Raw genomic sequence first — 206,797 nt, 5'->3', positions numbered from 1 at the left:
AGCGACTTGAAATATCCCCGGTATGCCGCTTCACGAAATACGACTGGGGTAGCGACACCAGGTGACGGAACAAGTTGCTGCTCCACCGCAAGCCGGTGGTGGAAGAGATCCACAGCAAGGTCCACTTCCTGGCAACGGTTAGGACGAGTTGGACCAAGAGCACGATCGAAAAGCCGATCGCCAATGTGGTGACCAGGCCATCGTCCTTGACGCTGAGCACCTGATCCATGGTCAGTCTCAAGTATTGCGGTGCAATCAGCGCGCAGCCTTCCAGGAACAGCGCCAAGATGCCCACGACCCAAAATGCGGGCACTAGGGACCGAAGCGAGCCTGCCAGATCACGAAGCGATACCGATGGCACGCTCTTGATCTTCTTGAAGGCCGGGCCTGGATGCGCTTCCAACGCAATGCCGCTAAAAACCTCATCGAACTCGTCGAGCTTGATCTTCTTGACGCCGGTCGCAGGATCGCTGATGTGCACGTGCCCGCCCCGCACCGCTGTGAGCACGACAAAGTGCCCGTGGTGCAGGTGGACCATGCAAGGCAAAGACAGCTTGGGCAGTTCGTAAAGCTCCAAGCGAAGCGGACGCGTTGTGAGCCCGTTGGCATCAGCGATTTCAATCAGCGAAGCGAGCGTTGCCCCACTGGTAGACACCGTAAAGCGGTTGCGAAGCTCACCGAGGCTCGTTTCATGGCCGTAGTAGGAGAGCAGCATCGCAATGCAGGCCAGGCCGCACTCGCTCGACTCAGTTTGGCGGATATGCGGAACACGGCGCTTCGAGGAGAACACCAGGCTTGGTTCGGCAGAGCGATCCGGCTCGGCATCGCCATTGGCGGATGGTGTCAAGACATCCTTCATCGCTTTTCACCCGTCAAGCGTGAGCCCATGGTTTGGAAGGGGTCAAACATCCACTCCCAAATCTTGCGCCCCTCCAAGATCAGTTCCGCGTCCACTTCCATCCCCGGAAGGAAGGACTTCGCTTCTTGGGCGACTCCGATGGTTTGCGAGGGCAATGCCACCTTGGCGGTATAGACCGGCTCAGTAGGCGACTGGCGACCATAGCGGCGCTCCAACTCGCCAAGGGGGCTGGTCTGGGTTGACAGCGATGCGATGCGTCCCTGGATGGCGCCATACTTTGCTTTCGGGAATGCGGCGATATTGAGCAGCACCTCGGTGCCGACCGTCACATGTCCGATGGCTCTTGAAGGAATGAGGATTTCAGCCTCGAACACCGACTCGCTTGGGGTGATGGATGCAATGATCGAGTCGGTGCCGATACGCTGACCTTGGGATGCATAGATCGCTGCGACCGTGCCGCTCAATGGTGAGGTGATGGTCTGCAGCCGGTCGGACTTGGCTCTGGCCACTTGATCTTCGATCGTGGATTTCTCGCGCTCGATTTCACTTGCTTGCCTGCTGGCCGTCGTCCTTATCTCGGTGATTTCACCTAGCAAAGCTGCACGTTGATTGCGAAGTGTGGACTGTTGCGCGCGGGCATCCTGGATCTGAGCCTCTGCATCCAAGAGAGCGTTTTCGTAGGTGAGGTAGGTGTATTTGGACACATACTTCTCAGCAAGCAGCGGCTCAATGGTCTTCAAAAGTTCTTGGTTCTTGGCATATTTCTTTTCCAAGATTGAAATCTTACGAGCGACTTCCTGCAGCGCACCGCTCGTTTCTTCGACTTGGCGCGTCAGTTCCCGTTCGCGCTGGCCAGAAAATTCATGCGTCTGCAATTGCTCCTTGGTCAGCTCTTCTGATCGGGTGAGCGCACGCTTGATCGTCTCATCGGATAGAGAGCGGCCCGCTTCGTCGGTGGTGTCGGCTGACAGCTCCGCGAGCACTTGGCCCTTTTTGACCAAGGCGTTGGGCTTTAACGTCGTTGACAGGATGAGGCCAGGCGTTCCACTTCGGATGTCCACTCGCCCATGCGTCGAGATGATCTGGCCTGATACATGCTCTCGCTTGGAGTAGGACGCGGTTAGAACAAATGTGGCCAGCAAGAGGAAAAGCACACAGCCACAGCCGATCCAGATCCGGATGGACGAGGGAAACGCATCTTTTAGGTCGCCGAGTGTGGAAGTTGTCTCCGGCCCCTTTCGCTTGCGAAAGAGCGGTTGTTCTGCGTCATCCGTCTGACCTGACTCGCTATCCATAGCACCTACACTTCGAGATCTACTGCACAACTTGCGTGAGTTGAGGCTACCCGCGCAGACATTAAAATTACATTTGCGTTTTGTTGATCTGGCGTTGGCATTGGCGCCAAACCTAAGGCTGCAAGCCCCACGCTATTGCTTTTTCAGCAACCAAGGTTTGCGTCAAGCGAAGGTGCGTTGCGCAAAGCGCAGCCGCACATTGCAGAGTCGGACCACGGCGGATAGCGCACAAAACGCGTCAACATCACTTAGCACGTGCTGCTCCCAATCGTTATCACGCCGATCCTAGGCTCCCACCACATCAGCCACCGCCCCCATCACCACTGGACGCGTCTGACATCATTTGCTGCTGAGAGTGGGCAGCGAGCGTCATTACGGGGCCCGTTGGGTTCTTGTCGATTTCTTCGCGCTCGCGCTGGAATTGCCCCATCTCCTGCGTCCGTTGTTGATCCAATGCCTCTGTCTTCTGCAAGGTTTCATTGATGCCAGGCGATGGCGTGTTGAGCGCGGTTTCCGAGTGAAAGCCGGGCGTTTTTCCAAAGACAAAGGCGACATCATCTTGGATGGTCACTTTGCGGAGTTCATCCGCGCGCTCGATCCCTGACTCTTTGACGGCATGGAGCACCTCGGCCGTCTTTTCATCAGATATGCCCTTCGGGAGCTGGGCCTGGATCGCGGAGAACAACGCGTAATCCCGATGATCAGAGGGAAACGCTGGCTGAGCGACATCTTGGGAGGGTCTCGCTTGCTCGACCCGATCCTCATCGTTCATACCTGGGTTTGAACGCCCGCCAGCCCCACCGAAGCTCGGCGATGACACATAGGAGGAGGTCATGCGCTCAGGCAAGATGATCTGTGCCGGCGCTTCGCTCTGTGTTGGGATTGCCGGCGACGGCGCTCGCACCGCCTCTTGCTGCGTTGCCTGCAATAGAACAGCCGATGGCGCGTCGTTCTGCGGCATTCCTACTCGGGCTTGCTGCTCGCTGCCCTGCTCCACTGCTGCATTTGCCGATGCAGGCTCCGTGGGTTTCAGAGCTTCTCGACGCGCGTGTTGTGCCTGGGACAATGCAGCATCCAAGTCTTGGCCGGCAACGCCCGTTGCAGGCAAACCCTGGTCTTGCTGGAACCGCCTTACCGCATGTTCGGTCTCTGGACCATAGTGCCCGTCTTGCGGCACGGCCTGACCGTTTGGCCCCCGGGCATCCACTTGCTGCAATCGATACTGCAAGAACTCGACCTCTTGTCCCCGGTCGCCGAGGCGCAGCCCTTCCACTTCCTGAAATGAAGGCGGCGTTGGAACAGTTGCCTGGGTTAGAGCTTCCTCACGAGACGTGAGAGCTGATGAGACCGATCCGACGCTCGGCGCAGATGCGCTTGCCGTGGGTGGGTCTACTGGTTCTGCCTTCGGCTGGACTGCGCCGGCTGCCGAGGGTGCGGCAACCTCAGGTGTTCGGGTTTCTTGGGATTCGCGCTGTGGGACAGGCTCGGGCTTTGGTTCGGCGGGCCTAGCGACCGGGCGCACGTCTTCTGGCAGCGGCGCGTTGACGGGTGAAGGGATCACGACCGGGGCAGGCGTTGCCATCTCCGCAGCAGCAGGCGCGTCGGGCGTGCGTGCAACTTCTCGGTCTCGCTGCACGTCAATGGCTGCCTGAGGCGCTTGGGTTTCATCCACATGCGGAGCGGTGACGGTCGTTGCGGCGAAGCTTGCGACCTGTTGCGCTTCTTGCGTCGAAACGCCTTGCCGATTGGCCTCCCGCATGGCCTGCTCGTAGGCGTCACGCTCTTGGGGCGATTGCGCGTCAATGCGCAGCTCGGGTGCACCCGTCGAAGGTGGTTGCTCCTGCCGAACTGATTGCAGCTGCCCAAGTGCCTGATGAATCTCATCAGTGCTGGTCGTTGCTGCAACACGCACTACACCATCGGCGTCACGGCTTAAATGCTGGATTGGGCTGTCCACCGAATATTGACCGGTCGCATCACGCTCCAATGCCAAAGAGCTGGTCGCGGCATCAATCCCGTTTGTCTCACGGGTTTTTTGCACCGCAAGCTGGATCGCGCCTGCAGTCTGGGCATTGGGCGCAACGCCATAGGCGGCATACGTCGCTTCAGTATTGGCCTGGTCTTGTTGCTGCGCCGTTGGCGTTTGCCGCGCGCGCATCTGTGCCATTGCCTGCGCATGCTGCTCCAAGGCCGGTTGCAAGCGCTCACGCGTTGCATTGAGTTCCAGCGAGACATTGCCTTCGGCAACAACGCCGTCATGGCGCCACTGACCTTGCGTATCGCGCTGATACTGCCTGCCGTCCGATGCTTGCAGTGAGTCGGGGTTTAAAGCGGCTTGCACGGCCGCTGGCACAGGGCCGAAGTCGTCCCAGCCATTGCGCTGATAAGCAGCTTGATAGGTCGCTGCAATCGCGGCCGGACCTCGGGCAATGTTGGCGTCCACCACCTGAGCTGCCTGCTGGTCCAGTGCAGCACTGCGCTCGGGGCTTGCCGGATCCACCGTCCAGACAGGTCGATCGTTCCGATCGACTTCGTCGGCGATCATCCGTGACCACTGGCCACTTGCCGGATCATGCCGCCAATCACGCGCATAGAGATGCGCCGCATCTGCCTCACTGGATGGCTGCACATAGGGATTACTGGGTTGCACCTTGCCCAGCGCCTGCTCGGTCGCTTCACCACTGGCGTGATAGTTCAGCTCGCGCGCTTTTTCAGGTAGCGCGAACATGCCCTGCTTCTGTGGGGTATCCGCGCCATCGTCTTGCAGGTCGGCTTTTTCTTGGCGAAGCCACTGGCTGCCGTTGAACTCCCAGCTCACGCCCTGCGTGTCGGTTTGCGTATAGATCTGGCGGTTATCCCAGAGCGTCACGGCCTTTTCGGCAGCGGCACTGAATAGATAACCATCAGCCACCACCAGGGCGACGGGTCCGGCACCACTTGTGCCAACCACAGCAGCGGCAGCGGCGCCCCCCGCCCAGCCGCCCGCACCTCGGGCAGCAAAGTGCAACGCTTCTGAGCGCGCTGCGGTGAGGTTGTCTTGTGCCAACAGCGTGCCAACACGCTCTCCGGTTTGCGACGCGTCGTAGGCGGTCGCAGCAACGCCCAAGCCCGCGAGCCCTGCCGTCATCCCGGCGCGACGCAAGCCCGGGATCTCCGGCTCGGGCACAGGCACGCGTGCAGGCGGAGCCCCCGGCCGCACGAGTTCATCAATGGTGGCGATGCCTTCCATGCGACTAGCAACTACATCGCTCACCCGGAGCTTGGCATGCTCCTCAAGCAGTTTTGCTTGGACAGCAGGATCAGATTTCGGGATCGCCTGCACGTGTTCCGGTAGATCACGGTGCCAATCGACTTGCTTTTGCCAGGCTTCCCGAAGATGCTCGGTGAAAGCGGGATCTTTAAGCCGCGCGTTGCGCGCTTCCTCCATCGCTTGACCAGGCATGCGTGCGTCGGTGCGACTATCGTAAAGCTCGATGCCCTCACGATTGAAGATGCGGATGGGCACGTTGCTGTTCGTATGGATGGTATCTAAACTGACAGGGAGCTTTCCGTAGATTGCATCACGCGCGCCCTCAGGCACATGGCGACCGTAGCCTTGCCTGTCGGTGTTGGCCGTAAAACGCTCATCGACACCATGCTCACTCTCCAACTTGGGAGAAGCAACAGCACGCACCTCGACCTCATAGCCCTGCTCTTGCAAGCCCTTGATTAGCGTCTCCGATGCCCACTTTCCATCGCTTAACGTGGTGTCGAAGATGAGGTTCTTTTTTTCGGCAGTCGCTGCCATGCGCAGCTCATCGGCCCAAGAGCTCGCGTCCTTGTGGGTTCGACCAGACCATTCATAAGGATTTTCGCGTCGAAAGTCAGCAACGCGCGGGTGGTAGCGGCGCAACTCATCGGGGTCGATTGTGACCGCATTTTGATCAAGCTCGGCCTTCGCCTGAGCGACAAGGCCGCCCTTACCCGCACCAGGCTGGCCGCCCAGAATGACTGCTTTCGGCTGCTGCTGGGCTGTTGAATTGATGAAATCTGGGGCGGTTAGTATTTGCTCGCGTAGGATCTGCTCGTGGATCCCTTTCGGCAGCACATCGCTTTCATCAGCCATGACGATGACTCGAACTTGGGAAACCAAAATAGTCCATTAAATTCTGCTCCTTCCATGTGCCCTTAGCGGCGCTATGAAGCATGAGTAGATGCGTTGCCTTCGCCAGTGCGATTGCTTCTTGGTCGCCCGTTTGTTCTGCAATCCTGAGCTTTTCACGTGATTCGTCGATAAAGGTATCAAGACAGCCCTCGATCGCCCAGATCGCAAACTCCAAGGGAGGGGTAATCGGCGATGGCTTATCGACCGACTCTTGGAGCGCACTTTCCAACCGCGCGATGTGATCGGGGTAATCCTTGAAGCTTTCGCGCAAGCCTTGTGGCACTGGCGGTCTTTTGCCGACCGAATCAGGGGAAGAATCGTTAGTCTGAGTCATAAAAGCATCCTGATTGAGGCGTTGCATTGGACGTGGAAGATTGGGCTTGCGCTTAGGCGTTGCTACGGACGCCCCCGGTTGCAATGGCCCTAACTGCTGCACAGTGCGCGCATTGATTAATGCCAGGTCACGCAGAAGCTGTTGACTGTGACTGCCATCAGCCTTCAATCGATTCTGAGGCACATTGGAAGGTGTGCTATCACTCATGCGGGGACCATCTGTAAGGCTTCAATCTTCACCCTTGGCAACAAGCGCTTGGTGAAGTAGGTGTCTTCGTAATACTTAATCTTCTCGCAGAGCACCGGGCTTGGGATGCCTTCATAGAGGAAGACCTCCTTGTCAAAGCCCATCGCCTTCAACTCCTGTGGCAGCATCAATGCGCGACGTTGCTCGGTCTCGGAGTAGGACACACTGCTTTTCTTGCCACTGGTGTGCGACTTGTTCTTCTTGCGCACCGTGGTGTAGCCAAGCATGTCCGAGTAGTCGTTGGCGTCTTGCTGCTCGCGCGGGGCGTAGACGATTTGCAAGGCATGGTTGGTGATGATGGTGCGCGAGACATCCTTGCCATAGGTCGCGTCCAGCTGCGCCATGCTCTGGATGATCGGCAGCAAGCGGATGTTGTAGCCGGCCATGTAGCTCACCGCGCTTGCAATGATGTCGACCCGGCCGATGGACGTGAACTCATCCATCAGCAGCAAACACTGGTGTTTGAGCGCCGGATTGTTCTGCGGCAGCTCTTTGGTGTTGAGGTTGATGAGCTGGCTGAAAAGCAGGTTGATCAACAAGCGGCTTTCGGCCAGCTTGTTCGGCTGGATGCCAATGTAGATGCTCATCTTCTTCTTGCGCACATCCGTCAACAAGAAGTCATTGCCGCTGGTGGCCGCATCCAGGATTGGGTTGATGAACTGGTTGAGCGGCTCCTTGAACGTGCCCATGATCGAGGCGAACGTCTCTTCGGCTTGCGAGAGCAAATTGTCGAACGCCATCTTGGCGTCGCGACCCAGGAAGTCGCGCTGCGAGAGCTTTTTGAGGTAGCCCTTCAAGTCGCTCCCATCCCCAGACGACACGCGATAGAGCAAGCCAAGGGTTGGGAACATCCAGGTGTCTTTCGGGTGCTTGCGCTTGATCTGATCGTCCAAGCTATCGAACAGATAGAGCGTAAACGCCATGAAGGCGTTGCGCGCTTGGCTCACCCAGAACTTCTGGGCGTCGGAGCCATCCGGGTAGAGCATCGCCGCCACACTCATCAGATCCGACACGCGAAAGGCCGGATCGGGCGAGATATAGCTCAGCGGATTCCAGCGGTGCGTGCGCCCGTCTTCGGCAAAGGGGTTGAACAAAAAGACCTCTTGCCCCTGGCTCTTGCGCCAGCCGGAGGTCAGATCGAAGTTTTCCTGCTTGATGTCCAGCACCACCACCGAGCCTTGGTAGTCGAGCAGATTGGGAATGACGATGCCCACCCCCTTGCCCGAACGCGTGGGCGCGGCCAGGATCACAAACTGCTGACCGGGCAAGCGCACCAGCTTGCCACCGTGCTTGCCAACCACAATGCCGGTTGGCGACGGTTTGAGCATGTCCTTCTTAGCCAGATCACTGCCAGAAGCAAAGCGCGCGTCGCCATGCAAAGCGGCGGCCTTTGGCTTGAACAGGGGGATCAGCAGTGCGATCCAGGCCACAAGCGGCACGCCGAAGCCGAGGCCGCCAGCCAGCTTGATCTTGGTGGCATAGGGAGCGAACTGCGGGAGGTCCAGCGCTTTGACGTAAGACCAGTAGGTGCCGACGGTGAGGGGACCGGCCACCTTCAACAGCATCAAGATCAACTGACCGGAGAGGTAGACCCCTGCAATGAAGGCAAGGATAAAAAGCGCGATGGCAACACTGAGCTGGGTCTTGCCGGTCATGACGCGCTGCCTTCCATCTGTGCTCCCTGGCTTATTTGAAAACGACCGTCCGCTCGCAAGATTACAGGATCACACCGCCTGTTCAGATCGGACGCGCATTGGCATCTGTGTAGGAATTGTCTGACGGGAAGCATGCCAAGACAGCAACGGGACTTTCGCACCATGGACGAGCCGGGCCGCTGTGCTGGGCTCAGCCGCAATTTTGCGACGTCCTTCGCTGCTCCCCAAGTGAGAGCTTGTCCGTCGAATAGGTTGTTCGGCCTACTCTTTTTCGGACTTCGAAGGAGACGATGCGGCGAGTGTCGACAAGTGTTTCGCCAGCTCTTCCTGCTGACCCTCTGGCAGTTGGCGCACCAGCTCGATGATCTGACCAAGTCGATCAGACTCGGCGACCAAGGAACTTAGGGACACACCAAGTGCATCAGCCAGATCCAGGGCAGTCTTGAGATCTGGGACATGCGTGCCCGTTTCGTAGCGGCTGATGCGAGCCTGAGCGATGCGACTCTCCAATCCAAGAGCGACACCCAAGTCCTGTTGCACAAGGCCAATTGCTAGGCGGCGCGCTTTAAGCCGCGCAGCGAACAACGACAGGATGTCAGGTTGGGGGGTGCTCATCCTTACAAGGATGAACGTGAGTTACGCGCCTTGCAAAAATTCGTTGAACGAATCATTCGTTGAACGCATACTGACGTTGCCGCGGCACGCTGTCAACTGCAATGGGCCGATGCCAGAGGCGGCCATGCGGCCTTACACGGCTATGCATCTGTGCCAATCCGTTTGCTCTCGCTTATCTAAGGATTCCTATGTCCAAAGCTCGCTTTGCCGTCATCGGCACGTTGATCGTCTCTCTGGCGGCTTGCTCGGGTGGTGGCCCATCTGAAAGCGAGCGCCATGACGCGTTCTTGCTCTACGTTAAAGACAACAGCAATGACAAGGCCAAGATCGAGGATTTCGAGAGCGGCAAGTGCGTCAAGGCTGAAGGCGCGCCGAGCTACACGTGCGATGTCAGCGCCAAGGTGGAAGCACTCGGGCAGGATTTCGGCAGTCAGATGGATGGCGTCTACACGTTCACTGAGATCGGCGGGAAATGGAAGATCACTGGCCGCGTCCAGTAAGCCTCCCCCACCTCTTCAAGGAGCCCCGCTATGACGGTTTGGACTTTTCTTCTGATCGTGCTTGTCGGTAGCGCAGCACTCATCGCCGCTGGTTCTGGCTACGCATTGAAGCTCCACAGCGCCAAAGCGGCGTTCAAGGCCAACTACCAACGCGCGCATTTTTCGCGGACGACTGCCGTGGCACTATCAACCGAGCGTTCTTCCATCCGACTCAAACAAGGCCGAGCGGTGAAGACCTATGGGTTCACCGACATCAGGGCCTGGGACAAGCACTGGCATCGCTCCAAGCGTGAGGGGACCCTGACCGTTAGCGTGCGTGATCTGGATCACCCGGTTTGGACGTTGAAGTTTGGTGACGAGACCGAGATGAATAAGTGGTTTGAGCTACTCAGCCAAGCGATCAATGATCGGCTAGTGTCGTAACGATCTCGGTGATGTGATCCTCAGCGCTCACACGTAACACGCGTCTCGGTGTCTAACGGCCAAATTGATGCTGCGCAGGTCTTTAGATTCACGAAAGCGCAACATCGATGCGCGTGAAGATGTCGCCCTGGGCGAGAGTGAAGTCGATGTCCACCAAGCTCAGTTGCCCCTTCGTGCGATCAACGACAAAAATTTGCCGTTTCCGACCTTGGGGAAAATTCCAGTAAGCGCCTGGCGATGGATTGGGCTCCAAAAAAAACGATAGTTCAGATGGCCTAAAACTCGTTGCCGGGAAACTATCCACGCAAGTAAGCAGCACTGAGGGAGCGTATTCTGGCGTCATCCCGACCAAGCCCATACCTGATGGGCCTTTGCAGCTTCACAGGCCGCCAACAGCTCTGTCCAAGTCAACCCCGGCGCAAGAGCCCTCATCCGGTAGTAGACGCCGTAGAGATTGTCTTTAACAAACTTCTTGGCAGCGCTTGCGGCGCCAGGACTCTTCGAGAGTGAACTCAAATATTTGTATGGTGCATGAGACCTTGTAATCGTCGGGCAATTCGAATTCGCGCCGTGAACAAAGTGGGCGGTCGTCTGAGCATGCACGCCTCGAAGCGCCATCTGCTGACCGCAAATCAGGCACATCAGAGTCGCACTCCTGTGCTTAACGAGCCACTGCTCCACGGTCACCGGCTGCTTCAAGGGATCGCCAAAACGATACGCGTGTCTCATTGCTGCTTTCCTGCCGTTTCAATCCTCGCCACACTAGCTCATCGCCCAACTCACCATCAACGGAAAGATGTTGGTGAATTCGACACACCAGCACGTCTATCGAAGATCCTGGCATGTAAATAAGGTGACCGGATCGCAGTCCGCCCGAAGCCAAGCGATGACGACGCCGACCAAATGCTGCCATGGAAGCTTCGACAGCACTTGGCATGCGCACTGAACGATTTGCATCATTGGCCCATGTCACTACATACTGAGCTTCACGGTGATTTTTTCTCGCTGCGTGTGTGCAAATGCGAGCAATTCTAATGAGCCACCGTTGCCAGGCAAGCGTGGCAAGCCACCAACGCCAGACTTGGCCTCTACTTTCAAACACCAGCTCGCTGCTGTCTTCGCCACTGCCGTCCAGACTTAGATGCCAAAACCGAAGTGATGTATTGTCATCTGGCGTGAGGTCCTTCCAAAGCACCATGCCAAGACTATTGAAGTAGTCTTGGATGAGCTGGTCTGCGTTGTCGGCAATGTCGCGCATCCATTCAAGCTAAGGCAAATAATCCTCACGTCAATCGGGAGGCTTATTGGGCTCGCCCATGCCCTCTTGCCTTCAAGGACGTGGCCAGCTTCTTGGAATCACCCATCTAGCGATGATTCCACTTAGAAGATGACGCGCCATTACCGGCATTGATTGCCTGGAAGAGCAGGCGCACTGTCAGTCTTTGATGAGTGCGGCCGTTCGCGGGCTCGCCAAACTCGCTCTTAGGCCTGCCCGTTCGCGCTGTCGCTGGCCTCACCGCTTGCTTTTCTGATTTGGCGCGTCGTCGCTTCTTTTGCCATCCCCTCTTCCATTGGCTCAATGCTCCCCATGCCTTGGGTCCTCGGTTGCATCAAGCGTTCTGCTTTGGGTCCGTTCGGCGCTGTGCGATGGGGAGAAGTGCCATCAAGCGGCTTTGTGCTCAATATCGCGTGAGCAAGTCTTCGAAGCTCGCCTCACCAGGCGTTGTGGGCAAAACATCACATCGCCTTGCCAAAAGCTTATCAGCTAGCCTTCGACGATGATCAACTCGCTCAGTGTGCCCTGCTTTTTCCAAGGCGCGATTGTGACCATGCGAGAGGCAATCTTGGCAGAGGTATTCGGCCCGCAGACTTCGATTTGGTGTAGCACGTTCCATCTAAACCGCCCGCCCCGCCGTCATCCATCCACCCTCACCGTCATTCGTCTGATTCCCCGAGACACCCGGTCTCCTTCGCGGTCATCTTCGGCGCACCTCATTTGAGCTTGATGCCATGACACTACCTGGATTGCTGGTCTTAACGTCGCGCCAAGTCAGGTCTCCGGACAACACTGAATTCGGTCAAAAGGCCCTAGGAATTGCTGCCATGGGCTGGGTAGTGAGCGCTGCACTGGGGCAGCTCATCTTTGCCACCTACATCGCAAGCTTCTACGGGCGAAGCACGCTTTCTGGACACCCTGAGCGCTGGAACGAAGTCATGAACCGGGGCTTCATTGCCGGTGACCATGTCTTCAACTGGGTTTTGGGGCTGCACCTTCTGATGGCGTTGACCATCATTCTTGGCGGGCTTTTTCAACTCGTGCCAGCCGTGCGACGACATGCGCCTGCCTTCCACCGCTGGAACGGGCGGGTCTACATGGTTTTGGCCACTGCCTTAGCCCTCGGCGGCCTGTCGCTCGTTTGGATCCGCAAAGGCGTCGCTGGCGATTTGCCGCAGCACCTCGGGACAAGTTTCAACGCAGTTCTGATCTTGTGGTTCGTGGCGATGGCTTGGCGCGCAGCTCGGAACCGCAATTTTGAGCACCACCGCCGCTGGGCACTACGGCTGTTTTTAGCCGTGAGTGGCGTCTGGTTTTTTCGAGTTGGCTTGATGCTTTGGCTTGTCATCAACCAAGCTACTATTGGGTTTGACCCAAAGAGCTTTACTGGGCCAACGCTCACTTCCCTCGCGTTCTTGCAAACCCTCTTGCCTCTGGCGCTCCTGCAAGGCTACTTTCTCGCCAAGAGAACCAAGCGTCTTGCGGTGCGCCTGGCGGTGGTGGTCATGCTCAGCCTATCGACGCTGGCAACGCTTGGTGGCGGTGCTGCTGCCACAATGATCATGTGGTGGCCAAACATGGGATTGAGTGCGTAACTGAGACTCACTACCGCTATGCTTGGCATCATGCCGCTTGAGACACCCCTGCCTACCCTGCGAACGGTGCCGCCGCTTCTAAACGGGCGGCGCGTAGCGACCGTTTCGGCGATTTGCATCCTGCTCTCCGGGGTGCTCGGGCTCGGTTGGGATCGCTGGACACCGCTCATTCTGCGTGTTTTTCTAATCGGCAGCGTCATGCTGTTGACCTTTGGGTTATTCGAGCGTTGGCCCAAGCGTCTCCCGTCCTGGTTGGCCCGTTGGGTGCTCCAAGTGGTTGGCGTCGGGGCATGTGTGTTGCCCTGCACCCTTTCGATTTATCTGTTCACCACCCTGGCTGGCTCGCCTCCATTCTGGGAAGATAACGAGCGTGTCAGTGGGTTTCTCATGCTCACCGTGACAGCAATGCTGGTCGGGCCTTGGGTGGCACTGGCCGCCTTGGTCCGCCAAAAGGATGCCTTAGCGCGCCATCAGGCACTGAGCTTTGAAATGCAGCGGGTGAGCCTAGAACGCCAAGCACTCGATGCACAACTGCAACTCCTGCAACGACAGGTTGCTCCGCACTTCTTGTTCAACACGCTTGCTAATGTCCAGTCACTGATTGAGATCCACTCTCCGCAAGCGCCAGTGCTCATGCGAAGCCTGATCGCTTACCTGAGAGCAGCCGTGCCGCGTTTGAACGATGCGTCCACGACGCTTGCCGAAGAGCTTGCACTCACCAACGCCTACCTTGAACTCATGCACATGCGCATGCCCGATCGTCTGAGCTATAGCGTTGACATGCAACTTGACCCCAAAGCAGTCCATTGCCCCAGCCTCATGCTGCTGACATTGGTCGAGAACGCCATTAAGCACGGCATTGATCCTTGCGAGGACGGTGGGCAGATCGAGATCAAGGCCTGGGCTACAGAGCGCCACTGGCGCTTAGTGGTTGAAGACACTGGCGCAGGGCTTGGCAAATCCAACCAGGGCCTTGGCACAGGGCTTACGACACTTCGGGATCGACTCACATTGAGCTTCGGTGATGAGGCAAGCCTTACCCTGGTCGGAAAGTTTCCTCGCGGCACGAAAGCCGAAGTCGTGCTTCCATTCGAACTGCCCCAATGATTACCCTGTCCCCCACTGCCCTCATTGCCGACGACGAGCCATTGCTTCGCGACGCGTTGGTTCGTCAACTATCTCAAGCGTGGCCTGCGCTTCAAGTGCTGGCTCAGGCGCGGAATGGCCGGCAAGCCTTAGAGATGTTTGAGCAACATCAGCCTGATGTGTGCTTTCTCGACATCCGCATGCCGACCCTGTCGGGTGTGGAGGTGGCCCAAGCGATCAATCGGCGCGCACATGTGGTCTTTGTCACTGCCCACGACGACTATGCTGTCCAGGCGTTTACCGAAGGCGCGCTCGATTATCTCGTCAAGCCTGTCGAGCCTGCACGTCTAGTAGACACGGTCACCAGGCTCCAAGCCCGCATGCATGAGTCCAAGCCGCCGCTGGCGGACCTTGCAGAGCAGCTCAAACGCCTGGAAGCGCAACTTACCCTTCCCCTAAGCCCGCCGAAGACCTATTTGCAGTGGATCCACGCGCAATGTGGAGCAACCGTCCGACTGATACCGGTCGACGCTGTCGACTACTTCCAGTCCGACACCAAATACACACGCGTGGCGTGGCGAGATGAATCAGATATTCTTTGCGAGGCAATCTTAAGCATGACGATCACGCAGCTTGCTGAGATATTGGATCCGCAGCGGTTTGCTCAAGTTCACCGATCAAGCTTAGTCAATCTACACGCTATTTTGCACTTGGTTCGGGGCGAGAACGAAACGGCCCGGATCTATCTAAGGCGACGCTCAGAGACGCTTCCTGTGAGCCGGCGCTATTTGCCGCAGTTTCGTGCGTTCTGACCTTCCCTTTCTCACCCTGCTCGCGTGGCCTATAGAACTAAAACCAGAACATTCCGTACGGTCTATTTATGCTCTTGGACAACTTGAGATTTATCGAAGCTGATCAATGGTTGTCTTTTAAGCGAAGAGATAATTTAAAAAGCGTACATCAAGGGTCACTGAGCGGCTTGATAACAATAAAAAGTTACGGGAATTTACTTTCTGTATCAGTCATTTCTTACAGCAATTTCCATGACGACATCCAGACTATTTACTATTTATATGTTATTGCAAAAAATCCGTAGCTGACCAATTGCCTTGAAGTGTACCGGCGCAGGCCTCTACTCAGTCAACACCTATATAGATTCATCCAAAGGAGGCCGACTCGCACGATTTGATCCGAGCCCATATTTTCAGGGTAGTGATAATTAAAATTCATCAGCGAAGAATCACCAGACTGAAAAATCCTATTGACACCTGTGCATCTTCTGCTACGAATCAAATTTATCAACACTTTGATTCCTAGCCATGCCTCCCTTCGCCAGTCAGCAAGCCCCACCTCTGACCCACCAAGAACATCAACTCCGCCAAGCTCATGTTGAAGGCTGGATCGCCCAACAAAACGCAGCTGGCTTTGGCGTTGACCAGCACATGGCAGACGCCCTCAATGCGTATCTTGATGGCCGCTTCGATCTGCTTGGATTGCTGACAGAGTTGCGTCGTCCCTACTTGAACTGACCCCGCCAGTGGGTGACAGCATGATGGGCATCTGCGCCACCGAAGCCTCATCAACAGAAGTATCCATGCCCGGCCCTTGACGCTCTCGCTTGGCCTGTTCCGCCGCGTGGCCATCCGGCACGCTCAACAGTCGCCCCTCTTGGCGGTAGCGGGACAGAAGCTGTTCGAAGCTTGCTTGTCCTTGGACAAAGACCCCGTTGCCTCGCATCGCCTTTAAGCGTTCCGTCAAGGGTCGATGCTCAACGGCTTTACCGATGCCGGCTTGGGCAAGGTGTGCATTGATCCGGTCAGCGATCATGGCGCGGATCCACTCGACTTCCTCCTTGCCATTCATGCGCCCGTCTAGCACACGCGTCTTTGTCGTCAGCCCCGAGGCTTCCATGCGCCTGGTTGTCGCAAGCAGATGGCAATAGAAGTAGCGAGGATCATCTTTGGTCGGACGATGGTGGCTGGCCTGCAACGCAAAGCCAAAGCGCTTGATCAGGCGATGTGCGATATCGAGCACCAACTCCCAGCGCTTGGGGTCATCGAGTTCGTGCGGCAGCGCGATGGCGAAGTCGCGGCAGACGGTGCTGTTGCAGCGTCGCTCTGCCGCTTCTGCAGCGGCCCAAAGTGCTTGCGCGTCATCGGCCCATGCCGGCGAACCAGGTGGTGCCAGGCAACGCGACTGGATGATGCCCGCCCTACCCCGGTAGTCGTGGCGCGCACCTGAGGTCGGATTGGTGAGCAGATAGCCGCCGCGATAGGCGGCAGCTGCAATTGCAGAGTGCCCCTTCGCTCGGCTGTAAGTTTTGATGCGGGTGTGATAAATGGCCATGTGTATTTCCTGAGTCAGAGTTCATCAGTTCTGACTCAAGATTTGCCAGGGCTCAAGAGCGTAAGACGGCTATTTTCGAGGGTTCTACTTTGCCTGTTATGGAATCAGGCCAGACTTCGATCGACCTCAAAAATCTGCCCCAGGCTCACGAAAGGCTGGGCAGGATGACAAAGCTCAACACTCCATTTAGCAAATCGCCTCACTGCTCCACGAGGTGCCTCGCTCAGGAATTGCGCCCTTATACCGAAGGCAAAGTTGCCGATATTGCCCATTGGCCTTGCATAACCTCAACTAGCGAAGTCTTACTCAGTCAGAACAAACCATGCGCGCCAGACGTCCAAATTTAAAATGCACAGTTGACAAGCCAAGAAATTACCCTATGAAATAAACAGTTAAAGGAGATGAAATGACCGAGAAACCACCAAAATCCGAAAGATATTCACTAGCCATTACAGCCATTTGCTTTTTCTTCTTTTTACTTGGCATCGCGTGGGGAATCGCCTGCTCACTACTGGTTCTTCTTTAATTACATCGGATCCTATGCCATTTGAAAAGTAATTCGTCATTGCATTAACGAAATAACCCACATAACAAAGCCGACGAGCGAACCAAAGAGCGACCAAAAACGCGCATTGGTTTTTGGAACGACTCCAACGGCAGCAAAAAAGAATATTACAGAAATAAAAACTAGATTCATTGGCGAAAAGGGACCAGTAACCGGCAAATTCTTAAATATAAACGCTATTACAGCGGCAAAAATAATTGTTCCAAATGCCGCTGTCGCTGACAACCAAGCAGGGATTCGGTCAAGAACACGATCAAGCCTTGCCTCTACTCGATTTATTACGGTGAGCATCCTGCCGATGACCGATCTCTCCTGAGTAGGCACCGCCGGAGTTGCTTCGGGCACTGGCTCTTTAACTGGCACCGAGATATTAGATCTCGTTGCACCCTGCGAATTTTTCTTCGATAGCAATGCGCGCGAAAGCAATACGATAGCAGCACCAGCAAGAAGAATTTCGGGCCAATTTTTTCTCAATTTAATTCAACTCCGCACTGGGGCGCTTGTGGCAGCTGGAAACACAACCAGATCATCATGCCTCATGGAGCTCCAAACGACCCAAGTCTATGATCGCCTACAATTGGTGGGATTAGCGAGGAATTCGATCGACTTCGAATAGACGTCCCAAGCTGACGAAGGGCCGAGATGGATGACAAAGCTCAACACTCCATTTAGCAAAGCGCTTGACCGCACCACGGGGATAGTCACTACGGAGTTGTCCATCCATGCCAAACGCGATCTTGTCACCCAATTGGTTGGGAATCTGACCCACTACCACCGCTCCATCTGCCGTGAGTGAGAGTGATGCAGTATCCACCACATCATGCGCCGGGAGCACCCCCTCTTTCACTGATGCGAACCATCCAAACGGTTCGGCCAGAGTCAGACATTGAGTCATGCCCTCTCCTACCTTGAAGAGCGAACCTGCGCGCTCTCCTTGGAGCATCAAGAAAGCGAGAACGGGCTCTGGTTCTTCCTGCTGGTTGTTGACCAACATTGCCCAACTCTCTCGGAAGAGAAAGATGCTGCCAGGCAAAAGATCATTGGGCAGCCGATCTGCAAAAGCTTGTGCGGGAACGCTCATTGATTTCTCCCGGTTGATGTCCTACTGGATCTCAGTTGATCCAACGACGGCGCAGCAGCACGACCAGATCTTCTCCGATTCGCTGAGCGTCCATGGATAGCGCTTGCCTGACTTGGTGAGCTGGCGTAAGAAGCACGGGCGCTTGGTGCTCACCTTGCCGGTAAGGCACCTGCATGCTGTTAGGACTGGCCTCGTGCTCTGCGCGGGTCCTCCAAGCACCAGCATGCTCTCCCAGTAATCGCACGGCAGGAACGACATGGCTAAGCCGTTCGGTGGGGTCAATCTGACCCAGAAGCCAAGCGGCATAGGCGATCGCCGCTTCGAGCTTCTCAGCGACGCTTTCTTCCAAGACGACCGGTAGCCCCATACCGCGTTCTGGCGGCGGAACAGGCAAGCTGATCAGGACATCTCCGTTGGGCCAAAGTCCGATCGACGCGCCGTCACTACGCTGCGCTTCCTGGACCAACACGAGCGCCTCACCGTTCAAGCCCGCCGTCATCCCCAGGCTCCGATCAAAAACGGCTGGGACTCCAAAGAGTGCATGCTGTTGCATGGCGTCCAGAAGGGGCTGAGCTTCCATCTCGGCGGGGCGAAGCACCGTTGTGTTCGGTCCAACTGCAACAGCAAGCTGCAAGACCGTGCCATTTTGCTGATAGCCGCGCTCGATCCGTGGGAAGAGCGCCAGTGCACGATCGCGCAATCCTGTTGGATCGAGGGGCGCCACGGCCTGCGTCAGCTGGAACTGATGAATGGCACGAGTTGCCTTTTGTCCCAGTTCATCCGCTGAGACAAAGCCGTCCCAGAGCTGACCACCTTGCCAATTGCCGATCTCTCTAATCAAATCGGCTTGATCCGGTTCCGCTTCCATGCCCGACTGCACGAACATCAGGAGTGGCTTGCGGTTCCGAGCCTCATTTACCTCCTCGTGGGTCGCCGAGACGCCTCCTGCCTGCTTGGCTCCGTAGCGAGGCCCAAGAACGAGGATGACGAGGTCCGCCTCGCGCACACCATTGAGGCATGCGACCTGAGGGGAGCTTGCCCGCGCTCCGAAGTCCTCCGCCATGATGGCTTGATGACCGAGAAGCTCGATGGCCTGCTTGACTGCTGCTCGCTCGGCTTCCATTCCGGTGATAAGCGAACTGATGAAGATTTTCATATCGAACCTCCTTAGTCAGCAGACGATATCCAGATCGCGGCATTCTCAAAATGAAGACTAGGCCTTTTGAGAAGTGAGGTCCAAGCGACGCTCTGTTCGGTCGATCAGCGCCTTCTGGCGTGTGATGTAACCCTCTCCCTTCCTCAGGCGCGCGATCATGCCAAGCGGATAAATCACACACCCGTAGATCGACAGGCCAAGCAACCCTAGCCCTGGCACGATCCACTTCGCTCCGTCGGTCATAAAGGCCACTGGGGCAAGCATGATCGCAATGCCCAAGATCCCAAAGCAGCAAAGCACTTGGATTAGCAGGAACTGCACAATATGGAACTTATCTTGGCCAAGGTGCTCAATCTTCCGCAGCTCAGCTCGATTGATGGCTAGGCTTATCCGATCGTTCCAGAAGATCGCTTTGCCGTAAGCCCAACGCGCTAAGTAGATGACCGTTGAAGCCACCACGCCACCGATCACCGCTTGTGCCAACCAGTTGTCCATGCGTTATCCCCGTCAGTGAGTTTACGGGCTCCTGAGGTCTGCGTGTCAGCCCCTGCCCCAGGGCCGATCTCAGCCGAGTTGTGTCTCAAATTCTGCGACGCCCCCAAAATCATCCCTGCCGACACTGGGGGACCGAATTCGGATTGCCTAACTGTCTTCTTAAGAATATTTAAATTAGGCAAATCCCTCGTAATTTATCTGGCGTTCATTTTATTTGCGTGAGATATCTCTCGCTTTTCGTCATTTTGTTACTTTTAAACACTACAAGCGCATTGATGGTTTCAAACCTATTTATACCACTACAATCATTGCCACATATAGCTTTTCGATAAAATCTTTTATGAAAGTCAAACTGAAAATGTAGCTGTCTGAATGGGAAATAGTGAGATCACCTTAGGCAATCATCGGCACGAAATTTCTGTCCTATTTTATCATTGACAGAAAATCCCCTCCCCTTATCAAACGTCTACCTCCTCAACATTGGATCGTAGATGCACTTTAAACACTCCCAACTTCATCAGTATTTGCAGCACCCCAAAGGTCAGTTATTCATCCGAAGCATTCGCATCGGCAAAGTCGAATTCACTGACATGGTCGTTCAAGACCGAGCCGGCGCGCTTCACCTTCAGGACCTGGTCCAAGCGACCTATGACCATCATGAAAAGCTGCGACGGCTTCGCCGATCCGGAACTCGCTATCCCGAGCCTTTGCCCTTGGCCACTCCGGCGCGGCTCCTTTCTGAAGAGGTCGACGACTTCCTCAAAGATAAAGAACGGCAGAACCTTCGCACCACCACGATCGATGCGTATCGCCGCACGCTTGCCATCTTGCACCGCGTGAGCGGCAACACGTCCGTTGCCCGGATCGACCACACGCATATCTACCAAATGTGGGATCTGCTGCGATGGGCGCCCGAAGACTTCATGACCAACCCCAAGCATCAGGGGTTGACCGTCGATGCCTTGATCGCCAAGGGTCAACGTCAAGGACGGCCACAGCCGGCCAACGCAACACTCGAACTGCATCGGCGCTTCCTCGCGTCCTTCTTCAACACCTTGGTCAAGGCTCGCGCCATCCCACACTCCCCCATGGATGCATTCAAGCCGGCCAGAGAAGAACTACTGGCTGATCATGACGAGCCCGAGCGGCTTCTCTCACCGGAGGAAATCCAGAAGATCTTCAACCCCGAGACCTTCCTGCCCTGGGCCAAGAAGTATCCGCACCGTTGGTGGTGCCCGCTCATTGCGCTTTACACAGGCGCCCGGATCAATGAGATCGCCCAACTCAAAGTGGCTGACATCATGCAAGACCAAGGCGTGTGGTGCTTCTCGATTCAGAAGACCGTGGACGAAGACCTGGCGCAAAGCGCTGGCAAGCGCAGCCGGCAAAGCCTCAAAGGCAAGAGCGCGATCCGCAAGGTGCCGATCCACCCAAGCCTCATCCAGGCGGGCTTTCTCGACTTCCTGGCAGACATCAAGGCATCTGGTCACCCGCGCCTCTTCCCCAACTTGTCGGCTGGCACCTGCCGCAAGACCGGTGAGCCGAATGGGCGCTACAGCCAGGGCTTCGTCAACCAGTTTGCGGCTTACTTGAAAGGCCTAGGCTTCGGCAAAGGGATCGGATCGCACGCCTTCCGCCATACCCTGGCAACAGAACTCGATGCCAAGGGCGTGCGGGTGGAGCACATTGCCTTGATCACAGGTCACGCGCTCGACAAGAAGGCGCCCGTGCTGCAGGACAACTATGTCCACAAATCGGCCGGGAACACTCGGAAGATCCAAGTGGAGGCGTTGAGCCACTATCAGCCGGCTGTGACACTGCCGAGCTATGTGCGTGGGCAGTTTAGAGAGAAGCTAAAGAGGGGAGCTAAGACCTATCCATGAATCTTGACGGCCGCCTTATACTGCAATAGCACATTGGTGTCATGGATGAGGCAGAGGATGCCGGACATCACAGATCATTGATCGAAAGGTGGCAATCAAGGATAGTGGGTAACGCCGCGCTCGTGGCCGCGTTATACTTCGCGGCCTTACTCAAAGGATGAGAGTCATGGCGTTTGTGGATGATGTAAGGAATATTCTGGGGCCGCTTGACGTTTACTGGGAAAACGTTGCGTTGCGACTTGAAATTTGGGGCTTTAAGCCATTTCAAGCAGCGGTGTTGATCGCTTGGATGGTTGCGCATCAACGCGGTGGAAAAACCAACCTTAGCGATAAGGATGCAGCGCTTCTTGGCCAACTGGAAAATCAGCTGATCGATGCTGACGCACCTGATGAGCCCTCCGCAAGCGCAGAGCGGTTGCGCGCATTGCTTCCGTCGAATCCTGCATCTCCAGATTGGCTAAGTCTTCGAGCACAAGCCGAGGGGATTGATCCGCGTGCCGGTGTGATGGCCTATCTCTTCGCCGCATTTTTGCGCGGCGAACTAACGATAAACAACCTGAGGCCAACCATCAAACGCGCTCAGTCGTCGCTGGGCTACCGCTGAGCCTGCCCTTAGAGTCGAGCCTGTCCAGCCCTTGCCCGGGCATGCGGGGTCGCCCAAAATAGCATCTCTCTGGCGCGCCTAGCGCATTCGCGCGCATAAAGCGTTGCCATATCCGCTTGCTCCTTCTTGGTCATGCAAAGCTTCGCCCAATCACAACAGCGCGGCCAAAGCAGACACATGCAAGCTTCATTTGAGGCGATCTGAGCATTGACGAAGGCGCCCAATAACCTATCGCCTGGCTCCACGAACGCCATCAAGTTCTCCAGGCACGATGCATCGCCGATAAAGGCTGCGCACTCTGCAAGCTTGACCAACTGAAAATCGCTCAGATTTTGACCCTTAGGATAACGCCTAATGACCAATCGGATCATGGCAGCGCGGAAAGACGGACGTGTATAAAGCAGCTTCAAAACCACGGTTAGCTGCTCATCCACTTTGACATTGGCTCGAAATCGCGCCATCACATGATCGTCCCGCTCGCGCGGCATCGAAAGAGCAAGCAACAGCATGTCCATCATATCGGGCTCATCAAACATCCATTCGAGATCTTCGGCATTAGCGGCCCCCAGCAGCTCATCCACCCAGGGTGTAGGCTGGTCGACGTACGTGGCGGTCCACCTCGATTGATGAACGCCGGCCTCGCTCCAAGCTTCTAGAATTTCAAATTTGTTCGGACAACGCCGCGTGTCTTGGCTCATGAACACCTCCAAGCACAAGATTAAGATCTCTATGCATCTTGTCAATTCGCATCATCGGCACGATTCGCCCGAATTTCTGCTTGCAGGATCAATTGGTTAGCCTCCCTCTGGTCACAAAGCCTTGCTAGCGCCGAAGCTTGTCCTACACTGCATGGGTAGCCCGCAGACCTGAGCCCACGGATGAGCCGCCCGCACCTATCTAAATCCATCGACCAGCTCGAAGAGCTTTACGCCGCATCCCTTTCCGACGAGGCCACGCTTGCAGAACTCGCGGAGGAACTTGGCTTTCGCCGAACTCCGCGTGCCAAGGAGCTTGCTACCGAGGTTGTCAATGCCTTGGATCGCTACCGGGCACAGGCCCGGGCTGACAGCGTGCACAACCAGGCCCCGCCTACACCGCGCTCCCCTGACGCCCCAAATGAGCCAACGCATCTTCGTCTTGAGCCGAGCGATAAGGCGGAGCAGCAGGCTGGACCCATCATCCCCCCGCCTGAACTCGATCCGGTGAATTACACCAATCGCGCCCCCGACATCCTGGACGCTTGGTCGGCTCTGGAAGTGCTGTCTCCTACCACCTTCAAGCGCCGCGCAGAGCTTGCGAGCAATATTGCGCAGAATATCGTTTCGATCGGACCAGGGCTGCCTTGGGATGGCGGCTCCGCCCGCTCCAAGCCCAACTTCAAGGTCTACTTTCATATCATCCTCGGAACACTCGCAGCCGAGCCCGCTTTCAGCAAGCTTCTCACGCGTTTTCAAGACGCACGCCCCAACCCGCCCAACATCAAGGGCGAGGTCGTCCTGGCGTCGATCTTGGTCGACAAAGATGGGCTTCTGGCCGGCGAAATGCCGGTGTCCCTCTCAGCGTTCGGCTGGGGACTGCCTGTGGCACTTGGCGGCTCATTGCAAAGCTTGGCCGCTTGGACACAGGAGGAAGGACGCCTGATTGAAGGTCTGACCAAGCAGCTCCGCCCCGACCCAAGTGGGACGGATACACCGATCACCTACGCCACAATCCAACAGGCGTTCTCTTGGCTGGTGCAAACCCTCGGACTCCCTGCCGAGCTGGTGCAGGGCCCGCAATTTGCCGTCGCTGCCTACACAGGCTTTCGTAGCAGCCTCGTCCCGGACCCACTCCTGCTCAACAGCTTCTTCTTGCGCGATCTGGCCCGAGCCAAGGATCGCGCAATGCGTCAGGCGCTTCCACCCGCGTTAGCGCGCTTCTTAGGCCAGACGAAGCCCTCAGAACGCCATGATCTTTTGCATGATCCCCAAGCGCTCGACCAAGCGTTGTCACCCGCTACTACGCCCTCGGGGCGCTGGATCACCCCACCCAACCAGCGTCCTGCGCTCTTGCAGCAAGCGGCGGTAAACCTCGCCTCGCAGTTGCCTAAAACGAGCCCCTTGCTGGGCGTCAATGGTCCTCCTGGCACGGGCAAGAGCACGCTACTGCGCGATGTTATGGCCGATCAGCTGACGCGTCGGGCTGAGGCCATGTGCGCCTTCGATGATCCCAAAAAAGCCTTCAAATCTGCATGGAGTAAACGCATCCGAGGTGAAAACCAGGAGCTATTTTCTCTCGATCGGTCGCTTCGTGGTTTCGAAATGGTCGTGGCAAGCTCAAACAACAAAGCAGTCGAGAACATCAGCGAAGAGATCCCGGCACTCGGCTCCATTGCCAAGGAAAGCACGCTTCGTTACTTCGAGCCTTTGGCAACCCAGCTGCTTGGCAAAGATGCCTGGGGTCTTTCGGCAGCTGTCCTGGGGAACGGCACCAATCGCTCCCGCTTTCGAAAGGCGTTTTGGACAGAATCGCATCTCTCGTTCAAGACCTACCTGGAACGCGTTAGTGGCATCACGCCGCGCCAAGAATCTGATCTTGAGGGCTTAGCTGAGCTTTGCCAAGCTCCGGCCAATCCAGCTGAGGCGATAGCTCGTTGGCAACAAACAAAACAAAACTTCCAAACCCGCTTAGCGCAAGTGCGCAAGCGCTTGGCGGAATTGGAGGCACTGCGACAGGCGCTGAGTGCACTGCCCTCTCTTCGGCAGCGCGAAGAACACGCCTCGCGGCAAAGAGCCGATGCTGAGCGAAGCGCTGCCACAACGATGGAGACTTGGCAGACAGCACAATCGATATCAACCAACGCCAGGAGCCAGCTTGAAAGCAGCCAGGAAGCGCTGAGCCAACACGAACGCAATCGTCCCAGTCTGTTCGCCCTGAAACGCCTGTTTGGTTTGAGCGGCGCCAAGCAGTGGGAAGCCACGCGCACACCTCTTGCTCGCGCTCATGATCAAGCACAAGGTGCCCATCGGAAAGCAAAATCAGAAGAAGATGCTGCGCTCGAAGCATCTGAGCAAGCGCAAAAGGTTATCCATAATGCCAGCGCATCTCACGCAACAACAAAGGCTGCACTGGACAAGGCCCTTGCTCAATGCGGAAGCATTCAAGTGGGCGACGGCGCTTGCGTGCTTGATGCGAGCTTCCATGATCTTGCACACGGCGCTAAGAATTTGGCGTTGCCTTGGCTAGATCGCGATCTTCAAACCCAGCGTTCTGAGCTATTTGAAGCGGCCATGGACGTCCACCGGGCGTTTATCGATGCGGCAGCCTTACCACTCCTTCGCAACTTGAATGGGCTTGTCGGCGGCAACTTCAAGCTAGGCGCTGATCGCAAGCACCTGGCGGAAGATCTCTGGGCAAGCCTATTTCTAGTGGTGCCGGTCATTTCTACTGCTTTTGCATCGGTCGAGCGCATGCTCAACCAACTCCCTGACGAGAGCCTAGGGTGGTTGCTGGTTGATGAAGCGGGCCAAGCAACGCCTCAGTCGGCTGTTGGTGCACTGCTTCGAACCAAGCATGCACTCATTGTGGGCGATCCATTGCAGGTAGAGCCCGTGGTCCCGCTGCCGCCCGTGCTCACGCAAGCGGTGATGCGCGAGTTTAAGGTTGATTCGGATCGCTTTGCTGCTCCTAACGCTTCTGCCCAAACGCTTGCTGACGACGGAAGTCTGCATTGCGCGCGCTTTGAAACCACATCAGGTTCTCGCGCGGTTGGCGCGCCGCTGTTGGTGCACAGGCGCTGCGCCTCGCCGATGTTTGAAATTTCCAATCGTGTGGCCTACAACAACCTCATGGTCCAAGCCAAAGTGCCTGGTGCTTCGATCATCCGGGATGTCTTGGGTCCTTCACGCTGGATCGATGTTCGCGGAAGTGGGCGCGATAAGTATTCGCCTGAGGAAGGCGAGCAAGTGGTAGCGCTCCTGCGAGCGCTGCACGCAGCTAGCATCAAGCCTGATCTCTATATTGTCACGCCATTCGTCGTGGTGCAGGACGAACTTCGAGACTTGGTCCGCCGCTCAGGCTTACTCAACAGCTGGGTGGATAGCCCTTATGAGTGGACCAAAGAGCGCATCGGGACCGTACACACTGTCCAAGGTCGCGAAGCCCAAGTTGTGATCTTCGTGCTGGGCGCTCCGCAAGCTGCCCAGCATGGTGCGCGCGGCTGGGCTGGATCGACGCCGAACCTCCTCAATGTTGCAGTCACGCGTGCCAAGGAGGCAGTGTATGTAGTTGGCAATCGATCGCTTTGGTCAGGAGCCGGGCACTTCGCGATGCTTGACCAGATGCTTTGATAAGAACGATCTGCCTAAGCGAAGTTTTGAACTGAGCCTTTTTTAAAAGAAACGCCACCTGCATTTCAAAGGAAAGCGGTTAGGCAAGCGAGCTATGCATTCCCAGTTTACACAACTGACTGAACTTGGATAGTCCGCACCAAGTGGCCTACACAGAAATGGAGGATTTGCAACATGGCAGTTCTCATCAAAGATCAGAAAGATCTGGTCGATTGGGTCAAAGGGCAGGATACTGACCTTGATCTTGCAGTAGCGTTCTGGGGAACTAACGCTTCAACGATTTTGCAACTAAGCAAGCCTAGTCGAAGCGTTCGTGTCATCTTGGAGCTAAGCCAGGGAGCAACGAACATCACAGAGGTCAGGACCCTGATGACGCTCAAAGGCGTCCAGGTCAAGACACTGGATCGCCTCCACGCCAAGGCTTACATCGCCGCAGATGAGATGGTGATCGGGAGTGCGAATGCATCATCTGGTGGACTTGGTGTCGCTGGATTTGAACACCTCCACTGGAAAGAGCTTGGCTTCCGCACCAGTGATCAAGTGTCATTGGCTGAGGCAAAGGCCTGGTTCGAAGTGTTATGGACCGAAGCCAGAATGATTGAACCGAGCGAACTTGATCGTCTAGAAAAGCTCCAAGAGATTAGAAAGACGCAAGCCGTTCCGATGGTCTCCAATGGGTCGACGTTCGATGCTTTGAAAAATCATCCTGAGTTGTTCGCTGACCAGGAAATCTGGATCACTGTTGTGACCAGCAAGCTTAGTGAGGCACAAGAGGCGAAGCGCAAGAAACAGCAGGATGAAAGTCCCGGCATTGAAATCTATGCCTACGCGCGATGGCCGAAGATGCCTCAAAACGCAACCATCATCAGTTTTACTTGGTATCGAGGACATAAATTCAAAGCCGATAAACCACTCATCTATCAAACTCCCGATGGGCGCCAGCCTGGTGAGATGCAATACATCCAGCCAGGAAATCTTCCTTGGTTCGAACTTGGCAACCTCAAAGAATGGGAAAACGCGGTGATCAATTTCCGTGATGGCAATTTGGCCAAGTGGCAGCGGGATCATGGCCTCTATATGCGGCTCCGTGATTTCAAAGAATATATTGATAATTAGATAAGGAAGATCATGGCACACCAACAGGATGCAACAGTCGCGGTTATGATCGACTGCGACAATGTAGCACCAGCGATCATCGATTTCGCGCTCCTTATGGCAGCGCAAGCAGGTCGTGTGATTCTTCGGCGGGGTTATGGAAACAAAGCAACACTCAGCAACTCTTGGGAACAAGCACTGGTCCGGCAGGCGTTCACCCCATGCCTCCAATACCAATACGCCTCTAAGAAGAATACTGCTGACATCGCTCTGGCTCTTGATGCTCAAGAAGCGCTGTTCGACAAGCGTGCAGAGGTCTTTTGCCTCGTCACCAGTGATTCGGATTTTGCATACCTTAGTCGCAGACTGAGAGAGCGAGGAGCAACGGTTTTCATAGTGGGCGAGGCAAAAACGCCTGATGCCCTGCGTAATGCTTGTGATCGATTCTTTGAATGGAGTCCGGAGCAGGCAGCTGCGGAAGCGCCTGATGCGGAGACACCAGAAGCAAAACCTGCAGCTCCTACTCAACTCAAGTCTGTCGCTGTGTCGACTCAATCGGCAAAGATCAAACGTCGGCCGCGATTTGTCGTGGAAGCTGTCTCTCTGCTTGCAGCGGGAACACCGGATGGCAGGGTCAGCGTGAGCGCGCTGAGTCAGTATTTGAAACGTGCAGACTCAGCCTTCTCTCCAAGTGCCTACGGGCACTCTGGACTCGTCGACATGTTAAAGACCTATGACCTACTCAAACCCCATCGAGAGGAAGGTGGCCATTGGACTGTGAGTCTGGCGACTGCGCCTGATGTCGAATAGATAGAGCAAAGCCGAGGGCCGGCTTTCAGCTCCAAGCCGCCTTTTTGAGCCAAATGTGGCAGCAATAGGTTGGGCTCACAGAAGCCTCAGTTGCGAGCGCCACATCCTTGCCACAGAGCTCGACGCCAAGAGCGTGCGGGTTGAGCACATTGCCTTGATCACGGGCCATGCCCTCAACAAGAAGGCGCCAGTGCTGCAGGACAACTATGTCCACAAGTCGGCCGGGAACAGCCGGAAGATCCAAGCCGAAGTGCTCGACCACTATCAGCCGGCTGTGACGCTGCCGAGCTATGTGCGTGGACAGTTCAGGGAGCGGCTGAGGAAAAGAGCGAAGATGTATCCGTGATCAGCTACACTGGCACCTCACAACCAAGGAGTGGGCCATGAACAGTTTTCAGCAAGATCAAGCCGCGCGTATTGCAGAAGCAATTTACGCTCAGATCGTAGGAACAGCCCTTTCTTCACCCGGATTGGTGGTTGACTTCCATGCCGCCGATCAGGCCGCACGAGCAGCAGGGAAAGCGTACGCTACGACTAGTAGCGGGAGCGCGAAATCTCCTGTCACAAAGCCACTCAATATCTAATTGCCCAAAAGGAGGGAGCAGGCTTTTGCCTCGCTCCTTCCCTTGCAAATTCTAAACTATTCAAAAGTCCGCTACTTGAGCGCGATCGCTATGCGTGGCTGATTCGTGGCTACGTGCTCAGCTAGGTCATACGTGGCTCTGTAAAAATCAATACCTATTGAGCTCATAAGTATTTCTCACGGGCGGAGAGAGCGATGCGAATCGCATGCCGCTTAGCATTTGTTCCCGCACTTGTCTGCTGGCAAGAAGAAGAAAAGCGGCGCGAGCAACTGCCGGTATAGCCAAGGGCTTTTGAACCAATTCAGCGACTACCTCAAAGATCTTGGCTTCGCCAAAGGCATCGGCTTCCATGGCTTCCGCCACACCCTGGCCACGGCGCTTCATGCGGCGGGCATCACGCCTCAGGACATTGCTTTACTCTCGGGACATTCGCTGGTTAAGAGCGTGCCAGTGCCGCAAGACCACTACATTCATAAATCCTCTGGCAATGTCATGCAAAGACAGCTCGCGGCACTCTCGCTCTACCGGCCCAGCGTCCAATTGCCCAGGTATCAACGAGGCCAGTTCAAAGAGACGCTTCGTAAGGGCGCGAAGATGTATCCCTAGTTCGGCGGATAATCCTGGTTGCTTTGGCATATAGCGCAGTATCTAGCGAAGCTGTGCAGCTGGAAGGCCGCAAATTAACCGACCAGGCGGCGGGCGCCAGGTCTATTAAAGCGTCGGCGATCGACGCTGATGGATCTTGCCGAGCAGCCACGTCGAGGTCAAAGGTAAGACCGGATCGCTGCGTGTCAGTTTCGAGCGTTACGTGTTCATGGAAGACTAGAACGTCGCTACCTGTGTTGCGAACAAAGCGGACCAAAGATCTTGTTACTCGCCTTCTGCGATGGGCGGCAACGCCCGCCTTCCAACTACACGCCATCGATCCCACAACGACGAGGATCGAGACCGCGACTTAGTATGACGAATACTCGCTTGCCTGCGCAAAGCAATCCTTGAGCATCAGATTGCCCAAGGATTGCGTGATGGAACATTCTTTCGCGTTGACCAATAAATACGATTCAGAGAGACCTAGCTGTTCGCCGTCTTGCCTGCAGCTGGCCAGATACGAAGCAACTGCGCAAAGAGGTGCTCAGTGCGAGTCCGGATTGCCGCCTCGTGCCAGTCGTCGGCTTCCTTCCCATGAAAGTAGCGGGTCAAATTCATCTTGGAATACTTCAAGAGCTCCGGGCGCTTGTTCGCCCAAGCAGCATTCTGCAAAGACGAATTGAATTTTCCGGTGATCAGGGTCAAGTTACCTAAGGTGTTGAGCATGACGCTTCTACGAACCATGGCCTTCTGCTTGGTCAGCTCATCCACCTGGTCTTGTTCCGGCAGTGGCCAGTGGGTAAGCCAGGCTTGCGGCATCACATGTTCGATGGTGAGCTTCGATGGCATCGCGATCGCTTCGCTCTTGCTAGACATGGAGAATGCATCCAAGGCTTCAAGCACGGCACGTACCTTCTTCTGTGCCAACCTGCCATAAAGCTCCTGCTCGAAGATCGCCACGAGTAATTCATCATCCGTTGGGAACTTGGTGCTCTCGCCAGTGCCCTTGCCCAGTTGCTCAGCGACGGTGGCTGCGGACACTCCGCCCGCCTTCTCAACGGCCTTGATCAAGTCCACAAACAGCCGGTTGTAGTTCTTCGTCGTGTAATTGGTGATCAGGCGGCGCATCAGGAAGCTTTCGAGCACGCCTAAGATCTTGTCGAACTCGTCCCTGTTGTCGGGCATCAAGCTCGCGTAGGCATACAGGAGAAACGGATAGACCGTAGCAGTGTCTACCGCTTCCAAACGGCGTAGGAACAGTGCCAAAGCGTCATGGTCTTTGGGCTCATAGAACGCCTGGAAGATATCCCCGAATTGAGCGAGTTGCTGGATATGGGCCGCAGGTGTCGTGGGAGCCGGAATGCTTGCTTCTGGATCCGCCTCTGCATGATCTACAAAGTTCTTGTATGCATTGAACAGATGAGTGGACTTCACCTCATCCCGAGTCATCATGGACAGGTAGTGGTTGATGAAAAGGTCAATGCGGGGGCGGTAGATGCGACCCTGCTGGACGGGCTCTCGCCAGAACTTGCTGTCAAAGCGCTCCCAATGCTTGGCGTAGAGCTTTTCTACATACTTCTCCGTCGCACCCTCCACCCTCGCAGCTTTGCGGAACAGATAGTTCTTGATCAGATCAGCAGGTAGGAGCTCGGTGCCGCGAGCATTGAGCGTTTCGAAGATGACTTGCGTTTCATCTCCCGCAGTCAAGTTGATCACCACCAGCTGTAAGCCATCCTGCACGGCCAACCAGATGCACTCCAGGCGGTCCCCAACCGTCTTGCCAGATAGCGCTTCGGCATCGGCCTCGTCATCAAGCTTGCCCGCAACCCAGTCGACCAGGTGCTTGCTGAAATAGCGATAGGCGCCAATAATCTGGCTACCATGAAGCTCTGGCTTCCCTTTGGCCCCCTGCTCTACCTCGGCGTCGGAAGTGGACTCACACACCAGCCGGAATGCAGGCCGGTCGGAGTTAGTGGGAAGAAGCTTGAACTTTTCCTCTTCGGTCTCTGCCCGGTTGGCTGCGTTCTCGATCAAGCCAGTGAAGCGACCAGCGAACTTCTCCGCCCCTTTGGCAGTACATAGGTTACGCGCTGCCATCAAGAAGACTTGCAAGGTTGTGAAGCGCTGCTGGCCGTCGATGACCAGGCGTGTCTCGATGGAACCTGCGGGGTTGGGCACCTGTTCGAGCACGATGGCGCCCATGAAGTGCGGGTGCGCTTTGCCTGTGCGAAGCCGCTTGTCCAACAGTGCTTGGATATCTTCCCAAAGCGGCTCCCAGTTCTCTTTCTCATCCCAGACATAGGGCCTTTGAAACAGCGGCACCTGGTAAAACTTGTTTCCGTCGAACAAAGCGTCGAGCTGATTGGTTTTTGCGTCCATCGATCCCCAAGATCCTTTGTTACTGCGCCTTTCAGCGGTTTAGAGAGTGCGCGGCCCTACCGACCTCCCCCGCCCTGAGTAGTGGTCGGGTTTGGAGTCCTGGGCTGATGATATCGGTGTTTGCCAGATGTTGGGCATAAGCAGCCGGGGTCATGCCGCCGATTGCTTTTTTGGGTCGATCCTCGCTGAAGCCATGCCGCCGGCATGGGTCCCTGATCGCCACGCCCGCGTCGGCTTCGCGCAGCAAGCCAATGATCTGTTCCTCGGTAAAGCGCTTCTTCACGTCCAATCTCCTCGGAGTAGGGAATTGGACTCTAAACTGAGGCGCTACTCAAATTTGGGGCATGTCGCTGGATCTCACGGCAGGACCGGCGGCCCAAGGCGACTTGTTCGCGGGTGTGGATCCTCGTTCCAAGGGCCTCATGGACATGTTGGACAAGGACACCAAGAAATTCGGCTGCGGAACGGCAGGGTTCGCCTCGTCAGTCTTGAAAACAAAGCCGGTGTGGGCAATGAACCAGAAAAGCCTGTCGCCAGCCTCTACATCAGGGTCGGATCAGCTACTTAGGGTGACTCAGTTAGAAAACCGCTCAGCGTGCTCCGGAAAAATATCGATCATGAAGAAGGTCTGCCGAAAACGCTCGAAGATGGCCGGATCACGGATCTTTGCTTCAACCTGCGCCTGAGACCAGATGGCTCCTTGCTGCGCAGCCATGGCGCGAAGACGAGCCGCCTGCTGTTGAACGGCGCCATCCGTTAGATGATTCTCTTCGTACTCCTTCACAATCATCTGGAAAATCGTGTGTGCGCTTATTTGCCAGAACTCCTTTCCCGCCTCAGTGGCGCGCAACGCAGCCATGGCCTGCTCGGAAGTTCTTGTCCTAAGCAGAGTTTGGTAGAACACGGATAAACCATCTTCGAGGATGCCAGCGCCGATCTCGCGTTTCGGGGCAAGAAATGCCCAGAATGGTGCTCGCTCCTCAACACGAGCGGAACCGCCTATTGATCCCCCAAAGCAAGCCGCGACAATAACAATCAGATTGAGCCTGGTTGCCGTGTTAAGCGCAACGAACGCAGGCTTCATGTCGGCCCACGTAAGTTGCGAACCATCGGCAAACGCCAAGCCCTCCTCCCTTCCGTGGCACTCAATGTGTAGAAGCGGAACATAGGGTTGTTGCGCTGCTAGCTCCGCACACTCGCGAAGAAGGTCAATGAACGCCTGGGCAGACGGCACACGTCTGAATACGATGGCTGGGGTTTGCTCCATCACATAAGCCCAGTCGGAGACGTCGGCGTAAAGACGGGCAGCGGTGTTCTCACCCTCTGGGAGCGAATCAAGGAACAGAATTTGATTGAATTTGGCGCTCATTGTCTGTTGTCAGGCCACGTTGACCAAAGCGGCTGCATTAAAGGCGGCGTCTTCCGGATGATCCGGCCTACCGCAGCTATCGCACACTCCGACTGGGCGTTCTGACTTCGACCCCCGAGATGGAAGTCGTCGCCTCAGCTTTCAACTGCCTCGATAAGCTTCTCATTAGTTCGCTCCTGTTGTGTTTTAGCCCTGGTGGCAAACTTCAAGCAGGCAAACGAATCCGATCATTGCAGGACCAACGCAGCCTGAGTCGGGTCATAGATGTAACCGGTAATCGATCCATCCTGGATGCGTCTCACCGCTTCATCGATCACATGGAGGGGAACAAGGAACCACTCTCGCGGGCGAACCGGATTACCAAATCGATCTTCCAATTTTAGATCCAACCTAGCTGACTGGAAGATGCGATGGAAGAGGTTTTCCAAGCGGACCCGGTTTAGGTTGGAGAGCTTGTAGGTCGCCACCACCTCTACCTTAGCCAGCATGTAGGTGGGATCCTTGTCAGCGTTGGCGATGCGCGCCTCGACGCTCCCGCCTGTGATCCCGATCTTGTGGATCAGCTCGCGATGCTCAACCACGAAGGAATTGTTGGACAGGCTACGCAGCACATAGATGGCGCCGTTGACGATATCGTTTGGCTCCAATGTGTCGCCAAAGAGAGGGCCAGCATCGTCATCGGTGATGCGCCTGCCGGTATCGTCCTTGTAAAGGGCTCGTTGCAATGAGCGTTGCAGCAGGTTGCTTTCGGTGCCGTTTGAGTAGATGACGCGCAGCCTGGCATCAGCTTCGCCATTGGGCGCGCGGATGGTCTCCCCTACCTCGGCGACATAGGCCATCTGGCCGCCAAGAATAAAGAAATTGCCCTCGGCTACACTCGCGTCCCGACCAAAGCGCAGGGTCTTGCGCAGGCCCGTCTTGATATCGCCTTCCACTCGCTCAAACAACGGCTCGAAGCGATCAAAATCGGTGCATGGCGTCCGGTTGGCTATGTCATCAGCCGATTTGCGCTCTTCGAAGGAGCGCACATGCCGCAATTGAGTGATGTCGTTTTCGTCCCCTCCAAGACCAAGTTCGGCCAAGAGTGCCGCATCATCCAAGTCATCGGCAGCATCAGGCGCGGCGAGGCTGGGTGGCGCCGATAGCAGGCCTTGGGAATCTAGTGGCATAAGCAACGCGTGGGCGCTGGTCAGAGCCCTCAATCGATCCAGACGAACGGCGTAAAGGCGTTCGAAAATGTCGCGGTCTTCACCGTGCTGGGGAGCTCGCCCATGTTCTTGGACGAACCGGAGAATGTCTTCAAACCCTGCCAGGAGGCGTTCCTCCTGTGGGGTGTGGCTACTAGCCTTGATCGGTGTCGCTTCAAGGCCCAGTTCTTCCAGCAGGTCCTCGCCTTCCCGGTCAGCCATTGCCGCCTCCCTGGGCTGCTGCTGCCTTTTGCTGGGCGATGTGGCGTTGCAACGAGGCCACGCCTTCGGCCATGCGACGCTCCCAAGGATCTGCCGAGCCGATCTCAGGCAAGCGCCCCCGCTCGTTCTTGAAGGCTACGGCGCGCTTGGCTAAGTCCTTAGCTTCTTCGTAGGAGATAGCCAGGCGCTTTGCTGCAATAGCGGATTGAACTTGACGAAGCACACGTTCGTCCATGGCCTTGGCCAAGACGGCGTAGGCGGCGTCGAACGGATTGATCCGATCAATCAGGTCGATATCAAGGTCTTTAACATTGACAAATTTACGGACACCCTCGATCAAGGACATGTTTGGCGACTCTCCCTTCGCGTCACCTTGGGCGATCACCTGCTTGGCTTGCTGGGTAATGTTCAGAACCGCAATGGCGTGCTGGCGCACAGCCTCATGATCGTCCTCACTCAAATCCGGGTAGCGATCTCGAACGATCTTCGCCATCTGGACTTGGGTGATTTCTTCAGGCAGCGTATTTTCCTTGTCGAACAGCCCTCGTTCCAAGGTTGGCTTGTCCTGGATGAAGCCAGTGATGACTTCGTTGATATCCTCTTTGCAGATACGCGCTGCCTCAGGAGACTTGGGTTGCGCGAGGCCGTTGATTTCAACATGAACTTCGCCAGTGGCGGCATTGACGCCTACATTGGCTTTGCCGTCCTGGTAGCCCTCATCACCGTAGTCAAAGCCCTCTTTCTCGCCTGCATTCTTGGGCGTGAACTCAAAGCGAGGCGCCAGCACTTGCTCCATCAGCAGACTAGCCGCTATGGCTTTGAGTGTGTCATTCACGGCATCGATCACGATTTCCGAGTCTGCGGCCGGCTCGGCAATGAGATTAGTGAAACGCGAGCGCGGCTTACCTGGTGCATCGCGAGTGGCTCGACCAATGATCTGGACGATCTCAGTCAGGCTGCTGCGGTAGCCAATGGTCAGAGCGTGCTCACACCAAATCCAATCGAACCCTTCCTTGGCCATTCCAAGGGCAATGATGATGTCGACGTTGTCGCGGTTGTCCTTCTGAGCCGGATCCTTCAAGGCCGTAAGGATCTTGGAGCGACGGGCCGCGTCGCTGTCGTCCACCAAGTCAGCCACCTTGATGATCCGCCCATCCTCAACTTCAATCAGGTGAAAGCCCGTTGCTTCATCGCGTCCCTTCCAATCGCCCAGGGAGGCGAGGATCTCATCAACCTCTTTGTGCTTGTCCTTCAAAGATTCGCGGGCATTGACATTGGGGATATGGATGATCGTCTTCAAAGACGGGTCCAGAACCTTCATGATCGCGTCCAGGTAGCGACCGGTATAGAAAAAATACCCGATGTCCAAGCTTTTGAGGTAGGTATAGCCGTTTAGCTGCTCGTAGTAAGTATAGGAGACCGACTCAAACTTGCCCTCATCTTCCGGCGAAAGAACCGCGACCGCATCCCCACGGAAATACGAACCCGTCATCGCAACCACATGGACCTGATCACGGCCAATGAGTTGCCCGAGCTGCGTGCCTAGCTTGTTGTCAGGGTTGCTGCTGACATGGTGGAATTCATCAATGGCGATAAGGCGTCCGTCAAAGGCTTCGATACCGAACTCATCCACGGCAAAACGGAAGGTGGCATGCGTGCACACCAGAACCGGATCTTCGCTGGCCAGGAAAGCACCTACGGCCTTCACTTTGGACGGGGCTACCTTTCCGTTGTCCTCACCTGGCGCATTGCAAAGGTTCCACTGAGGCCTAACGACCCAGTCAGCCCAAAAGCCCTGCTCGGATAATTTCTCATCGGCAAAACTGCCACCGATGGAACGTTCGGGCACTACAATGATGGCCTGTTTTAAGCCCTGGTTATTGATCTTGTCCAAGGCAATGAACATTAGAGCTCGGGACTTACCGGAGGCCGGGGGCGACTTGATAAGCAGGTGTTGCTCGCCTCGCTTGGCATAGGCCTTTTCCTGCATTGGACGCATGCCCAGAGCATTGATCTTGCTGGAAACACCCGTTTGTGCCGTCGCGATGGAGACGGAGGGAACGGTATATTTGTTGGTCGGATTGCCTTCCATGCTCATTTCTTAGCCTTCTTCTTTGGCTTGCCTTGGCCCGCCGTCATCTTGGTGTATAGGTCGAACAGCTTTTCCAAGCGTTCGGTGTCGTTGCGGAAGCGCCGACCGATGTAGATCCGTTCCAAGACTTCGTCATTGCGCTCGTGGGCACGGCGAAGGTCATCCGGCATCTTCTCGGGATCGTAAAGATCCGCAATCGTGGCCGGATAGTGTGACTCTCGTGCAAGCAGAATATCTTCCGCGCATCGAGTTAGATCCGTTTTGTTTTGTTCGGTGAGAGACGGCAGTGGAAAAGTGTTCCAACCCAAAGTATTTGAGTAGGAATAACGCATCTCTAAGCGCACACAGACAGCCGCGACCCAGACAAGATGCATCTTTGACGCAATCAGCGCAAAGTTCCAAAGAGGCGTATCATACAGCGCAAATGCCTTATTATGGACTACTGCCTCTTTCGACAGCAGAACAACTGGCAAATACGGCCGATTCTCGGAGCTCACAATAGGAACGACCAGCAGACTGCTTTCCGCTTCATATTGATCCCGGAAGCGCCACGGCGTCTCAACTAACTTTTTTGCCTGAACATCCTTTGTCTTGGTTTTACGATCCTTGCGGACTTTTTCAACACGAGCCCATAAAGCAGGGATTTCTTGCGCTAGCGCAAGGTTTTCGTCTGTAATCCACAAACACGCGCGAGGCGTGCCACTGATGCACTCACGTGAGCCATACAAGGGCCGTATAAATTCGGCCACGCGCGCATCTTCTCCTACCATCTCAGACGCTTCATCCTGCGAAAGCATTAGCTCATTCGCGTAGTAAGGATGATTGCCAAATTGCATAGGTGCACGCTCGTCTGGAACTTTGGATCTAGGTGAAACCAGTATATTGTCCCCCGGAACAAGATAAGGGCTAACATTAGATACCGTGCGAACGGTAACTGGCCCTTCCTCATTGGCGATAAAAATCTGCTTAGTGCCGCCACTCCTGCGTGTTAAACCAATAATGGCAACCGACACTCCTGCATTCTTTGCTGCAAGATTCGCCCACTTAAAGGATTGATAAGCAAATCTAATTTCCGCACCCTCACCAAACAACGTGGGCCAAAGAGCTGAGACTTGGATACCTTGGCAGATGGAATTTGTCGAGACAAAAGCAACGTCTGCTAGCGTTTCCGCCATGTAATCGGCGGCCTTCATGAACCAGCCAGACACATAGTCTAATGACAATGTATCGTTGGATCGACCACGAAAAACGGCTTTTAATTCCGCCTTTTGTGCATCTGTCTGATATTTGCGCCCTACATATGGTGGATTTCCACAAATATACGTTTCACCACCTTCGTTCTCAAAATCGATCTCTGCCTGGTCAATTGAAGTGTCAAAAAGATCGTCCCCGATCAGCTTTACCGTTGTGCCAGTGGGCGGACAGATCGCCAACCAATCCAGACGCAGCGCGTTGTCACATGTAATCCAGTTCTGGGAATCCAAAGGCAACACATCTGCCAACGCTTCCTTTTGGCCGCGATAGAGTTGATCGCACTGAAACTCAGCGATAATGAGAGCGAGACGGGCAATCTCAGCGGGAAATTCACGAAGCTCAATGCCACGAAAATTGGTCAGAGGAATCTCTGTGCGCAACTCGGCTTCGCCGCGCCGCCTGTTGATCTCAGCCTCAATCTCCCGCATCTGCTTGTAGGCGATAACCAGAAAGTTTCCTGAGCCGCAGGCTGGATCGAACACACGAATGCGCGCCATGCGCTTTCGTAGGTTCAGCAGCTTCACCTTGTTCTCGCCGGCAGCTTCCAACTGTGCGCGCAGGTCGTCCAGAAAAAGTGGGTTCAGCACTTTGAGGATGTTTGGCACACTGGTGTAGTGCATGCCCAGTGAGCCGCGCTCTTCCTCATCGGCCACTGCCTGGATCATCGACCCGAAGATGTCGGGATTAATTTCCTGCCATTTCAGCTCTCCAGTGCGGATCAAGTAGGAGCGCGCCGTGCGAGTGAACACCGGCACATCGGTGCTACCAGAGAACAGACCGCCGTTGACATAAGGAAAACGCTCAGCCCAACCCGGCAGCTTGGCCGTCGCTCGCTCTTCGGTAGCGAGATTCATGGCTCGGAAGATGGTTTCCAACACTTGGTGGGTGTTGGAGCCATCAGGCTCGCTCATCGTTTGCAGAGTATTGGTAAACAGACTTGTGCCGTGGAAGATGTCTGTGTCTTCCGCGAAGAAGCAGAACACCAAGCGCGCCATGAAGTGGTTCATGTCCGCTCGGCGCTCGTCCGACGCCCAGGTCTTGTTGTTCTGCAAAAGCTCGATGTAAAGTTTGGTCAGTCTTCCAGTCGCCCGAACATCGAACGGGTTCTCCTTGATCTCCTTGATTGTGGATATGCCTGCCAAGGGAAGGAAGAAGCCGAAGTGGTCAGCAAAGTTTGCGAATTCGCAAGCTAGCACTTCTCCACTGATTAGATCCTCGGCTTCCAGGGTTTGGCCATCGGTCGCCAGGATGAACTTGGCTTTGGCTGGCAGAGTTCGCGGACTGTCGCGCAACGCCTGCAAAGTCTCGTGGACCTTTCCCGGGGCACAGGTGGCCAGATGGATGTTGCTTCGTTGCAGGACGGCGCCCGGAACGTCGGACGCGTTGCTATCGCCCTTCCGCAGGCGCTTGATGGTGGTGTCTTTGTTCCCAAACGCTGTCAGGAACTGATACGGAAATTCTGCCGGCTCAAACGGGGCTTCAGCCAGAGCTGATAGTGCCTCTTCAATCTCAACTGCGTTCATGCGCTCGCTGTTCTCTTAGTCATATCAGCCCTTTACAAGGCGTAGGTCTGCCCGGCTGGCCTTTGGAACAGCATCAGCGCTGCGACCACCTTTAAGTGCATTGAGCATCAGCCCGAAGGTCAGTTCGTTGATTTCTTCTGGCGGGATGGCTAGCTGCCTTGCTACGTCTGCCTTCCCTAGACCTTCATCACGAAGTGCTGTAAACACCTTTTCCAGGACGAGGGACTTCTCATGATTAATGCTCTCAGGCTCCTTCCCTCGATAACCAGCTTGTGCGATCTGGATACAAAGCGTTCGATACGTCCAGTCGCTCGTAAGGTCTAGCGCATGCAACCGATAGTTCAATGCAGCGACCGACACCAGCCAGTGTTTTTTGTGCCGAATAAGATTTGGCACAGTGGCTGACCTTGGAGCAAGAGCCAGCACGCTCGCCTTGGGCATCAGGAACGCAGAGGCGAAAGCATTGGCCTCTCTTTCAAGATCAGGGCCTTGCGGCTGCGCATGCTGGTGCATCACCAGATGGCCCAATTCATGGGCCGCATCAAAGCGACAGTGTTCGGCGGATTTGAAGGTGTTCAGAAATACAAACGGACGACCACCCTTCCACATCGAAAAAGCGTCTACTTCCTTGGCGTCGATGGCCAGAGAGTAAACACGCACCCCCTTGGATTCAAGCAAGGCGATCATGTTCTTGACGGGCTGCTCACCCATGCCCCAGTGCGCACGCAGCATTGCGGCTGCGGCCTCAGGATCCTGAGCGGAAGCGCGCGTTGGATACGGTTCGGCTTCCTTCGACGAGTGATCACCCCGCGCACCACGGGAGGATCCCCCTTCCCTACCCAGATCTGGAACATCTGGATCAGGCAGCTGGAAGCGAGACTCGATCCAGTCGTTTAGCAGGAGGGCAACAGCGCCCGCCCCCAACGCGGAGTCACGCTGAGAAGCTGACATTTTTGAGAGGGAACGGAAGCTCGCGACGTCAGGAGTTGGAACTTCTGGGTCATCGCCAAAGAAGAACGCTTCGGGGAACCGAAGCGCTTCTGATAGCTTGCTCAGAGTCGTGCTCTCTGGTTCTTGGGATCCGGCTTCGTAATTTGAAACCGACTTCTCCGTTAAACCAATCTTTTCAGCTAGCTCACGTTTCTTCATTCCCCGGCGTTTTCTCGCAAGGGTCAATCGCAACGGGTTGAACATAACAACCCCGCTACGCTTTTCGCTGGATGTCGAAGTCGATGTCCGGTCCGCTAGGCGGATAGATTTCAACCAGCTGATCGTCAAACGGAATGCCAGCCAAAATGATGCGCTCGGCCCACTGGTTAATCTTGCCGTCGCTACCGATACTCAATGGACGGGACAACTCCACACGAATTTCGCCACGGGCAATGTCGGTGTGATGCATCAGCACCCATGTCTGCTTGCCCTCATCTTCATCAGTCCTCGCGGGCGGCATCTGTTCGAATAGTTCGAATTGACGATTAGCCTCGATCGCGTCCACGGTGTTGCGCCCCTTGCGGGAGCGATTAGTGGGATGTGCATCCGGATTGCCAGTGGCTTCATCACCTGATGCCACGGTGATCGCCAGTTTGAGGTCTTCATTGACGGTCAGAGCATAGCTGCCGATATCTTCACGAACCCAATCCAGCGGCCGGAGCTGATCGCGCAACGCCGCGACAATTTCGCCCCACATGTTCAAGCCGTGGTAGATGATGGGGTGGTTGGCGGTCAGGCGCGTCCGCTGCAAATGACCCTGATTGACGGCCTCACGGAGGGCAGCCTCATTCAGGCCCATCGCCTCCAAACGGTTGGCAACGTCGACGGGGTTGGGGGCAGGCATTGGAACTCCAAGGCAGGATCGGCTTCCGGTAATCCTCCCTCATCTGAGGACGGAAAACAAGAAGTCAGGGGGGGGGTGGGGCTGCGCTGCGGCTCCACCAAGGAACATAAGGCAGAACACCGATCTCAAAGACTTGAGAGACGCGGCCGCGCAATTCAGCTGACCAATCCTGCTGTGCCGAAGGCCAACGCCCCCCTACTCGTCCGTTGGAAACGATCCGGCTATCCCCTTGGCCTCAGTCAAAGAGCGCGTGGCCAAGGCGGGCAACCCAATGTCCATCTAACCAATCTCCTGATTAGCCCTATCGCTCAGCTGGTCTTTGCAGGCGTTGCGGCTATGTGATGCACCAACCTAAGTGTGCCCGACGCTACTTGGCTGACGCGGCCTATCGACTCGACGGCCGATCAAGCTTGGAACAGAGAAGGCAACGAGTGGCGACTAGCGCTGATGCGTAGTTAGCCTTGCCGAGAGCGAATTTTGCGCATGGCATGCAACTTTTATGGATGAGGGATGAGACTAATCAGAACCAATCTTGAGTGGCGCCAAAGTTGGAAGTCCAATCCCTACCAATCAGGAAAATGGCCATGAGGAAGCGCTTTGGCGAAGATAGACCATCGGCTTCCTGTGAGAAGTCGAGGCCGGCAGAGCGGTCGAACGAAAGTTCGTCGGCAGCGCCTGGACGGAATCTGCTACTTTCTAAGAGCGTGTGCAAAACCAGTCTAAGGACCAAGGCGCCAACAGGAGAAGGGCTATGGCAGATAAGAAGAAGGCAAGACTTTGGGAAGAATCGGTGGTGATTGGGCTTCGCGATATGCAGTGGCGCTTGCAGCTTCGAAACCTACTCTCCCGGGAAGATCTGCTCAAGTCAACTCGGGCTCGCTTCCAAAAGCAGGGCAACGTTACTGACGACGTAGCGCTTCGCGGAGTGATCCCACCAGGCTTCGTCACACTAGATGGCAACGCGGAGTCCTCGACTGCTGATGTAGCCCTCAGCTCAACGAAGGGCTTCTGTTTTTTAGTAGAGGTCAAACCCTCAAAAGAAAGAATTAGAGACGAGTGGAAATTGGGGGGGAAGAAAAAGCGCAAACGCAAAGCTAGTGTTCATTCGAAGGCAGCATTTCGCACTTTGAAAGGCCTGGTAGAGGCATTTGAGAGCGATCCGGCTGACAAAAAAAAATCCAGATTGCTGCGCCTTTCGCTACGAATTCACCAAGTTGCATATTGGGAGGGCCAACCCCGAGGTAAGCGACGCAAGGGAATGATCAAAGTCGAGCCCTATATCAACGCCTGCATCCGGATGCGCCGGATTGATGAGCTTACTAGCGATCGATGCATCCCAACGTTAGAACATCTCCACTATCAGTTCGTTGTTGATGACACACGGGATAACCAGCGTCTATCGGCCAGTGAAATGCTAGACACATCAAAAATCATTCAATTTGACATCACCCATGAAAAAACGATCAAATCATACGAATCTGCATATGGTGCAGAATACAAGGAATTCCAGGAATATGTGAATTGGCTTTGCGAAAGTTGCAGCGAAAATGGCGATATCGATCAACCGATTAACTGCATTGTGATGACCAGCGATGGATTTCTACAAGCCATATCAAGCCTGAGAGAGTTAGCTGATTTGCTAAAAATAGACTTTTCCCAAAAGCCAGAACTAAAAAATTCAGAACCAACTCATCGTTAATCCCACTCACCTGTCCCAACAGGACAATCACTGAGGTGCGTCCAGATCTGAACTTTTTTCGATATCCGCATCCATCTGATATTGCATGCCTCTAGAGCCCTATCCGCCTCGACCAAAGCCAATTCGTGATCTAGGCGGTGAAGCGCCGCGATGTAAGCTTGAAGCCAGAAATCTTTTTGACTCATCGGTTGGTTTTTTGTTTTACTTTGCATTGCCACTCTTGAAAATTGACTGGCATCGACAGTAAGGCCTTTCGGTCGTTCGTCAAGTTATCTTTTCCATTTTGCCCGGGACCACTGCATGATGAACCAGTCCGAAGCACGGGCGTCCAAGGAACCTTTGGGCGTATCATGCCTAGCAATTGATTGACCACGAGAACTATGCGCCATACCGAAATTTTCCGATCGAAGCGTTCCACCCCGTCACCAGAAGACGCGAACAGTGCATCTTCCAAGAGGTCGTGGTCCATCACCCGCTTCGTCGGTAGTCTGGCTGCCGTGACAACACTAGCTGGAATCGTTCTTCACGGCTGCGGGCATGTCGCCTACACAAGCTATCTCAAAGCCTGGGGCGTTCAAGCCGACCTATTTCCCCAATCGGCCGACTGGAAGGTTGTTCGCGGTTACTATGCCATCGTGCTGCAAGGGCTTGGAATGTTTCGCTCGTTCCCCTGGTTTTCCGTAGCAACAGCCTTTGTTTTTGTGTGGATCGCAGTTTTGATCTACCGGTTGCCCACTCGACCAGTTGGCGAAGGTCGAATTAAAGAGTTTTTCCTGCGACATCCATGGATCAAGCTTATTTCCTCGTCGGCCGGTATTGCTGCCTCGGGGGTTTATCTCGCACTGACACTATTTCTCGTCGGCCTGTTGGTGGCGACCCTGCCGGGTTTGCTTGGCGAGCATGCTGGTAAAGATGACGCAAACACAGAAAAGGGTCGCCTCCTTGGTCCGGTATCGCGAGGCGATTCAGAACTCTGGGAAAAGGGTGAGCGAAAGATCCGAGGCCACATCATTGCCAGCAGTTCTGACCTGATCGCCATCTACGACACCGACCTCCATCAAGTCCGAACACTCTCGCGTGGCGATTGGGAAATACGAAGAGTAAGTCCTTAGAAGCAAAGGTGTGAGGATGCTGGCGACATCTGGTCTTATTTCGGCAACATCTGCTTACAAGCGCACGCCACGAGATGAATTCATTGTTGCCGGCCCTGCCGTATCGCTCTGCGCCATCCTTTTGCGCTCGTTGGATTGAAGCTCTCTGCGCTGCTTGGCCGTATCAACTCTGGCAATCGCCTCATCAAGCTTCGCCTCAATCGCTTCGTCTGTGATCAGGTCCCGCACATCATCTAAGTTCGCTCGGCGAACCAGAATATCCACCACTTCATCATGGCCATTTCGAAGTGCCGTATGTAGGCCCAACTCGGGATAGGCGGTCTTGTGCGCGAACTCTAAGATGGACTTGACGATACCTACATGCCCGGTTCGTGCTGCAGATTGCAGCGCCTCTTCGCCAAAGTCACGAGGCGCACGATGGGTTGTCACGATCGCTCCGAGCAAGGTGCGCACCAGTTGTTCATGGCCTTTCGCAGCAGCGACGTTAAGCCCTAACGCGTAGGTATCTTCCGGATCTGGAAGACCGGCTTCGATCAAGAACTCAACGACCTCGACATGATTGTTCTCGGCTGCCGCTGCAAAGCCGTGCTGCGCACATTGGATCTTGGATGAATAAGGCAAAAGATGCTTGACCACCTCCACATGTCCTTCTTTGCAGGCGGCAATCAATGCTCGACTGTCCTGTGCCTTGGCATCTGAGAACAGGACCAATTGAAAGACGACATCTACATGACCACGGCGCGCGGCCTCATACAACGCAAGTGAGTCATGTTGCAGAGGGCTACACTCTTTGAGCAGGCGTTTGACGCACTCCGTGTGCCCGTGCCTGGCAGCAAGCACCAATGCCTCGTTATCCTCTGTGTCGCAAAATGCCATGAGCTGCTCGACTGTCCGCACAGAGCCCACCTTGGCAGCCACATCAAGCGGATAGACCTCAAATGACTCTGACAGCAGTGGCGCCAGTTGATCAACCAAGCTTTCTTTGCCGCTCGTGATTGCCACCTCAATGGCGTAGCGTGCTGCAGCATCGGGATCGCCCTGTTCCTGACAAAGCGACACCACATACGTCTCACTCCCCTGCTTCACTGCCTGTCGAATCTTTCTTTTAAGTGCCTGATCCATTTTCTCTCCTCCCCTTCAACTTAACGCCATCACGTCTTTCGTCAAGATCACAGCGTGATGGCGTCAGTCGATTGGACAGGCCAAAACGGGGCTTACAGATCATCGATGTCAGGAACATCGGTCTCGTAGTCGCACGCGATGAGCGTTCCGGCGTCGTCTTCAATGCGTTCGATCGTGAGTTCACTGACCCATTGTTCGAACTCGAAGTCACTCTCGGCCAGTGCATCGATATCGCACTTGGAAAGTGCTTCTGCCGGCGAGTTCGCCTCAATTGTCGCCCAGTGGACGACTTGGACGGTGCCGTTGATCTCAATGATGTATTTCATGCTGCTCTCCGTGCTTGGCGACTTGCCAAGCTTCGGAACGCAATCTATGCATCAGGCCCGGATAGCTAAAGGACGAGGTCGTCCCGGATCGCTGAACAACCGTTCATCCGTTGCCTACAATCCTGACGATTAGGTGCGCCAGGCAGCCATTACGTAGGGCGGGCGGCCGCGCTACACGGGCTTCGTGTCCTCTTCCAGCTCCTGGCGATCCAACAAGGCCATCTGGGCTGCATGAACCGCCATCAGGTGGGTTCTGTAAGCTTTCCGCCAAAGTTGCTTCTCGCCATTTGACTGCCAAGGTAGCGCTAAGGCTTGATCAATGGTCAGAGCCACCACCGTTGCCCCATCGCGGAAGGCTTCTTCAATCGCACTCATATCGAGCGCAGTGATCCCCGCGTGCGAGATCACGCTCTTGATCTTTTCTGAGGACTCGCGGATCACAATGAAGGGAATGCCCTTCCCTGTTCTGCCAAACTTGCCCGAGATAGGCTCTTGGATCTTTTCGCGCGCTTTGGTGACTTGGGCATACCACGTCAAAAGCTCCACTTTGGTGATGGATCTTGGCGAGCTTTTGCTCCCTGCAAAGGGATTGCCGTGCTCTCGTTTGAGCTTGTCGAAGTGTCGTCTCGGGATGCCGAGGTAGAACTCGGCCATCGGCTGCGTAAAGCGCGTCGTGCTTGGTGAGCGATCAAGTCGCTGCTTCAGGCCATCGAAGTCCTGGCTGTCGATTATGGCATCGCGCTCATCACGCTTCGCGATGACTTCAAGTGCTGCACGGAGAAATCCGTCGTAGAAGCTTTCCGCCTTCCCGATGTTCGTCATCCGACCCTCTCACTTGTTCAGGCCTTACTGCGAGAACCTTGCATCGCAAGCTTGCCACTCATCAGCCTTAAAGTCCGCGACCGATGCTATCGAGCATAGCCTAACGTGTTCGCAGAGGAAGCACATCAGAAAAACCATCCGCCGTTGTAGTGACCCAGCGCACCGCCTCCTGGCTACCGGTTGTGATCGCGAGTTGCATGTGAGCCATCACTACGAGCGCGTTACTTTGTTTGACGACCAGTTCCACGAGTTCAAGCGGGAAGCCCGTTCGCAACCGATGAAGTGCATGTGCGCCCGCGTGGACAAACGAGTTGAGTGCCGCCCAAGAGTATTTCTTGAACTCCAAAAACGCCCGCAATGGCTCAGCCGCCTGCGTCACCGCCTCAAGAGCGATCAGCATCTTGTGTAGCATGGGCAAGCGAGCAGCTAATGATTCACTCGTCGGCGTCAATTCGTCTTGCAAGCAGGCCACCTCATCATCGCTTGCACAGTAAAGGACCCAGACGGCTCTCACCAGCGCTTCGAACTGCGCACGGTGGATGATGACCGTCGATGGTTCCGCACCAACCGCAAGAAGACAGCGACTCGCAACGGCATGCTCAATCGAAAGCAGGCAAAGGGCGCGACAGACTTGCAGTCGATCACTTTGATCGAAGCTCGGAAGCTCGGTGATTGGTGTCAACGCCTGCAACAGTGCGTCAGACCCTTCAAAGATTTGCGCAACTCCGTCAGACATCGTGCTCCCCCCAGGCGTGTAGCACTCCCTACTTCTCTCCAACAGCATTCGAATTGTCACAGCATGGATCGGCGGAATCCGATCATCGCAACATCAAATCACGCAAAGCACATAACGTAAAATTGCTTGGGCGACCATTAAAAATCCTAAGACCCGTAGTGAATGGCGTCGAGCATTGCTGCCCTACCCATCCAGATCTCTCTCTCCAACTCGTCCTCAGGAATTTCGCTCTGCCACCAGGGCGAAAGCATTAAGGGCGCAATCACACGATCCCAATAATTGTCTAAATTAGTCGTCGTCGGCGCGCATCCAAAGTAGCCACATACACCTGCGCGGTTAGCACTATCGATGCATATGAACTGATCTGGACGCTTCATTGCAAGCAGTCGCGTCCCCATTCCAATCCAATTTTTCGATGCTTCTGGAATTCTGTAAAACGCTTGGCGATACGCGTCATAATGACGACGAAGGACTGGACCTTGAAGTGGAATTTGACCTAACGCCCTTGAGAAGAGCTTTACTCGTGCTCTTAGGATCGGAGAGAAGCGACCATACGCCGTCATGTTGCCGAAGAAACCCCAATCTGTATCACCCCAATCAGCCTTTGGAATTACACCAGCGACCCGCTTCCGATCATCCTCATCAAGATCGCTAAAATTTACCTCCTTCGCAAAAATCTGCCGTGCCTGGGATAGCACACGCAGACGGCCGACATAACCGTTTATTACATCTTCTTTCACCTTCGCAACGAACTCTGCCCACTCCATATGCTGAGGCGCGCTGGAGCCTACAGAACTGCCAGATGTTACGCTCACCTCAACAAATTCATACAAACCCCGCTTGGAATCCTCCACTTGGCGATAGTTAAGTCGGTATGCGCTCGCGAAATCCGAATCAAGAACTTCTGCACCTTCCCAAAGTTTAACGACATGATCTCTAAGCAATTTTAAGGAGGGCTCTTCAGCCGACCCCGTCAGAAAAACTCCACATTCGATATTTCCTTTTAGTCCACCCATCGTCAAGTTCGCGCTCCCAACAAAGACTTCTATTTGGCCAGAAATCTCGAATACATAAAGCTTGGGATGAAAGAGCGGACCTGTGGGACGCATCACGCGCACGGTTTTCATCCCCACACATGAATCCAATACCTGAGGCGAAGTGAAATAGTGATGCGTCCCGATGACAAAGAATGCCATCTTCTTGGAAGCTATCGCTAGATCTAGTAATTTTGATGGCGCCGCCCATGCGGTAGCCCAATAGAAGCGATCACACTTTTCAGCCAGGGTGGTAAGGCGCTGCTGAATGTCTTTGGCGCTGGTTACGGCTCTAACCTTCATGTTGGTGGTCCTTGCTTGTTGATTGCATCTTACGTAAATGAATTGAACAAGCCATAGGCAAAATCAGATCCAGCTTAGACATTGCCAAGTTACAGAATGTAAGGCTATACCCCCCCTCTTGCTGCAAGGCTGGTGTGCTGGCGCCCACCGATGACCAAATGGTCGAGGATCCGGATGTCGAGAAGGCCCAGAGCCTGCTGCAGGCGCTCGGTGACCTTGCGGTCAGCTTCGCTGGGCTCGGGGTTTCCGCTTGGGTGATTGTGGAAAAGGATGACGGCAGCAGCGTTCAAATCCAGGGCGCGCTTGGCGACCACCCGAGGGTGCACCTCGCAGCCGTCGATGGTGCCGAAGAAGAGATGTTCGGTTGCCAAGATCTGGTGCTTGATGTCCAGGAAGACGACCCCAAAGACTTCGTGCGGCAGGTGAGCACAGCGGGCAATCAGGTAATCGCCAGCTTGGTCGGGGCTGTGGATGCGGCCTTGGCGTTGAAGGCGTTGTTCCAGGATGGTGGCCGCTGCGAGCAAGATGCCCTCTTCGTCCATCTGGAGTTGGTATTGAGCCTTCAGGTCTTGGGTGCGCTTCATCGGTTCTTCTCCACCAGCGCGTTGTGCGCCTCGTGGGAGCCGACAGGCGAAGCGTCCGGCCCTACCGCACCCGAGAGTGAGCACCGTTAGGCGCGCAGCGAAGGGCCGCAACAGAGCGTCAGCGTCGAGAAGGAGGCCTGTCCTTGCGGTCGGGACAGCGAAGCTAAGGTCCCTTTCAGAGGCCCAGCGCTGGTGGACAGCACCATGCATGCCCAACAAGGCTTGCGGGTCAAAGGGATGGCAGATGGATGGGCAGCGATTGATGTCAGCAAGCGCTTTCGTCGCTGCTCTCGAGCCCGTGCCACGACAAGATTTCCTCGGCTCGACGGCCGACGAACTGCGCGTCCTCGCTCGTTAACGCCTTGCTCTCGATGGCAGAAGCCATGCTGGCAAAAGCTTGCCAAAAGTGGCGCCGGTCAGGACTGGAGGCCCGCAAAGCGGGCACGGCCTCATCTAGGCGTTCGAGGTGAAAGCGCAGCTCGGCTCTATCCATGGGCTTAAGTATCGGCAGCACTGTCGCACCCTCTGAGATCGCACCGCCTGTGCCACGCCATAGGTGCACTCCCTTGCCGGCTCGGGCGTTGGAGCGGGGTCACAACTTCAAGAATTAGGATTGACGCTAGAGCTCGTTTGTTAGATACAAGTGACGACCGCGTGCCACATCGTGGCAACAGGGGCGCGGCGCAACCCCGCGACTCGCCCAGTTGGGCTGCCTGCTTCAACTCCGTCAACTCATGCGTTCCTCAACTGGCAACGGCCTTGTTCCGTGCTTGCTGAGCTTGTGCGACCCCAGAAAACACAAGGAGATGTGCTGTTATGCGATTCCGAATCTTCCTCGCCGTGTCGTTGATCACCACGTTCAGTGCTGCGGCCCATGCCCAGGTGGTCACGCTCAACAAGGGTGGCTACACGTTGAGCTATGACTGCACCAACCGCACCGCGCTGCGCTACGAGTATGTCTTGCAAGCCGACACCGGCTCGGCAGCGCGCCCTTCAAGCTTCAACTTGGATACCGAATTACCCAGTGGCTGCGCAGGCCAAACGTCGAGTGCTTCCTATGCCAGTGTGCGTTCGGGCTATGACCGGGGGCACTTGGTGACCTCCAACCACATGGACTACAACACAACCTACATCCGCCGCGCGAACTTGATGTCTAACATCGTTCCGCAGGTGGCTAGCTTCAATCAAGACATCTGGGTCCGTGCCGAAGAAGTGGCTGAGTGTTATCGCGATATCGCAAGCGTCCAAGTCTATGGGGGCGTCATTTACAGCGACACGACCAACGATTACTTTCTCACCAGTCATGGCATCCGCACGCCGGATTTTTTCTGGAAGACCATCATCACGGCCAATCCAAGTTGCGGCTCGCGGGCCATCAGTTGGCTCATTCCGAACAGCGCAACGCTCGGCTCGCTGGACAGCTACATCGTCAGTATCAATGAGCTGGAAGACACCTTTGGCGCCAGCACGATTGGCATCACGGCGCCAGCCGATGTCAAAGCGATGCTGCCGGCAACCACCTGGCCGCAGCCGAGTGGTTGTGATCTGAGCTAATAGAAGGCAATCCGCAGACTTAAGAAATGAGTGCCCGAAGAGACTTCGGGCATTCATTGCCTCGCATTCGCAAGCCTCAGCCAGGGAAAGCCGGGAACTTCTCATCCGGGTGCTTGGCTTTCCACTCCTTGTAAGACGCACTGCCCTGCCAAATGGTGAAGGCCTTAGGCGGACGACCACGCCCTGACCATGTCTCCTGGTTGTGGGGCAACCAATACTTGGGCGCTACTTCCTTTCTCGTAGAAGCATCCTTCTTCGGCTTAGCCACACCAACACCGATCAGAGCCGCAATCTCCGACTTCTGCTTTGCACTGAAATGCCCGGTGTATTGGTCGAGCAACTTGACGATCTCCGAATAGGCTTCGGATGATTGCTGCTGGCGTAGCTGAGCTTCCTGCTCTTCCAACTTCCGAATTTCTTCTGCCAATTTTTCTTTAGCAGCGGCAAGGGCACTCAAAGACGCGGTTGTCATTCAGGACTGTTCCAATCAGTTGATTAGCAAATTATTCGTGAGAAATCTATTGCAGTAAAGCTGCACGGCGATTTATCGACAAGCTCTACTATTCTATCGTATTGCTCCGCAGCGACTTCTGTCTTTTTTGGATATCGGGAGGGCATGAGGCAAGTCGGGCCTCCTCAACTTGAACAGCTTGACTACTGCCACAACCCTTGAAAGCATGTGGGTCAAGACAGGGGGTGTCTATGGATAAAGCAAGGGATCGTCGAAGCGACCAGGACTATACGGCCCAACAGGTGGCAGATTTGGATCCGTCTGCTCGCCGAGCATTGAAGCCTCATCTGCGTTGCCCTTACTGCGAGGCAACCGCCCATTTCAGGTCAGCGTCTAGGCCCAGCCCAGGACGACGAAGCAAGGTCGCGCATTTCTACGCGCTACCCCACGGGGACGAGTGCGACATCACCCGAAGCTATGGTGATCCATGGGAAGACGATGATACCGATCGGACTGTGGCTCATTGGGAGCAACGAAACACCACGCTGATCGTTCGTATTCTGACCGATCAAGAAGAAGGCTTGGCCGATAACGGCTCAATCGGTGAACCCACGGAGAGCGAAAGCCGATCTCGTGGCGGCGGGGACCGGACACGATCAACGAACTCGGTGTCGCGCGGGCCCCAGAAGCTCCTTGAACAACTCGTGCATTGGCCGAGCTTCAAGACCAGCTCTCTAACGCTTCGAATGCCGGATCCCAACCGCACAGAAATGGCTGTCCATGACGCTTTCGTGCGCTTCGAGGATGCAAACGTGGAGCGCCATACACAGCGATGGCATGGGTTCTGGGGCATTGTGCGTCCTCTTCGCTTCTGGGCACGCGGCAGCTGCTATTACTCGAACTTTGGACCTGCTGATAGCGATTTCCGCATTTCTATTCATGAGAGCCACGTTCCAGATATTCTACGCCGCTATGGCCTTGCAACCATCGGAGAGATGGCTGGACACTACTTGCTCCTTTTTGATATCGCTCGACAATCGACCTCATTGCGATTTACAGCAGACATCATATCCCCGAAGCATATTGGTTTTATTTTTAATGATAGAGGCAACTAGCGTAGACCAATCGCCTTCGGCAACCGAGTCGCACAAACGAATTGCCTAAGTGTTTTATTTTCACCTCAAAATTCACTAAGCACCAATCGGTCTCATCAAAACGCTACCAGGTGCCAATAACGAAAGGAATATTCATATGGCCGATCTCTCAGAGATGTCTGTTGTGTTGGCACTACGCGACTGGCAATGGCGTCGTGCCAAGTTGGTTGGAGCCGAACCCAAACCAGCCGTCGGATTGTCCGGAAACGCTGAAAAAAAAGTCGGAGATAACTTAACTGACATCAATGATCGGCTTTTCATTTTTGAAGTAAAAGCGAAGCGTTCGAATATCAATGATGAATGGACTCGCCCCAAAGTAAAGCACGCCCTCTCACGACTGGAGACGCTCGGGACATCTTTCGTAGTCCGTAATCAAGAGCAGATGTCAGTTGATGATGCCCTGCGATTTCATCAGTCGCTACAGTGCCATCACTTTGCGTTTTGGGCTCCAGACTTCAAGCGCCGCCCTAAAAACTTTGAAACGGGGCGCCCGGTTCCTGGGGCACTTTATTTAACCCCGTATTTTCTAGGTGTAATGCATAGATTCAACTCTAACTGTTGGAAGCTTATTCGATCAGATTTTAAGCGGGCCTATGGCCTCGGCCATTCATTTCCGTCACTAACGACAGACCCGCCAGACTCAATCAGATATTTATACGATACAGAGTCTAAACTCGACGAAGTTGGAGACCAGAAGACGAAACTTATCAGTCGCTTTGAGACGCCGCACACGTGGAGTGAGCTCGGACTTCCTCTCAAAGAGTTTAGTGAATATATCAGCTATCTCTGCGGGGACGAAGAGCAACAAGAGACAATAAATGTAGTTATAATGGATCGCAACGGAAAATTCTTCGCCCACATTACTTCCACCAACGACCTACGTTCGATTTTCGAGCCCAAAGATCCTGATCCTGAATGGTCTAACTCACTAGAAGGCAAAGCGAGTATGGAGCAGTCTCAATTGGATCCAACAACACTCGAAACTGCTGAATCCAAAAAAAATGAGCTAAATCATAAGCATGTTCGCAAGGGTTTTACTCCAAACTAGCTTGACTCTATCGAAGCTCTGTTGCATCGATCTGCAGCAGCCATGCGAGCGCATAACTCTGCATAGCGCTCTTCTTGATTAATATCTCCATATAAGACTTTATTTCTCAGTCGAGTGACTGCTTCTTGTGCCATTTTTTCGGCCGCCTCAGGATGCACTTCTGATAGTGCTCTTAGGTAGGAAATAGTCCAAGCCTGCTCTGACAACTCATTTAGTCGCTGATGATTGACGTGCATACACCCCCCTTTTTACTAAAAATAAGCCAGGAGAAATTCTTGTCAAGCAGCACTCTACAATTGAAGACGGAAATTAAATTTTTCCAGTCCAGGACAGTGTTGACTCAATCCGACCAACTTCTCTCGCGTTGTGAAGACCCTACTGTAGGTTGAATGATGCTCATCATCCAATTCGTGCCCCACGATCTGCGCACGCAGCTCCGATGACACACCCAAGCCTTGCAGCTCTTGGATGAAGGTCTTCCGCAACGAGTGGAACCCACGCTTTGCCTTCGGCCAGTCTTTGCCGATCTCGCCCAGGTAATGGCTAAACGCCTTCGTGATCCAGTTCCCCTGCCCGTTCATGGCATCTGCTTTGGCGTGCGGGAACAAGCGCTTGTGACCAGCAGCCTTTCGGCTCTCAACCCAGTCCCAAAACCCCAGCGCCAGCAGCTCGGGATGGATGGGCACCGTGCGCAGGCTTACCTCGGTTTTGACCTTCTGGTGCTCTCCCTCATCTGAAATCCGGATGCAAGGGATGTTGTCCTCGTTGAACACATCCGCCACCAACAACTGTCCAACCTCAGAGGCTCTGGCTCCCGTGTAAAGGCCAATGAGCGCTGCCCAGCGGGCATTTGGAGAAAGCCTGGGGAAGTTGACCGGCGAGAAGATTGCCTGGATTTGCTCACGATCAAAAGCCTTAAACCCAAGCTTCCGTCGAGCCCGCCGTTCCCTTGCCGAATAGCTCACATGACCCTTCGCCGGATTATCGCCTTGGGGGTAGTGACCGGAGACCATAGCCCAATCGAAGAAGCCTCCTTTCCCGCCCATGTAGCTCTGCTTGTTCGTCAGCGTTGGCGTGGACGCACCCTCCTTCCGCATCTGCTGATACCAGCGAGCTAGGTCTGACCGCGTGATTGTATGGATCTTCGTCTTCTCACCCAGGTAGTCCACCAATGCTTGGATGGCCGACTTCTTGATGACATAGGTCTTGGGCAAGGTGCGTCCCTTCAAGGTCGCCAACCACGCATGTCGCGCCTTCCCAAGCGTCATTGGCTCAAGGGTCGAGCCGAGCTTGGTGGCATACGCTGTCACAGCCAGTGGCGACGCCGGCAGTGGGACCGGTCGTTCGCCTTCCGAGCCGAGGCCTTCGTGGAGTTCTCGAAACAATCTCACGCCTTTGGTGCTGTCGATTTGCCAACGCTCATGCACGGTCCCGTCTGGCGTCCTAGTTCGATGCAAGGTCAGGTTGCGGAAGGGGGTTGCGGCAGAGGCGGATGTCACCAATGCGGAAGCGTCTGCCTGACCGCGTCGATCTAACCCGTCGTCCCGCAACCGCGCGAACAGCCGCTCGTAGTGCGATGCCAAGGTGGCAGCGCGCAGTTGCGCCTCTTCCAAAACGGTCGTATGCAAGGTGCGCTTGATCGCCTGCAAGCCGAGCAGCGGTTGTAGATCAGTGGGAACCCGCTGCCGAAAGGACCATCGACCGGAGGGCAACGAACGCGACAAATAACGAGGGATACGCATCAACAACGAACCGGCTGCGCGCTGCTTTGCCTCTCTTGGAGCTTCGATTGAGCTCCGAAAACGACGACAGCGTGGACCGATCAACCTCTCAAACCGAGTGCGGGGGGCAGCACTATCGCCGGAGGCAACTGGTGGTCAAGGTTGCGGCTTCGCTTTGCGGGAGCAGCTGTCAGCAGCCGAGGACTTGGCCTATCGCCAAGCCCTGAGGCATCGGTCTTGGAGTGCGTCAAGCCAAGACGCAGAAGCAAGCTGGACTGCTGAGCAGGCATCTCAGAATGGGCTAGCGATCAAGCGGTGCAGCCGACCGCTCGCTGCACCTGATCAGCAGCACCCCCTACTCACTCAGCTCTGACTTTAGGTATCATTTGAGGTATCAAAGCAGGCTCAGCTGGAAGACCCAAAATGCTTTAGGGTCAATGGCTTGCGTAAGGGCGTCTTCAGGCTCCGCCCACCTCCACCAATGAGCGGACCGATGAGGTCCTGAGAAGGCCGGGAACCCCCGTAAAACAAGGGTTCTCGGCCTTTTTCATGTGCGACGCAGTGCGCAGGTGAACGTATCACGCCATGCGACGCTGGGGACATCTGGGGGCATGCAGCCAATGGCCAACGTCGATACCCCCACGATGCCCTCGCCCACCTTGCGATATGCCGCGCCAAAGCTGCGCTCGGATTCCGCCAGCACCGGCACGCGGTCCGGCATCCCGATATCGACTTCGATGAGCCGATGCCGGGGCGCCTTGTCGGCCACGATCTCCGCAGGGGCGCAGTCATTGGTTGCCGGCGACGTGGCGGGCGAGAGAGCGATCAGGCAAACGCCATCTGTCACCTGTTCGAGTCATCGCTGCGCCTGGTTGCACGCGGCCATCCACGCGCTCGACATGACGCAGCGCACCGGAGCGACATCGATGCAAAGCGCTCAAAAAACAGCGCCCTCTCAACCGTTCCTTGATCATTTCCAGGCGGAATCCCCATACGACCAGCCCACCATGCGCGCCGCACCGGATCGGGAACGACGTCGCCAGCAAGTCGCGTTGCCCGGCCCAGTGCACCTCTCTATATGGTCAAGGGCGGACGGGTCAGATGTCGGGTATCTGTGGATTGTGGTTGGAACCAAATTCTCACAAAGACAGCAGCACGCTAGGACGGCGTGGAAGTGCGATGGTTGCTGTGATGAAGCACCGTGGAGATAAAGCGTGTGTGGCAACCGTCGTTGACACGCCCCTGGTACTTGCTGCATGCGGGAGCTCTGGCACCCCGGGGACTCGCATGGGCTTTTCTGCCGATGGTCGTTATCTTGTCGCTCTGGCTGGACGCGCCAATGGCCTCTCGCCGCTTTACAGCACACCAGAGGCTTGTGAGAGCAACACCTCTGCCGCAAGGATCGCGCAAAGTATTCAGTCGTTGGGGCTGCAGCAAACCCTAGAGCTCATCGATGGCAGCTTCTGCCTGGCCATCCTTGATCGTCGATTACACACGCTGTCGCTAGTGCGCGACCGCATCGGTCAATGCAGCCTGTACTACGGCTGGACACATCAGGGTCTTGTGTTTGCTTCTGAACTCAAAGCGATCGCTTCCTCTCACGGCTTCAGTAACTTGCTCGATCGGAATGCGCTGACGCTCCTGCTGCGATACGGCTACATTCCATCGCCATATAGCATCCATCGAGGCATCTTCAAACTAGCGGCAGGAACCATTCAAGTTTTCAGCACGCTGGATGTGGAACGCGGTGCGCCCCATCACGACCCCAGCGAGGGGGCGCGCTACTGGCATCCGAAAAGAAATGTCAGCAACTTAATCCAAGCAAGCAAGCAAGCAAGAGAGCATGTGACCGAAGAGCGTGCGATCAGCCGCCTGCAGGATGCGCTCTCGATGGCGGTTGACCGCGTCAGCGATCGCAGGACTGGTTCATTCCTGTCGGGAGGAACCGATTCCAGCCTCATCACGTCCCTCCTGCAGTCGCAACGCTCAACACCTGTCGATACCGTCACCATCGGATTTGAGGATGCCGACCACGACGAAATGGATTGGGCACAAAAGGTTGCAAGCCATCTCGGTACGCGGCATTTCCAACAACGCATCAGCGATCAGCAGGCCGTGGCCATTCTGCCGGAGATATCGGAGGCGTTTTGCGAACCCTTTGCGGACTCGTCCCAGATTCCGACACTGCTTGCAGCAGGCTCCGCGCGCCGCCAAGTCAGTCACATGCTGACAGGCGATGGAGGCGACGAATTGTTCTTCGGCCATGCCGCGTATGCGCGTGCACTGCGCAATGCGCGCCTGAGCTCCATGATCCCGGACACGCTGCGCTGTTCGCTGCGTCGCCGGGGCGTCTACACGAAGGAGTCGGCCCGTTTGGGCGGATGGCGAGCGGCCCTGGGGGAGACGATCAGCCGCTCGGTGGAAGAGAGCTACCTGCTCAGGGTCTCGCGTTGGCGCAACCCCCATTGCGCCGTGCTTGGCTCCATGGAGTACCCCACGATCTATGACACCCCCATGGAGCAGCTGACCGTCGGATCCCCAGGCGAGCGCGTTCTCTTTATGGACATTGCCATGGAACTTGGGGAAGGACTCATGACCAAAGTCGACCGCGCGTGCATGCTGCATGGCCTGAACACGTCTTCCCCCTTCCTGGATCAGCAGGTATTTCAGCTGGCCTGGCAGATTCCGCTCAAGCTCAAAATGGTTCGTGGGGAGCAAAAATACATTTTGAAGCGCCTGCTCGAACTGTATCTGCCGCAGGAGCTTATCTACCGACCCAAGCGAGGCTTCGGTGCGCCTGTCGGCCGCTGGCTACGCGGCCCCTTACGCGAGTGGGCTGAAGACTTGTTGACACCTTCAAAACTTGAAGAGCAAGGCGTCTTCGACGTCGGGGTGGTGACGCATCTCTGGCAAGCGTTCATCGCAGGTCAACGAAAGTGGCACACGCATCTTTGGCCCATTCTCATGTTCCAGGCTTGGCAGCAACGCTGGCAGCAGCGGCCCTCCTTTTGTGTGGACGAGGCGTGCCATCGCGATCCAGAAGGTATAAGCCACCTCACCATTGAGGCGTTCGTTTGACAGCGAGGTCACCGAAAGCGCTTGCGCGTTGCGACATGCGTCAGTGCGTGCTGGGGCCCTGCCCACCCGCTTCAACCTCGCCCCAGAGATAAACGGACAAGGCCGGGATTTCCCGATGCAGAGGTCAGACGTTGGCCATTGCGAAGGACGAAGCAGACTGCGCGCGCTGCGTCAGTTAGTGACGCGCGCGGCATGGTCGGGCTCATCGCGACGAACGAGGGCCCCTGCCCGGTCGTCGGCAGCTGCACACCGCGGGGCGGCATCGCCGCGGAGTTGATCGAACAAGGCCAGCAACGCGCTGGCTTCGTGTTGCAGCAACGCCAGTGCGCTTTTATTGGGCTCTTCCATTGCACTTGCTCCAGAGACGCTCGACGGCGCCCTGATCAAACCCGAGCAAATCGCGTGCCAGCCGTCAGGGCTTCCCGCTCAGGCGTACTCGCGCTGCTCTTGCGCCTTGGCGTGCATGGCTTCCAGCGTGACCATGCCGGCAATCCGGGCGGCTGCCATGGCGCTGCGATGGTCGGGAAAGGTCGACGACAGCGCGGCGCCTGCCAGGTTCGCGCCGCGGCCGATGCCGATCTGCGCAATATCCCAGCCTGCCACCCAGCCATGGGCGGGGGTATCGCCTTTGACGGCATGACAGGTGAGTTGGTAATTGCCTAGAAAAATGACCAACGGGCGCCCTTTTCGGTGACTGCTTGCCAGCATACCGCCACGACGCTGCTTCCGGGGGCAATGTGCCGTCTGCCAGCTGACTCGGCAAGCGAAGTGGAGCGTAGGCACGCGGCTTGCATCGGCCTCGACCAGACAATCGTGCCGGGGGAACGCGGTGTTGACCAAAAGAACCAAACGTCGTGCTGCCGGGGCCTTGCTGGTGGGTGGGCTGATCTTTGTCCTGATCGGCGTGGGCGGGTACCTCACGATGCAGCGTTCGCTGTCGGACGCCGGCTGGGTAACGCACACCCAGGAAGTGATTGCCAGCATCGACGAAATCCAGGCGGGCATGCTGTCGGCGGAATCGTCGGCGCGCGGCTATGTCTTGACCGACAACGAGGCCTTTCTGGGCGTGTATGCCGATGCGATCGGCCGCCTGCCCGAGCGCATCGTGCGGCTGGACGCCCTGGTGCAGGACAACCCGACGCAGCGGCGCAATGTGGTCGTGCTGAGCCGTTTGGTGGACGCGCGCCTGGTGCAGATCGACGAGTTATTGCATAGCTATCGCAAGCAAGGCCTGGATGGCGCGCGTGCTGCCATCGCGCGCGGGGTGTTCCAGACCTCTTCATCGCTGCGCCGCCAGGTGCAGACCATGACGGAGCTGGAGCGGCAGCAACTGATCAGGCGCAATGCAGCCACCACCCGCAGCGCACAGTGGGTGCTGTGGGTGACCGTGATCGGCATTGCCAGTGGCTTGCTGGTGATGCTGTTGGCGTACCGCTTGTTGTCGCGCGAGCTGGAACGGCGTACGCGTGCCGAAAACGACGCCAGCCGGACCAGCGAGCGCCTGATCGAGTCGTTTGCCGCACTCGAACGCACCTCCGCTGGCCTGGAGGCGCTGGCACGCTACTCCGGGTTGCTGCAGAACTGCCGCGATGCCGAAGAAGCGCTGGAAATCACTGCACGCACGATTGCACCGCTGATTCCCGGTGCCGCCGGCGCGGTCTACTTGCTACGCGCCTCGCGCGATCGCGCCGAACAGGTGGTTGCCTGGGGCGAGATGGCAGACGACGCCAGTGCCAGCATCGCGCCGGACAACTGCTGGGCGCTGCGCCGCGACCGCACCCATGTGGTGATGGACGCCGGCCAGGGCATGCTGTGCCAGCATGCCGGCGTCAACCTCCCGGCGCATGCGGCCACCGCCTGTATTCCGCTATCGGCGCAGGGCACGCAGCTGGGGATGCTGGCATTGCGTAGCGAAGACCCTGACGATCTTGCCTCGCTGACCGTGGCCGAGGCGGCAGCAGAACAACTCTCCTTGGCGCTGCACAACCTGCGCCTGCGCGAAACGCTGCGCCAGCAATCGATCCGCGACCCGCTGACAGGCCTGTACAACCGCCGCTATCTGGAAGAAACCCTCAGTCACGAGTTGGCGCGCTGCACGCGCCGCGAGCTGCCCTTGTCGGTGCTGATGCTGGATGTGGATCACTTCAAGCGGTTCAACGACCTGCACGGGCACAGCGGCGGCGACCGCGTGCTGGCGGCCATTGGCGAATTGTTGCTGGCGCAGACGCGTGGCGAGGACATCTGCTGCCGGTACGGCGGCGAAGAATTGACGATCATCCTGCCCGAAGTCGATCTGCCAACCGCGTGCATGATGGCGGAGAAATTGCGCGCCGGCATCGAGGCCCTGCAGGTCATGGGCGATGGCGTCTGTCTGCCGAAGGTCACCGCCTCGTTCGGCGCGGCCAGCTTTCCCGCTCACGCCAGCACCGTGGCCTCGTTACTGCAACGGGCGGACGCGGCGCTGTATCGCGCAAAGCAGGGTGGCCGCAATCAGGTCGTGAGCGCGGATGTGCTTGCATTCGTGGCCTGAACGCAAGCAGCCGGGCGTGCTGCTGCGGTCTGTCGCAGAGGCCTGTGTCGCGCGGTCGACGCTCAGATCCACATCGCGCGCGCTTGGCGAACCCGGGTGCGAGCGCCTGAACGAAGATGCTCGGATCATTCGCTGGCGCGTGCATTGCAGCGACAAATGCACAGGCACATGGGCTCATGCCAAGACGAGGCCTCAGCCGCAGGACTGGCCCGCGTCGTCGGTGGGGATCAGGCCCGCACCGGCCAGCATGCCGTCGATACGCGTGCGCACATAGGCGGCATCGTCCTGCGCGGCGCTGCTCAGGATCGCTTCGGCACGCGCCTGAAAATCCAGGTAGTCGAAATCCGCATCTTCATCTGCCGACAACTTGGGCAACTCTTCCTGCAACGCGTCCAGGCGCGTGGCCAGTTCTTCGCGGGTGGGCATGGCAGACTCCGACAACCAAAACGATACGTTTGCGGCAGCGCCGTCAAGGATGTGCGAAGCCTTGCGCTGCAACACTTCACTTTCCTACCCATTGCGGTGATGAAGACACGCTCAACTTTGACCGCACTCCGCCGATAATGATGCCGACTCCTATAGAACCTTCCCTGTGATCCTCCACCTGCGGCGGGATTTCCGACTCGGCATCGTCAAGATGCTCGGGCCAATCACCGCGCTGTTGCTTTGCCTCTATGCGGTGTACCTGGCCATGACCGGTCAGGCAGTTGCGTGTCTGGTCACCGCGGCGCTGGGCGTGCTCGCGGTATGGCGCGGCTGGCAGATGCGCAGTGCCGAAGACACCGGCGCCGGCGGCGTGTGGCTGGCGTCGATCAATGTTGGCGGGTGCCTGGTGGCGTGCTGGACTGGTGGCGATGGCGCCCTGCCGTGGCTGTTCCCGGTGCTGGCCACCAATTATTTCCTGTGCGGGCCGCGACGCGCGGTGTTGTTGAGCTTGCCGCTGCTGGCCGCCTTGTTGTTCTTGCCCGGCTTGATCACCAGCCCCGGCCAGGGTGTGTCGACGATCGTGGTGACGCTGGTGACGCTGGCGGTGGGCTACGCGTTTTCGCTGCGGATGCAGGACGACCGCGTGCATCTGGAAGAACTGGCCTCGCTGGACGCGCTGACCGGCTTGCCCAACCGTCGCATGCTGGAACGTGCGCTGACCCACCAGATCGATCAACGCCAACCGCACGACCGGCTCAACAGCCTGATCATCCTGGATCTGGATCACTTCAAGGAGGTCAACGATCTGTACGGACACGCCGCCGGCGATGCGGCGCTCTCGGATCTGGCCACCATCCTGCGCTTCGAAGTCCGCGAACCGCACCAGGTGTTCCGTTTTGGCGGCGAAGAATTCGTGGTGCTGCTGCGTGCCGGCTCGCTGGCCGAACTGGAAGCGGCCACCGAACGCTTGCGCAAGGTGATACGCAACGGCTTGCGCGGACCCGGTGGGCGTATCACCGTCTCGCTGGGTGCGGCGCGCCACGATGGCGAAACGCATTGGCAGGACTGGTTTTCGCGTGCCGATGCAGCGCTGTATCTGGCCAAGAACGGCGGACGCGACAGCGTGCGGGTCGCCGAATAGGCACCTGGCGGCATGCCTGCTGCGCAGGGGTCCGCCTGGGCACACGCAGCTGGCAGCTGGGTAATCGCATTGGTCACGAATGCGATGGTGCTGATGAAGCGGCGGTAGCGCGCCTGTCAGAGGCGAGCGAACCGATGGAGTCGGATGCATGGCCGGTATCGCCAACCATCACCCGCACACGTTCGACCGCCTCGTTAGCTCTGACGCTGCAGCCAGAACTGCGGGGCGACCCACTGGCCGCCCCGCGCGCATCGTTCAACGATTGACCACGGCCACCGGTGCCGCAGGCGCTTGGTCCTGCTTCCAGCCACCGAGCGCCTTGTACACGCCGACCACGCCGACATTCACCGCCGCTTCGGCCTGCGCCAACGCATCGTCGGCCGCCAGCTGGGTGCGCTGCGCATCCAGCAGGGTGAGGAAGTCTTCCGAGCCCTCGCGGTAGCGGATCTGCGCCAGCTGCTCGGCACGCCGCGCGGCATTGGCCTGCTCCACCACGATGGCCAGGCGCGCCTGCTGGCGGCCATAGCCGATCAACGCGTTTTCGGTGTCTTCCAGCGCCAGCAATACGGTTTGCTGATACTGGGCCAACGCACCTTCGGCCTGCGCCTTGCTGGCACGCAAGCGCGCACGCACGGTGCCGAAATCGAAGGCGGCCCAGCTGATCGACGGGGTCACCGACCAGGCCTTGGCGTTGCCCTCGGTCAACCTGGCTGCGTCGCCGGTGAGGAAGCCGACGAATCCGCTCACGCTGATGCGCGGAAACAGGTCGGCAGTGGCCACGCCCACTTGCGCGGTGGCTGCCGCCAGCCGGCGCTCGGCGCCGCGCACATCCGGACGCTGACGCAGCAAGCCGGCGGTATCGCCCAGCGGCAGCGGGCGCGCGAACGCCGGCATCTCGCGCGCGGCCAAGGTGGCATCCAACGCGTCCGGTTGCTGGCCCAGCAATACAGCCAGACGGTGGCGGTATTGCGCCTCGGCGGTTTCCAGCAGCGGAATATCCGCCTCGATCGCCTTCAACCGCGCCAGGCTGCTCTGCACGTCCAGTTCGCTGCCGGCACCCAGATCCCATCGGGTCTGGGTCAGCTTCTGGGTGTCGCGCAGGTTGGTGAGCGTGCGCTTGGAGACGTCCAAGCGCTTCTGGGTGCCGCGCAATTCGAAATAATTGCGCGCCACTTCGGCAGCAACGGTGACCTGCACGTCCTGCAGGTTGGCCTGCTCGGCATCCAGGTCGGCACGCGCGGCCTCCGATGCACGCCGCTGACGGCCGAACAGGTCCAGCTCCCACGCCGCATCCAGACCGAGCGTGGTCTGCTCGGTCAGAAAGCGCTGATTGCCGGCGATCACCTGCTGCTGCTCGCGACGATCGAAGCTGCCTTGCGCGGTGATATGCGGCGCCTGATCCAGGCGGCGCTCGACGAACACCGCGCGCGCCTGCTTGACGCGCGCCACCGCGATGCGCAGGTCGTGGTTGGCGAACAAGGCGTCGCGCACCAATTGCTCCAGCACCGGGTCGTCGAACTGCGACCACCAGTTGCCCACCGGCGACTGCGCGCTGTATGCCGGGTCTTGCGCGCCTTGCAGCGTCACCGCCGCCGGCGGATCGGGGCGGTAATCCGGCCCGACCGCGCAACCGCTGAGCACCAGTGCAGCCAGTGCCACGCTCAGGAAGTTTCTTACCATGGCAACACCTCTCCCAGATGGGTAAAGCTGCCGGTGGCACCGTGCGCATCCAACAGCGCCATTTGCACGCTGCTACGCGCGCCCTGCTCCACTTCGATTTCGCCGCCGCCACCGTTCATGTCGGTTTTGACGTAACCCGGATGCACCGTGTTGACCTTGATGGCTGTGTCGCGCAATTCGTAGGCCAGATGCACCGTCCAGCTGTTCAACGCGCTCTTGGACGCGTCGTAAGCAGGAATCTTGAAGTCGTAGATCGGCGAGCCGGGCTGGCTGTGCAAGGTCAGCGAACCGAGGATGCTCGACACGTTGACGATACGCCCGGCCAGCGAACGACGCAGCAGCGGCAGGAAGGCCTTGGTCACCTCGACCACCGCGAACAGATTGGTGTCGAAGGTGCGCTTCCACACCTCCAGGCTCTGCTGCGACGGGGCGCGCTGCATGTCCTCGATCATGATGCCGGCGTTGTTGATCAGGATGTCCAGATGACCATGGCGCTGCTCCACCGTGCCCACCGCGGCAGCAATGCTGATGTCGTCGTTGACGTCGAGCTGGATGGCCTCCACCGGCAGGCCTTCGGCCTGCAACTTGAGGGCCGCGGCCACGGCGTCGTCGCGCTTGCGGCCGGCCAGCAGCGTGTGCACGCCGGCGGTGGCCAATTGCCGAACGGTCTCCAGGCCGATGCCGCGGGTTGCGCCGGTGACCAATGCGATCTTGGTGTTGCTCATGTGTAAATCCTTCGAATGTATGTAGGGGGGAAGTGACGCGTGCTTAGGCGTTGACGTGCGCGTGATCGTGCGCAACCGCGGGCGGTGTTGCGGGACCGCGACGGGTCACCCACTTGCGCAGCGCCACGTAGAACACCGGAGTCAGGAACAGGCCGAACAAGGTCACACCCAGCATGCCGGCGAACACCGTGATGCCGGTGACCGAGCGCACTTCGGCGCCGGCACCATGGCCGAACACCAGCGGCACCGTGCCGGCGATGAAGGCGATGGAGGTCATCACGATCGGACGCAGGCGCAGGCGGCAGGCTTCCAGTGCGGCTTCGACAATGCCCTTGCCGTGCATTTCCAGTTCGCGGGCGAACTCCACGATCAGGATCGCGTTCTTGCACGCCAGGCCCATCAACACCACCAGACCCACCTGCACGAACACGTTGTTGTCGCCATTGGTGAGCCACACACCGAACAGCGCAGACAGCAAGGTCATCGGCACGATCAGGATCACTGCCAGCGGCAGGGTCCAGCTTTCGTACAACGCAGCCAATACCAGGAACGCCAGCAACACCGCCATCGGGAACACGATCAACGCCGAGTTGCCTTGCGTGGACTGCTGATAACTCAGGTCGGTCCACTCGATGTTCATGCCGTTGGGCAGCACCTGCGGCGCCATGCTGGACAGCTTCTGCATGGCCTCGGTGGACGACAGCACGCGCGGGTCCGCTTCGCCGATGAGGTCGGCGGCCGGGTAGCCGTTGTAGCGGATCACCGGGTCCGGGCCGTAGGTCTGGCCCAGCGTGACCATGCTGCCGATCGGCACCATGTCGCCGTTGGCGTTGCGCGTGCGCAGGTTGGCGATGTCTTCCACGCTATCGCGGAACTGTCCATCGGCCTGGGCGATCACCTGATAGGTGCGACCGAAGCGATTGAAGTCGTTGATGTAGGACGAACCCAGATAGGTCTGCAGCGTATCGAACAGATTGGTCAGCGGCACGCCCTGCGCCTTGGCCTTGTCGCGGTCGACCTTGGCATCGAGCTGCGGCACGTTGGCCTGGTAGGTACCGATCGGGAACTGCATGCCCGGCGTTTGCGAGATCGCACCGGACATCGCATTGACCGCACTCTGCAACTGGCCATAGCCCAGGCCGGCACGGTCCTGGATGTACAGCGAGTAGCCCGAGCCCTGGCCCAAGCCAAGAATCGGTGGCGGCATGAAGGCGAACGCGAAGCCCTGCTGGATCTGGCTGATGCGTGCGTTGATTTCCGCATTGATCTGCGCGGCGGTGCGGCTGCGCTGACTGAACGGCTTGAGCGTCAGGAACACCGTGCCGGTATTGGGCGTATTGGTGAACTGCAGCGGGTTCAGGCCCGGGAACGCGATTGCGTGATCCACACCGTCGGTCTGCAGCGCGATCTGGGTGATCTGGCGGATCACCTCATTGGTGCGCTCCAGCGACGATCCTTCCGGCAGTTTGGTGCCCGCAATCAGATACAGCTTGTCCTGGGTCGGAATGAAGCCGCCCGGCACCAGCTTGAACATGAAACCGGTACCGACCAGCAGCAGCAGGTAGACCACGAACACCGCACCCCGCTTGCCCAGCGCACGCGACACCGCGCCTTGGTACTTGTGCGAGCTGGTGTTGAAGAAACGATTGAACGGGCGGAACAACCAGCCGAACAAACGGTCGATCAACCGCGACGGACCATCCTTGGGCGCGTCGTGCGACTTCAGCAGCATTGCCGCCAGCGCCGGCGACAAGGTCAGCGAGTTGATCGCCGAAATCACCGTGGAAATGGCGATGGTCACCGCGAACTGCTTGTAGAACTGGCCGGTCACGCCCGACAGGAACGCCATCGGCACGAACACCGCGCACAGCACCAGCGCGATGGCGATGATCGGCCCGGACACTTCGCGCATGGCCTGATGGGCAGCCGCCAATGGGCTCAGGCCTTCTTCGATGTTGCGCTCGACGTTTTCCACCACCACGATCGCATCGTCGACCACGATGCCGATCGCCAGCACCAAACCGAACAGGCTCAGCGTATTGATCGAAAAGCCCAGCAGGTACAACGCAGCGAACGTACCGACCACCGACACCGGCACCGCCAGCAACGGAATGATCGAAGCGCGCCAGGTCTGCAGGAACAGGATCACCACCAGCACCACCAGCAGCACCGCTTCCAGCAGCGTGTGCACCACCGCGCTGATCGAATCGCGCACGAACACGGTTGGGTCGTACGCGGCCGACCATGCCATGTCCTGCGGGAACTGCTTTTCCAGTTCGGCCATCTTGGCGCGCACCGCATCGGACAATTCGATCGCGTTGGCACCGGGCGACTGGAACACGCCCATGCCCACCGCGTTCTGGTTGTCCAGCTGCGACCGCAGGGTGTAGTTGCCGGCGCCCAGCTCCAGGCGCGCCACGTCGCTCAGGCGCACGATCTCGCCGCTGTTGCCGCTGCGGATGACGATGTTGCCGAACTCTTCTTCGGTGGTGAGGCGGCCCTGCGCATTGATCGAGAGCAGGAAATCGCTCTTGTTGGGCATGGGTTCCGCGCCGAGCTGGCCGGCGGAGACCTGCACGTTCTGCTCGCGGATGGCGGCGACCACATCGCTGGCGGTGAGCCCGCGTGCGGCCACCTTGTCCGGGTTCAACCAGATGCGCATGGCGTAGTCGCCGGCACCGAAGATCTGGATCTGTCCCACGCCCGGCAGGCGCGACAGCTCGTCCTTGACCTTCAAGGTGGCGTAGTTGCTCAGGTACAGCGAGTTGTACTTGCCCTTGGGCGAGGTCAGATGCACGACCATGGTCAGCGTCGGCGATTGCTTCTGTGTGGTCACGCCCTGGCGACGCACGTCCTCGGGCAGACGCGCCTGCGCCTGGCTGACGCGGTTCTGCACCTGCACCTGCGCCTGGTCCGGATCGGTGCCGGGCTTGAAGGTCACGGTGACCACCAGCACGCCGTCCGAGCCGGCCACCGACTTCATGTACATCATGTTTTCCACGCCGTTGATGGCTTCCTCAAGCGGCGTGGCAACGGTCTCGGCGATGACCTTGGGGTTGGCGCCCGGATACACCGCGCGCACCTGCACGCTCGGCGGCACCACTTCTGGGTATTCGCTGATCGGCAGCAGCGGCATGGCGATCAGGCCGGCCGCGAAGATGATGATCGACAGCACCGCGGCAAAGATCGGCCGGTCGATGAAAAAACGGGAAAAGTCCATTGGGATGGTCCTGAAAGAGGTTGCCGCCGGGTGGCGGCGCGGCACAGCGGCCCCGGGCCGGCCTGATGACGAGGCCGGCAGTCATGAGCTGCGATGCAGCGATACAGCAGTACAGCCATTGCAGGTGGTGCGCTGTCGCCAGGCAGGCGCGACAGCGCGCAACGCGCGTTGGCGATCCCTAGTTGGAAGCGGTGCGCTTGTCCGCCGCCGGCGCCATGGCCACGGTCTTGGCGTCCACCGGCATGCCGGGCATGAAGATCTTCTGCACGCCATCGACCACCACGCGGTCGCCGGCGGCCAGGCCGCTACGCACGATGCGCAGACCATCGGCACTGCGGCCGAGCTCCACATCGCGGCGCTGCGCCTTGCCGTCCTTGTCCACCACGTACACGTACTTGCGGTCCTGGTCGGTGAGCACGGCCTTTTCGTCGACCAGCATGGCCTTGAACTGGCCGCTGCCCAGCAACTGCACATGCGCATACAACCCCGGCGTGAATTGCCGTTGCGCGTTGTCCAGTACCGCGCGTACGCGGATGGTGCCAGTGCTGCGGGTCACCTGGTTGTCCAGGAAATCCACGCGACCGGTGTGCGGGAAGCCCTGCTCGCCGACTAGCCCGATCCGCACCGGCAACTCGCCGCCACGTTCGTCCGGGCGCTCGCCGTTGCGGGCCATCTGCGAATAGCGCAGGAAGGTGCCTTCGTCGGCATCGAAGTAGACGAATACCTTGTCCAGCGACACCAGGGTGGTCAGCACGCTGGCGCTGTCGCCGGCCGTGACCAGGTTGCCGGCGGTGACCATCGCACGCCCGGCGCGGCCGTCGATGGGAGCGCGCACGCGCGTCCAATCCAGGTTGAGCCTGGCGGTGTCCACCGCGGCCTGGGCGGCCTGCAGGTCGGCATCGGCCTGATCGGCGGCGGCGCGGCGCTGCTCCCAGGTTTCGGTGGAGATGGCCTGCTGCTCGGACAATTTGCGTGCACGCGTGGCTTCGCTACGTGCCAGCGTGGCCTGGGTGCGGGCACGCACCAGCGACGCGTTGGCACGCGCGAACTCGGCGCGGTAGCTGCGCTCATCGATGGTGAAGAGCACATCGCCCTTCTTCACCTCTGCACCTTCGGTGTAGTTGACCTTGTCGATATAGCCGGACACGCGCGGACGCAGTTCCACGCTTTCCACCGGCTCGATGCGGCCGCTGAATTCGTCCCATTGGCTGATCTGCTTCATCAACACCGGCGCGACGCTGACGCTGGGCGGCGGCGGTGCGCCGGTCTCGGCGGCCTTGCTGCCGCAGCCGGCGAGCACGACCGCAAGCACGGCGCCCGCCAACACGGTACGCAAGGGAAAACGGAACGGGGTGGCGTTCGTGGTCATGGGGAAATCTCTCGGGTGGGGATGGGAAATTGCAGACCGGCCAGCCGGCTGGCCGACGGTGCGGCCGGCGGGCGACGACTCACGGTCACGATGGCTTGTCCGGGTTGGCCAGGCCCGGCAATCAGGGAAACAGCGGCGCGGCCGACGTCCACGGCGCGGATCCATTCCGGACAGGCGTCCTTGACGCGGCCGGGCGTGCAGACCGGCTGCTCGACCGAGAGCAACTGCACGCGGACGCCCAACGGCTTGGCTTCCTCGTGCAACACCTGGGCAAGCATGCGGGTGGCTGAGGCCGCAACCGAACGATCGCCATGCGCCGACCAGGCGCGCAGCGCGCACGGACTACCAAGCAGCAGATAGCGGCCGCCGCCGTCGGCCTCGGCCAGCAGCGGCAGCAGGTGACGGGCGGCAGCCAGATGCGGCAGCACGTCGCGCTCCAGGCGACGACGCAGGGCGGCCACCGGCCGATCCACCAGCCGCCCAGCCTTGGGCGGGCTGCCCAGACTGGCGATCACCGCGCCCAGCGGTCGGTGCCGCTGGGCCAGTTCGGTGGCCAGGCGCTGCGCAGATGCATCGTCGGCCACCGATCCCTGCACGATGTCCAGCAGCGGGGAGCGACCGTGCTGCGCACGCAGTGCGTCCAGCTTGGCGGCGTCGCGCCCAATCACCACCGTTGGCATACCGGCGTCCAGCAATGCAGAGACGATGCCCATGCCCACGTTGCCCGCGCCGCCAATGACGGCCGTCTCGGATTGAACCATCCCGCTCATGGGATTTTCGCTCCCGAGATCGGGATAATTCCACGGCGTGCCCAGCGCGCCTGCAGTCCAGTCCGCTGCGCAGGCGCGCCGCCAGCCTGCCGCCGTGGCGAGCTGGAGAATTCGCGCAAGGCACTGTCGTACGACCGCTTTTCCGTGGAAACGACCGGATCGAAGGCGCTTTCGATCGCACTGCGCTGACTGGAAGACACGCCGAAAACGTTGCACAACCACATGGCCGTGCTCCTGCATGGAGGGGATGCCGCATAAGTTAGGCTTCAAAGCAGCACTTGATTAGTCCGGATTTAGGGGAATAATCGTCCCGCAAGCGGTCTAATCCCTCCTGACCCCCGGAAGGCATCCCATGACTCACGATCTCAACGACACCTTGATCTTCGTCAAGGTGGTCGAACAAGGCAGCTTCATCGCCGCCGCCAATGCGCTTGGCCTGCCCAAGACCACCGTCAGCCGCAAGGTGCAGGAACTGGAAACCCGGTTGGGTGCGCGCCTGTTGCATCGAACCACCCGCCGCATCGGCCTGACCGAAGCCGGCTCGGTGTACCACGAACATTGCCAGCGCATCGCGCGCGAACTGGAAGAAGCCGAAAGCGCGGTGGGACAGCTGCAATCGGGCCCGCGTGGCTGGCTGCGTTTTACCGTGCCGTATTCGCTGGGCATTACCTGGATCGCGCCGTTGCTGGGCGAATTCCACGCGCAATACCCGGAAATCCAGCTGGACATGCATCTGGGCAACGAGAAGCTGGACCTGATCGGCGGTGAAGCCGATCTGGCATTGCGCGTTGGCGCGCTGCCCGACTCCAATCTGGTGGCGCGCAAGCTCGGCAGCTTGCGCACCCAGGTGTTCGCCAGCCCCTCCTACATCGAACGCTATGGCGAGCCGCTGCATCCGGACGAATTGCAATTCCATCGCACGCTCGCCTTGCGCAAGAACCGCAACGTGCACAACAACCGCTTTTTCTGGTCGCTCAGCGACGGCAGCGATGTACGCGATTTCCCGGTCAATCCGCTGATGGTGGCCAACGATCCGGCCGCGCTCAACGGTGCGGTGTTGTGCGGCGAAGGCCTGTTGCTGACTGGCGATGTGATGGCCAAACCGTTCGTGCAATCGGGCCTGGTGCGTCGCGTACTGGCCGGTTGGACCGGGCCTGAGGTGGACTTCAACGCGGTGTTCGCCGGCGGCCGATTGGTGTCGCCGAAAGTGCGGGCGTTCGTGGACTTTTTGGTGACGCGCATGAATTTCGATGCGGATTACATGATGGCGCAGTGCCCTGCCCGCCTGGCCGCACAAAAGGCCGACAACGATGCGAAAGTCGAAGTGGGCGCAGACGCGGAGTTGCGTGCCGAAGGCAAGCGAATCTTGGAAAACGTCACGGCGTAGTGCCGGATCGACTGCGCCGGCGGTGGTTGCCGTCTGGCGCAGTCCATAAGTTCATCGATGCAACCCAGTGAATGCATCTCTGTCACAACACGCGTACGCCGACGACAGCTCGGTCGCTTTGCAGATGATCTCACTACCGTCAGCGGTGAGTTGGGAAAGATCGAGACGTCCGTCGTGGCGTCGTTGGATGCGATCACCCGATGAGCGCAAAGCCGACTCGGTCGCGCGCGGTGCCCTCGCCGCTCGCGGGACACGCCGTCAACCCATCCATGGGGGCTCGATGGCGGCACCCATGCCGCCAACGGTTCCAAGCGGCGAGGACACCGCACCAGAACGTTGGTCGGTCGCGCGGAAAGCGGCCCATCGTAGGAAAGGGGATGGAGATACCTTCTCGCCTGAGCACCGCGAGCTAGCCGCGCCTCCTTGAATCGCTAGCGAACGCATCTATCGCTTGCACAAATACAGCGACCAACTCGATTGGTCCTTGCCCGCTCACCGTCGCGGGACCCTTGGCGGCATGGATGCCGCCACGGAGCTTATAGGGACGTACTTGCAGCGTATCCCGCGATGGTGAGCGAGCAAGGGCCCTGCAGCAACGCTCAGATCCGCGCTTCGAAGTTCCACAGTTACGCCGACACATTCGCGCCGATGACGTGAGAAAGATCGAGACCTCAAAGCCGTGCAGACCAGCCGTTCTAAATCCAAGCGATTGGTTCGCTGCTCTTGATCCACCATGCAGCAAAAAAACAGGCCGCTTTCGCGGCCTGTGTTGCGTACATCAGCACATCGCAGGTGAGTCATCCGACCCGCCACGATTCACTGCATCTCCTCAACGCATGCCGGTGTTGCTGGCCGCGCCTTCGGCACGCAACGGAATCAGGCGGATTTCGACGCGACGGTTCTTGGCGCGGCCGGCATCGGTGGTGTTGTCGGCAATCGGATAACGCTTGCCGGCGCCCATGGTTTCCATGCGCTCGCGCTGCACACCTTGCGCGGTCAGGTATTGCGCTACCGCGCTGGCGCGCTCTTCGGACAGGCGCTGATTCACCGCATCGCTACCGACGCTATCGGTATGCCCCACCACTTCCACCATGGTCTGGTTGTACTCGCGCAGGGTGGAGGCCACGCCGTTGAGCGCGGTGTAGAACTGCGGCTTCAATGCCGACTTGCCGAAGTCGAAGGTGATGCCGTCGGGCAGGTTCAGGCTGATGTTGTCGCCCTGGCGTTGTACTTCGATACCGGTGTTGGCGGTGCGCTCACGCAGCGCGCGCTCCTGGCGGTCCTGGTACTGGCCGATTGCCGCGCCGCTCAGTGCACCGATGCCAGCGCCGACCATTGCGTGCTGACGACGCTCGGTGGCGCTGTCGCCGGTGAGCAGGCCTGCAGCCACACCAATGGCGGTACCGATCAGCGCATTGCGGCCGGTCCGATTCTGCTGTTGCGTCTGCTCGCCGTATTGGTCGCGCTGCACATACGAGCCGCCGGTGGCACACGCGGACAGCGCAATGGCGCTGGCCAATGCAACGGCAAGACTCTTGGTGGCTGCTGGGGACATGGTGCTCTCCTATGGCCGGACCATCCGGCGCTCAATCGTGTGCGCGAGGATAAACAGGCCCACGCGACTGGCGCATGATGAAAACTGCCGCAACCCACGTGTAACGGGTGTGCCATTCAGGAAAACGTTTTCGGCGATGACGCGTACACGTGCGCCGCCACATCAGCCAGCGCACGCCAGTACACAGCGCGCATTCCATGCCCTGTTTCGCTCCTCAGACAGCGTTGCGTGCACCGTCCAGAAACAGGCACACGCGCATCGATCAGCAGCGACTAGGCGCGCGATTTCGCATACGCCGCCAACGCCGCATCGCGGCCCTCGGCCAAGCCGATGATCGGATTGCGCGGATACTCCGGTGCAAAGCGAGCCAGCGCCAATGGATGCAACCATGGCGCGAAGCGCTCCTTCACCGCGAGCTTGCCCAGCTCAGGCACCCAGCGCGTGATGTAGGTCGCATGCGGGTCGAATTTTTCTGCCTGCGTCACCGGATTGAACACGCGGAAATAGGGCGCCGCATCGGCGCCGGTACCGGCCACCCACTGCCAGCCCAGCGTGTTGTTGGCCAGGTCCGCATCGACCAGCGTGTCCCAGAACCAGCGCGCGCCTTCGATCCAGTGGATACGCAGATGCTTGCACAAAAAACTGGCGACGATCATGCGCACGCGGTTGTGCATCCAGCCGGTATGCCAGAGCTGACGCATGCCGGCATCGACGATCGGAATGCCGGTGCGGCCGCGTTGCCAGGCCTGCAATGCAACCGGATCGACCGTTGCCCAATCGAATCCTGCAAAGCGCGGGTTGAGATTCTGGTTGGTGGTGTCCGGGAAGTGATGCAGCAAGTGATACGCAAAGTCGCGCCAGCCCAGCTGCCGGATATAGCCATCGATTTCCGCGCCATTGCGCGCAGTGCGATGCGCCTCCAGGGTACTGGCAATCCGCCACGGCGCAATCTCACCAAAGTGCAAATGCGGCGACAGTTGCGAGGTGCCGACGCGATCGGGGCGATCGCGGTTTTCGCGATATCCCGACAACGCGCCGTCGATAAAGATCTCCAGCATTTCGTGCGCGCCGGCTTCGCCGGGCTGCCAGTGCTCCCAGAAGCCCTGGTCCCACTGCAGGCCCGGCACCAACTGCAGCGTGTCGAGCGCATCGGTCTTCAAGCTCGCAGGCAGCGGCGGCAGGCGACGCGGCGCGTCCATGGCGGCGGGCAATTGCAGCTGCGTCAGCGCATTGCGCCAGAACGGGGTAAACACCTTGTAGGGGCCGCCCTGCTGCGTGGACAACTGCCACGGTTCGAATAGCAGCGCGGCATTGCAGCTCTGCACCTCGATGCCGCGCTCGCGCAGGTCGCGCTTGATCTGCGCGTCGCGCGGCTGCGTGGCCGGCTCGTATTTGCGGTTCCAGTACACCGCCGCCGCACCGGTCTGCGCGATCACCTCATCGAGCACCTGCGCGCTGTTGCCGGAGCGAATGACCAGGCCGCTGCCGAGCGCGCGCAGGGCACCGTCCAGCGCTGCAAGCGAACGATGCCGCCAGGTGCGCGACGCGGCGCCAGGCGTCCATTCGCCCTCTTCGTGCGGCGCATCGATGTACAACGGAATCGGGTGATGCCCAGCATCGAGTGCGGCGCGCAAGGCCGGGTTGTCTTCCAAACGCAGATCGCGACGGAACCAGACGATGGCGTATGACATACGAGCTCGGCAGCAAACGGTGAGGCTGCGCAGCATAAGCCAGCGGGCGCAACGATGGCGCGATGCCGGGCGGTGGATGACCACCCGGCCGTTCCCCGGCAGCGCTTACTCGAAACTGCCCACCGAGTCGTGCGCCAGGTTGTCGAAGCGGGTGTACTCGCCGAAGAACTTCAGCTTGCACGAGCCGGTCGGTCCGCCGCGGTGCTTGCCGATGATGATTTCGGCCAGGCCCTTGTCCGGCGAATTTTCCTTGTTGTAGTAATCGTCGCGGTAGATGAAGACGATCATGTCCGCGTCCTGCTCGATAGCGCCCGACTCGCGCAAGTCCGCCATTACCGGGCGCTTGTCGGTGCGCGTTTCCAACGAGCGGTTGAGCTGCGACAACGCAATCACCGGCACGTTGAGCTCCTTGGCCAGGCCTTTCAGCGAGCGCGAGATTTCCGAAATTTCGGTCGCGCGGTTTTCGCTGTTGCCCGGCACCGACATCAGCTGCAGGTAGTCGATGACGATCAGGCCCAGGTCGTGTTCGCGCTTGAGCCGGCGGCACTTGGAACGCAGCACTTCCGGCGACACGCCCGGGGTGTCGTCGATGAAGATCTTGGTTTCCTTGAGCATCTTGATCGCGCCGGTCACGCGCGCCCAATCCTCGTCTTCCAGCGCACCGGTACGCAGGCGCTGCGCATTGATGCGGCCATTGGAGGAAATCAGGCGCATGGCCAACTGCGAGGCCGACATTTCCATCGAAAACACCGCCACGCCCTTCTTGGACTTGATCGCGGCGTATTCGGCAATGTTCAGCGCAAAGGTGGTCTTGCCCATCGCCGGACGCGCCGCCAGGATGATCAGGTCGGTCGGCTGCAGGCCGGCGGTCATCGCATCGAAATCGGTGTAGCCGGTCGGCAAGCCAGTGATGTTGCCGCCGTTTTCGAAGCGGTTGCGCAGCTCTTCGAAGGCATCCTTCAATGCCCCGGGCATGGCCACGAAATCGGTGCGCCCGCGCGCGCCGGCTTCGGCGATCTTGAACACGGCCTTTTCGGCCGAGGACAGCAACTCGACGCTGTCGCGCCCTTCCGGCTGAAAGCCGTCGTTGACGATGTTGGTGCCCACCTCGATCAACTGCCGCAGCACTGCCTTGTCGCGCACGATTTCCGCATACGCGGCGATGTTGGCCGCCGACGGTGTGGTGCTGGCCAGCTCGATCAGGTACGCACCATCGCCCACCTGCTCCAGCTTGCCCTGCGACTCGAACCATTCGCCCAGGGTCACTGCATCGAACGGGCGGTCCTTCTCGTTCAGTTCGCGAATCGCGCGGTAGATCAGCCGATGGTCGCGCCGGTAGAAGTCGTTTTCGGTGAGCTGGTCGTTGACGCGGTCGAACGCGTCCGGCGCCAGCATCAGGCCACCCAACACCGCCTGCTCGGCCTCGACCGAATGCGGCGGTACCCGCAACTGGTCCAGACGCGGCTCGGGACGATCGTAATCGTCGTCGTCGCGATCGCGACTGCGCTTGGAACGGAAACCAGGACGAGCGGACATGGACAAACAAACCTGACGCAGGGAGACGAGGGCAGGAAGCATAGTCATCGGCGCGGCCGGCGACCATGCACAACTCTGTGGATAACTGGTGTATAGCCGGTGCATCCACGTGCTACGCGCCGGCCGTCGCAGATGCCGAGACCCTTGCGCCGCTTGGGTTTCCGCCCTCGCCCAGGGCCCAACGGGGCGCCGCATTGACGTGCGGCGCCGCTGTGGTCAACTCAGCGCTTGAGGTGCCCGATCAGGCCCAGGAACTGGTCGATGAAGCCCTGCAGGAACTTGCGGCTGTCGGCGTTGGCGATCTGGTCGTCGGGCCCGAACAGGCCGTCCTTGTATTGCAGGAACACTTCCGGCTGGCCGAGCACCTGCATATCCAGATACGCCAGCACGTTACGCAAATGCTGCTGCGCGGTGGCAGTACCGATCGCGCCGACCGAGATGCCCACCACCGCTGCCGGCTTGCCGGCAAACGCGCTATCGCCGTAGGGACGCGAGCCGGTGTCGATGGCGTTCTTGAGCACGCCGGGAATGGAGCGGTTGTATTCGGGGGTGACGAACAGCACCGCATCGGCAGCGCGGATCTGCTGCTTCAGCCGCGTGCCTTCGGCGGGATAATCGCCGTCGCGGTCCTGGTTGTAGAGCGGGATATCGCCGATCTCCAGGTACTCGAACACGGCCTTGTCGCCGGCCAGATGCTCCAGCGCGCGTGCCAGCTGGCGGTTATACGACTCGGCGCGCAGGCTGCCGACCAGCACGGCAATGGTGAGCTTGCTCATGGGGAATGCTCCGTGGAAACAGGGCCCCACCCTACCCAGCCGGATGCTCAGGGCCGGTGAAACGCCGCCGGCGTCTGTAGCGCAAGCGGCAGTGCGTGCACGCGAGCGCGGCACCGTCCAGAGGGGATTTCGCCCACGCCGGCCCGTGTGCAGACCACAACCTACAGGTGTCAGCGCACCACGGCCGCACGCTGTTCGCGCCAGTGTGCCTGCCATGCCTGGAACATCAGCACCGTCCACAGATGCGTATGCCATTTGCGCTCGCCACCGTTGAAGTCGCGCCACAGGCGGGCCACGCTGTCGGCGGCGAACACGCCTTCGCGTTGCAGGGCGCCGTGCGCCAGCAGATCGTCCGCCCAGCCGTGCAGGTCGCCACGCAGCCATGCGCTGACCGGGGCGCCGAAGCCGCGCTTGCCGCGGTACACCATTGCGTCCGGCAGGTAGCGGCACAGCACGCGCTTGAGCAGATACTTGCTCACTCCATCGCGATATTTCAGCGACAGCGGCAGCGACCAGGCGAATTCGGCCACGCGCCAGTCCAGCAGCGGCGCGCGCGCTTCCAGCCCCACCGCCATGGTGGTGCGGTCCACCTTGCACAGCAGATCGTCCGGCAGGTAGGCGGCAAAATCGGCCAGCATCATCGCATCGGCTGGGGTGCCGGACCCATGCAGCGGGTCGGCCAGGCTGTAGAAACTGTCGGGTTCGGTGGCGCCCAGCACCACCGCGGCCGGATCGCGCCAGCGCGAAATGCGGTTGCGGTAGATGTCGCCGATGCCACGTGCACCGGCCTCGGCCACCAGCGCGGCCAGGCCGCCGGTGCGCGAAGATTCGCCATTGCGACGCGCTGCCACCGCCATCAGGCGACGCAGCGGGCCCGGCACCAAGCCATGCATGCGCCAATTGCGCAGTGCGCGCTGATACCGGCCATAGCCGAAGAACAATTCGTCGCCACCATCACCGGACAGCGCCACCGTGACCCCGCCGCGCGCCAGCCGTGCGACCAACGCCGTCGGCACTTGCGAGGCATCGGCGAAGGGTTCGTCGAACATGTCCGGCAGGCCCGGCACCACCGCCAGCGCATCGGCGCCGCTGACATACAGTTCGGTGTGGTCGGTGCGCAGATGCGTGGCCACTTCGCGCGCCAGCGGCGCTTCGTCGTGATGCGAGCCTTCGAAGCCGATGCTGAAGGTGTGCACCGGCTGCGCGCTTTGTGCCTGCATCATCGCAGTGACGATGGACGAGTCGGTGCCGCCGGAGAGAAACACGCCTACCGGCACATCGGCCACCATGCGCAAAGCCACCGCATCGCGCAGCACGCTATCCAACTGCTCTTCGGCCTGCGCGTCGGTACCGGTGAACGGCGTCGCCAGCGCGCGCTGCATCGCCTCGCGGGCGTTCCAGAACGGTTGCTGCGCCTGATCGGGACGATGCGCGGCCGCGCCGGCTGCAACGGCTTGCGCATCCATGCACAGCACGCGGCCGGGCATCAGCTTGAAGGTGTGCTCGTGGATGCAGGCCGGCGCCGGGATATAGCCCAGCCGCAGCAGCAGCGTGAGCGCATCGCGATCCACGCCGTTGTCGAAATCCGGATGCTGCCACAAGGCCTTGAGTTCGGAACCGAACACCAAGGTGTCGCCGGCCCACCCGTAGTACAGCGGCTTCTTGCCGACGCGGTCGCGGGCCAGGAACAGGCAGTTGTCGCGCTCGTCCCACAACGCAATGGCGAACATGCCGTTGCAGCGGGTCAATGTCTCGTCCAGGCCCCACTCAACCACGGCCGCCAGCAGCACTTCGGTATCGGAGTGGCCGCGGAAGCGATGCCCAAGCGCGGACAGCGCTGCGCGCAACTGCGCGAAGTTATAGACCTCGCCGTTGTAGGCCAGCACGTAGCGGCCGTCTGCCGAGCGCATCGGCTGATGGCCGAGCGGCGACAGGTCCAGAATGCTCAAGCGCTGATGCGCCAGCGCAATGCCTGCCTGCGCATCGCACCAGGTGCCGGCATCGTCGGGGCCGCGGTGGCGCAAGGCGGCCCCCATCGGCCGCACCAGCGCATCGAGCTGTTCGCCATGCAGGCGCGGCGAGGCCAGCAACATTCCTGCCAATCCGCACATCGTCAGCGCTCCTTCCGGCCGGCCACGGGTAACCGGGCGGCGCCGGCACGCGTGACGCCTTGCATCCGCGCAAGCAGGCGCACGGCGAATGGCGATGGCGACGCAAGAGAGCAGAGACAAGCGTCTGCCCGGCACGCAGCAGTATGGCCATCAGCCACGTGCAGATCGCGCAGACAGCTCATGCCGCCACCGATGCAGCTGCCGGCATCGGCACGAAACGCGGTAAGCCCTGCACGCGTTGTAACCACGCACCAATCGCGGGCCAGCGCTCCAGATCGAAACCGCCGTCTTCGGCGCAATGGGTGTAGGCAAACAGTGCGATATCTGCGATGCCGTAGTCGCTGCCGGTGAACCAGGTGTGCTGCTGCAGATGCTGCTCCATCACCGCCAGCGCCTGCTCGCCGCGCGCGCGCAGCTGCGGCAACTCGGCGCGGCGTGCGGCATCGCGCGGCGTCCACAGGCTGATGAACCGCGCCACTGCCACATACGGCTCATGGCTGTATTGCTCGAAGAACATCCAGCTCAATGCCTGCGCGCGCTGCCACGCATCGGTGGGCAGATACGGCGTGCCTTCGGCCAGCCAGAACAGGATCGCGTTGGATTCGGTCAACACGCGGCCATCGTCGCGCTCGACCATCGGCACCTTGCCGTTGGGGTTCTTGGCCAGATACTCGGGCGTGCGGGTCTGCCCGGCCACGCTGTCCACCTCGACCCAGTGATAGCGGCTGCCCAACTGTTCCAGCAGCAGGCGCACCTTGTAGCAATTGCCGGAACTGGACATGCCATGGACGGTCAACGGGGGACGCACGCTCGACATCTGGCTGGCTCCGCGGCAGCAACGAGGGGGCTGGCAGTGTCACAGCCCCGCGTGCCTTTGCAAAGCCCTGCACGCAGCAGCGGCGCACCGATGCCAGGGTTGCGTGCACTGCCGCGCCGACCTGCGTCAGGCCAAGGCCACCACCGCCACCGGCACACTCAACACCGCGATCAGGACGCCCAGTGCCGCCACCGTCAGCGCCCAGGCGCCGAACGCACGCGTGCGCGCACAGCCGGCAGCGGCGGCAACGGCCTGCACCGAGCAGACCGACCACCACAGCGCCCCCAGCATCAGCAGCAAGATGCATGTCGCCAGTTGCGCCATGCCGGCCGGATCGGTCGCGCCGGTGCGCAGCAATGCAACCTGGCCCTTGAGCGCGAACACGGCCGCCAGCAGGCATACCAGCCACGGCAAGGCGCAGCCGGCCATCGCCGGCAACACCTGCCCAAGCTGGGCGCCGCTGCCCATCCACCGCAGGATCTGCGCGAGCAGCACGCATCCCAGCAAGGCGATTGCAACCACGACAATGACCCCACCGGCCTTGGCCCATAGCGGCAGCGCGTGCAGCCACACCCATGCCGACAGCAGCGTGGTCGCCGCAAATACCGCCCAGGCGCTCCAGCGCAACCGCGCATGCTGCGGCATCCGGGCCACGGTGGCATGTGGATCGAACATGAGTCCGCCCAGGCCACCGCCGCGCCACCAGAAAAAGCACGCCACCAGCAACAACACCAGGGCCACCAAGCCGGCCAGCGGGTAGCCGAGCGCACGCCAGTCGGGAGGCTGCGTGCGCCGCTGCGGCCTGAGATCGTGATTGAAGTACAGCAGGTCGCGCGCGCGCTCCATGTCGGCAGCCGCGCGCGCCACGCCATTGGCCGGAATACGGTCGGTGAAGCGCTGCCACTCGCCCACGATGACCAGCTTTCCCTCGCGCATCGCGATGCTGCGCGAAAAGCGGAACCACGGATTGGCGACCACTTGGGTGTCTGCCTCCACCTGGGTCGCCGGGTCGCTGTGCACGCGCACGGTCTGCCGCGCCAGCCGCGGTCCGCCCAGTGCCAGCGGGCTCTTGCGCGCCTCTTTCGGTAACGCATCCATCCATTCGCCAAGCTGGAACAACGGGAAACCCAGCTCATCGCCCTCCTTCGCTGGCCACTCCAGCCGGTAGGCTTCGTACGTGCGCACATTCAGCGGGTCGGCAGCGTCGATGCTTGGCACGCTCACCTGGGTCAGCGCGGTGTAGTACTGCTGCATGAATTCCAGATAGTGCTCGCCCACCGTCTGCGCACCATCGTCGTCGAAGCTACCGGCGACACGCTCGCCGCGGCCCTGGCGATAGATGGTGTCCACCGTGAAGCTTGCCCAGCGCTGCGGCTTGCGCAGCGAAATGGAGATTTCTTCGTTCACTTCGATCTGCGGCAACGCAGGCATCGGCGCAGGCACTTCAACCAACGTGTCCTGCCCTGCAATCACGGGCAATCCGCGCACGAACGGCAGCGGCCGCCGCTGGGCCAACGGGCCCTCTTCGCGATCGCGCGTGGCATCCACCCACACCTCGCCCTGCGGCAGATGCGCCCGCACCACCACATGATCGAAGGCGTACGGACTGGGCAACCGCTTCTCCAGCCCATGCCCCTTGTCGCTGTTGACCAGCACCGGCTCGGCGCGGATGCCGGCCAGCTGCAATAGTGCGATCAGCAGCGTCGCCTTGTCCTTGCAGTCGCCGTAGCGGTTGCGCAGCGTTACTTCGGGCGCGTGCGGGGCGTGCGAGTTTTCGCCCATGTCCAGGCCGACGTAACGGATCTCGCCCTGCACGAACGCCACGGCGCGCAACAACGCGCCCTGCGGGTCGTCGCTGCGCAACCCCAGGCTCTGCGCCATCTTGGCGGCCACCTGCGTCTGGTTGAATGCACGCGGATACAGCTGCGCCGCCCAGGCCGCCACCGCACCCCAACTGCCGGCGGTGGACACTTCGATCACGCCATACGGGTCCACATCGTCGGGCGCGTCTTTTTCTTCCTGCACCGCCGCGATATTGCTGGCCCCGATATCCAGTTGCGTCACCCCATCGAGCGTGCGCACCTTCCGGCCAAACCCCGGCGCGCTGATCCGCCACTGCAGCGGCATGTCGGCCCGATAGCGCACACGTACCCGGCGCTCGCCCAGCGGCACGCCGTAGCGCGCTTCGAACACGTCGTAATAGCCTTTGCCGAACACCGGATTGCTGCCACTGATGGTCACGCCATAGTCAACGCGATCGCCCACGCGCAGATCCGGCAAGGTGATCGACAGCGTCAGCGCACCATCGATCAGGCCGTTCTCCAGCCCGCTTTCGCGCCGCAATCTGGCGTAGTGCGCCTGCGTGCGCATATCGATGCGCTTGCCGGCGCGCCAGACCTCCAGGCTGTTGAGTTCCAGCTGCTGGTACTGCGGCTGGTAGTCGATGGAAATCTGCCCGGCTTCCTCCAGGCTCTTGGCCCGTTGCACGGTGTAGCTGAGCCGGCGGTAAGCCTGCGGCACGCGGCCGGTCAGATCGACCTGGTCGGACACCAGTTCATAGCGCAGCCCGGCAGCGCCAGGCACGTTACCGGGAACGGCATCTGCCACCACCCAGCCCGGCGTCGGCGCCATGCGCGGCGCCTCGTTGGCCCATGCCGGCACGATCCCGGCGCCGGCCAACAACCACATCGTGCAGAAGACGCCGCACAGGCGTCGCATCACATCCCTGCTGATCAAGCCCCACTCCTCGTCAAAACGCATTGAGTCCTGTCAGCGCACGGCCCACCACCAGCTGATGCACGGTTTCGGTGCCTTCGTAGGTGATCACCGATTCCAGGTTCAGCGCATGCCGGATCGCCACATGCTCGGTGGTGATGCCGGCCGCGCCTAGCAGGTCGCGGCATTCGCGCGCCACATCCAGCGCCATGCGGCAATTATTCCATTTTGCCAGCGAGATCTGCTCCGGCTGCAGCGTCCCGGCGTCCTTCAAGCGCCCGAGCTGCAAGGCGAGCAGCTGGGCGGTGGAAATCCGCCGCGCCATGTCGGCCAGTTTGATCTGCGCGCTTTGCGTGGCGGCCAGCGGCCGGCCGAACAGGATGCGCTCGCCGGCATAGGCCAGCGCCTCGCGCAGGCAGGCCACCGCCGCCCCGATCGCCCCCCAGGCAATGCCGTAGCGTGCCTGGTTGAGGCAACTCAGTGGCGCCTTCAAACCGGCCGCCCGCGGCAACCGCATCTGCTCGGGCACGAACACATTGTCCAGGAACAGGCCCGAGGTGACCGACGCACGCAGGCTCATCTTGTGGCTGATGTCGTGCGCGCTGAAACCGGCGCTGTCGGTTTCGACCAGAAAGCCGCGCACGCCATCGTCGGTATGCGCCCAGATGATTGCCAGCCCCGCGATGCTGCCGTTGGTGATCCACAGCTTGGCGCCATTCAAGCGCCAGCCATCGCCCTCGCGCACCGCGCGGGTGGTCATCGCAGCCGGGTCCGACCCGCCCTGCGCCTCACTGAGGCCGAAACAACCGATGACCCGGCCGGCGGCCATTTCCGGCAGCCAGCGCTGCCGCTGTTCGTCGCTGCCGTAGGCGTGGATGGGGTACATGCACAACGACGATTGCACGCTGACGAAGCTGCGCAGGCCGCTGTCGCCGCGCTCCAGTTCCTGGCAGATCAGTCCGTAGCACACCGCGCCCAGGCCCGCACCGCCGTCGCGCGGCGGCAAGCTGGCACCCAGCAACCCCAGTTCCGCCAGTTCCGGGATCCACTCGCGCGGAAAGCGTCCGGCATCGAAGGCATCGCCGATGGCCGGCACCACCCGCGTGTCGGTAAAGCGCGCGACAGCGTCCTGCACCGCCCGCTCTTCGTCGGTGAGCAGCGCGCGTACATCGAACAGGTCATCGGGGCGCACCGGCATGTTGGCTTCCATCGCAAGCTGAAAGCTCGATTATCTGCCAGTTGCCGGCCGAACATGGCAGTGCACCCGTGCGGCAATGGCGCAAACGAAAAGAGCCGGCATTGCCGGCTCTTTTCTCACTGCTGCGCTGACTGCGCGGCGCGGCGGCTTACACGTTACTGCCGGGTGCTCAAACCGTCCTGGCGCACGTTGGAATCGCCCGCCGTCGATGCCATCTGGGTCACCAGTTGGCCATCGACCACCGGCAGCCGGTCGCTGGTGGGCTTGTCGTTCATGCGCACGGTCTTTTCAAACCCGTCGTAGCGGTAGGTGACGTCATAGGCCACCACGTTGTCGGCGTCGCCCAGCGAGATGCGTTCGCCCGGCTTGCTGTCCATGCGCATGGTGCCGGTGGTGCCGTCGGCATTGCGATAGGTCACGTCGTAGCCCACCACGCGCGAGGACTGCGAGTTGGCATTTTCGGTATGGCATTGACGCTCGGTGCGATCGACGACCCGGCCACCGACGTGGTTGCGGTCGATGCGGTTACCGATGAAGCCGCCGCCCACCGCGCCTGCGGCAGTCGCCAGCTTGCGGCCGTTGCCGCCACCGACCTGATTGCCGATCAGGCCGCCGATGACCGCACCGGCCACGGTGCCGCCGACGTTACCGTCGCGCTCGGGCAGACGCTCCTGCACCACGACATCGCGGCACACCTCACGTGGCGAGGTACTGGTGGTGGTTTCGCGAATGGCGTTGCTATTGATCACCTGCGCGTACTGCGGCTCGCGCTGGGTGATGGGAGCAACCTTGACCACATCGGCATATTCCAGGCCGCGCGGCGCCGGCTGGCCGTTGGCGACAAAATCGCCGGACGATGGGCGGTTATTCATGAAGGCGGCAGTGGCGACGCCTCCGACCAGCAAGGCACCAGCAGCGACCAGTATAGTTGTCGTATTGCTCTTCATAACCAGCTCCCTGCGGACGCACCGCGTTGTTGACGGCCGTGATTCCAGCATGGGAACCCTGAACGAAAAGGCGCTCGCTCATGAACACGACGGTTAAGTTCAGCTAGCGGTTACTTCATGCATCTCTAACAGCCGGAGCATTCGCATGCGAAATCCCTTGACCGCACGCGCGCTGGACTGGGCCAGCACGCTGCGCTATCCCACCTTGTTCAAGCTGGCTGCCGCCCTGTTTCTGATCGACGTGGTGGCGCCGGACCCGATCCCGTTCCTGGACGAAGTGCTGTTCGGCCTGACCACGCTGCTGCTGGCCAACTGGAAAACCCGCAAGTCGCCAATGCCGGCACCGGCGCGCCGCGACTGATGCAGTTGATCGACAGCCATTGCCATCTGGATGCAGGCGAATTCGACCACGACCGCGCGGCGGTGATCGCGCGCGCGCGCCGCGCGGGCGTCATGGAGCAAGTGGTACCGGCGATCACTGCTGCCAGCTGGCCGGGCCTGCGTGCGGTCTGCGATCAGGCGCCTGGTCTCTACCCCGCTTATGGCCTGCACCCACTGTTTCTGGACCGGCACCGCCCCGAACACCTGGAGCTGCTGGCCGAGTGGATCGAACGCGAGCGGCCCTGCGCGATCGGCGAATGCGGCCTGGACTTTTTCGTCGACGGATTGGATGCGCAGGCGCAGCGCGCCTATTTCGATGCTCAGCTGCAGTTGGCCAAGCGCTTCAACCTGCCGCTGATCGTGCATGCCCGCCGCGCCACCGAAGAAGTCATCGCCCGCATCAAGGCGATAGGTGGCCTGCGCGGCGTGGTGCACAGCTTTGCCGGCAGCCCCGAGCAGGCGCAGCAGTTGTGGAAACTGGATTTCATGATCGGCCTGGGCGGCCCGGTGACCTACCCGCGTGCCAATCGCTTGCGAAGGCTGGTCGCCAGCATGCCGCTGCAGCACCTGCTGCTGGAAACCGACGCGCCGGATCAGCCCGACGCCGGCAACCGCGGCCAACGCAACGAGCCGGCGTATCTGCGCACGGTATTGGACTGCATCGCCCAGCTCCGCGGGCAAGACCCTGCGCACATTGCCGCGCTCACGTCGGCCAACGCACGCAACCTGTTCGGCCTACGGCGCTGAGCGCAGCGTGCGCATCAGCGCGAGCGCCCGGTCAGCACGACAGCGCGCAGGCAACATCACGACGCCGCAACCGCCTCGGCTGCCGGCGCCGCGGCCTTGGGCTTGGGCTTGAGCAACATCTCCAGCGCCTTGCCCACTGCCACGAATGCAAAGGTGCCGGTGATATGCGTGGCCGCGCCCAGCCCTGCCCCGCAATCCAGCTTGAGCGTGGCATCGGCATCGAGCTGCGGGCGGATGCCGCAAACGCTGCCATCGGCCTGCGGGTATTTGACGTTTTCCAGCGAATACACCGCGGGCACGCCAAAGTAGCGCTGCGGGTTCTTGGGGAAATTGAATTCGCTGCGCAGCTTCTTGCGGATCAGCGCCAGCATCGCATCGTGCTCGGTGCGCGAGACGTCGCGCACGCGCACCAGCGTTGGGTCGGTGCGCCCGCCCGCCGCGCCCACGGTCAGCAGCGGCAACTTGCGCCGACGGCACCAGGCGATGGTTTCCACCTTGACCCGAAAGCTGTCGCAGGCATCGATCACCAGATCGAAGTCCTCACCCAGCAAGGTCTCGATATTGCCCGAGGTCAGGAAAGCCTCGACCGCGTCGACTTCGATGTCCGGGTTGATCGCCACGCAGCGTTCGGCCATCGCGCGGGCCTTGTTGCGACCGTACTGGCCAGCCAGCGCCGGCAACTGCCGGTTGGTGTTGGACACGCACACGTCATCGGCATCGATCAGGCGAATGTGTCCCACCCCGGTGCGTGCCAGCGCCTCGACCACCCACGAGCCCACCCCACCCATGCCGACCACCGCCACGCGGCACGCCGACAGGCGCTCGACGGTGCCGACCCCATACAGCCGGTCGATACCGGCAAAGCGTTCACGCCATTGTGCTTTCATCGGCCTATTTTACGCGCCCCGTCCAGGGCGCGCCCACGCTGCCGCAACGAACGTTGCGTCCCAGGAGCCACCTCATGCACGCCCCGCCTCCCACCCAATCCCGCGCGGCCCGCTACGCCTTCATGCTGGTGCTGGGCCTGCTGATCGGCCTGGTCGCCACGGTCATGGTGGCCAACGCACTACAGGCGCGACGCGACCCGGTGCCCGACAGCCTGATGCAGATCATGGCCTACCAATTACGCGCATTGCGACCGGGCGAAGGCGTCGCCTGCGCGCCGGCGCAGCAACAGCGACGGCTGCAATCGTTGCGCCTGCTGGCCGACGAAGTCGAGCCGGCCTTCCCTGCAATTGGCGAGGACCGCCGCTTCGGCGAGCACGCACAGGCATTGCGTGCCGCGCTGGATCAGGCCCAGGGCGTAACGCTGACCGATTGCAGTCAGCTGGGCCAACTCCACACCCGCATCTCCGATGCCTGCGAGGCCTGCCATCGCGACTTTCGCTGAGGTTGGATGAATACGACGCTCGGGTTTCGTTAAGCCTGCAGTGTCGCAGTTGGCAGGCCGTTCACCTGGACCATCACAGGATGGCGTCGCCGCGGCCCCGGCCGCCTTTTCGAACCACCCCGGAGAGATCTCATGAAAACCCGACTGCTCGTCATTGGCCTGGCTGCAACCGCGACCCTGGTTGGCTGCGCCACCTCACAGCCCCAGTACGGCAGCTATCGCGGCGACCGCGGTTATGACCAGGGCTACTCGCAGACGCAGCGTTGCGTGGATTGCGGCATCGTGACCCGGATCGACGAAGTCGGCCCGACCCGCACCGCGCCGACCGGCACTGGCGCCGTGCTGGGCGGCATCGTGGGCGCGGTGGCCGGCCGCCAGATTTCCAAGGAAACCGGCGGCAGCACGGGCAACAAGAATGTTTCGGCCGTCGCCGGTGCCGCTGCCGGCGCGCTGGCAGGTAACGCCATCCAGAACAATGTCACCAGTTCCAGCTTCGACGTGCAGGTGCGCATGGACGACGGCCGCGTGATCGTGGTCAACCAGCGCGACCTGGCTGGCGTGCGCGAGAACGCGTACGTGCGCGTGGTCAACGGCAAGGTCGTGTTGCGCTGATCCATCGGCTCGGCGGCGCAGACGCAGCGCCAATGCGTCGGTAGTGGGCAAGGGCCGCGGACAACACGGTTGCAGACAACAAAAAGGCCCGGTGACGGGCCTTTTTGTTGCGTGGCTGATGCGCTCCGCGCAACCGGCTCAGACCACCTGCACTGCATCGGCCTGCAAGCCCTTCTGGCCTTGCACGACCGTGAAGCTGACCTTCTGACCTTCCTTGAGACTCTTGAAGCCCTGGATCTGGATCGCGCGGAAATGCACGAAGACGTCTTCGCCATTTTCGCGGCTGATGAATCCAAAGCCCTTGGCATCGTTGAACCACTTCACGACACCATTTTCGCGTTCGATGTTGGACATCTCGACTGACTCCCTACGACACTGTGATGGACTAGCGGTGGTGGCTGTGATTGCAAGGAGGAAGCGAGGTACAAGGATGTAGCGGATCAGGCGATCTACCGCATCAGGCCACGATTCACGGTGACCTTTGCAAACAGCAGCGGCTGCTGCTTAACCCGCACAAAATGAATTTTCAAGCACCTCTTGCGCCTTTTTGTCAAGCCTGAATTAGGACCTGCGTAACCCTCATGGACACTGCCGTCGTTTACTACGTCTTGGCCACAGCGCTGGTGCTGATCGGCCTGGCTGGGGTCATCCTGCCGGCCCTGCCGGGCCTGCCCCTTGTGTTCGCCGGCCTGCTGGTCGCCGCCTGGGCCGACCATTTCACCCACATCGGCTGGGTGACGCTGGTCGTGCTGGGGTTGATCACCGCGCTGTCGTACCTGGTGGACTTCCTGGCCACGCTGTACGGGGCGCAGCGGGTAGGTGCCAGCAAGCTGGCGTTATGGGGTTCGGTCATCGGGGGCATTGCAGGCATTTTCTTCATGCCGATCGGGCTGTTCGTCGGTCCGTTCGCTGGCGCCTGGCTTGGCGAGTATTACCAGACACGCAAGTCCGGCCAGGCCACCAAGGTCGGTCTCGGGACCTGGGTCGGCATCATGCTTGGCACCGCCACCAAACTGGCGCTTGGCCTGTGCATGCTGGGCGTGTTCGCCATCGGCTGGTTTTTCTAGGGCTCTGGAACGGCTCCACGGCGGTGCACGCGCTCCTAGTCCAGGACGCGCGTAACAGCCACATGCGCTCACTCCGCTGACGCGTGGCAGCCACATTCCATGCGCATACCCGCTCCACGGCAACACGTCGCAGGCACAGACTGAGCGACCGAATTCGATCGAATGTTATGTCGCCGTGTACACACGGCGTATGCAGACGCGACCGTTAAGCTGCGCATCTCTGCGCCTGCCTGGCGCCTTTCCCTCGGCCAGACTGCCCATGTCCAAGCACCACACCCGCCCCCTGATGCTGATCGCACTGGCCGCCGCGCCATTGGCCCATGCGCAGGAAATCGCACCGCAGCCGGCCTCGCCGCAAGCCTGCACCTCGGTGACGTCCGATGCCGCTCGCCTGGCCTGCTACGACAAGGCACTGGGCTATACGCCGCAGCAAACCGCGGAGGCAGATGCCGCCGCGCAATTGGCCAAGCAGAAGGAGGCCAGGCCCGACGATACGCGCACCATCAGCCGGGTCGGCGATTTCTTCCGCGCCGACGGCCAGGACCAGCCGAAAGAAGAAGCCGTGGCCAATGCCGGCCGTGGCTCCTTGCTGGACCGCCGCTGGGAGCTGGCCAAGGATTCCAAGCTGGGCACCTTCCAGCTGCGCGGCTACAAGCCGGTATACTTGTTGCCGGCATTCTGGACCAGCGACACCAACCGCACCCCGCAGTCGCCCAATCCGGCCAACTCGGTCAACACGCCGCAACAGCTGGACAGCACCGAGCTCAAGTTCCAGCTCAGCTTCAAGACCAAGGTGGTGGAAGACCTGTTCGGCGACAACGGCGATATCTGGATGGGCTACACCCAGAGCTCGCGCTGGCAGGCCTACAACGCCGATGCGTCGCGCCCGTTCCGCGAGACCAATTACGAGCCCGAAGCGATGCTGGTCTTTCGCAACAACTACAGCATCTTCGGCTGGAAGGGCCGCATGAGCGGCATCAGCCTCAATCACATGTCCAACGGGCGCGCCGACCCGCTGTCGCGCTCGTGGAATCGGGTGATCCTGAACTTCGGGCTGGATCGGGAGAACTGGGCGCTGACACTGCGCCCGTGGTTCCGCATCAAGGAAGACCGCGCCGACGACAACAATCCTGATATCGAGGATTACATGGGCCGCGGCGATGCGACGCTGGTGTACAACAAGGATGGTCACGAATTCGCGCTGATCGCACGCCATTCGCTGCGTGGCGGCGACCGCTCGCACGGTTCGGTGCAGCTGGACTACGGCTTCCCCATCACCAACCTGTTGCGCGGCCATGTGCAGGTATTCGATGGCTACGGCGAAAGCATGATCGACTACAACCACAAGGCAACCTACATCGGTGTGGGCGTGTCGTTGCTGGAGTGGTTCTAAGCGCAGCTCACAAAACCACTGCGCTCACCGCCGGCCGCATGCGGCCGGTGCGCGGAATGGCATGTACGACTCGTACACTGCCATTCCTGTGCGCCATCCTCGTGGCTGGCGACTCCACTACGTTTTGTGAGCCGCTGTCGGCGCGGCGCCTAGTTGCGGCAACCCACGACCGGCGCTGATGTCAGCTGAATTCGCGTACGCCGTGGTCCCGGCGCATCATGCGCCGGAGTTAATCGACACGCCGCACTGAGTCAATCCAATCAAAAAGCCGGCATGCGTGCATGCCGGCTTTCTTGTTCTTTTAAACCCTGTCTGCAAGACACTTGGGACTCCCCACAGCTGCGGCAACACCGCTGTTGCCGCGGCTTTCTTGCAATCGACTCAGACGTCAAAAAAGTCCACCTTGCCGTCCTGCAAGGTGTAGTACGCACCGACCACGCGCACGTTGCCGGCACGCAATGGTTCGAGCAACGCAGGCTCCGATGCCGCGCGCAAGCGATCGACGGTACGTTTGACGTTGGCCTTGACCGAGTCGGCCAGCAGGTCGGTACCGCCCTTGGCCTTGGCGGTCAGCACCGCCGGAACGATAGGCTCGATCATCGAGCCGATTGCGCCCGGGAAGAACGTGTTGTTCTCCACGACCGACACTGCCGCCGCCACCGCACCGCAGCTTTCGTGGCCCATCACCACCACCAGCGGCACGCCGAGCTGGCTGACCGCATATTCGATCGAGCCGAGCGCGGTGGTGTCGACAGTATTGCCGGCGTTGCGGACGATGAACATTTCGCCCAGGCCGCGGCCGAACAGCAACTCCGGCGGCACGCGCGAATCCGAGCACGACACCAGGATGACGAACGGGGTCTGGCCCAGCGCAAGCTCCAGGCGGCGCTTGCTGTCGGAGATCACTTTCTTGGGGCGGTTTTCGACGAACGCGTTGTTGCCGTCACGCAGAATCTGCAGCGCCTGTTCGGCATTCAGATCGGTTTTCTTGGACGGCGCCGCGCGCGAGGCGAACGGCAGGGATGCGGCAGCGGCCGCGATCGGCGCGCAACAGGCGCACTGAAGCAATTTTCGACGCGATGCGGAATGCGACATGGACGAGCCCCCTACTCTGTGGTTGGTGGCGCGATCGTACTATGTGGCGGACGCGACCAAACGGGCCGGATGGAGCGTCTGCGATCAAAAGACGCAGTCCGCGGGCGCAGGTTCAGGTCCAGTCCGTCAGGCCCTCCCGGCGATAGGTTTCCTGGAACGCTGGGCGCGCCTTCATCCGCATTGCATGCGCCCGCAGCGCAGGCCAGGTATCGGTCGGCCGCGGCATGTTGCGCGACCAGCGCATCAGCATGGTCAGCATGAAGTCGGCCGCCGACACGGTTTTGCCGAGCAGATATGGGCCGTGGGCCTGCAGATGCGCATCGACCTGGGTCCAGGCCGCTTCGAGCTTGCGGCGGGCGTGCATCTGCGCCGCCTCGGTCTGCCCGGCCCCGGCCGGCTCGCTCGGGTAGAACCAGGCGCGGTACGCCGGCTGCAGGGTGTTGGCGCAGAAGAACATCCACTTGTAGTACGCCGCACGCTCCGGCGTGCCGACTGCCGGGGCCAGCCCGGCCTGCGGATGCAGATCGACCAGCTGCAGCACGATGGCGGCGGCTTCCGTGAGCACTTGACCATCGAGCACCAGCGTGGGCACCACGCCGGCGGGGTTGAGCGCCAGATACTGCGGCGATTTGTGCTCGCCGCGTTCGAAATCCAGCGGGTGCAGTGCGTGCGGAATATCCAGTTCGATCAGCAGCCAATGCACCACCAACGCTGCGGTGCTGGGGGAGTGGTACAGCGTGGCGACCATGCGGGCTCCGGGATCCGTAGGGACAGGCGCGCAAGGCGGGCAAAGCCTGCGCGACTCACGGCGATTGTCGTTGTTTTACCGGGCTGTCGAAGACCTGTGTGGTGCAATCACCGCTGCACCGGCGCGCGCACCGACATGAAACGCCCTCCACACGATGCCGCATGCGTGCATCGTCCCTGCAGCTCACCGGCACCGGCCGCACCCGCGCAACGGCGGTGCAGCCGGCTCGATCGCCGCCGTTACTCCACCACCACCGGAATCTTGCCGATCCGCGACTGCCACTGACGCGGGCCGGTCTTGTGCACCGACTCGCCGCTGGAATCCACCGCGACCGTCACCGGCATGTCCTTGACCTCGAATTCGTAGATCGCCTCCATGCCGAGGTCCTCGAACGCCAGCACGCGGGCGGCCTTGATCGCCTTGGACACCAGATACGCCGAACCACCGACCGCCATCAGGTAGACGGCCTTGTTGTCGCGGATCGCCTCGATCGCCGCATCGCCACGCTCGGACTTGCCGACCATGCCGAGCAGGCCGGTCTGCTCCAGCATCTGCCGGGTGAACTTGTCCATGCGCGTGGCGGTGGTCGGGCCAGCCGGGCCGACCACTTCGTCGCGCACCGGATCGACCGGGCCGACGTAGTAGATGAAGCGATTGGTGAAATCCACCGGCAGGGTTTCGCCGCGGTTGAGCATGTCGATCATGCGCTTGTGCGCGGCATCGCGGCCGGTCAGCAGCTTGCCGTTGAGCAGGATCACTTCGCCCGGCTTGAAGCTGGCCACTTCTTCCTTGCTGATGGTGTCAAGATTCACCCGGCGCGCATTGGTCGGGTTGTAGGTGAGTTTGGGCCAGTCTTCCAGCGACGGCGGATCCAGCATCACCGGGCCGCTGCCATCCAGGGTAAAATGCGCGTGGCGGGTGGCCGCGCAGTTGGGGATCAACGCCACCGGCAAGTTGGCGGCGTGGGTCGGATAATCCTTGACCTTGATGTCCAGCACGGTGGTCAGGCCGCCCAGGCCCTGCGCGCCGATGCCCAGCGCGTTGACCTTTTCGTACAGCTCAAGCCGCAGCTCTTCGGCACGGTTGGAGGCGCCGCGCGCCTGCAGGTCGACGATGTCGATCGGTTCCATCAACGCTTCCTTGGCCAGCAGCATCGCCTTTTCGGCGGTGCCACCGATACCGATACCGAGCATGCCCGGCGGGCACCAGCCGGCGCCCATGGTCGGCACGGTCTTGAGCACCCAATCGACGATGGAATCGGACGGATTGAGCATGGCGAACTTGCTCTTGGCCTCCGAACCGCCGCCCTTGGCCGCGACGATCACTTCCACATGGTGGCCGGGCACGATCTTGGTGTTGACCACTGCCGGCGTGTTGTCGCGGGTGTTGGTGCGTTTGCCGGCCGGATCGGCCAGCACGCTGGCGCGCAGCTTGTTGTCGGGATGGTTGTAGGCACGGCGCACGCCTTCGTTGACCATGTCTTCCACACCCATGGTGGCGTCGTCCCAGCGCACGTGCATGCCGATTTCCAGGAACACGGTGACGATGCCGGTGTCCTGGCAGATCGGGCGGTGGCCCTCGGCGCACATGCGCGAATTGATCAGGATCTGCGCAATGGCGTCCTTGGCGGCCGGCGATTCTTCGCGCTCGTAGGCGGCGGACAAATTCTTGATGTAGTCGACCGGGTGGTAGTAGCTGATGTACTGCAGCGCATCGGCGACGGACTGGATGAGGTCTTCCTGCTTGATCGAGGTCACGGCTGGCTCTACGGCTGGCGGGGGTGCAATCCGGGCATTTTAGAGCAAACCGCAGGCGCGTCCGGCGGCGGCGTCTATCGCTACGATTGACCGATGCGGCCTTTGGCCGGTCGTCGTCGGCGCAGCGCTGCGGCCGTGCTGCGGTGATGGCAAGCGACGAATCTGCGGACCGTTGCCGGCGCAACGGCTGGCGGTGAGCCCTGTGCGCCAAGGCAAGCCCGCGCCTGCGCGGGCCCTGCCCTTCCTGCTGCCAGCCAATACCCCGCGCCCACGCCGGGCGCGGCACACTAGTGCGATGTCAGCTTCCCGTTCCGGCGCCACTGCGCCTGCCGCTCCCCGTACCGGCCCTACCCTGCGCGAGCGCCTGGATGCGCTGCGCAATCTGCCGCCATTCCTGCAGCAGATATGGCAGACCAGCCGCTGGCTGAGTGCCAGCAGCATCGGCTTGCGCGTGCTGCGCGCGCTGATGCCGGTGGCGACGCTGTACATCGGCAAATTGATCATCGACGAGGCGATCCACCTGGTCGGCCAGCCGTCGGCATTCGACTCGTTTGCGCAGGCCCTGGGCAGCGGCCGCCTGAACCGGCTACTGGAACTGCTGGCGCTGGAACTGGCGTTGGCGATCGGCTCGGACCTGCTCGGCCGGCTGGTCGGCTATGCCGATGCGCTGCTGTCGGAGTTGTTCAACAACGCTGCCAGCGTGCGTCTGATGGAACATGCCGCGCAGCTGGATCTGGAGGATTTCGAAGACCCGGACCGGCAGGACAAGCTGGATCGCGCGCGACGCCAGACCATGAACCGCATGAACCTGATGAGCCAGCTGTTCGGCCAGGTGCAGGACGCCATTACCGTGATCAGCCTGGCGGTGGGCCTGGTGGTCTATGCACCCTGGTTGATCGTGCTGCTGGCGGTCGCGTTGATTCCGGCCTTCATCGGCGAGGCGCATTTCAATGCGCTCGGCTATTCGCTCAACTTCCAGTGGACGCCGGAACGGCGCCAGCTCGATTACCTGCGCCAGGTCGGCGCCAGCGTGGAGACGGCCAAGGAAGTCAAGATCCTCAACCTGCACCGCTTCCTGATCGCGCGCTACCGCCGGCTGGCCGACAAGTTCTTCCAGGCCAACCGTGCGCTGGCACGCAAGCGCGCAATGTGGGGAGCGCTGCTGGCCGCGCTCGGCACATTGGGCTACTACATGGCCTACGGCTACATCGCCTGGCGCACGGTGCGCGGCGACTTCAGCATCGGCGACCTGACCTTCCTGGCCGGTAGTTTCCTGCGCCTGCGGCAATTGCTGGAAGGCTTGCTGATCGGCTTTTCGCAGGTCGCAGGCCAGGCGCTGTATCTGGACGATCTGTATTCGTTCTTCAACATCGTGCCGGAAATCCGCTCGCGCCCGAACGCACTGCCGGTGCCACGCCCGATCCGCCAGGGCTTCGTGTTCGAAGACGTCGGCTTCCGCTACCCGGACGCGGAACAGTGGACGGTGCGGCACCTGGATTTCGAACTGCGCGCCGGTGAAGTGCTGGCGCTGGTCGGCGAAAACGGCGCCGGCAAGACCACCCTGGTCAAGCTGCTGGCCCGGCTCTACGACCCCGACGAAGGCCGCATCCTGCTCGATGGCCACGACCTGCGCGACTACGACCTGGACGACCTGCGCGCCAACCTCGGCGTGATCTTCCAGGACTTCGTGCGCTATCACCTGAGCGTTGGCGAAAACATCGGCGTGGGCCAGGTGGACGCGATGGACGACACGCCACGCATCCGCGCCGCCGCGCAACGCGCGATGGCCGGCGAGCTGATCGACAGCCTGCCCGACGGTTACAACCAGTTGATCGGGCGGCGTTTCAAGAACAGCGTGGATCTGTCCGGCGGGCAATGGCAGAAGATCGCCATCGCCCGCGCCTACATGCGCGATGCGCAGCTGATGATCCTGGACGAACCCACTGCCGCGCTGGATGCGCGCAGCGAATTCGAGGTGTTCCAGCGCTTCAAGGAGCTGTCGGACAACCGCACCGCCGTGCTGATCTCGCACCGCTTCTCCAGCGTGCGCATGGCCGACCGCATTCTGGTGCTGGCTGCTGGCCGCATCGAGGCCAACGGCACCCACGAAGAGCTGATGGCGCAGGGCGGCCGGTATGCGGAATTGTTCGAATTGCAGGCGGCGGGGTATCGGTGAGGCAGGGATTCGGGATTGGGGATTGGTAAAAGCTGCCGGCTCATCCGCGAGCCCGGCGCGCTCAGGATCCAGGATCTGCTCTTGCGAATTGCGAATCCCCAATCCCGACTCCCGAATCCCCGCACCCAAATGAGAGTTCATCTCATTTGGCCAGCTTGAGGTAGAATTGGCGCGTACTCCTCCCACGACACGACCGGTATGTCTTCCGCTTTTGGCGCCGAAACGGTGCTTGAGGTCCGTCATTGGACCGATGCCTACTTCAGCTTCACCACGACCCGTGATGTCGGCTTCCGTTTCGAAAACGGGCAGTTCGTGATGATCGGGCTGGAAACCGAAACGCGTCCGTTGCTGCGTGCGTATTCGATCGCCAGTGCCAATTGGGAAGAACATCTGGAGTTCTTCAGCATCAAGGTGCCGGACGGCCCGCTGACCTCGCGGCTGCAGCACATCCAGCCCGGCGACAAGGTGCTGGTCGGCAAGAAGCCCACCGGCACGCTGCTGATCAGCGACCTGCACCCCGGGCGCAACCTGTATCTGCTGGGCACCGGTACTGGTCTGGCGCCGTGGCTGTCGATCATCAAGGACCCGGAAACCTACGAGCGTTTCGACAAGGTGATCCTCACCCAGGGCGTGCGGTTCGTGCAGGATCTGGCCTATCGCGATTACTTCGAACGCGAATTGCCGCAGCATGAATTCCTCGGCGACCTGCTGCGCGAGAAATTGCTGTACTACCCGGCGGTCACGCGCGAAGCCTTCGCCAACCAAGGCCGTTTGACCGAGCTGATGGCCGATGGGCGCATGCAGCAGACGCTCGGGTTGCCGACACTGGATCCGGCCAACGACCGCTTCATGATCTGCGGCAGCCCGCAGATGCTGGCCGACCTGCGCACCCTGCTCGATAGCCGCGGTTTCCAGACCTCGCCGCGCATCGGCACGCCGGGGCATTACGTGTTTGAGCGTGCATTCGTCGAAAAGTGATGCGACGCGTGCAAGACCCGCGCGGCGCGGCGTTTCATCTGAAGAACCCGAGATCGTAGGAGCGCACTCGGGCGCGACCAGGCGTTACCGGGAAAGCTTCGTCGCGCCCGGGTGCGCTCCTACGGTTCCACTCCCATGCCCTGCCGGATCATGCGCCCAGCGCGCGCTCGATGTCGGCGGCCAACGCTTCCGGCTTGGTGGTGGGCGCATAACGTTCCAGTACGCGGCCGTCGCGGCCGACCAGGAACTTGGTGAAGTTCCACTTGATCGCTTCGGATCCGAGCACACCGCGTTGTTCGTGCTTGAGCCATTGCCACAGCGGATGCGCTCCGTTGCCGTTGACCTCGATTTTTGCTGCCAGCGGAAAATCCACCGCATAGTCGAGCGAGCAGAACTGGCGGATCTGCGCCGCATCGCCCGGCTCCTGATGGCCGAACTGATCGCACGGAAAGCCGATCACCACCAGCCCACGTTCGCGATAACGCTGCCACAGCGCCTGCAGCCCCGCGTATTGCGGCGTAAACCCGCACTTGGAGGCAACATTGACCACCAGCAGGACGTTGCCGGCGTAATCGCGCATCGACTGGGTGCGACCTTCCAGGTCGGTGAAGGCGAAGGTGGAGATGTCGCTCATGGTTGCCCTGCAGTGTGCGAGACGGGCAGCGTACCGTAGCCGCCTGCACGATGGCCATGCGGCGGGGAAAGATTGCGAAGGGCAGTCGTGCGGCAGATCGCCTGCCGCGCGACACGCCGGGATCGTCAAGCAGACGCCCCGGCAGCTCGCCGAGGTCGCCCGAAGACCGCTAGCGCGTACTGCCACAAAGTGCGACGGGCACACTGTCGGCGGCGGTACAGGCCCAGCTTGCATCGACTCGCGCGATTGCAGGGCGAGCAACGGTTGTGCCCGCCTGATCGCGTCACCTTGGCTTGGCAGCCATGCCTTTTGTCACACGCCTGTCCCGACGGGCTGGGTTAGCCTCGGCGGTTCGCACTTTGGAGCAACTCTCTTGACCACCCGTCTCGCTTTTGCCCTGGCCGCCTCCCTGGGACTTGCCATGCCGTCCTACAGCATCGCCGCCCCCGCTGCCACGCAGGCCGCCACCCAAGCCAATCCCTTTTTTGCCGACAGCACGCTGCCGCTGCATTACCCGCAGTTCGACAAAATTAAGGACAGCGATTTCGCACCTGCCTTCGATGCCGGCATGGCCGAACAGTTGAAGGAAGTGGAAAAAATCGCCAACCAGAAAGCCAAGCCCAGCTTCGACAACACCATCATCGCGCTGGAAAAGAGCGGCGCCACGCTCGACCGCGCCACCACGGTGTTCTTCAATCTGGTGGGCGCAGACACCAACGACGCACGCAAGAAGTTGCAGGCCGACTATTCGGCGAAGTTCGCAGCGCACCGCGATGCGATTTCGCTCAACGGCAAGCTGTTCGCACGCATCCAGACCTTGTACGACCAACGCGCCACGCTGGGGCTGGATGCGCAAGGCGTGCGCCTGGTCGAGAAGTACTACAGCGACTTCGTGCGCGACGGCGCCAAGCTCTCCGACGCCGACAAGACCACGCTCAAGGCCATGAATGCCGAGCTGGCCAACCTGGGCACCACCTTCAGCCAGAACGTGCTGGCCGAAGTGAATGCTGCCGCTGTGGTCGTGGACGACGTCAAGCAGCTGGACGGTTTGTCGCAGGAGCAGATTGCCGCCGCCGCCGAAGCGGCCAAGGCGCGCAAGCTCGATGGCAAGTACGTCATCGCCTTGCTCAACACCACCGGCCAGCCGCCGCTGACCCAGCTGAAGAATCGCGAGCTGCGCAAGAGGATCTACGACGCCTCGGTGTCGCGCGGCAGCCACGGCGGCCAGTACGACAACACCGCGCTGGTGTCGCGCATCATGAAGCTGCGCGCCGACAAGGCCAAGCTGCTAGGCTTCCCCACCTATGCCGCCTACTCGCTGGAAAACCAGACCGCCAAGACGCCCGAAGCGGTCAACGCGATGCTGGGCAAACTGGCGCCGGCCGCGGTGGCCAATGCCAAGCGCGAAGCCGCCGATCTGCAGGCCATGATCGACAAGGAACAAAAGGCCGCGCGCAAGCCGACGTTCAAGCTGGAAGCCTGGGATTGGGCCTACTACAGCGAGAAGGTGCGCCAGGCCAAGTACAACTTCGACGAATCCCAGCTCAAGCCGTACTTCGAACTGAAGAACGTGCTGGAAAACGGCGTGTTCTATGCGGCCAATCAGGAATATGGCCTGACCTTCAAACAGCGCACCGACCTGCCGACCTACCGCGACGACATCACCGTCTACGACGTGTTCGACGCGGACGGCAAGCAGCTGGCGATCTTCATTGCCGACATGTATGCGCGCGAATCCAAGCGCGGTGGCGCATGGATGAACTCCTATGTGTCGCAGTCGGAGCTGACCGGCTTCAAGCCGGTGGTGGCCAATCACCTCAACATTCCCAAGCCGCCGGCCGGCCAGCCGACGCTGCTGACCTGGGATGAGGTGACCACCATGTTCCATGAGTTCGGGCATGCGCTGCACGGCATGTTCTCCGACGTCAAATACCCGTATTTCTCCGGTACCAGCGTACCGCGCGACTTCGTCGAGTTCCCCTCGCAGGTCAACGAAATGTGGGCCGACGAACCATCCATCCTGAAGAACTACGCCAAGCATTACCAGAACGGCACCCCGATGCCGCAGGCATTGCTGGACAAGGTGATTGCCGCATCCAAGTTCAACCAGGGCTTTGCCACCACTGAATACCTGGGTGCGGCGATGCTGGATCAGAACTGGCACCAGGTCAGCGCCAGCCAGGTACCGGACGCCGCCGGCGTGATGGCATTCGAAGCCAAGGCGCTGCAGCAGGACGGCATTGCCTACGCGCCGGTGCCGCCGCGCTACAAGACCCCGTATTTCAGCCACATCATGGGCGGTTACGCGGCAGGCTACTACGCCTACATCTGGTCGGAAGTGCTGGACGCCAACACCCAGCAGTGGTTCAAGCAGCACGGTGGCCTGAGCCGCGCCAATGGCGATCGTTTCCGCAAGACCCTGCTTTCGCGCGGCGGTAGCGTGGATGCGATGGAGCTGTTCCAGAACTTTGCCGGGCATGCGCCGCAGATCGAGCCGCTGCTCGAAAAGCGCGGTCTCAGCGCGCAAGGCGGCGATGGTGCCACTCCGGAATCGCCGCAGTCCAAGCCGTAGATCCGGCTGCACGATCCGCGCGCGGTCATCGGGCCGCGTGCTTGGCAACAGGATCTGCATGTCCCCTGCGGGCATGCCGATCTCGCACACCAGACGCGACATCCAGTTGCTCGCGATGGTATCGGCAAGTGCTTGTTTGAGGACCGATGAGCCGACACGCCGCCCTGAGCGATCAGGGCGGCCTTTTGCTGGCTGCGTTTGCAACGCCTTATCGCACGCGCAACGCGCAACGCGCAGTGCTTAGAGTTCGACCGCGTCCACGCCATCCAGCAGCTTTTTCAGCAGCTTCTCCAGACGCAACTGCTCGGCCTCGCTCATGCTGGCGGTCTCTGCATGCAACAGCGTGCAGGCATCGGGCAACAGGCTTTCGATCAAGGCCGAGCCTGCGGGCTGCAGCGTCAGTACGATCTTGCGCCGATCCTCGGGGCTGCTGGTGCGCGAGATCAGGCCTTTCTCGCACAGTTGATCGGTCAGCCGGGTGATGTTGGCCGGCTTTTCGCTGGCGGCTTCGGCCACCTCGGTCGGAGTGATCGATTGCTCCGGTGTGCCATAGAGCATCATCAAGATCTCGTATTCCGGCGGACTGAGGCCATAAGGCTTGAGTCGCACGCACCCGAGCGTATGCAGGCGCTTGTAGAGATGCTTGATCAGTCTCACCAATATTGCCGGCTCCCGCGGGAACGCCGGATAACGCACGCAGGTGTGGTCCACGCGACTTGCGGTTGGATCGAAACTACTCATATCACCCGTTGAAGTACGTTGCTGAATGGCCGGGCCATTCAATCACATCATGCGCGATGCGACACCTCAGCGCGCGAAGAGATGTACATATTCCGGTGCGACCGAAGGCAATAATGTGGAGGCAGCGACCTCTGCCATCTGCGTGCCATCCGAGTAGGGACCAACCTGATAGGGCGCAAATACAAAGCGCACGGCAGTGATCTGCCCATTTGCATTCAATACCGGTACGAACTGTGCAAAATTCTCCGCCTGCGCGGCGGTGCCTTCGGCAATCATGCGATCGGCCGAAGCCACCTGCTCAGCCTGCTCTTCTATCGGCACGCGATCTTGCTGGACACGCTGGGTCGCTGCTGCATGCAATTGCGCCGCGACCTCCCGGCCGATCTTTTCCCAGCCTGCCGGATCCGGAATCAGCGCTTGTGCGGTCAATTGCTTGCGCTCCTTGACCAACCAGACGAAGCGCGCCACCAGCGGCTCGCCATGCGCACCGCCGGTGTACCTGCTGCCGTCGGCGGAAATCACGATCAGGTCCGGGGTTTGCAACACGGTTTCGAATGCCAACGACAGCTCATACGGCGCCGGCGGCTTGTCGTTGCCCAGGCCGGAGACCGCCTGCATCAGTTCGGCACGCGCATCCTGCGCATAGCCGCGAATGAGCGCAGTGAGTTCCGGATATGCATCCAGCCCGCGCGGATAGCTGATGCCCACCATGTAGGCCGGTGCATGTTCGATCACATCTTCCAGCGGACCGCTCTGTACGACAATCGGCTCTGCAGGCGGCGCCGCCGCGGGCGCCGCATCGGCTGCTGGCGCACTTGGCTCTGCCGTTGTCGGTGCGCGCTGCGTACACCCTGCCAACACGGCCAGCACCAGCAAGCCCTGCACTGCCTTGAATCCAAGCAACCGCCCCATTACCACCCGCTCCCCTGATATGCATCGTGTTACGAAAAGAACCGCTGCTGGTCAGGCCAGCAGATCGTGATACTGCGGATGTCGCCGCAGATATGCATCGGCATAGCTGCACGCCGGAATCACCTTCAAACCGTGCTGCCGTGCGAATGTCAAAGCGTCCTCGACCAATGCCGCGGCAACGCCGTGTCCGCTGATCGCGTCCGGCACCTGCGTGTGCGTGATGGTCATGATCTCACCCTCGCGCCGATAGGCCAGCTCGGCGTGATGTCCATCGGTGTCTATGTTGAAACGCTGCCGGTCCGGATCGTGTTCTGCGTGCACTGTCGACGCCTCTCTCAAGTTCTGCGCCAGCAAGAAGTAAGGCGCAGTGTGACCAGCGCGATGCCGCGCCTGCGTGAAAGTGAATCGATGGTGTGATCGGCTGCGCAGCTTGCGCAACGCGCCCTCAAGTTCGCCCGGGGAGCGCCGATAGCTGACCCGAAGGCAATCGCGGCAACCGGTGTGCGGAAGCAGCGACGTCTTCGCCTTACCTACGAGGGAGCCACCGCATGAACAACGATTCGGCAGGACACAGCGCAGACAGCGACAGCTCGTTGCTGGAGGGCTTGTTCCAGTTCGCTCTCAAGGGCGACACCCACAATCCGGATTTCACGCAGCTCAACGATACGGTGTACGAGCGCCTGCAGCAGGCCTACGGCGTGGCATCCAGCGCCGATCAGGAACGCAACGCAGCCTGAGCTGGCGCATCGCTGCGCAGCGGTCTCATCCGCTGTGCAGTCGTTGATCCCATCCAACACGTCTGTCGCGACCGTGCCATCGCGCGGGTCTGACATGGCTCGGCCGTATCGGGCCGGCTTCTGACCCGCTTCCCGCAACGCTCCGGTCCGTACACGCCGGCAGTCGTCGGGCATCCCATCGCGCCAGCTGGCAACCATGCGCTCGGGCTGCAGAAGGGACACGCTGGCCGCGCACAAAAGTTCAGTTTCTAACCGCGGCAGCGTCCAGCGCGTTGAGCTTGGGCGAGCGTCACCATCGCCGGCCGCGCTCAGCCGAAGCGCGGGTTGGACAGCTGCTCCAGGAACACCTGCCACACGCGCGGTTCCATGATCAGCATGAACATCACGCCGAACGCAGCGCCGGCCAGATGAGCGCTGTGGTTGATGCGATCGCCGCCGCGGCGGTCCATCCACAGGCTGTAGCCCACATAGAACACCGCGTAGAGAATCGCCGGGGCCGGAATGAACAGCACCAGGATGATCGTCCACGGTTGCAGCAGGATGAAGGCAAACAGCACCGCCGACACCGCACCGGATGCGCCCAGGCTGAGGTAATTCGGATTCTTCTGGTTCTTCAGGTAGCTGGGCAGGATCGAGACCACCAGTGCGGCCAGATAGAACAGCGGATAGGTCAGCACGCTGCCGGTGAGCTGGGCCATCACGTTCTCGATCACCCGGCCGAAGAAGAACAGCGTGATCATGTTGAAGATCAGGTGCCCCAGATCGGCGTGGATGAAGCCATAGGTCACCAGGCGATCGTATTGCTTGTGCTTGTCTACCGCCGGCGGCCACAGGATCAGCCGGTCGCTCAACTTGCGATTGTTGAACGCCATCCAAGAGACGATGCCGGTGATGGCGATCAGGATCAGGGTAATCATGCAGACCTCAGGCAGTACGGTAATTGTCGACCATGCGATACCGGCGTGCGTACAAGCCGAAGGCAAGTGCCGCCAGGAACGCGAAGGCCGCGAAGAAGAACATCAAGAAGGCCGCTTCACTGAGCCCAGTATCGGCGATATGCGCAGTCACCGTCGCATTGCGCACCGCCACGTTGGACAGCAGCACCCATAGATTGCCGACGGTGGTAGTGAGATACCAGAAACTCATCACCACGCCCTTCATCGACGGCGGCGCCTGGCTGTAGGCGAACTCGATGCCGGTGGCCGACACCAGCACCTCGCCGAAGGTGAGCAGTGCGTACGGCAGGATCTGCCAGGCGATGTGCATCGGCTCGCCACCGTCCATCACCATCTGGATCGCGCCTACCGCCACCCAGGCCACGCCACTGAAGGCGATGCCGCTGGTCATGCGGCGCAAGGGGGTCGGCTCCCAGCCACCACGGCGCAACAGCGGGTACAGCACCAGGTTGTTGAAGGGGATCAGCAGCATCACCAGCAGCGGATTGAGCGCCTGCATCTGGGAAGCGGTGAACCAGGCTGGCATGGTCATCTCGCGCCCCTGCAGCACCCAGGTCGAGGCCTTCTGGTCGAACAACGAAAAGAACGGCGTCACCAGCGCAAAGATCACCAACACCCGCAACAGCGCACGCACGCCTTCCACCGCAACATCCGGATGGGTGCCACGCGCACGTTCCAGCTGCCACCAAGTCCCGCCGCCGATCCCGGCCAGCAACAGCACCAGCGCAATGCACAGGCACACGACGATGCCCAATTGCTCGACCAGCGCGAAGCCGGCCAGCGCCAGCAACACCGAGACGACCGCCAGCATCAAGCCTGGACGCCCCTGCCCGGGCGCGTGCGTCAATAACGCAGTGCGCACCACCGCACCGAACCCATGCGGGTCCTTCGGCGGCAGCGGCACCAAGACATAGCGCTTGCGCCCCAGCCAGAACACCAGGGTCGCCACGAACATCAGGATCCCTGGAATGCCGAATGCCCAGGCCGGGCCAAGATTCTTCAGCGCCAGCGGAATCAGCAGCGAGGCGAACAGCGAGCCGAAGTTGATGATCCAGTAGAAGGCGTCGAACACCACCTTGGCCAAGTGCTTGTTGGACTGGTCGAACTGGTCGCCCATGAACGAGGCCACCAGCGGCTTGATGCCACCTGCGCCCAGCGCGATCAGGCCCAGACCCACAAAAAACCCGTCGCGGCTGCCTTCAAACAGCGCAAGGCAGGCATGCCCGGCGCAATACACCAGGCTGAACCACAGGATGGTGTTGTACTTGCCGAAAAAGCGGTCGGCCAGCCAACCGCCCAGCAACGGGAAGAAATACACCCCGATCATGAAACTGTGCAGGATGTGCTTGGCCTCGGCTTCGCGCCCTGGCCCGCTAATTTCCTGCAGCAACAGCGAGGTGATCAGGAACTGCACCAGGATGTTGCGCATGCCGTAGAAGCTGAAACGCTCGCAGGCCTCGTTGCCGATGATGAAAGGAATCTGGCGCGGCAGCCGCGCGCCGGCAGAAGCGCCTGGCGAGATGGAGGTGGTCAAAGGCAGTCCGGTCGTGCTGAAAACAGGCCCTATCGTACCGGCGCCCGCCCGCCGGCCGCCATTGCCCGCCCGAACCTGTCGGACGCGGGCGCTCAGCGGACGCAGCTGGCGGACCTCGCCCAGCGTGATCGGTGTCGTCCAGGTTGGCCGACAACGCCATGGCGCCAAGCGTTGCACGGCAGCCGCGTAGCCTGCGCCTCCTCGAATGTTGCTCACCCGGTCAACGGAAAGCCCTAGCGCGTCCGGGTGAAACCCACGCTTGGCACCGATCACAGCAAGACCATGACGCAGTGCAGATTGGCCTTGCACGCCGGCTCGGCTACATTGCAAACGTTTTCCTGGAACACTGGACCGCTGGATGCCCCGCTTCACTCGCCTGACCCTGAGCCTGTTGCTGCTGACTTCCGCCCCCGCCGCGCTGGCTGCCGCGCCGCTGACCACCCAGGCAGAGCGCAGCGGTTTCATCCAGACCGGCCGCTACGACGAAGTCATTGCACTGTGCGATGCGTTTGCGCAGCGCTACCCGCAGGCGGTGCGTTGCATCCAGTTCGGCACCACGCCCGAGGGCAGGCCGATGAAGGCCTTGATCGCCTCCACCAGCGGCGCACTCGACGCGCAATCGGCCGCGCAACGCAAGCTGCCGGTGGTTTTGGTCCAGGGCGGCATCCATGCCGGCGAGATCGATGGCAAGGATGCGGGCTTTCTGGCCCTGCGCGAGTTGCTCGATGGCAAGGCCGGCCATGGCGTGCTGGACAAGCTGGTGTGGGTGTTCGTGCCGGTATTCAACGTCGATGGGCATGAGCGCTTCGGTGCCTGGAACCGCCCCAACCAGCGCGGTCCCGAACAGATGGGCTGGCGCACCACCGCGCAGAACCTCAATCTCAACCGCGATTACGTCAAGGCCGACGCGCCGGAAATGCAGGCCATGCTGCAACTGGTGCAGCAATGGGACCCGTTGATGTATGTAGACCTGCACGTCACCGACGGCGCCAAGTTCGAGCACGACGTCTCGGTGCAGGTGGAACCGGTGCATGCCGGCGATGCGGGCTTGCAGCGCGATGGCACACGCTGGCGCGACGCAGTGCTCGCCGATCTGAAAAAACACGGCTCGTTGCCGCTGCCGTACTACCCGTCCTTCGTGCACGAAGACGACCCCAGTTCCGGCTTTGCCGATGATGTGTCGCCGCCACGCTTTTCGCACGGCTATTTCCTGCTACGCAACCGCTTCGGCATGCTGGTGGAAACGCATTCGTGGAAGGACTACCCCACCCGTGTGCGGATCACCCGCAACGCCATCGTCTCGGTGTTGCAGCAGGCCGCACGCCATGGCACGCAGTGGCGCGCCGATGCATTGGCTGCCGATCAGCGCGCCACGCGTCTGGCCGGCACGACCGAACCGTTGAGCTTCGCTGCGGGCCCAGACGCACGCACCGTTGCGTTTCGTGGCTATGCGTATACGCGCACACCGTCGCCGATTTCCGGTGCACTGATGACGCACTACGACGAAAGCAAGCCGCAAGTCTGGAAGGTGCCACTGCGCGACCAGATCAAGCCCGATGTGGTGGTGGACGCGCCACGCGGCGGCTACCTGGTCCCGGCTGCGCAAGCGGCCTTGGTGGGCGAAAAACTGCGCCTGCATGGCATCCAATTCACGACCATCGGCAATGCGGCGCAGCGGCCGGTGCAGACCTTCCGCGCCGACGCGGTCAAGTTTGCAGCACGCTCCAACGAAAGCCACCAGACAGTGGAACTCAGCGGGCAATGGCGCAATGAAACCCGCAGCGTGCCGGCCGGCTCGTTGTTCGTGCCGATCGCCCAGCCCAAGGCGCGCCTGGTGATGGCGATGCTGGAACCGCAGGCACCGGATTCGCTGCTGCAGTGGGGCTTTTTCAATACCGCGTTCGAGCGCAAGGAATACATGGAAGCCTACGTCGCCGAAGAGGTGGCGCGCCAGATGCTTGCGCGCGATGCCGCGTTGAAGGCGCAGTTCGAACAGCGCATCGCCAGCGATCCGGACTTTTCCAACAACCCGCAGGCGCGGCTGGAATTTTTTGCCAAGCGCCACGCATCGTGGGATGAGCGCTACCAGCTCTATCCGGTACTCCGCACCGCGCAGACCGACTTCTAACCGCCTGCCGATTCTGCACGCGTCGGCGCGGCATCACCGCGCCTTCCAGACGTGGGCACTTAGTGCCCCTCTCATATGTTTTGACCCAGCACCACAAGGATATTCCGTGCCACAGCTCGATATGAAACCGTTTACAGTCCGCAAATACCGTCCGCGCCCCCTGGTCCTGGCGGTCGTGATGGGCTTGGGCATCGCCCTGACCGCGCCGCTGGCAGTTGCGCAAGGCGCGCCCTCTTCGCAGCCGTGGATGGACACTGCATTGACCCCGGACCAGCGCGCCGACCGCCTGCTGGCGCAGATGAGCGAGGATGAAAAATTCCAGATGCTGCGCAGCTATTTCGGCCTGGGCACCGACAAGATTCCCAAGCCCGAAGGCGCGCTCGGTTCGGCCGGCTACGTTCCCGGCATTGCGCGCCTGGGCATTCCCGCCCAGCAACTGGCCGATGCCGGCGTGGGCGTGACCAACCCCGGCGGCATCCGCAAGGGCGACTACGCCACCGCGATGCCATCCGGACCGTCGACCGCATCGAGCTGGAACAGGCAACTGGCGTATACCGGCGGCAAGACCATGGGGCGCGAATCCTGGCAGCAAGGCTTCAACGTGTTGCTCGCCGGCAGCGTCAATCTGCAGCGCGACCCGCGTAATGGGCGCAACTTCGAATACGCCGGTGAAGACCCGTTGCTGGCCGGCACCATGGTCGGCGAATCGATTCGCGGCGTGCAAAGCGAGCATGTGCTGTCCACGATGAAGCACTTCGCACTCAACGATATGGAAACAAGGCGCAACTTTCATAGCGCGCAGATCGGCGAGCAGGCGATGCACGAATCGGACCTGCTGGCCTTCGAGATTGCGCTGAAGATCGGCGACCCGGCCTCGGTGATGTGTTCGTACAACAAGATCAACGGCACCTATGGTTGCGAGCACGATTACCTGCTCAACCAGGTGCTCAAGCAGGAATGGAAATACCCCGGTTACGTGATGTCCGATTGGGGCGGCGTGCATAGCGGTTCCAAGGCGGCATTGGCCGGGCTGGACCAGCAATCGGCCGGCGAAGTGTTCGACGCGGCGGTGTTTTTCGATACGCCGCTGCGCATGGCGGTGTCTGCCGGCGTGGTGCCGCGCGCGCGCTTCGACGACATGGTCAGGCGCGTGTTGCGTAGCCTGTTCGCGCATGGTGCCTTCGATCACCCGACCCAGCGCCAGCCCATCGACGGCAAGGCCGGTCTGTTGGCTGCGCAACATGTGGCCGAAGAAGGCAGCGTGTTGCTGCGTAACGAGCAAGCCACATTGCCGTTGTCCAAGGACGTGCGTCGCATTGCCGTGATCGGTGGCTACGCCGACAAGGGCGTGATGTCCGGCGGCGGCTCCTCGCGGGTGGACTACACCATCAACGGCGGCAACGCGGTGCCCGGCATCACCCCGACCACTTGGCCCGGCCCGGTGATCATCCACCCATCCTCGCCGCTGCAGGCGCTACGTTCCGCGTTGCCGAATGCGCAGATCGATTATGTAGACGGCACCGACCGCAATGCGGCCGCACGCGCCGCCAAGGCGGCCGATGTGGCGATCGTGTTCGCCACCCAGTGGGCGGCCGAATCGGTGGATCTGCCGGACATGCGCTTGCCCGACAACCAGGACGCGTTGATCGAAGCGGTGGCCAAAGCCAACCCGAGGACCACCGTGGTGCTGGAAACCAACGGACCGGTACGCATGCCGTGGGCCGAACGCGTGCCGGCGGTGCTGCAGGCGTGGTATCCGGGCATCGGTGGCGGTGAGGCGATCGCCAACCTGCTGACCGGCGCGGTGAATCCCTCCGGCCACCTGCCGGTGACCTGGCCGGTGGACGAATCGCAGCTGCCGCGCCCGTCGATTCCGGGGCTGGGCTTCAAGCCGGCCAAGCCGGGCGAAGACACGATCGACTACGCCATCGAAGGCGCCAACGTCGGTTACAAGTGGTTCGCCGCGCGCAAGCTGACACCACGCTACCCATTCGGCCACGGCCTGTCGTACACGCAGTTCCGCATGGGCGGGCTGCAGGTGGAGGCAAGCGGCAGCCAGCTCACCGCCAGATTCGAGGTGGAAAACACCGGCTCGCGCGAAGGCGCCGCCGTGCCGCAGCTCTACGTCACCCTGCCCGACGGCCACGCCACCCCGCTGCGCCTGATCGGCTGGCAGAAGCTCACGCTAAAGCCCGGCGAAAAACGCAGCGTGCAGGTGGTGGCAGAGCCCAGGACCCTGGCCGACTTCGATGCCCAGGCACGTCGCTGGACGATCGCCGCAGGCACGTACCGCGTGCAACTGGCGCGCTCGGCGAGCGAGCCGGTGCAAACTGCCCAGGTCACGCTGCAGGCGGCACAGTTGCCGTGAGCGCATGTGGCGCATGCACTAACCCGTGCGTGCGCCACCATCAGGCCGGTTCGGTTGCCATACTGCGTACGGGCGACGAAAAAATGTGCCGGGTGCGTTGACAGCCTCGCGCGCAGCTTGCACAATTCGCCCCCTGAGTCGCCCAGGTGGCGGAATTGGTAGACGCACTAGCTTCAGGTGCTAGCGGGGGCAACTTCGTGGAGGTTCGAGTCCTCTCCTGGGCACCACGACTCACGGTAGATCGTAAAAAACCTCGCTTCGGCGGGGTTTTTTGCGTTTGGTCGATCGCCTGGGCTGGGCAGCGCGCTGCGCTGATCGACAGTGCGCTGCCGCCTGCTCGGCCATCGGGTCGGGCGCGCTACTGGCAGTCGAAGGATGCGCTCCGCTCGGCTGCGGGCATGGGGTCGCTGCGCAAGGTGCCTGTGCAGGTGCGTGCGTCATCGCTGATGCGCAGGGACACCTGCACTGCCTCACCGTACGCGCAAACCACATAGGTGCCGTGCGGGTCTGCATCATCGAAACGCCAGACCCAGTGCGCCACGCCACGCGGCTGCGCTGCTTCCGCGTTGCGCGGCACCAGTGCGGCACGCTCGCGGGGGTGGCCCGAATACACGCCAATCGACGCTAACCGCAGCGCCTGGTGCGGGTCGACGCCGAGCTGCGCGCCCACCGGCAGGTCCGGGCTCTGCAAGGTGCCATCGGTGATGTGCAACGCGGCCGGGCACTGCAATGTGGGTTCGGCCAAGGCAGGCAAGGCAAGCACCGGTGCGAGAAGCACCGTTATGCACCGCAATGATCCAACGAACGACGTCCCTGCCATGATCGCAAACCCCTCGCGTGCAACTGCACCGTACGAAGCGGCAACATTGCCGCGTTTTGAAACCAGACCGCGCTGCAGACCTGGCCACGCTGGCCTGCAGCGCGTCGCGTGGCTTACTTGCTGCCGGCCATCTGCTCAAGATAATCGGTCAGATAATGCTCGGGATTGATCTGCTCCGAGACACCGGCGTCATAGCCGACGCGCGCCGGCTTCGCCGCACCTGGCAGGTACAACTCGCCGCCGCCTTCGTCGAGGATGAGCAGCACATACGGACGGCCTTTCAGCTGAACCGTGTAGCGGGTGTCCTTTTGCGTGGCAGCCGTCGTTGCCAGCAGGATCTTGTCGTCGATCTCGCTGTCGGCACCGGTCACCTGCATCAGCGCCTGATTCTTTTCGCGCGGGCCGTAACGCAAGGTCGACACCTTGACGCCATCGCTGGAGCTATACGCCTTGGCTTGCTTGGCCACCTCCGGACGTGCGGCCGCGGCCTGCGTCTGCGCAACGGCAGCGATGCCAAGGAGTGGAATGAGCAATGTCGTCGCACAGACGCGACGCCATGAGGATCGAAACATCATCGAAGCTTCCTTGTGTGATGAAAAACGCAGGCGGCATGCCCGCGCACGACGCCGCGCGTGGCCCTCGCGGAAAAAACAGGACCGCGCTAGCGGCAGCGACGCATGCTACCCCAACCCCTGCGAGATCGCCTGGCACCTTACCTGCGCAAGCGGCCCATCGTGCGCGCATGAGAGCCGCCCTCACGCTGCCAACCAATGGTGGATCCGGCCGTGTTGACGCCCCGCCCTAAGCTGGTCTGCAGCACCGGCGTTTTCGGTGCGTAGCGCATGGGCAAATGCCCGCATGTCGCCATCAGCCGGCGAGTGCAGCGGAAAGGCGATGCGTGTTTTTCGAGATGGCACCGACGCCAAACGAACCGCTTGCCCACCGAGAACGCGGCAAAGAGCTGCTCCGGCGTCGCTGGCTGTGTGGTGTCCAGATCGGCAAGCCCATCGACGACGCGAAATAGCGGCTTGCCGTTGTGCACCACAGACACCGCCGACGATGCTGTAACGCTCTGGACAGAAGGGCTCAGTGCCCCCCTGCTGCTGCCGCGCTCCCGGCGCCGGCACCGAACGGCGGCTTTGCCAGCCACAGGAAGAAGATGATCGCCAGGAAGGTCCATCCAAGCAGATAGAAGATGTCGTTGAAGCCCATCTGCGAAGCCTGGTGGTTGATCATGTTATTGAGCGATGCCGCGCCGCGTTGCAGGTCGCCCTGCCCCATCGCGGTCACCTGCTCCTGCATGCCGGGCGTGTACACCGAAATGTGCTCGGTAATGTGCGCGTGGTGCACCTGGGTACGGCGTGCCCACAGGTAGGTCGTCAACGACGCGGCGAAACTCCCGCCCAGCGTGCGCAGGAATGTGGCCAGGCCCGAACCCGCCGCGATCTCGCGGCCATCCAGATCCGACAACAGAATCTGCAACACCGGCATGAAGAACAATGCCACGCCTACGCCCATCACCAACTGGATCGTGGCCACATGGCCGAAGTCCACCTGCAGGTTGAAATTGGAGCGGAAGAAGCTGGTGAAGGACATGAAGATAAAGGCGATGGTCGCCAGCATGCGCAGGTCGAAGCGCAGCGCGTATTTACCCACGAATGGCGTCATCAGCACCGGCAGGATGCCGATCGGCGCAGTCGCAAGGCCGGCCCAGATCGCGGTGTAACCCATATCGCGCTGCAGCCATTGCGGGATCAGCAGGCTCACGCTGAAGAACGCGGCATATGCGACCACCATCGCCAAGGTGCCGGCGCGGAAATTGCGATGCCGGAACAGCTTGAGATCGACGATGGGATCCTTGTCGGTCAACTCCCAGATCACGAACACCACCAGCGCCACTGCCGCGATGCAGGCCAGCACCACGATCTTGTCCGAAGAGAACCAGTCTTCGTCGTTGCCCAGATCCAGCACCAACTGCAGTGCGCCCACCCCAACCACCAGCAGGATCAGGCCGATGTAGTCCATGCGCGGCTTTTCGAGCTGTTCGGGGCGATGCCGCAATTGCGAACCCACGATACTGCTGGCGATCACGCCCAGCGGCACGTTGATCAGGAAGATCCATTCCCAGCTGTAGTTGTCGGTGATCCAGCCGCCGAGAATCGGCCCGGCGATCGGGGCCACCACGGTAATCATCGCCAGCAACGCCAGCGCCTGTCCGCGTTTTTCGCGCGGATAGATCGACACCAGCAGACTCTGGGTGATGGGATACATCGGGCCGGCAACGAATCCTTGCAGCGCGCGCGCCACCACCAGCATCCCCATGCTCTGCGCCAGGCCGCACAGCAGCGAGGCGATGGTGAACGCCAGCGTGGACCACACGAACAACTTGGTTTCGCCAAACCGGCGACTCAACCAACCGGTCAGCGGCAGCGCAATGGCAGTGCTGACGGCGAACGAGGTGATCACCCAGGTAGCCTGCTGCGAACTGGCGCCGAGGTTCCCGGCGATGGTCGGCAGCGAGACGTTGGCGATGGTGGTGTCCAGCACCTGCATGAACGAGGCCATGGCCAGGCCCACGGTGCACAACGCCACGCTGGCCGGGCGAAATCCGGCGGCCGGCGCCGGTGCCGCCGGGCCGCCGGGCGCGGTGGGAGCTTGCGAAGACATGGTGGCTTAGCCCGCCTTGCTGGCAGCCTGCGAGGGCAGGTTGTCCTGGATGATGCGTTGGATGTCGGCGTCGGCAGCCTTGAGCTGCTGCGCATACACGTCGGTGGCGAACACCGCGCCGTTGGCGACCTGGGTCGGCAGCACGCTGCCCTGCTGATCGTGCAGGTTCACATCGACCTTCATCGACAGGCCGATCCGCAGCGGATTGCTGGCCAGCTGCTTGGAATCCACTGCAATGCGCACCGGCACGCGCTGCACGATCTTGATCCAGTTACCGCTGGCGTTTTGAGCCGGCAACAGCGAGAACGCGCTGCCGGTGCCCAGGCCCAGGCTCTGGATACGGCCGGTGTAGCTCACGCCGCCGCCGTACAGATCAGAATGCAGTTCCACCTCCTGGCCCAGGCGCATGTGCTTGAGCTGGGTTTCCTTGAAATTGGCTTCCACCCACACCTGCTCCAGCGGCACCACCGCCATCAACACGCTGCCCGGCTGCACGCGCTGACCCACCTGCGCCGAACGCCGTGCGACATAGCCGGACACCGGCGCCACCACGCCGGTGCGCGCATGGTTCAAATACGCCTGACGCAGTTGTGCGGCGGCGGTCTGCACGTCCGGCTGGTTGGCCACTGCGCTGTCGTCCACCAACGCTCGGTTACGCTCCAAGCTCTCGCGCGAGCCGCTTACGGCCGCTTCGGCGGCGGCCAGTTCGTCGCGGGCATGCGCCAGTTCTTCGTTGGAGATCGCGCCGGTGGCGGCCAGATTCTTACGCCGTGCGAAGTCCGAGCGCGCACTGCGCAGCGTGACTTCGCGAGCGGACAACTCCGCTTGCGCACCTTCCACGGTGCGATACAGACCGCGCACCTGACGCACGGTCTTGGCCAGGTTGGCTTCGGCCTGCTGCAAGGCGACCTCGGTGTCGGCCGGATCCAGCTGCACCAGCAACTGGCCGCGCTCCACACGCATGCCGTCTTCGGCGCCGATGCTGACCACGGTACCGCCCACCATCGGGGTGATCTGCACCTGGTTGCCCTGCACATACGCATCGTCGGTGTCTTCGTGCCAACGGCCGACCAGGAAGTACCACACCACCAGACCGATGATCGCCAGGATCACCACAATGGCCACGATGCGCAGCGCAGCGCGGCGCTTGCTGGGCGCGGCCGGTGCGGGTTGAGGAGAAGTTGAAGTCGTCTGGCTCATCGTCGATGTCTCAGGAATTCGGTTGTGCGGAAGTGGGCGCGGCGTGGGCGGTGTCGCGTGCGGGTTCCGGCGTGAATCCGCCGCCCAGCGCACGCTGCAACCTCACCGAGGCCAGAAGTTGTTGCGACTGCAGCCCGGCCATGCGTTGGCGTGCGAGGAGCAACTGCTCCTGTACGCTGAGCACTTCCAGATAGCTGCCGATGCCGGCGCGGTAACGCTGCTGGGCCAGATCGAAGGCGGCCGTGGCGGTCTGCACGGCATCGTTCTGCGCTTGCGCGCGCTGCTCCAGCGAACGCACGGCGGTGACCTGGTCGGCCACTTCGCGCAGCGCAGCGATCACTTTCTGGTTGTAGTCGGCCACGGCCAGGTCGTATTGCGCGTCGCTGCCGGCCAGATTGGCGCGCAGCTTGCCGCCGTCGAAGATCGGCAGGCTCAGCGCCGGCGCGACCAGCCCGAACACCGAGCCGCTTTCCAGCAGCTTGCCGACATCCGGGTTGATCACACCGCCCAGCGCGGTGAGGTTGAGGCTGGGATAGAAGCGGGTCTTGGCGACTGCGATGTCCTTGTCGGCCGCCTCCACGCGCCAGCGTGCCGCCACCACGTCGGGCCGACGACCCAGCAGGTCGGCCGGCAGGATGCTCGGCAACTGCGTGGCGATGCCCCCGCCGAGTACGGGACGGGCGATGTCCAAACCGCGATCCGGGCCCTGCCCGACCAAGGCCGCCAGCGCGGTGCGGGCTTCGTCGATCTGCTGCTGCGCCGATTGCAGCTGCTGCTGCGCGGCCGGCACGCGCGCTTGCGCCTGGCGCACCTGCAACTCGCTGTCGATGCCGGCGCTGCGGCGTTGCCGGGTCAGCTCCAGGGTCTTCTGCGCACGGCTCAATTCGTCGTTGGCCAGGTCGTGCAGGCTCCACGCGTACGCGAGCTGTGCATAGCCTTCGGCAATCGCAGACGACAGATTCAAGCGTGCCGCCTGAGCATCCACTTCGGCCGCATGCGCCTGGTCGACCGCCGCTTCCCACGCGCTGCGCTTGCCGCCCCACAGATCGATGCCGTAGCGGAAATCCAGCACGACCTGCGCGCTGCCGCCGTAGCTGCCGCCGAGCTCTTCGCCGACCATCGATTCAGGTAGCTGCAGGCCGGTGTAGCCGCCGGACGCCGACAGGCTGGGGCCGCGCTCGGCCTGCGCAGTGCCGATACGCGCCTGCGCCTGATGCAGGCGCGCATCCGCCGCAGCGAGGCTGGGACTGTGCTGCAGGCCTTCGGCGATCAGCGCGTCCAGCTGCGCATCGCCCAGCGCGCGCCACCAATCGCTGGCCGGCCACGCGGCCGGACTCAACGTGGTTTGCTGCGCCAGGGCGCGCTCTGCATGCAGCGTGCTCGGATCCAGCACGGCGCCTTGCGGATTCAGCCCACGGCTGCTGGCGCAGGCGGCCAACGCCAATGCCAGGGCGGTGATAACGAGCGGCCGCGCCAGGCGCATCGAGCGCGGGCGCAGCATCTGGGTCGGGGAACTAGCAACGTTCATGAGTTGAGTGCATCGCGGACACGGATAAGAAGTGAGGTGAGAAGTTCGCGCTCGGCCGCGGACAGGTCGCGCAGGCCGTGCTCGATGGCGCGTTCGCCGCGCAGGCGCAACCGCTCCCACAGCGCCACGCCTTGCTCGGTCATGACGATCTGCAGCGCGCGCCGGTCTTGCGCATGCGGCTCACGCCGCACCGCGCCCAGCGCTTCAAGCTTGTCGAGCAGGCGGGTCACCGCGCTCGGGGTCTGGTCCAGCGCCAGCGCCAGTTCGTTGGCCGTGCACGGGGAGCGCACCGCCAGGATCTTCAGGCCCACGTAGTGGCTGAAACCGAAATCGGGCAGTTCGCCCTTCATCTCGGCATCGAGCTGGCGCATCAGCGCATCGCGCACCTGACGCAGCAACAGGCCGAACGACGGTGTGGCGGAAGACGAAACATTCATGCCGCACATTTTGTTCCGAAAAATATATTTGTCAACGCAATTATCCCGCCAGGGATTAAACCGCCCGCAAGGATCGCCACCTTACGCGGCGCGTGCGCTGGCTCGGTAATACAATTCGGCCAATGAGTATCGAAAACCCGCCAACCCAGATCGATGCCTTGCCGTCAGGCGTACGGGCCAGCTTCGAAAGGGCTGATGGGCCGGTGCTGATCGCGTTCCTGGCGGAGCTGCGCGAGGTGTGGGCGCCGGAAACTGCCTGGCACGCGCATGTCCGCGGCCAGCTGATGTATGTGGAGCATGGCGTGCTCACCGTACATACCGAACAGGGTGCCCTGTCGCTGCCGCCGGGCTGCGCCGGCTGGATGCCGCCCGGGCAGCAGCACACCGTGGAGCTGGCCGGGCCGATGCGCGGGTGGGGCGTGATTGTGCGGCCGGATGCCTGCGCCGCCCTGCCTGCGCAAGGCGGGGTGATCCGGCTGACCGGGCTGGCCCGCGAGGCCATCATGCGGGCCGCCGACTGGCCACTGGATCAGCCGCTGGATGCCGCCCAGCAACGCCTGGCCGCGGTGCTGCTGGACGAGCTATGCCAGGTGCAGATCGACCACCTGCACCTGCCGATGCCGGCCGACCGCCGGCTGCTGCGGATCGCCCGCCAGTTGCTCGACACGCCCGCCGACCCGCGCCCGCTCGACGCCTGGGCCGACTGGGGCGGATTGTCGCCGCGCAGCCTGAGCCGGCATTTCCGCGACGAGACCGGCCTGAGTTTTGCGCAGTGGCGGCAGCAGGCGCGGCTGACCGAAGGCCTGCGGCGGCTGAGCCAGGGCCACGCGGTGGCGCAGGTGGCCGACCAGCTTGGCTACAGCAGCCCCAGCGCCTTCGTCAGCGTGTTCCATCGCCATTTCGGCGCCCCGCCCACCCGTTATCTGGCCGGCCCGCATGCGCGCGGCTTGGCATCCCCCGCCGCATCCGGATAATCGGCGCTCTTCGAGCCCGCGCCCCGGCGCGGGTTCCTCTTCACGCAGGACCTGGCTTTACATGACCGATCTGACCCGCCCTACCTTCCACGGCTTTGAACAGCTGCCGCTGCGCGAATACGCCGAACGCGCCTATCTCGACTACTCGATGTATGTGGTGCTCGACCGCGCCCTGCCGTTCCTGGGTGACGGCCTGAAGCCGGTGCAGCGCCGCATCGTCTACGCGATGAGCGAGCTGGGCCTGAACGCCGCCGCCAAGCCGAAGAAATCCGCGCGTACCGTGGGCGATGTGATCGGTAAGTACCACCCGCATGGCGACAGTGCCTGCTATGAGGCGCTGGTACTGATGGCGCAGCCGTTCTCGTACCGTTATCCGTTGATCGAAGGCCAGGGCAACTTCGGCTCCACCGACGACCCCAAGTCGTTTGCAGCGATGCGCTACACCGAGTCCAAGCTGACCCCGATCGCCGAAGTGCTGCTGGGCGAGCTTGGCCAGGGCACCACCGATTGGGCGCCCAACTTCGACGGCACCCTGGAAGAGCCCACCTGGTTGCCGGCACGCCTGCCGCACCTGCTGCTCAACGGCACCACCGGCATTGCCGTCGGCATGGCCACCGACGTGCCGCCGCACAACCTCAACGAGATCGTCAGCGCGCTGCTGCGGCTGCTCGATGATCCCGATGCCAGCGTCGCCGACCTGTGCGAGCACGTGCTGGGCCCGGATTACCCGACCACCGCCGAGATCATCACCCCGGCTGCGGACCTGCGGAACATCTACGAAACCGGTCACGGAAGCGTACGCGCGCGCGCCACCTACAAGAAAGAGCACGCCAACATCGTCATCGATGCGCTGCCCTACCAGGTCTCCCCGTCCAAGGTGATCGAACAGATTGCCCAGCAGATGCGTGCCAAGAAGCTGCCGTGGCTGGAAGACATCCGCGACGAGTCCGACCACACCAGCCCGGTGCGGGTGGTGCTGGTGCCGCGCTCCAATCGCGTGGACGCCGAACAGCTGATGGGCCATCTGTTCGTCACCACCGACCTGGAACGCAGCTACCGCGTCAACCTCAACGTGATCGGTCTGGATGGCCGCCCGCAGGTCAAGAACCTCAAGCACCTGCTGAGCGAATGGCTGAGCTTCCGCAGCGATACGGTGACCCGCCGCCTCAACCATCGCCTGCAGAAGGTCGAGCGTCGCCTGCACCTGTTGGAAGGCTTGTTGATCGCCTTCCTCAACCTGGACGAAGTGATCCGCATCGTCCGCAGCGAAGACGAACCCAAGCCGGTGCTGATCTCGCGCTTCGCGCTGAGCGAAGAACAGGCCGAATACATCCTGGAAACCAAGCTGCGCCAACTGGCGCGCCTGGAGGAAATGAAGATCCGCGGCGAACAGGAAGCACTCGCCAAGGAACGCGCGCAGATCATGGCGATCCTGGAAAGCAAGACCAAGCTGAAGAAGCTGATCAAGGACGAACTGACTGCCGACGCCAAGAAGTTCGGCGATGCGCGGCGTTCGCCGCTGGTGCAGCGTGGCGCCGCGCAGGCCATCGACGAAACCGAAATGGTGGCCAGCGAACCGATGACCGTGGTGCTATCGGAGAAGGGCTGGGTGCGGGCAGCCAAGGGCCACGAGGTGGATCCTGCCGGCATGTCCTATCGCGAAGGCGATGGCCTGCTGGCAGCAGTGCGCAGCCGCAGCACGCATCAGGTGGCGTTCCTGGATTCGGACGGCCGCGCCTATTCCACCGCCGTGCACACCCTGCCCTCGGCGCGTGGCAATGGCGAACCGTTGACCGGACGGTTTTCGCCGGCCTCGGGCGCGGCGTTCCAGGTCATGGCCAGCGCCGACAACGCCACCCGCTTCGTGCTGGCATCCTCGCACGGCTACGGCTTCGTCACCCGTTTCGAAAACCTCACCGGCCGCAACAAGGCCGGCAAGGCGATGCTCAATCTCACCACCGGCTCGCATGTGCTGACGCCGGCCCAGGTAAGCAACCCGCAAACCGATCGCATTGTCGCCGTGACCAGTGCCGGCAATCTGCTGGCGGTGCCGGCCACCGACGTGCCCGAGCTGGACAAGGGCAAAGGCAACAAGATCATCGAGATCCCCAAGGCCAAGCTCGGCACCGAACGCGTGGTGGCCGTGGTGGCGGTCGCACCAGGCAACACGCTGCTGGTGCGCAGCGGCGCACGCACCATGAGCCTGTCGTTCAAGGACCTGGATACGTATGTGGGTGCGCGTGCGAGCCGTGGATCGCTGTTGCCACGTGGGTGGCAGAAGGTGGACGGGTTGGAGGTGCAGTAGGAGACGGCAATTCACTCGTCCGGCGCGCAGCGGCGCGGTGGGGACTGCGGTCGCCTCAGGCTGCTGGGGCGCGGCAGAAGGTGGATGGGTTGGAGGTGCAGGCAATAAAACTGCTGATGCACTGGCATCAAGTATTCGCTCATCCAGGCGCAACGATGCAGTCGCAAACGCACAGCCCACGCCGCGCACCGCTTCAGAACGCGCCACGCCCCGCTCTCGCATGACCACAGTGGAGACAGCCACTGACAAGGCAACGCATGGACACGAATTTCTGGTTGGAACGTTGGCAGCTGGGACACACCGGCTTTCATCAGCAAGAGGTATTGCCGCTGCTGCAAAAGCACTGGCACGCGCTGGATCTGCCGAAGGAAGCGCGCGTGCTGGTGCCCCTGTGCGGCAAGACGCTGGACATGCATTGGCTGGCGGCGCAAGGCCATCGCGTGCTTGGCGTGGAGCTGTCGCCGCTGGCGGTGACGCAATTCTTCGATGAGGCAGGGCTTCAACCGAAGCGTCACAGCAGCGCTGCTGGCGAGCATTTCATCGCCGGCCCGATCGAGATCATCTGCGGCGATGCATTCGCGCTAGACGCCAGCGCGCTGGCCGACTGCACGGCCGTCTACGACCGCGCCGCACTGGTCGCGCTACCGGCCGAACTGCGCCAGCATTACCTGCAAACGGTCTACGCGCCGTTGTCCTCGCGCTGCCGCGGCCTGCTGATCACCCTGGAATATCCGCAGGCTGAAAAGGCCGGCCCGCCGTTCTCGGTGGACGCAACGCACGTGCATGCACTTTTCGATGCCGCCTGGCAGGTAGACCAGCTGGAACACCGCGACATCCTCGATCAGGAACCACGCTTCCGCGATGAAGGCGTCACCGGGTTATCGACGGCTGTCTATCGCCTGCAACGCCGCTGAAAGGCCGTCGGGCGCTGCACGCCCATCACGTGGCAATTGCATGTCTGCATGCGGCAAGCGTGGGTGGCGGATCAGGACAGCGCGGCATTGCGCCATGCGGTCGTTCTGCAGCAAAACGCGACAAAACGGAATCCTGCAGCCAGCTGCAGGAGTGGCAGGCAGGCCGCACAGACCATCGTGGGAATGGCCAGGCATGCGTACTCCATGCCGAGCCGGTTCACGCTGCGTCAGCCAGCCAAGCGACTGCGCAGCGGCGTTGCCGGCTCAACCGGCGACGTGACCCTTGTCGATCTTGGAGGTCTGATACAACTCCAGTCCGATGCGCTTGATCAGGCCAAGCTGCTGCTCCAGCCACCACGCATGATCTTCTTCGGTGTCCTGCAGCTGCTTGAGCAGCACATCGCGGCTGACATAGTCGCCATGTTCTTCGCACAGCTTCATGCCGGCAGCGAGCGCAGCGCGCACTTCGTACTCGACCACCAGGTCGCGCTCCAGCATTTCGACCACGGTCTTGCCCGGGGTGAATTCGGCCGGGCGCATGTCCGGGTCGCCTTCCAGGAACAGGATGCGCCGCAGCAGCGCGTCGGCGTGCTCGGTCTCCTCTTCCATCTCATGGTTGATGCGCTCGTACAGCGCCATCAGGCCCTGATCCTCGTACCGGCGCGAATGCAGGAAATATTGATCGCGCGCCGCCAATTCGCCGCGCAGCAGCTGCTTGAGGTAATCGATGACTTCGGGATGGCCTTTCATGGTGTGCTCCAGCGACGCAATGCGCGCATGGTGCCCTAAGCCGCCGGGCAATGATCTAATCGGAATCACTTTCAGTTGCGCTTGCGGCCGGACCCGCCACGGTCATGTCCGCCGGCCACACTTCACCGGGGTCCAAGGAACCGACAATGCGTAAATGGCTGGGCCGGCTGCTGCTGGGAATCGTGTTGCTGGTCCTGGCGGCCAGCCTGGGGCTGTATCTGTTGATGCGCGGCAGCCTGCCGCAGTTGGATGGCGACAGCGCGCTCAGCGGCCTGGCTGCGCCGGTCAGCGTGCAGCGCGACCGGCTGGGCGTGGTCACCATCGATGCAGCAAACCAGCTCGATGCGATGCGCGCGCTCGGCTACGTGCATGCGCAGGAACGCTATTTCGAGATGGATCTGATGCGCCGCGCACCGGCCGGCGAGTTGTCCGAGCTGTTTGGCGCCAAGGCCGTGGACCTGGACAAGCGCAACCGCGTGCATCGCCTGCGTGCCCGCGTGCAGGCCAGCCTGGACATCGCCACCAGCAGCCAGCACGCTGCATTGCAAGCCTATACCGATGGCGTCAACGCAGGACTGGCGGCACTGCGCGTACGGCCCTGGCCCTATCTGCTGCTGCGCCAGACACCGCGCGCATGGACGCTGGACGACTCCATCCTCACCGGCCTTGCGATGTACGCGGACCTGCAGGACAGCGATAACCAGACCGAGCTGGCCGCCGCGCGCATCCGTGCCGTGGTGCCGCCTGCGCTGGCGGCACTGCTCGACCACCAGGGCTCCAGTTGGGACGCGCCGTTGTTCGGGGAGCCGCAGGGCGATGCCAGCTTGCCGGATGCGACCACGCTGGATCTACGGCGTCTACCGCATCGGCCTGCCGCGCCCCACGCGGAAACGCCGACACCGGGCAGCAACAACTTCGCGGTAGACGGCAGCCTCACCGCCGACGGCCGCGCCATCGTTGCCGACGACATGCATCTGGGCCTGCGCGCGCCCAATATCTGGTTCCGCGCACGCCTGCGCTATGCAGACAGCAATGCGCCCGAGGGCAAGGTGGATGTCACCGGATTCACCCTGCCGGGTTTGCCGGCGGTGGTCGTGGGCAGCAATGGGCACGTGGCTTGGGCATTTACCAACAGCTATATCGACACCGCGGATTTCGCGCGCATTCCTGCACCCACGCCGGGTCACCCGCAAGCACTGACCAGGCATGTGGAAACCATCCGCGTGGCGGGCGCAGCGCCGGTGCAGTTCGAGTTCCGCGAAGCGGCGTGGGGACCGCTGCTGCACGTCAACGCCGACGGCAGCGCGCTGGCATTGCGCTGGGTGGCGCAGTTGCCCGGTGCGATCCGGTTGGACTTCGCTCAGATGAGCACGGCGGGCGATCTGCAGGCGGCGTTCGCGGTGGCCGACCGCTCCGGCATTCCGGCGCAGAACCTGCTGCTTGCCGATCGCAGCGGGCGCATCGCCTGGCGGCTGATCGGCGCGCGCCCCGCCCGCAATGCCGGGTGCGGCCCGAGCGGGATTGCCGAACTGGCGACATCGACGCCCGTCCCTGAGGCAGCATCCGGCGCACCTGCAGAACCGGCTGCAGCGCCGATGTCGGGCACCTGCCTGCCATGGTCGCTGCGCAGCGATGCTGCGCCTGCGTTGATCGATCCGCCGTCGCACCGGCTCTGGACCGCCAACAACCGTATCGTCGATGCGCAGCAACTGGCCACGCTTGGCAACGCAGGTTACGACCTTGGCGCGCGTGCCCAGCAAATTCGCGATGATCTTTTCGCAAAGCAGCGCTTCAACGAACGCGATCTGCTCGCCATCCAGCTCGACGATCGCGCCGTGCTGCTTACGCGCTGGTGGCAACTGCTGCGTAGCGTGGTCGAGCACAGCAAGGACCCGGCACTGCAACAGATTGCACATGCCACGCGCGACTGGGACGGGCACGCATCGACTGGCTCGGCCAGCTATCGCATCGTGCGCGAATTCCGCAACAAGACCATCGAAGCGGTGGAAGCCGGCCTGCTGGCCCCGGCAAAAGCCGCACTTGGCGAGGAGTTCCTGCCGCCGCGTCGCGCGCAACTGGAGGGCGTCGTCTGGCCGTTGCTGCAACAGCGCCCGGCCCACCTGTTACCGCCCACCGCCGCAAGCTGGGACCAGTTGCTCGACGATGCTGCGCGCAGTGCGCAGTCAGAGGTGATTGCAGAAGACGCACAAAGCGAACCGCGCGGCCAGCACACCTGGGGCCAGCGCAACACCGCTGCCATCTGCCACCCCATCGCGCGTGCCCTGCCCGCCCTGGCCAAGCGCTGGCTCTGCATGCCGCCCGATCAACTGCCGGGCGACCGCGACATGCCGCGTGTGCAAGGCCCGGGCTTTGGCGCCTCCGAGCGCATGGTGGTTTCGCCCGGCCACGAGCAGGACGGCATCGTGCACATGCCCGGCGGCCAGAGCGGCCACCCGCTCTCGCCGTTCTGGGGCGCAGGGCACGACGATTGGGTGCATGGCAGACCCACACCATTCTTGCCCACTGCCACGCGGTACACGCTGCAATTGCATCCGCAGTAACAGCGGGCGGCAACGCGGCTGCGCAGCGTGCAGCGAAGCAGGACGAAGACGTCAACAGCATCGCCGCTTCAGGCGCCTCTCCCCTCGGGAGAGGGGGTGGGGTGAGGGTACGGCCATCACGCACGATTGGAAGAGTGCGTGATGTGACCCTGCGTGCGCGCCCATGAGGCTTCGCACGTACCCTCATCCGCCCTTCGGGCACCTTCTCACCCGTGTAGCAGGACAATATTCCGGCAGGAGAGGGGAAGCTGCGCACTCATGCCTCCATTTCAGGGCTCCGCATCTTCGCGTCGCATGTCTGCATCCGCACAGGTGCGCGCGCATCTGCCACCAAACAGGGCGCCCCACACCCGGCCACCTCCGTGATCAAGCAAACACATCATGCTAAGATGCATTTGATAACCATTCCCATTAGTGATCAATGCGCCCCACGCTTCTTGTCACCGCGCTCGCCGCTGCGCTCGCTCTGCACACCCTGCCCGCCTTCGCTCAACACACCACCACGCCAGCCGTGACCGAGCTGGATGGCGTGGATGTCATCGGCCGTGCGCAGACGCTCTACAAGTCCGAAGACGCAGCTGTTGCCACGCGCACCGATACCCCGCTGGCGCTGGTGCCGCAGTCGGTGCAGGTGCTGCCGCGCGAGTTGATCGACGACCAGGCTGCGCGGCAGATCACCGATCTGTATCGCAGCATCAGTGGCATCAGCTTCTTCAGCTATGCCGGTGTAACCTTGCGCGGCTTCCGCCAGGAAAACGTGCTGTACGACGGCCTGCGTGGCGACCCGTATGCCGGGTTCTCGGTGCCGCAGCTGTTCAACATCGAGCGTGTGGAAGTGCTCAAGGGTCCAGCCGGTGCGCTGTACGGCGGTGGCGAACCTGGGGGTGTGATCAACTATGTCACGCGCAAACCCGCTCATCAGGCGGCCCGACGCATCGAGCTGCAGCTGGGCAATCAATTCTTCGGTGCAGCCTCGTTCGAGGCCACCGGCCCTGCGCGCGCAGATGGCCGCATCCGGTACCGCATCGGCGCTTATGCCGATGGCGAAGACGGGTTTCGTTGGAATACCGATAGCCAGAGCCAGATCGGCGATGCGTCGGTGGCCTTCGATCTGGGCGATACCGGCGAGCTCACCCTGCAATACACCGACATCACCCAAAACCTGGGCGGCAACCGCTTGCGCGGCGTGCCGGTCGATAACGCCGGCAACTTCCTCACCGACCGGCGCTGGAACCACAACGAACCCACAGATTTCCTGGACATGCGCGCCAAGGTGGCGCTTGCGCAATATCGGTTTGCGCCGTCCAGCGCGTGGGAGGTGGACATGGCGCTGCGCTGGTTCAAGAACCAGGAGCATCAGATCTATCACGAGCCAATGGGGTTGATCGACCGCGATCGCGACGGTACCGCCGAGTGGATGACCCGGCAGCTGCGCAATCAATACCGCGACAACGATGCGATCTCCAGCAACGTCAACGCGATATTCCGCACCAGTACCGGGGCAATCAACCACACGTTGCTGATGGGCGCGGACTACTACCGCCTGGACGCGGATTTCCGCGCGCAAACCGCCAACACCGCCGACACCGGACGCGTACGTGGCCCGGTGCCCGGCATCGATTTGTTCAACCCGGTGTACGGCCGCAGCGGCTTCTACGACTACGGCTTGGATGCCCTGCCCTGGCGCGCCACCAGCACGCGCAGTCAACGCTACGGTGCATATCTGCAGGACGAACTCACGCTGACGCCGCGCTGGCATGCAATGGCCGGGCTACGCTGGGACGGCTTCAAGGACGACGACCTGCTGACTGGTTCGCGCGTCACCGGCAACGATCTCAGTTGGCGCGTCGGCAGCACCGTCGTGTTACGCGACGGCATCAATGCCTACGCAAGCTATGCCAGCGGCTTCCTGCCGCAGGACGCGGCCAACCAGGACAGCAGCGTGGGCGGCCCGTTCGCACCGGAACGCAGCACCCAATGGGAAATCGGCCTGAAGACTGCGCTCAACGATGGCGGACTCACCCTCAACACGGCGCTGTATCGCATCGAGCGTAGCAACATCGTGCAGGCGAACGGGCGCGTCGTCGACGGCGTCAATCAACTCTCCGCGCTTGGCTTGGTGCGCAGCGAAGGGCTGGAAGTCGACCTGCTGGCCGACCTGACCGAACGCTGGGTGCTCAATCTCACTTATGCCTACAACGATGCACGCGTGCTCGATGCCGGCACCAACGGCATCACCAATGCCTCTGGCGATCGCTTCGCCAATGCACCGCGCAACACTTTTGGCCTGTGGACACGCTACGACCTGCCCGCCTGGCGCTCGGCGATCGCCTTCGGTGCCGACTACGTGGGCGAACGCGTCAGCCTGGATGGGCAACGCGTCAAACCGTACGCCATCTACGACATCAGCTGGCAGACGCAATGGAACGCGTGGAAGCTGCAGATCAACATCAAGAACCTGTTCGACAAGGTGTATGCAGTGAGCGGTTTCAATACGCGCGCCGGGCACTTCCCCGGCGAGCCGCGTCGCCTTTACGCGCAGCTGGCTTACAGCTTCTGACCAGCGCGCAGCGGATCGGTGGCGCGCCGCCGGCCCGCTGCGACGGCAACGTAAACAGCGCAGCGTGCCTGCGTTCGCCACCCGCTCAAGACACGTGTCTCTCCTGTTTGGAACGGCAAACCGCGTCTGGCTCGGTGTGCAAGTTACATGCGCAAAACGCCTGGAAACGGCCGCAGCCGTCGCTTGAAGGCGCCAAGACGTTCGGCGCAAGACGAATCGCACGCTGACAACATAGCGTGCGCAATGTGATGCAGGTCAGCCAAGCCGACCGTGCGGTGTGCTCAAGGCAGCCTCGACTGCGGCAACGTAATGAACCTGCGCCGAATCGCGCGGCTGCGCATGGGCTGGAACTTAACGTTCGGTGGGACACACTAGAGCCCGTCGCGAATGTGGAGTCTTGCTCCACACATCGCCCTACTTCCCCCACTGACCGGAATCCGCATGCCTTTGCTTGCCCGCTCCGTTTCCGCCCTGTTGCCACTGATGTTTGCGACTGCCTGCACGGCAGCGCCGCCAGCCAAATCCGGCCCGCCGGATGCGCCCGTGGCTGCATGCACTGCCAAGGTACGTCCTGGCCAGGACCTGCAGAAAGCCATCGACAAACTGCCGCAAAGCGACAAGCCCACGGTACTTTGCCTGGAAAAGGGCGAGTTCCCGCTCAACGGCTTGGTGTCGATCCATCGCGGCAACTTCACCTTACGCGGCCAGGGCCCCAGCACCATCGTGCGCATGGCCGACGGCGTGCAGCAGCCGGTGCTGGTGGTTGGCGATTACGAAAACCAGCAGCCCACCGGTGTGATCCGCAACGTCAGCATCGAAGACATGCAGATCGTAGCGAGCACAGGCGACAAGGAGTTCATGCCCGAGCGCCCCTACCTGAGCAACAGCGCGGTGGTGGTGCGGTCCGGGCAAGGCATCCGGCTTGCAGGCCTGCAGGTCAACAAGTGCCGCAGCGCGTGCCTGCTGAGCGAGTACGACACCCGCGAGATCACCATCGAAAACAACGATGTGTCCGGCGCAATCTGGGACGGCGTCTCGTTCAACCGCACTGCCAAGGTCACGATGGTCAACAACTACATCCACGACAACGTGGCCGCCGGCTTGACCACCGAACACCTGGAAGACAGCGAGATCCGCAACAACCGTTTCGAGCGCAACGGCAGCCAGGGTATCTATCTCTCCGATGCGCGGCGCAATCGCTTCAGCAACAATCAATTCGACGGCAACGAGGTGGCCGGCGTGTTTCTGGCCTGCGCGATTCGTTATCGCACACCGGAAATTTTGTGCTGGGACAACAGCATGAGCCAGGACAACGTGTTCGAGAACAACCGTTTCGCCAACACGCCATTTACCTACACCATCGGCGTGGACCGCGCGGCCAACTGCACGTCGGCCGACTTCAAGCCGAACCTATGGCGCAACAACCAGGCCGACATGGCCGGTGTGGATATCGATCCGCAGCGCTATGGGTACTGCGTGCGTCACGAGCAATAAGACGCGCCGATCAACACAGCGGCCGGCCGTGCAGCGATGCATGCCGGCCGCTGCAGTGACTGCAACCTTACGAAGCCAGCGCCTGCGCGTGCACCCCGGCAATCGCGCGGCCCGATGGGTCGGCCATCGCGGCAAAACTCGCATCCCAGGCAATCGCCGTTGGCGACGAACAGGCAATCGACTTGCCGCCCGGCACGGTTTCCGCCGCCGCCTGACCGGGGAAAAACTGCTCGAACAAGCTGCGATAGAAATACGCCTCCTTGGTCTGCGGCGGATTGACCGGGTAGCGCCGGTCGGCGGCGGCCAGTTCGCGGTCGCTCACCTGCGCCTGCGCATGCGCCTTCAGCCCGTCGATCCAGCCGTAGCCCACGCCGTCGCTGAACTGCTCTTTCTGACGCCACAGGATCGATTCGGGCAGATAGCCGGCAAATGCCTCGCGCAGTACGCCCTTCTCCATGCGCGTTGCCCCACCGCTGGTCTTGTCGATCATCTTGAACCTGGCATCCATGCGCATCGCCACATCCAGGAATTCGCGGTCAAGGAACGGTACGCGTGGCTCCACGCCCCAGGCCATCATCGACTTGTTCGCGCGCAGGCAATCGTAGTTGTTGAGCGCGTCGAGCTTGCGGACCAGCTCTTCGTGGAATTCGCGCGCGTTCGGGGCCTTATGGAAATACAGGTAGCCGCCGAAGATCTCGTCGCTGCCTTCGCCGGAAAGCACCATCTTGACGCCCATTGCCTTGATCCGCCGCGCCAGCAAGAACATCGGCGTGGAGGCGCGAATGGTGGTGACGTCATAGGTTTCGATGTGGCGAATGACGTCGGGCAATGCATCCAGGCCTTCGTCGAAGGTGTATTCGAAGCCGTGATGCACGGTGCCGAGCGCCGCGGCGGCCACTTCGGCGGCGGCCAGATCCGGCGAGCCTTTCAAGCCGATCGCGAACGAGTGCAGGCGCGGCCACCAGGCTTCGGTGGTGTCGTTTTCTTCGATGCGGTGACGGGCATAGCGCGCGGCAACGGCCGCAACCAGCGAAGAATCCAGTCCACCGGACAGCAGCACACCGTACGGCACATCGGTCATGAGCTGACGGTGCACGGCGCGCTCGAATGCTTCGCGCAATTCCTGCAGTTGCACCTGTACACCTTCCACCGCGTCATAGTGGCGCCAGGCGCGCTCGTAGTAACGGCTCAGTGCGCCGGTGGCGCTGTCGTACCAATGGCCCGGCGGAAACTGCGCTGCATCGGCGCAGTCGTCCACCAGCGATTTCAGTTCCGAGGCCACACGCAAACGGCCTTCGCGGTCGTGTCCCCAGTACAGCGGCACCACGCCGATCGGGTCGCGCGCGATGATGACGCGCCCTTCCGTCTTGTCCCACAGCGCGAATGCAAAGATGCCGTTGAGGCGGTTGAGATAGGAGGCCGGCGTATCTTCGCGATACAGCGCATTGATCACCTCGCAATCGGAGCCGGTCTGGAATGCGTACGGCTGCAGCAGCTCCGCCTTGAGTTCGCGGTGGTTGTAGATCTCGCCATTGACCGCCAAGGCGAGCTGCCCGTCATCGGAGAGCAACGGTTGCGAGCCTCCGGCCGGATCGACGATGGCCAGGCGCTCGTGCACCAGGATGGCACCGGTATCGACGTAGACGCCGCTCCAGTCGGGCCCGCGATGACGCTGCCGCTGCGAACATTCCAGCGCCTGCCGGCGCAGCGCCTGCAGGTCGTCACCGGGTTGCAGGCCGAAAATACCGAAGATGGAACACATGGAAACACTCCTGAAGAACTGCGGGGGGGTGGCGGCCGGGTGAGAGCGTGCTGCATGGATTGACGCCCATAAAAAAACCCGCATCGGCCGATGCGGGTTTTTCTGGTTCCTGGGCGCTTGGTGGACGTCGCCTAGTCGCAGATCCGCATCGGCCGCGCACGATTATTCGCGCGCAGATTGCTGCGGTTGGCGTTATTGAGGTTGGCGAGGCGAAGGACCATGTCGGCGACGCTAACGGTTCGGTGGTACCGGCGCAACTGTTTCAGTGGCAACGACGGCGTCTGCGTGGCCCGCTCACTCGACCAGCAGGCGCTCGATCAACGTGCGGTACAGCGCCGGTAGCGCCTGCAGGTCGGCGACGCGCACATGCTCGTCGACCTGGTGGATGCTGGCATTGACCGGGCCCACTTCGATGCATTGCGCACCCAGTGGCGCAATGAACCGCGCATCGGAGGTGCCGCCCCCGGTGCTTTCTTCCGGCGGCGCACCGGCGAACTCCCCCAGGACCTCACGCGCGACGCTGCGCAACCGCCCTTCCGGGGTATAGAACGGCTCGCCGCTGCGGTGCCAGCGCAGCGTGTAGTCCAGCGCATGCCGATCGAGCAGCGCGGTGATTTCAGCCTCCAGGCGCGGCGCGTCCCAGTGCGGCGTATAGCGCAGATTGAAGGCCACCTGCAGCTCGCCAGGAATCACGTTATTGGCGCCGGTGCCGGCATGGATGTTGGAAAGTTGCAGGCTGGTGGGCGGAAAGCTTTCGAAGCCGTCGTCCCATTGCCGCGCCACCAGTTCGGCCAGCGCAGGCGCTGCCAGATGGATGGGGTTGCGCGCCTTGTGCGGATACGCCACATGCCCCTGCACACCCTTCACGGTCAACGTGCCGGACAGGCTGCCGCGACGGCCCACGCGCAACAGATCGCCCAGGCGCTCGGTGGACGACGGTTCGCCGGTGATGCACCAGTCGATCGTTTGCCCGCGTTCGCGAAACACCTCGGCAACCCGGCGCACGCCATCGATGGCATCGCCCTCTTCGTCCGAGGTCAACAGCACCGCCAGCGTGCCGGAGTGCGTTGGGTGTGCAGCGACGAATTGCTCTGCGGCGACCACGAAGGCGGCCACGCTGCCTTTCATGTCCGCTGCACCACGCCCATACAACACGCCGTCGCGGATCTGCGGATCGAACGGGTCGCTGGTCCACGCCTCGCGCGGGCCCGGCGGCACCACATCGGTATGCCCGAGCAACACCAGCACCGGCGCACCGCTGCCATGGGTTGCCCACAGATTCTCGACCTCGCCAAGGCGCAAGTGCTCGCAGCCGAAGCCGGCTGCGCGCAGGCGCTGCGCAATCGCGGCCTGGCAACCGGCATCTGCCGGCGTTACCGAGGCACGTGCAATGAGGTCACAGGTCAACTCCAGCACATCGCTCATGAAACGTCACCGCAGTAGGGCCGCAGCGCGGCGTTGATGGAGGGATCGTGTCTGCATCGATCGGCGTGGCTTGAACGCACTTGCAGTGGTGGAAGCTAACCGGTTTGCAGGCAGTCGTCGCGTCATTGCCGGCGCGAGGTCGAACGGCTTGCCCGGCCGATGAGCGCGCGATCAACATGCCAGACATCACGCATCACGACGATAGCGGCAACACCGTCCGCAGCACCATCGAAAACCGCAGTCGCTTAGCCAACGCCGAATAGCTTCTTGAAGCCGTTGTCGGAAAAGCCCTGATGCAGCGCGCCCTCGTCGGTGATGACAAGCGGCCGCCGGATCAGCTGCGGGTACTCGCGCAGCAACAGCTTCCATTCGGCCGCACTGCCCGCCGCCTTGCGGTTGTCCGGCAACTGCCGCCAGGTGGTCGAAGACTTGTTGATCAACACATCGAATCCACCAACTTGCTCCGCCCACGCCGCCAGAGTCTCCGGCTCCGGCTTGTGATCGCGATAGTCGACAAACGTATACGCCACACCAAAACGATCCAGCCACTTGGTGGCTTTCTTGCAGGTATCGCAGTTTTTGAGTCCGTAGAGCGTGGTCATGCGAAATATCCCAAAAGGCGGTTTGCAGAGCCCCTCACTTCTCGAAAGGGGGTGCGATAAAACTGCGTGTAACGCGACCGGCAGGCGATCTCACAAGCGCGCTTGGACGCGCGTGTCATCGCAGCGGCCGAGAGTGCCAAAGGCGCACCCTCGACCGGCGCTGCGCGTCATCTGTTGCCGCCGCGAAGCGGATTAATCCGCCAGACCACGCAACAGTTCGTTGACGCTGGTCTTGCTGCGCGTCTTGGCGTCCACCTGCTTGACGATCACCGCGCAATACAGCGAGTGCGAGCCGTCCTTGGAGGGCAGCTGCCCGGACACCACCACGCTGTACGGCGGCACATAGCCATAGGAAATCTCGCCGGTAGCGCGGTTGTAGATGCGTGTGCTCTGACCGATGAACACGCCCATGCCGATCACGCTGTGGTGCCCGATGACCACGCCTTCCACCACTTCCGAGCGTGCGCCGATAAAGCAGTGATCTTCGATGATGGTGGGGCTGGCCTGCAGCGGTTCGAGCACGCCGCCGATGCCGGCGCCACCGGACAAATGGCAGTGCTTGCCGATCTGCGCGCACGACCCCACGGTGGCCCAGGTATCGACCATGGTGCCTTCACCGACATAGGCGCCGATGTTGGTGAAACTCGGCATCAGCACCACGTCCTTGCCGAAGTAACTGCCGCGACGCGCCACCGCGCCCGGCACGACGCGCACGCCGGCCTTGCGGAATTCGGCTTCATGGAAGCCGGCAAAGCGCGATTCCACCTTGTCCCAGAACGGCGCCGGCTGCGCTTCGATCACCGCCATCTCGTTGACGCGGAAATACAGCAGCACCGCTTTTTTCAGCCACTCGTTGACGGTCCAGCCGCCCTGTCCGTCCGGCTCGGCGACGCGAAACTGCCCGCTTTCCAGTCCGTCGATCACGCGATTGACAATGGCACGGGTGGAACCGTCGATCTCGTCCATGGTCAGCGTGGCGCGCCGTTCGAATGCGCTTTCGATGCCCAGTTTGAGTTCGTCGCTGCCGACCTGCGTTGCGGCGCTGTGCACGACCTGCTCTGCAATCGGCAGCTTCTTTGCCGCCGCAGCCTTCTTTGCGGCCGGTGCAGCAACCACCTTGGTCGGCTGCTTGGCCACGCGCGGTGCAGCGGACGTCGCGGACTTGCCGCCGGTCTTCCTTGCAGCGGTTTTCGGGCTTGCCGCATCAGATGCAGCAGCCTTTTTGCCGACAGCGGCAGCTGCCGCGCCCTGCTTACCGACGCCAACACCTGGCTTGGAAGCGGCAACAGCCGGCACCTTGGCGGCCTTGCCCGTTGCACTCGCGCGCTTGGACGCTGCGGTGGGGGTGGTCGCGCTCTGCTTGCGCGCGGTCTTCTTGCTGGTGGCCATGGGGGTCTCCGGAGTTGCTAGCTAGACAGGGTCAAGGCAGGCGCACAGCGCATCGCGCAAGGCCTGCCGGGCGGATTCGGACAACGGGCGGTCATGCTCGTCGGTGATCTGGAACTGGTCTTCGGCACGCTCGCCGAAGGTGGCGATACGCGCGTCGTGCACGCGCAGGTGCTGCATGCGCAACACGTGCGCGACATCGGCGAGCAGGCCGGGGCGGTCGGGTGCGACCAGACTGATGCGGGTGCGGCGGCCGCCGGCGCTTTCGCTGAATTCCACCCGCGGTACGAAGCGGAAATGGCGCAACTGGCGCGGCACTGCGCGGCGCGCCGGGCGCACCTTGTGCAGATCGCCGGCCAACACCTGACGCAGCGTTGCCGCCAGCCGCTGCGGGTCGCCGTCGGCATAGGTCTCCTGCGGCAACACTTCGAACACGTCGAAGATCGCATCGTGTGGCGCATCCAGCACACGTGCGCGATGGATGCCGTAGCCCTTGCGATCGAGCGTGGCCACGATGGCCGCAAACAGCCCATCGCGGTCCGGCGAATACACGAACACTTCCAGTGCGTCGTTGTCCGGCACCGCGCGACGCGCCTTGACCAGGGTCTGGCCGATCTCCACTTCGATCAGCGAGGCCGCCTGCCAGGCCAATTGCTCGGGACGGAAGCGCAGGAAATTCTCGTCCGGCATGCCGGCGAACTGGCGGTCGATGGTGACGTCATCGTGCCCCTGCGCCTGCATCAAGGTACGCGCCGATTCGCGCGCTTCGCGTAGCCGTTCCTCACGCGGCGGCGGGTGTTCCAGGCCTTCGCGCAACGCGCGACGCGCGGCGAAATACAGATCCGCCAACAGCCGGTCTTTCCAGGCGTTCCACAGCTTGGGACTGGTGCCGGCAATATCGGCGCAGGTGAGCAGGTACAGATAATCCAGACGCTCGCGTGTGCCCACCAACGTCGCAAAACGGTGAATCACCTCCGGGTCGGAAATGTCCTGCTTCTGCGCGGTGACCGACATGCGCAAGTGCTGCTCCACCAGCCAGGTCACCAGCTCGGTATCGCCTTCGCTCAAGCGATGCGCCAGGCAGAACGCGCGCGCATCCACCGCGCCCAGTTCCGAATGATCGCCGCCGCGGCCCTTGGCGATGTCGTGGAACAGGCCCGCCAGCAACAGCAGTTCCGGCTTGCGCAGACGCGGCCAGACTTCATGCGCGATGGAGAAACGCTCGTCGGCACGGCCGGCGGCAAACAGCGCGATGTTCCGCAGCACCATCAAGGTGTGCTGGTCCACCGTGTAGACATGGAACAGGTCGAACTGCATGCGCCCGGAAACGCTGGCGAATGCCGGAATCCACTGGCCCAGCACGCCCAGCCGCGCCATGCGATTGAGCGTTTCCACCGCACGCGGGCCGCGCAGCAACGCCATGAAGCGTTCCCGGGCCGTTGCATCGGCAATGTCGTACGCCGGCAGATCGCGCAGGACCTCGGCCAGCGCGCGCGCGGTCAGTGAATGCAGTCCGCGCACCTCGCGATGCGCGGCCCACTGCGCAAACAGCGCGAACACCTGCAGCACATCGCCCTCCGGCCAGCTTTCGGCGTCGGCAGCCAGATAGCCGCGGCGCAGGCTGAAGCCGCCGCCCAGCGGCTCCGGCGTCGCTTCGCCATCGAACTGTTCTTCGAAGCGCTGCAACAAGCGGTCGCTGATGCGGCGGATCAGTGCAGCGCTGCGATAAAAGCGCTGCATCATTTTTTCCACGCCCAGGCTTTCCGGGTCGTCGGCGAACCCCAACCGTTCGGCCAGGGTCTTTTGGTAATCGAACCGCAGGCGCTCTTCCGGCCGGTTGGCCACGATGTGCAGGCCGAAACGCAGACGGGCAAGTTCTTCGCGCTCGCGACGCAACGCGGCGGCCTCGTCGAAGCCGACATGGCCCAGCCCGACCAGGGCCTCCAGGTCCTTGACCCCGAACGCGCGCAAGGCCATCCAGCCCAGCGTCTGCAGATCGCGCAGACCGCCGGGGCCGTCCTTGATATCCGGCTCGAGATTATCGGCGGTGTCGCCGAAGCGCTGATGGCGCGCCAGCAATTCCTCGCGCTTGGCCTGGAAGAAATCGCGCGGCGGCCACACCTGCGGCGGCGCGATCGCCGTGGCCAGCGCAGCACGCGCCTGGCCGTCGGCCACCAGTGCGCGCGATTCGATCAAGGCAGTGAGCACGGTCTGGTCCGCCGCCGCAGCGGTGCACTGCGCTGGCGAGCGCACCGCGTGACTGATCGGCAGGCCCACATCCCACAGCAGCGCGAACAAGCGTGCCAGGGCCTGCTCGTGCTGCTGTTGCGCGGCGGTGTCGCCCAGCACCAGCACATCCACGTCCGAGCGCGGAAACAATTCGCCGCGCCCATAGCCGCCGACCGCATGCAGCGACAAACCGCTGTCGGCCGGAATACAGCGCATCCAGGCATTGCGCATCAATTGGTCGACCGCGCGTGCGCGCAGCGCGACCAGACGCTCGATCGGCTCGCCCTGATCGAAGCGTTTGCACAGGCGCATGTCCGCATGCACCAGCAGCGGACGGGCCTGCGCGGCCCAGTCCGCGTCGCCGGCGACGCCCGGGTCGGGTCGCTCCGCCGGCGTGTCGGTCATACCGGCGCGGGCGAATTGGCCGACAGCGTCAACACATCCACGCCGTCTTCGGTCACCGCAACCATGTGCTCCCACTGCGCAGACAACTTGCGGTCCTTGGTGACCACGGTCCAGCCGTCCGGCAGCGTCTTATGGTGATAGGTGCCTTCGTTGATCATCGGCTCGATGGTGAAGGTCATGCCCGGCTTGAGCACCAGCCCTTCGCCCGGACGGCCGTAATGCATGACCTGCGGCTCGTCGTGATACACCTTGCCGATGCCGTGGCCGCAGTAATCGCGTACCACGCTGAAGCGCTCGGCTTCGGCGAACTTCTGGATGGCATGGCCCACATCGCCCAGCGTGGCGCCCGGCTTGACCGCCCGGATGCCGCGCCACATCGCTTCATATGTCGTTTCGACCAAGCGCTTGGCCATCACCGACGGGGTGCCGACGTAGTACATGCGGCTGGTGTCGCCGTGCCAGCCGTCCTTGATGACGGTGACGTCGATATTGACGATGTCGCCATCCTTCAACACCTTGGCTGCACTCGGGATGCCGTGACAGATCACGTTGTTGACCGAGGTACACACGCTCTTGGGGAAGCCGCGATAGCCGACATTGGCGGGGATGGTGCCCTGCACGTTGACGATGTGGTCATGGCAGATGCGGTCCAGCTCGGCAGTGGTCACGCCCGGCTTCACGTGCGGCGCCACCACATCGAGCACCTCGGCGGCCAAGCGGCCGGCGACACGCATCAGTTCGATTTCTTCTTTAGTTTTCAGATTGACGCTCATGGCCACGATTATCGCCGATCCGGGCTGAATCTGAACGACCAGCGCACGCGCTTTTTTGCGGACGCAACGACTGGCCTCAAGCGGACCGCACAGCGGAAAACCGGCGCAGCCGCCTATTCATGCGTGACGCCGTGCACACGGCGTCAAAAAACATCTTAACGAAGTCATCCATAGGACATCGCACTTTTGCCAATAAAGCGAGTCAGGACAGCTAGATAGCGTGTGAATTCGGCGTTATGTTTGGCACAGCTGATGCATTGCAGGGAAGGCGACGACTCGTCGCGTCATCAATGACCAGAACGGTCAAGGAAATGTCCATGCGTACTGTCCGCCCTGTCCTGCTATCGCTCGGCCTGCTTTCGACCATTGGCATGGCGAGCGCGGCAGACACCACCACCTTCAACGTCAAGATCGCGGTCACCAAGGCCTGCACGATCACCGCCGCATCCGCCACGGACGTCGACTTCGGCTCGGTACTCTCGACCTCGACCGCCAATGCGGACGCCAACGGCAGCGTGACGGCCCAGTGCACCGCATTGACGCCGTACAACATCGCACTGAGCGCGGGCAGCAATGCCGGGACTGCCAACGACGTCACCACCCGCCGCATGAAAAATACCGACGCGCTGGTGACCACCAACAACTACATCGCCTACCAGCTCTACCAGGATCTGGGCCGCAGCACGGTCTGGGGCAGCACCACCGGCACCAACACGCTCAGCCGCACCGCCACCGGCCTGAACCAGGTCTACCCGGTCTACGGCCGCGTGACCAACCCGTCGGCCAACAATCCTGCGACCGGTAGTTACCAGGACACGATCACTGCCACGATCGTCTATTGAGCCCGCGCATGCCTGTGCATCACCGCCCGTTGTCACGTTTACCTGCCTGGCTGATGTCGGCCGGGCTGGCGATGACGCTGGTCATGACCAACGGCGCCGTGCCGACGCCGGCGCATGCCGCCAGCCTGCAGTTGGCACCCACATCGCTGAGCCTGAGCGCCCAGCAGACCGCCGACGGCCTGTGGCTGAGCAACAGCGGCAGCGCGCCGGTCCAGGTGCAGACCCGCGCCTATCGCTGGACCCAGCGCGATGGGCAGGATCAGCTCGACCCCACCCAGGATCTGCTGGTCAGCCCGCCGATGCGCACCCTGGCCGCTGGCGAGCGCCAGTTGATCCGGGTCATCCGCGCCGGGCCTGCCCCGAGCGGGCAGGAGCAGTGTTACCGCATCATCGTCGACGAGCTGCCCAGTGCCGATGCCGACCGCAAAGGCATGCAGTTCGTGCTGCGTTATTCGGTGCCGATCTTCCTGCTGCCGCCCGGCAACACCGAACCTTCGCCGACCCTGAGCGCGCAGGTGGTTGCCGGCAGCGATGGCAAGGCGCAGATCCAGATCAGCAATACCGGCACCGGCCATGCGCAGGTCGCCGACCTGCGGCACCAGGTCGATGGCGCAACCAAGACCGCGTTGAACGGCTTGGTCGGTTATGTACTGCCCGGGCAGACCATGCGTTGGTCGCTGGGTGCGCCGCTGGCGCAGTTCGGCCGCGGCACCATCATCGCAAGGATCAATGGTGAGGCTGACGAACGTACCTTGTTGGCCGCGCCGACGGCGCCTTGATGCGGCGCGGCTGGCGATGACGCTCCTTGCGACCGCCAGTTGCCTGGGCAGCGCCGCAGCCGGCGATCTGGCCGATGTGACGTCGCTTCCCGATCAGCCGCCACCCAGCGCCACGCCACAGCCGCAAACGCTGTATCTGGACGTGACCTTGAACCAGGCCGACCGCGGCCTGGCACCATTCGAACTGGTCGACGGGCGGCTACGCGGCTCGGTGGAAACCCTGCGCAAACTCGGCTTCATCCTGGCCGACCGCGTGCCTGGCGAATTGGTCGATCTGGACCGCCTGCCCGACGTGGAAGTGCGCTACGACGCGGCGCTGCAGCGGCTGGCGCTGCAGGCGCCGCTGGCGCAGCTGTCGTTGTCCACCACGGTGCTCAAAGCCGAAGAAGTGGCCCCGCCCAGCGCCACTGCATCGCCCGGCATGCTGCTCAATTACGACCTGTATGCCACCCGCAATGCCGGCGTCAGCAGCGCGTCGCTGGCCACCGAAGTGCGCGCGTTCGGCATCGGGCGCGGCATGGTCGATACCACCGCGGTCTTCCTGGCCTACGACCGCCCCCAGGACAAACGCTGGCGCAGCGAAGCGGTGCGTCTGGACAGTGCCTGGCAGATGGATTTCCCGGACAGCGCCACCAGCCTCAGCGTGGGCGATTTCTATAGCGGCTTTGTCGACTGGAGCCGCTCGATCCGCCTGGGCGGCGTGCAGATCGGCCGCAATTACGCCTTGCAACCGTATCGGGTGCTGACGCCGACGCCGAGCTTTCTCGGCGAAGCGGCAGTGCCTTCCACCGTTGAGCTGTATGTGGACGGCTTGCGCCAGTACAGCGGCCAGGTGCCGGCCGGCCCGTTTCAGCTGGCCGCGCAACCGGGCATCAGCGGCACCGGCCAGGCGCAGATCGTGGTGACCGATGCGTTCGGACGCGTGCGTCGGCTGGATTTCGCGTTCTATGGCACACCGCAGTTGCTGGCGCGCGGCATTTCCGAATGGTCGGCCGGCATCGGCCATCTGCGCCGCGACTACGGCGTGCGCTCGTTTTCCTACGACCGACGCCGTGTGGCCAGCGCCACCTTTCGCAAAGGCCTGCGCGACGATTTCACGATCGAAGCGCATGCCGAAACTGGCGGCGGCGTGATCAACGCAGGCGCAGGCGGCGTGTGGCTGCTTGGCGTGGGCGGTGTGGTCAATGCCGCCTACGCGCACAGCCGGATGGACGCGCTACGGGGCGGCCAGTACGTGCTGGGCTACGCCTGGAACAACCGGCGTTTCAACGTCAATCTGGGCAGCCAGCGCACCCATGGCGACTATCGCGACCTGGGCGCATTGCAAGGCGCCCTGCCAGCGCGCGTCAGCGACCGCGCAGCAGTCGGGGTCAACGTCGACCCGATCGGCTCGCTCGGCACCAGCTATGTGCGGCTGAGCTATCCGCAAGGCGATACCTCGCGCTATGCGAGCGTGTTCTGGTCGCGCAGCTTCGGGCGCAACTGGGCGGCCAATCTGTCGGGCAATCAGAATCTGGATGTCTCCAGCGATCGCAGCCTGTACCTGTCGCTGTCGACCACCTTCGGCGAAGTGCGTCAGGCCAGCGCATCGATGCAGCGCAACGGCGAGCGTACCGGCCTGGTGGCCGACGTCAGCCAGCCGCTGCCTGGCGATGGCGATCTGGGCGGCATCGGCTGGCGCCTGCAAGGCCGTGCCGGCGACGACGCCAGCGGCGGGCTGGCCGAACTGGGCTGGTTGAACCGGGTCGGCCGCTACAACCTCGGCGCCGCAACCCAGGACGGCGACAGCTTCGGCTATGCCAGCGCCAGCGGTAGCCTGGTGTGGATGAATGGCCGCACCTTCGCCGCGCGCGATATCCAGGACGCGTTCGCGGTGGTCTCCACCGACGGCCAGCCAGGCATTCCGGTCCGCCTGGAAAACCGCCTGATCGGAGTCACCGACGCGCGCGGCACCCTGCTGGTGACGCCGTTGCAATCCTGGCAGCGCAACCAGCTCTCCATCGACACCTTGAGCCTGCCGGCAGACCTGCGCGTGGACCGTGTCGACACCACGGTGACACCGCGCCAGCAATCCGGCGTGGCGGTGCGCTTCGGCATTACCCGCGTGCGCGCCGCCATCATCGTGCTGCACGACGCGCGCGGCGCGCCGCTGCCCGTGGGCAGCGTGGTACAGCGCGACGGCAGTACCGAACGCGTGGTGGTCGGCTACGACGGCGAAACCTATCTGGACAATCTGCAACGCGACAACCGCATCCTGGTCGACCTGCCCGAGGGCCGTTGCGTGGCGCAATTCGCGTATCCCGCCGATCCGGGCGGCATTCCGCGAGTGGGGCCGCTGCAGTGCATCCCTGAGCAGACCACGCCATGAGCATGTCCACGCTTTGGCGCCTGATGCTCGCGCTGACGATCGCGATGGTGTGGCTTGGGCCCAGCGAGCGGGCGCACGCAGAGACCACCTGCACCGTCACCCTCGGCACACCGTTGGCATTTGGCAACGTGGCGGCCAACGGCACCACCGATGCAGTGGCAACACTCAACGTTTCCTGCGCGACTGCCGCGCTCAGCGTGCTGGGCTACGCACAAGTCAGCCTCTGCCTGGACCTTGGCCCCGGCAGTGCCAGCAGCGGCGTGTATGCCCCTCGTCGCATGCTCAATTCCACCAGCGACAGCCTGGATTTCCAGATCTACAGCGAGGCAACCCGCACGCAGATCTGGGGCGCCACCGGGTCGGCGGCTCCCTCGCCGCGCACCTTGACACTGTCCTACAACGTGCCGGTGATCACCGGCGGCTCGCAGACCGCCACCATCACCGTGTATGGGCGGATTCCGGCCAACCAGATCCTTTCGGTCGGCAACCACACCAGCAGCTTTGGCGGCGCCGACACCGTGCTGCGCTACTCCTACAACGAAAGCATCATCGGGGTACCCTCGCTGCCAAGCAGTTGCACGGCCGGCGGCACCGGCTCCAAGACTGCCAGCAACGCCTTCCCGTTCACTGCCTCGGCGACCGTGCCGGCACGCTGCAATGCCTACGTCACCACCGACCTGGACTTCGGCAGCATTGCCGGCAGCATCGACACCGCCATCGATCGCACCTCCACCATCAGCCTGGCCTGCACCAACCGCACCGCCTGGAATATCGGCCTGGACAATGGCAGCAATGCCAGCGGCAGCGTGCGGCGAATGCGCCACGCCAGCAGCGCCAATTACATCAATTACGAGCTCTACAGCAATACCGGTCGCAGTAATCGGTGGGGCACCGTCATCGGGGTGGATACGCTGGCAGGCACCGGCAATGGCACCACCCAGACGGTCACCGTCTATGGCCGTGCGCCGGCCCCACAACTGCCGATTGCCGGCGCCTATACCGACACGGTGACCGTCTCCATCACTTACTGACAGTTAATAAAGTTCGTATCGGGGGCGTCGCTATTTGTTACGTCTCCAATGCAAACGATTGCCTCCATGACGCAGGTCACCTTCCTGAAGCGCTTGGCCCTGGCTGCTCTCGCTTGCGCCGCGACGTCTGCCGCCGCGAACGCAGCCACCGCGCGGGGGCCGGAAAATTCCACGCTCCACATCGGCCTGCGTCTGCTCAGCGGTTGCGAATTGCGTACCGCGCCGCCGCGCGCCAGTTGCTCCAGGGGCACGCCGATGGCGATCGCCGAGCCGCCCAGCAGCAATGAGGCACCCACCGTCACCAGCACCGGCCAGGACGCCAGCGCGCTTGCCGGGCCGCTGCCCGCCGGCAGCGCGCGCATCACCACCATCGCGTTCTGAGCATGGCCACTGCTCGCCACCTTCGCGATCTGTTGGCCTGGGCCCTGGCCCTGGGCTGTATGGCAGCAAGCGGGGCCGCCAGTGCTGCCGAGATCGCCATCGCGCCGACCACCGCGCACATCCCGGCCGACAGCGACCAGGCAACGGTCTGGCTCTACAACCAGGCCGCGCAACCCTGGCGTGCCGACGCCAAGCTCTACCGCTGGCGCCAGGACGGTGAGCGCGAACTCCTCGAGCCAGCCACCGGCGTCACGGTCAGCCCGTCGCACTTCGAAATTCCGTCGCAAGGCCGGCAGCTGTTGCGCGTGATCCGCCTCGGCCCCAGCCCCACGCAGGCCGAAGACAGCTACCGGCTCGTGGTGACCCAGCACGCGATCGGCAACGAGACCGACCTGCTGCGTTATTCCACCCCGGTGTTTGCACAGCCCAGCCAGGCCAGCGCAGCGCAACCGGCGTTGCACGCCAGCCTGGCCGGGCACGGCAGCCAGCGCGCGTTGCGTATCCACAATTCCGGCTCCAGCCATGCGCGCCTGGCCGACCTGGCCTATATCGATGCCGGCGGCACCCGCCGCAATATCCGCGGCGACCTGGCCGGCTACGTCCTCCCCGGCCAGACCCGCCAATGGGCCCTGCCCGCCAACCTGCCCGCAGGCAGCGGCCGCTTCGTGGCGCGTATCAACAGCGATATCGAAAGCACGTTGGCGCTGGAGCCGGGAATCGGGAATTGAGAATTGGGAATGGGTCAAGCGGATTGCGCTAGCTGATCGTGGGCTGGTGAAGGCCCAAGCGAACCAGGCTCTGCGATTCCCGATTCCCGATTCCCGATTCCCGATTCCCGATTCCCGATTCCCGATTCCCGATTCCGCCAATTGCGCCACGCCCACTCGCCAGCTATACTCCGCCGGCTGTTTTGCGTGTCTTGCGCATTGCGTCGTCCACGTCGGACGTCACCGACGAATTCACACCTGCTGCCGCCATCCGCGCCGGGGTGCCCTCACACAGGGTTCGTCGCGGAGGCAACAGGGAAGCCCAACCCCGGAATCGTGTGCGTTTTGATGCGAGCCCCTCGCAACAGCCCGCACATCCATGTGCGGACTTTTCAACAACAAGCCGCGCACGGCGATTCCGCTATCAGGAGTTTTTTCAATGCCCCAAGTCACCATGCGTCAGATGCTGGAAGCCGGCGTCCATTTCGGCCACCAGACCCGCTACTGGAACCCCAAGATGGCGCCGTACATCTTCGGCGCGCGCGGCAAGATCCACATCATCAACCTCGAGAAGACCGTTCCGCTCTTCAACGACGCGATGAACTTCCTCTCCTCGGTTGCGCAGAAGCGCGGCACCGTGCTGTTCCTGGGCACCAAGCGCAGCGCGCGCGAGTCCATCAAGGAAGAAGCCGAGCGTTGCAACATGCCGTTCATGACCCAGCGCTGGCTGGGCGGCACGCTGACCAACTTCCGCACCGTCAAGCAGTCGGTTGCCCGCCTGAAGGAACTGGAAGCGGCTGAAACCGACGGCACCTTCGACAAGCTGGTCAAGCACGAAGTGCTGGGCCTGCGTCGCGAGCGCGAGAAGCTGGACGCCTCGCTCGGTGGCATCAAGGAAATGAACCGCCTGCCCGATGCGATCTTCGTGATCGATATCGGCCATGAAGACATCGCCATCAAGGAAGCCAAGAAGCTCGGCATTCCGGTGATCGCCGTGGTTGACACCAACTACGATCCGGCCCTGGTCGACTACGCCATCCCGGGCAACGACGACGCCATCCGCGCCGTGCAGCTGTACGCACGCGCCGCTGCCGACGCCGTGCTGGAAGGCAAGGCGGCTGCGCCGAACTCCGCTTCGGTGCGCGAAGAAGAGTTCTCGGCCGAGTCCGCCGACGAAGGCAAGGGCCGTCGCGCTCCGGCCAAGAAGGGGCGACAAGAAGGCTGACGCCGCCGAGTAATCGGCGTGCAATGCGGCCGCACCATGCTGTGCGGCCGCAGTCCCGACGGCGCCCTCGCGCTCCGTCGCTGAGGCTACTGCATACATCTACGGGGGCGGCGGCATGCCGCACCGTCTCCTACTGGCGGAATCGCTTCCGCCGCACGCATTCGTCCATATGAGGTAATTCCATGGAAATCACTGCTTCCCTGGTCAAGGAACTGCGCGAGCGCACCGGCGCCGGCATGATGGAGTGCAAGAAGGCACTCGTCGAAAACGCAGGCGACATCGACGCCGCGGCCGAGTGGCTGCGCAAGTCGGGCCTGGCCAAGGCCGACAAGAAGGCTGACCGCGTTGCCGCCGAAGGCCGCATCGCCACCGCCCAGGCCGGCGGCAAGGCCGTGCTGGTCGAAGTCAACTCCGAGACCGACTTCGTCGCCAAGGACGAGAACTTCCTGGCCTTCACCGAGGTCGTGGCCAATGCCGCACTGAACTCGAACGCTGCCGATGCCGAAGCGCTCAAGAGCGTCAAGCTCGACAGCGGCGAGACCATCGAAGAGCGTCGCGCTGCGGTGATCGCCAAGGTCGGCGAAAACCTGCAGGTGCGTCGCCTGGTCCGTATCGACAGCGCCAACAACGTCGCGGCCTATGTGCACGGCGGCCGTATCGGCGTGCTGGTCGAACTGAAGGGTGGCGACATCGAGCTGGCGCGCGGCATCGCCATGCACATTGCGGCGATGAACCCGCCGCACGTCAAGGCCTCCGACGTTCCAGCCGAATTCGTTGCCAAGGAAAAGGAAATCGAACTGGCCAAGATGTCCGAAAAGGACAAGGCCAAGCCGGCCGAGATTCTGGAAAAGATCATCAGCGGCAAGATCAGCAAGATCGTCAACGAAGTGACGCTGTACGGCCAGCCGTACGTGCTCAACACCGACCAGACCGTCGAGCAGGCAGTCAAGGCCGCCGGCGCCGACGTGATCGGCTTCCAGCGCCTGGCCGTTGGCGAAGGCATCGAGAAGGTGGTGGAAGACTACGCCGCCGAAGTGATGAAGCAGGCCGGCCTGGCCTGATCTTCCCCGCTCGGAAAAAAGCCGCGGCATGCCGCGGCTTTTTTTTGCCTGTCGGTCGCGCATCCGCACACTGGCGCGAACCTGAAGCGAACGCATCCGGCACGGCGGCAAGCGGCCTCAACTCTACAGATGTCATCGGCATTGCCGTTACCTGAAGATGCCGACCAGGTTCTGGCGTTCCATCACGCATGTTTTGTGGCGCGGCGATGGCGGAGCATGGCGCGCCCTACTCAACGACCGCAGCTGTATGCTTGTGGCCACTGTTGGCGATGACTCATGCAACCAGATCTCCAGGCCGCCCTGCACTACTGCCGTAACCTGCCCTCGCCGCCCGGCGTTGCGTTGCGCATCATCGAACTTGCGCAGGATCCGGACGTGGACATGACCACCACGGCCAAGGTCATCGGCATGGACATGGCATTGAGCGCACGTATGCTGCGGGTGGCCAATTCGCCGCTCTACGCCAGTCGCCGCCGCATCGACAATCTCGGCCAGGCGCTGACCATGCTCGGCCTCAACGCGACCTTGAGCCTGGCACTGGGCTTTTCGATGGTGCACGGCGTGCGCAGCACCTTCATCGCCCACCCCTTGCACGAGCGCATCTGGCGCCGCGCCGGCCTATGCGCGCTGGCCAGTCGCATCCTCGGCCAGGCCTACGGCATTCGCAAACCCGAAGAATTGATGCTGGCGGGCCTGCTGCAGGACATCGGCAAGCTGGCCCTGCTGCAGGGCGCGCCCGATCTGTACGGGCCGCTGCTGGAACAGGCCGCCGACAACACCGCGCTGCTGGTTGCCGAACGCGAACAGCTGGGCGCCACGCATGCCGAAGTCGGCGCCTGGCTGGCGCATCAGTGGCAGCTGCCGCCGTATCTGCAGAATGCGATTGCGCAGAGCGAAGAAGAACCGGCAGGCCTGGAACCGTTCATGGCCTGCGTGGCGCTATCCGGGCGCCTGGCCGATATCTGGCTCTCGGCCAGTGCGGTCACTGCAACCGAACATGCGCAGCAGCAGGCGCAGGACGTGCTGGAGCTCGATGCCGAACGCTTCGAAAAAGTGATCGAACGCATCGCCGAATCGCTGCCGGAACTGGAGGCGCTGTTCGACATCCGCGTGCCGCAGCCCGAGCACATCCAGATGATCTTCGAGCAGGCGCGTGAACTGGCGATGCTGCGCAGCCTGCGCGAATTGCAGGACGTGGCCGAAGCGCGCCGGCATGCCGACGAATCGGAAAACCGCATGCGTCACCTGGCCGAACAGGCCAGCCGCGATGCGTTGACCGGGGTATTCAATCGGCATCAGCTCGGTACCGCGCTGACGCATGAGTTCGAACTGGCCTCGCGCCAGGGCTGGCCGCTGTCGATCGCCTTCATCGACCTGGACGAGTTCAAGCGCGTCAACGATGCGCACGGACATCTGGTCGGCGATGAAGTGTTGCGCAATTTCGCGCAAACGCTGCAACGCATGGTGCGCACCAGCGACCTGGTGGCGCGCTACGGCGGCGAAGAATTCCTGGTGATCCTGCCCAATACACCTGCCGATGCGGCGCTGATGGTGATCGAACGCATCCTGGCCGAAACCGCGCGTACGCCGATGGCGCAACTGCAGGGCGGCCCATTGCACATCACCTTCTCTGCGGGTCTTGCCACGCACGGCGGTGCCGAGCGCCAGTTCGACAGCATCGACCATTTGTTGCAGGCCGCCGACAGCACGCTGTATCGCTCCAAGCATCGCGGCCGCAACCGCGTCACCGCGTACGATGCGACCGATGTACCAACGCCGCCGAACCCGCGCGCGCATTGAGCAACCGGTCACGCCACTGCCAACAAAGGAATTTTTACCACGCCAGGTGACAGGCTTCCGCTAGAATTGCCGGCGTTTGCCGATCCCCCACCCCCGAGGTTTCCCCATGTCCGAACTTTCCTATCGCCGCATTCTTCTCAAACTTTCCGGGGAGGCGCTGATGGGGGACGGGGATTACGGCATCGACCCCAAGGTCATCAATCGCCTGGCGCATGAAGTGATCGAAGCCCAGCAGGCCGGCGCGCAGGTGGCGCTGGTGATCGGCGGTGGCAACATCTTCCGCGGCGCCGGCCTGGCTGCCAGCGGCATGGACCGCGTCACCGGCGACCACATGGGCATGCTGGCCACGGTGATCAACGCGCTGGCGATGCAGGATGCGCTGGAAAAGCTCGGCGCCAAGGTGCGCGTGATGAGCGCCATCAAGATCAACGATGTCTGCGAAGACTTCATCCGTCGCCGCGCGATCCGTCACCTGGAGAAGGGCCGCATCGCGATCTTCGCCGCCGGCACCGGCAACCCGTTCTTCACCACCGACTCGGGCGCGGCGCTGCGCGCGATCGAGATCGGTGCCGACCTGCTGCTCAAGGCAACCAAGGTCGACGGCGTGTACGACAAGGACCCGAAGAAGCACACCGATGCGGTGCGCTACGACAGCCTGACCTACGACCAGGTGATCCTGCAGGGCCTGGAAGTGATGGATACCGCCGCCTTCGCACTGGCGCGCGACAGCGACCTGCCGCTGCGCATCTTCGGCATGAGCGAACCGGGCGTGCTGCTGCGCATCCTGCACGGCGAGCAGATCGGCACGTTGGTGCAGGGCCGCAGCTGAGGTCGGGAATCGGGATTGGGGAATCGCAAGAGCGCACGGCCGCAGGCTGCACAGCGATCTCCAACCCGGCGCCCGGCGTGAAAAGGGGCGCCAAGTGAACCGGCTGCGCGGGTGCTGACGGCCCCCGAGTCGTGAAACCCCAGTCCCGGCTATAATCCCCGGATTCAGCTCCACACGGATTCCGGCGATGCTCACCCAGATCAAACAAGACGCGCAGACGCGCATGACCAAGAGCATCGATGCTCTGCGCCATTCCCTCACCACCATCCGCACCGGCCGTGCCTCGCCGGCGCTGCTGGACGGTATCAAGGTCAAGGCCTACGGCGCCGATACGCCCCTGAATCAGGTTGCCAGCATCAGCGTGTCCGAAGGCCGCTCGCTGGTCATCAGCCTGTTCGACAAGGGCATGATCAAGGACGTGGAAAAAGCCATTTACGCTTCGGATCTGGGCCTGACCCCGACCGTGGTCGGCACCGTGATCCGCCTGAACCTGCCGCCGCTGACCGAGGAGCGCCGCAAGGAGCTCAGCAAGTCCGTGCATGGCGAGGGCGAAGACAGCAAGGTCGCCATTCGCAACATCCGCCGCGACGCCAACCAGCAGGTCAAGGATCTGCTCAAGGACAAGGCCGTCACCGAAGACGAAGCCCGCAGCGCCGAGGACGATATCCAGAAGCTCACCGACAAGGCCATCAAGGACGTGGATGAGGTCGTCAAGGGCAAGGAACAGGAATTGATGACGGTCTGATCGTGGCATCGCCTGCCATGCATCCAGTCCCTTCTGCTGCTGTGCCGCGCCACATCGCCATCATCATGGATGGCAATGGGCGTTGGGCGCAGCGTCGGCGGCGTCCGCGCATGATCGGCCATCGCGCCGGCGCGCGCGCGGTCAATCGCACGATCGATTTCTGCCTGGAAAAAGGCGTGTCGGCGCTGACCCTGTTCGCGTTTTCCAGTGAAAACTGGGGCCGTCCGCAGGATGAGGTCGACGCGCTGATGAAGCTGTTCCTGCATGCGCTCGACCGCGAGGTCGAAGAACTGCAGCGACGTGGCGTGCAGGTGCGCTTCATCGGCGACCGCAGCCGCTTTGCCGCACCATTGCGCGAGCGCATGGCCGGCGCCGAGCGCAGCACCGCAACGAACTCGCGGCTGGTGCTGAGCATCGCAGCCAGCTACGGCGGCCGCCAGGACATCGCAGCGGCTGCCCGCGCATTGGCCGAAGACGTCGCTGCCGGCCGCCTGCAGCCAGAGCAGATCGACGAAGCGCTGCTGTCCAGCCGGGTCGCCCTGGCCGACCTGCCCGCGCCGGACCTGTTCATCCGCACCGGTGGCGACACCCGCATCAGCAATTTCCTGTTGTGGCAGCTGGCTTACACCGAGCTGTGGTTCACCGAAACCCTGTGGCCGGAGTTCGATGCCGGCGTGCTGCAGCAAGCGCTGGACGACTTTGCCGGGCGTGAACGCCGCTTCGGCCTGACCAGCGCACAGATCGCCGACAAGGCGACGGAGAGCTCCTCCGCATGACCAAGACTCGCGTGATTGCCGCGCTGATCATGGCGCCGCTCGCGATTTGCGCGATCGTGCTGCTGCCCACCCAATGGCTGGCAGCGCTGGCGGCGGTCCTGTTCCTGACCGGCCTGTGGGAGTGGCTCAAGCTCTCCGGGATCGACGACAGCCTGCCGCGCACCGTGCTTTTGACGCTCAACCTGCTGCTGATGGTGCTGATGGTGTGGGCCTCGGCCGGCTCGATGGTGCTGTTCCAGATTGCGTCGCTGGTCGGCGTGGCGTGGTGGCTGTTGGCGCTGCTGTGGCTGCGCTTTTTCACCTTCGGCGCCGATCATGGCAACGGCCAGGCGCGCGCACTCAAGCTGGCCGCCGGCACCCTGGCGGTGCTGCCGGCATGGGCAGCGCTGGTGCTGCTGCATGCCAGCCCGGACAAGGGCAACCTGTGGTTGCTGACCGCGCTGACCATGGTGTGGGCGGCTGACTCCGGTGCCTACTTCGCCGGCCGCGCGTTCGGCAAACACAAGCTGGCGCCGCGGGTCAGCCCCAACAAGACCATCGAAGGGTTGCTCGGAGGCCTGCTCGCCGGCATTGCGGTTGCCTGCGCGTTCGGCTGGCTGGCCGGGCTGACGCTGGCACATGTGCCGCAGCTGGTGCTGGTCTCCGCACTGGCGGTGCTGGCATCGGTGCTGGGCGACCTGTTCGAAAGCCTGCTCAAGCGCCACGCCGGCGCCAAGGACTCGGGCACGCTGATTCCGGGCCATGGCGGCGTGCTGGACCGCATCGATGGCGTGCTCGCTGCCCTGCCGGTGTTCGCACTCGGCAAGGAAATTCTCGGATTCTAGGCATGGCTGGCTCCTCTCTCCGTCAGGTCGCCGTGTTCGGCGCCACCGGCTCGATCGGTGCATCGGCACTGGACGTGATCGCGCGTCACCCCGAGCGGCTGCGCGCCAGCGTGCTGTCGGCCGGCAGCAAGGTCGATGAGCTGCTGGCGCTGTGCGCCACCCACCGGCCTGCGCATGCGGTGATTGCCGATGCAGCGCTGTATCCCGCGCTGCGCGATGGCCTGCGCGCGCTGGGCCTGGCGACCCAGGCGCACGCCGGCGCCGAGGCGTTGGACGCACTGGCGAGCGGCGATGTGTGCGACACCGTGGTGGCGGCGATCGTGGGTGCGGCCGGGCTGCCGTCTACGCTGGCGGCAGCGCGCGCCGGCAAGCGTCTGTTGCTGGCCAACAAGGAATCGCTGGTGCTGGCTGGCGAGCTGCTGACCCGCACCGCAGCCGCTGCCGGCGCTGAAATCATTCCGATCGACAGCGAACACAGCGCCATCTTCCAGTGCCTGCGCTCCTGCGACGCCAGCCGCGGCGTGCGCCGGGTCATCCTGACTGCCTCCGGTGGCCCGTTCCGCGGCCGCGACCGCGCGGCACTTGCCGCAGTCACGCCCGCGCAGGCAGTGGCGCATCCCAAGTGGTCGATGGGCCCGAAGATCTCGGTGGATTCGGCAACCCTGATGAACAAGGGCCTGGAAGTCATCGAGGCGCATCACCTGTTCGGACTGCCGGGCGAGCAGATCGATGTGCTGGTGCATCCGCAGAGCCTGGTGCATTCGCTGGTGGAATTCGTCGACGGCTCCACGCTTGCCCAGCTTGGCCTGCCGGACATGCGTACCACCCTGGCGGTGGGCTTGGCCTGGCCGGAGCGGGTCGACTCCGGCGTCGGCGGGCTGGACCTGCTTCGCCAGGGCCGGCTGGATTTCGAGGCCCCCGACACCGCCGCGTTCCCATGTCTGCGCCTGGCCTGGGAAGCGTTACGGGCCGGCGGCACCGCCCCGGCAATCCTGAACGCGGCCAATGAAGTGGCTGTTTCAGCCTTTCTTCAGGGCCAGGTGGGTTTCCTAGCGATCCCTGCGTTGGTCGAACACACACTGACAACGCTCCCGCGGCACAGTGCCGATTCCCTCGACACCCTGCTTTTTGCCGATGCGCAAGCTCGGCAAATCACTGAACGCGCCCTCGCCCACCACGCCCTTCATGCCTGATCGTTCCACGCACGCGAGTTGCACACATGGGTGATTTCATCGGTTCGGTCTGGTGGATGATCGTCAGCCTGGGCGTGTTGGTGACCTTTCACGAATTCGGGCATTTCTGGGTGGCGCGGCGCTGCGGCGTCAAGGTGCTGCGCTTTTCGGTGGGCTTCGGCAAACCGCTGTGGATGCGCCGCGACCGCCACGGCACCGAGTTCGTGGTTGCCGCGATTCCGCTGGGCGGCTACGTCAAAATGCTCGACGAGCGCGAAGGCGACGTGCATCCGGCCGAGCAGGACCAAGCCTTCAATCGCAAGACCGTGTGGCAGCGCATCGCGATCGTCGCAGCCGGTCCAATTGCCAACCTGTTGCTGTGCATGGCGATGCTGTGGGCGATGTTCGTGGTAGGCAAGCAGGATTATTCGGCAACCATTGGTCGGGCCGATGGCCTGGCCGCCGAGGCCGGGCTGGGCCCGGGCGAGCGCATCGTGCGCATCGACGGTCGCAGCGTGAGCAGCTGGAGCGATGCCAGCATGCAGCTCACCACTGCGGCAATGGACAGGCGCGATGTCCGCGTCCTGACCACCTCTGACACTGCGGGCAGCAGTGAGCACACCTTGCGCTTGTCGCAGCTGCCGCTCGGTTTCGACGAACGCCGCGTGGCCGCACTGGCCGGCATCGGCTGGCAGTTCATGCTGCAGCCACCGGTGATTGCCGAAGTGGTGAAGGGCTCGGTGGCCGATGGCCTGCTCAAGCCGGGCGACCGCATCATGGCCATCGACGGCCAGCCAATCCGCTCGGCCGAAGACATCATTCCGCAAGTGCAGGCATTGGGCGCCCACGGTGGGCCGGGCATGATCGAGGTGGCGCGCGGCGAAGACCGGCTGGCGCTGGAAATTGCCCCGCGCAAGTCGCCGCAGGGCCAATGGATGATCGGCGTGCGTCCGGCCGCCGCGCCGGCTCCGGAATACGACAGCCGCCAGCAGTACGGGCTGTTCGCCGCCGTGCCGGCTGCGATCCGCGAAACCGGTCGGATGACCGCCGACTCGCTGGGCATGATGAAGCGCATGCTGACCGGCCAGGCCTCGGTCAAGAACATCTCCGGCCCGGTCACCATTGCGCGTGCCGCCAACGCCTCGGCCGAACGCGGGCTCGACTGGTTCCTGTATTTCCTCGGATTGCTGTCGCTCAGCCTTGCGATCATCAACCTGATGCCCATCCCGATCTTGGACGGTGGGCATCTGCTGTATTACCTTATCGAGTTGATCAAGGGCAGCCCGATCAGCGAACGGGCCATGATTGCCGGACAATACGTCGGCCTGGCGGTCCTGGCCGGGTTGATGGGACTGGCGTTCTACAACGACATCCTCGGCCTGGTTCCACGATGAAGCTGCTCCACTCTTTCCGCCTGTTGTCGTCGTCATACGCCGGCATCCAGCAACACCCGAATACGACTCCAACCGGATGTGACATGACGCGTCTTCCCACTCGCCGCCTGCTTGCCCTCGCTCTTGCCGCCGGCCTCAGCCTGCCGGCCGTTGCTCTGGCCGTCGAGCCGTTCGTTGCCAGCGACATCCGCGTCGACGGCCTGCAGCGCATCGCCTCCGGCACCGTATTCACCTATCTGCCGGTGAACCGCGGCGACACCGTGGACGATGCCAAGGTGGCCGACGCGATCCGTGCGCTCTACCGCACCGGCTTCTTCGAGGACGTGCAGCTGGATCGCCAGGGCAACATCCTGGTGATCACGGTCAAGGAGCGCCCGGCGATCAACAAGCTCACCGTGACCGGCAACAAGGACATCAAGTCCGAGGAACTGCTCAAGGGCCTGGGTGACATCGGCCTGTCCGAGGGCGGCACCTTCGATCGCCTGAGCCTGGACCGCGTGACCCAGGAACTGACCCGCCAGTACAACAACCGCGGCAAGTACAACGTGGAAATCACCCCGACGGTGAGCCCGCTGGACCGTAACCGCGTCGACGTGGCCATCGCGATCAAGGAAGGCAAGGCGGCCAAGATCCGCCACGTCAACCTGATCGGTACGGAAAAGTTCGCCAACGAGGACATCCTGGACAACTGGGAATCCAAGGAGCACAACTGGGCCTCGTGGTACCGCCGCGACGACCAGTACTCCAAGGAAAAGATGTCCGGCGACCTGGAAAAGCTCAACTCCTGGTACCTGGACCGCGGCTATGTCGACTTCAGCATCGACTCCACCCAGGTCTCGATCAGCCCCGACAAGCGCGATATGTTCATCAGCGCCGGCGTCACCGAGGGCGAGCAGTACAAGATTTCCGAAATCAAGGTGACCGGCGACACCGTGCTGCCGCAGGCCGACATCGAGCGCCTGGTGATCCCCAAGGCCGGCGACATCTTCTCGCGTGCATTGCTGGAGTACACCTCCGATGCGATCACCAACACGCTGAGCAACGTCGGCTACGCGTTCGCCAAGGTCAACCCGATCCCGACGCCGAACCGCGAAGACCGCACCGTGGCAGTGAACCTGCAGGTGGTGCCCGGCCCGCGCGTGACAGTGCGCCGCATCCTCTACAAGGGCAACAGCCGCACCTCCGACGAGGTCTTGCGCCGCGAAATGCGCCAGTTCGAAAACACCTGGTATTCGCAGGCGGCGATCGACCGTTCCAAGATCCGTCTGCAGCGGTTGGGCTACTTCGAAAGCGTGGACGTGGAAACGCCCGCGGTGCCCGGCAGCAACGACCAGGTCGACGTGGTCTACAACGTCAAGGAGACCACCTCCGGCAGCTTCGTGTTCGGCCTGGGCTACTCGCAGAGCTTCGGTGTGACCACCTCGGTGCAGTTGTCGCAGAACAACTTCCTGGGTGGCGGTAACCGCGTGGCAGTGGAGGCTTCGCGCAGCAGCTACCAGCAACGCTACGCGTTCTCCTACACCAATCCGTTCTTTACCGACGACGGCGTATCGCTGGGCTACAACCTGTCCTGGCGCGCGCTGGATTACTCGGACTTCAATACCGCACAGTTCAACAGCAAGAATGGTTCGGCGCAGGTGGTGTTCGGCGTGCCGATCACCGAAAACGACACCGTCTCGGCGATGGTGGGTATCGACAGCAACCAGATCACGACCTTCGCGGGCACCACACCGCAGGCGATCATCGACTACATCAATGCGATCGGCACGCGCACCTTCCATGCCTGGCGCACGGAGCTGGGCTGGGCACGCGACACCCGCAACGACTTCTTCATGCCGACCCGCGGCATGTACCAACGCGTGGGCCTGGAGACCACCCTGCCCGGCTCCACGGTCGAGTACTACAAGCTCAATTACCAGATCTCCAACTACTGGCCGATCATTCCGGCGCTGGTGTTGAACACGCGCTTCGAACTGGGCTACGGCGACAGTTACGGGAAGGACAGCACCCGCGTGCTGACCAACCCGGATGGCAGCACCCGCACGGTCACCGCCACCGGCCTGCCGTTCTACGAGAACTTCTACGCCGGCGGCACCAATTCGGTCCGTGGCTTCGAAGACAACACCCTGGGCCCGCGCTCGGAAGCGATCAATGGCTTTACCCGTGGCCAGCCGCTGGGTGGCTCGTTCAAGACGGTGGGCTCGGTGGAAATGTATTTCCCCAAGCTGTTCGACAGCCCGTCGGCGCGCGTTTCGGCATTCGTCGACTTCGGCAACGTGTACAACGGGGTGGACAACTTCAAGGCCAACGAGTTGCGCGCCTCTACCGGTGTGGCGCTGTTGTGGCGCGCGCCTGTCGGCCCCATTTCGATCAGCTATGCATTCCCGCTGAAGAAGGAAGACAACGACGAGATCGAGCGTCTGCAGTTCACCTTCGGCGGCCAGTTCTAAGATTGGCACGCGAAACAATGGCGGCCCGGACGCCCGGGCCGCCATTGTTGTTTGAACACCCTGGTATGAAACAGCTTTAGAAGTAGTTGTTCCAGACATTGCCCAGGCAGGTGGCGGTGGCGCCCCAATCGGATGCGTCCACGCATTGCACCTGCTGGTCCCAGAAGCTCAGCGCGTTGGTGCGCTGCTGCGCGAAATCGTCGGCCGATGCACTGGTGACTGCGCCCAGCAGGATCACGCTACCGAAAATGGAGAGAACAGTTTTCATATGTTTCTTCCTGGGTTCGCCGCATCGTTGCGGCCCGGCAAGCAATACGCTCGACTGTTTAGCCAACTTTTGGCGACGTTTTCCCCCTGTTAAACCAGCCACTTACCGTTTACGCGAGGTTTACCCTGATGCGATTGACCGCCAGTGCGATTGCCGAACAATTCGGGTTGACCGTCGTCGGTGACGGCACCACCGAAGTCAGCGGCGTCGCCACCCTGGCCCATGCCGGCGCAGGCCAGCTGAGTTTTCTGTCCAACCCGCGCTATCGTCCGCAACTGGCCGACACCCAGGCCGCCGTCGTGGTGCTGCGTGCCGACGATGCCGACGCCGCCAAGGGCACCGTGCTGGTCGCCAAGGATCCGTATACCGCATTCGCCAAGATCGCCGCGCTGTTCGACGTGGCACCGGTGCGCGAACCGGGCATCCATGCCTCTGCGGTGATCGACCCGACCGCCCAGGTCTCGGCCACCGCCCATGTCGGTCCGTTCGTCAGCATCGGTGCGCGTAGCCGCGTGGGCGATGGCTGCGTGATCGGCACCGGCAGCATCATCGGCGAGGACTGCGTGGTGGACGAGGGCAGCGAACTGCTCGCCCGCGTCACCCTGGTCACGCGCGTGCGGTTGGGCAAGCGCGTGCGCATCCATCCCGGCGCGGTGATCGGCGCCGACGGCTTCGGCCTGGCCATGGATGCCGGGCACTGGATCAAGGTGCCCCAGCTCGGCGGTGTGGTGATCGGCGACGACTGCGAAATCGGTGCCAATACCTGCATCGACCGCGGTGCGCTGGAAGACACCGTGCTGGAAGAAGACGTGCGCGTGGACAACCTGGTGCAGATCGCGCACAACTGCCGCATCGGCGCGCACAGTGCGATCGCTGGCTGCACCGGCATTGCCGGTAGCGCCAAGATCGGCCGTTATTGCCTGCTGGGCGGGCATGTCGGCGTGGTCGGCCACCTGGAGATCTGCGACAAGGTGGTGATCACCGGCAAGTCTGTCGTGCGTAATTCCATCCATGAGCCGGGCGAGTACTCGTCCGGCACCCCTCTCACCGACAATCGCACGTGGCGCAAAAACGCCGCGCGCTTCAAGCAGCTTGATGTGCTCGCTAGGCGCATCCTGGCTGTGGGCAAGGAGAAAGAATGAGCCACCACGTTTACGAACTGCCGATCGACGTCAGTCAAATCCAGACGCTGCTCCCGCACCGTTACCCGTTTCTGCTGGTCGACCGCATCCTCGAACTCGATCTTGAAACCAAGTGGATCGTGGCGCAGAAGAACGTCAGCATCAACGAGCCGTTCTTCCAGGGCCATTTTCCGAACCGCCCGGTGATGCCTGGCGTGCTGATCATCGAGGCGCTGGCGCAGGTCGGCGGCGTGATGACCCAGCTCGGTCTGGGCCGCGATGCCTTGTCGCAGCTGTTCTATATGGTCAAGGTGGACAAGGCCCGCTTCAACAAGCAGGTGGTCCCGGGTGACGTATTGATCATGGAAGTGCAGATGAAGCGCCTGATCCGCAACGTGGGATGCTTCTACGGCGAAGCCAAGGTCGATGGCGAAGTGGTGGCCAGTGCCGAGGTGATGTGCGCCGGCGCCAGGTAATCACCCGCTTTCGGAGTAAGACACGATGCGCGATTCAACACCTTTGATTCATCCGACGGCGGTCATCGATCCATCGGCAACGCTGGCAGACGACGTCCGCGTCGGCGCCTTCTCGTTGATCGGCGCCGATGTGCAGATCGGGGCGGGCACCGAGGTGGGGCCACATTGCTCGATCCACGGCCCGACCCGGATCGGTCGCAACAACCGCTTCATCGGCCACGCCGCGATCGGCGGCGAACCGCAGGACAAGAAGTACGCTGGCGAGCGCACCGAACTGGTGATCGGCGACGGCAACGTGATCCGCGAATTCGTCACCATCAATCGCGGCACCGGCGGCGGCGGCGGCGTCACCGTGGTCGGCAACGACAACTGGATGCTGGCCTATACGCACGTGGCGCACGACTGCCATGTAGGCAACCACTGCGTGTTTTCCAACAACACCACGCTCGCCGGCCACGTCACCGTGGGCGACTACGTAATCATCAGCGGCTTTGCCGGCGCGCATCAGTTTTGCCGCATCGGCGCGCATGCCTTCCTGGGCATGGGCGCGCTGACCAATGGCGACGTCCCGCCGTTCACCATGGTGGGCAGCGACTCGCTGGGGCGTCCGCGCGGCATCAATAGCGAAGGGCTCAAGCGTCGCGGTTTCGACGCCGAACGCATCACCGCGATCAAGCGCGCCTACCGTACGCTGTACGTGGCCGGCCTGCCGCTGGCCGATGCCAAGCTGCAGCTGGCCGAACAGGCCAAGAGCAGCGAGGATGTGCGCGGCATGCTCGAGTTCATCGAAGCGGCAGAACGGCCGTTGTTACGATGAAGGGAATCGGGAATCGGGAGTCGGGAATCGTGGACGGTCAGCGCAACGGCGCGTCGGTCGGCAGCGACCCGACTGCGCTGCCGATTCCCCATTCCCCACTCCCCATTCCCGGCGCGCATGCGCGCCCTCCCCGCATCGCGCTGATCGCTGGCGAGGCCTCTGGCGACATCCTGGGCGCGGGACTGATCGAGCAGCTGCGGCTGCGCTATCCGAATGCCGAATTCGTCGGCATCGGTGGCGATGCGATGCGTGGGGTCGGTTGCCAGACCTGGTTCGATGCCAGCGAGCTGGCGGTGATGGGCCTGACCGAGGTGCTGCGGCATTTGCCGCGCCTGCTCAAGCTGCGCAGCGCGTTCCGCGAGCGGGTGCTGGCGTGGAAGCCGGACGTGTTCATCGGCATCGACGCGCCGGATTTCAACCTCCCGGTGGAACGCTGGCTCAAGCAGCGCGGGATCAAGACCGTGCACTACGTCAGCCCGTCGGTGTGGGCGTGGCGCGAGAAGCGTGCCGAAAAAATCGGCGTCAGCGCCGATCTGGTGCTGTGCCTGTTTCCGATGGAACCGCCGATCTACGCCAGGCATGGCGTGGACGCCCGTTTTGTCGGCCACCCGATGGCCGACGATATCGCCTACCAGGCCGACCGCGCGGCGGCGCGCGCAACGCTGGGCCTGTCCGCCTCCAGCACCGTCCTGGCAGTGTTGCCGGGCAGCCGGCACGGCGAAATCAGCCGGCTCGGCGACACCTTTTTCCAGGCCGCCTGGCTGGTGTCCGAGCACCTGCCCAACCTGCACGTGCTGGTACCGGCCGCCAATCCGGGCTGCAAGCAACTGCTGGCCGAGCAGCTCTCACGCTCGTCGCTGCCGGTGATGCGCTCGCACCTGCTCGACGGCCAGGCACGCACTGCGATGCTGGCCGCCGACGTGGTGCTGCTGGCCTCCGGCACCGCCACGCTGGAAGCGATGCTGGTCAAGCGCCCGATGGTGGTGGGCTACAAGGTCGCACCGCTCACCTACCGCATCGTCAAGCTGCTGGGCCTGCTCAAGGTCAACCGCTACGCCCTGCCCAATATCCTGGCCAATGACGACCTGGCGCCGGAACTGATGCAGGACGACTGCACCCCCGAGCGCCTGTGCGTGGCACTGCTGGACTGGTTCAAACACCCCGACAAGGTCGCCGCCCTGCAACCGCGCTACCTGGCCCTGCATGCACAGTTGCGCCGCGACGCGTCGGCGCGGGCAGCGGATGCGGTGGCCGGGCTGCTGGAAGGCAGGGATTCGGAGGTCGGGATTGGGGATTCGGCAGGAGCGAAGGCATGAAAATCATTGCTTTAGGCACCCAAGCCGATAGCGCCGACGCTGAGGCGCGCCAGTCGCCCTTGTTTGACCAATCCCAAATCCCGAATGTCGAATCCCGGCGTTTGATCGCCGGCGTCGACGAAGCTGGCCGCGGCCCGCTGGCCGGTCCGGTGGCCGTGGCGGCCGTGGTGTTCGACCCCGGCAAACCACGCATCAATGGGCTGGACGATTCCAAGCAGCTCACGGCCGAGCGGCGCGAGCAGCTGTATGCGCGCATCGTCGACCGGGCGCTGGCGTGGTCGGTGGTGTTGATCCACAGCGAAGAGATCGACCGCATCAATATCTACCAAGCGACCATGCTCGGCATGCGGCGCGCGGTGGAAGGCGTGGCGCATGTGGCCGGGTTCGCGCGCATCGATGGCAACCGTGTGCCCAAAGGCCTGCCCTGCCCGGCCGAGGCATTGATCGGTGGCGACGCGCTGGACCGCGCCATCATGGCCGCCTCGATCGTGGCCAAGGTGACGCGCGACCGGCTGATGCACGAACTGCACACGCGGCACCCGGAATATCGCTTCGATCAGCACAAGGGCTACAGCACGCCGGTGCATCTGGCCGCGTTGCAAACCCACGGGCCATGCCCCCAGCACCGGCGCAGCTTTGCGCCGGTGCGCCTGGCGCTGGAAGGCCGCAACCCGGGGCCCGGGACCCGGGACCCGGAACAGCTGCAGGTGGGCCGGTTGGTGGTGCCGCTTTAGAGGTCGGGACCCGGGACCCGGGACTCGGAAAAGCAACAGCACAGCAACAGCCAGGAAACGACGAGTGGCGTCCCGACACGTCTTCCCGCTTTGCTTTCCCAGGTCCCCGGTGCCGGGTCCCGGCTCCTCAAGCCTGGCAGGTCCCCGGTCCCGCCCCTAGCTGTCAAGCCTTGTTCGCCCCCGCCCCCGCCGGTACCCTGACCGCGCATTATTCCGGTCCCGCATGTCCACTTCCCGCTTCGTCCATCTGCACGTCCACACCGAGTTCTCGCTGGCGGATTCCACCATCCGTGTGCCCGAGAAACCGGATCAGGCTGACCCGAAAAAGGCCAAGCAGGCCAACCTGCTGAGCCGGGCAGTCGAACTCGACATGCCCGCGCTGGCGGTCACCGACCTCAACAACCTGTTCGCGCTGGTCAAGTTCTACAAGGCGGCCGAAGGCGTGGGCATCAAGCCGATCGCCGGCGCCGATGTGATGATCGCCACCCCGGACATGACGCCCTGGCGCATGACCCTGCTGTGCCGCGACCGCGAGGGCTACCTGAGCCTGTCGCGACTGCTCACCCGCGCCTGGATGGAAGGCCACCGCCCCGAAGGCGGCGTGGCGATCCATCCGGAATGGCTGCAGGCCGGGCACGCCAACCTGTTTGCGCTGGCCGGCCGCGACAGCCTGGCCGGGCGCCTGTTCAACGAGGGCCGCGCGGACCTGGCCGAGCAACAGCTGGCCGACTGGCAGCGCGTGTTCGGCGATGGCCTGCACCTGGAACTGACCCGCACCGGGCGCGAGGGCGAAGAACGCTTCAACCAGTTCGCCCTGCACGCCGCGGGCGTGCGCGGGCTGCCGGTAGTGGCCAGCAACGACGTGCGTTTTTTGTACGCCAGCGACTTCAATGCGCACGAAGCGCGCGTCTGCATTTCCTCCGGCCGCGTGCTCGACGACCCCAAGCGCCCGCGCGAGTACAGCGACCAGCAGTACATGAAGTCCAGCGAGGAGATGGCGGCGCTGTTCGCCGACATCCCCGACGCCATCGACAACACCCACGCGCTGGCGCAGCGCTGCAACATCGAGATGCGCCTGGGCACCTACTTCCTGCCCGCCTACCCGGTGCCGGAAGACGAGACGCTGGACAGCTGGATCCGCAGCCAGTCGCGACAGGGTCTGGCCGCACGCCTGGAAAAGAACCCGATCGCGCCGGGCAAGACCCGCCAGGACTATGTGGACCGGCTCGAATTCGAGCTGGACACCATCATCAAGATGGGCTTTCCCGGCTACTTCCTGATCGTGGCCGACTTCATCCAGTGGGGCAAAAACCAGGGCATTCCGATCGGCCCGGGCCGCGGTTCCGGTGCCGGCTCGCTGGTGGCCTGGGCGCTGCAGATCACCGACCTGGACCCACTGCCCTACAACCTGCTGTTCGAGCGCTTTTTGAATCCAGAGCGCGTGTCGATGCCCGACTTCGACATCGACTTCTGCATGGACCGCCGCGACGAAGTCATCGACTACGTGGCGCGCAAATACGGCCGCGAACGCGTCAGCCAGATCATCACCTACGGCACCATGGCCGCCAAGGCGGTGGTGCGCGATGCCGGGCGCGTGCTGGGCTTCTCGTATGGGCTGGTGGACAGCGTGGCCAAGCTGATCCCCAACATCCTGGGCATCACGCTCAAGGACGCGATGGGCGAAGGCAAGGACTCGGAGATGGCCTCGCCGGACCTGATCCAGCGCTACCAGGTCGAAGACGACGTGCGCGACCTGATGGACCTGGCGCGCCAGCTCGAAGACCTCACCCGCAACGCCGGCAAGCACGCCGGCGGCGTGGTGATCGCCCCCGATCCACTCTCCGAGTTCTGCCCGCTGTTCGCCGAACACGACGAAGATGGCCGCGGCAAGAACCCGGTGACCCAGTTCGACAAGGACGACGTCGAAGCGGTGGGACTGGTGAAGTTCGACTTCCTCGGCCTGCGCACGCTGACCATCATCGATTGGGCGGTCAAGGCGATCAACGTGCGCCACGCGCGCGCCGGCATCGACCCGGTGGACATCACCGCCATTCCGCTCGACGACGTGCCCACCTACAAGGGCGTGTTCGCCTCGGGCAATACCGGTGCGGTGTTCCAGTTCGAATCCTCGGGCATGCGCCGCCTGCTCAAGGACGCGCGCCCGGACCGCTTCGAGGACCTGATCGCGCTGGTGTCGCTGTACCGCCCCGGCCCGATGGACCTGATCCCGGACTTCAACGCGCGCAAGCACGGCCAGCAGGAGATCGTCTACCCCGATCCGCGCACCGAAGTCATCCTGAAAGACACCTACGGCATCATGGTGTATCAGGAGCAGGTGATGCAGATGGCGCAGATCGTCGGCGACTATTCGCTGGGCGGCGCCGACCTGCTGCGTCGCGCGATGGGCAAGAAGGTGCCGGCCGAAATGGCCAAGCACCGCGAAATCTTCCGCGAAGGTGCGGCCAAGGGCGGCGTGAGCGCAGCCAAGGCCGACGAAATCTTCGACCTGATGGAGAAGTTCGCCGGCTACGGCTTCAACAAGTCGCACGCCGCCGCCTACGCGTTGGTCAGCTACCAGACCGCGTGGCTGAAACGGCATTACCCGGCCGAATTCATGGCCGCCACGCTGTCCTCTGACATGGACAACACCGACAAGGTGGTCGGCTTTCTCGATGAAGTGCGCAACCTCGGCCTCACCGTCAAGCCGCCGCGCGTCAACGAATCGGCCTACATGTTCGAGGCCGCCAGCCCGGACACCATCCAGTACGGCCTGGGCGCGATCAAGGGCGTCGGCCAGGGCGCCTGCGAGGCGATCGTCGAAGAACGCCAGCGCGGCGGCCCTTACACCACGCTGCTGGATTTCTGCACGCGCGTGGGCACCGCAAAGCTCAACCGGCGCACGCTGGAAGCGATGATCAATGCCGGCGCGATGGATGGGCTGGGCAAGAACCGCGCCTCGCTGATGCTGCAGCTGCCCGAGGTGATGAAGGCCACCGAGCAGATGGCGCGTGAACGCGCCTCCGGGCAGAACTCGCTGTTCGGCGGGCCGGACCCGAGCGCCCCGGCAATGCGCCTGGACCTGCCCGAAAGCAAGGAATGGCCGTTGGGCCAGCTGCTCACCGGCGAGCGCGAAACGCTGGGCTTCTATCTCAGCGGCCACCCGTTCGACCCGCACCGCGAAGAAGTGCGCGAGCTGGTTGGCTGCGACCTGGGTGCGCTGGAAAAGATCCTGGCCTCGCAACAACGTGGCGGCGGTGGGGGCGGTGGCGATGGCGAAAAACGCGCCTGGCGGCCGGAAGTGAGCGCGATCCTGGCCGGCCAGGTGGTCGGCGTACGCCGCAAGGGCGACAGCCAGGTGTTCGTGCAGCTCGAAGACGGCCGCGGCCGGGTCGAATGCAGCGCGTTTTCCGATGCGATGGCCGAATTCGGCCACCTGCTCACCCGCGACCGCATCCTGATCGTCAAGGGCGGCCTGCGCGAGGACGAATTCAACGGCGGCTACAGCCTGCGCATCCGCCAGTGCTGGGACTACGAGCAGATCTGCGCCGACCACGCGCAGCGGCTGTCGCTGCGCCTGGACCTGCGCGAAAAGCAGGCCTTCAAGCGCATCGACGCCCTGCTGGCCAAGCACCGCCCCGGCAAGACGCCCCTGCGCCTGGACTTGCTGCTACGCGCGCCCAGCGGCGGCGTGGCCGGCATGCTCGACCTCAACGGCAACCACTCGGTGCGCATCGACCAGCAGCTGATGGACGGCCTGCGCGCAGACCCGGCGGTGCGGACGGTGAAGATCAAGTACAGCCCGCCGTGGGCGTGAGAATCGGGAATCGGGAATCGCAACAGCGGGGCGCCCCGGATACCTTGCTCTGATTCCCGATTCTCCATTCCCGATTCCGCTCCCAACGCCCCCGTACGGGCCAGCCACACCGCTTCAGCTACACTCCCCGCCTTACGTTGACGACGACATTGCATGAATCCTAACTACCTCGACTTCGAGCAACCCATCGCCGATCTGGAAGCAAAGATCCAGGAACTGCGCAAGGCCAGTACCGGGCCTGCGGTCAACGTGGAGACCGAGGTGCGGGCGCTGCGCGACAAGCTGCGCGTGCGCACCGCGCAGATCTTCCGCGATCTGTCGGCCTGGCAGGTCTCGCAGCTGGCGCGTCATCCGCAGCGCCCGTACACGCTGGACTACATCGACACCATCTGCGACGAATTCCAGGAGTTGGCCGGCGACCGCGCCTATGCCGACGACAAGGCCATCGTCGGTGGCCTGGGCCGCATCGACGGGCGCCCGGTGGTGATCATCGGCCACCAGAAGGGCCGCGACACCAAGACCAAGGTGGCGCGCAACTTCGGTATGCCGCGCCCGGAGGGCTACCGCAAGGCCTTGCGCCTGATGAAGCTGGCCGAGCGCTTCCGCCTGCCGCTGCTGACCTTCATCGACACCCCCGGCGCCTACCCTGGCATCGGCGCCGAAGAGCGCGGCCAGAGCGAGGCGATCGCGCGCAACCTGCTGGAAATGGCCGAGCTGAAAATTCCGGTGATCTGCACCGTCATCGGCGAAGGCGGCTCCGGCGGCGCGCTGGCCATCGGTGTGGGCGACCGCACCCTGATGCTGGAATACGGCACCTATTCGGTGATTTCGCCGGAAGGCTGCGCCTCGATCCTGTGGAAGGACGCGGCCAAGGCCAAGGACGCCGCCGAACAGCTCGGCCTGACCGCCAAGCGCCTGAAGGGCCTGGGCCTGGTCGACAAGGTGATCCGTGAACCCACCGGCGGTGCGCATCGCAATCCCGAACAGATGGGCAAGCGCCTGAAAGCGGTGCTGCTCAACGAGCTGGACGCGCTGGAAAAGATTCCAGTGGATGCGTTGCTGCAGCAGCGCTACGAGCGCCTGCGCAGCTATGGTGCCTACGAAGGGCATTGATTCGCACGATGGCCGGCCGCGCCCAGCGCGCGGCCATGGAAAGGACGCCACACCCGCATGTCTCCGCTCCTGCTGATCTCGCTGCTGCTGCAAGCCGCCTGCTGCGTCCACGTCGTGCGCAGCGGGCGGCCCCTGTACTGGATCTTCTGCTGCTGGCGTTTTCGCTGCTGGCGGTGCTGGTCTATGTGTGCGTGGCGGTCATCCCCGATCTGCGCAACGACCCCAATGCACGCCGTCGCCTCAAGCGCGTGCGCAGCACCCTGGATCCGCAACGCGAACAGCGCGATGCCTCGCGCCGGCTGGATGTGGCCGACACTCCGGAAAATCGCCGCCAGCTCGCAGAGACCTTGCTGGCGCGCGGCGATTACGCCCAGGCCGCCGAGCATTACCAGGGCGCGTTGCGCGGCTTGTATCGCGATGATCCGCACCTGATGCTCGGTCTGGCCAAGGCCCAGTTCGGGCTGGGCCAGCCACAGCAGACGCGGCAGACCCTGGATGCCTTGATCGCGGCCAACCCCAGCTTCCGCTCGCATGACGGGCATCTGCTGTATGCACGCGCGGTCGAAGGCAGCGGCGACACCGAGGCTGCGCTGCACGAGTACGAAACGCTGGCCCAAGGCTATCCGGGCGAAGAAGCGCGCGTGCGCTATGCACAACTGCTGCAGCGCATCGCACGCAATGACCAGGCCAGGGCGGTGTACGAACAGGTGCTGCGTCACGCCGCCGCCTCGCCCAAGCATTACCAACGCGAGCAACGCGCCTGGGTCGACCTGGCACGCAAGGGCCTGCGCGAGCTGGACACCAGCGCCTGAGGGCCGCCGACAAGACGCTCGCAGCTGCAGGTCACATGCATTGAATCGCTCGGCAACGAATCGCTCGGCACCTGATCAAGGCCATCAACGTGCAAAGGAAGCCTGAAATCGAGGCAGTTCTGAAAGCCGAGATCGATCATCTGCTGGAGCAATCCACACAGCGGTTTCGCAGCGGCGCCCTGGCGGAATCGCTCGCCCTGGGATTACAGGCGTGGGCGCTGATCCCCGAACCCAAGGCGAACTGGGACTATTACCCGCAAAGCCTGTCTGCAAGTTTCGTCAAGGATTACGCCGACCTGCACGATCAGGAAAACGTGCATCGATGGATCGAGGTGATGGCGCTGATGTACGACGACCCAGACCACACCGATCATCTTGTGCTGATGACCGAAGGCGAGGCGATGCTGCAGCTCGGCGATGAGGCACGTGCCTGCGCTGCCTTCGGCAAAATTCACGCGCTGTACGGCAAAAAGGGATTTGCCGGACACCAGAAACGGTATCTGGAGATGCTGCTCAAGCCACACCCGACCGGCGCATGAATTCATATGCGCCCTAGCGCGGCCTGCCGGATTCATCGACCCTTGCCCCGGTGCGCACATCGCGACGTCACTGGCCGTCCCATCATGAAGCACCGCAGGCATTCGCGGTGGGACACCGGAATGCCCCGCATTTTTAGCAGTGGCAGCTGTGGGCACCTGCGCGCCGAAGCCGTCGGGCGTGCGTAGATGCGGTGCGCAATGCGCTCAGAACGGCTTGGCCAGCACCAGCCAGATCACGCCGACCAGCAGGATCACCGGTGCTTCATTGAACCAGCGCAAGGCCCGCCCGCTGGGCACTGCACGCCCCTGTTCGGCGCCTTTGACCCAGCAGCCGGACACGATGTAGTGGGCCAGAATCAAGGCCACGGCAAACAGCTTGGCGTGCAACCAGCCGCCAGCGACCATCGTCGGGAAATCCGGAATGACCCGGTAGCCCTGCCATAGCACCGCGCCCAGCAGCAGCGCCAGACCGAGCATGCTGTGACCGAATGTGTAGAGCCGCCGCCCCATCAACACCAGGCGCGCGCGCACCGCGGTGTCGCTGCCGGCTTCGGCGATGTTGACCAGAATGCGCGGCAGGTAGAACACCGCGGCCATCCAGGCGATCACGAACAACAGATGGAAGGTCTTGATCCACAAATACAGGGTCATGCGCTGGCTCCGCTGGCTCGCGTAGGATGGCCCGCATTTTCACCTATCCGCGCGCGCGAAAGCAGCCAAGCCCATGCAGCAGTCCGCCTCCAAACAATACGACGCCCACTATTTCCGCCGCTGGTATCGCGATGCCGGCCTGGCCGATCCCGCGCGCCTGCGACGCAAGGTCGCACTCGCCGTCGCACAGGCCGAGTACTACCTGGAACGACCGATCCGCAGCGTGCTCGACGTCGGCTGCGGCGAGGCCGCGTGGCGCGCGCCGTTGTTGGCGTTGCGGCCGAAGCTGAGCTATCTGGGTTTCGACAGCAGCGCCTATGCGGTGCAGCGTTATGGCCGCAGCCGCCAGATCCACCCCGCCCGCTTCGGCGACTTCGCCTGGTTGCGCCCGTGCGCACCGGTGGACTTGCTGATCTGCTCGGACGTGCTGCATTACGTGCCCACCCGCGAATTCAACCAGGGCCTGCCTGGATTGGCCGAGATGTGCGCAGGCGTGGCGTTTCTGGAAGCCTTCGCCGAAGAAGATGCGTTCGAGGGCGATCACGACGGTTTCCAGGCGCGACCGGCGCGCTGGTATCGCAAGCGCTTCGCCAGCGTGGGCTTCGCTGCGCTGGGGTCGCACTGCTGGCTGTCGCCGCAGCTGGCTGACCAGGCATCGGCGCTGGAGCGCGGCTGAGCGGGATGGTGGCTGCCAGCGAGCAGCGCGTGGGGGTATCGCGTCGCCTGGAGCCATCGCTGCGTCGATCGCCCAGCACCTTCTCCCCCGCTCCGCGCCCTGCCCGCGCTTGCGGCGGGGCGCTCAAGGTACGCGTCAGGTGGTGCGCGGGGCCTGTCGTCGCGCCCTGCAGGCAAGGCGTTTGCCTTCCAGAAATCGCTGCCACAAAGCCGTGACAGCCTCAACCGTCCGCAGCCCCATTAAGGTGCAAATGCGCCAAAACCGGTATGCTGCGCGGCAGCAAAACCGCACGGATGGGTGGAATGCTTTATCAACTGCATGAGCTGACCCGCAATCTGCTAGCCCCCTGGGTGCATCAGGCCCAGGCGAACGCCAAGATGTTTTCCGACCCCGACAGCCTGTGGGCCTCGCTCCCGGGCGCCGAGCGTATGGCCGCCAGCAACGAGCTGTTCCACCGTCTGGGCAAGGAATACGAAAAGCCGGCCTGGGCGCTCGACGATGTCGAGGTCGACGGCCATTCGCTGCCGATCATCGAACGCGAAGTGCTGAGCAAGCCGTTCTGCCGGTTACTGCGCTTCAAGCGTTTCAGCGACCACGTCGAACTGATCGGCAAGATGAAGGAGCAGCCCGCCGTGCTGGTGGTTGCGCCGTTGTCCGGCCACCACGCCACGTTGCTGCGCGACACCGTGCGCACCCTGCTGCGCAACCACAAGGTCTACGTGACCGATTGGGTGGATGCGCGCATGGTGCCGCTGGAGGCCGGCGCGTTCCGGCTCGAGGACTACATCACCTATATCCAAGAGTTCATCCGCCACATCGGCGCCGAGCGCCTGCATGTGGTGAGCGTGTGCCAGCCCACCGTGCCGGTGCTGGCGGCAGTGTCGCTGATGGCCAGCAACGACGAGCCCACCCCGCGCTCGCTGGTGATGATGGGCGGTCCGATCGATGCGCGTCGTAGCCCCACCCAGGTCAACAACCTGGCCACGGAAAACGGCATCGAGTGGTTCCAGAACAACCTGATCCACACGGTGCCGTTCCCGTATCCGGGCCATGGCCGCCAGGTGTATCCGGGCTTCCTGCAGCACGCCGGCTTCCTGTCGATGAACCCCAACCGGCACGTGATGTCGCACTGGGATTTCTACACCGACCTGGTCAAGGGCGACCTGCAGGATGCGCAAGCGCACCGGCAGTTCTACGACGAATACAACGCCGTGCTCGACATGCCGGCCGAGTATTACCTGGACACCATCCGCGTGGTGTTTCAGGAGTTTTTGCTGCCCCAGGGCAAGTGGAAAGTGGACGGCCAACTGGTCAAGCCATCGGCGATCCGCAATACCGCGCTGCTGAGCATCGAAGGCGAACTGGACGACATCGCCGGCCTCGGCCAGACCGAGGCGGTGCACGATCTGTGCACCGGCATCGATGCGGCGCATCGTCGTCACCTGGTCGTGGAAGGCGCCGGTCATTACGGCATTTTCAGCGGCCGCCGCTGGCGCGAGGTGGTGTATCCGCAGGTGCGCGAATTCATCGCGCGCTACGATGCGGATCCGGTCGGTAGCCGCGACCTGGCCACCGTGACCCCGATCCGCAAGCGCGGCAAACGCGCCTGAGTTACCCAAGAAAATCCCCGGCAATGCCGGGGATTTTCATCTCGATCTGCGTGCAACCGCCACAGCGCGTCATGCCAGCGGCAAGCAGCACCATCGACCTGCGCACGCTGACATCTAGGCCAGTCGCATCACGCAGCCGCCTCTCCGCTCCTGACCAGCAGTTGCTTGGCGAACATGCCGTGCAGCTTGCCGAACGCGCGTGCCAGATGCAGCGTAACGAACAACAACAGCACGCCCACCGCGAACAACGGCAGCGTCAGCCAGGCGCTGGTGATGTCCACGCCATCCCAGGTCAGCACAGCGACCTTGTCGAACAACGCCGCGATCGGTGAAGCGGCCAGGCCCAACGACAGCGATAGCAGCGTGCAAAACACGGTGAAATACACAATGCCCAGCGGCAGCATCAGCAGGAAGTACAGCATCGTGCTCCAGGTCCGCGCGTCGGTGAACATCGCGCCGATGCGCTGCAGCCAACCGCCTTGCAGGCCCGGGTGTTGCGGGCGACGCGGCATGCGCACACCCAGCAACGTCTCGACCACGCGGCCTTCCACCAGCGACAACACCCGCACCGAGCCGAAGAACAACACCAGCAGCGGCACGCCGATGATCAGGATCAGCATCCCCACCGACAGGCTGGCGCCGGTCACGACCCAGGTGAAATAGAACACCCCGGTGAGCAGTGACAGCAGCATGTAGAACAATGCGCCATAGGTGCGCGGGTCGGCAGCCACGCCGAAGAACGTGCCGATCCACGATGCCCGCTGCGGTGGCACCGGGGGGCGCAGTGCGCGTGCCACGGTCACTTCGGTTTCGCGGTAGATCTCTGCCACTTCCTCCGGGGCGCCGTAGCTGCTGGCCACGCCGGCAATGACCTCGGCCTCGCTCTTGCCTTGCTGTTCTGCCAGTTCGGAACGCAGATACTCTTCGGCGTCGTACAGCGCGTCCTGGATCATTGCCGGATCTGCCCCGGACAGCGCCTGGCGCAGCTGCAGCAGATAATCGCCAATGGTGGTCGGCAACGGGTGGGCCTGTGCAATTGTGTTCATGAGTGGGTCCCCTCCAGCACGGAATCAACGGAATCTCGGGTGGCACGCCAGGCGGCGGTCCAGTCGCGCAGGCAGTCACGCCCGCTGTCGGTGATGCGGTAATACCGCCGCGGCGGCCCGGAGGCCGAGGGTTCGACATGGCTGTGCAGCAACCCGGCCCCTTCCAGATTGCGCAGCACCGGGTACAGGGCACTCTGCTTGCCGCTGAGCACGCCCTCCAGACGCTCGAGCCGCTTGGCGATGAGGTAGCCGTACAGCGGTGCATCGGCCTGCGCCAGGACGGCCAGCAAGGCCAACGACACGGTGCCCGCACTCAGTTCCTTCTGAAATTTGCGTAGGTGGATATCCGGCTCGCTCATCGGCCATCTCCGCTAGGTTGAAGGTAATGCTATGTAGAACCTAGCTATAGTGAATGTGCCGGTAGTCATGCGAATGGGGAATTGGGAATAGGGAATCGCGCGAGCACGGGGAGCAGCCACTGCCGTTGCGATTCCCGATTCCCGATTCCCTTTCCATGTCGCGCCCGCCTGCGTAAACCCAGTGCGTTCATGAGCTTAGAACCTTTGGGTTACTGCCTTTCTGGCACGGCTTTACTACAGTCGGTGTCCCCCCTGCCGATACCTTTCGCCTAGGGGTTTTCACTTTCGACGGGGAATACGATGCAAATGACACGCTTGGCGCAGCCGGCCATGGCTGATACTTCCTTTGGTGCCACACGGCGCCTGTGCCTTGCGATCGGGTTGGCGCTGCCGGGCCTTGGCCTGGCGCAGGTGCAGCCGGCGCCGACCAATGCCGAGCAGGCGGTCGCCGAGCCGGCCAAAGCGCCGGTCACCGCCGCACCGGCAACCGCCAAGGGCTATCCGCTCGAAGCGCAGGGTTGGGGTGCCAAACAAGGCGGCAACATGTGGCAGGTGCGCTGGGCCGAAGACTGGTCGTATCTGAAGGACCCGTCCAAGCGCAAGAGTCCGTTCGATCCGCTCAAGTACATTCCGCTCAACGACGACGGCGATGTGTACGTGTCGCTCAGCAACGAGTTGCGCGTGCGCAGCAATACCATCACCAATCCGGGCCTGATTCCCGGCAGCCATTCGCAGCAGCAATATCTGCTGCGCGCCTTCTTCGGCGCCGACTTCCATGTAGGCGAGCACTTCCGTCTGTACACGGAATTGGCGCATGGCAGCCTGGACGGGCGCAACGAAGGCACCAAGACCGGCACCCAGGAAAACAACGCGATCCTGCAGCAGGTGTTCTTCGACGTGAAAGGCCGGATCGGCAGCGCCGACACCGGCTTGCGCGTCGGCCGCCAGGTGTTCGTCGATGGCCCGACCACGCTGATGGCGCTGCGCGACAACACCGATATCTTCGTGACCTTCAACGGCGCGCGCGCCTGGGCAATTGGCGACAGGACACGTGTTGACCTGTTCGATTTCAATTTCAACATCGATGGCACCGAAGGCCTCGGCGATGATCGCATCGACCGCTCGCGGCACTTCCGCGGCGTGGTCGGTGGCTACCGCCTGGCGACTGCCAAGCCGATGTACCTGGAGCCGTTCTTCTATCAGTTCCGCAACGACAACCAGGTGTGGGGCCGCCAGACCGCGGAAGAAAACCGCAATTACTACGGCCTGCGCCTGTGGGGCAATGTGGGCAAGCTGCGCACCGATTCGTTCGTGACCGTGCAGCGCGGCAGCTTCGGTGGACGCGACCTGCGCGCCTACATGGCCAGCACCTCCAATGCCTGGTCGCTGAGCGAATCGGGCTGGAAGCCGCGCCTGGGCTTCCATAGCGAAATCGCGTCCGGTGGCGGCGGCACCTCCGGCACCGGCACGTTGCGCAACAACAACTTCCTGTACGGCAACACGATCTACTTCAGCTGGGCCACGTTCTTCGGCCCGGTAAACCTGGTCACGGCTGCACCGACGTTGACGTTTTCGCCGACCTCCAAGCTCACCGTGAACCTGGAGTGGGAAACGCTGTGGCGCCAGACCACCAGCGATGCGATCTACAACAACCAGGCACGCGCCTACGCACGCACCCAGAACACCGGCGAGCGCCGCATCGGCACCATGCCGCGCATCAACGCCACCTGGAACATCGACCCGAACTGGTCGGTGACCTTCCGCGCCGAACATCTGATGGCCGGGCCGGCGTTGGAGAAGGCCGGCTACGGCGATTCGACCTTTGTGATGGGCTGGTTGAACTTCCGCTTCTGACCACAGCCGTTGGGTGCGCCATGCATCCCCAATGGGCAGTGGCATCATCACATGCCGCGTCCCGCAAGGACGCGGCATGTTGTTTTTTACGTGCGGGCATGCCGATGACAGCGAACAAGGCAGACACAGACGCGCGCGCTGTATTCAAGGCGTAAGGTCGTCCTAAACTCCGGCCGCTTCAGGCAACCAACGCACCACTGCGTAGATGCCAGGCAGCGTGGCCGATGCTTCGCATCGGCATTGCACGCACGGTAATACATGCGCGCCTCCGAGCTCACCTGGCGACTGCTCGATCCGTTTTAACGGCTGTTCGTCGGTGGTCGTCAGGCAGCCGCTGCGGATGCAAGCATTGCGCATGCAAGCGCAGACCGCCTGCACCAGCGCTGCGAGCTGCGCCTGGCAGCGCAGAAGGCGTCTTGTTTTAGTGAGCCGCTGAGGCTGCCTGTGTGGCCGCGATCGCACTGCCTGGCAACGGCCAGCGATCATTGCCCGCCACGCCCTCCGGTCGTGCGTACTGCCGAAGCGTCAGACTCTTGCCGTCGTTTCCGGCGCCTAGCGGGCGCACCTGTCCACGCAACGCAGGCGGTAGCGCGGCGATCCGCTGCGCCAGCGGCGTTGTCGGCGCAGGATGGTCGCGCAACCACTGCAGCGCCGACAGCGCGCGCAATGCAGCGGCGGTGTCCTGCATCTTGTGCTGATAGTTGACGTAGTCCGGATGCGACACGCTCGCCAGCAAACACCCGGTTGCATTGGCGATGCAGGCCACCGATGCGGTCTGGGGCAGCGGGATCAGCGTTTGCGGAACCGGCCGATCCTGCGCCAGCAAGGTCCGCACCGGCGCGCTGCAGGCCCAGGTAAAGGTGGGCGCCAGCAAGGCCTGGGTGCGTTCGTCGTCCAGCAACCGTAACGGGAAGCGGTCTTGCCAGGACGATTGGCTGCCTTGCGTCAACGCATCCTCCTGCAGCATCGCAAACACCATCCGCGATTCACCGTGCAATGCGTGACACAGCGCGATCTCATCCACCGGCAGCGGCGCAAAGGCAGCGGCGCATTGCGCGGGCAGCGGATGCTGCGCCGGCAATTCGGCCAGCATGTCGGCAAACAGGTGCGCATTGCCGCGCAACATCGCCGCGCCGATCATCGTGATCGCCAGATTGTCGCTACTGCGCATCAGGACACGGGCCACCTGCGCATCGGTGCAGACACCGGACAAGGCCTGGGTGGTGCGCCCCTGGACAAAGTCCAAGGCGCTGGCCGTCATCGACAAGGACATGCGCGGCAGTTCGGGCAACGGCGTATCGGCGCGTGGACGGAACGGGCTGCGGTAGTCGGCGTGTTGCGCCAACGCCCGCATCCGCGCCAGCATCGGTGCCTGTGCGGCCAGCGCAGCGGCATAGGCCTGCGGTTGTTCGCGCACGCGCTGCAAGCATCCGCCAGCGCTGGCCATGCATAGCGCAGGCGCGCCGGATGGCCAACCTGGCAAGCGCCGATAGCCTGCAGCGGCGCTTTGGAATGCCGCATGCTCCGGCAACCGATTGAATCGCGCGAGGTCTTGCGCCAGCACTGTCTCGCGCTGCGCCTCGGGAATCGCGTACGACAACGACCACAGCGCCCCGAACATGTTGCTCCCGCGCAACGGTGGAAGCGGCTGGCGCAGCTGCGCCAACGCCTCACGCTGCGATTCGGGAATCGGCCAATGCCTGGAGACCGTATACAGCGCCAGCACCGCTGCGATCAGGATGCAGACACCGAGCAAGGCGGCTTTGAGAAATTTGGCGAGCACGTGCGAAAGATCCATCCCTGGGAGCTGCGCATCTTAGTGCCATCTGCGCAGGCCTGCGATGGGCATAGACGCATCGCGTGCCTTGGGGCTACAGACCATCGGCAACCGTGTGTCTGGCGGCCCGCGCAACGTTGGGCAATGACACCGCGCGCTGGCGATGGGCGGTGGTCTCAATAAGTAGTTGAAAGAATCCAGGTGCTGGCAGACCTCGCCCCACCTTTCATCCGCGCTGCGCGCCATGGTTCCCAACGGCAGGAGGGCTGTACGAGCCGAACGGGTTGCCCGCTGCCGCTGGGCTGCGGGTACCGCCAGGTCGATGTCGAGGTAAGTACAGGAATCATGGGATTGCAGCGGATCGTGGCACGCGAAACACTCTTGCCAATCGCGAATGCCTGCTGCCAAACCCCGCCCCCAGCTCCACCGAGCGTGGCCGAATGCCTACACTATGGCGATGTCCGAATCCCCCACTCCCCACGTCCGCCCTTCCCTGCAACGGGTCTTTCTGACCGGGTTGCTCACCTTGCTGCCGGTCTGGTTGACCTGGGTGGTGGTGAAGTTCGTTTTCTCGCTGCTTTCGGGCATCAGCAGCCCGTGGGTGGTGCCGCTGTCCGAACGCATCGCTGCCTCGTTCCCCGATTACCTGGGCTGGTTCAAGGCGCTGTGGGTGCAGAACACCATCGCGTTGATCGCCACGGTGGCAGTCATCCTGTTCGTCGGGATCCTGAGCCGGCGCGTGATCGGCCAGCGCTTGCTGCGCTGGTTCGAGGCCATCATGCGGCGCATTCCGCTGGCCAGCGTGGTCTACGACAGCGCGCGCAAGCTGCTGGACATCTTGCAGACCCAGCCCGGCAGCACCCAGCGCGTGGTGCTGATCGATTTCCCACACCGCGACATGAAATCAGTGGGCCTGGTCACCCGCGTGATCAAGGAACAGGGCACCGGCCGCGAGCTGGCCGCGGTCTACGTGCCCACCACGCCCAACCCCACCTCCGGCTACCTGGAAATCGTGCCGGTGGCACTGCTCACGCCCACCGACTGGAGCGTGGATCAGGCAATGAGCTTCATCATTTCCGGTGGCGCCGTGGCGCCCGAATCGGTTCCCTTCACCCGGACTGCGGATCGCTGACACCATGTCCCATGTGCGCACCCTCGACGATCGTGCGGTCCGCCTGTTCATCGCACTGGCGGCCTTCTTCTGCGTCAACGCGGCGCTGGCCGAGTTCATTGGCGTCAAGATCTTCGCGTTGGAAGACACGCTCGGCATTGCGCCACTGAACTGGAATCTGTTCGGCCAGCGCGGCTCGCTCAGCTTCACCGCCGGCACCTTGCTGTGGCCGATCGTGTTCATCATGACCGACACCATCAACGAGTTCTTCGGCAGCCGCGGGGTGCGTTTCATCTCGTGGGTGGCGGTGGTGCTGATCGGCTATGGCTTCGTGTTCGCCTTCGCGGCCATTGCGCTGGCGCCGGCGGGCTGGTGGGTCACTGCGGCGCAGAGCCAGGGGGTGCCCGATTACCAGGCCGCATTTGCGGCAGTGTTCGGACAAGGGCTGTGGACCATCGGCGGCTCGCTGGTGGCATTCCTGTTCAGCCAGTTGATCGATGTCTCGGTGTTTCACCGCATCCGTCGCGTCACTGGCGAAAAACACGTGTGGCTGCGCGCCACCGGCTCCACTGCGGTCTCGCAGGTGGTGGACAGCTTCGTGGTGATCTATATCGCCTTCGTGCTCGGCCCGCAGCATTGGTCGATCGACCAGTTCCTGGCGGTGAGCACGCTCAACTACATCTACAAGATGGGCTTTGCGGTCTTACTGATCCCGCTGCTGTATCTGGCACGCCGCGGCATCACCGCGTACCTGGGCGCCGAGCGTGCCGAGCAGCTGCGCGAAGAAGCCGCTGCCGACTGAGCCGGGCTGTCTCCCAGCCAGGGTCATCGCAACGCAATGGGTTGCGGCGGCAACGTCTGGTCGCCAGTGGTCCTGATCGCGGCGCTGCGAGCCAGCCCACCGCGGTGTGACTTGGACGCAGCCTTGCCGGCCATGTCGCAGCGCAACACATCACCCCGGGCGCAGCACCGCGCCCATGCGCCGCATGAATTGCCGATAGGCGGTATGCCCCCAATGGGTGGCCGTAACCGTGCGGATCGGGCAAGCTCCCCGCTCGCTTGTTTCCGGAGCCGGTAATGCCCCTCAGCTTTTCCCGCCTGCTGTCCCTGGCCATGGCCGCCCTCGTGAGCCTGTCGCTGGCGGCGCCGGCCGATGCGGCCAAGAAGAAGACCGCCAAGGCACAGACCACGCAAACGCGCGCGAAGGCGAGCAAAGGCAAGAAGACCGCCAAGCCGGCAGCCAAAAGCACCAAGGGCAAGGGCAGCAAGGCCGCCAGGGTCAGGCCCCGCGCGGTGGCCGCGCCGGTGGTGCTGACCAAGGCGCAGCAGCTCAACCTGCTGTACGACCAGTACTGGGACGCCTCGCTCAAGCTCAACCCGCTGCAGGCCACCTTCCAGGGCGAGAGCCGCTACAACGACCAGTTGCCGAACTTCCTGTCGCCGGCATTCCGCCAGCAATCGCACGATTTCACCGTACTGTGGCTGGGCAAGGCCGAGGCGCTGGGGCCCGATGGGCTGAGTGGGCAGGACCTGCTCAGTTACCAGATCTTCGTGCGCGATGCGCGCAGCGCACTGGCCGCCGAGCAGTTTCCCAGCTGGATGCTGCCGATCAACCAGTTCTACAACATCGCCAGCATTGCGGTGGTGCTGGGCTCGGGCACCGGCGCGCAGCCGTTCAAGACGGTCAAGGATTACGACAACTGGTCGCGGCGTGCGCTCGGCATTCCCGACCTGTTCGAGCAGGCCATCGCCAACATGCGTGCCGGCATGCAGGCCGGCGTGGTGCAGCCCAAGGTGCTGATGCAGAAGGTGCTGCCGCAGCTGGACGCGATCATCGCGCGCAATGCCGAAGACAGCCTGTTCTGGGGGCCGGTGCGCAACCTGCCCGCCGACATGCCCGAGGCCGACAAGCAGCGCATCACTGCCGAGTACAAGCGCATGATCGAAGTGCGCATCATGCCGGCCTACCGCGCGTTGCGCGGCTTCATCGCCACCGAATACCTGCCCGCCTGCCGCGATAGCGATGGACTGGCGGCATTGCCCAATGGCGCGGCGTGGTACGCCTATGACGTACGCCAGAGCACCACCACGGATTTGACCCCGGAACAGGTGCATCAGATCGGCCTGGATGAGGTCGCTCGCCTGCAGGGAGAAATCCAGGCAGTGGCCAAACAGGTCAAATTCCGCGGCAACCTGCCCAAGTTCTACAAGTTCATGCAGACCGACCGGCGCTTCGGCTTCCGCAGCGACACCGAGTTGCTGGGCACGTACCGCAGCCTGCAGGGCCGCGTGCAGCTGGCGGTGCCGCGGCTGTTCAACACCCAGGGCATGCCGGCGCTGGAAGTTCGTGCGGTGGAACCGCAGCGTGCGCAATCGGCCGCCAGCGGCTCGTACATGCGCCCAAGCGGCGACGGCAGCACGCCGGGCATCTTCTACGTCAACACCTCGGACCTGCCTTCACGCAAGACCTGGGAGGCCGAGAGCCTGTACCTGCACGAAGCGGTGCCCGGCCACCACTACCAGCTGGGGTTGCAGCAGCAGTTGACCGACCTGCCCAAGTTCCGCCGCCTGGGCGGTGAGACCGCCTACATCGAAGGCTGGGGCCTGTATGCCGAATCGCTTGGCCGCGAGCTAGGGCTGTATGACGACCCCTACAACTACTACGGCTATCTGCAGAACGCCTTGTGGCGCTCGATTCGCCTGGTCACCGACACCGGCCTGCACAGCAAGGGCTGGACGCGTAGCCAGGCCATCGACTACATGGTGGACAACTCCGCCATGAGCCGTGCCGATGCCGAAGCCGAGGTCGACCGCTACATGGCCATCCCCGGCCAGGCGCTGGCCTACAAGGTGGGCGAGATGAAGATTGCGCAATTGCGCGAGCAGGCGCAGCGCGAGCTGGGCCCACGCTTCGATGTCCGCGCCTTCCACACCGAAGTACTCAAGGACGGCTCGGTGCCGCTGGATATCTTGCAGGACAAGATCCAGCGCTGGATCGCCACGCAGAAGGGATAAAGCGTACGGCTACGGTAGTTGGACGCTGCTGACCCGTTACTGCGGGTAGGCCTTCGATGCGCGCGCGTTCGCAGGTCGGGTCAGCCCAGCGCACGCGCCGCCGCCAGCGCGGCGATATCGCGCGGTGCGGTGCGGCAGCAGCCACCGATCAAGCGCGCGCCAGCCGCCAACCAGTGCGCATGCTGGTCGGCCAACGTGAGCGCAGCCCCGTGACCGGCGTGCCAGCGCTTGTCGCTGGCGTCGTAGTGCTCGCCCGAGTTCGGATATACCACCAGCGGCAGCGCAGTCAACGCCGCAAGGCTGTGCAATGCAGCGCTCGCCTGATCCAGTGCAATGCAGTTGATGCCCACCGCAATCACCTGCGCGCAGGCATCCAGCGCCGGCACCACCTGCGCCAGCGGCGTGCCGTCGCTCAGATGCGCCGCATCGCGCAAGGTGAAGGAAAACCAGGCATGCAGCTGCGGAAATTCGTGTTGCAGCAACTGCCGCAGGGCCACGATTTCGCTGGCCGATGGCAGCGTCTCGCAAGCCAGCAGATCCACGCCCGCCTCGGCCAGCGCGGCGATGCGCGGGCGATGGAAATCCATCAACTGCTCGATCGGCAGCACGTAGTCGCCACGATATTCCGAGCCATCGGCCAGATACGCGCCATACGGCCCCACCGAGCCGGCCACCCACAGCGGCGCCGCATACGGGTGCAGGGTCAGATGATCGGCACGCGCCTGCGCCGCCAGCGCCACGCTGCGAGCGATCAACGCCTGCGCTTGCGCAGCATCCAGTCCGCGTGCGGCAAATCCCAGCGGCGTGGCCTGATAACTGGCGGTGATCGCGCATTGCGCACCGGCAGCGAAGTAGTCGCGATGCACCTGATAGATCAGCTCCGGCTGCTCCATCAGCACGCGCGCCGACCACAGCGCATCGTTGAGATCGCAGCCGCGCTGTTCCAGCTCGGTGGCCAGCGCGCCATCCAGCACCACATAGCCATCGTGCTGCAAGGCCTGGCTGAAAGGTGCGTTGGCGCGCGGCTGGCGTGGAAGAATCGTCATGCGTGCAGTCTCCGGGCCGCAAGCCATTGGGTCAGTGCGTAGGCGCCGTAGCACAGCGCGACGAACGGAACACCGCACCACAGCGCAATGCGCTGCTGCGGATCAAATGCCAGGCCGATGCAGGCGAGCAGACACAGCGAAAAGCCCAGAATTGGGGTCCATGGGTACCACGGCGCGCGATACGCCAACGTTTCCAGCGCAGCGCCATCGCGCAGCAGTTGGCGACGGAAACGGTAATGCGCCGCGCAGATGCTCAGCCACACCACCACGACCGCGAATCCCGAGACCGCCGAGATCGCAACGAACACCGTCTCTGGCGCATACACGCCGGTGAGCAGCGCCAGCAAGCCGCCCAGCATGCTCAGCGACACGGCACGCAGTGGAATGCCGCGGCCGGTCAAGCGCGCCAGGCCGCTCGGCAACGTGCCTTCGTTGGCCAACGACCACAGCATGCGCGCGGCTGCATACAGACCGGAATTGGCCGCCGACAGGATCGCGGTGAGGATCACCGCGTTCAAGATGTCGGCTGCATATGGAATGCCCAGCAGCTCGAAGGCGCGCACGAACGGGCTGGTTTCCACCGCCGCTTGTTTGGCGGGAAGCAGCGCCGCAAGCACCAGCACCGTGCCGACGAATAGCACCACCAGCCGCACCAGCGTGGTGCGGATTGCCAGCGGAATCGCGCGTGCAGGCTGGGCGGTTTCGCCGGCCGCCACACCGATCAACTCGGTGCCGGAAAATGCGAAATTCACCGCCACCATCGTCATCAAGATCGGCAGCGTGCCATGCGCAAACCAGCCCTCGGCGCGCAGATGGCGCAGCCCCGGTGCGGGGGAACCATCGGCCAACGGCAACAGACCGATCACCGCCGCGCTGCCAAGCACGATGAACACCAGGATGGTGACCACCTTGATCAACGAAAACCAGAACTCGCCTTCGGCAAACCAGCGCGCCGAGACTGTATTCAGGCCGAAGATCAGCGCGCAGAACAGCAGACACCAGGGCCACGCCGGACTGTGCGGAAACCAGTACTGCATGCAGAACGCTGCGGCAGTCAGGCTCGAGCCCAATGCCACCGTCCAGGTCAACCAGTACAACCACGCCACCACGTAGCCGGTCGCCGGGCCGAGGTAACGCGCGGCATACACGTGAAACGCACCGGTTTGCGGCATCGCCACCGCCAGCTCGCCCAGGCATTGCATCACCAGGTACACCACCAGTGCGCCGATCAGATACGCCAGTACCGTGCCAAGCGCGCCGGTGCTGGCAATGATGTACCCGGTGTTGAAAAACAGGCCGGTGCCGATCACGCCGCCCAGCGACAGCATCACCAGATGGCGCACCTGCATGCTGCGCTGAAACTGCGGCGCGGTGGCAGACGACGATTCGGGCATGGGTGCATCTGATCGGGGGGAAGCTTTATCCTGCCACGCGCAGCCAGACGGGCACAGCCGTGCGCGGGCCAGCCGTGGGCGAGGGCCCGCCTCTGACTGGCGGGCGGTGATGCTGCCGATCGGTTCGTTCGCCGTGCCGGTCAGGGATCGAGCCGGCAATAGGCGCCTGGTGTATAGCCGAAGCTCTCGCTCATCGCTTTGCGAAACTCGGCGAACGTGAAGTCGGTCGCCACTCGCATCAACACGCCGGCATAGGCACCGCCGGTTTTGCCGTTGCTGCCGGTGCCCCACTGCACCTGCCAGGTTGCGTAGGTATTACCGTCGTGGGCCTGCGCGCGCTGCAGGTCCACACGCAGGCCTTTGACCAGTTCCATGCCCGAAATCACGCCTTCGCTGTTGGCGTAGTTGGCGGGGACTTGGATCACGGTACCGTCGTTGACATCGCTGCGGCGGATGCCGAGATGGTTGGCGATCTTCGCCGCCAGGTAGTCGTCGAGCACATGCCTGCGGATCGCGTTGCTGGCACTGCCGAACGTGCCGGTGCCGTTGTTGGTGTAGGTGGTCATGGAGAAATCCTCTGGTGTTGGGTGGATGACCGGATGGGCGACGGTGCCGGGCCGGTCAGAGCTGGTGCAGGCGTTCGATGAACCGCGTGCGGTCCTCGATGCGCTGGTCGGTGGCGATCAGCGGCCTGCCCTGCCAGGTCGCCTTGCCGACGCGGGCGAGGGCTACCTGGGCATCGGTGAGATCGGCGGCCTTAACCTCCACGCTCTCGGTCAACTGCGCATAGCGGATCAGCAACCGATCACGTGCGATGTAGACCACCTGGCTGGACGTCGCCGTGTCCATATTGATCTCGATCTGCTCCACCAGCGCCGGCAACCGGTGCGATGTCAGCAGTTCGAGGCGATTGACGCTGCAGATGCACGACCAGCCGGCAAACATGCCGTCCTCGGTGAGCAGGGGAGCAAATTGCGGCAGCCAGGCCAGCGAAAAGCAGCTATCGACGATCAGCGCCGGCGTGCGGATGCCGATGGTGACCAGATCCTCGATGAAGCTCGTGACCTTTTCGACACCTGTGCAGTCGTTTAACTTGGTCGGTGCTCCTTGGTTGTCGACATCGCCGTGGCCGCCGCCGATCCACAGCGTGTCGTAATGCAACTGCGGCGTGCCCTGCTCGGTGCGCGGCAAGGCCGCGACGATGGCGTCGCGATCGGGCAGCGTGCCGGCCGGGTGCCGGATCACATGCACGCCCTGGGGGATGGATTTGAGATGCTGCGGCTGAAACGCAAGAATGGACATGGGCAGGCTCGGTTGGCATGGAAGGACGATGCCGCGGCCGCGTCATGCAAACGCGCGCCGATGCGACATCGGTGTCCAGCATCGGCGGCGACGACAGTGCAGCCCATCGGCAAACCCCTGAGATCGGCCTGCCACGCGGAGGATGTTGGCGGACAGCGCCGCGCTGCCCTTCCGCATCTGCGGCCAGGAATCGCGCATGCGGCACTGCAGGTCCGTGCAGGGGCCGTTGGCAAATCAGCCGTGCTGTCGTCCTTGATGTGCACGCACGGGCGCCGCGTTACGCGCATTGCATCGCTCCCGCCGGATTTCGATTCGGCCATCCTGCGACCGTGCGCAAACGGGCACAGCCGTGCGCGCGCCGTGAACCAGGGCCTGCGGCTAACGAGCGGGCGGTTATGCTGCCGATTGGTTTCTGCTGGTCCTCTGACATGCCGCACCATTACCTTCCATCTGCGCAAGCATCCGTGCACTGCCTGCCCACAAATCTGCCAAGGCCACAGCACGCTGCGTGCGATAGCGGTGCTGCGTCCTGCATCGCGGACGGGCGCCTGCCATCTGCATGCGAGGCGCCGTCGAGCGCGCCGGCACTGCCCGGCCGGTCAACGTCAATGCGCCGGAGCGCGGCATGATGCTCGCCGGCATCCACCATGTGGCGATCATCGCCGGCGACTACGCGCGTTCCAAACGGTTCTATTGCCAGATCCTGGGCCTGCGCGTGCTCGACGAGCATTACCGACAGGCGCGCGATTCGTGGAAGCTGGATCTGGCGCTGCCCGATGGCGGACAGATCGAGTTGTTCTCGTTCCCCGCTGCCCCGGCACGCCCCAGCCGCCCTGAAGCCCAAGGGCTGCGCCACCTTGCGTTTCGCGTCGCAGATCTGGACAGCGCGGTTGCGCACCTCAATGCATCCGGCGTGGCCACCGAAGACATCCGCATCGACGAATACACCGGCCGCCGCTTTACCTTTTTTGCAGATCCGGACGAGCTGCCGCTGGAGTTGTACGAGGTCGGCTAGCGTATGCCTGACGGAACCGTAGTGCAGCGAGGCACGCGTACCCGTTGAGTCATACGCCGACCTTCGCCTCGCAAAGGTATCGACCGCGTGACTCAAGCGCAGGGACGAGCGGCCGTTATCAAGAGGCTGGCGTCATGTCGCCGCGGTGGCGTCGCAGGCATGGATGCGGCACAGACAACGTACGCCATGCCGGACCTGACGCATGTTTCATTTCATCTTGCGCATCGTTGTAGCCGTGGCGATCGTACTTGCCGGCTGCGGTTTTCTTTTCCCCAAGCGCTATGTCGCGCCAAAACCTGGCGAGCCGTTCGCCACCCTGTCGCTGGCCAAGCCCACCAGGCCCAACCCGATACCCATCGAGCCGGTCCAATACTTCGATGTCTTCGACGATGCCAGCTGCGCAAAGGGTGGCCATGGCGGATTTCTGGGCGCACTGACGCCGCCCGTCAACGGCGTGCTCGGGAAGTTGAGCAACAATCAGTCTCGCGAGGCGTATTCGGTTGTCCCCGACAGACAGCTGTTTTTACGTGCACGAATGGTGCAAACGCTCGACTCGCGTCGTCGGAGCCTGACCACAAACAATTGCACCAACCTGGTGACATTCACGCCCGCGCCTGGCGAGCACTATGTCGCTAGCCAGCTCTATGATGATCAACGCTGCCTGCTTACCGTCATCGACGAAAAGACCGGCCTTGCCCCGGCAGATTTGGAAGTTGTTCCGATTTCAGGCGAGTGCCATGCCGACTAGACGCATCCTGATCACGGCACTGGTCGCGCTTCTGGCCGGTTGTGGGATGACGCGCAGCGCGTCGATTTCCTTGTCGACCTTCGATGAGCCACGCGATGGGCCGCGTGCGCGTATCCGCTTGGTCACCGAACGACCCGCACCCGTGCTTTATCCAAACCGCACATGCGTCGGCGGAGCGATCCGTGGCGCCGGAATTGCGCCAAGCTCGCGGCCCGGTCCATTCGGCACGGGCGCAGGGCAGAAGATAGGGATACCTGCCGTTGCCGTCAGCGGAGGACGCTACGTGACTGAAACGCAGGTCAAGGCAGGCGAGCCGCTCACCCTGTCGCTGTCGGCAGGTGGCTGCATGGACAACCGCTGCGTAGTGAACGCACCGCCATGTACCGTAAGCCGCAGCTTTGTCCCTGAGGCCGGCCAGGATTATGTCGCCACCCTCCTGTTGCAAGGGCAGGAGTGCGAGGTGGAGATGTTCCGCATCGTCACCCAGCAGGGACGAACACGCCTCATGGCCGAGCAGACGGTGGCGGCATCGCGTTGCCCCGTTTCAAACTGAACGCCCTGACTTTCCCGCACCATACCCCACGGTATACATTCGCGATCAGGCCGCCGACGGCGGCCCTAGCAAACCCTGGGAGGGGAACCATGCGCAAGACCTTCAAGACCCTGTTGCTCGCGCTGCCGCTGGCGGCCGCTTCGCTGATGGCCCATGCGGCCGATTCGCCGGTGGGCCGCTGGACGACCATCGACGATGAAACCGGCAAGCCCAAGTCGGTGGTGCAGATCGAGCAGGCCGCCAATGGCACGCTGAGCGGCAAGGTGGTCGAGATCCTGCAGTCGTCCAAGGGGCCCAACCCGGTCTGCGACAAGTGCGACGGCGCACTCAAGGGCAAGCCGATCAAGGGCATGACCATCCTGTGGGGCCTCAAGCCCGACGGCACCGCAGTGTGGAGCGGTGGTTCGGTACTCGACCCGGCCAAGGGCAAGACCTACAAGTCCAAGATCACCCTCACCGACGGCGGCAAGAAGCTGCAGATGCGCGGCTACGTCGGCATCGAAGCGCTGGGCCGTACCCAGACGTGGGTGCGTGAGTAATCGGGATTCGAGATTGGTGATTCGGGATTTGCAAGAGCGGGCGTCCTTCGGGGCGCCCTTTTTTGTGCACAGGCGCATTTTGGGGCTTGCCTGCAAGCAGGATCAACGGCTGCCGCTGCTGCAGAGATGGCTAACGCCGCGCGGCTCGACAGGCAGGCGGCTTGATCCTGCTTTGACGAATCCCCAATCCCCAATCCCGGCTCACGACTAATGCGATAATCGCGCGTCCCCCGCATTACGCCCGCCATGACCCGCACCGCACTCGTCACTACTGCCCTGCCCTACGCCAATGGCCCGCTGCATCTTGGCCATCTGGTCGGCTACATCCAGGCCGATATCTGGGTGCGCGCGCGCCGGTTGCGCGGCGACAAGACCTGGTTCGTCTGTGCCGACGACACCCATGGCACGCCGATCATGCTGGCTGCCGAGAAGGCCGGGGTGACCCCGGAAGCCTTCATCGCCAACATCCAGGCCAGCCACGAGCGCGATTTCGCCGCGTTCGGCGTGACCTTCGACCATTACGATTCGACCAATTCGCCGGTCAATCGCGAGCTCACCGAAGCCTTCTACGCCAAGCTGGAGGCCGCCGGCCACATCAGCCGCCGCTCGGTGGCGCAGTTCTACGATACGGCCAAGGGCATGTTCCTGCCGGACCGCTACATCAAGGGCATCTGCCCCAACTGCGGCAGCCCCGACCAGTACGGCGACAACTGCGAAGTGTGCGGCGCCACCTATGCGCCCACCGAGCTGAAGGAACCGAAGTCGGTGATTTCAGGTGCCACCCCGGAACTGCGCGATTCGGAACACTTCTTCTTCGAAGTGGGCCATTTCGACGGCTTCCTGCGTGAGTGGCTGGCTGGCGACGTGGCATTGCCCGGCGTCAAGGCCAAGCTCAAGGAGTGGCTGGATGCCGAAGGCGGCCTGCGCGCCTGGGATATTTCGCGCGATGCGCCGTATTTCGGCTTCCAGATTCCCGGACAGCCTGGCAAGTATTTCTACGTGTGGCTGGATGCGCCGATCGGCTACCTGTGCAGCTTCAAGACGCTGTGCGCGCAGATGGGCGAGGACTTCGCCTCGCATCTGGTGGCCGGCACCCAGACCGAGCTGCATCACTTCATCGGCAAGGACATCGTCAATTTCCACGGCCTGTTCTGGCCGGCGGTGCTGCACGGCACTGGCCACCGCGCGCCGACCCGCCTGCACGTCAATGGCTACCTGACGGTGGACGGTGCCAAGATGTCCAAGTCGCGCGGCACCTTCGTCATGGCGCGGACCTTCCTGGATGTCGGCCTGGAGCCGGAGGCGCTGCGTTACTACTTCGCGGCCAAGTCTTCCGGCGGCGTGGACGACCTGGACCTCAACCTGGGCGATTTCATCGCGCGGGTGAATGCGGACCTGGTCGGCAAGTTCGTCAACCTGGCCAGCCGCTGCGCGGGCTTCATCGGCAAGCGCTTCGACGGCAAGCTGGCTGATGCGCTACCCGATGCCGCCCAGTACGACCGCTTCGTCGCCGCGCTGACGCCGATCCGCGAGGCCTACGAGCGCAACGACGCGGCCAGCGCGATCCGCCAGACCATGGCGCTGGCCGACGAGGCCAACAAGTACATCGACGACACCAAGCCGTGGGTGATCGCCAAGCAGGACGGCGCCGATGCGCAGCTGCAGTCGGTCTGCACGCAGGGCCTGAACCTGTTCCGCATCCTGGTGGCCGCGCTCAAGCCGATCCTGCCGCGCACCTGCGCCGAAGCCGAAGCCTTCCTGTCGGCGCCGATGACCAGTTGGGAAGACGTGGTCCGCCCGCTGACAGCGCACACGATCCAGCCCTACACCGCCCTGTTTACCCGTATCGACCCCAAACTGATCGACGCCATGACCGACGCTTCCAAAGACACGATGGCCGCACCTGCAGCACCGGCAACCACCACCAAGCCCGCACCGAGCAAGGCCGACGCAAAGCCTGCCGCCGTTGCCAATCCCGAATCCCAAAGCACCAATCCCGGCTTCATCGGCATGGATGACTTTGCCAAGCTAGACCTGCGCATCGGCAAGGTGCTGGTGTGCGAATTCGTGGAAGGCTCGGACAAGTTGCTGCGTTTCGAACTGGACGCCGGCGAACTGGGCAAGCGGCAGATCTTCTCCGGCATTCGCGCCAGCTACGGCGAGCCGGACGCACTGGTCGGCCGCAGCGTGGTGTTCATTGCCAACCTGGCCCCGCGCAAGATGCGTTTTGGCATCAGCGAAGGCATGATCTTGTCGGCCGGCTTCGACGGCGGCGCGCTGGCGCTGCTGGATGCCGACAGCGGCGCACAGCCGGGCATGCCGGTCAGGTGATGGGATTGGGGAGTTGGGAATCGGGCATCGTAAAAGCGGAGTCTGCAAGGTCTGCTGATTGCGAGCTTGAGAATCGCCATACCCGGCATCCACACACCGATGTGAGCTTGAGAGGCTGACAAAACGTATTGGAAACACGAACTGATGAGGGATGCGCGAACAGCGCGCTCTCAAGCCCCTCTCCTGCGGGAGAGGGGTTGGGGTGAGGGTACGGGGCGAAGCTCTGGTGTGGTTGTCACTGCACGTGGCTTCGCTCGTACCCTCACCCGCCCCTGCGGGGCACCTTCTCCCCCATGAAGAAGGACAATGTCCCGGTGGGAGAAGGGACATCCGGCACAGCTTCAACCAACTCCAATCCACCATCCACGCCCCAATGCACCTGGCCCTGTTCGACTTCGACCACACCATCACCACCTGCGACAGCTATGGCCGTTTCCTGCGCAAGGTGGCAACGCCGGCGCAGGTTGCGGCGGCCAGATGGCAGGCGGGGCCATGGGTGCTGGGGTTCCGGATGGGCGTGGTGTCTGCCGCCGCACTGCGCGCGCGGGTGACGCGACTGGTTTTCAGCGGCCGCTCGCTCGATGAGATGGACGCGCATGGCGCCGAATACGCGCGCACCGCGCTGCCAGGCATGCTGCGCGGCGAGATGATGCAACGCATCGACTGGCATCAGGCGCAGGGACATGAAGTGGTGCTGGTGTCGGCGTCGCTGGATCTGTATCTGCAACCGTGGTGTACCCAGCATGGGTTGTCGCTGATCTGCAATCGGCTGGAACACGCTGCAGGTGTGCTGAGCGGGCGCTATGCCGACGGCGATTGTGGGCCGCACAAGGTCGCGCGGATTTGCAGTCAATACGACTTGCATCGGTACGACTGCGTGCACGCCTATGGCGACAGCCGCGAAGACAAACCGATGCTCGCGCTTGCGCAACAACGCTGGTATCGCGGGCATCTGCTGCACTGAAATGGCCGCGACGTCCGCCCCTGCACCCGATCTGGTCGAACGCCTCGACCGCCTGCTGCCGCAGACCCAATGCGGGCAATGCGGGTATGACGGCTGTCGTCCGTACGCGCAGGCGATGGCAGATGGCCAGGCGACGATCGATCACTGCCCGCCCGGCGGCGATGCCGGGGCACGCGCCTTGGCGCAGGTGCTGGGCGTGCCTGCACGTCCCTACGATCGCAGTCGCGGCGCACACAAACTGCCGCAGGTGGCCTGGATCGTGGAAGCCGACTGCATCGGCTGCACCAAGTGCATCCAGGCCTGCCCGGTGGATGCCATCGTCGGCGGCGCCAAGCACATGCACACGGTGATCGCACCGTTGTGTACCGGTTGCGAACTGTGTCTGCCGGCGTGCCCGGTGGATTGCATCGAGTTGCATCCGACCGGCTGAGGCTGCGGTCAGCGCGATACCGCGTCCAGTCGATGCCTGCATGTTCATGGATCGGCGCGCAGTCCAGCATGACCACCAGCTGCGAAAGGCGGATTTCGAACTGCGCGACAGGCAGGCGATGCCCCGATCGATCAGTGGCCTGCCGCATGCAGGTTGGAAGGCAGGCATCAAGAACATCGGCACCGCCGCAAGCGGGTTGGCATTGGTCCGAATCTCCGGGTTACAACCGCGTTTGGCTGCGCGCCAGTCGCATGCGCATGCAAACGTGTGCCACCGACATGTCGATGCGCCACGCTGCGGAGCAGTGGCCGCGAGCCACCGCGGACTGCGCGACCTGATCGCGCTGCGCGCGCATGCGCCCACCGTTGGAAACGTTGCACCACGCGCGCGCCGTGGCATATGCCACCACGCTTGCCGTCACTCTCGCTCGCCCATGGCGGCAAGACCACCGGTTGCCACACGAGGCCGTGCCGCTGCAGCACTGTCGCCAACCACTCCCAAGCCAGCCACGCCAGCGCCCACCACCCCGCCGTCAGGAACGTCCTGACGCAGCCGGCGCATCCGTGCTGCGGCCGCGCCCGTATTGGTAGGCACCCCATCGAGGATCTGCCGATGCGTCCACTTGCCGCCACCCTCGCCGCGCTCACCGTCCGTTGCCGGCCGATTCGGCCGTTGTTGCTGCTGGTACTCGGCAGCCTGCCGCTCGGCGCAGGCGCGGTGACGCGGGTGGACGGCGATGCCTTCGATGGCGACAACGGCGCGTTGCGGTATCGCGAGTCGCACTGGTTGCTCGACGATGGCGGGCGGCTGGTGCTGTACCGCTGCCCGGACGGGCGGGCGTTTGCGCGCAAGCAGGTCGACGGCGGCGGCAGCTCGCCTGATTTCAGCCTGATCGATGGACGCGACGGATATCGCGAAGGCGTACGCCAACGCGACGGCGTCCGCGAAATGTACCAGCTCGCCCCGGGCAAACCCGAACGCCGCACCACGCTGCCGTCTGGCGGCGGCGCGCGGGTGATCGATGCCGGGTTCGACGCCTACCTGCGCGAGCAGTGGGACGCCATTGCGCGTGCGCCGCAACAGGTGGACTTCGTGCTGCCCAGCCTGCAGCGGCAGTTGGGCTTCCGGGTCGAACGCCTGGGCGATGCTGCCGGCCAGCGGCGCTTCCGCATCAGCCTGGATGCCTGGTACGGCGCGGCAGTGCCATCGCTGGAGGTGCGTTATTCGCTCGCCGACAAGCGGCTGCTCGAGTTCCGCGGGGTCGGCAATCTGCGCGATGCGAACGGCCGCTATCCGCGCGTGCGCATCGTCTTTCCGGACACCCCCGCGCGGACGGCCAGTGCCGAGGAATTGCGCGACGCGCGCGAGCAGCCGCTGGCCACCTCGTGCAGCGCCCCATGAACCACGCCCGCGCCATCTTCACGTCCGACCACGCGCGCTTGCGTACAACGGCCCGGGCACCCATTCCCGCTACAGGAGCACCGTCGTGGCAAAAGCCTATCTCTGGATCAATGCAGTGCTCTACGTCGTCCTGGCGGTGTGGTGCACGCTCTCTCCGGCCAAGACCGCAACGGCAGTGGGCTATACCCAGCTCTCGCCGGCCGGGCAATCGGAGTATCTGGTCATCTACGGCGGGTTGCAGCTGGGCATGGCGTTCCTGTTCGGCTACTTCGCCTGGATCGACCAAGCCCGCACCGGCCTGGTGGTCGCCCTGGCGTTCTATGTTCCCATCGTGCTGTTCCGCAGCGTCTCGCTCTCGCGCTTGTGGCCGGTCTCCGCACCCACTGTTGCGCTTGCCGGGGTGGAGATCCTGTTGTTGCTCGCCGCGGTGCTGCTGTGGTTCCAGCGCAAGTGAAAGACACGCTCGGCCCAGTCCGGTAGCATCGCCCCCACCTCACCCAACGCCCGACCGCATGAGTGCCATTCCTGGCCACGACGACGATGAGACCGGACGCCTGCTGACCGCCACCGCGGGCGGCGACCGGCATGCTTTCGAAGCGCTGTATCGGCAAACCTCCGCCAAGCTGTTCGGCGTGTGCCTGCGGATGATCCCGCAACGTGCCGAAGCCGAAGAGGTGCTGCAGGACGTGTTCACGCTGATCTGGCACAAGGCCGGGCAGTTCGACCCGAGCCGCGCACGCGGGCTCACGTGGCTGGCGATGATCGCGCGCAACAAGGCCATCGACCATCTGCGCGCCAACGCGCCGCAGCGCCGCAACGTGGCGCTGGACGATGCCGGCGAACTGCGTGCCAGCGATGCCTCGCCGCTGGACCGCACCGAGCGCGCCAGCACGCGCCGGCGCATCGATCACTGCCTGGCCGAACTGGAACCGCCACGCAGCGAGTTGATTCGCACGGCATTCTTCGAAGGCATCACCTACGAAGAACTCGCCGCGCGCACCGATACGCCGATCGGCACGGTCAAGAGCTGGATCCGTCGGGGTCTGGCCAAACTCAAGGCATGTCTGGAACGATGAGTACGCCCTTTCCCATCGACCAGGAACCGCCACGCGACGTGCTGGCCGGCGAATACGTGCTTGGCCTGTTGAGCGCAGAAGAACGCCTGGCGGCCGAACAACGCATTGCCACCGACGGCCAGTTCGCCCAGGCAGTGCTGCAGTGGCAGGAACTGCTGGCGCCGCTGCTGGAGGAAATCGTGGCGCAGACGCCACCGGATCAGGTGTGGGTACGCGTACGCCAGGCGCTGGGCTTCGATACGCCCTTGCGCGCGGTGCCGTCTGCAGCGCCGGTCAGCACGACCGCGCCCGCGGCCCCGTTGTGGAACAACGTGCGGTTCTGGCGCTGGGCCAGCGTCGGCGGCCTGGCCACTGCCGCGGTCTGCGTGCTCGCCCTGCTCAACGTGCGCACGCCGCCGGCACCGGTGCAGCCGCCGTCAACCGGCGAAGTGGTGCAGACCCCGGTCACCCCGCCTGCGACCAATCCGCCTGCCGCGACCGGGATCGCCATGACCTCGACCCTGGCCACCGAAGACGGTCGCCCGGGTTATGTGGCCTTGATGGACGCCGACAAGCACACCATCACGGTGACGCCGCTGGACCGCACCGCCACCGCCGACAAGGTGCCGGAGCTGTGGCTGATCACCCCCGACGGCAAGGCGCATTCGATGGGCACCTTCGACGATCAACGTGCACGCCGTGCGCAGATTCCCGATCAGTTGATGCCCATGTTGAGCAACGAGGCCATTCTTGCCGTCACGCTGGAGCCGCCGGGCGGCGCGCCCGGTGGCGTTGCCACCGGCACCGTGGTGGCCAAGGGCGGCATCAGCACGCTGGCGATGGCTCCCTGATCCAGCGCGCCTAACCTCGCCTGCGGGCACTCGCAGGCGGGGCTCTCCAAAACAGCCTCATCCGCGCCGGACGTCCCTGGCGCGGGCAATGTGTGCGCAGCTGCGCGATTCATTCGCGACGCCAAGCGAACCCCACCCATGCGTGCGACGATCAAGCGGGCTGGTGCATCTGTTTGCCGGCAGCGTCCGTACTGGGTCACGACTACTTATGGAGAATCACGCGTGCCGAGCACTGGCCTGGACCCTCACGCCACAGCGCCCCAGCCCGCCACCGCGCCACCGCGTGCCGGCCTGGCCGCACGCGTCGGCAGTCTGCGTCGCTGGGTGGATTCGCAAGCCGACGAGCCCCTGGACGAAGCGCGTGCCGATCGCATCGACTGGCTACGTGCCGTGCCCTTCATCGCCCTGCACCTGGCCTGCCTGGCGGTGTTCTGGGTCGGTGCATCCTGGTTCGCGGTGGGCATGGCAGTGGCGCTGTACGCGCTGCGCATGTTCGCACTCACCGGCTTTTATCACCGCTACTTCTCGCACCGCGCGTTCAAGACGTCGCGCGTACTGCAATTCGTCTTTGCCGCCATCGGGGCCACCTGCGTGCAGCGCGGGCCGTTGTGGTGGGCGGCGCATCATCGCAACCACCATCGGCATACCGACACCGGCCGCGATCCGCATTCACCGGCGCAGCACGGCTTCTGGTGGAGCCATACCGGCTGGTTCCTGACCCCGCGCAATTTCCGCACCGACTGGGAAGTGATCCCCGACCTACGCCGTTTCGCCGAACTGCGCTTTCTGGACCGCTTCGACATCGTGATGCCGGTGCTGCTGGCGCTGGGGCTGTACCTGCTCGGCGACTGGCTGGCAGTGGCTGCGCCCGCGCTGAAGACCAGCGGTGCGCAGTTGCTGGTGTGGGGCTTTGTGATCTCCACCGTGGCGTTGTTCCATGCCACCTTCACCATCAACTCGCTGGCGCATCGTTTCGGCAGCCGGCGCTTCGACACCCGCGACGACAGCCGTAACAACTGGCTGCTGGCGTTGCTCACCTTCGGCGAAGGCTGGCACAACAATCACCATTTCTTTCCCGGCTCGGCGCGTCAGGGATTGCGATGGTGGGAATACGACGCGACCTGGTACGGACTCACCGCGATGTCGTGGGTGGGGCTGGTGTGGGACCTCAAGCCGATGCCGAAGCTGCTCACCCAGCGCGCCGAACGGGTGAAACGATGAGCGAGGGCAGGATTGCCGTGGTCGGCAGCGGAATCGCCGGCCTCGGCGCCGCGTGGCTGTTGTCGCGGCGCTACGAGGTGACCCTATTCGAGGCAGCCGATTATCTGGGCGGGCATACGCACACGCACGACATCGAGCTGGAGGGGCAGCGTTACGCGGTGGACAGCGGCTTCATCGTGTTCAACCCGCAGCATTACCCGCTGCTCACGCGCATGTTCGCCGAGCTGGACGTGGCCGCGCAGCCGACCACGATGAGCTTTTCGGTCCACGACGCGCGCAGCGGGCTCGAATACAACGCCGGCACCTTGAACGGGTTGTTCTGCCAGCACCGCAACCTGCTCAGCCCGCGCTTCTGGGGCATGCTGGCCGACCTGCGCCGCTTCTATCGCCAGGCACCGGCAGTGCTGCACAGCGACGAGCGTTTCAGCACGTTGGGCGCGTACCTGCAGCGGCACGGCTATTCGGATGCATTCCGCGACCAGCACCTGGTGCCGATGGCGTCCGCGCTATGGTCCTCGCCTTCGCAGACCATTCTCGAATTTCCCATGGGCCAGTTGATCGGCTTCATGGCCAATCACCACATGCTGCAACTGAGCGGGCGCCCGCAGTGGCAGGTGGTGCGTGGCGGGTCCAACAGCTATGTGCGTGCGCTGCGGCGGCGCTGGCAGGTGATCGAGCGCCTGTCCACGCCGGTCCAGGCAATCCGCCGCACGCCCAATGGCGTGGTGCTGAAGGCCTCGCGTTGCGAGGAACATTTCGACCACGTGGTGCTGGCCTGCCATGCCGACGATGCGCTGGGTTTGCTCAGCGACGCCACGCCGGCCGAACGCCACATCCTCGGTGGCATCACCTACCAGGACAACGACACCGTGCTGCACACCGATGCCAGCGTGCTGCCGCGCGACCGGCGCGCCTGGGCAGCATGGAACGCGCACGTGCCGGCCGACCCGGATGCCGCCTGCACGGTGAGCTACTGGATGAACGCACTGCAGTCGATCGCGTCACCGCAGCCGTTCATCGTCAGCCTCAATCGCAATCACGAGATCGACCCGGGCAAGGTGCTGCGGCGCATGCGCTATCGCCACCCGGTGCAGAACGCCGCAGCAGTGGCAGCACAAGCGCGCAAGGCCGAGATCCAGGGTGTGCAGCACACCTGGTTCGCCGGTGCCGCATGGGGCTTCGGTTTCCACGAAGACGGCCTGCGCAGCGGCGTGGACGTCGCGCATGGCCTGGGAGTGCATTGGTGATGCAGCTGCTGCGCGACGCCCACCACGACGCGGTGCCGTTGCCCCCTGCCGAGGGCAGCGGCGCCGGTCGCGTGGCAGCGCCGTTGCGCAGCGCGATCTACACCGGCTGGGTGCGGCACCGGCGCTTCATGCCCAAGGCGCTGCACTTTCGCCATCGCCTGTTCCTGATGTACCTGGATCTGTCCGAGCTGGATCAGGTGTTCGCACGACGCTGGTTGTGGTCGGTGGGGCGCGCCAACCTGGCGCAGTTCCGGCGCAGCGACTATCTGGGCGATGCGCGCATTCCGCTGGACCAGGCCGTGCGCGACTGCGTGCAGACGCACACCGGCGAGCGCCCCGAGGGCGCGATCCGGCTGCTGACCCATCTGCGTTACTTCGGCCACGTGTTCAACCCGGTCAGCTTCTACTATTGCTTCGATCGCCACGACGGCCTGCGCTGGATCGTGGCCGAAATCACCAACACCCCCTGGCAGCAGCGCCACACCTACGTGCTGCCGGTCGCGCAGGCGCGCACGCATCGCGACGTGCATGCGTGGCGCTTCGACAAGCGCTTCCACGTTTCGCCGTTCATGGGCATGCAACACCGCTACGACTGGCGCTTCAGCGTGCCGGATGCGCAGTTGCGCGTGCACATGGATGTGCTGGACGCCGTTGGCGACGATGCTGGCGGTGCCCTCGACAACAGCGGCACGCGCCGCTTCGACGCCACCCTGGTACTGCAACGTCAACCGCTCACCGCGCGCAACCTGGCGCGCACGTTGCTGGCTTATCCGTTGATGACGGTGTGGGTGGTGATTGCCATCCACTGGCAGGCCTTGCGCCTGTGGCTGCGCGGCAACCCCGTCCACGACCACCCTCACCCGCCTGTGCGAGAACCCCGATGAACGCCACGTCCCTGCCCGATCACGCTGCGCCGCGCGCGGCTTCCTGGACGGACCGCCTGCTGCGCAAGCGCCTGCTGGCCACGCTTGGGCAATTGCGCGACGGGCAACTGCAGCTGCATGAAGCCGGCACCGTCACCACGCTTGGCACGGCCACGGGCGCGCAGGCCTTGCAGATGCAACTGCGCGTGATCGACCCCGGCTTTTATCGCCAGGCGGCGCTCAACGGCAGTGTCGGCGCGGGCGAGTCGTATATGGACGGGCAGTGGCAGTGCGACGACCTGGTGGCGTTGATGCGGCTGCTGCTGCGCAACCGCGAGCGGCTGGACGCGATGGAGACCGGCACCGCACGTCTGGGCGGCTGGGCCATGCGCAGCCTGCATGCGTTTGCGCGCAATACCCGCAGCGGCAGCCGGCGCAATATCGCCGCGCACTACGACCTGGGCAACCCGCTGTTCAAGCTGTTCCTGGATGAAAACCTGATGTACTCGTCGGCGATCTTTGTCGACGGCGAAGAGGCGCAGGGGGAGGCGGCACTGGAGCGCGCGGCGACCCGCAAGCTCGAACGCATCTGTCAGAAACTGCGCCTGGCGCCGCACCATCATGTGCTGGAGATCGGCACCGGCTGGGGCGGCTTTGCGCTGCACGCCGCACGCGAACACGGCTGCCGCGTCACCACCACCACCATTTCGCGCGAGCAGTTCGAACTGGCCAACCAACGCATCGCCGCGGCAGGCCTGAGCGATCGGGTGACGGTGCTGTTGCACGACTACCGCGACCTGGAAGGCTGCTTCGACCGCGTGGTCTCGATCGAGATGATCGAAGCCATCGGCCACCAGTATCTGGACACCTACTTCGCCAAGGTCGGCAGCCTGCTGGCCGACGATGGCGAAGCGCTGATCCAGGCCATCACCATCGAAGACCACCGCTACAAGCAGGCGCTGCACTCGGTGGACTTCATCAAACGGCACATCTTCCCGGGCAGCTTCATTCCTTCGGTTGCGGCGATGACCGGCGCGATCGCGCGCGCCAGCGATCTGCGCCTGTTCAATCTGGAAGACATCGGCCCGAGCTATGCGCTGACCTTGCGCGCGTGGCGCCAGCGCTTCATGGCGCAGTTGCCGCAGGTGCGTGCGCTGGGCTACGACGAGCGCTTCATCCGCATGTGGGAGTTCTACCTGGCCTATTGCGAGGCTGGCTTTCTGGAACGCTCGATCGGCGATGTGCATTTGTGGCTGAGCAAACCCGCTGCACGCCCGCCGCAGTTCGTGCCTGGCCTCACTGCCGGCGCATGAAGCAGCTCGGCAACTACCTCGGCCTGCAGGTGCTGTGGCTGGTCGCGGTCGGTTCCGCTGCGCATGCGCGCATCTGGCCGACGCTGCTGGCGCTGGCGGTCTTCGCGCTTTACCAGCTGTGGCCTTCGCGACGCGCGCCCGGCGACGTGCAGTTGATGGTGGCGGCCTTGTCGCTGGGATTGCTGCTGGACACCACGCTGGCAGCGGGCAATTGGGTGCGCTACGCCGCGCCGTGGCCGGGCAGCCTGCTGGCGCCGCCGTGGATCCTGGCGTTGTGGCTGGGCTTTGCGCTCACCCTCAACCATTCGCTGGCCACGGCAATGCAGCGGCCGTGGCTGGCGGTGCTGCTGGGCGCCATCTTCGGGCCGTTTTCGTACTGGCTGGCGCAACGCAGCTGGCACGCGGTGGAATTTCAATCGCCTTACCTGCATGCCGTGCTTGCCGTGGGCATCGGCTGGGGCGTGGCCTGCGGCGTGTTGTCGCTGTATGCACGCCGGCTGGCGCGACCATTGCCCGATGACCCCACTGGAGAACTGCAATGAATGCCTGGCCGCTGCTGCATGTGGGCGTGTTCGCAAGCGTGGTGATGGTGATCGGCTGGCTGTGGCAGCGTCGCAGCGGCAACGCCGGCCCGGTCGATGTGTTGTGGGCGGGTTGCCTGGCGGTGGCTGCGCCGTATTGTGCGTGGATGTCCGAGGGCGCACTGCTGCCGCGCGTGCTGGTGGCGGTGCTCGGGGGCGTGTGGGGGGCGCGTCTGGCGCTGCATCTGGGCGTGCGCGTCTTCGGCGACCCGCATGAAGACGGCCGGTACCGCGCGTTGCGCGAACATTGGAACGGCAGCCAGAGCAAGTTCCTCGGTTTTTTCCTGGCACAGGCCGGGGTGGTGGTGCTGTTCGCGGTGCCGTTCCTGGCCGCGGCGAGCAACCCAAACGCGGAATGGAGCGCATGGACAGGCATCGCGATCGTCGTGTGGTTGATCGCGGTCGGTGGCGAGGCGTTGGCGGACCGGCAGTTGTCGGCGCACAAGGCCAACCCGGCCAATCGCGGCAAGACCTGTCGCGCCGGGCTGTGGCGTTATTCGCGTCACCCCAATTATTTTTTCGAGTTCGTGCACTGGTTCGCGTATCTGGCGCTGGCCGTCGGTGCCGGCCCGTGGCCGGTGGCGCTGTGCGCGCTCGGGCCGGTGGTGATGTTCGTGTTTCTGTATCGCTTCACCGGCATTCCTTACACCGAGCAGCAGGCGCTGCGCTCGCGTGGCGAGGACTATGCCCGGTACCAGCGCAGCACCAGCGCGTTCTTTCCGCTTCCCCCTTCGTCCTGATTTGCCTGGAGAGTTGCATGTCTACCGTTATCGTCCCGCCCTCCGCGCAGCCCGAAGAAGCCTTCGCCACGCGGCTCGCCGAATCCGGTGTGCTGCCCGACGCCGTCTTGCGCCACGGCATCCGTCGCCTGTGCGCGCAGCGCCTGCGCGATGAGCGCGGCAACGATGCCGATGCCAACGGCGAGCGGCAACGCGCCTTCATCGACAGCCTGCGGGCCAGCGCGATCGCGATCGAAACCGATGCGGCCAATCGCCAGCATTACGAATTGCCGCCGCAGTTCTTCACCCTGTGCCTGGGCCGCCGGCTCAAGTACAGCAGCTGCTACTGGGATGCCACCACGCCCAATCTGGATGCCGCCGAAGAACGCATGCTGGCGCTGTACGGCGAGCGCGCCGAACTGGCCGATGGTCAACGCATCCTGGAACTGGGCTGCGGCTGGGGCTCGTTGACCCTATGGATGGCCGAGCGCTATCCGAACGCCAGCATCATGGCGGTGTCCAACTCGCGCCCGCAGCGCGCGCATATCCTGGAGCAGTGCCGCGTGCGCGGGCTGAGCAACGTGCAGGTGATCACTGCCGACGTCAACGCGCTGACCCTGCCACCGGGCGACTTCGATCGCGTGGTGTCAGTGGAAATGTTCGAGCACATGCGCAACTACCGCGACCTGCTCGCACGCGTCGGCAGCTGGCTGGCACCGGGCGGCAAGCTGTTCGTGCACATTTTTTGCCACCGCGATCTGGCCTACCCGTTCGAAGTGGTCGGCGAAGACAACTGGATGGGCCGGCATTTTTTCACCGGCGGGCTGATGCCGGCGGCCGATACCCTGCTGCACTTCCAGCAGGATGTGGTGATCGAACAACGTTGGCTGCTGTCGGGCGAGCATTACGAGAAGACCGCCAACGCCTGGCTGGAAAACCAGGACCGCCACCGCGACCAGATCATGCCGCTGTTGAAGCAGACCTACGGCGACGACGCGCAGCGTTGGTGGCAGCGCTGGCGGATGTTCTGGCTGGCCTGCGCGGAATTGTTCGGCTACGACCACGGCCGCGAGTGGGGCGTGGCGCATTACCGCTTCGTCAAACGTTGATTGCACCGCCGGCAGCCGTTGCGAACATGACTGCCGGCCACCATGCACCGCGCGTGCTTGCGCGCACTGCGACAACCGCGCAGCAGTCACCTGGTTGCGCTGAAGCGCTGCGTGCCATCGCGCGCACCGCTTCAAGCGCCGCACCCAGTGGCGCGATCAGCCCGCCGCAGCGGTCACCACGATTTCCACTTTCCACTCCGGCCGCGCCAACTTGGCTTCAACGGTGGCGCGGGCAGGCGTGAAGCCGTGCGGCACCCACTCGTCCCAGGCCTTGTTCATGCCATCGAAATCGGCGATGTCGGCGAGGAAGATCTCCGCACGCAGGATCTTGGTCTTGTCGCTGGCCGCCAGCGCCAGCAGCTTGTCGATCTCGCCCAGCACCTGGCGGGTCTGCCCGGTGATGTCCTGGCTGGTGTCCTCGGCAATCTGGCCAGCCAGGTAACACACGCCGGCATGGACGGTCATTTCGGACATACGCGGACCCGCATCGAATCGCTGCAGCATTTCAGGCTTCCTACGGTTGATTGACCCCTGCATTGTCCCGCGAATGCGGCAGACGTGCAGCCCCGTCGCGCTCGCAGCGCGCCAACACGGTGCCCGCGCGCACCATCCAGGCCACGATCAGCACGATGGCGATCTTCTGGCTGATGCCCAGGGGTGCGCTGGTCACGGTGACATGGAACAGCAACACCGCAAACGCTGCCCAGCCCAGCGGGAAGGCCGAAGGAAAGTGTGCACGCCACCGCACATCGGCCCGGAAGTACCACGCCTGCAGCAATACCGCGGCAATCACGCACAGAAACGTCGTATCCGCCGACAACACATGCACCATCGCGGCCGCCTCCGGCGCCAGCTCGGGCATCCAGCTGTCGCCGATCGAGACCATGCACAGCCCCAATGCCGCCATCCAGAACAAACCCAGCACGGTGCGGCTGCGCGCGGCCGGCGCCAACGCCGCATACAGCCCCAGCGCCAGCCACGCCATGCTGGCGGCCAGCAGGCAGTAGGCGGTGCGCAGCAACAGGCCATACGGACCGTGCAGATAGGCGCTCAGTTGCGCATCCACCCACCAGAGATCGCGGCGCAGCCATTGCAACACCAGCACCAGCCCGATGAAGACCATGCCAGCGGCGGCGGCGATGCGGCCGGCGTGGCCGCTCCAGCGCGGCGGCATGGCCCGCGCGTGCGGCGCAAACGTTGGGGAATCGGGTGGAGTGCGCATCAGCAGCCTGTCTGCCTTCCAACTGTCATGGCTGTCCTGTCGTGTTCGTTCGGCACGCGTGTGCGGCTTTGCCCTATGATGCGCGCGGCCGGCCCGCACGGACACTGTGTCGGTACGATCGAACCACGCGTTCACTGGATGTCGGCACCTTCGCAACCACGCTGCATGCACCCTCAACCCGACCGGCCCATGCATTGCAAACGCGCGCGCGGCACACCTCGTGCATGCACCCTCCTTCCCTTTCAGCAGATCCCGTTGCCCTCATGACGGATACCCCCGCGTCTTCCGAAACGTCCGCCAGCGGTTGGCGTCGCGCCTTGCCGGTCATCATCAGCCTGGCGATCCTGGCGATGGCCCTGCATGCGCTGTCGTCGCAGTTCACCGACCACGGCTACCGCCAGATCCGGCATGCGTTCCGTGCGCTGGGCGCGGGGCAGATCGCACTGACGCTGCTGCTCGGCCTGAGCAGCTACGCGTGCCTGGTGGGCTTCGACTGGGTGGGGCTCAAGCGCACCGGCAAGCAGCTGCATCCGGCACGGGTGGGCATCACCGCCTTCATGGCGCATGCGGTCGGGCAGACATTGGGCTTTGCCGCACTCACCGGCGGCGCCGTGCGACTGCGCGGCTACGGCAGCGTGGGCCTGACCCTGGCCGAGATTGGCCAGGTGGTGCTGATGAGCACCCTGGGCTTCATCTTCGGGGCCTGGGTGCTGCTGGGTCTGGCATTGCTGCTGGAACCGGAAGCGGCCGCGCGCGCGTTGCCGATCACTGCGCAGGCCATCCGCATTGCCGGCATCGCCCTGCTGGTCGGCTACAGCGCCATGCTGGCGCTGGTCGGCAAACAGGGCCGCGAGTTCGGCATCCGCACCCACCGGTTCTGGTTACCGGACCGCACCACGGTGCTGGGCGTCACCGCACTGAGCGTGGTGGAACTGGGCCTGGCCGCGGCCGCGTTCTACGTGCTGCTGCCGCCGGACCCCGGTACCGGCTACTTCGGCTTCATCGGCATCTGGCTGGTGGCCGTGGTGGCCGGGCTGATCTCCACCGTGCCGGCCGGCCTGGGCGTGTTCGAGTGGAGCCTGCTCAAACTGCTGCCGCACGTGACTCCCGCCGCGGTCCTGGCCGCGGCGCTGGCCTACCGCGTCACGTACTACATCGTGCCACTGCTGATCTCGGTGGCCATGGCGGCCGCCTCCGGGCTGCGCGCGCCGGTACGCGTCGGCGCCAGCACCGCGCGCACCGTGTGGAAGACCCTGCGCCCGTGGCTGCCGCAGATTCTGGCGTTGGCGGTGTTTGCAGTGGGTGCCGCGCTGGTGATCGACGGCACCCTGCCGACACCGCGCGCGCGCCAGGAAGTGGCGCCGCTGCCGCTGATCGAAACCTCGCACCTGCTGGTCAGCCTGGGCGGCATGATGCTGCTGCTGATCGGCCAGGGCCTGCAGCGCCGCAGCCATGCGGCCTGGGTGCTGGCGCTGGGCGTGTGCTTGCTGCTGCCGCCGTTGGCGCTGCTGCGCGGCAGCCATATCTCGGTGTCGTTGTCGGCGGCGCTGGCAGCGGTTGCGCTGTGGGCGGCGCGACGCGAGTTCTATCGCCAGGGCGCGCTGCTGGACGAAGCCTGGTCGTGGCGCTGGCTGAGCAACCTGGGCCTGGTGCTGGTGGCCACGTTCTGGCTGCTGTTCTTCGTCTACAGCCATGTCGAATACAGCAACGATCTGTGGTGGCAGTTCGCCACCTCGGCCAATGCGCCGCGTGCATTGCGCGCCGCGCTGATCCTGTGCGTGGGCGTGATCGTGTTCGGCATGGCGCGCCTGCTGCGTGGTGGGCGCAGGCCGATGCCGGCGGCCGATGCGCAGACGCTGCAGACGCTGGCACCGATCCTGGCCACCAGTACCGATACCCAGGCCTGCCTGGCGCTGACCGGCGACAAGGCGTTTTTGTTGGATGAGCAGCGCCGTGGCTTTGTGATGATGCAGCGCTATGGGGGTTCGTTGATTTCCATGGGCGACCCGGTCGGCCCGCCGGAGGTGGCGTGCGCGCTGATCTGGCGCTTCCGCGAAGAGGCCGACCACATGGGCCTGCGCCCGGTGTTCTACCAGGTCGGCGAACGGTACTGGCAGACCTATCTCGACATGGGCCTGACCCTGGTCAAGCTGGGCGAAGAGGCGATCGTGCCGCTGGAGGGTTTCACCCTGGAAGGCCGCGACCGTGCCGACCTGCGCCAGGCCTGGAACCGCGGCAAGCGCGGCGGCCTGAGCTTCCGCATGCTGCCGCCCGAACAGGTGGAGGAGGTATTGCCGCGCCTGGCCGAGGTGTCGGAACAATGGCTGGAAGAAAAATCCGGCGAAGAGAAAGGCTTCTCGCTGGGCAGCTTCGATCCGGATTACCTGCGTCGCTTCCCGGTGGCGGTGGCCGAGGTCGAAGGCCAGATCGTGGCATTTGCCAACGTGTGGTGGGCACCGGCCGGCGGCGAACTGTCGGTGGACCTGATGCGGCACAGCGCGCAGGCACCGAAGGGCACCATGGACTTCCTGTTCATCGAGTTGTTCCTGTGGGGCCAGGCCAACGGCTACACGCGGTTCTCGCTGGGCATGGCGCCGTTGTCGGGCCTGGCCGAACATCGCCTGGCCGGGCGCTGGAACCGCTTCGCCAGCCTGGTCGCGCGGCACGGCGAGCGTTTCTACGGATTCAGCGGTCTACGCCGCTTCAAGTCGAAGTTCGCCCCGACCTGGCGTCCACGCTATCTGGTCGCCCCCGGCGGCATGCATCTGCCGGCCGCCTTGCTGGATGTCACCCGCCTGATCTCGGCCGATCCTGGGCGGCAGGAGTAAGCCCGCGCGCGACGCTGGCGCCGAACATGCAGGTCCGGCCGCGTTCGCTGGCGCCCACCGGAGCGGATTGACAACGCAGGAGCACGCCGTTTCCGGCAATCCTGGTGTGCGGAGCAGCGGTCGCAGACCGTGAAAGCGCGGTGCCACCTCCGCGGGCCAGCGCATGTGGGGCGGCATGGATGCCGCCATCGAGCTTCCAAGGATGGATTCACAGCGTGTCGCGATTCCGGACCGGACCCGGCACCGTGCCGCCGACCAGGACACGGTCGGCGCACTCAGATCAAACACTGTCCGGCCTTACGGCTTCGACAGCGTGTGCAACTGGTCCATGATCGTCTTGGCCAGGGTCGTGTAATCGCCCTTGAAATGGTGATCGCCTGGCAGTGCGACCCGCTTGGCCACGTTTGCGGGCAGGTTCGGGCAAAGCGCATCGTCGTCGTCCTGGCCGTAGATGCACACCGTCGTGCCGGCCGGCAGACGCTGGATCTCCGGCGCGATCGGCAGGCCCTCGTCGTCCGAGCCCAGCCAGTTGCTGACGTGGAACTCGTAGTCGGCCAGCTTGCCGACCGACAGCAGCGCCGTCATACGCAGGTTCTGCTTGGTCGCAGCGGGCAGTTTATTGATGGCCGCCGGCAGCACGTCGGCGCCCTGCGAAAAGCCGATCAGTACCACGCGCTGGCGATCCCAGCGCTGCGCATAGACGCGGGCAATGCGATCCAGGTCGTCGGCAAAGCCTTGCGGGGTGCGTTCGGTCCAGAAGTAACGCAGCGAATCCAGGCCGACCACCGGAATGCCTTGCGCGGCGAGTGCATCGGCCACCTCTTCGTCCAGGCCTGCCCAACCGCCATCGCCGGACACGAAGATCACGAAGGTGTCGTCGTCGCTGTCGCCATCGGGCTTGGCCGGCAGTTCCACCACCGGCAGATCCGCAAGACCGCCCGGCGGCGGCGGCAACGCCACGCCCTTCTGTTCGCCCAGCGAACGCACCGCGGCGCGCAGGCCGGGCAGGATGTCGCCTTTGGCAGAGCGCCGGAAGGTTCGCGCCTGCGGCACCTGCTTGAGGAAACCCTCTTCGGCAGCCGCCGGGCAGCGTTTGTCCTGGCTGGCGGCAAGCACCCAGGGAATCTGCAACGGCACCGGCAACAGCGTGTTGGTCCCGGGGCGTACACCCGGCTGGCAGATTGCCTGGTTGGACACGGTGGCCGGGCAGAGCCCGTCGGTGAGCACGCCGGCCAGGACGTGCGGCTTGGCCTGAGCCGCGATCGCGTAGGCCAACGCGGCGCCCTCGCCATCGCCCACCAGCAGCGGCAGACGATAGGTGGGGATGTGATAGAAGGCCTGCACGTAACGCGAGAAATTTTCCACGTCGCCGACCGAGAACGTGCAGGTGCCGCCAGCCTTGCGCAGCACTGCGTACAGGTGCGCGGTGTCCACCACCGCCACCATCGCACCGTCGGCGCGCAGGCTTTCTGCCTGGGCCTGACGCTTGGCGGCATCGCCCGCACCGGCCAGCCAGATCACCACCCGTTGCGGCTCTCCCTTGGGCATCAGCACCGGCACCTGCTCGAAACGGCCGTGGCTGACCGGTTCCGGCGCCTGCGCGGCGGCCATGCCCGACAGCGTCAACATCGCCGCGCCGCAGAGCGCGCTCCACATTTCAAGTCGTCGCATGTCGCACCATCGGGAAAAGTGGTTCAAAGATAATCGTTCCGGACTGCAGCGCGAAGCGCAGGACCTGGCTCATTGCGCCTCGGGGCGGCTGACCGCCGGCTGGCGCGCTTCCCACGCTGCCAGGGCCTGGCGGTAACGCGTCAGCTCCTCGGCATACAGATCGTGCACGCACAGCGGGCAGCCGCTCTCACAGCATTCGTTGGGCGCAGGCGGCTGTGGGGCGATCGGGCGTGGGTCTGGGCGGGAAGCAGCGCTGTCGTGCATGCGGCCATTGTAGCGTGCGCATCGGACTCAGCCGGACATGCAGCCGGCTGGGGCGTAGGCTCAGCGCCCCAGCCGCCGGCGCAGATTGGCGCGCGCTGCAGTGTCGTGGCGGGTATGGAAGTAGTCGCTCAGGAAGATGCGCGGTTGCTTGAGCACAGCCGCCAGGAATCGACGGCGATTGCGCCGGAACAGCACGCTGGGCACGTGCCCGCGATACTCCTCGGCGATGGCCTGATCGTAGGCATCGAATACCGCCGCGGGCGCGGCCAGGATCGCCATGTCGCAGTCCAGGAACAGCGCGGCGTCTTCATCCACGTCCTGCGGCTGCACTTGCCCATGCCGGGCCGTGAGCAGGATCAGCGCCTGCACCCGCTCGACATCCACCCGCGCCTGCGGCCACCAGCGCGGGATGGCTTCGGCCGCCATCAGTGCCGATTGCGCCTCGTTGTCACTGCATCCGGGCTGATACACCGCATCATGGAACAGCACCGCCAGCCAGACTTCTGTCGGCTGGCGCCAGCCCGGCCCGGCCGCGACCTCGGCGTAGTGCTGCAGCACCGCGCGAACGTGGCCGAAGTGGTGGTAAGCGCGCGGCGGGGCGGCATAGGCCTGTTCGAGCGCGGCCAGGTGGTCGGCCTGCAATGGCAATGGCGTGGCGATGTCCATGTCCGCAGGCTACCGCGTACGCGCGGCCATGCACATCAGCGCAGCGACCAGCGGCCTTCGATCTGGTAGCGCGACTGGCCAAGAAAGCTGCGCACCAGCGCGAAATCGCGCACGGTCCAGGCTAGCGCATCGCAGCGCCGCTGCGGCACCGCCTGATTGCAGTACAGCAGCGTCATGTGCGGCGTGTATTGCGCGTCGCCGGCAATGCCCACATGCGCCAGCTGCCTTCCCAATGCGCCCTGCAGCTCGTAAAGCCCGCGCACCTGCTCTTCGCCACGCAGCACGCAGGGAAGTTGCGAGCGCCTGCCGCCGAAGGTGCCGACGCGATCGAACTCCACCTCGAACGCGTCCATCTGCACGCGCGTCGCGGCCTGGCTGGCGCGGCTCACCAACGATGGCGGCAGACCACCGGCGTAATCGCCCAGATGATGCAGGGTCACATGCAGCCGTTCGCGCGCAAGCGCCTTGCCTTGGGCGTGCCCGCCTTGCAACAGGCGGTCGGCAATGCGCGCTGCATGCTCGGCAGTGGACGCATCGGCCATCACCGCGAAAAACAGACGTTCGGTGGTCTTCTCTTCTCCAAGCCCGAGCGACAGCTGTGCCTCGGCCGACGACAGGTACAGGAACTGTTGCTTCATGGGTGGATGCCGCGACCGCGCAACGCGGGCCTGCCTGAAGAAGGGCGGCGGATACTAGCAGACCCAACACGTGCCGGACATGCCGGCATGCATGGCGTGGATGTGGAACCTCTTGCATTGCGTGGAACTGCGATTGCGGCCTTGCGCCATGCATGCGCGCCTGCGGCGACACACAAAGAAACGGGCAGCATGCGCTGCCCGTTTCCGCCTTTATCGTCTTACTCCGGAGCTGCATCGGATCGGTGACGATGCACTCGGTTCAACGCGCAGCTTATGCGGCGCTCTTCATCGCATGCTTGCGGTTGCGCATGACGTCATGGCAAGCGCGTACCTCAGGCAGCAGGCGCAGCGCGGCTTCGCGTGCAGCGGCCGGGGTGTCCTGGTCGGCGATGGTCTCGTCGAACGCCTTCAACAGACGGTCTTCGGACTCTTCCAACTCGGCCACATAGCCGTACTTGGTGTCGCCCAGGGTTGCGCGAACTTTGCCGTAGAACTGCTGCATGCTGCCCACCATGGTGCCGTGCTGTTCCGGCGTGCCACCGGCGGCGGCGACCACACTGCTCAGGCTGCTGACGATGTCGGTCTTGACGCCGGCGATGCGGCGGAACAGCGTCGCGAGCTCCGCGTCGCCCACCTTGGCCGCGGCTTCTTCGTAGAAGTCCTTGCCGTCGCGCGAGATGGCGATGAGGTCGTTGAGGCTATGCTCAGTTTTGCTCTGAATGCTCATGTGTGGCTCCTTGTTTGGATGGACCGACGCGGCGCGGTGCGATGACTGCGCGTGCGGCGGGTTGAGTCAATCGATGGGTTGATTGCAGTGCCGTCGCGTTGTGTACGGCCTCATCCTCGCGTCGCCC

At 62.6% G+C, this 206,797-nt stretch carries 174 protein-coding genes, 1 tRNA gene and 9 pseudogenes; 93 read left to right on the top strand and 91 right to left on the bottom strand.

Annotated elements, in window-relative coordinates:
- The 6 genes from J7396_RS03885 to J7396_RS03860 form a co-directional block, all read right to left on the bottom strand.
- Positions 1-859 (bottom strand): cysteine peptidase family C39 domain-containing protein (locus J7396_RS03885; protein ID WP_244669496.1); only part of this gene is annotated, 859 nt, incomplete at its 3' end.
- The gene (locus tag J7396_RS03880) at positions 856-2,154 is read right to left on the bottom strand and encodes an HlyD family efflux transporter periplasmic adaptor subunit (RefSeq protein ID WP_209260997.1); all 1,299 of its coding nucleotides are present in this window, start codon (positions 2,152-2,154) and stop codon (positions 856-858) included. The genes J7396_RS03885 and J7396_RS03880, both read right to left, overlap by 4 nt.
- 301 nt (positions 2,155-2,455) lie before the next feature.
- Positions 2,456-6,259: a zeta toxin family protein gene (locus J7396_RS03875; protein ID WP_209260996.1), complete on the bottom strand. Its 3,804-nt coding sequence runs from the start codon at positions 6,257-6,259 to the stop codon at positions 2,456-2,458.
- Positions 6,252-6,569, bottom strand: a complete 318-nt coding sequence (locus J7396_RS03870; RefSeq protein ID WP_039446097.1) for a hypothetical protein — start codon at positions 6,567-6,569, stop codon at positions 6,252-6,254. Before J7396_RS03870 ends, J7396_RS03875 begins: the two co-directional genes overlap by 8 nt.
- 266 nt (positions 6,570-6,835) lie before the next feature.
- Positions 6,836-8,533 (bottom strand): type IV secretory system conjugative DNA transfer family protein, encoded by a 1,698-nt coding sequence (locus tag J7396_RS03865; RefSeq protein ID WP_209260995.1) that lies wholly within the window; start codon positions 8,531-8,533, stop codon positions 6,836-6,838.
- A 261-nt stretch (positions 8,534-8,794) separates the two neighbouring features.
- Positions 8,795-9,148 carry a helix-turn-helix transcriptional regulator gene (locus tag J7396_RS03860; protein WP_176214963.1) on the bottom strand — a complete coding sequence of 118 codons (354 nt, stop codon included), beginning with the start codon at positions 9,146-9,148 and terminating at the stop codon, positions 8,795-8,797.
- 188 nt (positions 9,149-9,336) lie between these two features.
- Between J7396_RS03860 and J7396_RS03855 the strand changes: the two genes are divergently transcribed.
- Both J7396_RS03855 and J7396_RS03850 read left to right on the top strand, forming a co-directional pair.
- Positions 9,337-9,648, top strand: a complete 312-nt coding sequence (locus J7396_RS03855; RefSeq protein WP_057663700.1) for a hypothetical protein — start codon at positions 9,337-9,339, stop codon at positions 9,646-9,648.
- Between the two features lie 30 nt (positions 9,649-9,678).
- Positions 9,679-10,071 carry a hypothetical protein gene (locus tag J7396_RS03850; RefSeq protein WP_057663703.1) on the top strand — a complete coding sequence of 131 codons (393 nt, stop codon included), beginning with the start codon at positions 9,679-9,681 and terminating at the stop codon, positions 10,069-10,071.
- 661 nt (positions 10,072-10,732) lie between these two features.
- On the opposite strand, the gene J7396_RS03845 is transcribed toward J7396_RS03850, so the two are convergent.
- Entirely contained in the window at positions 10,733-11,329 is a 597-nt protein-coding gene (locus tag J7396_RS03845; RefSeq protein ID WP_184442105.1) for a hypothetical protein, read from the bottom strand.
- 752 nt (positions 11,330-12,081) lie between these two features.
- Here J7396_RS03845 and J7396_RS03840 point away from each other — a divergent pair.
- The 3 genes from J7396_RS03840 to J7396_RS03830 are packed head-to-tail and all read left to right on the top strand — an operon-like array spanning position 12,082 to position 14,840.
- Positions 12,082-12,942, top strand: a complete 861-nt coding sequence (locus J7396_RS03840) for a DUF2306 domain-containing protein (protein WP_057662769.1) — start codon at positions 12,082-12,084, stop codon at positions 12,940-12,942.
- A gap of 18 nt (positions 12,943-12,960) precedes the next feature.
- Positions 12,961-14,049, top strand: coding sequence for a histidine kinase (locus J7396_RS03835; protein WP_244669495.1), 1,089 nt, complete (start codon positions 12,961-12,963; stop codon positions 14,047-14,049).
- Positions 14,046-14,840, top strand: coding sequence for a LytTR family DNA-binding domain-containing protein (locus J7396_RS03830; protein ID WP_209260994.1), 795 nt, complete (start codon positions 14,046-14,048; stop codon positions 14,838-14,840). The genes J7396_RS03835 and J7396_RS03830 overlap by 4 nt, the downstream gene beginning before the upstream one ends.
- 643 nt (positions 14,841-15,483) lie before the next feature.
- On the opposite strand, the gene J7396_RS03825 is transcribed toward J7396_RS03830, so the two are convergent.
- The 5 genes from J7396_RS03825 to J7396_RS03805 all read right to left on the bottom strand — a co-directional run bounded on the left by J7396_RS03825 (position 15,484) and on the right by J7396_RS03805 (position 19,671).
- Positions 15,484-16,374, bottom strand: a complete 891-nt coding sequence (locus tag J7396_RS03825) for a MobA/MobL family protein (RefSeq protein WP_209260993.1) — start codon at positions 16,372-16,374, stop codon at positions 15,484-15,486.
- A 562-nt stretch (positions 16,375-16,936) separates the two neighbouring features.
- Positions 16,937-17,413, bottom strand: a complete 477-nt coding sequence (locus J7396_RS03820) for a hypothetical protein (RefSeq protein WP_209260992.1) — start codon at positions 17,411-17,413, stop codon at positions 16,937-16,939.
- 112 nt (positions 17,414-17,525) lie between these two features.
- Entirely contained in the window at positions 17,526-18,020 is a 495-nt protein-coding gene (locus tag J7396_RS03815; RefSeq protein WP_209260991.1) for a hypothetical protein, read from the bottom strand.
- Positions 18,021-18,051: 31 nt separating this feature from the next.
- Positions 18,052-19,176 carry a DUF4062 domain-containing protein gene (locus J7396_RS03810; RefSeq protein ID WP_209260990.1) on the bottom strand — a complete coding sequence of 375 codons (1,125 nt, stop codon included), beginning with the start codon at positions 19,174-19,176 and terminating at the stop codon, positions 18,052-18,054.
- Between the two features lie 57 nt (positions 19,177-19,233).
- Positions 19,234-19,671 carry a hypothetical protein gene (locus J7396_RS03805; protein ID WP_209260989.1) on the bottom strand — a complete coding sequence of 146 codons (438 nt, stop codon included), beginning with the start codon at positions 19,669-19,671 and terminating at the stop codon, positions 19,234-19,236.
- Between the two features lie 713 nt (positions 19,672-20,384).
- Here J7396_RS03805 and J7396_RS03800 point away from each other — a divergent pair.
- Positions 20,385-21,554, top strand: coding sequence for a site-specific integrase (locus tag J7396_RS03800; RefSeq protein ID WP_209261015.1), 1,170 nt, complete (start codon positions 20,385-20,387; stop codon positions 21,552-21,554).
- Between the two features lie 166 nt (positions 21,555-21,720).
- Positions 21,721-22,158, top strand: a complete 438-nt coding sequence (locus J7396_RS03795; protein WP_209260988.1) for a hypothetical protein — start codon at positions 21,721-21,723, stop codon at positions 22,156-22,158.
- A gap of 8 nt (positions 22,159-22,166) precedes the next feature.
- Here the strand turns inward: J7396_RS03795 and J7396_RS03790 are convergent, their stop codons facing one another.
- Positions 22,167-22,856: a hypothetical protein gene (locus tag J7396_RS03790; RefSeq protein WP_209260987.1), complete on the bottom strand. Its 690-nt coding sequence runs from the start codon at positions 22,854-22,856 to the stop codon at positions 22,167-22,169.
- Between the two features lie 180 nt (positions 22,857-23,036).
- Between J7396_RS03790 and J7396_RS03785 the strand changes: the two genes are divergently transcribed.
- The 6 genes and pseudogenes from J7396_RS03785 to J7396_RS03760 all read left to right on the top strand — a co-directional run.
- Positions 23,037-26,486 carry a DEAD/DEAH box helicase gene (locus tag J7396_RS03785; protein ID WP_209260986.1) on the top strand — a complete coding sequence of 1,150 codons (3,450 nt, stop codon included), beginning with the start codon at positions 23,037-23,039 and terminating at the stop codon, positions 26,484-26,486.
- Positions 26,487-26,660: 174 nt separating this feature from the next.
- On the top strand, positions 26,661-27,602 hold the full coding sequence (locus J7396_RS03780) for a phospholipase D family protein (protein WP_209260985.1): 942 nt from the start codon (positions 26,661-26,663) through the stop codon (positions 27,600-27,602).
- 12 nt (positions 27,603-27,614) lie between these two features.
- Positions 27,615-28,391, top strand: a complete 777-nt coding sequence (locus J7396_RS03775; protein WP_244669491.1) for an NYN domain-containing protein — start codon at positions 27,615-27,617, stop codon at positions 28,389-28,391.
- A gap of 97 nt (positions 28,392-28,488) precedes the next feature.
- Positions 28,489-28,737 (top strand): annotated as a pseudogene (locus J7396_RS03770) (integrase); the annotation flags it as partial.
- 37 nt (positions 28,738-28,774) lie between these two features.
- Positions 28,775-28,975 carry a hypothetical protein gene (locus J7396_RS03765; protein ID WP_209260983.1) on the top strand — a complete coding sequence of 67 codons (201 nt, stop codon included), beginning with the start codon at positions 28,775-28,777 and terminating at the stop codon, positions 28,973-28,975.
- A gap of 207 nt (positions 28,976-29,182) precedes the next feature.
- Positions 29,183-29,581: pseudogene (locus J7396_RS03760) on the top strand (tyrosine-type recombinase/integrase); the annotation flags it as partial.
- A gap of 465 nt (positions 29,582-30,046) precedes the next feature.
- Here the strand turns inward: J7396_RS03760 and J7396_RS03755 are convergent.
- Both J7396_RS03755 and J7396_RS03750 read right to left on the bottom strand, forming a co-directional pair.
- Positions 30,047-31,942 carry a DUF262 domain-containing protein gene (locus tag J7396_RS03755; RefSeq protein ID WP_209260982.1) on the bottom strand — a complete coding sequence of 632 codons (1,896 nt, stop codon included), beginning with the start codon at positions 31,940-31,942 and terminating at the stop codon, positions 30,047-30,049.
- A gap of 181 nt (positions 31,943-32,123) precedes the next feature.
- A pseudogene (locus tag J7396_RS03750) lies at positions 32,124-32,225 on the bottom strand (transposase); the annotation flags it as partial.
- Positions 32,226-32,286: 61 nt separating this feature from the next.
- On the opposite strand from J7396_RS03750, the gene J7396_RS03745 reads away from it, so the two are divergent.
- Positions 32,287-32,628: a DUF4113 domain-containing protein gene (locus tag J7396_RS03745; protein ID WP_209260981.1), complete on the top strand. Its 342-nt coding sequence runs from the start codon at positions 32,287-32,289 to the stop codon at positions 32,626-32,628.
- On the opposite strand, the gene J7396_RS03740 is transcribed toward J7396_RS03745, so the two are convergent.
- The 6 genes from J7396_RS03740 to J7396_RS03715 form a co-directional block, all read right to left on the bottom strand.
- On the bottom strand, positions 32,517-33,311 hold the full coding sequence (locus J7396_RS03740; RefSeq protein ID WP_209260980.1) for a hypothetical protein: 795 nt from the start codon (positions 33,309-33,311) through the stop codon (positions 32,517-32,519). The genes J7396_RS03745 and J7396_RS03740 overlap by 112 nt on opposite strands.
- A 227-nt stretch (positions 33,312-33,538) precedes the next feature.
- On the bottom strand, positions 33,539-34,720 hold the full coding sequence (locus tag J7396_RS03735; RefSeq protein ID WP_209260979.1) for a GIY-YIG nuclease family protein: 1,182 nt from the start codon (positions 34,718-34,720) through the stop codon (positions 33,539-33,541).
- A complete protein-coding gene (locus J7396_RS03730) occupies positions 34,713-36,818 on the bottom strand; it encodes a pseudomurein-binding repeat-containing protein (protein WP_209260978.1) in 2,106 nt (701 codons plus the stop codon). Before J7396_RS03730 ends, J7396_RS03735 begins: the two co-directional genes overlap by 8 nt.
- Positions 36,815-39,589: a DNA methyltransferase gene (locus tag J7396_RS03725; protein ID WP_209260977.1), complete on the bottom strand. Its 2,775-nt coding sequence runs from the start codon at positions 39,587-39,589 to the stop codon at positions 36,815-36,817. Before J7396_RS03725 ends, J7396_RS03730 begins: the two co-directional genes overlap by 4 nt.
- A gap of 24 nt (positions 39,590-39,613) precedes the next feature.
- Entirely contained in the window at positions 39,614-40,783 is a 1,170-nt protein-coding gene (locus J7396_RS03720) for an XRE family transcriptional regulator (RefSeq protein WP_209260976.1), read from the bottom strand.
- 10 nt (positions 40,784-40,793) lie between these two features.
- Complete coding sequence (locus J7396_RS03715) at positions 40,794-41,423, bottom strand: hypothetical protein (RefSeq protein ID WP_209260975.1); 630 nt, start codon at positions 41,421-41,423, stop codon at positions 40,794-40,796.
- Positions 41,424-41,770: 347 nt separating this feature from the next.
- On the opposite strand from J7396_RS03715, the pseudogene J7396_RS22500 reads away from it, so the two are divergent.
- The 3 genes and pseudogenes from J7396_RS22500 to J7396_RS03705 all read left to right on the top strand — a co-directional run.
- Positions 41,771-41,882 (top strand): annotated as a pseudogene (locus J7396_RS22500) (IS1595 family transposase); the annotation flags it as partial.
- Between the two features lie 292 nt (positions 41,883-42,174).
- Complete coding sequence (locus J7396_RS03710) at positions 42,175-43,122, top strand: hypothetical protein (RefSeq protein ID WP_209260974.1); 948 nt, start codon at positions 42,175-42,177, stop codon at positions 43,120-43,122.
- A 380-nt stretch (positions 43,123-43,502) separates the two neighbouring features.
- Positions 43,503-44,234: a hypothetical protein gene (locus J7396_RS03705; protein ID WP_209260973.1), complete on the top strand. Its 732-nt coding sequence runs from the start codon at positions 43,503-43,505 to the stop codon at positions 44,232-44,234.
- A 54-nt stretch (positions 44,235-44,288) separates the two neighbouring features.
- Here the strand turns inward: J7396_RS03705 and J7396_RS03700 are convergent, their stop codons facing one another.
- The 7 genes from J7396_RS03700 to J7396_RS03670 form a co-directional block, all read right to left on the bottom strand.
- Positions 44,289-45,356, bottom strand: coding sequence for an ankyrin repeat domain-containing protein (locus tag J7396_RS03700; RefSeq protein ID WP_209260972.1), 1,068 nt, complete (start codon positions 45,354-45,356; stop codon positions 44,289-44,291).
- 92 nt (positions 45,357-45,448) lie between these two features.
- Complete coding sequence (locus tag J7396_RS03695) at positions 45,449-45,682, bottom strand: hypothetical protein (protein WP_209260971.1); 234 nt, start codon at positions 45,680-45,682, stop codon at positions 45,449-45,451.
- 171 nt (positions 45,683-45,853) lie between these two features.
- Entirely contained in the window at positions 45,854-46,504 is a 651-nt protein-coding gene (locus tag J7396_RS03690; RefSeq protein WP_184442082.1) for a hypothetical protein, read from the bottom strand.
- 100 nt (positions 46,505-46,604) lie between these two features.
- Positions 46,605-47,240 (bottom strand): hypothetical protein, encoded by a 636-nt coding sequence (locus J7396_RS03685; RefSeq protein WP_209260970.1) that lies wholly within the window; start codon positions 47,238-47,240, stop codon positions 46,605-46,607.
- Between the two features lie 146 nt (positions 47,241-47,386).
- A complete protein-coding gene (locus J7396_RS03680) occupies positions 47,387-48,577 on the bottom strand; it encodes a phospholipase D family protein (protein ID WP_184442078.1) in 1,191 nt (396 codons plus the stop codon).
- 104 nt (positions 48,578-48,681) lie between these two features.
- Complete coding sequence (gene radC, locus J7396_RS03675; RefSeq protein ID WP_184442076.1) at positions 48,682-49,161, bottom strand: DNA repair protein RadC; 480 nt, start codon at positions 49,159-49,161, stop codon at positions 48,682-48,684.
- A gap of 265 nt (positions 49,162-49,426) precedes the next feature.
- On the bottom strand, positions 49,427-49,654 hold the full coding sequence (locus tag J7396_RS03670; RefSeq protein WP_184442074.1) for a hypothetical protein: 228 nt from the start codon (positions 49,652-49,654) through the stop codon (positions 49,427-49,429).
- 323 nt (positions 49,655-49,977) lie between these two features.
- Between J7396_RS03670 and J7396_RS03665 the strand changes: the two genes are divergently transcribed.
- Positions 49,978-50,715, top strand: a complete 738-nt coding sequence (locus J7396_RS03665) for a DNA/RNA non-specific endonuclease (protein WP_184442072.1) — start codon at positions 49,978-49,980, stop codon at positions 50,713-50,715.
- Positions 50,716-50,791: 76 nt separating this feature from the next.
- On the opposite strand, the gene J7396_RS03660 is transcribed toward J7396_RS03665, so the two are convergent.
- On the bottom strand, positions 50,792-51,187 hold the full coding sequence (locus tag J7396_RS03660) for an H-NS family nucleoid-associated regulatory protein (protein WP_184442070.1): 396 nt from the start codon (positions 51,185-51,187) through the stop codon (positions 50,792-50,794).
- A gap of 494 nt (positions 51,188-51,681) precedes the next feature.
- On the opposite strand from J7396_RS03660, the gene J7396_RS03655 reads away from it, so the two are divergent.
- On the top strand, positions 51,682-52,281 hold the full coding sequence (locus J7396_RS03655) for a hypothetical protein (RefSeq protein ID WP_244669486.1): 600 nt from the start codon (positions 51,682-51,684) through the stop codon (positions 52,279-52,281).
- 136 nt (positions 52,282-52,417) lie between these two features.
- Entirely contained in the window at positions 52,418-53,368 is a 951-nt protein-coding gene (locus J7396_RS03650; protein ID WP_184442068.1) for a hypothetical protein, read from the top strand.
- A 290-nt stretch (positions 53,369-53,658) separates the two neighbouring features.
- Here J7396_RS03650 and J7396_RS03645 read toward each other — a convergent pair whose 3' ends face one another.
- Together J7396_RS03645 and J7396_RS03640 are read right to left on the bottom strand one after the other, a co-directional pair.
- On the bottom strand, positions 53,659-55,110 hold the full coding sequence (locus J7396_RS03645) for a DUF6538 domain-containing protein (protein ID WP_209260969.1): 1,452 nt from the start codon (positions 55,108-55,110) through the stop codon (positions 53,659-53,661).
- Between the two features lie 526 nt (positions 55,111-55,636).
- Positions 55,637-55,936, bottom strand: coding sequence for a hypothetical protein (locus tag J7396_RS03640; RefSeq protein WP_209261017.1), 300 nt, complete (start codon positions 55,934-55,936; stop codon positions 55,637-55,639).
- Between the two features lie 440 nt (positions 55,937-56,376).
- Here J7396_RS03640 and J7396_RS03635 point away from each other — a divergent pair, with 440 nt between their 5' ends.
- The gene (locus J7396_RS03635; RefSeq protein WP_209260968.1) at positions 56,377-58,167 is read left to right on the top strand and encodes an asparagine synthase-related protein; all 1,791 of its coding nucleotides are present in this window, start codon (positions 56,377-56,379) and stop codon (positions 58,165-58,167) included.
- A 171-nt stretch (positions 58,168-58,338) separates the two neighbouring features.
- Here J7396_RS03635 and J7396_RS03630 read toward each other — a convergent pair whose 3' ends face one another.
- Both J7396_RS03630 and J7396_RS03625 read right to left on the bottom strand, forming a co-directional pair.
- Positions 58,339-58,515, bottom strand: a complete 177-nt coding sequence (locus J7396_RS03630) for a hypothetical protein (RefSeq protein ID WP_008577255.1) — start codon at positions 58,513-58,515, stop codon at positions 58,339-58,341.
- A gap of 78 nt (positions 58,516-58,593) precedes the next feature.
- A complete protein-coding gene (locus J7396_RS03625) occupies positions 58,594-58,842 on the bottom strand; it encodes a hypothetical protein (protein ID WP_014089797.1) in 249 nt (82 codons plus the stop codon).
- A 199-nt stretch (positions 58,843-59,041) separates the two neighbouring features.
- Between J7396_RS03625 and J7396_RS03620 the strand changes: the two genes are divergently transcribed.
- Positions 59,042-60,697, top strand: coding sequence for a diguanylate cyclase (locus J7396_RS03620; RefSeq protein ID WP_209261012.1), 1,656 nt, complete (start codon positions 59,042-59,044; stop codon positions 60,695-60,697).
- 192 nt (positions 60,698-60,889) lie between these two features.
- On the opposite strand, the gene J7396_RS03615 is transcribed toward J7396_RS03620, so the two are convergent.
- Positions 60,890-61,195 (bottom strand): hypothetical protein, encoded by a 306-nt coding sequence (locus tag J7396_RS03615; protein ID WP_008577261.1) that lies wholly within the window; start codon positions 61,193-61,195, stop codon positions 60,890-60,892.
- A 94-nt stretch (positions 61,196-61,289) separates the two neighbouring features.
- Between J7396_RS03615 and J7396_RS03610 the strand changes: the two genes are divergently transcribed.
- A complete protein-coding gene (locus J7396_RS03610; RefSeq protein ID WP_014089795.1) occupies positions 61,290-62,264 on the top strand; it encodes a GGDEF domain-containing protein in 975 nt (324 codons plus the stop codon).
- Positions 62,265-62,519: 255 nt separating this feature from the next.
- Here J7396_RS03610 and J7396_RS03605 read toward each other — a convergent pair whose 3' ends face one another.
- From J7396_RS03605 to J7396_RS03580, 6 genes are all read right to left on the bottom strand, one after another.
- Positions 62,520-63,944 carry an efflux transporter outer membrane subunit gene (locus J7396_RS03605; RefSeq protein WP_031421916.1) on the bottom strand — a complete coding sequence of 475 codons (1,425 nt, stop codon included), beginning with the start codon at positions 63,942-63,944 and terminating at the stop codon, positions 62,520-62,522.
- Positions 63,938-64,669, bottom strand: coding sequence for an SDR family oxidoreductase (locus J7396_RS03600; protein WP_209260967.1), 732 nt, complete (start codon positions 64,667-64,669; stop codon positions 63,938-63,940). Before J7396_RS03600 ends, J7396_RS03605 begins: the two co-directional genes overlap by 7 nt.
- 43 nt (positions 64,670-64,712) lie before the next feature.
- Complete coding sequence (locus J7396_RS03595) at positions 64,713-67,889, bottom strand: efflux RND transporter permease subunit (RefSeq protein ID WP_008577268.1); 3,177 nt, start codon at positions 67,887-67,889, stop codon at positions 64,713-64,715.
- Positions 67,890-68,067: 178 nt separating this feature from the next.
- Positions 68,068-69,258 (bottom strand): efflux RND transporter periplasmic adaptor subunit, encoded by a 1,191-nt coding sequence (locus J7396_RS03590; RefSeq protein WP_008577270.1) that lies wholly within the window; start codon positions 69,256-69,258, stop codon positions 68,068-68,070.
- A complete protein-coding gene (locus J7396_RS03585; RefSeq protein ID WP_209260966.1) occupies positions 69,255-70,028 on the bottom strand; it encodes an SDR family NAD(P)-dependent oxidoreductase in 774 nt (257 codons plus the stop codon). The genes J7396_RS03590 and J7396_RS03585 overlap by 4 nt, the downstream gene beginning before the upstream one ends.
- Entirely contained in the window at positions 70,025-70,252 is a 228-nt protein-coding gene (locus tag J7396_RS03580) for a hypothetical protein (protein ID WP_031421913.1), read from the bottom strand. The genes J7396_RS03585 and J7396_RS03580 overlap by 4 nt, the downstream gene beginning before the upstream one ends.
- Before the next feature lie 128 nt (positions 70,253-70,380).
- Between J7396_RS03580 and J7396_RS03575 the strand changes: the two genes are divergently transcribed.
- Complete coding sequence (locus J7396_RS03575) at positions 70,381-71,415, top strand: LysR family transcriptional regulator (protein WP_005925689.1); 1,035 nt, start codon at positions 70,381-70,383, stop codon at positions 71,413-71,415.
- Positions 71,416-72,244: 829 nt separating this feature from the next.
- Here J7396_RS03575 and J7396_RS03570 read toward each other — a convergent pair.
- The 9 genes from J7396_RS03570 to J7396_RS03530 form a co-directional block, all read right to left on the bottom strand.
- The gene (locus J7396_RS03570) at positions 72,245-72,970 is read right to left on the bottom strand and encodes an OmpA family protein (RefSeq protein ID WP_007966703.1); all 726 of its coding nucleotides are present in this window, start codon (positions 72,968-72,970) and stop codon (positions 72,245-72,247) included.
- 272 nt (positions 72,971-73,242) lie between these two features.
- Positions 73,243-74,661, bottom strand: coding sequence for a deoxyribodipyrimidine photo-lyase (locus J7396_RS03565; RefSeq protein ID WP_029819067.1), 1,419 nt, complete (start codon positions 74,659-74,661; stop codon positions 73,243-73,245).
- A 105-nt stretch (positions 74,662-74,766) separates the two neighbouring features.
- A complete protein-coding gene (locus J7396_RS03560) occupies positions 74,767-76,197 on the bottom strand; it encodes a replicative DNA helicase (RefSeq protein ID WP_014089789.1) in 1,431 nt (476 codons plus the stop codon).
- Between the two features lie 221 nt (positions 76,198-76,418).
- Positions 76,419-76,973: an NADPH-dependent FMN reductase gene (locus tag J7396_RS03555; protein ID WP_014089788.1), complete on the bottom strand. Its 555-nt coding sequence runs from the start codon at positions 76,971-76,973 to the stop codon at positions 76,419-76,421.
- 170 nt (positions 76,974-77,143) lie between these two features.
- On the bottom strand, positions 77,144-79,084 hold the full coding sequence (gene asnB, locus J7396_RS03550; protein ID WP_209260965.1) for an asparagine synthase (glutamine-hydrolyzing): 1,941 nt from the start codon (positions 79,082-79,084) through the stop codon (positions 77,144-77,146).
- Between the two features lie 178 nt (positions 79,085-79,262).
- The gene (locus tag J7396_RS03545; RefSeq protein WP_029819065.1) at positions 79,263-79,901 is read right to left on the bottom strand and encodes a glutathione S-transferase family protein; all 639 of its coding nucleotides are present in this window, start codon (positions 79,899-79,901) and stop codon (positions 79,263-79,265) included.
- A gap of 126 nt (positions 79,902-80,027) precedes the next feature.
- Entirely contained in the window at positions 80,028-82,589 is a 2,562-nt protein-coding gene (locus J7396_RS03540) for a DUF3857 domain-containing protein (RefSeq protein ID WP_209261011.1), read from the bottom strand.
- Positions 82,590-82,650: 61 nt separating this feature from the next.
- Complete coding sequence (locus J7396_RS03535) at positions 82,651-83,826, bottom strand: acyl-CoA dehydrogenase family protein (RefSeq protein ID WP_014089785.1); 1,176 nt, start codon at positions 83,824-83,826, stop codon at positions 82,651-82,653.
- Between the two features lie 143 nt (positions 83,827-83,969).
- On the bottom strand, positions 83,970-84,761 hold the full coding sequence (locus J7396_RS03530) for a glycine zipper 2TM domain-containing protein (protein WP_011346932.1): 792 nt from the start codon (positions 84,759-84,761) through the stop codon (positions 83,970-83,972).
- Positions 84,762-84,906: 145 nt separating this feature from the next.
- Between J7396_RS03530 and J7396_RS03525 the strand changes: the two genes are divergently transcribed.
- Together J7396_RS03525 and J7396_RS03520 are read left to right on the top strand one after the other, a co-directional pair.
- Positions 84,907-85,122, top strand: coding sequence for a DUF6116 family protein (locus J7396_RS03525; protein WP_014089784.1), 216 nt, complete (start codon positions 84,907-84,909; stop codon positions 85,120-85,122).
- On the top strand, positions 85,122-85,889 hold the full coding sequence (locus J7396_RS03520; protein WP_209260964.1) for a TatD family hydrolase: 768 nt from the start codon (positions 85,122-85,124) through the stop codon (positions 85,887-85,889). Before J7396_RS03525 ends, J7396_RS03520 begins: the two co-directional genes overlap by 1 nt.
- A gap of 56 nt (positions 85,890-85,945) precedes the next feature.
- Here the strand turns inward: J7396_RS03520 and J7396_RS03515 are convergent, their stop codons facing one another.
- A complete protein-coding gene (locus J7396_RS03515; protein ID WP_209260963.1) occupies positions 85,946-86,776 on the bottom strand; it encodes a tRNA threonylcarbamoyladenosine dehydratase in 831 nt (276 codons plus the stop codon).
- Positions 86,777-86,850: 74 nt separating this feature from the next.
- Between J7396_RS03515 and J7396_RS03510 the strand changes: the two genes are divergently transcribed.
- Both J7396_RS03510 and J7396_RS03505 read left to right on the top strand, forming a co-directional pair.
- A complete protein-coding gene (locus J7396_RS03510; RefSeq protein ID WP_011346928.1) occupies positions 86,851-87,279 on the top strand; it encodes a cytochrome c in 429 nt (142 codons plus the stop codon).
- A gap of 132 nt (positions 87,280-87,411) precedes the next feature.
- Positions 87,412-87,891, top strand: a complete 480-nt coding sequence (locus J7396_RS03505) for a glycine zipper 2TM domain-containing protein (RefSeq protein ID WP_007966687.1) — start codon at positions 87,412-87,414, stop codon at positions 87,889-87,891.
- A 138-nt stretch (positions 87,892-88,029) separates the two neighbouring features.
- Here J7396_RS03505 and J7396_RS03500 read toward each other — a convergent pair whose 3' ends face one another.
- On the bottom strand, positions 88,030-88,245 hold the full coding sequence (locus tag J7396_RS03500) for a cold-shock protein (RefSeq protein ID WP_003483561.1): 216 nt from the start codon (positions 88,243-88,245) through the stop codon (positions 88,030-88,032).
- 227 nt (positions 88,246-88,472) lie between these two features.
- Between J7396_RS03500 and J7396_RS03495 the strand changes: the two genes are divergently transcribed.
- Positions 88,473-88,958, top strand: coding sequence for a DUF456 domain-containing protein (locus tag J7396_RS03495; RefSeq protein WP_008577289.1), 486 nt, complete (start codon positions 88,473-88,475; stop codon positions 88,956-88,958).
- 259 nt (positions 88,959-89,217) lie between these two features.
- Positions 89,218-90,351 (top strand): phospholipase A, encoded by a 1,134-nt coding sequence (locus J7396_RS03490; RefSeq protein ID WP_008577290.1) that lies wholly within the window; start codon positions 89,218-89,220, stop codon positions 90,349-90,351.
- 381 nt (positions 90,352-90,732) lie between these two features.
- On the opposite strand, the gene J7396_RS03485 is transcribed toward J7396_RS03490, so the two are convergent.
- The 4 genes and pseudogenes from J7396_RS03485 to J7396_RS03470 form a co-directional block, all read right to left on the bottom strand.
- Positions 90,733-91,371, bottom strand: coding sequence for a carbonic anhydrase (locus J7396_RS03485; RefSeq protein ID WP_209261010.1), 639 nt, complete (start codon positions 91,369-91,371; stop codon positions 90,733-90,735).
- 187 nt (positions 91,372-91,558) lie between these two features.
- Entirely contained in the window at positions 91,559-92,194 is a 636-nt protein-coding gene (locus J7396_RS03480) for a glutathione S-transferase family protein (protein WP_057681600.1), read from the bottom strand.
- A gap of 107 nt (positions 92,195-92,301) precedes the next feature.
- Positions 92,302-92,396: pseudogene (locus tag J7396_RS03475) on the bottom strand (transcriptional regulator).
- Positions 92,397-92,433: 37 nt separating this feature from the next.
- On the bottom strand, positions 92,434-93,951 hold the full coding sequence (locus J7396_RS03470; RefSeq protein WP_008571413.1) for a fumarate hydratase: 1,518 nt from the start codon (positions 93,949-93,951) through the stop codon (positions 92,434-92,436).
- A gap of 295 nt (positions 93,952-94,246) precedes the next feature.
- Between J7396_RS03470 and J7396_RS03465 the strand changes: the two genes are divergently transcribed.
- Together J7396_RS03465 and J7396_RS03460 are read left to right on the top strand one after the other, a co-directional pair.
- Positions 94,247-96,127, top strand: a complete 1,881-nt coding sequence (locus J7396_RS03465) for an ABC transporter ATP-binding protein (RefSeq protein WP_008571412.1) — start codon at positions 94,247-94,249, stop codon at positions 96,125-96,127.
- A 198-nt stretch (positions 96,128-96,325) separates the two neighbouring features.
- On the top strand, positions 96,326-97,105 hold the full coding sequence (locus J7396_RS03460; protein WP_209260962.1) for a ferredoxin--NADP reductase: 780 nt from the start codon (positions 96,326-96,328) through the stop codon (positions 97,103-97,105).
- 148 nt (positions 97,106-97,253) lie between these two features.
- Here J7396_RS03460 and J7396_RS03455 read toward each other — a convergent pair whose 3' ends face one another.
- Positions 97,254-97,739, bottom strand: coding sequence for a glutathione peroxidase (locus J7396_RS03455; RefSeq protein ID WP_008571409.1), 486 nt, complete (start codon positions 97,737-97,739; stop codon positions 97,254-97,256).
- A gap of 373 nt (positions 97,740-98,112) precedes the next feature.
- Here J7396_RS03455 and J7396_RS03450 point away from each other — a divergent pair, with 373 nt between their 5' ends.
- Positions 98,113-100,311, top strand: a complete 2,199-nt coding sequence (locus J7396_RS03450) for a M3 family metallopeptidase (protein ID WP_209260961.1) — start codon at positions 98,113-98,115, stop codon at positions 100,309-100,311.
- A 240-nt stretch (positions 100,312-100,551) separates the two neighbouring features.
- Here the strand turns inward: J7396_RS03450 and J7396_RS03445 are convergent, their stop codons facing one another.
- From J7396_RS03445 to J7396_RS03435, 3 genes are all read right to left on the bottom strand, one after another.
- The gene (locus tag J7396_RS03445) at positions 100,552-101,052 is read right to left on the bottom strand and encodes a MarR family transcriptional regulator (protein ID WP_008571407.1); all 501 of its coding nucleotides are present in this window, start codon (positions 101,050-101,052) and stop codon (positions 100,552-100,554) included.
- 66 nt (positions 101,053-101,118) lie between these two features.
- Entirely contained in the window at positions 101,119-101,964 is an 846-nt protein-coding gene (locus J7396_RS03440; RefSeq protein WP_209260960.1) for a hypothetical protein, read from the bottom strand.
- A gap of 51 nt (positions 101,965-102,015) precedes the next feature.
- Positions 102,016-102,285: a GNAT family N-acetyltransferase gene (locus tag J7396_RS03435; protein ID WP_011346920.1), complete on the bottom strand. Its 270-nt coding sequence runs from the start codon at positions 102,283-102,285 to the stop codon at positions 102,016-102,018.
- Between the two features lie 227 nt (positions 102,286-102,512).
- Between J7396_RS03435 and J7396_RS03430 the strand changes: the two genes are divergently transcribed.
- Positions 102,513-102,701, top strand: coding sequence for a hypothetical protein (locus J7396_RS03430; RefSeq protein ID WP_005911777.1), 189 nt, complete (start codon positions 102,513-102,515; stop codon positions 102,699-102,701).
- A gap of 308 nt (positions 102,702-103,009) precedes the next feature.
- Here J7396_RS03430 and J7396_RS03425 read toward each other — a convergent pair whose 3' ends face one another.
- Together J7396_RS03425 and J7396_RS03420 are read right to left on the bottom strand one after the other, a co-directional pair.
- Positions 103,010-103,618: a rhomboid family intramembrane serine protease gene (locus J7396_RS03425; protein WP_003483519.1), complete on the bottom strand. Its 609-nt coding sequence runs from the start codon at positions 103,616-103,618 to the stop codon at positions 103,010-103,012.
- Between the two features lie 7 nt (positions 103,619-103,625).
- Positions 103,626-105,191, bottom strand: coding sequence for an oligopeptide:H+ symporter (locus J7396_RS03420; protein ID WP_033478465.1), 1,566 nt, complete (start codon positions 105,189-105,191; stop codon positions 103,626-103,628).
- A gap of 358 nt (positions 105,192-105,549) precedes the next feature.
- On the opposite strand from J7396_RS03420, the gene J7396_RS03415 reads away from it, so the two are divergent.
- From J7396_RS03415 to J7396_RS03405, 3 genes are all read left to right on the top strand, one after another.
- The gene (locus J7396_RS03415; RefSeq protein WP_209260959.1) at positions 105,550-107,319 is read left to right on the top strand and encodes a M14 family metallopeptidase; all 1,770 of its coding nucleotides are present in this window, start codon (positions 105,550-105,552) and stop codon (positions 107,317-107,319) included.
- A gap of 178 nt (positions 107,320-107,497) precedes the next feature.
- Positions 107,498-109,687: a glycoside hydrolase family 3 C-terminal domain-containing protein gene (locus J7396_RS03410; RefSeq protein WP_209261009.1), complete on the top strand. Its 2,190-nt coding sequence runs from the start codon at positions 107,498-107,500 to the stop codon at positions 109,685-109,687.
- Positions 109,688-109,827: 140 nt separating this feature from the next.
- Positions 109,828-109,914 (top strand) — tRNA-Leu (locus tag J7396_RS03405).
- Between the two features lie 131 nt (positions 109,915-110,045).
- Here J7396_RS03405 and J7396_RS03400 read toward each other — a convergent pair.
- The 7 genes from J7396_RS03400 to J7396_RS03370 all read right to left on the bottom strand — a co-directional run bounded on the left by J7396_RS03400 (position 110,046) and on the right by J7396_RS03370 (position 116,339).
- Complete coding sequence (locus tag J7396_RS03400; RefSeq protein ID WP_306460197.1) at positions 110,046-110,465, bottom strand: STY0301 family protein; 420 nt, start codon at positions 110,463-110,465, stop codon at positions 110,046-110,048.
- 155 nt (positions 110,466-110,620) lie between these two features.
- Complete coding sequence (locus tag J7396_RS03395) at positions 110,621-111,082, bottom strand: hypothetical protein (protein WP_011346915.1); 462 nt, start codon at positions 111,080-111,082, stop codon at positions 110,621-110,623.
- Between the two features lie 137 nt (positions 111,083-111,219).
- Positions 111,220-111,558 carry a serine hydrolase gene (locus J7396_RS03390; RefSeq protein WP_080721077.1) on the bottom strand — a complete coding sequence of 113 codons (339 nt, stop codon included), beginning with the start codon at positions 111,556-111,558 and terminating at the stop codon, positions 111,220-111,222.
- A gap of 35 nt (positions 111,559-111,593) precedes the next feature.
- A complete protein-coding gene (locus tag J7396_RS03385) occupies positions 111,594-113,174 on the bottom strand; it encodes a DHA2 family efflux MFS transporter permease subunit (RefSeq protein WP_014089768.1) in 1,581 nt (526 codons plus the stop codon).
- A 6-nt stretch (positions 113,175-113,180) separates the two neighbouring features.
- A complete protein-coding gene (locus tag J7396_RS03380) occupies positions 113,181-114,374 on the bottom strand; it encodes an efflux RND transporter periplasmic adaptor subunit (RefSeq protein WP_122273106.1) in 1,194 nt (397 codons plus the stop codon).
- A 10-nt stretch (positions 114,375-114,384) separates the two neighbouring features.
- Positions 114,385-115,875, bottom strand: coding sequence for an AdeC/AdeK/OprM family multidrug efflux complex outer membrane factor (locus J7396_RS03375; protein WP_209261008.1), 1,491 nt, complete (start codon positions 115,873-115,875; stop codon positions 114,385-114,387).
- A gap of 23 nt (positions 115,876-115,898) precedes the next feature.
- Entirely contained in the window at positions 115,899-116,339 is a 441-nt protein-coding gene (locus tag J7396_RS03370; RefSeq protein ID WP_014089765.1) for a MarR family transcriptional regulator, read from the bottom strand.
- A gap of 122 nt (positions 116,340-116,461) precedes the next feature.
- Here J7396_RS03370 and J7396_RS03365 point away from each other — a divergent pair, with 122 nt between their 5' ends.
- From J7396_RS03365 to J7396_RS03355, 3 genes are all read left to right on the top strand, one after another.
- A complete protein-coding gene (locus J7396_RS03365) occupies positions 116,462-117,313 on the top strand; it encodes a helix-turn-helix transcriptional regulator (protein ID WP_209260958.1) in 852 nt (283 codons plus the stop codon).
- Positions 117,314-117,374: 61 nt separating this feature from the next.
- Positions 117,375-119,618, top strand: a complete 2,244-nt coding sequence (gene parC, locus J7396_RS03360; RefSeq protein WP_008573881.1) for a DNA topoisomerase IV subunit A — start codon at positions 117,375-117,377, stop codon at positions 119,616-119,618.
- Between the two features lie 257 nt (positions 119,619-119,875).
- Positions 119,876-120,532, top strand: coding sequence for a thiopurine S-methyltransferase (locus J7396_RS03355; protein WP_031421867.1), 657 nt, complete (start codon positions 119,876-119,878; stop codon positions 120,530-120,532).
- A 264-nt stretch (positions 120,533-120,796) separates the two neighbouring features.
- On the opposite strand, the gene bfr is transcribed toward J7396_RS03355, so the two are convergent.
- Positions 120,797-121,282, bottom strand: a complete 486-nt coding sequence (gene bfr, locus J7396_RS03350) for a bacterioferritin (protein ID WP_014089761.1) — start codon at positions 121,280-121,282, stop codon at positions 120,797-120,799.
- A gap of 146 nt (positions 121,283-121,428) precedes the next feature.
- On the opposite strand from bfr, the gene J7396_RS03345 reads away from it, so the two are divergent.
- From J7396_RS03345 to hpaM, 3 genes are all read left to right on the top strand, one after another.
- Positions 121,429-123,843 (top strand): penicillin acylase family protein, encoded by a 2,415-nt coding sequence (locus J7396_RS03345; RefSeq protein ID WP_209260957.1) that lies wholly within the window; start codon positions 121,429-121,431, stop codon positions 123,841-123,843.
- A gap of 421 nt (positions 123,844-124,264) precedes the next feature.
- The gene (locus tag J7396_RS03340; RefSeq protein WP_209260956.1) at positions 124,265-126,403 is read left to right on the top strand and encodes a TonB-dependent receptor; all 2,139 of its coding nucleotides are present in this window, start codon (positions 124,265-124,267) and stop codon (positions 126,401-126,403) included.
- 441 nt (positions 126,404-126,844) lie between these two features.
- Complete coding sequence (gene hpaM, locus J7396_RS03335) at positions 126,845-127,897, top strand: type III secretion-associated outer membrane-bound protein HpaM (RefSeq protein WP_209260955.1); 1,053 nt, start codon at positions 126,845-126,847, stop codon at positions 127,895-127,897.
- A 67-nt stretch (positions 127,898-127,964) separates the two neighbouring features.
- Here hpaM and asnB (J7396_RS03330) read toward each other — a convergent pair whose 3' ends face one another.
- The 6 genes and pseudogenes from asnB (J7396_RS03330) to map all read right to left on the bottom strand — a co-directional run bounded on the left by asnB (J7396_RS03330) (position 127,965) and on the right by map (position 136,479).
- Positions 127,965-129,659 carry an asparagine synthase B gene (gene asnB, locus J7396_RS03330; RefSeq protein WP_008576702.1) on the bottom strand — a complete coding sequence of 565 codons (1,695 nt, stop codon included), beginning with the start codon at positions 129,657-129,659 and terminating at the stop codon, positions 127,965-127,967.
- A gap of 294 nt (positions 129,660-129,953) precedes the next feature.
- Entirely contained in the window at positions 129,954-131,084 is a 1,131-nt protein-coding gene (dapE, locus tag J7396_RS03325) for a succinyl-diaminopimelate desuccinylase (protein WP_011346903.1), read from the bottom strand.
- 245 nt (positions 131,085-131,329) lie between these two features.
- Complete coding sequence (locus tag J7396_RS03320; protein ID WP_209260954.1) at positions 131,330-131,686, bottom strand: arsenate reductase; 357 nt, start codon at positions 131,684-131,686, stop codon at positions 131,330-131,332.
- A 192-nt stretch (positions 131,687-131,878) separates the two neighbouring features.
- Positions 131,879-133,075 carry a 2,3,4,5-tetrahydropyridine-2,6-dicarboxylate N-succinyltransferase gene (gene dapD / locus J7396_RS03315; protein ID WP_209260953.1) on the bottom strand — a complete coding sequence of 399 codons (1,197 nt, stop codon included), beginning with the start codon at positions 133,073-133,075 and terminating at the stop codon, positions 131,879-131,881.
- Positions 133,076-133,099: 24 nt separating this feature from the next.
- Positions 133,100-135,706: pseudogene (locus J7396_RS03310) on the bottom strand ([protein-PII] uridylyltransferase); the annotation flags it as partial.
- Positions 135,703-136,479 carry a type I methionyl aminopeptidase gene (gene map, locus J7396_RS03305; RefSeq protein ID WP_008576697.1) on the bottom strand — a complete coding sequence of 259 codons (777 nt, stop codon included), beginning with the start codon at positions 136,477-136,479 and terminating at the stop codon, positions 135,703-135,705. The pseudogene J7396_RS03310 and the gene map, both read right to left, overlap by 4 nt.
- 290 nt (positions 136,480-136,769) lie before the next feature.
- On the opposite strand from map, the gene J7396_RS03300 reads away from it, so the two are divergent.
- The 16 genes and pseudogenes from J7396_RS03300 to bamA all read left to right on the top strand — a co-directional run bounded on the left by J7396_RS03300 (position 136,770) and on the right by bamA (position 154,863).
- Entirely contained in the window at positions 136,770-137,321 is a 552-nt protein-coding gene (locus J7396_RS03300) for a spore coat U domain-containing protein (RefSeq protein WP_008576696.1), read from the top strand.
- Positions 137,322-137,329: 8 nt separating this feature from the next.
- The gene (locus J7396_RS03295) at positions 137,330-138,100 is read left to right on the top strand and encodes a molecular chaperone (RefSeq protein WP_209260951.1); all 771 of its coding nucleotides are present in this window, start codon (positions 137,330-137,332) and stop codon (positions 138,098-138,100) included.
- A 16-nt stretch (positions 138,101-138,116) separates the two neighbouring features.
- Entirely contained in the window at positions 138,117-140,468 is a 2,352-nt protein-coding gene (locus J7396_RS03290) for a fimbria/pilus outer membrane usher protein (RefSeq protein WP_209260950.1), read from the top strand.
- Positions 140,465-141,499 (top strand): spore coat U domain-containing protein, encoded by a 1,035-nt coding sequence (locus J7396_RS03285; RefSeq protein ID WP_011346898.1) that lies wholly within the window; start codon positions 140,465-140,467, stop codon positions 141,497-141,499. Before J7396_RS03290 ends, J7396_RS03285 begins: the two co-directional genes overlap by 4 nt.
- A gap of 48 nt (positions 141,500-141,547) precedes the next feature.
- The gene (locus tag J7396_RS03280) at positions 141,548-141,880 is read left to right on the top strand and encodes a hypothetical protein (RefSeq protein WP_029819030.1); all 333 of its coding nucleotides are present in this window, start codon (positions 141,548-141,550) and stop codon (positions 141,878-141,880) included.
- A 2-nt stretch (positions 141,881-141,882) separates the two neighbouring features.
- Positions 141,883-142,608, top strand: a complete 726-nt coding sequence (locus J7396_RS03275) for a fimbria/pilus periplasmic chaperone (RefSeq protein WP_029819029.1) — start codon at positions 141,883-141,885, stop codon at positions 142,606-142,608.
- Positions 142,609-143,026: 418 nt separating this feature from the next.
- A pseudogene (gene rpsB, locus J7396_RS03270) lies at positions 143,027-143,825 on the top strand (30S ribosomal protein S2).
- 169 nt (positions 143,826-143,994) lie between these two features.
- Complete coding sequence (gene tsf / locus J7396_RS03265) at positions 143,995-144,873, top strand: translation elongation factor Ts (protein WP_014089751.1); 879 nt, start codon at positions 143,995-143,997, stop codon at positions 144,871-144,873.
- Positions 144,874-145,149: 276 nt separating this feature from the next.
- Positions 145,150-146,673 carry a GGDEF domain-containing protein gene (locus tag J7396_RS03260; protein WP_065628302.1) on the top strand — a complete coding sequence of 508 codons (1,524 nt, stop codon included), beginning with the start codon at positions 145,150-145,152 and terminating at the stop codon, positions 146,671-146,673.
- A 106-nt stretch (positions 146,674-146,779) separates the two neighbouring features.
- Positions 146,780-147,502, top strand: coding sequence for a UMP kinase (gene pyrH / locus J7396_RS03255; RefSeq protein ID WP_005911727.1), 723 nt, complete (start codon positions 146,780-146,782; stop codon positions 147,500-147,502).
- A 187-nt stretch (positions 147,503-147,689) separates the two neighbouring features.
- Positions 147,690-148,247 (top strand): ribosome recycling factor, encoded by a 558-nt coding sequence (frr, locus tag J7396_RS03250; protein WP_005921623.1) that lies wholly within the window; start codon positions 147,690-147,692, stop codon positions 148,245-148,247.
- 17 nt (positions 148,248-148,264) lie between these two features.
- Entirely contained in the window at positions 148,265-149,023 is a 759-nt protein-coding gene (gene uppS, locus J7396_RS03245) for a polyprenyl diphosphate synthase (RefSeq protein ID WP_011346894.1), read from the top strand.
- Positions 149,020-149,847, top strand: coding sequence for a phosphatidate cytidylyltransferase (locus tag J7396_RS03240; protein WP_011346893.1), 828 nt, complete (start codon positions 149,020-149,022; stop codon positions 149,845-149,847). The genes uppS and J7396_RS03240 overlap by 4 nt, the downstream gene beginning before the upstream one ends.
- Before the next feature lie 2 nt (positions 149,848-149,849).
- Positions 149,850-151,040, top strand: a complete 1,191-nt coding sequence (locus J7396_RS03235) for a 1-deoxy-D-xylulose-5-phosphate reductoisomerase (RefSeq protein ID WP_209260948.1) — start codon at positions 149,850-149,852, stop codon at positions 151,038-151,040.
- A gap of 26 nt (positions 151,041-151,066) precedes the next feature.
- Positions 151,067-152,413, top strand: coding sequence for an RIP metalloprotease RseP (gene rseP, locus J7396_RS03230; protein WP_209260947.1), 1,347 nt, complete (start codon positions 151,067-151,069; stop codon positions 152,411-152,413).
- An 83-nt stretch (positions 152,414-152,496) separates the two neighbouring features.
- Positions 152,497-154,863 (top strand): outer membrane protein assembly factor BamA, encoded by a 2,367-nt coding sequence (bamA, locus tag J7396_RS03225; protein WP_008578281.1) that lies wholly within the window; start codon positions 152,497-152,499, stop codon positions 154,861-154,863.
- Positions 154,864-154,939: 76 nt separating this feature from the next.
- Here the strand turns inward: bamA and J7396_RS03220 are convergent, their stop codons facing one another.
- Positions 154,940-155,131, bottom strand: coding sequence for a hypothetical protein (locus tag J7396_RS03220; protein ID WP_005911715.1), 192 nt, complete (start codon positions 155,129-155,131; stop codon positions 154,940-154,942).
- A gap of 128 nt (positions 155,132-155,259) precedes the next feature.
- Between J7396_RS03220 and lpxD the strand changes: the two genes are divergently transcribed.
- The 9 genes and pseudogenes from lpxD (at position 155,260) to J7396_RS03175 (ending at position 165,873) form a co-directional block, all read left to right on the top strand.
- Positions 155,260-156,273 (top strand): UDP-3-O-(3-hydroxymyristoyl)glucosamine N-acyltransferase, encoded by a 1,014-nt coding sequence (gene lpxD, locus J7396_RS03215; protein WP_014089746.1) that lies wholly within the window; start codon positions 155,260-155,262, stop codon positions 156,271-156,273.
- On the top strand, positions 156,270-156,728 hold the full coding sequence (gene fabZ, locus J7396_RS03210) for a 3-hydroxyacyl-ACP dehydratase FabZ (protein WP_003485378.1): 459 nt from the start codon (positions 156,270-156,272) through the stop codon (positions 156,726-156,728). Before lpxD ends, fabZ begins: the two co-directional genes overlap by 4 nt.
- Positions 156,729-156,753: 25 nt before the next feature.
- Complete coding sequence (lpxA, locus tag J7396_RS03205) at positions 156,754-157,545, top strand: acyl-ACP--UDP-N-acetylglucosamine O-acyltransferase (protein WP_011346889.1); 792 nt, start codon at positions 156,754-156,756, stop codon at positions 157,543-157,545.
- Positions 157,546-157,574: 29 nt separating this feature from the next.
- Complete coding sequence (lpxB, locus tag J7396_RS03200; protein ID WP_014089745.1) at positions 157,575-158,861, top strand: lipid-A-disaccharide synthase; 1,287 nt, start codon at positions 157,575-157,577, stop codon at positions 158,859-158,861.
- Positions 158,858-159,595, top strand: coding sequence for a ribonuclease HII (locus tag J7396_RS03195; protein WP_051876393.1), 738 nt, complete (start codon positions 158,858-158,860; stop codon positions 159,593-159,595). The genes lpxB and J7396_RS03195 overlap by 4 nt, the downstream gene beginning before the upstream one ends.
- Positions 159,596-159,818: 223 nt before the next feature.
- A complete protein-coding gene (gene dnaE, locus J7396_RS03190; protein WP_008578273.1) occupies positions 159,819-163,409 on the top strand; it encodes a DNA polymerase III subunit alpha in 3,591 nt (1,196 codons plus the stop codon).
- 153 nt (positions 163,410-163,562) lie between these two features.
- Positions 163,563-164,522, top strand: coding sequence for an acetyl-CoA carboxylase carboxyltransferase subunit alpha (locus J7396_RS03185; RefSeq protein WP_008578271.1), 960 nt, complete (start codon positions 163,563-163,565; stop codon positions 164,520-164,522).
- A gap of 57 nt (positions 164,523-164,579) precedes the next feature.
- A pseudogene (locus J7396_RS03180) lies at positions 164,580-165,334 on the top strand (tetratricopeptide repeat protein).
- Between the two features lie 24 nt (positions 165,335-165,358).
- Positions 165,359-165,873 (top strand): annotated as a pseudogene (locus J7396_RS03175) (hypothetical protein).
- Positions 165,874-166,077: 204 nt separating this feature from the next.
- Here the strand turns inward: J7396_RS03175 and J7396_RS03170 are convergent.
- Positions 166,078-166,524 (bottom strand): CopD family protein, encoded by a 447-nt coding sequence (locus J7396_RS03170; protein ID WP_209260946.1) that lies wholly within the window; start codon positions 166,522-166,524, stop codon positions 166,078-166,080.
- A gap of 73 nt (positions 166,525-166,597) precedes the next feature.
- On the opposite strand from J7396_RS03170, the gene J7396_RS03165 reads away from it, so the two are divergent.
- Together J7396_RS03165 and J7396_RS03160 are read left to right on the top strand one after the other, a co-directional pair.
- Positions 166,598-167,200, top strand: coding sequence for a class I SAM-dependent methyltransferase (locus J7396_RS03165; RefSeq protein ID WP_031421839.1), 603 nt, complete (start codon positions 166,598-166,600; stop codon positions 167,198-167,200).
- A 266-nt stretch (positions 167,201-167,466) separates the two neighbouring features.
- A complete protein-coding gene (locus tag J7396_RS03160) occupies positions 167,467-168,810 on the top strand; it encodes a polyhydroxyalkanoate depolymerase (RefSeq protein WP_008578266.1) in 1,344 nt (447 codons plus the stop codon).
- Positions 168,811-168,938: 128 nt separating this feature from the next.
- On the opposite strand, the gene J7396_RS03155 is transcribed toward J7396_RS03160, so the two are convergent.
- A complete protein-coding gene (locus J7396_RS03155; protein ID WP_014089737.1) occupies positions 168,939-169,856 on the bottom strand; it encodes a sensor domain-containing protein in 918 nt (305 codons plus the stop codon).
- Positions 169,853-170,215, bottom strand: coding sequence for a PadR family transcriptional regulator (locus J7396_RS03150; RefSeq protein WP_008578264.1), 363 nt, complete (start codon positions 170,213-170,215; stop codon positions 169,853-169,855). Before J7396_RS03150 ends, J7396_RS03155 begins: the two co-directional genes overlap by 4 nt.
- A 300-nt stretch (positions 170,216-170,515) precedes the next feature.
- Here J7396_RS03150 and J7396_RS03145 point away from each other — a divergent pair, with 300 nt between their 5' ends.
- The gene (locus J7396_RS03145; protein WP_008578263.1) at positions 170,516-172,069 is read left to right on the top strand and encodes an alginate export family protein; all 1,554 of its coding nucleotides are present in this window, start codon (positions 170,516-170,518) and stop codon (positions 172,067-172,069) included.
- A 421-nt stretch (positions 172,070-172,490) separates the two neighbouring features.
- Here the strand turns inward: J7396_RS03145 and J7396_RS03140 are convergent, their stop codons facing one another.
- Positions 172,491-173,867 carry a hypothetical protein gene (locus J7396_RS03140; RefSeq protein WP_014089733.1) on the bottom strand — a complete coding sequence of 459 codons (1,377 nt, stop codon included), beginning with the start codon at positions 173,865-173,867 and terminating at the stop codon, positions 172,491-172,493.
- A 436-nt stretch (positions 173,868-174,303) separates the two neighbouring features.
- Between J7396_RS03140 and J7396_RS03135 the strand changes: the two genes are divergently transcribed.
- The 3 genes from J7396_RS03135 to J7396_RS03125 all read left to right on the top strand — a co-directional run bounded on the left by J7396_RS03135 (position 174,304) and on the right by J7396_RS03125 (position 177,972).
- Positions 174,304-174,978 (top strand): DUF502 domain-containing protein, encoded by a 675-nt coding sequence (locus J7396_RS03135; RefSeq protein WP_209260945.1) that lies wholly within the window; start codon positions 174,304-174,306, stop codon positions 174,976-174,978.
- A 4-nt stretch (positions 174,979-174,982) separates the two neighbouring features.
- Positions 174,983-175,759 (top strand): queuosine precursor transporter, encoded by a 777-nt coding sequence (locus J7396_RS03130; protein ID WP_011346879.1) that lies wholly within the window; start codon positions 174,983-174,985, stop codon positions 175,757-175,759.
- Between the two features lie 275 nt (positions 175,760-176,034).
- Complete coding sequence (locus J7396_RS03125) at positions 176,035-177,972, top strand: DUF885 family protein (protein ID WP_011346878.1); 1,938 nt, start codon at positions 176,035-176,037, stop codon at positions 177,970-177,972.
- A gap of 80 nt (positions 177,973-178,052) precedes the next feature.
- On the opposite strand, the gene mmuM is transcribed toward J7396_RS03125, so the two are convergent.
- From mmuM to J7396_RS03105, 4 genes are all read right to left on the bottom strand, one after another.
- On the bottom strand, positions 178,053-179,018 hold the full coding sequence (gene mmuM, locus J7396_RS03120) for a homocysteine S-methyltransferase (RefSeq protein WP_008578257.1): 966 nt from the start codon (positions 179,016-179,018) through the stop codon (positions 178,053-178,055).
- Positions 179,015-180,412, bottom strand: a complete 1,398-nt coding sequence (mmuP, locus tag J7396_RS03115) for an S-methylmethionine permease (RefSeq protein ID WP_209260944.1) — start codon at positions 180,410-180,412, stop codon at positions 179,015-179,017. Before mmuP ends, mmuM begins: the two co-directional genes overlap by 4 nt.
- A gap of 140 nt (positions 180,413-180,552) precedes the next feature.
- Positions 180,553-180,978, bottom strand: coding sequence for a hypothetical protein (locus J7396_RS03110; RefSeq protein WP_209260943.1), 426 nt, complete (start codon positions 180,976-180,978; stop codon positions 180,553-180,555).
- Positions 180,979-181,033: 55 nt separating this feature from the next.
- Entirely contained in the window at positions 181,034-181,714 is a 681-nt protein-coding gene (locus J7396_RS03105) for a hypothetical protein (protein ID WP_209260942.1), read from the bottom strand.
- 625 nt (positions 181,715-182,339) lie between these two features.
- On the opposite strand from J7396_RS03105, the gene J7396_RS03100 reads away from it, so the two are divergent.
- The 18 genes from J7396_RS03100 to J7396_RS03015 all read left to right on the top strand — a co-directional run bounded on the left by J7396_RS03100 (position 182,340) and on the right by J7396_RS03015 (position 198,654).
- Positions 182,340-182,729, top strand: coding sequence for a VOC family protein (locus tag J7396_RS03100; RefSeq protein ID WP_008578253.1), 390 nt, complete (start codon positions 182,340-182,342; stop codon positions 182,727-182,729).
- Between the two features lie 202 nt (positions 182,730-182,931).
- Entirely contained in the window at positions 182,932-183,477 is a 546-nt protein-coding gene (locus J7396_RS03095) for a hypothetical protein (protein ID WP_041469517.1), read from the top strand.
- Complete coding sequence (locus J7396_RS03090) at positions 183,467-184,030, top strand: hypothetical protein (RefSeq protein ID WP_209260941.1); 564 nt, start codon at positions 183,467-183,469, stop codon at positions 184,028-184,030. The genes J7396_RS03095 and J7396_RS03090 overlap by 11 nt, the downstream gene beginning before the upstream one ends.
- Before the next feature lie 89 nt (positions 184,031-184,119).
- Positions 184,120-184,569 carry a DUF2147 domain-containing protein gene (locus J7396_RS03085; protein WP_003485424.1) on the top strand — a complete coding sequence of 150 codons (450 nt, stop codon included), beginning with the start codon at positions 184,120-184,122 and terminating at the stop codon, positions 184,567-184,569.
- Between the two features lie 246 nt (positions 184,570-184,815).
- On the top strand, positions 184,816-186,900 hold the full coding sequence (gene metG, locus J7396_RS03080) for a methionine--tRNA ligase (protein ID WP_209260940.1): 2,085 nt from the start codon (positions 184,816-184,818) through the stop codon (positions 186,898-186,900).
- 373 nt (positions 186,901-187,273) lie between these two features.
- Positions 187,274-187,864, top strand: a complete 591-nt coding sequence (locus J7396_RS03075; RefSeq protein WP_008578249.1) for an HAD family hydrolase — start codon at positions 187,274-187,276, stop codon at positions 187,862-187,864.
- A gap of 1 nt (position 187,865) precedes the next feature.
- Positions 187,866-188,294 (top strand): Rnf electron transport complex subunit RnfB, encoded by a 429-nt coding sequence (gene rnfB, locus J7396_RS03070; RefSeq protein ID WP_008578248.1) that lies wholly within the window; start codon positions 187,866-187,868, stop codon positions 188,292-188,294.
- 612 nt (positions 188,295-188,906) lie between these two features.
- Positions 188,907-189,695, top strand: a complete 789-nt coding sequence (locus tag J7396_RS03065) for a hypothetical protein (RefSeq protein ID WP_029820842.1) — start codon at positions 188,907-188,909, stop codon at positions 189,693-189,695.
- A gap of 85 nt (positions 189,696-189,780) precedes the next feature.
- Positions 189,781-190,149, top strand: a complete 369-nt coding sequence (locus J7396_RS03060) for a hypothetical protein (RefSeq protein ID WP_008578245.1) — start codon at positions 189,781-189,783, stop codon at positions 190,147-190,149.
- Positions 190,150-190,207: 58 nt separating this feature from the next.
- Entirely contained in the window at positions 190,208-190,771 is a 564-nt protein-coding gene (locus J7396_RS03055; RefSeq protein ID WP_003485439.1) for a sigma-70 family RNA polymerase sigma factor, read from the top strand.
- Positions 190,768-191,601 (top strand): anti-sigma factor, encoded by an 834-nt coding sequence (locus J7396_RS03050; protein ID WP_008578243.1) that lies wholly within the window; start codon positions 190,768-190,770, stop codon positions 191,599-191,601. Before J7396_RS03055 ends, J7396_RS03050 begins: the two co-directional genes overlap by 4 nt.
- A gap of 222 nt (positions 191,602-191,823) precedes the next feature.
- The gene (locus J7396_RS03045; RefSeq protein ID WP_209260939.1) at positions 191,824-192,822 is read left to right on the top strand and encodes an acyl-CoA desaturase; all 999 of its coding nucleotides are present in this window, start codon (positions 191,824-191,826) and stop codon (positions 192,820-192,822) included.
- Positions 192,819-194,069 (top strand): FAD-dependent oxidoreductase, encoded by a 1,251-nt coding sequence (locus J7396_RS03040; RefSeq protein WP_209260938.1) that lies wholly within the window; start codon positions 192,819-192,821, stop codon positions 194,067-194,069. Before J7396_RS03045 ends, J7396_RS03040 begins: the two co-directional genes overlap by 4 nt.
- A complete protein-coding gene (locus J7396_RS03035) occupies positions 194,069-194,953 on the top strand; it encodes a DUF1365 domain-containing protein (protein WP_029819006.1) in 885 nt (294 codons plus the stop codon). The genes J7396_RS03040 and J7396_RS03035 overlap by 1 nt, the downstream gene beginning before the upstream one ends.
- On the top strand, positions 194,950-196,245 hold the full coding sequence (locus J7396_RS03030) for a cyclopropane-fatty-acyl-phospholipid synthase family protein (RefSeq protein ID WP_209260937.1): 1,296 nt from the start codon (positions 194,950-194,952) through the stop codon (positions 196,243-196,245). The genes J7396_RS03035 and J7396_RS03030 overlap by 4 nt, the downstream gene beginning before the upstream one ends.
- The gene (locus J7396_RS03025) at positions 196,242-196,787 is read left to right on the top strand and encodes a DUF2878 domain-containing protein (RefSeq protein WP_008578238.1); all 546 of its coding nucleotides are present in this window, start codon (positions 196,242-196,244) and stop codon (positions 196,785-196,787) included. Before J7396_RS03030 ends, J7396_RS03025 begins: the two co-directional genes overlap by 4 nt.
- On the top strand, positions 196,784-197,566 hold the full coding sequence (locus J7396_RS03020) for a DUF1295 domain-containing protein (RefSeq protein WP_008578237.1): 783 nt from the start codon (positions 196,784-196,786) through the stop codon (positions 197,564-197,566). Before J7396_RS03025 ends, J7396_RS03020 begins: the two co-directional genes overlap by 4 nt.
- A 17-nt stretch (positions 197,567-197,583) precedes the next feature.
- Entirely contained in the window at positions 197,584-198,654 is a 1,071-nt protein-coding gene (locus tag J7396_RS03015) for a cyclopropane-fatty-acyl-phospholipid synthase family protein (protein WP_209260936.1), read from the top strand.
- Between the two features lie 156 nt (positions 198,655-198,810).
- On the opposite strand, the gene J7396_RS03010 is transcribed toward J7396_RS03015, so the two are convergent.
- The gene (locus J7396_RS03010; protein ID WP_008578235.1) at positions 198,811-199,158 is read right to left on the bottom strand and encodes a RidA family protein; all 348 of its coding nucleotides are present in this window, start codon (positions 199,156-199,158) and stop codon (positions 198,811-198,813) included.
- A 10-nt stretch (positions 199,159-199,168) separates the two neighbouring features.
- A complete protein-coding gene (locus tag J7396_RS03005) occupies positions 199,169-200,047 on the bottom strand; it encodes a DUF998 domain-containing protein (protein WP_306460196.1) in 879 nt (292 codons plus the stop codon).
- A 92-nt stretch (positions 200,048-200,139) separates the two neighbouring features.
- Here J7396_RS03005 and mprF point away from each other — a divergent pair, with 92 nt between their 5' ends.
- Entirely contained in the window at positions 200,140-202,704 is a 2,565-nt protein-coding gene (mprF, locus tag J7396_RS03000; RefSeq protein WP_031421814.1) for a bifunctional lysylphosphatidylglycerol flippase/synthetase MprF, read from the top strand.
- Positions 202,705-203,001: 297 nt separating this feature from the next.
- On the opposite strand, the gene J7396_RS02995 is transcribed toward mprF, so the two are convergent.
- From J7396_RS02995 to J7396_RS02975, 5 genes are all read right to left on the bottom strand, one after another.
- On the bottom strand, positions 203,002-204,375 hold the full coding sequence (locus J7396_RS02995) for an AcvB/VirJ family lysyl-phosphatidylglycerol hydrolase (protein WP_033479569.1): 1,374 nt from the start codon (positions 204,373-204,375) through the stop codon (positions 203,002-203,004).
- Positions 204,376-204,444: 69 nt separating this feature from the next.
- Complete coding sequence (locus J7396_RS02990) at positions 204,445-204,639, bottom strand: oxidoreductase-like domain-containing protein (RefSeq protein ID WP_008578230.1); 195 nt, start codon at positions 204,637-204,639, stop codon at positions 204,445-204,447.
- 60 nt (positions 204,640-204,699) lie between these two features.
- Positions 204,700-205,305 (bottom strand): hypothetical protein, encoded by a 606-nt coding sequence (locus tag J7396_RS02985; protein WP_209260935.1) that lies wholly within the window; start codon positions 205,303-205,305, stop codon positions 204,700-204,702.
- Between the two features lie 35 nt (positions 205,306-205,340).
- Complete coding sequence (gene thpR, locus J7396_RS02980; protein ID WP_008578228.1) at positions 205,341-205,943, bottom strand: RNA 2',3'-cyclic phosphodiesterase; 603 nt, start codon at positions 205,941-205,943, stop codon at positions 205,341-205,343.
- Positions 205,944-206,214: 271 nt separating this feature from the next.
- Positions 206,215-206,670: a PA2169 family four-helix-bundle protein gene (locus J7396_RS02975; RefSeq protein ID WP_014089716.1), complete on the bottom strand. Its 456-nt coding sequence runs from the start codon at positions 206,668-206,670 to the stop codon at positions 206,215-206,217.
- Between the last annotated feature and the right edge of the window lie 127 nt (positions 206,671-206,797).

The organism is Xanthomonas sp. A1809, from assembly GCF_017746015.1.
Classification (GTDB): domain Bacteria; phylum Pseudomonadota; class Gammaproteobacteria; order Xanthomonadales; family Xanthomonadaceae; genus Xanthomonas; species Xanthomonas euvesicatoria.
The sequence above is the reverse complement of the archived record's forward strand: the minus strand, read 5'-3'. Positions and strand labels throughout refer to the sequence as shown.

Bases quoted from the DNA above. Each gene is read 5' to 3' on its own strand.
- J7396_RS03880 (WP_209260997.1), bottom strand. From the start codon at position 2,154: ATGGATAGCGAGTCAGGTCAGACGGATGACGCAGAACAACCGCTCTTT.
- J7396_RS03875 (WP_209260996.1), bottom strand. From the start codon at position 6,259: ATGGCTGATGAAAGCGATGTGCTGCCGAAAGGGATCCACGAGCAGATC.
- J7396_RS03865 (WP_209260995.1), bottom strand. From the start codon at position 8,533: ATGACCGGCAAGACCCAGCTCAGTGTTGCCATCGCGCTTTTTATCCTT.
- J7396_RS03860 (WP_176214963.1), bottom strand. From the start codon at position 9,148: ATGAGCACCCCCCAACCTGACATCCTGTCGTTGTTCGCTGCGCGGCTT.
- J7396_RS03855 (WP_057663700.1), top strand. From the start codon at position 9,337: ATGTCCAAAGCTCGCTTTGCCGTCATCGGCACGTTGATCGTCTCTCTG.
- J7396_RS03850 (WP_057663703.1), top strand. From the start codon at position 9,679: ATGACGGTTTGGACTTTTCTTCTGATCGTGCTTGTCGGTAGCGCAGCA.
- J7396_RS03845 (WP_184442105.1), bottom strand. From the start codon at position 11,329: ATGCGCGACATTGCCGACAACGCAGACCAGCTCATCCAAGACTACTTC.
- J7396_RS03840 (WP_057662769.1), top strand. From the start codon at position 12,082: ATGACACTACCTGGATTGCTGGTCTTAACGTCGCGCCAAGTCAGGTCT.
- J7396_RS03835 (WP_244669495.1), top strand. From the start codon at position 12,961: ATGCTTGGCATCATGCCGCTTGAGACACCCCTGCCTACCCTGCGAACG.
- J7396_RS03830 (WP_209260994.1), top strand. From the start codon at position 14,046: ATGATTACCCTGTCCCCCACTGCCCTCATTGCCGACGACGAGCCATTG.
- J7396_RS03825 (WP_209260993.1), bottom strand. From the start codon at position 16,374: ATGGCCATTTATCACACCCGCATCAAAACTTACAGCCGAGCGAAGGGG.
- J7396_RS03815 (WP_209260991.1), bottom strand. From the start codon at position 18,020: ATGAGCGTTCCCGCACAAGCTTTTGCAGATCGGCTGCCCAATGATCTT.
- J7396_RS03810 (WP_209260990.1), bottom strand. From the start codon at position 19,176: ATGAAAATCTTCATCAGTTCGCTTATCACCGGAATGGAAGCCGAGCGA.
- J7396_RS03805 (WP_209260989.1), bottom strand. From the start codon at position 19,671: ATGGACAACTGGTTGGCACAAGCGGTGATCGGTGGCGTGGTGGCTTCA.
- J7396_RS03795 (WP_209260988.1), top strand. From the start codon at position 21,721: ATGGCGTTTGTGGATGATGTAAGGAATATTCTGGGGCCGCTTGACGTT.
- J7396_RS03790 (WP_209260987.1), bottom strand. From the start codon at position 22,856: ATGAGCCAAGACACGCGGCGTTGTCCGAACAAATTTGAAATTCTAGAA.
- J7396_RS03785 (WP_209260986.1), top strand. From the start codon at position 23,037: ATGAGCCGCCCGCACCTATCTAAATCCATCGACCAGCTCGAAGAGCTT.
- J7396_RS03780 (WP_209260985.1), top strand. From the start codon at position 26,661: ATGGCAGTTCTCATCAAAGATCAGAAAGATCTGGTCGATTGGGTCAAA.
- J7396_RS03775 (WP_244669491.1), top strand. From the start codon at position 27,615: ATGGCACACCAACAGGATGCAACAGTCGCGGTTATGATCGACTGCGAC.
- J7396_RS03765 (WP_209260983.1), top strand. From the start codon at position 28,775: ATGAACAGTTTTCAGCAAGATCAAGCCGCGCGTATTGCAGAAGCAATT.
- J7396_RS03755 (WP_209260982.1), bottom strand. From the start codon at position 31,942: ATGGACGCAAAAACCAATCAGCTCGACGCTTTGTTCGACGGAAACAAG.
- J7396_RS03745 (WP_209260981.1), top strand. From the start codon at position 32,287: ATGTCGCTGGATCTCACGGCAGGACCGGCGGCCCAAGGCGACTTGTTC.
- J7396_RS03740 (WP_209260980.1), bottom strand. From the start codon at position 33,311: ATGAGCGCCAAATTCAATCAAATTCTGTTCCTTGATTCGCTCCCAGAG.
- J7396_RS03735 (WP_209260979.1), bottom strand. From the start codon at position 34,720: ATGGCTGACCGGGAAGGCGAGGACCTGCTGGAAGAACTGGGCCTTGAA.
- J7396_RS03730 (WP_209260978.1), bottom strand. From the start codon at position 36,818: ATGAGCATGGAAGGCAATCCGACCAACAAATATACCGTTCCCTCCGTC.
- J7396_RS03725 (WP_209260977.1), bottom strand. From the start codon at position 39,589: ATGAACGCAGTTGAGATTGAAGAGGCACTATCAGCTCTGGCTGAAGCC.
- J7396_RS03720 (WP_209260976.1), bottom strand. From the start codon at position 40,783: ATGTTCAACCCGTTGCGATTGACCCTTGCGAGAAAACGCCGGGGAATG.
- J7396_RS03715 (WP_209260975.1), bottom strand. From the start codon at position 41,423: ATGCCTGCCCCCAACCCCGTCGACGTTGCCAACCGTTTGGAGGCGATG.
- J7396_RS03710 (WP_209260974.1), top strand. From the start codon at position 42,175: ATGGCAGATAAGAAGAAGGCAAGACTTTGGGAAGAATCGGTGGTGATT.
- J7396_RS03705 (WP_209260973.1), top strand. From the start codon at position 43,503: ATGCGCCATACCGAAATTTTCCGATCGAAGCGTTCCACCCCGTCACCA.
- J7396_RS03700 (WP_209260972.1), bottom strand. From the start codon at position 45,356: ATGGATCAGGCACTTAAAAGAAAGATTCGACAGGCAGTGAAGCAGGGG.
- J7396_RS03695 (WP_209260971.1), bottom strand. From the start codon at position 45,682: ATGAAATACATCATTGAGATCAACGGCACCGTCCAAGTCGTCCACTGG.
- J7396_RS03690 (WP_184442082.1), bottom strand. From the start codon at position 46,504: ATGACGAACATCGGGAAGGCGGAAAGCTTCTACGACGGATTTCTCCGT.
- J7396_RS03685 (WP_209260970.1), bottom strand. From the start codon at position 47,240: ATGTCTGACGGAGTTGCGCAAATCTTTGAAGGGTCTGACGCACTGTTG.
- J7396_RS03680 (WP_184442078.1), bottom strand. From the start codon at position 48,577: ATGAAGGTTAGAGCCGTAACCAGCGCCAAAGACATTCAGCAGCGCCTT.
- radC (WP_184442076.1), bottom strand. From the start codon at position 49,161: ATGAAGCGCACCCAAGACCTGAAGGCTCAATACCAACTCCAGATGGAC.
- J7396_RS03670 (WP_184442074.1), bottom strand. From the start codon at position 49,654: ATGGATAGAGCCGAGCTGCGCTTTCACCTCGAACGCCTAGATGAGGCC.
- J7396_RS03665 (WP_184442072.1), top strand. From the start codon at position 49,978: ATGCGATTCCGAATCTTCCTCGCCGTGTCGTTGATCACCACGTTCAGT.
- J7396_RS03660 (WP_184442070.1), bottom strand. From the start codon at position 51,187: ATGACAACCGCGTCTTTGAGTGCCCTTGCCGCTGCTAAAGAAAAATTG.
- J7396_RS03650 (WP_184442068.1), top strand. From the start codon at position 52,418: ATGGCCGATCTCTCAGAGATGTCTGTTGTGTTGGCACTACGCGACTGG.
- J7396_RS03645 (WP_209260969.1), bottom strand. From the start codon at position 55,110: ATGCGTATCCCTCGTTATTTGTCGCGTTCGTTGCCCTCCGGTCGATGG.
- J7396_RS03635 (WP_209260968.1), top strand. From the start codon at position 56,377: ATGGGCTTTTCTGCCGATGGTCGTTATCTTGTCGCTCTGGCTGGACGC.
- J7396_RS03630 (WP_008577255.1), bottom strand. From the start codon at position 58,515: ATGGAAGAGCCCAATAAAAGCGCACTGGCGTTGCTGCAACACGAAGCC.
- J7396_RS03605 (WP_031421916.1), bottom strand. From the start codon at position 63,944: ATGGTAAGAAACTTCCTGAGCGTGGCACTGGCTGCACTGGTGCTCAGC.
- J7396_RS03600 (WP_209260967.1), bottom strand. From the start codon at position 64,669: ATGAGCAACACCAAGATCGCATTGGTCACCGGCGCAACCCGCGGCATC.
- J7396_RS03595 (WP_008577268.1), bottom strand. From the start codon at position 67,889: ATGGACTTTTCCCGTTTTTTCATCGACCGGCCGATCTTTGCCGCGGTG.
- J7396_RS03590 (WP_008577270.1), bottom strand. From the start codon at position 69,258: ATGACCACGAACGCCACCCCGTTCCGTTTTCCCTTGCGTACCGTGTTG.
- J7396_RS03585 (WP_209260966.1), bottom strand. From the start codon at position 70,028: ATGAGCGGGATGGTTCAATCCGAGACGGCCGTCATTGGCGGCGCGGGC.
- J7396_RS03580 (WP_031421913.1), bottom strand. From the start codon at position 70,252: ATGTGGTTGTGCAACGTTTTCGGCGTGTCTTCCAGTCAGCGCAGTGCG.
- J7396_RS03575 (WP_005925689.1), top strand. From the start codon at position 70,381: ATGACTCACGATCTCAACGACACCTTGATCTTCGTCAAGGTGGTCGAA.
- J7396_RS03570 (WP_007966703.1), bottom strand. From the start codon at position 72,970: ATGTCCCCAGCAGCCACCAAGAGTCTTGCCGTTGCATTGGCCAGCGCC.
- J7396_RS03565 (WP_029819067.1), bottom strand. From the start codon at position 74,661: ATGTCATACGCCATCGTCTGGTTCCGTCGCGATCTGCGTTTGGAAGAC.
- J7396_RS03560 (WP_014089789.1), bottom strand. From the start codon at position 76,197: ATGTCCGCTCGTCCTGGTTTCCGTTCCAAGCGCAGTCGCGATCGCGAC.
- J7396_RS03555 (WP_014089788.1), bottom strand. From the start codon at position 76,973: ATGAGCAAGCTCACCATTGCCGTGCTGGTCGGCAGCCTGCGCGCCGAG.
- asnB (WP_209260965.1), bottom strand. From the start codon at position 79,084: ATGTGCGGATTGGCAGGAATGTTGCTGGCCTCGCCGCGCCTGCATGGC.
- J7396_RS03545 (WP_029819065.1), bottom strand. From the start codon at position 79,901: ATGTCGAGCGTGCGTCCCCCGTTGACCGTCCATGGCATGTCCAGTTCC.
- J7396_RS03540 (WP_209261011.1), bottom strand. From the start codon at position 82,589: ATGTGGTTGTTGGCCGGCGCCGGGATCGTGCCGGCATGGGCCAACGAG.
- J7396_RS03535 (WP_014089785.1), bottom strand. From the start codon at position 83,826: ATGGAAGCCAACATGCCGGTGCGCCCCGATGACCTGTTCGATGTACGC.
- J7396_RS03530 (WP_011346932.1), bottom strand. From the start codon at position 84,761: ATGAAGAGCAATACGACAACTATACTGGTCGCTGCTGGTGCCTTGCTG.
- J7396_RS03525 (WP_014089784.1), top strand. From the start codon at position 84,907: ATGCGAAATCCCTTGACCGCACGCGCGCTGGACTGGGCCAGCACGCTG.
- J7396_RS03520 (WP_209260964.1), top strand. From the start codon at position 85,122: ATGCAGTTGATCGACAGCCATTGCCATCTGGATGCAGGCGAATTCGAC.
- J7396_RS03515 (WP_209260963.1), bottom strand. From the start codon at position 86,776: ATGAAAGCACAATGGCGTGAACGCTTTGCCGGTATCGACCGGCTGTAT.
- J7396_RS03510 (WP_011346928.1), top strand. From the start codon at position 86,851: ATGCACGCCCCGCCTCCCACCCAATCCCGCGCGGCCCGCTACGCCTTC.
- J7396_RS03505 (WP_007966687.1), top strand. From the start codon at position 87,412: ATGAAAACCCGACTGCTCGTCATTGGCCTGGCTGCAACCGCGACCCTG.
- J7396_RS03500 (WP_003483561.1), bottom strand. From the start codon at position 88,245: ATGTCCAACATCGAACGCGAAAATGGTGTCGTGAAGTGGTTCAACGAT.
- J7396_RS03495 (WP_008577289.1), top strand. From the start codon at position 88,473: ATGGACACTGCCGTCGTTTACTACGTCTTGGCCACAGCGCTGGTGCTG.
- J7396_RS03490 (WP_008577290.1), top strand. From the start codon at position 89,218: ATGTCCAAGCACCACACCCGCCCCCTGATGCTGATCGCACTGGCCGCC.
- J7396_RS03480 (WP_057681600.1), bottom strand. From the start codon at position 92,194: ATGGTCGCCACGCTGTACCACTCCCCCAGCACCGCAGCGTTGGTGGTG.
- J7396_RS03465 (WP_008571412.1), top strand. From the start codon at position 94,247: ATGTCAGCTTCCCGTTCCGGCGCCACTGCGCCTGCCGCTCCCCGTACC.
- J7396_RS03460 (WP_209260962.1), top strand. From the start codon at position 96,326: ATGTCTTCCGCTTTTGGCGCCGAAACGGTGCTTGAGGTCCGTCATTGG.
- J7396_RS03455 (WP_008571409.1), bottom strand. From the start codon at position 97,739: ATGAGCGACATCTCCACCTTCGCCTTCACCGACCTGGAAGGTCGCACC.
- J7396_RS03445 (WP_008571407.1), bottom strand. From the start codon at position 101,052: ATGAGTAGTTTCGATCCAACCGCAAGTCGCGTGGACCACACCTGCGTG.
- J7396_RS03440 (WP_209260960.1), bottom strand. From the start codon at position 101,964: ATGGGGCGGTTGCTTGGATTCAAGGCAGTGCAGGGCTTGCTGGTGCTG.
- J7396_RS03430 (WP_005911777.1), top strand. From the start codon at position 102,513: ATGAACAACGATTCGGCAGGACACAGCGCAGACAGCGACAGCTCGTTG.
- J7396_RS03425 (WP_003483519.1), bottom strand. From the start codon at position 103,618: ATGATTACCCTGATCCTGATCGCCATCACCGGCATCGTCTCTTGGATG.
- J7396_RS03415 (WP_209260959.1), top strand. From the start codon at position 105,550: ATGCCCCGCTTCACTCGCCTGACCCTGAGCCTGTTGCTGCTGACTTCC.
- J7396_RS03410 (WP_209261009.1), top strand. From the start codon at position 107,498: ATGGGCTTGGGCATCGCCCTGACCGCGCCGCTGGCAGTTGCGCAAGGC.
- J7396_RS03395 (WP_011346915.1), bottom strand. From the start codon at position 111,082: ATGATGTTTCGATCCTCATGGCGTCGCGTCTGTGCGACGACATTGCTC.
- J7396_RS03385 (WP_014089768.1), bottom strand. From the start codon at position 113,174: ATGTCTTCGCAAGCTCCCACCGCGCCCGGCGGCCCGGCGGCACCGGCG.
- J7396_RS03380 (WP_122273106.1), bottom strand. From the start codon at position 114,374: ATGAGCCAGACGACTTCAACTTCTCCTCAACCCGCACCGGCCGCGCCC.
- J7396_RS03375 (WP_209261008.1), bottom strand. From the start codon at position 115,875: ATGCTGCGCCCGCGCTCGATGCGCCTGGCGCGGCCGCTCGTTATCACC.
- J7396_RS03370 (WP_014089765.1), bottom strand. From the start codon at position 116,339: ATGAATGTTTCGTCTTCCGCCACACCGTCGTTCGGCCTGTTGCTGCGT.
- J7396_RS03365 (WP_209260958.1), top strand. From the start codon at position 116,462: ATGAGTATCGAAAACCCGCCAACCCAGATCGATGCCTTGCCGTCAGGC.
- parC (WP_008573881.1), top strand. From the start codon at position 117,375: ATGACCGATCTGACCCGCCCTACCTTCCACGGCTTTGAACAGCTGCCG.
- J7396_RS03355 (WP_031421867.1), top strand. From the start codon at position 119,876: ATGGACACGAATTTCTGGTTGGAACGTTGGCAGCTGGGACACACCGGC.
- bfr (WP_014089761.1), bottom strand. From the start codon at position 121,282: ATGAAAGGCCATCCCGAAGTCATCGATTACCTCAAGCAGCTGCTGCGC.
- J7396_RS03345 (WP_209260957.1), top strand. From the start codon at position 121,429: ATGCGTAAATGGCTGGGCCGGCTGCTGCTGGGAATCGTGTTGCTGGTC.
- J7396_RS03340 (WP_209260956.1), top strand. From the start codon at position 124,265: ATGCGCCCCACGCTTCTTGTCACCGCGCTCGCCGCTGCGCTCGCTCTG.
- hpaM (WP_209260955.1), top strand. From the start codon at position 126,845: ATGCCTTTGCTTGCCCGCTCCGTTTCCGCCCTGTTGCCACTGATGTTT.
- asnB (WP_008576702.1), bottom strand. From the start codon at position 129,659: ATGTGTTCCATCTTCGGTATTTTCGGCCTGCAACCCGGTGACGACCTG.
- dapE (WP_011346903.1), bottom strand. From the start codon at position 131,084: ATGAGCGATGTGCTGGAGTTGACCTGTGACCTCATTGCACGTGCCTCG.
- J7396_RS03320 (WP_209260954.1), bottom strand. From the start codon at position 131,686: ATGACCACGCTCTACGGACTCAAAAACTGCGATACCTGCAAGAAAGCC.
- dapD (WP_209260953.1), bottom strand. From the start codon at position 133,075: ATGGCCACCAGCAAGAAGACCGCGCGCAAGCAGAGCGCGACCACCCCC.
- map (WP_008576697.1), bottom strand. From the start codon at position 136,479: ATGAGCGTCAATCTGAAAACTAAAGAAGAAATCGAACTGATGCGTGTC.
- J7396_RS03300 (WP_008576696.1), top strand. From the start codon at position 136,770: ATGACCAGAACGGTCAAGGAAATGTCCATGCGTACTGTCCGCCCTGTC.
- J7396_RS03295 (WP_209260951.1), top strand. From the start codon at position 137,330: ATGCCTGTGCATCACCGCCCGTTGTCACGTTTACCTGCCTGGCTGATG.
- J7396_RS03290 (WP_209260950.1), top strand. From the start codon at position 138,117: ATGACGCTCCTTGCGACCGCCAGTTGCCTGGGCAGCGCCGCAGCCGGC.
- J7396_RS03285 (WP_011346898.1), top strand. From the start codon at position 140,465: ATGAGCATGTCCACGCTTTGGCGCCTGATGCTCGCGCTGACGATCGCG.
- J7396_RS03280 (WP_029819030.1), top strand. From the start codon at position 141,548: ATGCAAACGATTGCCTCCATGACGCAGGTCACCTTCCTGAAGCGCTTG.
- J7396_RS03275 (WP_029819029.1), top strand. From the start codon at position 141,883: ATGGCCACTGCTCGCCACCTTCGCGATCTGTTGGCCTGGGCCCTGGCC.
- tsf (WP_014089751.1), top strand. From the start codon at position 143,995: ATGGAAATCACTGCTTCCCTGGTCAAGGAACTGCGCGAGCGCACCGGC.
- J7396_RS03260 (WP_065628302.1), top strand. From the start codon at position 145,150: ATGCAACCAGATCTCCAGGCCGCCCTGCACTACTGCCGTAACCTGCCC.
- pyrH (WP_005911727.1), top strand. From the start codon at position 146,780: ATGTCCGAACTTTCCTATCGCCGCATTCTTCTCAAACTTTCCGGGGAG.
- frr (WP_005921623.1), top strand. From the start codon at position 147,690: ATGCTCACCCAGATCAAACAAGACGCGCAGACGCGCATGACCAAGAGC.
- uppS (WP_011346894.1), top strand. From the start codon at position 148,265: ATGCATCCAGTCCCTTCTGCTGCTGTGCCGCGCCACATCGCCATCATC.
- J7396_RS03240 (WP_011346893.1), top strand. From the start codon at position 149,020: ATGACCAAGACTCGCGTGATTGCCGCGCTGATCATGGCGCCGCTCGCG.
- J7396_RS03235 (WP_209260948.1), top strand. From the start codon at position 149,850: ATGGCTGGCTCCTCTCTCCGTCAGGTCGCCGTGTTCGGCGCCACCGGC.
- rseP (WP_209260947.1), top strand. From the start codon at position 151,067: ATGGGTGATTTCATCGGTTCGGTCTGGTGGATGATCGTCAGCCTGGGC.
- bamA (WP_008578281.1), top strand. From the start codon at position 152,497: ATGACGCGTCTTCCCACTCGCCGCCTGCTTGCCCTCGCTCTTGCCGCC.
- J7396_RS03220 (WP_005911715.1), bottom strand. From the start codon at position 155,131: ATGAAAACTGTTCTCTCCATTTTCGGTAGCGTGATCCTGCTGGGCGCA.
- lpxD (WP_014089746.1), top strand. From the start codon at position 155,260: ATGCGATTGACCGCCAGTGCGATTGCCGAACAATTCGGGTTGACCGTC.
- fabZ (WP_003485378.1), top strand. From the start codon at position 156,270: ATGAGCCACCACGTTTACGAACTGCCGATCGACGTCAGTCAAATCCAG.
- lpxA (WP_011346889.1), top strand. From the start codon at position 156,754: ATGCGCGATTCAACACCTTTGATTCATCCGACGGCGGTCATCGATCCA.
- J7396_RS03195 (WP_051876393.1), top strand. From the start codon at position 158,858: ATGAAAATCATTGCTTTAGGCACCCAAGCCGATAGCGCCGACGCTGAG.
- dnaE (WP_008578273.1), top strand. From the start codon at position 159,819: ATGTCCACTTCCCGCTTCGTCCATCTGCACGTCCACACCGAGTTCTCG.
- J7396_RS03185 (WP_008578271.1), top strand. From the start codon at position 163,563: ATGAATCCTAACTACCTCGACTTCGAGCAACCCATCGCCGATCTGGAA.
- J7396_RS03170 (WP_209260946.1), bottom strand. From the start codon at position 166,524: ATGACCCTGTATTTGTGGATCAAGACCTTCCATCTGTTGTTCGTGATC.
- J7396_RS03165 (WP_031421839.1), top strand. From the start codon at position 166,598: ATGCAGCAGTCCGCCTCCAAACAATACGACGCCCACTATTTCCGCCGC.
- J7396_RS03160 (WP_008578266.1), top strand. From the start codon at position 167,467: ATGCTGCGCGGCAGCAAAACCGCACGGATGGGTGGAATGCTTTATCAA.
- J7396_RS03155 (WP_014089737.1), bottom strand. From the start codon at position 169,856: ATGAACACAATTGCACAGGCCCACCCGTTGCCGACCACCATTGGCGAT.
- J7396_RS03150 (WP_008578264.1), bottom strand. From the start codon at position 170,215: ATGAGCGAGCCGGATATCCACCTACGCAAATTTCAGAAGGAACTGAGT.
- J7396_RS03145 (WP_008578263.1), top strand. From the start codon at position 170,516: ATGCAAATGACACGCTTGGCGCAGCCGGCCATGGCTGATACTTCCTTT.
- J7396_RS03140 (WP_014089733.1), bottom strand. From the start codon at position 173,867: ATGGATCTTTCGCACGTGCTCGCCAAATTTCTCAAAGCCGCCTTGCTC.
- J7396_RS03135 (WP_209260945.1), top strand. From the start codon at position 174,304: ATGTCCGAATCCCCCACTCCCCACGTCCGCCCTTCCCTGCAACGGGTC.
- J7396_RS03130 (WP_011346879.1), top strand. From the start codon at position 174,983: ATGTCCCATGTGCGCACCCTCGACGATCGTGCGGTCCGCCTGTTCATC.
- J7396_RS03125 (WP_011346878.1), top strand. From the start codon at position 176,035: ATGCCCCTCAGCTTTTCCCGCCTGCTGTCCCTGGCCATGGCCGCCCTC.
- mmuM (WP_008578257.1), bottom strand. From the start codon at position 179,018: ATGACGATTCTTCCACGCCAGCCGCGCGCCAACGCACCTTTCAGCCAG.
- mmuP (WP_209260944.1), bottom strand. From the start codon at position 180,412: ATGCCCGAATCGTCGTCTGCCACCGCGCCGCAGTTTCAGCGCAGCATG.
- J7396_RS03110 (WP_209260943.1), bottom strand. From the start codon at position 180,978: ATGACCACCTACACCAACAACGGCACCGGCACGTTCGGCAGTGCCAGC.
- J7396_RS03105 (WP_209260942.1), bottom strand. From the start codon at position 181,714: ATGTCCATTCTTGCGTTTCAGCCGCAGCATCTCAAATCCATCCCCCAG.
- J7396_RS03100 (WP_008578253.1), top strand. From the start codon at position 182,340: ATGATGCTCGCCGGCATCCACCATGTGGCGATCATCGCCGGCGACTAC.
- J7396_RS03095 (WP_041469517.1), top strand. From the start codon at position 182,932: ATGTTTCATTTCATCTTGCGCATCGTTGTAGCCGTGGCGATCGTACTT.
- J7396_RS03090 (WP_209260941.1), top strand. From the start codon at position 183,467: ATGCCGACTAGACGCATCCTGATCACGGCACTGGTCGCGCTTCTGGCC.
- J7396_RS03085 (WP_003485424.1), top strand. From the start codon at position 184,120: ATGCGCAAGACCTTCAAGACCCTGTTGCTCGCGCTGCCGCTGGCGGCC.
- metG (WP_209260940.1), top strand. From the start codon at position 184,816: ATGACCCGCACCGCACTCGTCACTACTGCCCTGCCCTACGCCAATGGC.
- J7396_RS03075 (WP_008578249.1), top strand. From the start codon at position 187,274: ATGCACCTGGCCCTGTTCGACTTCGACCACACCATCACCACCTGCGAC.
- rnfB (WP_008578248.1), top strand. From the start codon at position 187,866: ATGGCCGCGACGTCCGCCCCTGCACCCGATCTGGTCGAACGCCTCGAC.
- J7396_RS03065 (WP_029820842.1), top strand. From the start codon at position 188,907: ATGCGTCCACTTGCCGCCACCCTCGCCGCGCTCACCGTCCGTTGCCGG.
- J7396_RS03055 (WP_003485439.1), top strand. From the start codon at position 190,208: ATGAGTGCCATTCCTGGCCACGACGACGATGAGACCGGACGCCTGCTG.
- J7396_RS03050 (WP_008578243.1), top strand. From the start codon at position 190,768: ATGAGTACGCCCTTTCCCATCGACCAGGAACCGCCACGCGACGTGCTG.
- J7396_RS03040 (WP_209260938.1), top strand. From the start codon at position 192,819: ATGAGCGAGGGCAGGATTGCCGTGGTCGGCAGCGGAATCGCCGGCCTC.
- J7396_RS03035 (WP_029819006.1), top strand. From the start codon at position 194,069: ATGCAGCTGCTGCGCGACGCCCACCACGACGCGGTGCCGTTGCCCCCT.
- J7396_RS03030 (WP_209260937.1), top strand. From the start codon at position 194,950: ATGAACGCCACGTCCCTGCCCGATCACGCTGCGCCGCGCGCGGCTTCC.
- J7396_RS03025 (WP_008578238.1), top strand. From the start codon at position 196,242: ATGAAGCAGCTCGGCAACTACCTCGGCCTGCAGGTGCTGTGGCTGGTC.
- J7396_RS03020 (WP_008578237.1), top strand. From the start codon at position 196,784: ATGAATGCCTGGCCGCTGCTGCATGTGGGCGTGTTCGCAAGCGTGGTG.
- J7396_RS03015 (WP_209260936.1), top strand. From the start codon at position 197,584: ATGTCTACCGTTATCGTCCCGCCCTCCGCGCAGCCCGAAGAAGCCTTC.
- J7396_RS03010 (WP_008578235.1), bottom strand. From the start codon at position 199,158: ATGCTGCAGCGATTCGATGCGGGTCCGCGTATGTCCGAAATGACCGTC.
- mprF (WP_031421814.1), top strand. From the start codon at position 200,140: ATGACGGATACCCCCGCGTCTTCCGAAACGTCCGCCAGCGGTTGGCGT.
- J7396_RS02995 (WP_033479569.1), bottom strand. From the start codon at position 204,375: ATGCGACGACTTGAAATGTGGAGCGCGCTCTGCGGCGCGGCGATGTTG.
- J7396_RS02990 (WP_008578230.1), bottom strand. From the start codon at position 204,639: ATGCACGACAGCGCTGCTTCCCGCCCAGACCCACGCCCGATCGCCCCA.
- J7396_RS02985 (WP_209260935.1), bottom strand. From the start codon at position 205,305: ATGGACATCGCCACGCCATTGCCATTGCAGGCCGACCACCTGGCCGCG.
- thpR (WP_008578228.1), bottom strand. From the start codon at position 205,943: ATGAAGCAACAGTTCCTGTACCTGTCGTCGGCCGAGGCACAGCTGTCG.
- J7396_RS02975 (WP_014089716.1), bottom strand. From the start codon at position 206,670: ATGAGCATTCAGAGCAAAACTGAGCATAGCCTCAACGACCTCATCGCC.